Below are 183135 nucleotides of genomic sequence, written 5' to 3'. Positions count from 1 at the left end.
ACCCGGCTGCTGACCGAGGGCCCGTTCCAGGACATCTGGGTCCAACCGGCCGCCGGGGACTCCGGCACCGCGCTCGGCGGCGCGCTGCACCTGGCGCGGGCGTGGGGCGAGCCCGCCGCGCCGATGACCGGCGCCGACCTCGGCCGGGGATGGACCGACGAGGAGCTCGCGGCCTGGCTCGAGGTGGCCCGCGTCCCGCACACCCGGCCCGCCGACCTGGCCGCCGCCGTCGCCGCCGAGCTGGCCGCCGACCGCATCGTGGCCTGGTTCCAGGGCCGCTCGGAGTACGGCCCGCGCGCCCTCGGCCGCCGCTCCCTGCTCGCCCACCCAGGACGACCCGGCAACACCGAACGCCTCAACGCCGTCAAAGGCCGCGAACAGTTCCGCCCCATCGCCCCCATGGTCCTCGCCGACCGCGCCCACGAGATCTTCACCCGTGGCCCGATGGCGAGCCCGTACATGCTGTTCGTCCATGACGTGCGCCCCGAATGGCGCGACCGCATCCCCGCCGTCGTCCACGTGGACGGCACCGCGCGCATCCAGACCGTCGACCGCACCCGCGATCCGCTGCTCGCGCGGCTGCTGACGGAGTTCGACGCCCGCACCGGCGTGCCGGTGGTGGTCAACACCAGCCTGAACACCGCGGGCCGTCCCATGGTGGACGATCCGCGCGACGCGCTGGAGTGCTTCGGCTCCGCCCCGGTGGACGTGCTGGTCCTCGGCCCCTACCTCATCCGCAGGAGCGGGGTGTTCGCCTCGTGATCACGGTCGTCGTGCCCACTGTGGGCCGCGCCTCGCTCGCGGCCACGCTGGCGGCGGTCGATCCGGACCTTCCGGTCATCGTGGTGGACGATCGCCCGCTGACGTCCGGGGCCGAGCCGCTCCGGACGCGGCCGGGCGTGCGGAGGCGGCCGGGGTCCCGCCGCGGCCCGCAACACCGGCTGGCGCGCGGCCACCACCCCGTGGGTCGTCTTCCTGGACGACGACGTGGTGCCCTCGGACGGCTGGGGCGAGGCCCTGCGCGCGGACCTCGCCGGCCTTCCCGCCGACGTCGGAGCGAGCCAGGCGCGCCTTGAGGTGCCGCTGCCGGCCCACAGGCGTCCCACCGACGCCGAGCGCAACACCGCGGGCCTGGCCGGCGCCGAGTGGATCACCGCGGACATCGCCTACCGGCGTGCGGCGCTGGAGGCCACCGGTGGCTTCGACGAGCGGTTCCCCCGCGCCTACCGCGAGGACGCCGACCTCGCGTTGCGCGTGCGTGCGGCGGGATCGCGGCTGGTCAAGGGGGAACGGGTCACCCGTCACCCGGTTCGCGACGACGGTTTCTGGGCCAGCGCGCGCTTCCAGAGGGGCAACGCCGACGACGCCCTCATGCGCCGGCTGCACGGCCCGGGCTGGCGCTCGGCCATCGGCGGCGCCCCCGGCCGGCTGCGCCGCCATGCCGTCACGACCTTCCTCGGCGTACTGTCCCTGGTCCTGGCCACGGCGGCCGTCCCGCGCCGCGCCACGGGGCCGGGCGGTCTGATCGGGCGGGGTCGCCGGCTAAGGACGGCGGCCGTGGTGGCGGGGGCGGGGTGGGCCGCCATGACCGCCGAGTTCGCCTGGGCGCGCGTCTCCCCCGGCCCGCGCACTCCCAGGGAGATCGCCCGCATGGTCGTCACCAGCGTCGCCATCCCTCCGCTGGCCTGCGCCCACCGCCTGCGGGGCGAACTGAGCGTGCGGCGGTGACCGGCACGGCCCTGGTCGTGCGGTCCGACAACGCGGGCGACGTCCTGCTCGCCGGCCCGGCCATCCGGGCCGTCGCCGCCAGGGCGCGCCGCGTCGTCCTGCTCACCGGCCCCCAGGGCCGCGCCGCCGGGGAGCTGCTGCCCGGCGTGGACGAGGTGCTGGAGTGGGACGTCCCGTGGATCTCCGCCGATCCCCCGCCCGCGGCCGAGGAGCACACGGCGCGGCTGGTCGGCGCGGTCCGCGCGGCGGCCCCGGCTCAGGCGCTGATCCTCACCTCCTTCCACCAGTCGCCGCTCCCCATGGCGCTGCTGCTGCGGATGGCGGGCGTGCCGCGCGTCGCCGCGATCAGCGGCGACTACCCCGGGTCGCTGCTCGACGTCCGCCACGTCGTGGACGAGACGGTGGACGTGCCCGAGGCCGAACGCATGCTCGGCCTCGTCCGGGCCGCCGGGTTCGAGCCACCCCCTGGCGACGACGGAGCGCTCGCGGTGCGCCGGCCGCTGCCGCCGGTCGACCGGCTCACCGGCCCGCCCGGCTACGTGGTCCTGCATCCCGCCCTGACGCGCCGGCGCCGGTCGTCGAGGTGACCGCCGAGCACGCCAGGCCCGGCGGCGCCGGGCTCGCCGCCCTGCTCGCCGCCCGCGACGGCGCCGAGGTCGTCCTGGTCACCGCGATCGGCGACGACCCGGCGGGCCGCCGTCTGAGAGGTCTGCTCGCCGGCCACGTCGAGGTGCTGCCGCTGCCGCTGCGCGGCGCCACCCCGTGCAAGACGCGGGTGCGGGGCCGCGGCCAGACCATGGTCAGGCTGGACACGGGCGACGGCCGCGCGCCCTGCCGTCCCGCCGAGGCCGGCGCGCCGGACGGCCGCGTCGCCGCCGTGCTTCATGACCCGCTGCGCGGCCGCGTCGCCGCCACGCCGCACGACCTGCCACATGACCTGCTGGGTGACCTGCCGGGTGACCTGCCGGGTGACCTGCCGGGTGACCTGCCGGATGACCGCGTCGCCGCCGTGCTGCGGGGGGCGCGTGCCGTGCTGGCGTCCGACTACGGGCGCGGGGTCACCGATCTGTACAGGGACGTCCTGTCCACCCTGGCCGGGCCCGTCGTCTGGGACCCCCACCCGCGCGGCGGCCCTCCGGCGCGGGGATGCGCGCTGGTCACGCCCAGCGAGGCCGAGTCCCGCGTCCTGTGCGAGCTGCCGTACTCCTCGCCCGGGCAGGCCGCGCGCGACCTGGCCGAGCGGTTCGGGGCGGCGGCGGTGGCCGTGACGCTGAGCGGCAGGGGCGCGGTGCTGGCCGCGCGCGGCGGACCGGCCGTCCAGGTGCCCCCGCCCAGGACGGTCACCGGCCAGGACTCCTGCGGGGCCGGCGACAGGTTCGCGGCGGCCGCGGCGGCCGCCATGGCGGACGGCGCGACGGTCCGGGAGGCGGTCACGGCCGCGGTCGCCGCCGCCACCGCTTTCGTCGGACAGGGCGGCGCGTCGGCGATCCGCCTCCCGGCCCCTCGGGTCCGCATGACCGTGGCCGCCGGCGAGGCCGGGACGGAGGCCGAGGCGGTGGCGGCGCGGGTGCGGGCGGCGGGCGGGACGGTCGTCGCCACCGGCGGCTGCTTCGACCTGCTGCACGCCGGGCACGTCAGCCTGCTGCGCCGCGCCCGCGCCCTCGGCGACGCGCTGATCGTGTGCCTGAACTCCGACGCGTCGATCAGGCGGGTGAAGGGCCCGGACCGGCCGGTGGTCGCCGAGGCCGACCGCGTGGAGGTGCTGCGGGCCCTGGGGTGCGTGGACGCCGTCCTGGTCTTCGACGAGGAGACTCCGGTCGCCGCCATCGAGCGCCTGCGGCCCGCCGTATGGGTCAAGGGCGGTGACTACCGGGGGCACGACCTGCCCGAAGCCGCCGCCGTGCACCGCGCCGGCGGCGAGATCGTGATCCTTCCCCTGGTCCCCGGCCGCTCCACCACCGGCCTCATCGCCGCCGTGCGCGCGGCCTCCTAGAGCCCGAACGACCCGATCACCGAGGAGGACCTGGTGCTGGGAAACATCTTGATCACCGGAGGGGCGTCCGGGCTCGGACGCGCGACCGCCGAGGCCGTCGCCAAGGCGGGCGGGCGGCCGCTGGTCGTGGACGTCAACGCCCCCGACAGCGGCGTCGACCACGCGATCGCCGACCTCGCCGACCGCGCGCAGGCGGAGCGCGCGGTCGCCGAGCTGGCCGAGCGGGCCGGCGGCATCGACGGGGTCTTCACGGCGGCCGGCATCGACGCCTGCGGGCGGCTCTCGGACGTGGCCGCCGACCGCTGGGAGCGGGTCATCGCGGTCAACCTGCTCGGCACCGCCTCGGTCGTGCGGGCCGCACTGCCGCACCTGCGGCGCCCGAAGGGCCGCGTGGTGACCGTCGCCTCCACCCTCGGCCTGCGCGCCGTGAGCGACGCGACGGCCTACTGCGCCGCCAAGTTCGGCGTCGTCGGCTTCACCCGGGCGCTCGCCGCCGAGCTGGCCGGGGAGGTCGGCGTCACGCTGCTGGTGCCCGGCGGCATGCACACCCACTTCTTCGACGACCGCGACGAGCAGTACAAGCCGGGGCCGGACGCCCGGCTGAACGACCCCGAGGAGGTGGCCGCCACCGTGGTGTTCGCCCTGACCCGGCCACCGGGCTGCGAGCTGCGCGAGCTGGTCGTCTGCTCCTCCACCGAGACCTCCTGGCCCTGAGCGGCGGGCGGGATGGCACCGGTGCTGGTGGCCCTGCGCGGGCTGGGACTGGGTGATCTGCTCACGGCGGTGCCCGCCCTGCGCGGGCTGCGGCGCGCCTACCCCGGGCACCGCATCGTCCTGGCGACGCCCGCGCCGCTGGCGGAGCTGGTGCGCACGATCGACGCCGTGGACGATTCAGTGGACGTCTCCGGCACCGGCCCGGTCCCCGTCCGCGCGCCCGACATCGCCGTCAACCTGCACGGCAGCGGCCCGCAGAGCACCGCCGCGCTGCTCGCGACCTCCCCTGGACGCCTGCTCTGCCACGCCCACCCCGACCTGCCGCAGGTGCAGGGCCCGCCGTGGCGGTACGAGGTCCACGAGGTGGTCCGGTGGTGCGCCCTGCTCGGCTGGTACGGCCTGCCCGCCGACCCGGGCGACCTGGCGCTCCCCCCGCCGTCCCGCCCTCCGACGGTGCGCCCGGACGAGGCGGGCGGGTACGCGGTGGTCCATCCCGGGGCGGCCTTCCCGGCCAGGCGGTGGCCCCCGGACCGGTTCGCCGAGGTCGCGGCATGGCTGCACCGGGCCGGGCACCGGGTGCTGATCACCGGGGGTGACGCGGAACGGGACCTGGCCCTGCGGGTCGCGGCCCTCGCCGGGATCCCGGAGCGGCGGGTCCTGGCCGGCCGTACGGGCATCGGCGACCTGGCGGCCCTGGTCGCCTCGGCGCGCCTGGTGGTCTGCGGCGACACCGGCGTGGCGCACCTGGCCACCGCGTACGCCACCCCGTCGGTCGTGCTCTTCGGGCCGACGCCGCCCCGGCTGTGGGGGCCGCCCGAGGGCGGGCCGCACATCCCGCTGTGGGCCGGCCGGTCCGGGGATCCGCACGGCGGCACGCCCGACCCGGGCCTGCTGCGCATCAACGTCCGGGACGTCCTCGACGCCATCGCGACCTTGCTGAAGGGACATCCATGGTGAGAACCGTCGTGACCGGAGGCGCCGGATTCCTCGGCTCCTATCTCTGTGAGCGGCTCCTGGAGCGGGGTGACGCCGTCGTGTGCATGGACAACTTCCTGACCGGCTCCCCGGAGAACGTCGCGCACCTGCTGGAACGCCCCGCGTTCCGGCTGGTGGAGTGCGATCTGACCGGGTTCGTCCACGTGAGCGGCCAGGTGGACCAGGTGCTGCACTTCGCCTCTGCGGCCTCGCCCATCGACTACCTGCGCCATCCGATCGAGACGCTCAAGGTGGGCAGCCTCGGCACCCTGCACGCGCTCGGGCTGGCCCGGGAGAAGGGCGCCCGGTTCGTGCTGGCCTCGACCAGCGAGGTGTACGGCGACCCCCTGGAACACCCGCAACGCGAGACGTACTGGGGCAACGTCAACCCGGTCGGCCCGCGCAGCGTGTACGACGAGGCCAAACGCTTCTCCGAGTCGCTCACCACGGCCTACCGCAACTCCTACGGCACCGACACCGCCATCGTGCGCATCTTCAACACCTACGGCCCCCGCATGCGGCCCCACGACGGCCGCGCCATCCCCACGTTCATCCGCCAGGCCCTCCACGGCGAGCCGATCACCGTGGCCGGGGACGGACGGCAGACCCGTTCGGTCTGCTACGTGGACGACACCGTGGAGGGCATCCTCACCCTGGCCGACAGCGACTTCGCCGGACCGGTCAACATCGGCAACCCCACGGAGATGTCCGTGCTGGAACTGGCCCGGACCATCCGCGATCTGGCGGGTTCCTCCTCGCCGATCGACTTCGTCGACCGGCCGGTGGACGACCCCGGCGTCCGGCGCCCGGACACCTCGCTGGCGGCCGAGCGCCTCGGCTGGCGGCCCGAGGTGGAGGTGACCACCGGGCTGCGCCGCACCATCGACTGGTTCGCCGAGCGCCTCATCGGCACCCGCTGACCTGCCACGCCCGCGCGCCCCGGCCGCGGCGCTCGAACGCGCGGTGCGGCCGGTGGGCGCCTGTCAGGCCCGCAGTGCGAGCCGGCGGGCGCCGCCGCCGCGCCATTCGGCCAGCAGCACCGTGGCGTCGTCCTGCAACTCGCCGCTGTGGTAGTCGAGCACGTTGCGGATCAGGCGGCGCAGGGTCTCGGGGACGGCGAGGCCGGCGGCGTTGTGCCGGATGATGAAGTCGACGAAGTGGTGCAGCCCGAACTCCTGCCCGTGCCGGTTGCGGGCCTCGGTGATGCCGTCGGTGTAGAGCAGCAGCCGGTCGCCCGGCTCCAGCTGCTCCCGGCACAGGGTGACGGGAATGCCGAGGTCCAGGCCGAGAGGGTGGGACGGCGGGCACTCCAGGGTGGAGGTCCAGCGTCCGTCCCTGATCACCACAGGAGGGTGGTGCCCCCGGTTGACCCACGTCAGCAGGCCGGTCGTCAGGTCGAGATGCGCCATGATCGCGGTGACGAAGCGGACGCCCCTGCCGAACTCCTCGATCAGGACGCGCTCGACGTTCTCGCTGGTCTCGACGAGCCCCGCGCCCTGGCGGCGGTGGTTGCGGCAGGCGGCCACGGCAAGGTTGGCGGTGAGCCCGGCGGAGGTGTCATGGCCCATCGCGTCGAAGATGGCCAGGTGCACGACGTCGCCCGCGATGGCGTAGTCGAACGCGTCGCCGCCGATCTCGTACGCGGGCTCCAGGACGGCGCCGATCACCATGGTCTCGTTGGCGAACGTGAGCGGCGGCGTGAGGTTCCACTGCATCTCGGCGGCCACGTTCATCGGCCTCCTCCGCACCAGCCGGGCGTAGGAGTCGCTGTAGGGCCGCTTGCTGATCACCAGGAGCGCGACCAGCGACGCCAGGGACTCGGCGGCCTCGCGGTAGGCGAACCCGGTCTCGCGCGGGAGCTCCTCGGCGGCGGCGTCCGTGGCCTCGTCGCCGTAAGACGGGGCGTCCCGGGGATCGCGCGTGGCGGCCCGGATCACACCGAGACGCTCGACGCCGTCCAGCATGGGCACCCAGAGGATCGTGCCGCCGCCGGGCGCCTCGGACGACAGTATCCGCGTCTCCTGGAAGACCCGGCCCGCCAGCGTCCCCTCGACGCTCAGCTCGGTGACCTCCTCGGTGCCCGGCTCGCCGGCGAACATCTGCCCGCCGGCCATCTCGTCGGTGCCGGCCGTGTCGCCGGTATCGGCCTTGTCCTTGGCGGCGATCTCGCCGAGGGCGGTGAGCGGGCGCAGCACGTTCTGCTGCAGGTCGGCCAGATAGATGCGCACGTCGTACAGGCCCGCGCGCGCGGCGTGCTCGGCCACCAGGGCCGGAATCTGTTCCAGGGCGGCGAAATGGGCGTCGTCGAGCAGGCGGACCAGCATCTCCGCCGTGCCGTCGCGCCGTTCCATCACGCGACCGACCGTATCAGGCGCCGGCGCGCCGCTCCGGTGAGCGGGTCATCTCGGCGGAGACCCCGTGGGGACGCGGAAGGCCGGCGGGACGCGGCCCGGGCGGCGGGTCGAGCGCCACAGGCCGAGCAGCCAGCCGACGCCGGCCAGCGCTACCACGGCCAGACCGGCCCAGTACACGATGGTGAACGACCGCAACTGCGCCTCGCTCGGATCGGGGATGAAGCCCCGGGTGAGCAGCACCAGCTCGCCGGGCGTGCTGGTGAGCACCAGCGTGACGATCAGGGCGATGGAGTGCATCGAGTCCCACAGCGCGTGCAGCGCCGAGACGCCCAGGTAGGTGAGCACCAGCCGGCCGGTGATCAGGAAGTGGTCCCTGGTGCTCGCGCTGAACAGCACGCCGCCGAGGATCGCCGTCCACAGCCCGTGCCCGACGGGGGCGAGCAGCCCGCGCAGCACCTCGGTCTGCACGAGCTGCATCAGCGACAATCCTTTGACCGTGAACAGCGCGGTGAAGGCGTACCCAGCCGACTCGAAGGCGGCGAACCCGAAGCCGACCGCCGCGCCGAGGATCATGCCGTCCCGCACGGACTTGACGGCCAGGCGGCGGGTGAGGAAGGCGAGGGCGAACAGCTTCACGGCCTCCTCGATCAACCCGACCCCCGCGAACAGCCATGCCGAGGGGCGCAGCAGGTAGGACTCCAGCACCGAGGCCCCGAGCACGCCGAGCACACCCCCGGTGAGGAAGGTGCTGAACACCAGCGTCGGGGTCAGCTCCCCGGTGTCACGGCGCTCGAAGGCCCACACGACGAAGGTCACCGGCACCAGGAAGCTGCCGAGCAGCACGAGGGTGGGGATCAGGTTCGGGTTCCCGGTGAGGAAGGTGATCGCCACCGTCAGCAGCCACAGCACCAGCCCGGTCAGCAGAATGCGCACCCATGGCCGGCGCGCGGACGTCCTCGCCTCGGCACGGGCTGCCACCATGGCTCCTCCTCCAGCAGGACCGGAGTGTCCCAGGGTCGGCCTCTACCCTGCCCTGGAGGCGCCAACCGCTGGCCTCTGGCGATGAAACCGCAGGTGGAAGGGGATGCGCAGTGTAGCCGCGCGTCGCGGGGGTAGGCAAAGAGGGGGTTCACGCGACGATTCCACGGCCCGCACCGCGCCCGCCCGGCACACAGGGTCCACGGCGGCGACGCCGGCAGTCGTCCCGGCCGGAAAAGGGCCGGAGCCCGCCGTGGATGTACGGGGGACGACATGAGCACATCATCCGGCAAGGAGCGGTCCGGGCACCTCGAGCAGGAGGAGTCCGGGCACGTCGAGCGCGACACCGGCGGGGCGTCCGGCGCGCCGTCCACACCCGCCGAGGAAGGCTCCGCGGCGGCCGGCGGCGTCCCGCACGGGATGCCCTTCGGCTCTCGCGCGAGCGAGGGCGAGACGGAGATCAGCGACGCCGAACGGGAACGCCTCAAGGAACTCAACCCGGACGACTTCGAATGACCGAGCCCAGGGCGAGAAGGCACCGCCTTCTCCCCTAGTGCACCACGTCCGGTGCTCGTCCTGGTTCGGACGCGGGCCGGTGGGGGGTCACTCGGGCTCCACCCGCATCGCGGCCTCCTCGGCGGTGTAGCCGCCGCCGTCCGGGCCCACCTCCTCCGCGATCAGCTCGGCCTCGGTGTCGCCCCGGACGCCCTCGTCCGGCTCGACCAGGCGGCCCGCGCGGCGCGGCTCGTCCCACACCGTCCCGGACGGCTCCTCGGGCTGGGCGGACCAGTCGTCGTCGAGGTCGTCGTCGGGCTCGAAGCGGGTGTCGAGGTCGGAGCCGACCCCGAGGCCGTTCTCGGCGTCCTCATCGGACGGCGGGCCGTCGGGGATCTCCGGATCCAGGCCGCGCTCGTCCAGGCCGCGCTCGTCCACGCCTCGCGTGCCCGTCGCGGCCTCCTGCTCGCCGACGCCGAACACCGGCTCCTCTTCGGGGACCTCGCGCCGCAGCCGGCCCTCCAGGGACTCGCCCTGGCTCTGCTCCTCCATCGTGGTGCCGAAGTCGTCCACCCCGATCGGCCGGTCCCCCGGCAGCGGCGCCTCCTGGGGATCGACCGCCCACTGCTGCTGCGGGGTGCCGTCCTGCAGGTCGGGGATCCCCTCGTCCTCGAACCGTGAATGCGGGTCACGTGCGTTCACGACCGCGCCCCCTCTCCCCCTGGCCGGGTCACCTGCCGGCGATCATCATCTGCCGCATCCGGCCCTACCCGCCTCCGCGGCCCGAAACATGGCGACCCGGCCCCGTGGCCGGTGTCCAGGTCCAGCCAGACCGTCTTGCCGCGGCCGCTCGGCGAGTTGCCCCACGTCGTGGCGAGCCGGCCGACGATGATCAGGCCGCGGCCGTGCTCGGCGACCGCGTTGGTCTCCTCGGAGGCGGTGATCGGCGAGGGCACGGCGGGATGGGGGTCGGTGTCGCGGACCTCCAGGTGGACCCGGTCGGGATACTCACGCAGCCGCACCTCCACGTCGCTGTCGGCGTGGATGAGCGCGTTGGTGACCATCTCCGAGGCCATCACCTCAAGGTCGTCGGACAGCTCGTCCAGGCCCCATTCGCGCAGGTGGCGCCGGACGAACCTGCGGGCGGCCCCGACGCCCTGCAGGTCGTGCCGCTGGATGGCCATGCGGTCGATGCGGCGGCGCTCGCCGCACGGGTCGCCCTCGTAGCGGGCGAGCAGGACGGCGATGTCGTCGCGGCGCACCTCGTGGTCCGGCGCGACGGCGATGAGACGGTCGGCGAGCCGCTCCAGGGAGGCGTCACCGGGCTCCTCGACCGATGCGAGCAGGTCGCGGGCCCCGAGCACCGGATCGCCGGTGGCCGACTGCGCGAGGCCGTCGGTGTAGAGCATCAGCAGCGAGCCCTGGCTCAGGGGGATCTCGGCCGTGCGGTGCGCCCCGTCGAGCGGGACCCCCAGCGGCACGTTGGGGGGGACGTCGGGCACCGTGACCACGCCGTCCGGCCCGCAGACCAGCGGCACGGGGTGGCCGGCGAGCGCCACCTCCGCGACGCCGGCCTCCGGGTCGATGCGCACGACGCAGCAGGTGGCCAGCAGGTCGGTGTCGAGGTCGGCGAGCAGGGCGCTGGATCTGGCGAGCACCCCGGCCGGGCTGTGCCCCTCGGCCGCGTAGGCGCGCAACGCGCTGCGCAGCTGGCCCATGATCACGGCGCTGTCGATGTTGTGCCCCTCGACGTCGCCCACGATCAGGGCGATGCGGCCGCCGGGCAGGCAGAAGGCGTCGTACCAGTCACCGCCGACCCCGGCGGAGGTGGGGGCCGACAGGTAGCGGGCGGTCGTGACCACCTGCGGCAGCTCGGCCAGCGTGCGCGGCAGCAGCCTCTTCTGCAGCCCCTGGGCGAGGGCCCGCTCGTTCTCGCCGAGCCGCGCCCGCTCCGTCGCCAGGCCGAGCTGACTGGTCATCATCAGCAGGACGGCGCGCTCGCCGGCCCCGAACCGCCGGGGCCGGTCGAAACCGAGGATGAGGGTGCCGACCGGCGCGGCGCTCGGGCCGATCGGCAGCACGGCCATGGACTGCAGGCCGCCGGCGGTCGTGGACGGATAGTCGGAGCTCAGGACGTCGTCACCGGTGAAGAACAGCGGGTCACGGTTGCGGATCACGTCGGTGTAAGGAGTGGACCGGGTGAGGGGGACGTCGTGGATCTCCTCCGCCAGACCCACCTGGCAGCCCGTCTGCCCGGCCAGCCGCAGCCGGCCCTCCGCGATCGTGGCCAGCGCGAAGCAGCAGGCGCCGAAGGGCGCCATCACCCGCTGCTCGGCCGCGTGGATGATCTCCGGCAGGCCGCTGGCCTCGTTCAGCATCGCCGAGAGCTTGTACACCTGGTACATCAGCGACATGCCGAACGAGCCGGGGATGCCGGGCAGGCCCCACTCCCGCTCCTGTGCGACGCCGTCGTACAGCGGCATGACCACCGGGGGGCGGTTGGCCCTGATGGACGCGCCCCGCTCGCCCAGGCGGGCCAGGTCGCGGCTCAGCGAGGCGCCCATGCCCCTCAGGCGGAGCATCTCGGCGTCGGGGAGCCGATGCCGGCGAGGAGGCACCCACGCCACGGTGAGCGTCCCGATCGGGCTCTCCTCGGCGATGAGCGGGACCGCGACCACCGAGTAGGCGAAGGGGACCAACGGCAGCAGCCGCGCGGCGGGGAAGCTCGCGTCCGTGGCGCCCACGCTCACCGGCCGCCCGGTGCGGTAGGCCATCGCCGTCGCGTACGGCCCGTCCACCGACATCCGGTCGGGCATGGTGAAGATCGCGGGCGGGGCGCCGCAGATCACGGTCGCCGCCAGGTGCCGCCCCTCGTCGTCGGGCAGGTAGACCGCCCCCGAGTAGGCGTCCATGTCACGCACCGCCCGGCTCAGGGCCGCGCCGATCAGCACGTCCCGCCCGGTGCCGGCCGTCGGCGGGACATGAGGGACGTGCCTGCGGTCTTCGAGCGTGGCCCGCTCCCTTGCTCTGCTGCGCGAGGACGCCCGCGCCTGGTCGGTGCTCTGGCGCGATCCGGTCCCGCGGGCGGTCGTGCCCCGGTTCCGCGTTCCCGCCGGGCGTACAAACCACACTCTATCGGCGCAGGTCAGACACCCCACAGCGCACCTGCTGCGAAGGCGGCGAACCACGTCGCGATGCGACGCGTCCAACGCCCTGTACGGACGGCGAGAGGACACCATGGCGCAGGGGCTCGTGAACGGCGATCCGCAGAGGGTGGGCGGATACTGGCTGGCCGGCCGGCTCGGGGCGGGCGGGCAGGGCGTGGTGTACGAGGCCTATGACGCCGAGGGCTCCCGGGTGGCGATCAAGGTGCTGCACGGCCACTCCGCCGACGACGCGGACTCGCGCGAGCGGATGCGCAGGGAGACGGCCGCGGCGCAGCGGGTCGCCTCGTTCTGCACCGCCCGCGTGCTGGCGGCCGACATCGCGGGCGAGCGGCCCTACATCGTCAGTGAGTACGTCGAGGGCCCCGACCTGCGCAGGGCCCTCGCCCGGGGCCGCCGGTTCGCCGGGGGCGACCTGCACCGGCTGGCCACCGCGATCGCCACGGCGCTGGCGGCGATCCACGAGGCGGGCGTCGTGCACCGCGACCTCAAGCCGGACAACGTGCTGCTCGGCCCGGACGGGCCCCGGGTCATCGACTTCGGCATCGCCCGCACCCTGGACATGTCGCTGACCGCCACCGGCCAGACCGCCGGCACCCCGACGTACATGGCGCCGGAGGTGTTCGGCGGGACGCGCGCCGGGATGCCGGCCGACGTGTTCGCCTGGGGGGCGATCGTGCTGTTCGCCGCGACCGGCGCCGATCCGTTCATGGCCGACAACATCGGCGCGGTCATGCACCGGGTCCTGTCGATCCATCCCGACCTGGACGTGCTCCCCCCGTCGCTGCGCGGGCTGGTGGGCGCCGCTCTGGCCAAGGACCCCACCGCCCGGCCGACCGCGCCCGAGCTGTTGCTCGCGCTGGTCAGCGGGGACGGGCGGCTGGACATGGCGCGGCTGCTGGTGGAGGGCACGCGCACCGCCGGCGGCATGTCCCGGCGGCCTGCCGGGGACCCCTCGCTCGGCACCATCGCCGAGGAGACCTACGAGACGCTCAGCCCGGCCGACCGCGAGCTCGTCCCGGAGATCTTCCTGCGCCTGGTCACCGTCGGCGACGACGGCGAGCTCCTCGCGCGGCGGGTCCCGCGCGAGGAGATCATCGGCGGGCGTCCGGCTCCGGAGGCCGAGGCGGTCGAGCGCGTGCTGGGCGCGTTCTCCTATCTGGTGCGCGCGGGCGCCGAGGAGGTGGCCTTCACCCGTCCCGCCCTGCCGCACGCCTGGCCGCGCATGCGCGGCTGGGTCAGGGCCGACCGCGACGGCCTGCCCGCGCACCGTGAGATCGCCACGGCCGCGCGGCGGTGGCACCTGCAGGGGCGCAAGGAAGGCGAGCTGATGCAGGGCGGGTCCCTGGAGCGCGCGCTGGGCTGGGCGGCCACCGGTCGCCGCCACATCACCCTCACTCCCGTCGAACGCGACTTCCTGGACGCGGGGGCGGCGCTGACCCGGCGCAGGGCCCGGCGCGGCAGAGTCGTGACGGCCGTGATGGCCGTGCTGCTCGTCATCGCCCTGGCGGCGACCACGGTCGCGGTGTGGCAGATCAGAGTGGCCGCGGCCCAGCGCGACGAGGCCGAGGCACGCCGGATCGCCGTGGTCTCCGAAGGGCTGCGCGGCACCGATCCCGTGCAGGCGATGCTGCTCAGCGTGGCGGCCTGGAAGCTCAGCCCGGTTCCCGAGGCGAGGGCCGCGCTGACCGGCTCGCTCGCCCAGCGCGAGGTGCGGGTCTTCCAGGACCCGGCCGCGGACGCGGTCCGCCGCCTCAGCGACGACGGCCGGGTGCTGGTCAGCATCTCGCGCGGCGTGGCCCGGGCCTCGGACGTCCGCACCGGCGCCCCGGCCGGCGCGGTCGTCGAGATCGGCGAGGCCGACGGGCGGATCATGGACGCCGCGGTCAGCCCGCGCGGCAGGGTGCTCGCGGTCGCCATCGAGGGACGCGACGTACGGCTGTGGGACCTGCGGACCGGGCGCGCGCTCCCCCGTACCTACCCGCTCGGCGCCGCGAGCACCCACCTGGGCGTCACCCTGACCTACGGCCGGTCCGAGCACCTGCTGGCCGTCTCGCTCGGCGAGGGCGAGACGGTGTGGAACACCTCCACCGGCCGCACGTCGGCGGGCGGGATGTGCTGCGGCGCGATCGCCACCCCCGACGGCACGGCCGTGATCAGCGCGGGCCCGCAGAGCACTCCCGTCGTTCGCACCACGGTGCCGGGCGGGCGGGACACCACCCTGATGGCCTCGTGCCCGCAGTGCTGGTACCGCCCGGCGCTCAGCGAGGACGGCCGGACGCTCGCGATAGGGAACAACGGCGCCATCGGCCTTCACGACCCGGTGACGGGCGCGCAGCACGACCTGATCATGGAGGGCTGGAACGGAGGCGATCTGCGCTTCTCCCATGACGGGACGCTGCTCGCCTCGGTCGCCCCGGCCGGCGTCCAGGTCTACCGGGTCGCGGACCGCGCCCTCGTCATGGAGCACGTGGTCGCGACGGACGGGGCCCGGCTCGCGTTCGATCCCGACGGGCGCACGCTGCGCTACCTGGACGGCGACACCGTCGTCAGCCTGGACCTGACAGGTCTGTCCGGCGCCACCGCCGGTCACTGGGCCGCGATGAGCTCCGACGCGCGGATGCTGGCCTACCGCGACTCGGCCACGGGAGAGTTCGGCCTCGCCCGGGCCGACACCGGCGGACCCGCCGGCCGGCGGCTGTTCTCGACGCGCCCCGGAGGGCTCTACACCCTCGGCACCGCCTTCAGCCGGGACGGGCGGCTTCTCGCGGTGGGCGGCGACGACCCCGACGATTCCGGGATCACCGTCTGGGACACCGCCACCCGGGCCCGCCGCGCCCGGCTGACCGGGCTGGCGTCCTACCCGGACGCGATGGCGTTCGCCCCCGACGGCCGCCACCTGGCCGCCCTGGTGCGTACCGGTGAGCCGCGGACCGGTGACCAGATCATGCTGTGGGACCTGCGCGACGGCCGACGGCTGTGGCGGCTGGACCGCCAATCGGCGGCCGAGATCGGCTTCACGCCGGACGGCAGGGCCGTCGTGCTGCGCGCCGAGGACGCCCGCGCCGTCGACGTCGCGACCGGCCGCCCGGCGGGGCCCGTCACCCTGGGGGACGACGCCCGCCAGACCCGGCTCACCGGGGGCGGCGCCCTGTACGCGCTCGGCGACGCCGAGGGGCGGCTGACGCTGTGGACGCCCGGTTCCGGCGGCCCGGCGAAGCTGATCCTGCAGGGGCCCACGCGCGATGTGACCGCCGTCGCGGCCAGCCCGGACGGTCGCCTGATCGCCACGGTGCAGGGAGGCCGAACGGGTTCGGTGGCCCTGTGGGACCGCGCGACCGGGGTGCTGCTCGGCCGCCCCGTCGTCGAGCGGATCAACGCCGTCAGGGAGGTCGCCTTCTCCGCCGACGGGCGCCGGCTGATGGTTTTGGACGACCAGGGCGGCTTCGCGGTCCAGCCCATCGCGCCCGATGCGCTGGCGGCGGCCGCCTGCGCCCGCGCGGGCCGCGACCTGACGCCCGGAGAATGGGCCGCCCAGCTCCCTGGCCTCCCTTACCGCCCCACCTGCCCGTCCGCCGCGTCCCCGCGCTGAGCCGGCCCCCGCCGAGGGGGCGTGGTCAGTGGGGCGCTCGGCGCACTTGGTCGAGGTCGGCGAGGAGGGCGTCCAGCCGCCCGGGGTCGGCGATGTAGGCCAGGACCGCGTGGTCGAAGGCGGCGGCCATGGTCTGCGGCATGGAGTCGGAGGCGTCGAAGCGCACGGCGCCGGCGGCGGTGAGCGTCCCGGCGATCCGGCGGGAGAGGGCGTCGGGATAGGCGTCGACCGGGACCGACCGGTTGAGCGAGATCGCGCCGCTCGCCGGGCGCCGGATCCACGCCTCCTGGGCGGCTCGCGTCGTCAGATGGGCGAGGAACCTGCGGGCGGCGGGGGTGTCGCGGAACATGCCGAGCAGGTCCGCCGCCACCTCCTCCGCCCGTCCCTGCCCCGCACCGCTTCGCCCGCCGTCGCCCTGCCCATCCCCCTGCCCATCCCCCTGCCCGTCGCCGTCCTCGCCGTCGGCGGGGGATCCGTTCCGCTCGTCACCCGAGGGGAAGGGGATGAAGTCGAAGTCGGGCTCCCGACCCGGCGAGGCGTTCCCCCTGCCGAGGGCCTGGCCGTAGAACGCCGTGATGAACGATCCCTGGTGGTCGAGGAAGCATTCCGGGGGCGTGACGAACATCCGCGTCCCGGCCCGCCCGAAGTTGGTGAGCAGGATGCGTCCGCGATCGCCGGCCTGGGCCACGACCGACCCGAACGCCTGCCAGGCCTGTTTCACGGGCGCGGAGGTCCACGGCAGCGTCCCCGCGACCCACTGGTCGTACACCCCCGGCCCCGACCGGTGGAGCAGGAGGTCCTCGATCCAGTCGGTGCCCGGCCAGCCGGAGTTGGCGGTGTCCTCCACCCCCATACACCAGGGCCGCCCGCCGGAGGACCCCAGGCCGGACGCGACCCGGGTCAGCTCCTTCCAGGTCAGGCCGGGCGCGGTCAGCCGGATACGGGCGTCCGCGGGCAGCTTCCCGGGGGCGTACCAGATGATGCTCTTCAGAGCCGCCTTGACGATGACCGCGTAGGAGTGCCGTTCGCCCGTCGGGCCGGGGACGACGGTGAGGTCGCCGACTCCGGCGCCGTACTGGGCGCGCAGATCGGACGCCTTCAGCGCGTCGTCGACAGGACGCAGCACCCCCGCCGCGGCGTAGTCGCGCAGCTCGCCGGGCGTCGCCAGCACGGCGAGGTCGGGGGGATTGCCGTTGTGGATCTCGCTGCCGAGGACGGACCTCGCGTCGCGCGTGCCGGTGTAGTCGACGTGGATCCCGGTGGCCTGCTCGAAGCCGGCGAACATGGCGCGGAACGCCTGCTCCTCCTGGCCGGTCCACGGGCCGAGCACCGAGATCGACTCGCCGCCGCCCGACCGGCCGCAGGAGAGGGCCGACAGGCAGCAGAGGAGCACCAGCGCCGGTCCTAATCGCCTGATCATCCCGGCCTCCTCAGCCTCGGAACTCGTTGAGCCGCAGCCGCAGCCCGGCGGTGGCGAGCACGGCGACGGCGACGGCGCCGATCGGCAGGCCCGCCGTCAGCCCGCCCGAGTCCAGCGCCCGCGCCATCAGTGTGTCGAGCCGCGCCCGGGCGGGCTCGGCGGCCGTCAGGTCCGGTTCGGCGGAGGCGACGCGGGAGGCGTTCGCCCGCAGGGCGGCCGTTCCGAGGTCCGCCCGCCGGATCTGGGTCTGCCAGACCTGGCTCAGCGCCGGCAGTGCCTGCCGTTCGGCGGACCTGAACGCCTGGTGGCCGCCGTTCAGGGCGAGGGTCGTCCAGATCGCCAGAACGCACAGGACCAGGGTGGCGGCCAGCAGCGGCGGGTTGATCGTCCGCCGGAACGCGCGGGACAGGAAGACCTGGACGCGGAACAGGTGCCCCAGGAGCACGCCGGCCGCCAGCAGGGCCACCAGCGGCGTGCCGGGGTCCACCCACGGCGAGGTGTGGCTGCGCTCGATGGCGCGGCGGTTGAGCTCCGCCATGTCCTCGATGCGCGACAGCAGCCCGCCGGGGCCGTGCAGCAGGTTGGAGGAGTAGGTGAGATAGGCGTACCCGAGGTCGTCGGCGCCCTGCCGGTAACTGGCGTCGGCCTGCTCCACCAGGCCCTGGTAGGTCACCAGTTGGCCGTTGACCGCGAGAAGCGCCTGGCGGCCCGCCGTCCCGGTCGTGTCCAGCTCGGCGAGGCGGACGAGGTTCTCACCAGCGGTCGTGATGTCGTCCCGGTACCGCCGGCCGGGACCGGTGAGCTTGACCTCCCCGCCGCGGAAGCTCTGCCAGGCGGCGCGGTCGGTGTCGGACAGCGCGGCGTGGGCGGCCAGGGAGGCCATCAGCGCGGGGTTGGCCTCCTCGGCGGCCGAGGCGATCGTCGCCCGGCTGCCGAGCAGCAGTGTCGTCGCCGCCAGCCAGACCGCGGCGGTGAGCACGAGGGTCAGCGTGACCATCCGCCGTAATCGCCGATAGGTGTCGCCCATCCCGACACCCTGCACCTGATCCACTTCGGCGCACAACCCGAACGCCGCGATGGGCGGCGGCCGCGGGCACATAGGTCATCCGGCGGGTCGTCCGGCGGGCTGCGCCCGGCTCTCCTCGGCGGCGAAGTACCGGGCGCACAGCCGCAGGCGGCGGGCGTGCCAGACCATGAAGGTGCCGAGGAAGAGCTGGACGACGCTGCGCCCCACGTCCTCCCAGCGGTCGCGCACCCGCATGGCGGCCATGAGGGCCGGGCGCGGCCGCGACGGTGACGCCGCCCGCGGGGTGACCAGGCAGGGACCGCGGTTCGGCAGCGACCGGGTGTGCCCGGCCGAGGTCGCGAACGCGTAGCGGCCGAGCAACTCCCTGACCACGCCCTGCACGGTCAGCGGCGCCAGGTGCCACGCGGGGCAGGGGCGGTTCGCCGCCACCCCGAACGGGATGCAGGTCGGGCGTTCCTCCCGCCACGGGTCGAAGGTGTCCGGGTCGTGGTATCCCGAGCGCTGGTAGCGCAGGTAGTCGAAGCACAGCACCGACCCCGCCGGGATCACCGGGATCGTGGGGTCGTCCAGCATGATGTCGGCCGAGGTGACGCGGTGGGCGATCCCGAAGAGGGGAAAGATCCGGAAGGTCTCCTCGATGACGTGGGCCAGCAGCTTCTCGTCGGTCACCGCCTGTTCCTGGGTGTCCTGGTGGCGCGCGAGCATCATCAGCACGTGCGCCGTCGCCTCCGAGCTCTGCACGACGGCGGTGGTGAAGAACGTCCCGTGCAGGTACAGCGCCCGCTCCCGGCGGGAGAACGGGCCGGGCAGCTCGTGCGGCACCTCGTCCAGCACGCTTTCGAGGTGGTCGGTCAGGCGGAGCCTGCGCCGCATGTGCCGCAGGCCGGAGCACTTGAGCGCGGTCACGACGTCGTCGGCGTTGGCCACGATCATGCGGCGGACCTGCTCCGGGCACTCTCGCCCGAAGACCACCCGGTAGTACAGATCCGCCCAGACGGGCATGACCAGGTCGCGCAGCCGCACCAGGCCGATCCGGCCGGGCAGCGCCGCCTCCACGCTCCGGACGGCCAGGTCGTCGGCCGTCCGGCTCGGCATCCGCAGGATGCGGCGCGTGCAGCGGGCGACCTCCTCGTAGCGCGGCCCAGGTTCCAGGTGCTCCTGGTGCAGCTCGGGGCCCGGGGACAGCCAGTACCAGAACAGGTCCGACAGCGCCGCGCCCTTGCTGCGGCCGTTCGCGGCGGGGTGGGAGTAGAGCTGCATGAACCGGGACGGGCCTAACCGGCCGCCGGGCACGGTGATCCCCTCGGCCCCGTTGACGCGGGCGAAGATCCAGACCCGCAGGGCGACCACCGTGCGGGGCAGCCAGTACGGCAGGCTCAGGAACACGACCAGGACCGAGATGGCGACGATCATGGGTCTCCTCATCTCCGGGACCAGTTATACGAAATCAACCGATTCGCGAGATTCGTTGAATCTTCACATTAATTGTGAATCTTGGCGAGCGCCGGGACCCGTATAACCGGCATGGACCATGTCGGGACCGGCGCCGTGACGCGCGAGACGCCGCCGGTGAACCTCCGCGAGTTCGAACCGGCCGCCCGCGCCCGGCTCGACCCGGCGCACTACGACTACTTCGCGGGCGGCGCCCAGGACGAGATCACGGTGGCCGCCAACGAGGCCGCCTTCCGCCGCCGCGCTCTGGTGCCGCGCGTCTTGCGCGGCCAGGGACCGCCCCGGCTGGAGGTCACCGTGCTGGGCGAGACCGCGTCCATGCCCGTCCTGCTCGCGCCGACGGCCTTCCACCGGCTGGCCCACCCCGACGGCGAGCTCGCCACCGCCCGCGCCGCCGCCGAGGCCGGCGTCATCATGATCGCCGCGATGCTCTCCACGGTCACGATCGAGGAGATCGCCGCCTGCGGGCCGAAGCTGTGGTTCCAGCTGTACATCCAGCCGGACCTGGGCTTCACCACGTCGCTGGTCCGGCGGGCGGAGGACGCGGGCTGCCGCGCGCTCGTCGTCACCGCCGACTCCCCCGCCCTGGGGCGCAACGAGCGCGGCGACCGCAACGGCTTCCACGACCTGCCGCCCGGCATGTACTGCGCGAACATGGTCCAGAAGGGTCAGCAGGGCCGGGATGACAAGGTGCGGCAGGTCGCGCTGTCCCCGGACCTGTCCTTCCGGCACCTCGACTGGCTGCGCGAGACGACCTCGCTGCCGATCGTGCTCAAGGGCGTGCTCCACCCGGCGGACGCGCGTCTCGCCGTCGAGCACGGCGTGGACGCGATCGTCGTGTCCAACCACGGCGGCCGCCAGCTCGACACCGTCCCCGCCTCGCTCGACCGGCTCCCCCTGGTCGCCGACGCCGTACGCGGACAGGTGCCGCTGCTGCTGGACGGCGGCGTGCGGCGCGGCACCGACGTCGTCAAGGCGCTCGCGCTCGGCGCGGACGCCGTGGCGATCGGGCGGCCCGCGCTGTGGGGGCTCGCGGTCGCGGGCCGGGCCGGCGTCGAACGGGTCCTCACCCTGCTGCGGAACGAGCTGGCGAACGCCCTGACCCTGTGCGGCGCGGCCTCCCCCGGCGACGTGACCGGCGACCTGCTCGACGGCATCGACCTGAAATGACGGGAGACCTGCTCGACGGCATTGAGGTGAAGCGACCGGCGATCTTCTCGACGGCGTGCAGCGGAAGCGACCGGCGACCTGCTCGACCGCGTGGAACTGAAGTGACCGACCTCATCCCGCCTCCGGCGGCCGGTCCTCGCCGGGAACCGCGAGGCTCCGGCGCAGCCGGGCCAGGCCGCGCCGGATGCGGGTCTTCGCCGTCCCCAGCGGTATCCCCTCGCGCTCGGCGATCTCCGCGGCCGTGAACCCGTAGCCCACCGCCAGCACGACCAGCCTGCTCTGCTCGGGCGGAAGCCCTTCCAGCTCCAGCGACAGCCGCTCGGCCCCTTCGCGGTCGGCCGCCTCGGCGGTCGCGGGGGGCCGGGCGGCGATGCCCCCCGGCTCGACCGGCAGGTCGCGGCGGTGCCGGACGGCGTCCACCGCCGCGTTCCTGGTGATCGCCAGCAGCCAGGTCGCCCCGTGCCCGCGCCGCGCGTCGTAGGTGGCCGCGTGCCGCCAGGCCCGCACGAAGGCGTCCTGCGCCACCTCCTCGGCGAGCCCGGGGTCGCCCACCACCCCGAGCGCCAGTCCGTACACCCGCGAGTGGAACCTCCGCACGAACACGGCCGTCGCGTCCTGATCCCCCGACGCCATGCCCTCGATGAGCGACTCATCGGACATCTGCATGATCGCTCCGACGCGCCCGCGGCCACGCCGGTTCACCCCCATGCCGCCCGCGTGGCCCCGGCCCAGCAGGGCGAGGCTTTCGCGGTGAAAGGTTCACGTCCAGAACAGCACGGCGTCCAGAACAGCACGGCGCCGGAAATGACGATGGGCACCCCCGTCAAGTGAGAGTGCCCAGGCCACCGGCCATTGCCGTGGTGCGCCGCCAGGGACTCGAACCCCGGACCCGCTGATTAAGAGTCAGCTGCTCTAACCAACTGAGCTAGCGGCGCAGAACGCAGCTCAAGATTAGCGCACCTTGTGGACCGCTTCGTACCTGTGGGACCGGTTAGAGTAGAACAACATTCGGGTCGATGACGGGAGTGCCGATGACGTCGTGGTTCGCCTCACCCGCCGACGCCGGTGAACGGCTCGCCGCGGCGGACTACCTGGTCGGCGACGCAATCACGACGCCGGTTTTCCTCGCCGCCGCGCTGGGCAAGCCGCTGCTGGCCGAGGGCCCGGCCGGGGTCGGCAAGACGCAGCTCGCCAAGGCCGTCGCCCAGGCGGCCGGGGCCGAGCTGATCCGGCTGCAGTGCTACGAGGGCCTGGACGAGGCCCGGGCGCTGTACGAGTGGAACTACAAGAAACAGCTCCTGCGCATCCAGGCCGCCGGCGGGCAGGCGTGGGAGGACACCCACGACGACATCTTCAGCGAGGAGTTCCTGCTGGAGCGGCCGCTGCTGAAGGCGATCAGGCGCACGGGACCGGCCGTTCTGCTCATCGACGAGATCGACAAGGCCGACGTCGAGGTCGAGGGCCTGCTGCTGGAGATCCTGTCCGACTACCAGGTGACGATCCCCGAGCTCGGGACGATCGCCGCGACCCGCAGGCCGTTCGTCGTGCTGACCTCCAACGCGACGCGCGAGCTGTCGGAGGCGCTGAAGCGGCGCTGCCTGTACCTGCACCTGGACTACCCCTCGCCCGATCGTGAGCGGGACATCGTGCTCGCGCAGGTGCCCGGCATCGCGGCCTCGCTGGCCGAGCAGCTCGCCCGCACGGTCGCCACGCTGCGCGCCCTGGAGCTGAAGAAGTCGCCGTCGATCGCCGAGACCATCGACTGGGCGCGGACGCTGCTCGCGCTCGGACGCGCGGACCTGGACGAGGCCACGACGGCCGCGACGCTGGGCGTGGTGCTCAAGCATGCCACCGACCAGACCCGCGCGGTGAAGGAACTGGGGCTCACCGAGTGACGCCGCTGCTGGACAGGCATGTGCGGTTCCTCGCGGCGCTGCGGGGGGCCGGGGTGCCGGTGTCCCCCGCCGAAGGACTGGACGCGGCCCGCGCCCTCCAGGTGATCGAGATGACCGATCGCGAGGCGCTGCGCGAGGCGTACGCGGCGACGCTGGTCAAGCGCCCGGCGTACCGTCCGGCCTTCGACACGCTGTTCGACCTGTGGTTCCCTCCGGTCACCGGCGGCCCGCGCCCCGCCGCCCGGACGGGCGGCGACGGTCCTGACCTGGAACGGGCCGAGGTGCCCGAGCTACGCGAGCGGCTGGCCGAGCTGCTGGCCGCCGACGCGGGCGCCACCGGCGACCCCGCCTTCGGGGAGTTCATCCGGGCCATGGTGGAACGGTTCGGCCGCCAGCAGGCCGCGCCGGGCCGGCAGAACTGGTTCTCCTACTCGGTGCTGCGCGCCCTGTCCCCCGGCACGCTGATGGCCGGGATGCTCGCCGGGCTGCTGCGCGGGCAGGAACGGGGCGGCCTGGCCGAGAAGCTCGCCCGCCGGCGGCTGTCGGACGGCATCGCCGGCTTCGAGGAGGCCGTCGCCGCGGACGTGCGCCGCAGAATCGCCGAGGAGTCCGGCATCGACAGGATCGCCGGGTCCGCGGTGCGGCCGCCGGTGGACCAGATCGACTTCCTGCGGATCACCAAGGCCGACCTCGCCCGGCTGCGGCGCGAGGTGCACCCGCTGGCGCGGCGCCTGGCCACCCGCCTGACGATCAAGCACAGGCACGGCGACCGCGGCCGGCTGGACTTCCGGCGCACGGTGCGGGCGTCGCTGAGCACCGGCGGCGTGCCCGTCGTGACCCACATGCGGCCCCGGCGCCCGCACAAGCCGGAGCTGGTGGTGCTGTGCGACGCCAGCGACTCGGTGTCGGCCTTCTCGCACTTCACGCTGCTGCTGACCTACGCGCTGCGCGAGCAGTTCGCCAAGGTGCGCGCGTTCGCGTTCGTGGACACGGCCGACGAGATCACCCGCTTCTTCGCGCCCGGCGCAGACGTCGTGGAGGCGATCACGCGGATGACCCGGGAGGCGGACATCACCCGCTTCGGGCGCAGCGACTACGGGCGGGCGCTGGAGAGGTTCGCCGAACGGTACGCCGACGCCATCACCCCCAAGACGTCCCTGCTGATCCTGGGCGACGCGCGGTCGAACTACCAGTCTCCGGCGCTGCCGGTTCTGAAGGAGCTCGCGGGCGCCGCCCGGCACGCGTACTGGCTCAACCCCGAGCCGCGCGCGCAGTGGGACACCGGCGACTCGGTGGCGGGCGCCTACGGCGGCGTGGTGCCCATGCACGAGTGCCGCAACGTCGCCCAGCTCGCCGCATTCATCGAGGAACTGGCCTGACCGCCGGCCTCGCCGAGCAGACGGCCCGAACCTCCGCGCAGACGGCCCGGACCTCCGCACCGGACGCCGCTCCTGGTGGAAGTCCCCTGGACCGGCGCCTCGGTCGGAAGCCGCCTGAACCGCGCCTCAGCCCGGAAGCCGCCTGAACCGCGCCTCGGTCGGGGAGCCGCCTTCGGACACCGCGCCTCGGTCGGGAAGCCGCCTTCGGACACCGCGCCTCGGTCGGGAAGCCGGCCGCGGCCGCGCCGCGTCAGGACATGCGCCGCAGGATGCGCGCGGCCGTGCGGGCGAGGACCTCGACCTGCTCCTGCGACAGGTCGACGTGCGCGTCGCCGAGGATCCACCGCGCCGCCTTACGGGGCAGGAACAGCGTCAGGCCCTCGGCGCTCACGAACGGGGGCTTCACCCGCCCGCCGTGGACGGCCAGCAGGGGCGTCACCGCGATGGGAATGCCCGACTCGCGCGACAGCATCTCGGCCATGGTCGTGGCGGCGTCCACGAGTCCCTTGGCGACCGAGGTGCCCGACCGCTCACCGAAGAAGAGCTTGCCGCCGTAGGCGGCGATGTGGGTGTCGGGGGGCCACGCCTCGTTGTCGACGATCCACACCCCGCCCGGGCCGATCACCAGGTGGTCGATGGACGCCTTGCCCGGCACGGCGCGCCCGTCGAGCACGCGGTACCCGTGCTTGCCGAGCCCGCGCCTCAGCAGGCGGCCGGTGCGGACGGCGCCGCTGCGCTTGCCGCGCCAGACGGCGGTGGCCTCGAACATCCGCCAGGAGACGAAGGCGTCGACCACCCATACCGCGCCGCCGCCGAGCAGCCCGATGAGGAAGGGCAGCGGGAAGGAGCGGTAGAAGGCGAGAGCGGTGAACAGGATGAGGCCCGCTCCCGCCATGAAGTGGCGTCGGCGGCGGCGCTCCGACCTGGTCTCGCGCCACCGGAGCTCGTACATCACCGAAGGTGTGCCCCACTTGAACTTGTCGTCCTGCGGCACGTAGATGGACCCATTGGGCACCGGAAACCCCCACGATTTCGGGCTCAGTCGACTACGTTATGGAGTACCCAACCCGGGGCTCCAACTTTCCCAAGGTAACGGAATTAGCACACCCGCGACACAGCATGGACGCGGAAGTTATCCGGACCCGGGTAAATCAGCACGCCAGAAGACGCCATGTCCCCCATCAGTTGACCGACCAGTCGGTACGCTGGGTGTCATCGCGATTCAGGGGAGGCGTGCGAGATGGCGCGCAACGGGGCCCGGCGACCGGCCACCACGACACAGGACAGGCCGGGCGAGGGCGTCCGGCCGGACGAGCCCGTACGGCAGCGGCTGATCGCCGAGGCGACGCGGCTGTTCGCCGAGAAGGGGTTCGAGAGCACGTCGGTGCAGGAGGTCGTCGCCGCCGCCGGGGTCACCAAGGGGGCGATGTACCACTACTTCACCTCCAAGGATGACCTGCTCCAGGAGATCTACGCCCGCGTGCTGCGGCTGCAGATGGAACGGCTCGACAGGTTCGCGGACGCGCCCGGGCCGATCGCCGACCGCGTGCACGCCGCCGCGGCCGACGTGGTCGCCACCAGCATCGAGAACCTCGACGACTCCAAGATCTTCTTCCGGTCGATGCACCAGCTCGCGCCCGAGACCCAGAAGGCCGTGCGAGCGGAGCGGCGCCGCTACCACGAACGCTTCCGCGACCTGGTGGACCAGGGCAGGCGCGCCGGCGTGTTCCGCGCCGACGTTCCGGCCGACCTCGTGGTCGACTTCTTCTTCGGCTCGGTCCACCACCTCGGCACCTGGTACCACGCCGACGGCCCACTGTCGGCCGCCGAGGTCGGCGGCCACTTCGCCGACCTCCTCCTCACCTCCCTGCGCCCCTGACCCCAGAAACTCCCACGCCACCCCCGATGCGGCGGCCACGGCGCGGATCCCCACCCGACATGTGACCGAGATCGACGGCCACTTCGCCGACCTCCTCCTGCCCTCCCTGCGCCCCTGACCCCCAAAAACTCCCGCCCCATCCCCGATGCTGCGGCCACGGCGCGGATCTCCATCCGGCGTGTGCTGGATGTGATCGGCGCCGGGTCGGCGGGGCGTGGTACGGCGAGGCCGGCGCCGCCCGTACGGCGCCCCGCCCGGCGACCGTCAACGGACAGCCCACCAGCCTTCGCGGCTTCAGGCGCCCTCCTCCTGAACGCTCAGACGGCGAGCGGGGCGGGGAGGTCGGCGAGGCGGGCGAGGGCGTCGCGGTGGTCGCCGGGAGTGCCGAGCGCGATCTGGTCCGCCTTGGCGCGCTTGAGGTACAGGTGCAGGGGATGCTCCCAGGTCATCCCGATGCCTCCGTGCAGTTGCAGGCACTCCTCGGCCGCGTGCACGGCCACCGGCGCGCACCACGCCTGCGCCACCGCGACCGCCATGGCCACCTCGACGTCCACGGACTCCCCGGTGTCCACGGCTTCCATGGCCTCGACGGCCTGGTCGTGGGCCCGCCCGTCCTGCCCCGCGGCCTCCGCGGCGCCGGCCCGCGTCGCGAGCGCGTCGGCGGCGTTGCGGGCCGCGGCGCGTGCCTGCACGATCTCCATCCACAGGTCGGCCAGCCGGTGCTTCAGCGCCTGGAAGGAGCCGACCGGCCGGGCGAACTGGTGCCGCTCCTTGACGTAGGCGAGGGTCGTGGCCAGGCACCACTCGGCCACCCCGAGCTGCTCGGAGGCCAGCAGCCCCGCGCCCAGCGCAAGGCCCGCGCGCAGCGGCGCGAGGCCGACGGCGACCGGCCGGCCCGGCGCGCCGTCGAAGGTCACGGTGGCGACCGGCCGGGTGAGGTCGAGCGAGGTGACCGGCTCGACGACGGCGTCCGCCGCGTCGACCGCGTACAGCGCTCCGGAGGCGGGGACGACCAGCACGTCGGCGCCCTCGGCCCCCGCGACGGCGGTGACCCGTCCGGTCAGCCTCCCCCGCTCGGCCCGCACCCAGGCCGGGCCCGGCGGGTACGGCGAGGCGGCGAACGAGACGGCGAGCGCGGCCGTGCTCTCCCCCGTCGCGAGGGAGGCGAGCAGGTCGCGAGCCTCGCCGGCGCCGGAGGCCACCAGGGCGCCGGTCGCCATGACGGCGCTGGTCAGGAACGGCACCGGGGCCACCGCGCGGCCGAGCTCCTCCAGCACGACCGCCGCCTCGCGGGCGGAGGCGCCCGCGCCGCCGAGGTCCTCGGGGATGAGCAGCCCGGCGGCGCCGATGTCGCGGGCCAGCGCCTTCCACAGGTCGGCGTCGTGCCCCGGGGCGCTCTCGGCGCGGGCGAGCACCGCGGACGGCGGGCGCCGGTCGGCCAGCAGGGCGCGGACGGCCGCCCGCAGCTCCTCCTCGACCTCGGAGTACAGCAGTGTCATCGGGTCGCTCTCCACCTCTGGTTCGCCGGGCGTGCGGTCATCGCGGCAGGTCCTTCCATGGCACGTTCTTGTCGGCGCGGGGCTCGGAGGGCAGGCCGAGGACGCGCTCGGCGATGATGTTGCGCAGGATCTCGGAGGTGCCGCCCTCGATGGAGTTGCCCTTGGCGCGCAGGTAGCGGTAGCCGGGCCCGCGGCCGAAGAAGTCCACCGTCTCCGAGCGCCGGAAACTCCAGTCGTCGTACAGCAGGCCCTCCTCGCGCAGCATCTCCACCTCAAGGCCCGACAGCGCCTGGTTGAGGCGGGCGAAGGCGAGCTTCATGCCCGACCCCTCCGGCCCGGGCGTCCCCACGGCGAGCTGTTCACGCAGCCGCACCCCGGCCAGCCGGGTGACCTCGGCCTCGACCCACAGGTGCAGCAAGCGCTGGTGCAGGTCGTGGGTGCGCAGCTCAGGACGCTCCCGCCAGGTGTCGGCGACGACTCCGACCACGCCTCCGCCGCGCCGCGCGGGCGAGCCGCCGATGGCGACGCGCTCGTTCATGAGGGTCGTCTGGGCCACCCGCCAGCCGTCCCCGACCTCGCCGAGGCGCAGGTCGTCCGGCAGCCGGACGCCGGTGAGGAAGACCTCGTTGAACTCGGCCTCGCCGGTGATCTGCCGCAGCGGCCGCACGTCGACGCCGGGGGCGTGCATGTCGCAAACAAAGTAGGTCATGCCCCGGTGCTTGGGCACGTCCGGGTCGGTGCGCGCGACCATGATGGCCCAGCGGGCGTGGTGGGCGCCGGAGGTCCAGACCTTCTGCCCGTCCACCACCCACTCGTCGCCCTCACGGACGGCCCGGGTGGCCAGGGTCGCCAGGTCGGAGCCGGCGCCGGGCTCGCTGAAGAGCTGGCACCAGATCTCCTCGCCGGTCCACAGGGGCCGCAGGAAGCGCTTCTTCTGCTCCTCGGTGCCGAAGGCGAGGATCGTGGGCGCCGCCATGCCGAGCCCGATGGCCATCTTGCCGACGTCGATCTGCGGGGTGCCCGCCAGCTCGGCCTCCACCACGGCCTGCAGCTCGCGGCGCGCCCCGAGGCCGCCGAGGCCCTCGGGGAAGTGCACCCAGGCCAGCCCGGCGTCGAACCGCGCCCGCAGGAAGTCCGGCGGTGCGGTCGCGGCCGGGTCGTTCTGCGACAGGAACGCGCGCACCCGTTCCTTGATCGCCGCCTCGTCCACGGTCACTGAGACAGGTCCCTTCGTCGGTCGCCGAGCCGTCGTCGGCTCGGCCGGTCGGTCGGTCGGTGGGCGGGTCGATGGGTCGGTCGCCCAGCAGGTCACTGAGCCGGTCGGGCGCCCAGCAGGTCACTGAGCTGGCCACTCAGGGGGTCACTGAGAGGCGGGCGGGGTGTGCTTCTTGAGCTCGCGGCGGGCCAGAGAGCGCTTGTGCACCTCGTCGGGGCCGTCGGCGAGCCGCAGCGTGCGGGCCGCCGCCCACAGGCCGGCCAGCGGGAAGTCCTGGCTGACGCCGCCCGCGCCGTGCACCTGGATGGCCTTGTCCAGGATCCACTCCACCTCGCGGGGCGTGGCGATCTTGATGGCCTGGATCTCGGTGTGCGCGCCCCGGTTGCCCACCGTGTCCATCAGCCAGGCGGTCTTCAGGACCAGCAGCCGCAGTTGCTCCACCTTGACCCGCGACTCGGCGATCCAGTCCTGGACGACGCCCTGCTGGGCGACCTGCTTGCCGAAGGCGACCCGCGACAGAGCTCGGCGGCACATCAGCTCGATCGCCCGCTCGGCCATGCCGATCAGGCGCATGCAGTGGTGGATGCGGCCCGGCCCGAGCCGCGCCTGGGCGATGGCGAACCCGCCGCCCTCCTCGCCGATCAGGTGGTCCACCGGCACGCGGACGTCCTCGAACAGCACCTCGGCGTGGCCGCCGTGGTCGCCGTCGGTGTAGCCGAAGACGTGCATGCCGCGCTTGACGGTGATGCCCGGGGTGTCGCGGGGCACGAGCACCATGCTCTGCCGCCGGTGCTCGGGCCCCTCCTCGGAGGTCTTGCCCATCACGATGAAGATGGCGCAGCCCGGGTTCATCGCCCCGGACGCGAACCACTTGCGGCCGTTGATGACGTACTCGTCACCGTCGCGCGCGATGGAGGTGGCGATGTTGGTGGCGTCGGAGGAGGCGACCTCGGGCTCGGTCATCGCGAACGCCGACCTGATCTCGCCGTTGAGCAGCGGCTCCAGCCAGGTCTTGCGCTGCCATTCGCTGCCGAACATGGAGAGGACCTCCATGTTGCCGGTGTCGGGCGCGGCGCAGTTCGTGGCCGCCGGGGCGATGCGCGGGCTGCGTCCCATGATCTCGGCGAGCGGGGCGTACTGCAGGTTGGTCAGCCCGGCGCCGTGCGCCCCCGGCAGGAAGAGGTTCCAAAGGCCCCGCTTGCGCGCCTCGTCCTTGAGGTCCTCAAGCATGGGCGGAGCGGTCCAGCCGCTCTCCGCCGCCTGCCACTCGAAGGCCTCCTCCGCCGGGTACACGCATTCGTCCATGAACGCCAGCAGCCGTTCGCGCAGGTCCTCGGTGGTGTCGTCGTAGGCGAAGTCCATCAGCCCTCCAGTGGCGTGAGCGCGTACGGGAAGTCCATCTGCGGCACGTGACCTCAGCCTTCCAGGGACGCGAGCGCGCGCAGCCCGTGGTCCACGAGCGGCGCGACGTGCCCGCCGATCTCGCCGAAGCCCTCTCCGACGGTCAGCCCTTGGGTGTAGCGGAAGTGGATGCCCTCGGCGATCACCGCGAGCTTGAAGCAGGCCAAGGCCAGGTACCAGCCGAGCCCGGTGACGTCCAGGCCCGCGCCGGCCGCGTACCGCTCCGCCAGCGCGGGCGCGGCGGAGACCAGGGCCGTGCCCGCCTCCGGCCGGCCGCCGGTGTCGAGCGCGGCGAAGTCGCCGTACAGCAGGAACAGGGCCAGGTCGGTGAGCGGGTCGCCGAGGGTGGACATCTCCCAGTCGAGCACGGCCCGCACCCGGCCGCCGGCGATCAGCGTGTTGCCCAGTTTGAAGTCGCCGTGGACGATCGCGTGGCGCTGGGTGAGCGGCACAGCGCCCGCCAGGCGGTCGTACAGGTCGTCGATGCCGGGGATCTCGCGGCTGCGGGAGGCGTCGAGCTGCCGCTTCCACCGCTTGACCTGGCGCTCCAGGAAGCCCTCAGGGCGGCCGAAGTCGGCGAGCCCGACGGCGGCCGGGTCGAGGGCGTGCAGCCGGGCGAGGATGTCGGTCAGCTCGGCCTCGATGGCCGGCGTCGCCGGGGGCTGGCCCCCCTCGACGTACTCCATGACGTAGAAGGGCGCCCCGATCACCTCGGGGTCCTCGCACAGGTGGTACGTGCGCGGCACGGGGACTCCGGTGTCGCGGAGCGCGGTCATCACGCGGTACTCCCGGCCCATGTCGTGCGCCGTGGCCAGGACGTGCCCGAGCGGCGGGCGGCGGACGACGAACCGGCGCCCGCCGTCGCGCACGAGATAGGTGAGGTTCGACCGGCCTCCGTGGATGACCTCGGCGGCCAGGCCGCCCTCGGCGAGCCCGTGCCGGCCGAGATGGTCTCGCAGGCGGCCGAGATCCAGACCCGGCGGGCCGGTGTCGATCTGTGCGGACATCGCGCTCCCCAGTCGTCCCAGTGCCTGGAGCGTACCGACCGGACGGTATGCCTGTCGACCGCTCGCCGGACCTCGCCGCGCGCGACCCTCGTCCTGCGTGCGGACGGCCCGTGCCCCGCCGGTCCAGGCCTTCAGCCTAGAGTCGGACGCCCCGCCGCCAAGTGGTCTCCGGGAATCCGCCCCCGGTGGCCCTGTCGGCCAGGCCACTCCGGCGGCCACACTTCACAGCATGACCGCGAGAATGCCCGATCCCACCACCTTGACCGGCCGTTTCGTCTGCCTGGAGCCGCTCGGCCCCGAGCACATCGCCGGCCTGCACGCCGCTGGCGGAGGCGACGACGACGTCTGGCGCTGGCTGCCGGTGGCGACGCCCCGCACCGAGCAGGACATGCTGCGGGTCGCGCAGTCCTTGATCGAGAACCCGGGCATCGTGCCGTTCGCCGTCATCCTGCGCCGGACCGGCGAGCCGATCGGCTCGACCACCCTGGGCGACGTGCCGGGATTCGACGACAGCCTGGAGATCGGCTGGACCTGGTACGGCAGAGCCTATTGGCGCACGGCCGTCAACACCGAGTGCAAGCTGCTGCTGCTCGGCCACGCCTTCGACAAGCTCGGTCACAACCGCGTCCTGCTCAAGACCGACGTCCTCAACACCCGTTCACAGCGGGCCATCGAGCGCATCGGCGGCGTGTACGAGGGCACGCTGCGCCGGCACCGGCGGCGCCCCGACGGCACTTGGCGCGACACGGTCCATTTCAGCATCCTCGACGACGAATGGCCCGCCCACCGGGAACGCCTCGAACAAGCCCTCGACCGCCCCTGACGACCCGCCCGGGCCGCAGCTCGCCGCCCCACACAGGGAACGACGGCACGCGAAGATCGACAGAAGCGCGAGCGCCCGCGGGGCCGACGTCGTGCCGGGGCTCAGGCGTACGGGTCCGTGGGCCGACGTCGTGCCGGGGCTCAGGCGAGCATGCCGCGGAGCAGCTCCCGCATCCCCGCGCGCAGGTCCTCGGGCGTGGGGACGGCTCCGGCGCCCGCGATCGCGTCGAACAGCACTCCTTCCGCGAAGGCGACAAGCTGCCCGCCGTGCCGTACGGGGTCGCGGGAGCCGGCCGCGGCGAGCACGGCCGTGGCCACCTCGCGGAAACGGCGCCCCGCCGCGTCGTACACCTGGCGCAGTTCAGGACGGCGGGTGGCCTCCAGGGCGAGTTCATAGCGGGCGAGCGACGTACGCCGCCCCTCGGTGAGCTGACGGTGGAGCAGGCCCGCCATCAGCTCGGCGAGCTCCTCCGGCGTCCCCATCACACCGGAACCCGAAGGCGCGCCGACCGTCGGAGGGACGGCGGTGAAGTACCCCTCCTCCAGTTCGGTCAGTCGGGCGAGGGTGAGCGCGAGGAGCGCGGCGCGGGTGCGCGCGAGGTTGGACGTCGAGCCGAGCGGCAGACCAGCGGCCTCGTCCACGGCGCGGTGCGTCAGGCCGCGCATCCCCCGCTCCACCAGCAGCGTTATGGCCGCCTCCGCGATCAGTTCCTCCCTGCGCATGGGCCCAGACTACACGTGTAGTAACGTAACTACAGGTGTAGTTGAAGGAGGGTACATGTCCCATGCCGTAGTGATCGGCGGCGGGATCGGCGGCCTGAGCGCCGCCGTGGCGCTCGCCCGCAAGGGCTGGTCGGTCACGGTGTGCGAACGAGCGCCGTCGATCGAACCGGTCGGCTCAGGCCTCGCCATCGCGCCCAACGCGCTCAGGGCCCTGGACACGATCGGCGTGGGCGACGAAGTGCGCGCGCTGGCGGCGCTCCAGGGCGAGGCGGGCATCCGCACCCCCGACGGCCGGTGGCTGCTGCGCACCAGCGCCGAGGCCGCGCTGGCGCGGTTCGGCGAGCCGACGGTGATCCTGCTCCGCGCCACGCTGGTCGACCTGCTCGCGCGCCGGCTGCCGTCCGGCGCGCTGCGCCTGGGCACGGACGTCCACGGCGTCGGCCCTGAGGACGGAAGGGTCTCCACCAGCGCCGGCGACCTGCGGGCCGACCTGGTGGTGGCGGCCGACGGCATCGACTCCGCCGTCCGCCGCTCGCTGTTCCCCCGGCACCCGGGTGCTGTGCACGCCGGCGTGACGAGCTGGCGGCTCCTGGCCGACCGGCCGGAGGGCGAGTTCCGCGGCAGCGAGTCGTGGGGGCGCGGCCAGGTGTTCGGCATCACGCCGCTCGCCGGCGGCCGGGTGTACTCCTACGCCACCGCCCCCGTCCCGCCGAGCGGCACGAGCGCGAACCACCACGACAAGGGCGGCGGGGACGCCGGGACGCGCAAGGCCGAGCTGCTGAGGCTGTTCGGCGACTGGCACGACCCGATTCCCCGGCTGATCGAGGCGGCCCGCGAGGAGACGATTTTGCGGCACGACATCCGCTGCCTGGCCGCTCCCCTGCCCGCCTTCCACTCCGGCAGGGTGGCACTGCTCGGGGACGCGGCCCACGCGATGACCCCGAACCTCGGCCAGGGCGCCTGCCAGGCGATCGAGGACGCGGTGATCCTGGCCCACCTCGCGAGCGACCTCCCCGCCTACACCGCCGCCCGGCTGCGCCGCACCAGCACCATCATGCGCAGGTCGCGCACCATCTGCCGCGTGACCCGGTGGTCCAACCCCCTGGCCGTCCGCGCCAGGAATGCCGCCATGGCCCTGACCGGACGCCTCGGCGACGACCTCACCCTGCGCCAGTTCCAGGACGTCTTCACCTGGCGCCCACCCGCCTGACCCGCTCAGCCCGAGCGCCGGCGCACATCGGCGGGGTGGAGTTTCTAGCGGACGCCGGCGCGGGTGGAGATGGGGACGGGTAGTTCGGCGTGCGGAGGGGTGACGGCCTGGGTGGTCTCGGGCGTGAGACGGCTGAGCGTGATCGTTCCCGTGATCAGCACCGCGGCCGAGAGAATGGCCGGGATGACGTCTCCGACGCCGGTCGGCAGCGGCTCGCCGAGCAGCACCGCCCCCGCGATCACCGAGGTGATCGGGTCCACCACCTGCACCCCGGCGTAGGCGATGCCGAAGTACCCCACCGCGTACGACCTCTGCAGCAGCACGATGGCGCAGACGAGGAGCACGGGGATCGCGACCGTGAACCAGTGGACCAGGCGCGACAGGTCGCCGCCCAGCCCCCCGCCCACGACGCGGACGAACGTGGAGACCGAGGCGGTCACCGACCCCGCGCCGACCGACAGCAGCAGCGCCTTCGACGCGCCCTTGGCGCGCCGTGCCGCGAAGTTGCACACCGCCACCACCACGCCCACCACCGCCAGGAAGGCCAGCGCCGCCGGGGTGGAAAGCACCGGGCGGGTGTTGCTCTGCGGGATCAGCAGCATGAGCCCCAGCAGCCCGGCGGCCACCGCAATCGAGCCGAGGATCTCCGCCTTGTGCGGACGTCTGCCGTGCAGCACCGCCGCAAGGGGAACGGCGAACACCAGCGTCGCCACGCTGACCGGCTGGATCAGCACGAGCGGGGCGAAGCTCAGCGCCACGGCGTGCAGGCCGGCGCCGAGCAGGCCGATGACCCCGCCGATCAGCCAGCGGGGCCTGCGGACGAGCTTGAGGTTGGCCCCCCCGTGGACGGCCTCGTACTGCTGCAGGGCCGCGCCTCCCGCGTACCCCAGCGCGCCGACCAGCGCGATCGACACGCCGAGCCAGATCATGACGCGGCCCCGGGCAGGACTCGGGCAGCGGGAAGCACATGTGGGGTCATCAGAGGGAGCACCCCGCCAGCTTAAGGACAAATACCTGGAACGCGGTTGTCGATCGCCCCATTGCCCCATGAACAGGGGTGGCCCGGCCGCCGCCCGCACCGTCCCCGGCGCTCCGATGGTGCTTCTCGGACATGGCGACTACCGCTGCCCAAAGAAGGCCCCGGTAATCGGATCACCACCGACGAGCGGGCGACCGGCCCACCGCCCGTGAACCCGCGACCGGCCGCCGCCCGTGAACCCGCGACGGGCCGGCGAGCCGCGGCCTCAGGAGCGCTCGGGGCAGACGCAGAACAGGTGCCCCTCCGGGTCTGCCAGGACGACCCAGCCGTCACCGGGCTGGAAGTCCGGCTTGGTGGCGCCGAGTTCGAGGTACTCCTGGACGGCCTTGCCGACGTCCGGGACGCGGAAGTCCAGGTGGAACTGCTTGCCCGGCCCGGGCCAGGCGGCCGGCTCCCGCTCGGGGACCCGGCCGAAGTAGAGGCTCGTCGTCCCGTCCCCGATGCCGGCGTACTCGTCCTCGGCGTACTGCACCTCGAAGCCGGTGATCGCGGCATAGAACTCGGCGAGCTTCTTCGGCTCGGCGCAGTCGATGGTCGTGGCGATGAGAGTCGCTTTCGTGGTCATGGGTCCATCGTGGACGGCATACCTGTCATCCAGCGTCAGGTACAGATTGCGAGTTCCGGCACCGCGACGCTCCCGGCCCACGGCCTCGGACCACCGGCCCACGGCCTCGGGCCACCGGCCCACGGCCTCGGGCCACCGGCCCACTCCCCCGGCTTCGGTCTTGCGCCCCGGCACCAGCACGCGCACCCGCACCCGCACAGGCACCCGCACCCGCACAGGCACCGGCACCGGCACCGGCACCGGCACCGGCACACGATGGGCTACTCCCGGCGGGCGCCGTCGGGCCAGATGACATGGACCTCGATGCCGCGCCGGCGCGCCTCGGCGACCACATCGGCCGTGCCGCCGTAGCCGCGGGCCGGCTTGCCGTCCCAGACGGCGTACAGCTCCTCGGCCAGGTCGAGCATGAGCTTGCTGCCCTCCATATGCGACTCGCCGGTGGACTCGACGTACCCCAGTCGGTGCACCTTCTCGGCGGCTCCCATGAGCGTGTCGTACTCGTCCAGAGAGTCCGGGGGGAGGTCCTCGCGATAGCGCTGCGAGCAGACGACCGCCTCCAGCGTCCCGCCGAGGTCCACGACCGCCCTCGCGAAGATCTGGTCGGCCCCGTCGGCCAGGCAGGACACCCCTCTGATCTCGGGCGCGTGCCGGGCGAGGATGCCGCGAATGGCCTTCTCGACGAGCGTGACGGTGGACGCCGGCAACCCCCGATGCCCGGAGATCGCGATGCGCCGCCGCGTGTCTCCCCCACCGCCGGACGGGTTCATGGCGGGGCTGCTGCGGCCGTTGACCGGCGGACGGGGGGCGGGACGGTGGAGGCCGCCATGGTCCAGCACGGGCGCGGCCGCGGGTTGGGCCGCCCGCGAACGATCCTCCTCAGCTCCGCGAGCCCCACCACAGCATGTGTTCACGGGCGATGGCCTCCTCGGACTCGTCCACGAAATGGGCCCATTCAGTCTCCGTCCGAGGCCACTCCACCCGCGACACGATATCGCTCAGTTCCAGGGCGGCTATGGAATACGACGTGGCGAGCTGCTGGTGCTGGCGAGTCTGGAGCCAGGCGATGCCGGCGGCGGCGATGGCACCGACGATGCCCGGCAGATCCATGTCGATCACCTGGTCGGCGTTGAGAATGGCGGCGATCAGCCCGACGGCCTCCAGCGCCGCCAGCGCGACCGACCACTGCGACGCGCGGCGGTCGTGGTAGCGGGCCTTGGCGCCGTACCACGTGCGCTGCTCGTTGATCCGGCCCGTCATGTAGTGCTGTTTGCGCTCCTCCAGCGACAGGGCCCTGATCTCGCGCATCATCGCTGTGACCTGGGACTCCTCCTCCATCGGCGGCACGGGGGCGAACCCGTGGATACCTCTCGTGAGCTCGGAGAAGCGCTGGTGCAGAAGCAGGTCCACATGGACCTCGCCATCGCCTGGGCGACTACCGCCGGAGCCACCGCTATCGCCGCCGCTCCTCTCATCGCCGTCCCGCCCGAACGGCGCTCCACCGACGAGGTAACGCCAGGCGAGCGTCTTGGCCGACTCGGCGGCCGCCCTAGCCTCGTACCACTGCCGGTCGGGTCGGGCGGTCAGCAGGTACACCTCGGTGACCAGCGCCGTGGCGAGAGCCCCGGCAGCGACGAGCGCCGCGGCGTCGACCCGCCCGGCCGTCAGCGAGAACGATCCGAACACCGCCGCGACCACCAGCGATGTGAGACGTACTCCCGTCGCGGTCAGCAGCCTGCGCTGTCCCACGATGGCACCTCGGTCGGCGGCGCGATAAAGCGCCGGAAACCCCGTCTCCGGGTTACTGGCCACCACCTAACCACTGCAGCCTGTACCCTCCCCTCTGTCAAGGGGGAATGGAGCCATGCATAAGATCTTGGAATAACGGCGCGACACCAATGCGATGATCTCCGATCCTTAACCGCCGCGTTCTCACATCACGTCTCAGCCTGCCCTTTCACCCCTTTGTTCGATGAGCCGATAATTCAACCAAAAGGGGCGGCGCGATCGCCGCTCACAACCTAGAGTCGGAGGGTGACGCCGGGAGTCCCGCCGGTACGGCACAGTCCGATCAATCCTCCACACCACAAGGAGACGATCAACGCAAAGTGCGTACGGCCTTACTTCAACCGACAACCGGGACGGGCTACGCACGACGGGATAACTCTCCCAAACGTGATCTTTCTAACTAAAGGCCCCCCAGTGCATCCCCTATCGTCGACAAAAATCCCCCGACCCGAGGTAAAGACCTGGGCACGGAGCGACTGCATCCCCTAATGTCATGCCACCTAGGGCGACACCAAGGGAAGAGATCCCGATGTAAGGTCGTACTCAGAGCGACGGGGTGATTACTCTCTAGCTTTGACCCCTGGATTTATTCAATCCAGCTTGATATGGACGGATAGTCTTATGAACAATGTGTCCAGGGACACCAAGTCGGGAAGCACCACAGATCAGATCGACATACTGCATATGCCCCTCTCCAGAGTGGGGACGCTGGCGAAGGCCGGCCTGCTCGGCCACATTCTTCCGGACCCGTCGGTCAATGGAGTGAGCGCCGCCGCATTCCAGTCCTCGATCTAGCCATTCTCGTGAGTCAGCTTGCCCTCCCTTTTCGGCAATTCGTCATCAAGATCGCCAGTCGTTGTGATCTTGCCTGCGACCACTGCTATATGTACGAGCACGCCGACCAAAGCTGGCGGAGGCGACCCATCGTCATGTCCGACGAGACGATGGGGTCGACCGCCGACAGGATCGCCGAGCACGCACGGCGGCACCGGCTGAGCCGCGTCAGCGTTGTTCTGCACGGGGGCGAGCCGTTGCTGGCCGGAGTCGGACGACTTGGCCGCCTCGCCGACAAGCTGGCGCGCTCACTCGACGGCGTCTGCGAGCTGGAACTGAAGATCCACACCAACGGCGTCCTCCTCAATGCCGAGTTCTGCGATCTCTTCGCCTCACGGGGCGTCAAGGTCGGCATATCCCTTGACGGAGATCGGATAGCCAACGACCGTCACCGCAAGTACGCCGACGGCCGCAGCAGCTACGACAAGGTCATCCGTGCCGTCACCCTGCTGAGAGAGCGATATCCGAGCCTGTACTCTGGGCTGCTCTGCACGATCGACATCGCCAACGACCCCGTCGCTGTCTACGAGGCGCTGGCACAACTCGAGCCCCCCCGGGTGGACTTCCTGCTCCCGCACGCCACCTGGGACCAGCCGCCTCCCGGTGACCCCGCAGCGTACGGCGACTGGCTCATACAGATCTTCGACCAGTGGCTGGCCGACGGCAGGCCGATGAGCGTCCGCATGTTCGAGTCGGCACTGCGCACTCTGGCGAACAAAAGCAGCCTGACGGAGTCCCTCGGGCTCGAACCGAGCGATCTCGTGGTGATCGAGACCGATGGTTCCTACGAGCAAGCCGACTCCCTCAAGACCGCTTTCGACGGCGCCCCGGCGACCGGTTTGGACATCAAACGGCACGCACTCGACGTCGTGGCCGCCCACCCCGGCATCACTGCCCGCCAGACCGGCTTGGACGGCCTCGGCGAGCAGTGCCAGAACTGCCCGGTCGTCTCCTCGTGCGGCGGCGGTCTCTATGCGCACCGCTACCGCACCGGCTCCGGGTTCCTCAACCCAAGCGTCTACTGTGCCGGTTTGCTGCGGCTGATCACTCATATCCAGAACACGGTGCGCGCGATCGACCGCGCCACGCACAGCCTCCCCTCGTCCGTCTTCATCGAACTGGCCTTCGGTCACGGGAGCGCCGAGTCGATCGCCAGACTCGAAGAGGGACAGCAGAGTCTGCGCCGAACCCTCCTCGCCAGTGTGGGCGGCGCGTCTGATTCATTGGACGCCTGGCGTCTGCTCACGCTGATCGACAGCGAAGCCCGGTCGGTGCTCGATGCCACGCTGGCTCACCCTTACATGCGCGTGTGGGCTATGCGATGCCTCAAGGGCGACATCGACGACGGTCACCTGTCAGCGTTCGCCACCGTCGCCGCCATCCGCGCCGGGGTCCGGGCCGTCCTGCGGGTGCCCGTTCGGAGCGGCCTGCTCCATCTGCCTTCACTCGGCCGCCTCGACGTCGGCGGGGCCACCGAGGCCACAATCGAGACCGGCGAGCGACGCTTCAGCGTCCGCACCGGCGGTCGCGGCTGGTTCGTCGACCTCGACGCCCCCGGCGACAGCCCAGCGTGGTCGCCGGTGCGTCACCTGGTGACAGAGGGTTTGACCGTGGCGCTGGACGACGTCGACCTGTACCGCGACTGCCACCAGTATCCGCCGGCCGAGCGGCTCGACGACCGGCAGTTCGACCGCTGGGCGACCATGTTCGGTGAGGCGTGGGAGCTCATCCAGCGCGATCATGCTGTGTACGCACCGGCTCTGGCGGCCGGGCTCGGCACCCTGATCCCCCTCGCGCCGCACCCCGGCGGCTCCGAGATCAGCTCTACGGCCCGCGACGCCTTCGGCGCCGTGGCCGTCGCGCTCCCCGGGAACGCGACTTCGCTGGCGCTGCTGCTGATCCACGAATTCCAGCACGTCAAGATGGGTGCGATCCTCGACATCCACAGCTTGTACGACCCCAAGGACACCGGCCTCTATTACGCCCCCTGGCGCAGGGACCCTCGCCCACTCGAAGGGCTACTCCAGGGCACTTACGCCCATCTCGCCGTGACCGACTTCTGGCGGGTGCGGCGCCTTCTCGATCGCGATGGGGCCGCTCACCGCGCGGCCGTCGCGTTCGCGCGCTGGCGAGCACTGACCGTCGAGGCCATCGGGACTCTCGCCGGTTCGGGGGCGCTCACCGAGCTCGGTGAGCAGTTCATCGGCATCATGCGCGAGACGGTCCGGCCCTGGCTGGCGGAACCCGTATCCGCCGCCGCCGCGCGAGAAGCGCGGGAGGCCGCCGCAGCGCATAAGGTCGAATGGTCGCGCAGCGTCAACGCCGGATACTCCTAGTGTCCTGCGCCGGAAATCCGTCGGCAATATCGGGCGAGGGATTCAAGGATCTCCTCTGCGGTCTTCTTCCACACGAACGGACGCGGATCGTCGTTCCACTGAGCGATCCAGGCGCGGATGTCCTTCTCCAGAGACTGGACGCTTTTGTGGACACTCCACCTGATCAGCTGGTCGGTCAGGAAGCCGAACCACCGTTCGACCTGATTGATCCACGAGGAGCCGGTCGGGGTGAAATGCATGTGGAACCGGGGATGACGCGCCAGCCACGCCTTGATCGCCGGGGTCTTGTGCGTGCCGTAGTTGTCGCAGATCAGGTGGACATCCAGTTCGGCGGGCACCGTCTTGTCGATCGTGACCAGGAACTTCTTGAACTCGGCAGCGCGGTGCTGGCGGTGCAGCTCGCCGATGACCGAACCGTCGGCGACATTGAACGCGGCGAACAGGCTGGTGATCCCGTTGCGCACATAGTCGTGGGTCCGCCGCTCGGGCATGCCCGGCATCATCGGCAGCACCGGCTGCGAGCGGTCCAGCGCCTGGATCTGGGACTTCTCATCCACACACAGCACCACCGCCCGCTCGGGCGGGTTGTGATACAGCCCGACCACATCGACGACCTTCTCCACGAACAACGGGTCGGTCGACAGCTTGAAGGCGCCTGCATGATGCGGCTTGAGCCCGAAGTCCCGCCAGATCCGCCCGATCGTCGACTTCGACAGCCCGCTGCGCTCGGCCATCGAGGTGCGCGACCAGTGAGTGGCGTTCTCCGGTGTCTGCTCCAGCGTCGCCACCACGACCTGTTCGACCTGATCCAGGCTGATGGACGGCGGCCGGCCCGGCCGCTGCTCGTCCATCAGCCCCTCCAACCTCAGCCGGACGAACCGAGTACGCCACTTGGACACCGTGTCCCGATGCACCCGCAACTCCGCAGCGATCTCGATGTTGTCCATACCGGCCGCACACGCCAGCACGATCCTGGATCGCATCGCCAGCACCTGCGAGGACTTACTTCGCCTCGCCCAGCGCTCCAGCGTCATCCGCTCCTCATCGGAGAGGGTCACCGGAGTTTTCGGTCGTCCCGTCCGCGCCATGCCACCACTCTAGACTTTGCCGACGAATTTTAGGCGCGGGACACTAGACACCTCTGGACGCCGGCCGGCTTCCCGCATGCCGGTTGCCCGTCTGATCGGCATACCGTAAGACGATCCCGCAGCCCTCAAAGAGCCGTTGACGGCAGGCCGATACCCCGTTTCCGGTGTGACACATAAACATGGCGTGGTGATTTTCTCCGGCGAGATTGCCCGTCGTCATTGTTCCCACCTAGCCTGCCATTCTATAGTCGTGGTTCCCGCGGGGCATGGGCTGGAGGTGCGTCTGCAAGTGTCAGATGCTATACAAGCTGGCCCCTACTTCTTTCTGAGCTACGCGCATACTCCGCGGCACGACGCTAATGATCGCTATGATCCCGATCAATGGGTGGAGAAGCTCTTCACCGACCTGTGCCGCCATGTTATGGTCCTGAGCGGCCTCGATCACGGTTCCAAGCCCGGATTCATGGATCGCGAGCTTCACTCAGGTAGCTACTGGCCTGACCGGCTCGCCAAGGGCCTGGCGACTTGCAGGGTCTTCGTCCCCCTCTACTCCAAGCGCTACTTCGAAAGCGAGCAGTGCGGCAAGGAGTGGACTGCCTTTTCCGAGCGGATTCTGTACCATCGTGCACGCGGCTGGGAGAAGGCAGAGACAATCATCCCCGCCATTTGGGTTCCCGTACCACCCGAAGAGCTCCCCGAGGTCGCGCGGTCCATTCAGTTCAACCATGCCGGCCTAGGACCGAGGTATATCGAGCACGGCTTCTACGGCATCATGAAACTCAGGCAGTACCGCAGCGCCTACGACATGGCCGTCTACAACCTCGCGCGCCGCATCGTCGAAGTCGGGGAGTCGACCCGGCTCGCGCCGACCGCGCCGCCCGACTACGACTCGCTCCGCAGCGCGTTCGACGCCTTCGAGTCCTCCCGGGCCGGCGGCCATCGCATAAAGGTCACCGTGGTCGCGCCCGACATCCACAACCTGCCAGAAGGTCGCGAGCCATACCACTACGGACACACCCCGCAAGAGTGGAACCCCTACCGCCCGGAGATCGGCAGGCCGCTCGCCGAACACGCCGTCGAACTGATCCGCAATCTCGGCTTCCGCGCCGATGTGGGATCCATCGACGACCACTATGACCATCTCTTCGGTGACGATTCACCGACGAGCCCGGGGCTGATCCTGGTGGACAGCTGGGCCACCGTCTCGGAGAAGTACCAGGAGCCACTGCGCCGCCTCGACCAGGGTGACAAGCCTTGGATCACCGTGATGGTGCCGATCAACCACAGCGATGCGCAGACCACGGAGGCCGAACACCGGTTGCAGCGGCACCTCGGAGCGATTCTGGAGCACAAGCTCAGCGAGGGACACCCGGTCCAGCGGTCGGTCGCGAACGACATCTCTACGTTCGACCAGTTCTGTAAAGCGGTCCCAGAGATGGTGCGGACGGCGATACACCACTTTCTCCGGCGCGCACCGACGTACCCGCCTGGAGGGCGCGCGTCCATGGAGCGCCCGAGGCTGCAAGGTCCCCAGTCCCCGTACAACGGAACCGACGCGGAGGCTCAGCCATGAGTGACGCCCCCGAGGGCCACATCATCACGTTCTACTCCTACAAGGGGGGAACCGGCCGCACGATGGCCGTCGCGAACACGGCGTGGATCCTGGCGAGCAACGGCAAGAGAGTGCTCATCCTCGACTGGGACCTCGAATCGCCCGGCCTCCACAAGTTCTTCCACCCCTTCCTCGACGCGGACAGCGTCGGCGGCACCCCCGGCATCATCGACATGATCAACGAGTACTCGCTGGCGACGCTCAATGCTGGCACGCGCCCGACCGACTGGCATCTGGACTACGCGCGAGTGCAACGCCACGCGGTGTCCCTCGAGTGGGACGACTTCCCTGGTGAGGGGACGATCGACTTCGTCTCGGCGGGCCGCCAGAACCGCGACTACGCCTCCCTGATCGCGAGCTTCGACTGGGACAACTTCTACACCCGGCTGGGCGGCGGCCAGTTCTTCGACGCGCTGCGCGCCGACATGAAGGCCCATTACGACTACATCCTCATCGACAGCCGCACCGGCCTCAGCGACATCGCCGACATCTGCACCGTCCACCTGCCCGACACGGTCGTGGTCTGCTTCACCCTGAGCGACCAGAGCATCGAGGGCGCGTCGGCGGTCGCGGAGACCATCAAGACCCGCTACCGCAACCGCGACATCCGCATCCTGCCCGTCCCCATGCGCATCGACGACGGTGAGAAGGAGAAACTGGACGCGGGCCGCGATCTCGCCAAGCGCCGGTTCGAGGGTTTCCCCCAAGGCATGACCCCCGACGACCTGCGCCACTACTGGGGCTCGGTCGAGATTCCTTACAAGCCCTTCTACGCCTACGAGGAGACGCTGGCCGCTTTCGGTGACGCGCCGGGATCCCCGACCTCCCTGCTGGCGGCTTTCGAGCGCCTGGTGAGCATGATCACGCGAGGGGAGATCGCCTCCCTTCCCACGCTGCGCGAGGATCTTCGGCTGACCGTCCGTGAGACCTTCGTCCGCAGGCCGGCCACCTCCCCGGCTGAGGTCCTGCTGAGCTACGTGCCCGAGGACCGCATGTGGGCCGACTGGATCGCCTCCGTGCTGGAGCTGTCCGGCCTTGAGGTGGTGCGGCACGACCATGACAACGCGGCGAACACTTCAGAGTCGGCCCAGCAGAAGACCCCGACCTCTCGTCACGTCGTCGCCGTGGTCTCCGCCGCGTACATACGCTCCATGCAGCCGCTCACGTTGTGGAAGCCGGCGACGGCCGCCGAACCCAAGGGGCCGCGCTCCAAGGTCGTGACGGTGCGGGTCGCCGACGTGCGCATGGGCCCGCCGCTCGGCGACCGCCCGACCGTCGATCTCACCCGCTTCAACGAGTCGCAGGCCGTCGAGGCGCTGCTGCGTGTGCTGGGCCGGCCACCGCAGAGCGCCAAGAGCATGGAGGACCCCGCGCCGGCAGGTCCCCGCTTCCCGGGCATCCGACCGCCCGTGTGGAACGTCGCGAATCGCAACGCCGCCTTCACCGGCCGCAACGCCGTCCTGGAGCAGCTCCGCGACCAGATCGTCGGCAACAGCACGACCGTGGTCCTCCCCCAGGCGCTCTTCGGACTCGGCGGCGTCGGCAAGACGCAGGTCGCCCTGGAGTACGCCCACCGGTTCATGGCCGACTACGACGTGGTGTGGTGGATCGCCGCAGAACATCTGGAACTCATCAACCCCGAGATGGCGGACCTGGCGGAGAAACTCGGCGTCCGGGTGGGTGACAGTGTCGCCGAGGCGGCCAAGGCCGCCCGGGAGGCTCTGCGCATGGGCCGGCCGTACTCGCGGTGGCTGTTGATCTTTGATAACGCGGACGACCCCAAGGAACTGGAGCCCTACCTGCCCACCGGTCCTGGGCACATATTGATCACCTCGCGCAATCCCGCCTGGTCACGGGTGGCCGATCCCCTGGAGGTGGACGTCTTCACCCGCGAGGAGAGCATCGAGCACCTGCGCCGGCGCGCGCCGGGGCTCGACGTGGAGGACGCCGCGAAGGTGGCAAACGCGCTCGGTGACCTGCCCCTGGCCATCGAGCAGGCCGGTGCGTGGCTGGAGCAGACCGGCATGCCGCCCGAGCAGTACCTCAGCCAGCTCACCGAGATGTTGAAAATCGGTGAGCAGCCTGCCGACTACCCCACTCCCGTCGCCGCGACCTGGAACGTGTCCTTCGAACGGCTCCGCCAGCAGTCGCCAGCGTCGGTGCGCCTGTTGGAACTGCTCGCCTTCTTCGGTCCCGAACCGGTCTCGCTGTACATGCTCCACAGCGACGCGATGGTGGAGTGCCTCGTCCCCTACGACGACGCGATGCGGGAGAAGGTCATGTTGGGCCCGGCGATCCGCCAGCTGGGCCGATACGCCCTCGCCCGTGTGGACCTTGCCGACAACTCCATCCAGGTGCACCGGCTCATCCAGGCCGTCGTGCGCGACAGGATGAACGCCGAAGAGCGGGAGACGACCGTCCACGACGTGCACCGCGTCCTGGTGGCCGCCCGTCCTCGGGTGGGCGAGGTCGACAACCCCAAGAACTGGCCCCGTTACGACGAGATCTGGCCGCACCTCGTTCCTTCCAAGGCGGCCGAGTGCGACGAGGAGGAAACCCGCCGCCTGCTCATCGACCGGGTGCGCTACCTATGGAGACGCGGGGAGTTCCAGGCGAGCCTGGACCTGGGCAACAGGCTTGAGGAGGTGTGGAACATCAAGCTCGGCACAGGCGACCGCCAGACCGTCCACCTGCGGTTCCACCTCGCTAATACCCTCCGTTCCATGGGCAGGTACGCCGAGGCGCACCTGGTGGACACCGAGGTGCTGACCCAGCAGACACGAGAACTGGGCGAGTCGCATCCCTACACGCTGATGACCGCCGGCAGCCTGGCCGCCGACCTGCGGACGCTCGGCAAATTCCAGGAAGCCCTCGACTGGGACGGTCAGACCTATGAGCGGGTCAAGGACCTGTTCGGCGATGATCACGACCGCACCTTGTCGGCCGCCAACAACCTCGGAATCAGCCTACGGCTCACCGGCGACTTCGCCCGGGCGAGGGAACTCGACCAGGAGATCGTGCGCCGTCGGCACCAAGTGAGCGGTGAACTGCACCTCAACACTCTCAATACCATCGCCAACCTGGGACGTGACCTGCGGGAGCTCGGGCATCTCACCGAGTCTGTGGATACGACACGGGTGAACCTGGCGCATTACAGCCAGGTGCTCGGCGAGGGCCACACCGACACCCTGCGCACCGCCACCAGCCTCGCGACCTCGCTGCGCCGGAACGGCGCCGAGGCAGAGGCCCACCAGCTGATCGAACAGACCCACAACAGCTACGTCCAGCACTACGGCGACGCCCACCCTGAGACGCTCCTGTGCCGTCTGGAACTCGCCTCCTGCCTCGCCACGATGGGTGAGACCGCGGCCGCCCACGAACGCGCCTCCGATGTCATGCGGCACTTCACCGCCACCCTGGGGGCCGACCACCCGTACACGTTGGCCTGCGTCAACAACATCGCCTCCTACCAGCGGGAACTGGGCCACCTTCCGGACGCGAGACGGCTCGCGGAAGCGTCCCTCGCGGGTCTCGCGGAGCAGGTCGGCGAGAACCACCCCATGACGCTGCTGGCGGCGATCAACCTGGCGAGCTGCTTGGCGGAGCTGGCTGAACCGGCTGCCGAGGCGATGGACCGCCGCACGCTCGCCCGCCTGCGTGAGATCCTCGGTGGCGAACATCCGGACACGCTCGTCTGCGAGGCCAACTTGGCCATGACGCTCAACGCCGTGGGACGCACGGCGGAAGCGCGCCAGTGCCGCGAACGGGTATTGCACGCGATGCGCAAGGCGCTCGGCGACGATCATCCGCACATCGCCGACCTGGCCGCCTGGCGCAGGATCTCGCGTGACCTGGAACCGCTGCCGTGGTGACCGCTGACGCGACGGCCGTGGCGGCGCCCCTCAGGCGGCCTTCTCGCCGTTGACCAGCCAGGGCAGCAGGTCTGGAAGCGCCGCCAGAGAGCCGAAGTGTGCGGCGTCCGGCTCCACCTGTATCGTCGCCGTGCGGATGCGAGCGGCCAGCCAGCGCGAATGGCCGATCGGGGAGATCTTGTCCTTCTCTCCGTGCCAGAGGAGAGTCGGCACCCGTATGGCCGCGGGATCGAACCCCCACGGGGCGAGAAAGGCGATGGAGTCGTCGAGCCAACCGTCCTGTGAATGGCGCAACGCTTCGGCGAAATTGGCGACGAGCATCGCACGTACACCAGGGTTGGCGACCATGCGCCGGTCCGCCTCCGGAAGCTCTTGGTACAGACTGGCGATGAGGCTTCCCGGATCGGTGCGGATTCGCCGCACGGTGGGAGCGAGCCAGTCGGCGAAGCGGCTACGCCCGGCGAGAGCGAAGCGGTACTCGGTGATGTTGGACTCGGTCATTCCGCCGAACCAGTCGAGGCCGTCGGCGGCACGCGGAGCGATGCCGACCAGCACCGCGACCCGCAGAACACGATCGGGCAGCAGCGCGGCGCACGCCAGGGCGTGCGGGCCACCTCCCGACCGGCCGACCACCGAGAACCGGTCGAGGCCGAGCGCGTCGGCGATCGCAACAACGTCTTGGGCCGCGCTGGCCACCGAGCGGCCGACCAGACGGTCGGAGAGGCCGTACCCAGGGCGATCGAAGGTGATCAGCCGCACGCCCAGCCGGTAGAGGACCGAGCCGCGCGGGCATGGTCCCACCCTGCTCCCAGGGGTGCCGTGCAGCAGGAACACCGGTTCCCCGTCGGGTTTCCCCCTCTCGTCGACCGCCAGTTGCCTGCCGTCAGCCGTGTGTACGGTCCTGCCGGGTCTTCTCTTCTCCTCTACCGCGAGTCTCCTGCCATCGGCCGTGCGCACGACCTTCGTCAATGCACGCCTCCACTGGACGAGATGCCTCAACCCAACATCCACCAATTCGCCGGGTCGCGGAAGGGGAACAGGGACATTCGCCGGCACCGGCCGGGACGCTACTCTGACGCCATGCGTCGCGTTCTGATCGTTTCTCCGCCGCCCGCGGTCTAGCGGGCGGTTCTCTCTCCATTTGGCCGGGCCTGGAGGGCTCGGTGGGTGGCGGCTGCCCGCGTTCTGGGGCCTTTTTCGCTTTCACTCCTCTGGAGAGAGTTCATGACGCACGTCTCCGTACGGCGAGGCATGCTGTACGTCACCGTCGCGGCAGCCATCTGGGGCACGGGCGGCCCCGCGGCGGCCGTGTTGTACCGGGTCAGCGGGCTCGGCCCGGTGGCCGTGTCCTTCTGGCGCTTCGTCTTCGGCGCCCTGCTGCTGTTCGCCGCCGCCCGTCTGGCCAGGCTCGGCGACCGGCGGGCCGGCATCACTCACCGGCCGGCCGAAGCTCACGTCCCGCCGGCCAAGGCTCAGGTCGCGAGTGTCCAGGCGCATTCGCAGGACGCCGGGATCCGGGCTCGACGTCCACACATCGGGGGGCGGCAGCCCGCGGTCCGGGGGCAGCGGCCCGCGGTCCGGGGGCGGTGGTCTGGGTGGGCCGGGCTGGTGTTGGTGGGGGCTGGGCTGGCGGTGTCGCAGGCGGCCTATTTCGGTGCGGTCGCGGCGAGCGGCGTGGCCGTGGCCACGGCGACCACGCTGGGCGCGAGCCCGGCTCTGGTGGCCCTCGGGGCGCGGCTGCTGCTGGCGGAGCGGCTCGGCCGCAGGGGCGCGATCAGCATGGGGCTGGCCCTCGCGGGCTTGGCGCTGCTGATGGGCGGTCCCTCGGGCGGTTCGGTCACCGGGATCGGGCTGGCGCTGCTGTCGGCCGTCGCCTATGCCGGGGTGACCCTGCTTTCCCGTCATTCCGGGCGTTCTGATCACTCCCGTACGGCCGGGACGGCCATGTGGGGGTTCGCGGTGGGCGGAGTGCTGCTGCTGCCGGTGGCGGCGGCCGAGGGCCTGTTGCCGAGCGGGGGTGCGGTGGCCTCGGTGGCGCTGCTCGGCTACCTCGGGGCGATGCCGACCGCGCTGGCCTACAGCCTGTTCTTCGCCGGGCTCGCCTCGGTGCGGGCGACGACGGCCTCGGTGGTCGCGCTGCTGGAGCCGGCGGGCGCCACCGTCCTCGGCGTGCTCGTGCTCGGGGAGCGGCTGACGGCCACCTCCGCGGCGGGCGCTGCCGTCCTGCTGGCCTCGGTGGCGGTCCTCGCCACCGGCGAGCAGAGCGAAAGCCCCCGCCAGGACGGCTCCGGCTAGTCGCACCGTCCACGAACGAACGTGCATCGGGTCACCCGCCGCACGTCGGCGCCGGACTCGCCGTCTTCCTTCTCGCCGACCCGGCGCCGGAAAGGGCCCATGCAGGGCGAGGAGCGCATCGCGCCCGGCGAGGGGAAGTGGGCAGCGCGGTAGCGGCCGTGTCGCGCACGGCGGGCGGTGGGGGAACATCGGACCGGCGGATCACATGATTGGGAGGTAGATCGAGTCTGGGAGATCACGGGATGGGGGCATCCGGTGGGTGTGGGGGGTGCGAAGGTTTGACCGTGCGTAGGCTGGAAAGGCCTTGCAGCCTTACAGGAGAGGGGCGTGGATGAGCGCCGAGGCAGCCCCGCTGGGGCCCAGGCAGGTGCGCCTGGTCTTCGCGGGCCTCATGGTCGCCCTGCTCCTGGCGGCTCTGGACCAGACGATCGTGTCGACCGCCCTGCCGACGATCGTCGGCGACCTCAAGGGCCTGGAACACATCGGCTGGATCGTCACCGCCTACATCCTGGCCTCGACCATCGGCCTGCCCATCTACGGAAAGCTCGGCGACCTGATCGGCCGGAAGATCGTCTTTCAGGCCGCCATCGTGATCTTCCTGGTCGGGTCGGTGCTGTGCGGCATGGCGCGGAACATGCCGCAGCTCATCGCCTTCCGCGCCCTCCAGGGGCTCGGCGGCGGCGGTCTGATGATCGGCGTGCAGGCGATCGTGGCCGATCTGGTCTCCCCGCGCGAGCGCGGCCGGTATGTGGGCGTCATCGGCGCGGTGTGGGGCCTGTCGTCGGTCATCGGCCCGCTCATCGGCGGCTTCTTCACCGACCACGCGAGCTGGCGGTGGTGCTTCTACGTGAACCTGCCGCTCGGGCTGGTCGCGCTGGGGGTCACCGCCGTCGTGCTCCGGCTGCCCAGGCCGAAGGCGCGCCCAAGGCTGGACATTCTGGGCACGGCGCTGCTGGCGGGCGCCTCCACGTGCATCGTGCTGGTGACGAGCTGGGGCGGCACGCAGTACGCGTGGGACTCGCCGGTGATCATCGCGCTCGGGGCCGGGGTGGTGGTGCTCGCGATCGGGTTCGTGCTGGCCGAGCGGGTGGCGGCCGAGCCGATCATCCCGCTGCGCCTGTTCCGCAACGACCTGTTCTCCCTGCCCGCCGCGATCTCGGTGTTCGTGGGCGTCGGCATGTTCGCCGCGATCGCCTATCTGCCCACGTTCCTGCAGATGGTGAACGGGGCCAGCGCGACGGGGTCCGGGCTGCTGATGCTGCCGATGGTGGCGGGCATGACGATCACCTCGATCGGCTCGGGGCGGGTCATCTCGGCGACCGGGCACTACCGCGCCTTCCCGATCGCCGGCATGGCGATCCTGGCGGCGGGCCTGGCGCTGCTGTCGCGGATGACCGCCGACTCCTCGATGGTCCTCAACGGCCTCTACATGTTCGTCACCGGGTTCGGGCTCGGCATGGTGATGCAGACGCTCGTGCTGATCGTGCAGAACTCCGTCGGCCACCGCGACGTGGGCGCGGCCACCTCTGCCGTGAACTACTTCCGCCAGACGGGCGCCTCGCTCGGCACGTCGCTGGTCGGCTCGATCTTCATCCACCGCCTGTCGGACGCGCTGGCCGCAAGCGGCGCCCGGCTTCCTGCGAGCGGGGTCAACGCGATGACCCCGCAGATGGTGCACAACCTGCCGCCGTCGGTGCGCCAGGTCATCGCCCGGGCGTACGCGCAGGCGCTGCCGCCGATCTTCCTGTACGTGGTGCCGCTGATCCTGGTGGGCCTGGTCCTGGCGTTCTTCGTCAAGGAGGTCCCGCTGTCGGAGCGCCCGGCGTCGGCCAAGCAGGACGTACCGGCGCACAGCGGCTGAGGCGGCGGCCGGAGGGCGGAATCGCGGTTACAGTTGGAGGCGTTGGAGGTGACGTGGCCTCGATACCGCGATTTATCAGAAATCTCCTGGATCGTCCGGGAAGCGCAAACATCGGCCCCTTTCAGCGTCTTGCGACACAGGCGGGCGGCCACGAAGAGCGGATCAAGGCTCTGGCCGATCTTCCCCGCCCTGACCCGGACGACCTGGCCGAATACTGCGCGATCGCCCGCGAGGCCGCGCGACGCACGCTCGGCATGCGGCCGTTCGACGTCCAGTTGGTCGGCGCCCTCGCGCTGATGTCCGGGCAGGTCGCCGAGATGGCGACCGGTGAGGGCAAGACGCTCGCCGGCGCCATCGCCGCCGCCGGGTACGCCCTGCGGCGCAGGCGCGTCCATGTGATCTCGGTGAACGACTACCTGGCCCGCCGCGACGCCGAGTGGATGGGTCCGCTGTACGAGGCCCTCGGGGTGTCGGTGGGCTTCATCGAGCAGTCCTCCACGCGCGAGCAGCGCAGGGAGGCCTACGCCAAGGACGTCACCTACGCCCCGGTCAGCGAGATCGGCTTCGACGTGCTGCGCGACCGCGTCGCGACGTCGCCGGACGATCTGGTCGTCCCCGAGCCCTCCGTCGCGGTGATCGACGAGGCCGACTCGGTGCTGGTGGACGAGGCGCGCGTCCCGCTGGTGCTGGCCGGCGCGACCGACTCCGGGATGGACGCGCCCGAGACCGCAGAGCTGGTCCGCCGGCTGTCCCGCGGCTACCACTACGAGCTGGACGACCAGGAACGCAACGTGTTCCTGACCGCCAAGGGCACCGACGCCGTCGAGAAGGCCCTGGGCGGCATCAATCTGTACGAGACCCCCGACGTGCTGACCCGGGTGAACCTGGCCCTGCACGCCCATGCCCTGCTCACCCGCGACGTGGACTACCTGGTGCGCGACGGGCGCATCCACCTGGTCAGCCAGTCCCGCGGCCGGGTGGCGACGCTCCAGCGCTGGCCCGACGGCCTGCAGGCCGCCGTGGAGGCCAAGGAGGCACTGCCCGCCAGCGAGACCGGTGAGATCCTCGACTCGATCACCATCCAGGGCCTCATCCGCAGATATCCCGAAATATGCGGCATGACGGGTACGGCGGTGGCGGTCGAGGAGCAGCTCAGGGAGTTCTACGGGCTGAAGGTCGCGGTCATCCCCTCCAACAAGCCGTGCGTGCGCGTCGACGAACCCGACCGCGTCTACGGCACCGTCGCCGACAAAGAGCGCGCGCTGGCCGCGGAGATCGGCCGCGTCCACGCCACCGGGCGGCCGATCCTGGTCGGCACCCTGGACGTGTCGGAGTCCGAGCGCCTGGCCGCCGACCTGGCCGCCGACGGCCTCGACTGCGTCGTCCTCAACGCCAAGAACGACGCGCAGGAGGCCGCGATCATCGCGCGCGCCGGCGAGCGGGCGGCGATCACCGTGTCGACGCAGATGGCCGGCCGGGGCACCGACATCCGCCTCGGCGAGGGCGTCGCCGAGCTGGGCGGCCTGTACGTCATCGGCTCGGGCAGGCACGCGAGCAGCCGCCTGGACGACCAGCTGCGCGGGCGCGCCGGCCGCCAGGGCGACCCGGGCGGCTCGGTGTTCCTCGTCAGCCTCGAAGACCCCCTGATCACGCACTACGCCCCCGACGAGGCCCTGCCCAAGGCGGGGGACGACGGGGTCGTCCTGCATAAGCGGGCCGGGTACGTCGTCGGCCACGCCCAGCGGGTCGCCGAGGGCGCCCACCTGGAGATCCACCGCAACACCTGGCGCTACACCCGGCTCCTGGAGCAGCAGCGCGACCTGGTGCTGGCGCAGCGCGACAAGGTGCTGCACGGCGACTCCGCGGCCGACGCGCTCGCCAAGGCCGTCCCCGGCCGGTGGGAGGAGCTGTCCGGGAGCGTGGAGGAGCCCGTGCTGAAGGACGCGGCCCGCCAGATCCTCCTGTTCCACCTCGACCGCTGCTGGACCGAGTACCTGGGCTACATGTCCGACGTGCGGGAAGGCATCCACCTGCGGGCGCTCGGCCACAAGCTCAGGCCCCTGGAGGAGTTCCACCGCGAGGGCGTCTCCGCCTACCGCCACCTGATGGAGGAGGTCGAGAGCCGCTCGGTCGAGACGTTCCGCACGGCGACCATCACCGCGGACGGTCTGGACGCGCCCGACAGCGGCCTTCGCCGTCCCACGGCCACCTGGACCTACCTCGTCCAGGAGAACCCCTTCGGCGACGTCTTCGACCGTGCGCTCAAGCGGCTCTCGCCCAGGGCCAAGCGGCGGCAGGATCTCGACTGAGGTCATCGGCCGGGGCCGAGCGGGTCCCGGCCATCCCCTCTCCTGCGGCGGCCGGGCGGCTGTGATTGGGTGCTGGTAACAGGAGCGCCGCACCGGGCACCTCCGCGACCGATGACGGTGACCGCATGAACCCTCATGACTTTCTCGACGTCGATGGTGAGCTGTCCGACGAGGAGCGCGCGATCCGCGACGCGGTGCGCGACTACGGCAGCGCCGAGCTCCTCCCCCATGTCGCCGACTGGTTCGATGCCGGTACGATCCCCGACCCGCGCGGCCTGGCCCGGAGCATGGGCAAGCTCGGCGTGTTCGGCATGCACCTGTCCGGGTACGGCTGCGCGGGCACCAACGCGGTGAGCTACGGGCTGGCCTGCCGCGAGCTGGAGGCCGTGGACAGCGGGCTGCGCAGCTTCGTCTCGGTGCAGGGGTCGCTGGCGATGACCGCGATCCACAAGTACGGGAGCGGCGAGCAGAAGCAGGAGTGGCTGCCGCGCATGGTGACCGGCGAGGCTCTGGGCTGTTTCGGGCTGACCGAGCCCGACTCCGGCAGCGACCCCGGCTCGATGCGCACCCGCGCCCGCCGCGACGGCGACGACTGGGTGCTCGACGGGACCAAGATGTGGATCACGAACGGCTCGGTGGCCGACGTCGCGATCGTGTGGGCCAGGACCGACGAGGGCATCCGCGGCTTCCTGGTGCCGACCTCCGCCCCGGGGTTCTCGGCCAACGTGATCCACAAGAAGATCTCGCTGCGCGCCTCGATCACCTCCGAGCTGGTGCTCGACGGGGTGCGGCTGCCCAAGGAGGCGCTGCTGCCCGGCGCCGAGGGCCTGAAGGCGCCGCTGTCGTGCCTGTCGGAGGCGCGGTTCGGCATCGTCTGGGGCGTCGCGGGAGCGGCCCGCACCTGCCTGCTGGCCTCGATCGACTACTCCAAGAGCCGGGTGCAGTTCGACCGGCCGATCGGCGGCTTCCAGCTTACCCAGCGCAAGCTCGCCGACATGCTGGTGGACGTCAACCACGCCATGATGACGGCGTTGCGCATCGGCCGGCTGAAGGACGCCGGCCTCGCCCACCACGCGCACGTCAGCTTCGGCAAGCTCGCCAACGTGCGGGCGGCCCAGCGGGTGGCGGCCACCGCGCGCGGCATCCACGGCGCCAACGGCATCACCCTGGAGTATCCGGTGATGCGCCACATGGTGAACCTGGAGACCGTCGCCACCTACGAGGGCACCGAGGAGGTCCACGCGCTCACCCTCGGGCGGGCGGTCACGGGCCTGGACGCCTTCCGCTGACCCCGCGCGCCGCCACGGCCGTCCTCACGGGGAGATTGGTTCCGGTACGGCCTGCCCGAGGGCGGGCTCCTGCCCCTGAGGGCGGGCTCCGCCATCGGCGCAAGCCGTACCGGATCGCCGAAGCACGCACCGCCCGGTGATCACCGTGCCCCGGCGAGACCTCACAGACCCCCGAACCGCGAGGTCAGCTCACGGGTTCGCCACCGAGGCCCGCGACGAACCACACGATCTTGCCGCCGCCCTGGGCCTCGACGACGCCCCAGTCGTCGGCGAGCGTGCCGACGATCAGCAGACCCCGCCCGCAGGTGGCGTCCAGGTCTTCCGAGCCCATGCAGGGCAGGCCGTCGCCCGCGTCGAAGACCTCGCCGTACACCCAGTTCCCGTCACTGCCGAGCCTGAGCGAGAACGCCGTGCCGCCATGCTGGATGGCGTTGGTGACGAGCTCACTGATGATCAGCGTGCAGTCGTCGACCAGCCCTCCGGTGCCCCAGCTCCGCAGTTCCCTGCCCACCAGCGCACGTGCCGCGCGGACGCTCTCGGCTCTCGCGGACAGTATCCATTCGGCCGTCCGCAGGGGGAGGCCACTGAGCACGTCCGCTCCGGTCGTGCGATTCGCGGGGAAGGTGACGGACACCGGGAATCTCCTTAGTGGGAGCGCTCCCACACACATTACGGCAATAAGTCAGTGATGTGAATCACTCGCAACAAGATTGTTCCCCGATCTGGGGGGCACACGCGGCGGCGTTCTGTCGTGATCTGGGGGCGAATGCCGCCCAATGACGATGGAGAGGCCCATTTTTGGCATTTGGGAGGAGTGTCCATCGAGCCAGGTGGGAGCGCTCCCAAATAGTCGAAGGTTACCGTGGGTTCGTGCGCGTGACGGAGATCAACATCTATCCGGTCAAATCCCTCGGCGGGGTGACGGTGGACACGGCCGCCGTGGAGCCCTGGGGCCTCGCCAGTGACCGCCGCTGGGCGGTCACTGCCGAGGACGGCCAGGTCCACACCGCGCGAGATCTGCACGCGATGCTCGGGATGACCGCCACGCCCGCCGCCGCCGGCGCGATCACGCTGGCCGCCCCCGGGCTCGCGCCGATCGAGGTGAGCCCGCCCTCCGGCGGTCCGGGCCGGCCGGTGCGCTTCGAACGCCTGGACGTGGCGGTGGGAGCGGGCGAAGCGGCCGACCGGTGGATGTCGCGGGCGCTCGGCACGCCCGTCCGGCTGGTGTGGCTGGAGGACCCGCGGCGGCGCCCGGTCGGCCCGTCGCACGGCGGCCGGCCCGGCGACACCATGGTCCTGCAGGACGACGGACCGCTGCTGCTGACCTCCCTGGCGTCGCTGCGGTCCCTGGACGACTGGATCGCCCAGGACGCCGTCGAGCGCGGCGAGGAGCCGCCCGCGCCGCTGCCGATGCACCGGTTCCGGCCGAACGTCGTCGTCGACGGCGGTGAGCCGTTCGCCGAGGACTCCTGGACGCGCGTGCGCATCGGCGAGGTCGGCTACCGCTTCGCCGAGCACTGCGACCGCTGCGTGCTCACCACCATCGACACCCGCACGCTCACGCCGGGCAGCGAACCGGTGCGCACCCTCTCGCGGCATCGCAAGTGGGACGGGAGGGTGTTCTTCGGCGTCCGCCTGATCCCGGAAGGCCCGGGCGAAGTGCGCCTGGGCGACCAGGTGACCCCGCTGCCCTGACGTCCCGCCCCGACTGGATGACCCCGCGGCCCTAGACGTCCCGGCCCGACTGGATGACCCCGCCGCTCCGGCGGTCCCGGCCCGGCGAGGTGACCCTGCCGTCCGGGGAATCCCGGCCGACTGGATGATCCGCCGCCCCAGGAAGCCCGACCTGGCGAGGTGGCCCTGCTGTTCCAGAAGGGCCGGCCCGCGATGAGGGCGGTCAGCCGCCGCTCTTGCGGCGGAACGAACGCTTGCCCGCGGCCGGGCCGTGGGTGCCGTGGATCTTGGAGCCGTCCTTGCCGCGACCGCCGCCGCTCGAGTCGGCCTGGGTGCGGCGCTTGCGCTCGAGGGCCTCGCGGAACTTCCGCTTCAGCTCGTCGTCGGGGGTCTCAGGGCCGGGGACGTCCGCCGCGGAGGCCTCGGTACCGGCGATGTCCGGGTTGCCAGGGGTGTCTGGGGTGTCTGGGGTGTCGGCGCTCCGCGCGTCGGTCGCGGGCGTTCCGGCGGCCCGGGTCTCGGTCGCCGGCTCGGGCGCGTCGGCAGTCATGCGGACCTCCTGGTGGTTGACGGGCGATCACTCGGCCTCGCGGCGACTCGCGCGTGACGGCCCGCCGGGCCTGCGGCGCCTGCGCCCCGCCCGTCGTCCACGTCACACTTGATCCGGCGAAGCACGCGCCCATCATCTCACGGGCGGCCCGGACGATCTCTCCCGGCATGCCGCGCCGCCCGGGGTCGCTCCCCGCCGCCGGAGGTCAGTCCCACCAGAAGGACCAGGTGTGCCGGCCGCGGAGCTGCTCGGCGTAGTCCTGGAGGGTGCCGGCGCCCTGGATGATGGCGTCCGGGCAGAACGCCCAGTGCTCGGCGGCGACGTGGACGGCGTGGTGCGCGGTGGTGGGCGGCGCCGCCACACTGAGCTCCAGCGTGTTGAACCCCATGCACACCAGCCGCACGCCGAAGCGGTCCTCCCAGCTTCGCACCACGGCGGCGAGCGGGACGTTCCACTCGTTGTGGTGCAGCGCGCCCTGCCATCCCATGACGGCCAGGGCGTCGGCGCCGCGATCGACCGCTGCCAGGCCCACGGGCATGCCCTGCTCGGCCAGCGTGGCGGCGTACCAGTCGGCCACCGCGCCGGGGTCGGGCCTCGTCCCGCCAGGTTCCACGAGCTCCGTGGGTTCCGCGGGGCCCGGGCAGAGGGGGCCGAAAGGGTCGAGGATCTCGATCTGGTCCTCCGACGCCCGCTGGACCCAGTCGGCCCACACCTCTTCCATGAAGGCGCCGACGTTGTAGTTGTCGATCTCCGCGGCGGCGTCGGGGGCGATCTGCCCGACCGACCACGGCTGCACCGACTCCTCCAGCAGCACCGGCCACAGCCCCGAACGGGGGTGCTCGGCCCGCAGCCGCGCGTACAGGGAGCCGGTCGCGGGCGCCTCGCTCAGCCAGAAGGCCGGACGGCCGCGGACCGCCGAGGGGAAGCGGAGGTAGGTGGGGTCGGGCCACACGACCGACCCGGCGGGCAACTCAACCGAAAGCGTCCGCCCCTCTCCGCCGTCGCCGAACAACGGGCGCACGCCAGGGGGCAACCGCCGACGTTCACGACCGTCCATCTCCACCGTTCCGGTGCCGATCACACCAATAGGATCCCGGGCAGCCGAGATGGTAGTGCGAGGAGGTTCCACCACGCTTCCCGTCGTACCGCACAATCGCCCGTCCTGTCCCGCGCCCCCGGCCACGATCTCTACGGTACGGAGGCTCCGGCAGATCGGCATCCTTCGCTACGGTGGTGATATGACGGATGCGATCGGAAACGTACGGGCGTCGGACGCCGACCGGGAGGCCGTGTCCGAACGTCTGCGCATCGCCGCCGGCGAGGGCCGGATCACTCTGGAAGAGCTGGAAGAACGGCTCGACCGGACCTACGCGGCCAGGACCTACGCCGAGCTGGACGCGCTGATCGAGGATCTGCCGCGCATGGCGCCCTCCACCGCCGTGATGGCCGCCGCCACCGAGCCGCTGGTGCTGCGCACCGGCTCGGGCTCCATCGCCCAGGCGGGCCAGTGGACGGTCCCCCGGCACATCGTCGCCGAGTGCACCTGGGGCAACATCAAGATCGACTTCACCGCGGCGACCTGCCCGCACCCCGAGGTGCTGCTGAACGTCACCTGCGGGCCGGGCAACATCATCGTCATCGTGCCCCGGGGCTGGGCGGTCATGGTCGAGAACGTGACGACCGGCATGGGCAACGTCGTCAACAAGATCACCTCCGCGGCGGAGCCGGGTCTGCCGGTGCTCCGCGTCAGCGGCCGCGTCGGCATGGGCAACATCAAGTTCAAACACCCTCGCCGCTGAGCCCGGCGCCCTCGACGACCGGTCGCGCCCCCGGGTCAGGCCAGGGCGGCCAGGGGCTGGGGTGGCCGGATACATAATGTGTTGATATAAGTGTCTTATGGACTTTCCGGTCATGGCGGACACGCGCCGCTTTCCGGCGACCGAGGTGACGACCGCCCTGGAACGGCTCACCCGCATGGTGTTGCGGCTGACCGCTCGCGGGGAGCTCTCGCTCACCTCGGCCGCGACGCTGGCCACGCTCGAGCGTTCGGGCCCCTGCCGTCTGACGGAGCTCGCCGCGCGCGAGGGCGTCACCCAGCCGGCGATGACCCAGCTCGTCTCCCGGCTGCAGGAGTCGGGCCTCGCCGAGCGGGCCGGCGATCCGGAGGACGGACGCGTCGTCCGGGTGCACATCACCGACGCCGGGCGCGCCGCCCTGGCCGCGCGGCGCAAGGTGCGCACCGACGCGCTCGCCCGGCTGCTGACCCAGCTCTCGGAAGACGAGCGGAACGTGCTGGTCGCCGCGCTCCCCGCCATCGATAGCCTGACGCGCCTGATCCCCGACGACCGGCCCGACGCCTCCCGCTGAATGTGATCGTGGAGGTCTCCCCGGAGCGGCCTGGCCCCGATGAACTCATGGCACCGACCGGCCCCCTCCGAGCCCTCGAATTGCCCCGAGATGGAGCATTGTTGACTACTCCCCGCCCTGAAGGACGGGGATTCCGGCCCTCGCGGGCTGGAGTTCCTGCTTCACCGGCGACTGCACCCGGGAGGACCCGGAGTGTCTGACGTCACCTCCACAGGCAGACACGGCAAGACCTGCCGCCAGGATGTTCTTGGCGGCGTTGACGTCCCGGTCGTGCCGGGTGCCGCAGGACGGGCACTGCCACGTCCGGGAACTCAACGACAGCTCAGCGAGCAGATGCCCGCATGCCGAGCAGGTTTTCGAGCTGGGGAACCACCGGTCGATCACGATCAGGTGGCGGCCGTACTTGGCGGTCTTGTACTCCAGCATGCGGCGAAAAGCGCCCCAGCCGCAGTCGGAGATCGCCTTGGCCAGGCTCGGGTTGCGCACCATGCCCTTGACGTTGAGGTCTTCGATCACGATCACGTCGTGGTCACCGACCAGCCGGGCCGAGGTGCGGTGCAGGAAGTCGGCGCGGGAGGCGCGGACCTTGCGGTGCGCACGGGCGACCTTGGCCCTGGCCTTGGCCCGGTTGGCCGAGCCGGTCTTCTTGCGGGCCTGGCGCCGTTGGTAGCGGGCCAGGTTGCGTTCCCGTTTCGCCAGGTGGCGCGGGTTGGCGATCTTCTCGCCGTCGGAGGTGACGGCGAAGTGCGTCACCCCGACGTCCACGCCCACCACCCGGCCGGTCGCCGGAGCCTGCCCGGGATCCTCGACGTCGACGGCGAGGTCGACGGCGAAGGAGGCGTACCAGCGGCCGCACGGATCGCGCGAGATGGTCACCGTGGTCGGGTCGATCGTCACCGGATCGATGCCCGGCCAGGACCACACGAACGCCAGCGGGACGTCCATCTTCGCCAGCAACAGCCGCCCGTCGCGGTAGCGGAAGGCCGAGCGGGTGTATTCGGCGCTCTGGCGCCCGGTGCGGGACTTGTAGCGCGGATACCTGGCGCGTCCGGCGAAGAAGTTGGTGAACGCGACCTGCTGGTGGCGGATCGCCTGCTGCAACGGAACCGACGACACCTCATTCAGCCACGCCAGCTCCTCGGTGGCCTTCATCGCGGTCAGGTAGGCGTTGGCCTGGGTGAAGCCGGTCTTGGCGCCTTCGCCGTGGTAGCGGGCGTGCCGCCAGGCCAGGGTGCGGTTCCACACCACGCGCACGCAGCCGAACGTGCGGCTCAGCATGGCCGCCTGCTCGGGAGTGGGGTAGACCCGCACCTTGTATGCCGTACGTATGTTCGAACCCTATCAGAGTTGTTGGATTCGATACCGGCGCGACACCGTCCCCCGTTTTCTCCCGGCCCTGAAGGACCAGTTTCCACAGTCAAGGAGTTTTGATGAGTGGTCATCCCGCCGGAGCGAGCGCGAGCCCGTTCAGGCAGCCGAAAGCGGTGTTCGCCGTCGCCTTCGCCTGCGTGGTCTCGTTCATGGGCATCGGGCTGGTCGACCCGATCCTGCCCGCGATCTCCCACGAGCTGAACGCCACGCCCAGCCAGGTCACGCTGCTCTTCACGAGCTACCTGGTGGTCACGGCCGTCGCGATGCTGATCACCGGCTGGGTGTCCAGCCGCATCGGCGCCAAGTTCACGCTGATGGCGGGTCTGGTGCTCATCGTGGTGTTCAGCGCGCTGGCCGGGGCGTCGCCGAGCATCGGGACGATCGTCGGCTTCCGGGCCGGCTGGGGCATCGGCAACGCGTTGTTCATCGCCACCTCGCTCGCGGTCATCGTGGCCTCGGCCAGCGGCGGCTTCGCGGGCGCGATCATCCTGTACGAGGCCGCGCTCGGCCTCGGCATCGCGGTGGGCCCGCTGCTCGGCGGCCTGCTCGGCCACGTGAGCTGGCGCGGCCCGTTCTACGGGGTGTCGGTGCTGATGGCCGTCGCGCTGATCGCCACCGTCGTGCTGGTGGAGCGGACGCCGCGACCTCAGCGCAAGACCAGCCTGCTGGACCCGCTGCGCGCGCTGCGGCACCGCGGCCTGCTGACCATGTCGCTGACCGCGCTCTGCTACAACTGGGCGTTCTTCACCGTCCTCGGCTACGCCCCGTTCCCGATGGGACTGGACGCCATCCAGCTCGGCTTCGTCTTCACCGGCTGGGGCCTGCTCGTCGCGCTGTTCTCGGTGTTCGGCGCGCCCTGGTTGCAGAGCCGCTTCGGCATCGCCCGGACACTGTACGCCAACCTCGCCCTGTTCGCGGTGACCGTGCTCGTCATCGCGATCTGGACGACGCATCCACCGGTGCTGGTGACCGCGGTGATCGTGGCCGGGGTCTTCATCGGGATCAACAACACCGTCACCACGCAGGCCGTGATGACCGTCGCCCCCGTCGAGCGCCCGATCGCGTCGGCCGCCTACGGGTTCGTCCGCTTCATCGGCGGCGGCCTCGCGCCGTTCGCGGCGGGCAAACTGGTCGAGCTCACCAACATCCACGTGCCGTTCTTCATCGGGGCGGGGGCGCTGGTGCTCGGCATCGTGATCCTGTCCACCGCGCACGGGCATCTGGTCGAGGCCGAGCGCGTCCAGGCCGAAGGCGGCCAGGCCGCCTCCGAGCCCGCCACCTCCGAGCCCGCGGTCGCCGCGCGCACCGGAGCCGTCCTGGTCACCCTGAACGGCGACACCGAGGGCGACCGCGGCGGCGCGACGGCGAGCGGCGGCGGGGCGCCGATCGTGGCGGCGATCGACGGCTCCCCCGCGGCCGTCAAGGTGACCGAGGCCGCCGCGCGGCTGGCCGCGCTCGCCGGCAGGTCCGTCCACCTGCTGCACGCTCAGGAGGGCGCCGTCACCGGCGAGGGCGCGGCGGAGGGCGAGAGCCTGGAGGCGTCCAGGGCGACCGTGCGGCGGCACCTGGAACTGCTCGCCCGCAGCGACGTCCCCGCCGTCGGGCACGTGCTCCTGGGTGCCTGCGACCACGGCGGCGCCGGGCGGCTGGTCGCCGAGCACGCCAACCAGATCGGCGCGAGCGTCATCGTGGTCGGCGCGCCCACCCACGGCGGCATCGCCGCCCTGATGGACGCCAGCGCCGGCCGCGAGCTGGGCCGGCACGCCCGCTCCCACCTGTTCATCGTCAACCCGGCGCCCGTTCCCGCCGGGGCCGCCGAGCGACACGCGGACAGCGTCGCCTGAACCCTCGGCAGCGGTCGAGCCCGTCGGCGTTCCTGCCCTGACGTTCCTGCCCTGACGTTCCTGCCCTGACGTTCTCGCCTGACGTTCTGGGCCTGACGTTCTGGCTCTGCCGCTCAGGCGCTCGGCGTGCCGGTGGCGTCAGGCCGGCTGGGGGACGTCGCCGGCCCGCTCGGAGCGGCTGAGCGCCGCGTTCCGGGTCTCGCGCATCGTCAGGTACACCACCAGCGAGACCGCCGCGCAACCGGCGACGTACCAGTAGAAGCCGGACTCCACGCCGGCGTCCTTGAACCACAGCGCCACATACTCCGCCGTGCCGCCGAACAGGGCGTTGGCGATGGCGTAGGGCAGGGCGACGCCGAGCGCGCGCACATGGGTCGGGAACAGCTCGGCCTTCACGCAGGCGTTGATCGAGGTGTAGCCGGTCACGATGACCAGCGCGGCCAGGGAGAGCAGCAGCGCTTGGCCGACGGTCTCGGCGCCCTGGAGCGCGGTCATGATGGGCACGGTGCCCAGCATCGAGCCGACGCCGAAGCCGATCAGCAGCGGTCGGCGCCCGATGCGGTCGGACAGGGCGCCCGCGAGCGGCTGGAGCAGGCAGAAGATCGACAGGGCGATGAAGCTGACCAGCGTGGCGTCCGACTTGGACAGGCCCACGGTGTTGGACAGGTACTTGGTGAGGTAGGTGGTGTAGGTGTAGTAGGCCACGGTCCCGCCCATGGTCAGCGCCACCACCAGGGCGAACTCCCTCTTGTGCGACAGCAGCCCCTTGATCGTGCCGCGCCGCGCGGGCGCCGCGGTCTCCTCCTCCTCGAACGCCTCGGTCTCCAGCAGGCCGCGCCGGATGTAGAGCACCACGACGGCCCCCACCGCGCCCACGGCGAACGGGACGCGCCAGCCCCAGGAGTGCAGCGTCTGGTCGGTCATGGTGTGCTGGAGCGCCATCAGCAGGCCGAGGCCGATCAGCTGGCCGATGGTCATCGAGACGTACTGGAAGCTGGAGGAGAACCCGCGCCGGCGGGGGTGGGAGGCCTCGGTGAGGTAGGTGGCGCTCGCCGCGTACTCCCCGCCCACCGACAGGCCCTGCAGCAGCCGGGCGAGCAGCAGCACCGCGGCGCCGAAGTAGCCGACCTGCGCGTAGGTCGGGGCGACGGCGATCAGCAGCGCGCTCAGCGACATGAGGGTGACGGTGAGGGTGAGCGCGGCCTTGCGTCCCCTGCGGTCGGCGTACCTGCCGAGCAGCCAGCCCCCGACGGGACGCATGAAGAAGCCGACCGCGAAGATGCCGGCGGTGTTCAGCAACTGCGCCGTGGCGTCGCCCTTGGGGAAGAACGACGCCGCGAAGTAGGTGGCGAAGCTGGCATAGGCGAACCAGTCGTACCACTCGACCATGTTGCCGATGGAGCCGCCGAGCACGGCCTTCCAGGGGGTGCGGGACACGGGCACCGGGGGCTGTCCGGTCACGGTCACAGGGGGCCTCCTCGTGAGGGACGGCGACGCCTCGCCGCAGCCTCACATACCCAGCGCTCCCCCAGCCCAACAGCCGCGAAGCCCGCTTCTTACCGGAGAATCTGACTTCAGGAGAGGCTCACAGTACGAGAGAGCCGGCCTCCGCATGCCCATCTCGTCTCAGGCTCCGCGGGCGAACCCGGCCACGGCGCGGCTCACCAGCGCGCCCCACCTGGAGCCCGGCAGGGGTGAGCGGAGCCGGGCCGGGCGGCCTTGTGGAGGCGCTCGGCCCTGGGCGGCGCGGGCGTGGTCAGAGCAGGCGGCGGATGTCGCCGTAGGCGCGGTAGTAGCCGCCGCGCTCGGAGGAGCGGACGCCCTCGACCAGGTAACGCGCCCCGGCCTCGCGCACGCCCTTCGGAAACTGGACGTTCCACCCCGGGTCGTAGCCGGGGCTCAGGACGCGCACGCGCAGCCGGTCGCCCTCGCGGACGCATTCGACCATGATGCCGCCGTCGGCGTGCGAGACGGAGACGCTCTCCAGGACGGCGGAGGGTCGCACCACGGCCAGGGAGGAGGCTGCCTTGACGTCCACCGGCTCGGGGACGGTGCCGGCCTGGGCCGCCCTGATCGCCTCCTCGCTCGCGTCCACGCAGGCCAGCGTGCCGTTGGTGGTCACGATGTAGAGGCGGTCGTCCAGGAACTGCATCGAGTAGGCCGAGCCGCACCCGGTGGCGAGCTTCCACAGCCGGTTGCCGGACCGGTCGAAGCAGTAGACCGAGGAGTGGTTGTCGCCGGCGAAGACGAACCGCCCGTCGGGGGCGGCGGCGCAGGAGAACACCGCGCCGTCGCAGGTGTAGACCGCCTCGACGGCGCCGCCGCGCTTGCCCAGGCGGTACACCTTGTTGTGGCTGGTGCCGGCGTAGACCGCGCCGTGGTCCTGCCAGCCGAACAGCACCTGTCCGTCGAGGCCGGTGTGCCAGACCGGCGTGCCGTCCGCGGCGTCGTACCGCGCGACGCCGCGCGAGTGGCCGTGGTAGACGGCCTCCTGGTCGCAGCGCACCATCCACGCCGCGCTGCCCTCGCCGGTGCGGGCCCACTGGAACTCGTCCTCGTGGTCGATCGTGGTGATGCGCCCCTCCCGGTCGGAGACGCCGAGCACGCCGTCGTCGATGTCGAGCCAGTAGATGTCGACGTCCTCGGCGATCTCGTAGGCCACCCGCGGCACCTTGCCGCTCAGGTCGTACACCTTGCCGTCGTCGGCGCCGGCGTAGATCCAGAAGTCGTCGGCGACGATGCACTTGACGCCGTCGGGCAGGCGGAAGTGGCCGGTGACCGTGCCGCCGTGGGTGACGGTGTAGACGTCGCCGCTCTGGTTGCCGACCCAGCAGCGGTCCTCGTCGACGAAGATGCCGAACGCGGCGGCGCCGCTGGCGAAGCGCCACAGCACCGGGGCCTGGCTGGCGGTGGAGCGGCCGCTCACCATGGTCCTGCGGGTGACCGCGCGCCGCTGCCGCATCCCGCGCACGGCGGGCGCGTACCCCTTGCGGATCTTCTCGCCGACCTTCCTCGCCGCGGCGGCCTCGGCCTTCTCGGCGCTCGCGAACGCCGAGACCTTGGTCTGGCCCTGCTCGCCGATGCGCCCGTAGGTGATGGTCACCTGGGTGCCCAGGACCGCCACCTCGTAGAACTTGTGGGCGCTTCCGGCGTCCTCGGAGAGCTCCAGGTACGTAGTCTGCGGCGCCATGCCGGCCGTCCCTTCCTTGATCGAATGCGGGGAGCGTACGGGAGCCGTCCGACAAAAAACGCTGAATACCCAAAACCCATGTTTACCTGCGGTGATGCGGGCAAAGCCCACAAAAGGGGGAACGCGCCATCGCACGGGAGGCAGAGCCATGGCGAACGTGTTCGAGTTTCTGGAACGGGATCACCAGGACGTCAAGCGGATGCTGGTCGAGCTGGAGGACATGCCCGTCACCGGCGACGGAGACGAGCGGATGCGGCAGCGCAAGCAGCAGGTGCGCCGGCTCATCATCGAGGAGTCCAAGCACGAGGCGGTCGAGGAGGAGTACTTCTGGCCCGTCGTGCGGCACCTGGTCCCGCACGGCGACGAGCTGGCCGAGCACGCGATCAAGCAGGAACAGCGGGCCAAGTACACCCTCAACGACCTCATCGACTACGAGCCCGGCGAGTCCAGGTACGAGGACATGCTGACGGAGTTCATCGCCGAGGCGCGCGAGCACATCGCCTACGAGGAGGAGCAGGTCTGGCCGGAGCTGCGCCTGGTGATCAGCCCCGACCGAGCCATGGAGCTCGGCACCAAGATGGAGAAGGCGAAGAGGATCGCCCCGACCCGGCCGCACCCGCACACGCCGCCGAACCCGGGGCTGCTCAAGGCCGCAGGGTTGTTCGTGGGCGCCGCCGACCGCATCCGCGACATGGTCGCCGCCCGCGCGCGGCACTGAGCCGCCCCGCGCCCGGCCCCGGGACGCCGCCCGCACCGACGCCCCGGGGCGGGGCCCCGCGCACCACCGTCCCGTGCGGGGCGTCGCCTCAGCCGGTCGCGAGCCGGGACAGGAAGCGGGCGGCGACCGGCGCCGCGACCGCCGCGCCGGTGCCCCCGCCCTCGACGATGACCGCGAACGCCAGGTCGTCCCGGTAGCCGATGAACCACGAGTGGGTCGGCGGCATACGGCCCGACCCGTACTCGGCCGTGCCGGTCTTGCCTGCCGTCCCGCCGGGGAAGTCCACGCCGCTCGCGGTGCCCTCGCTCACCACGGCGGGCATCAGGTCGCGCAGGGCGCGGACGACCGCGGGCTCTAGAACGCGCGGCGCCGACCCGCCCGCGGGGACCAGAGACGGCGGCACGAGCCGGGGCTGGCGCCAGGTCCCGTCGGCGATGGCGGCGGCCACGGCGGCCATGTTCAGCGGGCTGGCCAGCACGCGGCCCTGGCCGATCGCCGCCGAGGCCAGGTCGGTGTCGTCGCGCGGAGCGGGGAAGGCCGCGCGCACGGCCGGCACCCCGGGCGTGATCGGCGCGCCGAATCCGAAGCCGCGCGCCACCTCGGCCAGCCGCGCGCCGCCGAGCCGGTCCACCGCCAGGCTGCCGAAGGTGGTGTTGCACGAGTGGGCGAAGGCGTCCTCCAGCGACAGCCGCCCGAAGTCGTGGAACTCGGCGTTGTGGAAGGCGAACCCGCCGATGGTCCGCTCGGGCGGGCACTCGACGGTGTCGCCGGGGGCCATGCCGCCGGCGACCAGCGCGGAAGCGGTCACCACCTTGAACGTCGACCCCGGCGGATAGGCGCCGAGCAGCGCGCGGTTGAAGCCGCCCGGCCGGTTGACCGCGGCCAGCACCTCGCCCGTCGAGGGACGCAGCGCCACCAGCGAGGCGGGTTTGCGCACCCCCTCCAGCGCCGCCGCCCCCGCCCGGTGGACCCGCAGGTCGATGGTGGTGCGCAGCGGCGTGCCGGGCGCGGCCCGCCCGGCCGCCACCGTCTCGACGGCCCGGCCGTCCTTGACGATCTCCACGCGGGCCGACGGCCTGCCCTTCAGCCGGGAGCCGTACTCGGCCTTGAGCCCGTCGACGATCTGGAGCACCGAGCCCGGGGCGGTGGGCGTGTCGATGCGGGCGCCGTCGGCGGCGAGGATCGGCGCGGGCTCCGCCGGCACCTGGGTGACCCGGAAGCGCGCGCCGGCCGTGAGGTCGCGGTGCAGCGAGGAGGGCGAGAAGGACACCTTCCACGCGCGGTCCCGCTCGACCAGCCGCAGGGTGGCGGTGTACCCGAAGTCGACCGGGCCGCGCAGGTCGGCGCGGAAGTCCACCGTCGTCGCCGTCCCGCCCTCCTTGACCGCGCCGGGCGTGAAGCGGGCGGAGGTGAGCCGCAGGTCGTCGTGGAAGCGGCGGTACCACTGCTCGAAGTCGCCCGGCGGTGCGGCCACCATGGCGCGCATCGCGGCGTAGTCGCCCTTGGACCAGGCGGCCAGGTAGCGGGCGGCGGTGTCCTGGGCCGACCCCTCGGCGCGCAGTGCCCACACCACCCCGCCCGCCACGGCCAGCGGCACCAGCGCCATGGCGGTCACCACTGTCACTCGTCTCATCGTTCCCCCTTCGACTCAGGAGGAGGACAGCAGACGACTGACCGTTATGTCCAATATTGCTATGCACGTCATTTTCATACGGATCTGGATATAGTCGCTGGTGATGGACCTGGTACGGCACCTGCGCTACTTCACCGTCGTCGCCGACGAGCTGCACTTCGGCAACGCGGCGGTGCGGCTCGGCATGGCGCAGCCGCCGCTCAGCCAGCGCATCAAACGCCTGGAGGACGAACTGGGCGTGCGCCTGTTCGACCGCTCCAGCCGCCAGGTCCGGCTCACCGAGGCGGGCCGGCTGCTGCTCGCCGAGGCCCGCGACATCGTCGAGCGGGTGGACGCCATCCCCGCGCTGCTGGCCCGCGCGACCGGTGGCGCCGCCACGCTGCGCGTCGGCGTGCCGCCCGACCTGGGCGGGTCCGCCATCGCGGCCCTGCTCGCCGGCTTCCGCGAGGCCCACCCCGAGGTGCGGCTCGGCCTGATCGAGATGGGCACGGCCGACCAGGTGGGGGCGCTGACCGACGGCGCCCTGGACGGCGGCGTGGTCCGCCACCCGGTGAGCGCCCCGGGGCTGCGGTTCGGGCCCGTGCTGGTCCAGCACCCGGGCGTGCTGCTCGCCGAGGACGACCCGCTGGCCGCGTTCTCCTCGGTCCACCTGGCCGACCTGGCGCCGCGCCACCTGGTGCTGTTCCCCCGTGAGAGCGAGCCGGGACTGCACGAGGAGACGCTGTCGGAGTGCCGCCGCCACGGGTACGTGCCCGGCGAGGTGCACATCGGGCGGCACCCGCAGTTCACGCTGGGGCTGGTCATGTCCGGCACGGCCGTGGCCTTCGGCCCCCGCGCCGAGCAGGCCGGCGTCGCCTGGCGGCCGCTGCTCGGCGCCCCGCTGGCCTGGCGGGTGTCGGTCGCCTGGCAGCGCACGTCGCAGGCGATGGAGGAGTTCGGCGCGGTGGCCCTGCGCGTCCTGCGGGACAATGCCGGGATGGTCCACGAGGGAACCGCGCCGCCCCGCGCGGTCAGGCCGCGCCCGGCGTCCGGCCTGCTCGCATGACCCCCGAGGACCGGGCCCCCGCCGCGCACGACACCGCCGCCAGGCCTTCCCGCCCGGACGGTCGGGCCGCCCGTACGCGGCCTCCCGACCTCGCGTCCGTCTTCCGCGCCGCCGCGGTCACCGGCAGCCTCCACGCGACCGACCTGGACACCGGGGCGCAGGTCGGCGTGGGGGCCGACGACCCGGTGGTGCTCGCGTCGGTGTTCAAGCTCCCCCTGCTGGTCGAGTTCTACCGGCAGGCCGAGGCGGGATTGCTCGACCCGGCGCTGCCGTGCCGCGTCGAGCCCGGCGAGCGCACGGCGGGCGGCACGGGGCTGGCCGCCATGCTCGACGGGGCCACCCTCTCGCTGCGCGACCTGGCGTACCTGATGATCGCGGTGAGCGACAACGCCGCCGCCGACGTCGTGGCCCGGCACGTCGGGCTGGAGGCGGTGAACGCCATGCTCGCCCGGTTCGGACTGCTGGAGACGTTCGTCGAGCACGACTGCCGCGGCATGCTCGCCGCGCTGGAGGCCGACCTCGGACCGCTGGAGGGACCACCGCACCCGCGCGACCTGGCCCGCCTGCGCGTGCTCGACCCCGCCACCACCAACCGCAGCACGCCGCGCGAGATGACCCGGCTGCTCGGCATGGTCTGGCGGGACGAGGCGGCGGGCCCCGAGGCGAGCGCCGCGATCCGCCGCCTGCTCGGCCTGCAGGTGTGGCCGCACCGCCTGGCCTCCGGGTTCCCCTACGACGACGTGGTGGTCAGCGGGAAGACCGGGTCACTGCCGACCCTCCGCAACGAGGTCGGCGTCGTGGAGTACCCCGACGGCGGCCGCTACGCCGTCGCGGTCTTCACCCGCTCCATCGGCACGGCCCAGCACCAACCCCGAGCCGACGCCGCCATCGGCCTGGCCGCCCGCGCCGCCGTCGACCACCTCCGCTCCCTCTGACCCCGCGAAGATCCCGGCACTCGGATGGGAGATGACCGCTGAAATCCTGATGTGATCACAAATGGTCGCGTTGGGAGTGCGTTGGACGTATTCTCCGAATTTCCGTGCCTCGTTGTGAAGCTTCGCCCCCATCAGTACTCGCGGATGAGGAGCCAGAGCTTGCGGTGCTGGAGCGAGTCGAACCGGCGTTCTTTAGCCTGTCGAGCCAGTTCGTCATAGGTGACACCCAGCCCGTGCAGCGCCTGCTCCTTCGCCGCCTCGTACTCCTCGTGCGTCAGCTCGATGACTTCCACGTCGTCGGGCTGCTGTGGGTCCATGTGTCGTAAGACTGCCATCCTGACCTCCTCCTCCAGACCTCCGCTGAGCCACGTGAACCAGTCTGCTCTTGTCAAGGTAACCCCGGCGTCCGACAGAAACACTGGCCTCCGCAGTCACGTGCCCGGCGGCGTACGCGGCACCCAGCAATACCAGCCTTCTTCACGCATGACGCGGACCAGCACCGAAGAACTGTGCTTGGATTCTTGCCATGGCGGATGGACCCGGGAATGAAATAGAAACCCGAAGATGGCCGCCCATGACAGGTCGTGGTTCATTGAAACCACGATCCGGCATCACCAAAATCGAACCGTATTCCAGCATTTGCGGAGGAATGCGATGAGTGTCGAGTCTTTTCCTCGGGCGGAGTCTCCTCGCGTACGGTTCGGCGCCGAGATGCGCCGGCTACGCGAGGCCGCAGAGCTGTCCCAGACTGCCGTGGCCACCCGTCTCGGGTGCACCCAGACGCAGATCAGCCGCCTGGAGGCCGCTACTCGCACCCCATCGAGGTCGGATGCCGAACGACTCGACCTCCTCTTCGGCACCGGCGAGAGCAGGCACTTCACCCGCCTACGTGAACACATCGTCACCCCGGGAGGACCCGTCTGGTTCAGGAACTGGGTAGAGGAGATCGAGCCGAACGCCCAGGTGCTGCGCTCCTGGGACCCACTCCTGATTCCCGGTCTCCTACAGACCCGGGCCTACGCCCGGCACATATTCGAGCTGGAACCCCAGATCACGCCCGAAGAGGTCGACCAGCGCGTCGAAGCACGAATGCAGCGGCAGAGAATCCTCGACGGACAAAACCCGCCCCTGATCCTCGTCCTCATCGACGCAGGAGTGCTCCATCGCCAGGTGGGGGGACCTGGAGTGATGCGCGAACAATTGGAGCGCCTACTGGAGATGAGGACATCGCCCATGGTCTCCGTCCAGGTGGTCGATCCGGGGTGCCTCCCGGGCATGGCGGGACCATTCATGATCGCCGAACTGCCGCACGGGCAGCCGGACGCCGTTCACGCGGACTCCCCTGTTCAGGGACATATCACAAGCGACCCGGAATATGTGACATCCATCCGAAGGCGCTATGAGACGATACGGCTCTGGGCCTACCCTGAGCACGTATCCCTCAAAATGATCGAAGAGGCGGAACAACGATGGACCTGAGCGCCGCCGCCTGGCGAAAGTCATCGAAGTCCTCCGGCAATGGCGGCCAGTGTGTGGAAGTGGCCGCCGATCTGGTGGGAGTGGTCGCGGTACGTGACAGCAAGAGCCGGTCGGGGCCCATGATCCTCGTCTCCCACGGAGAGTGGCGAGCCTTCATCGGCGCCGTCAAGGCGGGCGATCGCGTCATTTGACATCACAATTCGCCTTTGGACCCGACCGTTCAGACCTCGTCGAGCACTGGTTTTCGGGGGTGCGGGGGCGGAGCCCCTGCCGGGGTCGGGGCGGAGCCCCGGGGAACACGGTCCGAGCGGAGCGAGGCCCTTTTCATGGCTGACGCCCAGGTTGTCCGTCACGTTCTGATGAGAAACGCCTCCCGGCTGGGCCGGGAGGCGTTTGTTCGGGGGGCTGTGTCAGTCGACGTCGACCCAGTCGAGGGTGCGTTGTACGGCCTTCTTCCAGCCGGCGTAGCCCTTCTCGCGCTGGTCCTCGCTCCAGGTGGGCTGCCAGCGGCGGTCCTCGTTCCAGTTGCGCTTGAGTTCCTCGGTGGAGCCCCAGAACCCCAGCGCCAGCCCCGCGGCGTACGCGGCGCCCAGGGCCGTGGTCTCGGCGACGACCGGCTTGGACACCGGGACGCCGAGGATGTCGGCCTGGATCTGCATGCACAGCTCGTTGGCGGTCACGCCGCCGTCCACGCGCAGCACGTCCAGGCGCACGCCCGAGTCGTTCTCCATCGCCTCGACCACGTCGCGGCTCTGATAGCAGATCGCCTCCAGCGTCGCGCGGGCGATGTGGGCGTTGGTGTTGTAGCGGGACAGCCCGACGATGGCGCCGCGCGCGTCGGAGCGCCAGTACGGGGCGAACAGCCCGGAGAAGGCGGGCACGAAGTACACCCCGCCGTTGTCCTGCACCTGCCGGGCGAGCTGCTCGCTCTGCGCCGCGCCGGAGATGATGCCAAGCTGGTCGCGCAGCCACTGGACGGCCGACCCGGTGACGGCGATCGAGCCCTCCAGCGCGTAGACCGGCTTCTCCTGGCCGAACTGGTAGCAGACGGTCGTCAGCAGGCCGTGCTGTGAACGGACCAGCTCGTTGCCGGTGTTGAGCAGCAGGAAGTTGCCGGTGCCGTAGGTGTTCTTGGCCTCGCCGACGCCGAAGCAGACCTGGCCCACGGTGGCCGCCTGCTGGTCGCCGAGGTCCCCCGAGAGCGGGACCTCCCCGTGCAGCGGGCCGGTGGCGCGGGTGACGCCGTAAAGCTCGGGGTTGGAGGAGGGGCGGATCTCGGGGAGCATCGCACGGGGGATGCCGAAGAACGACAGCAGTTCGTCGTCCCAGTCGAGGGTTTCGAGGTTCATGAGCATGGTGCGGCTGGCGTTGGTGGGGTCGGTGACGTGCACGCCGCCGTCGGTGCCGCCGGTGAGGTTCCACAGCAGCCAGGTGTCGGTGTTGCCGAAGACGGCCTCGCCCGCCTCGGCGTCCGCGCGCACGCCGTCGACGTTCTCGAGGATCCACTGGATCTTGCCGCCGGAGAAGTAGGTCGCCGGGGGCAGGCCGGCCTTGGCGCGGATGACCTCGCCCTTGCCCTCGCGTTCCAGTGCGCTCGCGATGCGGTCGGTGCGGGTGTCCTGCCAGACGATGGCGTTGTAGTAGGGCCGGCCGGTCCTGCGGTTCCACACGACGGTCGTCTCGCGCTGGTTGGTGATGCCGAGCGCCACCAGGTCGGCCGCCGAGAGGTTCGCCTTGCCCAGCGTGGTCTCGGCGACCGCGCGGGTGCGCTCCCAGATCTCCACCGGGTTGTGCTCGACCCAGCCGGCCTGGGGCAGGATCTGCTCGTGTTCGAGCTGGTGGCGGGCGATCTCGTTGCCGCCGTGATCGAAGATCATGAAGCGGGTGCTCGTCGTGCCCTGGTCGACTGCTCCGACGAAGTCAGCCATGGATGATTGCCTCCTTCAGTGGCCCGGCACTGGCGGGCCTCACGCCTTTCACGCCGTCCACGCCCTGCACGGCGTCCTGCCGTCTGCCGTCTGCCGTCCTGCCGCTAGGCCCTGAGGGTCCCATCGGACGCTTCCCTCTCGGTGGGCACGGTACCCGGCTCCGGCTCGCCCGGCTCGGGCAGGAATCGTGCGACCAGCGCCTGGTACAGCCCGGCGCCCAGCACGCCGCCGATGACCGGGGCCACGATCGGCACCCAGAAATAGAGGTTGCCGTACTGATCTCGCCACGCCGACCCGTACCCGGTCAGGTAGGAGGCCAGTCGCGGCCCGAAGTCGCGGGCCGGGTTGATCGCGTAGCCGGCGTTGGTGCCCCAGGCCATGCCGATCGCCACCACGATGAGCCCCACCACGAACGGGGCGAGGTTGGCGGCCGGAGCGCTGTTGGCCAGGTCGGTGACGGCCAGGACCAGGAACAGCAGGATGGCCGTGCCGATCACCTGGTCGCGGAAGGCCCCCCACTCGTGCACCGGCAGCGTGCCGTTGCCCGGCAGGGTGGAGAAGACCCCCTGCGTCTTGATCGTGTGGCCGGGGTCGGCCTGGGCGAGGACCTCGGTGTAGTTCCACCGCACCAGGAGCGCCGCGACGAACGCGCCCGCGGTCTGGGCGAGCGAGTACGGCAGCACCTTGCGCCATGCGAAGCCCTTGAACACCGCCAGGGCGATCGTGACGGCCGGGTTGAGGTGGGCGCCGCTGATGCGGCCCGCGGTGTAGACGCCGAGCGTCACGCCGAGGCCCCACGCCCAGGCGATGCTGTCGTGGTCGCCGAGGCCGCCGGCGACGACCTGGGCCACGACGGCCGTTCCGATGAGAATCAGGATCAGAGTGCCCGCGAATTCCGCGGCCAGCTCACCGAGCAGGCTGGGGGATCGTTTCGGTCCGGCCATGTCGTCTCCTCACGTGTCGCCGTACGACTCGCCGTTGTGCCTGACCGCCGCGGAGGCGACGGCGGGCCGTTACCATCGGCCGTCAAGCGGAGGAGCTGGGCGCCCGCCCGTCTGTTCAACCTGCAGCAACACTGCACCGAAGGACGAGAAAGCCATGTTCACGAACGGGTCAAGAAAATTTTTCGCGTAGTTCGTGACTTCCCCGGGTTCGTCCGCCGTCGTCCCGGTATCCGCACCGATCACGTTTTCGATTATGAGCGGCTGACGGAAAATTTCCACCCCGCGGCAACGATGAGGTCAAGATCGCCTGGTGGCGGGCGTACCACGATCGCCGTAGCGAAGGACGGTCCCCCCGGACGAGGAGGAAGCGGCGCCGCGGCCGTACGGTGGTGGGCGTGATTAGCGTGACCCGGCTACGCGAGGCCGGCTCCTCCCACCCGTACCTGGTGGACACCCTCATCGCGTGCCTGACCTTCGCGGGGACCGTCCTCGGGCCGCCGGCCGGCCACCGGCCCCGCGTGGACCTGCCGCCGATCCCCGGTCCGACCCCGGCCGCGGTGGCCCTGGCGGCGGCGATGTGCCTGGCGCTGGTGTTCCGCCGCGTCTCCCCTCGCCTGGTCGCCGCCCTGGCCGTGGCGGGCTCGGTGACACTGCTGATCACGGGCGGCCCCCGCCCCCCGTTCGACCTGGTCTCGGCCGTGGCCCTGGTCACCCTCGCCGTCCACACCCCCCGCCGCGTCTCGTGGACGTGGGGCGTGGCCGCCGCGCTCGTCCTCGGCGGCACCCGCATCGTCCTGTCCGGCGACGCCTGGCTCACCCCGCAGGTGGCCGGGCAGATCGCGTGGATCGGCATGGCCATCGCCGTCGGCGACGCCGTGCGCAGCCGCCGCGCGTACATCGCCGCCGTGGTGGAGCGCGCCCGCCGCGCCGAGCAGACCCGCGAGGAGGAGGCCGAGCGCCGGGTCATGGAGGAGCGGCTGCGCATCGCCCGCGAGCTGCACGACGTGCTGGCCCACCACATCGCGCTCATCAACGTCCAGGCGCAGGTGGCCGCGCACGTCATGGACGCCGAGCCGCGGCAGGCGCGCGAGGCCCTCGGCCACATCCGCCAGGCCGGGCGGGCGGCCCTGGACGAGCTGCGCACCACGGTCGGGTTGCTGCGCCGGCCGGGCAGCGCCGAGGAGCTGCCCACCGAGCCCGCGCCCGGGCTGGACCGCCTGCCCGAGCTGATCACCTCCTTCACCGCGGCGGGCATGGACGTGGACTGCCGTCTGGAGGGCACCCCCCGGCCGCTGCCCTCCCCGGTGGAGCTGACGGCGTTCCGCGTCGTGCAGGAGGCGCTGACCAACGTGAGCAAGCACGCCGGCCCGGCCACGACGCGGGTGCGCATCGCCTACGGGCGGCGGGAGCTGACCGTCGAGGTCAGCGACGACGGCCGGGGCTGCGCGGCGGTCCCGGGCGTCACCCCCGCCGCGGACGGCCCTCCGGACGGCTCCCCGGGCTCCCTTGACGGCCTCGCGCCGACCGGCACCGGGCACGGGCTGATGGGCATGCGCGAGCGGGCCCTGTCGGTGGGCGGGACGTTCAGCGTCGGCCCCTCCCCCGGCCGCGGCTTCCGCGTCCACGCGGTCCTGCCCGCTCCCGCGGCGAGCGCCGTATGACCGTCCGCGTGCTGCTCGCCGACGACCAGGCCCTCGTGCGGGCCGGCTTTCGCGTCCTGGTCGACTCCGCTCCCGACCTGGAGGTGGTCGGCGAGGCCGACACCGGCCACGAGGCGGTGCGCCTCGCCCGGGACACCAGGGCCGACGTGGTGCTGATGGACATCAGGATGCCCGGGATGGACGGCCTGGCCGCCACCCAGGCGATCACCTCCGACGCCGACCTCGCGGGGGTGCGGGTGCTGGTGCTGACCACCTTCGAGATCGACGAGTACGTCTTCGCCGCGCTGCGCGCGGGGGCCAGCGGGTTCCTCGGCAAGAGCGTCGAGGCCGGCGAGCTCCAGGACGCCATCCGCGTCGTGGCGCGCGGCGACGCCCTGCTGTCCCCCGGCGCCACCAAGGGGCTCATCGCCCGCTTCCTGTCGGCGCCCGGAGCCCGGCCCGACCACACCCCCGAGCACCTGGACGTGCTCACCGACCGCGAGCGCGAGGTGATGACGCTGGTCGCCGCCGGGCTGACCAACGACGAGATCGCCGACCACCTGGGCATCAGCCGCATGACCGCCAAGACGCACGCCAACCGGGCGATGATCAAACTGGGCGCGCACGACCGCGCCCAGCTGGTCGTGATCGCCTACGAGACCGGCCTCGTGCGCCCCCGCGCGCGGTAGCCCTCCCGGTCCCCTACGACGTTCGCGGTAGGACAAGACCCTCCCAGCGACGGACACCCTTCGCCCAGGCGGCGATGAGCCTTGAAGTACGGTGCCGGGCGACCGGCCCGCGACCGCGAGCGGCGCCCCTCCCACAGGCGCCGGCCGCCCCTGCCGAACCCGACCAAGAGATGGACCGATGTCGTTACTCGCCAGACTGAGCCTCGCCAACCGCGGCCTGGTCGCCCTCATCACGATCGTGGTGGCCGCCTTCGGGGTGTACACCATCCCCGCGCTGAAGCAGCAGCTCCTGCCGTCGCTCTCCTTCCCCACCGTGTCGATCGTCGCCTCCTACCCCGGCGCGGCGCCGCAGATCGTGGAGGACGGCGTCACCCGCCCGCTGGAGGACGCCGTGCGCGGGCTGTCCGGCGTGACCGGCGTGAACTCGACCTCCCGCGAGTCCAGCGCGACCGTCCAGGTGCTGTTCGACTACGGCACCGACATCGACGCGGCCCAGAACCGCATCCAGCAGGCCATCGGCCGCGTGCAGAGTCAGCTTCCCGACGGGGTGGACCCGCAGGCCGTCACGGGCAGCACCGACGACCTGCCGGTGATCCAGCTCGCCGCCAGCTCGGCCGGTGACCAGCGGCGGCTGGCCGACCGGCTCACCGCCGAGGTCGTCCCGGCGCTCAGCGGGGTCGAGGGTGTGCGCGAGGTGTCGGTCTCCGGCACCCGCGACGAGGTGATCACCATCGAGCCGGACGACGACGAGTTGGCCGAGCACGGGCTGAGCGCCTCCTCGATCGCCTCGGCCGTCCAGTCGGCCGGGACGCCCGTGCCCGCGGGCACGCTGACGAAGTCGGACAAGTCCCTCAGCGTCCAGGTGGGCACCAAGCTCGGCTCGGTGCAGGACATCAAGAACCTCTACCTCACCCCGCCCGCCGCCGCCCAGGGACAGGGTCAAGGGCAGGGGCAAGGACAGGGCCAGGCGTCCGGGCAGGGCAGGGCGGGCGCGGGCGGCCAGGGTGGCGTGCCCGGGGCGTCCGGGACCGCGGGCGCCGCAGGAACCGCGGCCGCGCGGGCACCTCGGGCGCCCGCCAAGCCCAAGCCCGTGCGCCTGGGCGACGTGGCCACCGTCAAGCTCGGGGTCGCCGACTCCACCACGCTGACCCGCACCAACGGCCGGCCGAGCCTGGGCATCGCGGTCACCATGAAGTCCGGCGGCAACGCGGTGTCGATCTCCCACGACGTGCGCGCGAAGCTGCCCGCGCTGGCCTCCGCCCTCGGCGACGACGCCAGGTTCACCGTGATCTTCGACCAGGCGCCGTCGGTCGAGCAGGCCATCGAGAGCCTGACCACCGAGGGCCTGCTCGGCCTGGCCATGGCCGTGCTGGTGATCCTGGTGTTCCTGTTCTCGCTGCGGTCGACCATCGTGACGGCCGTGTCCATCCCGCTGTCGGTGCTGATCGCGCTGATCGCCCTGTGGATCCGCGACTACTCGCTCAACATGCTCACCCTCGGCGCGCTGACCATCGCGATCGGCCGGGTGGTGGACGACTCGATCGTGGTCCTTGAGAACATCAAGCGGCACCTGTCCTACGGCGAGCCCAAGCGCCAGGCCGTCGAGAACGGCGTGCGCGAGGTGGCGGGCGCGGTGACCGCCTCCACGCTGACCACCGTCGCGGTGTTCCTGCCCATCGCCTTCGTCGGCGGCCTGGTCGGCGAGCTGTTCAGCCCGTTCGCGATCACCGTGACGGTGGCGCTGCTCGCCTCGCTGCTGGTCGCGCTCACCGTCGTCCCGGTGCTCGCCTACTGGTTCATGAAGGCCCCCAAGGACGGCGACTCCGAGGCGATCAGGCGGGCGGCGGACGAGAAGGAGCGCCGGGGCCTGCTCCAGCGCGCCTACGTCCCGGTGATCCGCTTCGCGACCCGGCACCGGATCACCACGGTCGCCATCGCCATGGTGATCTTCATCGGGACGCTGGGCCTGGTGCCGATGATCCGCACCAGCTTCATCGAGGACTCCGGTCAGAACACCATCAGCATCCGCCAGACCTTCCCGGTCAGCACCTCCCTCGCGGCGGCCGACGCCATGGCCAAGAAGGTCGAGCAGGTCGTCTCCGGCACCAGCGAGGTGGCCTCGTACCAGGTCACCGTGGGCGGCGGCGGAGGCATCGGCTTGGGCGGGCGCGGCCGTAATGGCGGGACCTCCCGGGCCAGCTACTCGCTGACGCTGCGCGACGGCGCCGACGCGGGCGCGATCGAGCGACGGCTGACCGACCGGCTCGCCGCCACGCCCGGCATCGGCGAGGTCAGCGTCGGCCAGTCCGGCGGCTTCGGCGGCAACGCGCTGCAGGTCGTCGTGCGCGCGGCGGAACTGGACACCCTGCGCACCGCCGCGCAGACCGTCCAGCGGGCCATGGCCGGCGTTCCGGACGTCGCCGAGGTGACCAGCAGCGTCGCCGACACCGCGCCCCGCATCGACGTCACGGTCGACCGCAGGAAGGCCGCGGAGAAGGGCCTCAGCGAGGTCGCCATCGGGCAGGCGGTGGCGCAGGCGTTCAGGGGCAGCACGGTCACCCAGATCGCCCTGGACGGCACCACGGCCGACGTCGTGCTCCGGCCCGGCAAGGCGCCGGCCTCGCAGGCCGACCTGCGCGACCTGAAGCTCGCCGGCACGGTCGAACTCGGCGACGTGGCCACGGTCAAGCAGGTCAACGGGCCGGTCGAGGTCACCCGCATCGACGGCGACCGCAGCGCCACGGTGTCGGGCAAGTCCACCGGCGCCGACCTCGGCGCCACCACCGCCGAACTGCGCAAGCGGGTGGAAGCGCTGTCGCTCCCGGCGGGCGCCTCCGTCGAGATCGGCGGCGTCAGCGCCGACCAGGCTGAGGCGTTCGGCAGCCTCGGGCTGGCGCTGGTGGCGGCCGTCGCGCTGGTGTTCTTCGTCATGGTGGCGACCTTCCGCAGCCTGGTGCAGCCGCTGCTGCTGCTGGTCTCGATCCCGTTCGCCGCCACCGGGGCGATCGGCCTGCTGCTGGTGACCGACACCTCGCTCGGCCTGGCCGCGATGATCGGCATGCTGATGCTCGTCGGCATCGTCGTCACCAACGCCATCGTCCTGATGGACCTGGTCAACCAGTACCGCGAGCAGGGCATGCCCCTGCACGAGGCGGTCGTCGAGGGCGGCCGGCGGCGGCTGCGGCCCATCCTGATGACGGCGCTGGCGACGATCTTCGCGCTGCTGCCCATGGCGCTCGGCATCACCCACGGGGGCGGCTTCATCTCCCGGCCGCTGGCCGTCGTGGTGATCGGCGGCCTGATCAGCTCCACGCTGCTCACCCTCGTGCTGGTGCCGACGCTGTACACGATGGTCGAGAACCGCAAGGAGAAGGCCCGCGCCCGGCGCGAGCGCCGCAAGGGCGGAACGCCTCTGCCGCCCCCGCGGGAGGAGACGCCCAGCGAGCCCGCCGTGAGCGCGCCGGGCCACGCCTGACCCGCTTCCGGGTGACGGGAAGGCGCCGGCCGTCCATCGCGGCGACCGGCGCTTTCCCGGTTCAGAACCCAAATTGGCCATTGTCTTTCCAATACCGGCGACTTAGCGTCTTTACGTACCGATTACCCGGTTGTTACGCGGAGTGTCGACGCGGGCACTCCGCCCTCTGGACCAGGAGGTTCCCTCCCGATGGCGAAGCCGCTGGGCGTACAGCTTTACACCGTTCGTGACCAGGTGAGGGTCGATCGTGACGAGGTGTTACGGCGGATAGCGGACATCGGATACGGCGCCGTCGAGGCCTACGACCCCACCGACGACCCCAAGGGATTCCGCAGGACCGCCGACGAGCTCGGGCTCACCGTGCCGAGCACGCACGCCTACGCGCTGCTCTCGCAGGAGCCGGACGCCGTCCTGGACGCCATCGCGACCGTGGGCGCCGACCTGGTGATCATCCCGGGCGGCATCCGCGAGGAGGACTTCACCACCCGCGACGGCCTCAACCGCACCGCCGACCTGCTCAACGGCCTGGCCGAGCACGCCGGCCGCTACGGCATGCGGCTCGGCTACCACAACCACTGGTGGGAGATCGAGCCGAAGATCGACGGCGTCCACGCCATCGAGGCGCTCGCCGAACTGCTCGCCCCCGGCGTGTTCCTGGAGATCGACACCTACTGGGCGGCCGTGGGCGGCGCCGACGTGCCCGCGCTGCTCGGGCGGCTCGGGGACCGCGTCCTGGCTCTGCACGTCAAGGACGGCCCCGGCGTCAAGGGCCTGTCGCACACGGCCCTCGGCGAGGGCGTGATGCCGGTGCCGGACTTCCTCGCCGCCGCCCCCGGCGCGCTGCGCATCGTCGAGCTCGACAACTGCGACACCGACATCTACGAGGCCCTGGCCAAGAGCCACGCCTACCTCACCGAACTGGAGCGCGCATGACCGGCGGGCCCGTCGGCGTCGCCCTAGTGGGCGCCGGCGCGATCAGCGACGCCTACCTGCGCAACCTCACCACCTTCCCCGACGTGCGGGTGCTCGGCGTCGCCGACCTCGACGTCGCGCGAGCGGAGGAGAAGGCCCGCGCGTACGGCGTGCCCGTGGCCGGCGACGTGGACGCCGTCCTGGCCGTCCCCGAGGTGGAGATCGTCGTCAACCTCACCATCCCCGCCGCGCACGCCGCCGTCGCCACCGCCGCCCTGCGCGCGGGCAAGCACGTCTACGGCGAGAAGCCGCTGACCCTGGACCCCGAGGAGGGCGAGAAGCTGCTGGCCGAGGCCGCCGAGCGGGGCCTGCGGGTCGGCAACGCGCCCGACACCTTCCTCGGCGCCGGCCTGCAGTCGGCCCAGCGGGCCCTCGCGTCCGGCCTGATCGGCGCGCCGGTCGCCGCGACCGCCGTCATGCAGAACCCCGGCCCGGAGTCCTGGCACCCCAACCCCGAGTTCCTGTTCCAGCGCGGAGCGGGCCCGCTGTTCGACATCGGGCCGTACTACCTGACCGCGCTGGTCGCCGCGCTCGGACCGGTGGCCAAGGTCGCGGCCACCGCCCGCAAGGCCCGCCCGTACCGGGTGATCGGCTCGGGCCCGAAGGGCGGCACGCGCTTCGCCGTGGAGGTGCCCACGCACGTCATGGCGCTGCTCGACTTCGCGGGCGGGGCCAGCGCGTCCTCGACGTTCAGCTTCGACTCCCCCGCGCACGTGACGATGATCGAGATCATCGGCACCGAGGGCAGCCTGTCGCTGCCCGACCCCAACACCTTCGGCGGGCCGCTGAAGGTGCGCGCGGCCGGCGACGACGACTGGCGCGAGCTGCCGGTGGAAGGCACCACCGTCGGGCGCGGCCTCGGCGTGCTGGACATGGCGCGGGCGCTGCGCGGCGGCGTGCCGCACCGCGCCTCCGGCAGCCTCGCCCTGCACGTGCTGGAGGCGATGGCCGCCATCGCCGGCTCGGCCGAGGACGGCGAGTTCCGGCACCTGTCCACGACGGTCCGTGAACCCGAGCCGCTCCCGGCCGACTGGAACCCCGAGGAGGCCACCCTCTCCTGATGGGAGCACCGGGTCCGCTGATCGGGCGGATCCGGCGCCCGGCCCGCCTCAGACGGCCAGCGCGCGGGCGAGCAGCGTCTGGAGGGTGATCGCGCCCAGCAGCACGCCCTGCTCCACGACGGCGATCAGCGGGCTGCGGGTGCGGGCCATCAGGGCGGCCACCTCCAGCACGGTGGCGTCCGGGTCGGTGATCGGCAGCTCGCGCGGCTGCTCGGGCAGGCACTCGCCCACCGTGCGGCCGCCGAGCGCGCGGACGAACGCGTCGGCCTGGTCCTCGTCGATGACGCGGGCCAGCGCCGGGTCGTCCTGGCAGTAGCGCGGCACGGCCAGCCGCAGCACCTGCGTGCCGGGCAGCACGCACAGCGGCCGGCCGTCACCGTCCAGGACGATCAGGCCGGGCAGGTCCTGCTCGGCGAGCAGCCGGGCCGCCTCCGCCGCAGGAGTGCCGGCCGTCACCGTGGGAAAGCCGCAGACAAGATCACGCGCGTGCACCGAAGACCTCCTTGCCGAGCCTAACCGGTGAGATAGCGCAACCACAGGTACGGGGCCGCCAGCCCCACGGTCACCACCGTGACCACCAGGCCGTACTTGGTGAACTCCCAGAAGCTGATGCGGACGCCGTTGCGGGCGGCGATGCCGAGCACGACCACGTTGGCCGACGCGCCCACCGCCGTCGCGTTGCCGCCCAGGTCGGCGCCCAGGGCGAGCGCCCACCACAGCACGTCGCCGGACGGCCCGCTCGCGTGGGCCAGGTCGGCGACGATCGGGCTCATCGTGGCGACATAGGGAATGTTGTCCACGATCGCCGACAGCACGGCCGACCCGCCCAGCAGCCCCATCGTGGCCGGCAGCAGGCTGCCCTCGGTCGCCGAGGCCGCCGCCTGCGACACCTGGCCGATGACGCCGGTCTCCACCAGAGCGCCCACCATGACGAACAGGCCCATGAAGAACACCAGCGTGGCCCACTCGACGTCGCGGATCGCCTCCTCCACCGTCACCCTGGTCGCGGCGACGAGCAGGCCGGCGCCGAGCAGCGCGACGACCGCGGGCTCGTAGTGCAGCACCGGGTGCAGGACGAACGCGGCGATCACCACGGCGAGCACCGCGAGGCTCTGCGCCAGCAGACGGTGGTCCTCGATGGCCTCGCGCTCGTTCAGCTTCATGATCTGCAGCGCCCGCGCCGGGTCGTACACGAACGCCGACCGGAACAGCCACCTGCACAGACCGACGAAGACCACCAGCACCACGACGATGAACGGCGCCAGGTGCACCAGGAAGTCGTTGAAGGTGAACCCGGCCCGGCTGGCGATGATGATGTTGGGCGGGTCGCCCACCAGCGTCGCGGTGCCGCCGATGTTGGACGCCATCACCTCGGCGATCAGGAACGGCGCCACCGGCAGCGCCAGCCGGTCGCACACCAGGAAGGTGACCGGGGCGATCAGCAGCACGGTGGTGACGTTGTCCAGCAGCGCCGACGCCAGCGCCGTGATCACGATCAGCATGACCATCAGCCGGAACGGCCTGCCCTTGGCCCGCTTGGCCGCCCAGATCGCGACGTACTCGAACACGCCGGTCTGCTTGAGCACGCCTACGATGATCATCATGCCGAGCAGCAGGAAGATGACGTTCCAGTCGATGCCCGAACGCTCGGAGAAGAACGCCGACCGGCCGTCCACCGCGTGGATCAGCAACATCAGCCCGGCGCCGCCGAGCGCGGCGGCCGTGCGATGGATGCGCTCGGTCGCGATCAGCCCATAGACGGCGACGAACACGACGACTGCGGCGGCAGCGATCACAGGCGAACCTCCGGGAAACCGGTCTGGGCAACGTCAGCAGAACCGCCGACCAGACTTCCCGGCACACCTCACAACTCTCCGAGAACCCTACCAACCCCGCCCCACCCGGCACACTCACCGAACTACCGCCTCCGACACGACCCCCACCATCCGCGCCGGCACCGCTTCCTGCCGCGCCATCCCGTCCACACCTGCGATATGCCGCATATCGCGCATTGATGATTCGGCGATCGAGGCGACGGACACTCGGGGAGTCCACCACGAGGGGGAGCCATGGAAACAAGCGGAGATGTGCGAATCGCCCAGATGCCGTCGATGGACCCGGAGGTCGGGATACCGATCCCCCGGACGTGGCACTGGGCCCAGGCGGGCCTGCCGCCCGAGGCCGGGATCACCGAGGGGGTTGGCGCGATCCGCGTGCGCAACCCCGACCTCGCCATGTCCCCCTCGCCCATGGCGTTCGTGAGAGGCACGAAGGGGAACCTCTGGATGATCTCCCAGTCGTCCCCGCTCGACTGGAAGTGGACCGACCAGAGCGGCGTCTTCGACGAAGGCGTCGGCGTGGCCGCCTTGAACGACGGCCCCGGCGAGAGAACCCGGCCCTACGTGTTCGTCCGGGCGGGCGACGACCTCTGGTGCAACTGGTGGACCGGCGCCAAGTGGGCCTGGACCGACCAGGGCACGCCGCCTCGCACCACCCTCCACCGCGCCGGCTGCCGCATCGGCGCGGGGACCATCACGCCCTCGCGCTCACAGGGGACCCTGCCGTTCGCCGCCGTGCTGGACAAGAACGGCCGGGCGTGGGTGAACTGGTGGAACTACCTGGGCCAGCGCTGGGAATGGACCATCTTGGACCGCCCGGAGGCGCCCATACTCCCGAAGATGATCGGCGCGGTCGTGGTGACGGACCCGTCGACCGGCACCGAGGCCCTGCACGTCTACGCGATCTGCGGCGACTCGCACCTGTGGCGTTGCGTGTGGGACCTCAAAGGGTCGGCGTGGACCGATCTGGGCAAGCCGCCGGGCCCGCTGACCCGGTGGGTCGGCCCGGTCGCCGTCCAGAGCCCCGGCAAGCCCAACGTGTCGGTCTACGTGTTCATCGTCGACGGCGTGGACGGGCGCCTGTACGTGAACGTCACCGACGCCGCCGCGCCCCGCTGGGAGGACGCGGGCATGCCGCCGGACGAGGGAAGGCCGAACCTCGGCCTCGGCGCCGGTGTCGTCCAACCGCAAGCCGGTCGGGAGTACTCCCCGGTGGCCATGGTGACCGATCACGACGCCGGGGTCTGGGCGGACATGGGGGTCGGCTCATGGTGGTGGGGCCGCCTGGGCAAGCCGGTCGGCGGCATCGTCGTCGAACAGGTCGGCGCGGTCGTCATCACGACGGACCCCACCGTCACGCAGACGCACGTCCTCATGCGCACCCTCGAGGGCACCATCACCGACGCCTGGTACGGCTGACCGTCCGCCTGCCCGCACCTTCGACGGCCTCGGTCTTGGTCACCTTGGACGGCTCCGGCCCGAAAGCCCTCTGGCATTCCAGAGGGCTTTCGGGGGCTGGACGCGTGACCGCTGCCGCCCGACGGCCGTGGAAGGCCACCCGTGGCGTGGCGCGATCCGCGGTCGCCACCCCACGGGTGGTAAGCGGAGGAACGACGTCAGGCGAGACGTTCTGGATCAGGACACGAAAGACCACAGCTGATCGGAATCACCCTCCCAGGGCCACTGCACGACAGAGGAGCCATTAGTCGTGCCACCACCCGCGACGCTCACCCATAGCGCGTGCGCTTCGTTACAGATTCCCCGATACAAACCCATCCATTTTACTTCGGAATGCCACTTCTGATTGGGCGTGCCGTCACAGCTGAACACGACCAATTTCGTGCCCTTGTCGGCCGACGCCCCCGCCACGCCGAGACACTTCGAATGGTCAGCCGAATTCCGGATCTCACAGTCTTCCCCCCAGCAGTATCCCAGGTACCACGTTTGGTCCGGGTGGTCGACGCAGGTTGATATGACCACGGGGGTCCCGTTGGTCATCGCCCCGGCCGTTGTCCCCATGCACTTGCCGCTTTCGCCCAGGAGATGGGGCCGTGAATGCCCTGGCCATCGTCGCGAATTCACAGCATGACGCCTATGACACATCGGGAACGGACCGGAACGCAGATCGATGGCAATTATCGCCCCTACAATCGGATCCATCCGTATCCACGATGATCAAAGATTCCATTCGTCCACGCCATGCGGTTCACCGTTCTGCCCGGCGCTGCCCGGCGAGTTCGATCAGCCTCTCCCAGGCCGGCGAGGAGGCTCCGACGGAATTGGTGATCAACCGGGCCGCGTCCGGGTCGGGGGCCGACGGCTTCCCCTCCTCGGGCGTGCCGGGCTGATGGGCCATCCACCGCTGGGTGCGTTCGGCCAGCGCGTCGAGGCGCGGATCGTCCGGGGGCCAGTCGAAGGCCGCGTCGTAGTCGAGGTAGAGGGCGCGGAACTCCGGGTCGCTGATCGCGTCGTGCTTGTCGGCGAACCAGGCCGCCGCCTGTTCCGGTGAGACCGACCGCAGCAGGATCCACCCGTCGCGTTCCATCCGCACCGTGCGCCGGCTGACGCCGATGCTCCGCAGGTGGTCGAGGTAGTCGGCGACCTCCGCGGAGACGAACAGCCGGTCGCCGGAGTTGAGCTGGACGAGCCGCTCCCGGGTGCGGAGCAGCTCCTCGGCTCGTTCCTGTAGCCGGCGATCGATCTCGGTGATCGCCTCGGCGAACCGGTCGGGGTCGGCGTCGAACAACTCGTGGATGCGGGCGAGCGGGACGCCGGCCTCGGCGAGCGTTTTCACCTTGACCAGGTCGATGGCGTGCTGGGCGCTGTAGCGCCGGTAGCCCGACGCATCGCGCGGCGGCTCCGCCAGCAGTCCGCGCTGGTGGTAGTGGCGCACGGTCTTGATCGTCACACCCGCGTATCGGGCGAGCTGGCCGATAGTGATCATTCGTCGGTCTCCCATCGGCCGGCCCGTCGTCCCGGGATGTTCATCATGTCGTGGATACCACGGCACGATGCGGCCTGACCGGTCAGGCCGTCGCGACCCGGACGGACATCCGGCCGGCGAGGTCGATGCCGACGATCGCGCCGTCTTCGTCGCGGGTGAAGAAGCCGCGCTGCCCCTGCAGGCCGCCCTCGGTGATGATGTACTCGTCGCCGTCGCCGGGCAGCAGGCCCATCGCGGCCGGCGGATAGTCCGGAGGCATCTCGCCGTCCGACGCCGCCCGGATCTCCGGTTTGATGCCGACCTCGAGCGTCATCCCCGTCGGTCCGGCGACGATGACGAGCGTCATGGCATCGTTGTCGTATCTGCCGGCCACCTCCCGGGCGCGCGCCGGGTCATGGGGCAGCGGCCGCGGGTCGCGGTCGACGACCCCCAGATAGTGCTCAAGTGCCCAGCGGACGACGGCCTGGTTGAACGGGATGCCGTTCGGTCCGGCGTTCGACAGCGAGACCACGGCGAAATCGCGTTCGGGCACGAGCAGCAGCTCGGCGAACTGGCCGTTCGCCGACCCGCCGTGCCCGACGGTGCGAACGCCGTCCACATCGCGCAGGAACCAGCAGATGCCGAAGGCGTCGCCCAGCGTGCTGCCGCGCAGCTCCACGGTCGGCCGCCTCATCCGGTGCAGCGCCTCGGCGGGCAGGATCCGGGCGCCGCCCTCGCCTCGCCCGTCTCCGAGATGGAACCGAGCCCAGCGGATCTGGTCCGCCACCGAGGACATCAGGCCACCACCGGGGTTGTTGGCACGCCAGCGCCTCCACCCCCGCGCGACGGACGGGGCTCCGTCCTCGCCCGGGTTGTGACCCACGGCGAACCGCCGCGTCATGACATCGGCGGTGTCGTAGAGACTGTGCGACAGCCCCAGCGGCTCGAGCACGAGCGAGGCGACCGCTCGTTCGTAGGTCAGGCCGGTGACCTTCTCGACGACCCGCCCGGCCAGGTTGTATCCCGCCTGACTGTAGGAGGCCCTGGTGCCGGGCGGCGCGATCAGGGCCAGCGCGGCCATCTGCGCCACATGGGCGGCCAGCGCGTCATCCCCCTCGCCGGTGTCGGCGAGGATCGCCCAGTCCAGCCCCGAGGTGTGGTTGAGCAGGTGGGCCACCGTGACCTCTGCCGCGGCCCGCTCGTCGGAGAGCACCAGCTCGGGAACGTACCGGCGAACCGGCGCCTCCAGCGCGACCCTGCCGTCGGCGGCCAGGCGCATCAGCGCGGTCGCGGTGAAGGTCTTGCTGACCGAGCCCACCTCGTACAGCGTGTCCTGGTCGACGGGCAACGGGTTGTCGACGCTCGTCACGCCGTGGTACGCGTAGGCCTCCTGACCGCCCGCCCACACCCCGACGGCGACGCCGGGGATGCCCAGCCGCGTGGCCGTCGCCTCGACGAACTCCCGCAGGTCGTCGGGTGACCTCCCTTCCCCCTGCTGTCGTGCGGCACGCCCGGCATCGGGACCGGTCGCATTGTCGTCCCGGTCATTCGCAACTCGCTCGATCGCGTTCATGCCCCCATGCTCGAACCCTGCCCCAGGGTCAAGGTCAAGCCCTGACGCGTGACACGCCGCCCGGCGCCGGGCACGACGGCCACCTGCGCCGAACGCGATGGTGCGCGGTTCGGTGCGGGTGGTCAGCGGGGCATGGCTACGGTGAGGAGGAGGGCGGAGTCCTCCAGGGCCTCCAGGCGGTGGCGGGTGTCGGGGACGATGATCAGGTCGCCGGCCAGGGCCTCCCAGGAGACCTCGCCGGCGATCACGCGCACCCGTCCGAGCAGCACGAAGATGGTGGCCTCGCCGTTGGCCTCGTGCTCGCTCTGCTCCGAACCCTTGGCGAACGCCATGACCGTCTGCCGCAGGACGCGTTCGTGCCCGCCCACGACGGTGTCGGCCGCGTGCCCGCCGGTCGACTCGACGGCCTTGTCGAGCTGCTGACGGGCCATGGCCACCAGAGAGAACTTCTGCGTCACGATGCTTCCCCTCACGTTCGGCACGGCGGCCGGTCCGGCGTGCGCGCCCCGCTTCCAGGTCGCCGCATCCTGACCGGAGTGGTCACGCGGGACGACGAAGGCTCACCTTCATGCGTACCCGTTGCGCGTCTACCCTCGTCAGCCGTTTGACACCTTTTCCGTGCCCCCGGTGACGGCTCCCCGGCCGATCACATGCTGTTCAGGGCGGAAGCGGCAGGGCCTTCACGTGGCGGCCAAGGCGACGGTGGGGGCGAGGCGGGCGGCGCGCATCGCCGGGTAGATGCCGGCCAGGGTGCCGATGAGCAGGGTCGCGAGCAGGGCCCCGCCCATCGCCCAGGCGGGAACCACCGCCGGCCAGCCCTTGGCCATGGCGTACGCCGTCGTGGCCGCCGCTCCGAGCGCCGTGCCCGCCACCCCGCCGAGCACCGACAGCAGCAGGGACTCGGTGAGGAACTGGAGCCGCACCTGGCCGCGCGTCGCGCCGAGCGACCGGCGCAGGCCGATCTCCCTGCGGCGCTCCAGGACCGAGATGACCATGGTGTTGGCCACCCCGACCCCGCCCACCAGCAGCGCCACCGCGCCGAGGCCGAGCAAAAGGTTCGTGAACGCGCCCGAGGCCGCCGCCTTGGCCGCGAGGGCGTCGGACGGCCGGCTGACCTGCACCTCGTCGGGACTCTCGGGGTTGACGGTTCGGGGCAGGACCCCGCGCACCGCCTCCACCGTCTCGTCCGGCGAGCGCTCGTAGATCGTGGTCGGGTACCCGTCGAAGCCCACGTAGCGTTCGGCGGCGGCCCAGCCCATGAGGGCCGAGCGTTCGATCTCCGGCGCCAGCGGCATCGCGTCCAGGATCCCGACCACCGTGAACCAGCGGCCCGCGATCCAGACCGGCACTCCGACGCGCTCGATGCCGAGCCGGCGGGCGGCGACCGAGCCGAGCACGACGGCGGGCTCGCGCCCGATGGCGGCGTTCAGCCAGGTGCCCTGCCGGACGGCGCCCTCCAGCGTGGCGGTCAGCCCCTCGTCCGCCGCCTGCACGGCGATGCCGCCGGTGACGGCCTCAGGGATGCGGTCGGTCCTGCGGACGGTCGCGTCCAGTCGCCCTGTGGCGCCGGCCCTGGTGACCGGGCCGATGCGGCGGACCATGTCCAGCGCTTGCTTCGGCAGTTCGGCGTCGTCGCCGAACATGGTCTGGCCGGGCGCCACGGTCAGCAGGTTGGTGCCGAGGCGGTCCAGTTCGCGCAGGAGTTGCTCGCGCGAGGAGGCGGAGATGCCGATGACGGCGACCATGGTGGCGATGCCGATCGCGATGCCGAGCGCCGACAGCACCACCCGGGCCGGCCGGGTGCGCAGCCCGGCGGCGCCCACCCGCAGCACGTCACGAGGTGCGAGCCTCGACGGCGCCAGCCGCTCTCCGCGTCCGCCGGCCCTGACGGCGGTCGTCCCGCTGCTCATCGGAGGTCCCCCTCGAAGTCCCGCCATGCGGTCATATCGGTCACGCCGCCCGTCAGGCGCTTCCCTCGGACTCCCGCGGTCGTGCCGTTCATCGGGTGCTCCCTTCGATCTCCCGCGGGGTGGCCGGGCCGCTCATCGGGGGATCGTCGCCGACGCCGGTGCCGGTACGGGCCGGTCGCATCGGCGGTGGACCGTCGTCGGCGGCGATGAGGCCGTCCCGGACGCGTACCCTCCGGGGCGTCCGTTCGGCGACGTCCACGTCGTGGGTGATGATCGCGACAGTGGTGCCGGAGGCGTGCAGGGTGCGCAGGACCTCCAGCACCTCGGCGCCCGCCGCCGAGTCCAGGTTCCCGGTGGGCTCGTCGGCCAGCAGCAGGGGCGGGTCCCCGACGACGGCGCGCGCGACGGCGACCCGCTGCTGCTCCCCGCCGGAGAGCTGGTGGGGCTTGTGCGCGAGCCGGTGCCCGAGTCCCACCCGTTCCAGAGCGGCGGCGGCCCGCTCGCGCCTCTCGCGCAGCGGGCGTCCGCTGTAGAGGGAGCCGTCGGCCACGTTGTCCAGCGCGGTGGTGCCGGGCGCCAGATGGAACTGCTGGAAGACGAACCCCAGGCGGCGGGCGCGCAGCGCGGACAGTTCCCGGTCCGACAGCTCGGCGATCTCGTGGCCGGCGATGCGGACGCTTCCCGAGGTGGGCCGGTCCAGGGTGCCGATCATGTGGAGGAGCGTGGACTTGCCCGACCCGGACGGGCCGACGATGGCCAGCAGCTCGCCCTCCTCGATGACCAGGCTCACCCCGCGCAGGGCCTCCACGTGCCCGCCGTAGACCTTGCGCACGTCGGTGAGCCGGACGATGGCGCTCACTGCTCCGGCACCCCGACCTTCATGCCGGCGGCCAGTCCGGGGCCGGTGATCTCGACCCGTCCGCCGCCGTAGGCCCCGGTCTCCACCGCGACGTAGCGGGAGGACGCGCCCTCGACGACCTCGACGCCGAAGCCGCCCTCGGCCAGGGCGAGCAGCGACTCGACCGGCACCGACAGCACGTCCTTCACCCGCTCGCTCTCCATGTCCACGGTGACCGGCGCCTGGTCGAGCCGGCCGACCTTCCTGGCCGACTTCAGCGTGATGTCGACGTCGATGGTGGCCCCGTCCCCGCCTCCCGGATCGCCTTCCTGGCCGCTGGACCTGGCCACCGTGCCCACCTCGGAGATCGTGCCCTTGACCCGGCGCCCCCCGGGCAGCTCGACGGTCACGGCCGCCCCCTTCCTGGCCATGGCCTGGTAGTCGGTGTCGAGGTCCACGTGGACGGTGCGGCGGGTGGAGGTGACGGCGAGCGCCCGCCTGCCCGGCCCCACGGCGTCGCCGACCTCCACCTCGGCCGAGGAGACCCGCACGGGCCCGTCGAGGAACACGACCTGGGCCGCGTCCACCGCGCCGGTCTCCGGGAGCCCGCGGTCCTCCTGCCACTCCCGTACGGCCTGGTCGGTGGCGTAGGTGAACTCCTCGTCCACGGTCATGTCGTCCCCGTAGCCCAGAGCCCTGAGGTTGGACTCGAGCTGGCGGACGTCGGGCCCGTCGCTCACGCCGCGCCGCATCGTCCGGTACACCGGGACCCGCCCGTACATCAGCACGAGCGGCCTGCGGTCCACCTTGAGCAGCGCGTGGCCGCGGGTGACGGTGCTCCCCTCGGCGGCGACGGCCGTCACGGTGCCGGGCGCGCCCGCGTAGACCTTCCGCTCGCCGGCGTAGGTCAGCGTCCCGTCCACCGAGGATGTGTCCACCAGGTCGCCACGCGTGATCTCGGCCGTGCTCCTCGCCGGCGACGCGGACGGCGACGCCGCGCCGGCGCCGGAGTTCATCACCACAGCCGCCGCGGCCGCCCCGGCCAGGATCGCGGTCACCCCGATCCCGGCCGGCAGGACGCCCAGGCGCCGAGCTCCCATCGATGTTCACCTCCGCGCCGCGGGACCCACGCCCGCGGCATGGGTGGGTTTCTAGTCAGCGGCGGATTAGCGGCGGGTAAGCGCGGCACGGGGCCGGCGGGCTTACCGGTTGCTAACGCCGTCTGAGGCACGCTGGTCAGTCGTCCGTTGTTGCCCGCCAGACCAGCGAAGGGGGACGCGCGATGCGTGTGCTCGTCGTCGAGGACGAGGACGAACTCGCCGACGCCATAGCCCGCGGGCTGCGGCGCAGGGCGATCGCGGTGGACGTGGCCTACGACGGCGCCGAGGCGCTGGAGCGGCTCGGCCACACCGCCTACGACGTGGTCGTCCTCGACCGCGACCTGCCGGAGCTGCACGGGGACGAGGTGTGCCGCCGCCTGGCCGCCGCGGGGGCGTCCGGGCGGGTGCTCATGCTGACCGCCGCCGGGCGGGTGGGCGACCGGGTCGCGGGGCTGTCGCTGGGGGCCGACGACTACCTCACCAAGCCGTTCGCGTTCACCGAGCTGGTCGCGCGGATCCGCGCGCTCGCCCGCCGCACCGCGCCGGAGCGTCCCGCCGTCCTGTCGCGGGCGGGCGTGCGGGTGGACCTGGCGGTCCGCGCGGTCCACCGGGACGGGCGGCCGGTGACGCTGACGCGCAAGGAGTTCGCCGTGCTGGCGGAGCTGGTGCGGGCCGGCGGGGCCGCGGTGACGCCGCGGCGGCTGGTCGCGCGGGCGTGGGACGAGAACGTGGAGTCGGGGACGGGGGCGTTGCGGGTGACCATCACCACCCTGCGCAGGAAGCTGGGAGAGCCGGACGTCATCGAGACCGTGCCGGGGATGGGGTACCGCCTGGCGGGGCGGCCGGGGGGTGAGCGATGATCGCCCGGCGGGCGCGCGGGTGGTGGAGCGGCGTCGGGCTGCGCACCCGGCTCACCATCCTCTACAGCGGCCTGTTCTTCACGGCCGGGACGGCGCTGCTGTGGGTGACGTACCTGCTCACGGCCCGCGCGCTGGAGCGGGAGCTGTTCTTCGGTACCTCCACGCTGCCGCCTGACCTGCCCACCTCGCCGCACAAGCCCATGGTGTTCGCGATGAAGGTGCAGCGCGACGTGCTCGCCCAGGTGGAGCAGGGCAGACAGCAGGTGCTCGGCGACCTGTTCCAGAACTCGGCCATCATCATGCTGGTCGGGGGCGTGCTGGCGATCGTCCTCGGCCATCTGGTGGCCGACCGCGCGCTGCGCCCGCTGCGGCAGGTGACCGAGACGGCCGAGCGGCTCTCGGAGAGCACCCTGCACGAGCGCATCGCCCTCGCCGGCCCACGGGACGACGTCAAGCGGCTCGCCGACACCTTCGACGCCATGCTGGACCGGCTCCAGCGGGCGTTCGACGCGCAGCGGCGGTTCGTGCTGAACGCCTCGCACGAGCTGCGCACCCCGCTGGCGATCAACCGGACGCTGCTGGAGGTGGCCCTGGAGGAGCCGGACGCCTCCGACGACCTGGTGCGCCTGGGCAAGGCGCTGCTGGGCACCAACGCCCGGCACGAACGGCTGATCGAGGGCCTGCTGCTGCTCACCCGGTCGGAGCACGAGCTGGTGGCGCGCAAGCCGGTGGCGGTGGACGAGGTGGCGCTCGGCGTGCTCGAGGGGCTGGAGGCGCTCGCGCGGCGGCGGCGCGTCGCCCTGGAGCGCCGACTGTCCCCGGCGACGGCGGCGGGCGATCCGGTGCTCATCGAGCGGTGCGTGTTCAACCTGGTGGAGAACGGGCTGAAGTACAACGTCAAGGACGGGATGCTGCGGGTCGAGGTGACCGACGATTCCGAAAATATCGTGATCAAGGTGGCTAATACCGGGCCGGTGATCCCCGCCTACGAGGTCGAGGACCTGTTCGAGCCGTTCCACCGGTTGCGCGAGCGCGTCGGCTCGGCGCAGGGCTCCGGTCTCGGGCTCTCGATCGTCCGGGCCATCGTCGCCGCGCACGACGGCCAGGTGGAGGCGGCGCCCCGTCCGGACGGCGGCCTGCTCGTCACCGTGAGCCTGCCCGCCGCCCGCCCCCCGGTCGCGGCCCGCCTCCCCGCAGCCACGAGGTGACCGGCGGGGCGACCCGGCGCGACCGGGCCGCGGTCACCCGACCTGGGCGCCGTCATCCGACCTGGCTGCGGTCACCCGACCTGGCCGTCGTCACCCCGCCCGACCGCGGTCACTCGCCCGGGCCGCCGCCCATGAAGTGCTCGCATGCCTTCTGCGCGGCCTTGGCCTTCTCCTCCCCTCCGCTGCCCGGCTTGGGCATCCTGAGCAGGATGCCCTCGCCGGGCTTGGGGTCGGCCATGTCGACACCGTGCTCGCGCATGCACCGGGCGAAGCGCAGCATGGCGTCCCGGCGCTTCGGGTCGTCCGCGTCCATCCGCTTGCCGCCCTGCATGTACTTCCCGCACACCTTCTGCGCCGCCTCCATCTTGCCCTGCTGCCCCTTGTCGATCTTCATCTGGATGCGGCCGTCCGGATCGGGGTCCTTCATGTCGACCCCGTGCTCGCGCATGCACTGCGCGAACTTCAGCGGGTCGCTGGACGTCGCGGGCGAGGCCGACGCGGCGGGCCCGCCGGAGGCCCCGCCGTCGGCCGAGGCGACGCCCGTCCCCTTCGCCTGCCCCCCGCATCCGGCCAGCGCGAGCACGGGCAGTGACGCCAACACCAAGGTCAGCCGCCGGACAACCATCTCGATCTCCTCCTCGCGTCCCCGGGCCCGGTGCCCGGCCGACGGGACCATGTCTACGGAGCACGGGATTAGCGAGAGGTAAGGGTGACGCGCACCTGCACGTGCGTCATCACTTTCCGTGCCTATGACCACAATTTGCCCGGTATGTCCCATCCGCTGCTCGAGCGGGGGTAAGGCTCTCAGGGAGGACGCAGGGGGCCAGGTGATCGCGAGGAAGCTGTCCGCCGGTGCCGCCGATCTGATGGCCGAACTGATGGAGGCCGGCCACTTCTCGGGCCTGGAGATGCTGCCGGAGCTGCTCGCCGAGCACGCCCCGGGCGCGGGTATGCGCGACATCCTTGTGTACCTGGTCGACCTCCAGCAGGAGAACCTGCACCTGCTCCCCTACCCCGAGGACCAGCCTCTGGGGCCCTGCGAGCTGCGGGTCGACGGCACCCTGGCGGGCAAGGCGTTCCAGCAGCTGCAGGTCCTCCCCAAGACCGGCGAGGACGGCCGTCCCGAGTGGTGGTGGGCGCCCCTGCTGGACGGCACCGAACGCCTCGGGGTGATGCGCGTCAGCGTGGACCAGGAGACCGAGTGGACCCAGGCGGACATCCGCTGCCTGGCCTCGACCGTGGCGCTGCTGGTGGCGAGCAAGAGCGCCCACAGTGACACCTACGCCCGGCTCGTGCGCACTCGCGCGATGAGCGTCACGGCGGAGATGCAGTGGAACCTGATGCCGCCGTTGAGCTTCGCCAACGACGAGGTGGTGATCGCCGCGGCGCTGGAGCCCGCCTACGACATCAGCGGCGACGCCTTCGACTACGGCCTGGCGGGCGACACCCTGCACCTGGCGATGTACGACGCCATGGGCCACGACGCCTCCGCCGGCCTGACCGCGACCCTGGCCGTCGCGGCCTGCCGCAGCCACCGCCACCAGGGCAAGGACCTCGCCTCCACCGTCGAGGCGATCGAGGACGTCCTGATGGAGGAGTTCGGCACCGATGAGCGCTTCGCCACCGCGGTGCTGGCCAACCTGGACGTCCCCAGCGGGCTGCTCACCTGGATCAACTGCGGCCACCATCCACCCGTGCTGATCCGCGACGGGCACTGGGTGGCCACGCTGGACTGCCGGCCGTCCCATCCGCTCGGGCTCTACCTCGGCCTGCCCCTGGTGACGTGCCAGGAGCAGCTCCAGCCCGGCGACCGCGTGCTGCTCTACACCGACGGCATCACCGAGGCCCGCAACGAGCACGGCCAGGAGTTCGGGCTGCCGCGCTTCGTCGACTTCGTCATCCGCAGCGCGATGGACGCCCTGCCCGTACAGGAAACCCTGCGCCGGCTGATCCGCAACGTGCTCACCTACCACGACCAGCGGATGGAGGACGACGCCACCGTCATGCTGGTCGAGTGGCACGGCCCTCGCCACCCCACCCGCGAACGCCCCTCCCTCCTCCCCTGACCGCACCAACCCTGCCCTCACCCGCTGGTCAGGACTCCGCGCGGGCCTCGGCGGCGCGGCGGCGGGCTTCGGCGGCCCGGCGGGTGGCGCGGTCGCGTTCGCGCTCGGCCATGTTCAGCCGCTTGGTGGCCGCCTCCTGGCGTTCGAGTGCCGCGGCGAGCTCGCGGCGCAGCCGGTCGGCCTCCTCGGTGGCGGCCACGTGAGCCCGCTCGGCCTCACCGGCCTCCGTCTCCCATTCGGCGAGGGCGCTCGCGGCCTGCGCGGCCTGGGCCTCGGCCGCCGCCGCCCGCTCTTCCCGCCGGCGGCGCCGCTCCTCTTCCTCCCGCTTCTTGGCCTCCTCGCGGGCCTTGGCCGCCTCGGCCGCCCGCTGGGCCCGATCGCCCTTGGCGGCCGGGGCGCCCTTGGCGGCGCGCCCGCCGGCCGGCGCGGAGTGGCCGGCCTTGCGCCGGTCCGTTCCGGACGGCGCGGCGCCGGCGACGGAGCTCCCCAGAAGCGCGGACAGGTCGTCGGCCGGGCCGAAGCCGACGTGTCTGCGCGGCTGGGCGAGCCGGCCGTGCCGGACCTCCTCGGCCACCGCCGCGTCCATCGTCGCGGCGTGCAGGGTGTCCTCGATCTCGCGCGCGGCCCCCTCGCGCAGCGGACGGCCCGCCTGCTCGGCCAGCGCGTCGACGGTGCGGGCCAGGCGGGCGACCAGCTCGCCGCGCCGCTGGTCCAGCTCGCCGATCTGCCCGCCCTTCCCCCAGGCCGCGCGCAGGTCGGCGCCCAGGTCGAGCAGCTCGTCCAGCTCGTCGGGGGCGTCACGGGCCAGCCGGTTCACCGCCCACGCGGACACCGTGGGGCGCCGCAGCGCGCCGATGCTCTTGGCCAGGCCGGCGTCCCCGGCCTTCTTTGCCTCGGCCGCCAGCCGCTTGCGCGTCTCGACGAAGTCTTCCGGCGCGCCGCCGTACAGCTCGCTCACCGCCTGGGAGAGGTCCACATCACCGCCTTATCAGGGTCTCCCACCAGCCGTCCACCGCCGGCGCGGCGTCGACGTCGACGGTCTCACCGGGCCGAGGCGCCACGATGCGGACGTCACGGGCCTTGGCCTCCCGCCACAGCCGCTCGACGGGCTCCGCCCACGGGTGCAGGGCCAGCGTGAACGTCGCCCAGTGCACGGGAAGCAGCAGACCGCCGCCGAGGTCGACGTGGGCGTTCACCGCCTCCTCGGGGTTCATGTGGATGTCGGGCCATGCGGGGCTGTAGGCGCCGATCGGCATCAGCGTGAGGTCGAACGGCCCGTGCTGGGCGCCGATGCCGGCATACCCCTGGAAGTACCCGGAGTCGCCGGCGTAGAAGACCTTGCGGCGCTCACCGGCGACCGCCCACGAGCCCCACAGCGTCTCGTCGCGGCGGAAGGTCCGCCCGGAGAAGTGCCGGGCCGCCGTCGCGGTGAACCGCAGCCCGGCCACCTCGGCCTCCTCGTCCCAGTCGAGCTCGACGACGCGCTCGGACGGCACTCCCCACTTCTCCAGGTGTGCGCCGATGCCCAGGGGTACGAGGAAGGGCGCGGTGCTCGTGCGGGCCAGCACGCGAACGGTCGCCAGGTCGAGGTGGTCGTAGTGGTCGTGCGAGATGGCGATCGCGTCGAGGGACGGGAGCGAGCCGAGGCCGACCGGCGCCGGGTGCAGCCGCTTCGGCCCCACGAGCTGGGAGGGCGAGACCCGCCTGCTCCACACCGGGTCGAACAGGACCCGCCGTCCCTCGATCTCGACCAGCGTCGAGGCGTGGCCGTACCAGACGACCCGCAGCCCGTCGGGGGTGGGCGGCTCGGCCGACGGCGTCAGGAGCGGGACCTCCCCCGGCGGACGGCGCCGCTCGGCGCCGGTGAGCAGCTCACGGAGCATGCCCGGCGGCGGCCCGGCCGGCACCTTCGTCGGTCCGGGCATCGGGTTGACGAAGACGCCGTCCGCGAACCGCGCCGAGGCGCGCATGCGGGCGGCGCGGCGCGCGCCGGAGCGCAGTGGGCGGGCGCCGAGCTCCGCCGGGACGTCCCGCAGCGCCCAGCCGGCCGCCGCCACCGCCGCGGCGGCCGTCAACCTCGTCGTGGTCCGTCCCATCACCGTTCACGCTCCCCGCGTCTCAGTCGTCCACACAGCCGAACTCCTTCCGGCCGGTCCGGTGTTCCCGCCGCTCCCGAAGGCCGCCAGGTGACCGTACCGATGGTCGCGTACAGGCCCGCCCAACGCCGTCGCCACCCATCGCGGCGGCGACAAAGAGCGTCCAAAGACACACGTGTCGTGAGCATTCCGGCACAGGGCGTGGCCGGCGACGGGGTAGGGAGCCTGACGTCGCCGATGTCCGGTCCGGGGAACGCCCGCCGCCGGACGGACCTGGAGAGGCAGGTGCGCCCGATGGCCCTTCACCGCACGCAGAGCCGGCCCGCCGGAACGAACGGCCCCCCGGACCATGCCCCCGCCCACGTCCACGTCCCCGTCCGCGTCCGCGTGCCGGGGGCGGTGCTGCTGGGTGTCCTGGCCGGCGCGCTGATCGCGGTCGCCGCGCCCTCGGCCGCCGGAGCCGAGGCGACGGCCGCGCCCCGAGGCGGCGCCGCTGTGCTCAGGGGCGGCGACCGGGGGCCGATCCACATGACGGCGGGCAACGGCCGGCGCAACAACACCTACGCCGCCATCTACAGCCCTACGGTGGTCCGCGGCCAGCAGCAGGTGACCAACACCATCACCGGCGGATACTCGCGCACGCAGACGGCTCTGTGCACGCACCAGCGCGTCTGCGTCATCAAGCAGCGAAACCGCGCCACGCACCGCGGTTGGCACCGTCCAAGGCAATGATCCGGCAATGACCCGCTCGCGCCGTTCGCGGCGGACCCGCCCGCCGTGCCGCCCGGAGTTACGCTGACCGGGCCGGTCCTGATCCAGACCTGGCCGCCCGGGCTGCGGGCGAGGCATCAGGGGGCGGAAGATGACGCGTCGGCACCGCGGCCGAGTCCGCATGGCAGGCCACCTCGCCGTGTGGCTGCTCGCGGGGGCCTCCGCCCCGATGATCCTGGTCGTCACCTCGCCCGCCGCGACGGCCGACGCCGACACGGGCCGGACGTCGAGCAGGCCCCACCACACCCGTACGCACGCCCAGACCCGCGAGCATGCGCGGCCGGCGACCGGGGAGCGAGGCCGCGCACGGGCGCACGGGCACGGCCGGTCCGGCGGCGGCACGCTCGCCCGCGCGGCCAGGGGCGGTCATCCGCGCGGCGACGGCGACGGCGACGACTCGGTGCCCACCGTCCTGAAGGCCGGGAACGGCACGCGGAACCAGAGCATCACCGAGGTGAGCAGCCCCACCGTCAACAAGGGCATCCAGCACACCTCGGCCGAGACCCTGAGCGGTGCGACCGGCATCCAGAACGCGCTGTGCAAGAACGCCAAGGTGTGCAACATCCATCTGAAGGTCATCATCATCAACCCCGGCCGGTCGCAGAAGGGCAAGAAGGCGAGGTCCGCCGACGTCACGACGACCGACGACTCCTCGGACGGGGTGACCGCCCGCCAGAACGCCGCCGAGGAGGACGACGACTGCTGCTGCGACTGACCGGCCGCAACCGCAGCTCGACAGGACCCCCGGCTCTTCCGGCCCACCGACCCACCGACCCACCGACCCACCGATGGCATCGGCGCGACCGGCTCATCCGTTCGACCGGCCGCCGGTCGGCTCACCCGCGACATCGGCCGACCCGGCTCCTCTGGACGACCGGCCCAGCGGGCGGCGCATCGGCCCACCGGCTCGGCGGGGCGGGCGTGGAGCGGCCGCGGCACGGAGGTCGTGCCGCGGCCGCGGGGGCGGACGCCCGTCAGTGTGAACCGCTCAGCGGACGCGAGCGCGGACGCCCGTCAGTGTGAACGGCTCAGGGGGTCGGGGTGACGGTCACCGTCTGGGTCACCGTCGGATCGGCCGTCGGGTCGGCCGTCGGGGTCTCGGTGGGCAGGGTCGGCTCGGTCGTCGGGGTCACGGTCGGCGTGGGGGTCGGAGTCTCGGTCGGCGTCTCGGTCGGAGTCGGCGTGGGACAGGACGCGGGAGCGCGCCACTTGGCCTGACCCGGCCACCAGTAAGTGCTGGGCTTCCAGCCCTTGCCCGGCCAGTACCTCTTGTTCGGACGCGAGAGGTCCACGATGTACCCGGCCGTCGCGGACAGCTCCGGGGCGGCGGTCGCGGTCTCCCCCTGAGGCGCGACCGGCTCGCTCTGCCCCTCGGGCGCGGGCGTCACCGTTCCTTCGGGCGTGGCGGTCACGGAACCCTCGGGCGTGGGCGTCACCGAGCCCTCAGGGGCGGGCGTGACCGAGCCCTCGGGAGTGGGGGTGACGGAGCCCTCGGGAGTGGGAGTGACGGAGCCCTCCGGGGTGGGCGTGACCGAACCCTCCGGAGTGGGGGTCACGGAACCTTCGGGCGTGGGCGTCGGGCTCGGCGGGACGGGAGTGGTGTCGTCACCCTGCGGCACGGCCGTCAGCGCGACCCAGTCGCCCTGCTTGATCACGCTGTCGCCGCGACGGCCGGAGACGACGCGGGTGGCGTCGATGATCGAGTACGCCTTTTCGTAGCCGTCCTGGCTGCGCACGGTGATCGCGTCCTCGGACACGGAGGTCGCCCGGCCGGTCTGGGTGAGCAGGGTGACGGTGGTGCAGCGGTCCTTGGACGGGATGACGAATTCGCCGTGCAGGGTGCCGACGAACGCCCACGGGGCCACGTGCGGCACGGAGACGGCCGGCGTCTCGGCCGGGGGCGGAGGGACGGCGGGCGACGGGGTGCCGGTGGGGACGTCCGTGGGCGGCACGGTCGGGGTGTCGGTGAGCGTGGGGGTGGGGCTGGGGGTCTCGGAGGGAGGCGGCGTGGGGGACGCGGCCGAAGCGGCGGCCATCCCGACGCCTCCCGACGTCACGAGCATGACGGCGGCGGCGAGGATGGGCGGTCCCGAGAGGCGCCAGCGCGGCCCGCCTGATCCGATCTTGTGAGGCTTGTCAGGGTTGGTGGGCGTCACCGTGATCCTCCATTGGCTTGTCTGGTCAGCCCGCCGCGAACGGCGACGAGATGACAGGGCCGTTCTGCCTTACCCCCTCTAGAACGGCCCTCACGCCCTCCCGGCTCGATTGTGGGACGCGGAAAACGGCGGATCCCCCTACCCGCCCGGCCCTGTGGCCCCCGCCACCCCCCGCCCTCCACCGCCGCCCGCCCCCGCCCCACGGCAGCTCGAACAACGATTTCCAGCGATCCCGAACCCACCTGCCACCACCCCGCCCCGACCCCGAATCCCCCGCCAAAAAATTTCGTGCACATTTCCGGACAACCCAGCTCCTTCACTCCCCGTCCTCTCTTCACCTCCCACCGTCACCTCAGGAGCCCCCGTGCGTCCGTCCTCGGTCCTCCCCCTCGCCGTCCTGATCGGCGGCCCGCTCCTCCTCTGTGCCGCCGCCCACGCCGACGCCACCGGAGCGCGGCATGGCAGGGCCGTCCTCACCGACGTCGTGCAGTACCACTGCGCCTCCGGCCCAACAGGGGCGCAGCCGCAGGACGTCAGGGTGCGGGTCGAGCTGACCATGCCCACCGGCGTGGTGACGGACCGGCAGGTGACCATCGGCTGGCACGGCATCTACGTCGGCGAGCCCTTGCGGGCCCCCGCCACCGGCCTTCCGCCGGGCACCGCTCTGTGGGCGTACGCGTCGATCAGCAAGCTGCCTCCGGTGACATCCGGCACGGGCTCGGAGTCCCTCGGCGCCGAGATCAGTGCCGGCGAGGCCGTCCCGCTGCCGGCAGTGGCGATCAAGACGACGCTGAGGACCGCGGGAAGGGCCGAGGTCAGGCCGGGTGCCATCAATGTTGGTCCCGAGGACAGCGACCGGGTGATCAAGTGTGAGGTGACCAACAAGGACGACCTCACCGCCTATCCCCTGACGGTCACCAGCGACACCGGTACGGGCCGGCCCACCCCGACTGCCACTCCTACACCGACTCCGACGCCCACTCCGACTGCCACGCCCATCCCCACACCCACTCCCACCTCCACGTTCACCGATACAGAGACGGAGAACGAGGACGAGAGCGCCGCCACGGAGGCTCCGGGCGCGGACAGGAGCGGGAAGGTGACCAGGATCCCGGCGGGCGCCGCCGACACCGGGGGCGGGGGGCTGGCCGGACTCGACGGGCGGGTGCTGGTGGGGGTGGGCCTGCTGGTCGTGCTCGCCGCCGGAGCGGGCCTCCGTTCACGGCGGGACTCGAACAACGGTTGACCATACGGCCATCACGACTCTGCACGATCGAGGGTGTAGTGCTACTGCACCGGTGACGACGGATCGTGACCAGCATCAGGTCGGTGCAAGCGAAACCTGCGTCAGGAGGAGCGACATGCCAGTCGCCAGACCCGGGCGCGGCCTGCATGGCGTTCAGCGGCCGATACTCTCCAGTTCGGCCAAGTCCTCATCGGAGAGGGAGAGTCCAGCGCCGACGATGTTCTCGCTCAGATGGACTGTCGATGATGTGCCGGGGATGAGCAGGATGTTCGGTGAGCGCTGCAACAGCCAGGCCAACGCGACCGACATCGGCGTCGCCCCAAGCCGGACCGCGACCCCCGAGAGTTCATCGGATTGTAGCGGCGTGAAGCCCCCCAGCGGGAAGAACGGCACGTAGGCGATGCCATCGGCGGCGAGCCTGTCAATGAGGTCGTCATCGTGGCGGTGGGCGAGGTTGTACATGTTCTGCACGCAGACGATCGGGGCGATACCGCGGGCCTCGGCCACCTGCTCGGTGGTGACGTTGCTGACCCCGAGGTGACGGATCAGACCCTCTCGCTGGAGTTCGACGAGCGTCTCGAACGCCTCGGCGAGCGAACCAGGCTTGGGGCCTTCGGCATCACCCATGCGCATGTTGACCAAATCGAGAGTCTCGACCCCGAGAGACTGGAGGTTCTCGTGGACCTGCTTGCGCAGATCTTCGGGTCGCCGGGCCGTGGGCCAGCCGCCTTGCGCATCTCGGTTCGCCCCAACCTTGGTGGCGATGAACAACGACTCCGGATAGGGATGCAGCGCCGCACGGATCAGCTCGTTGGTGACACGCGGTCCGTACGCGTCGCTGGTATCAATGTGGGTGATACCGGCCGCGACGACCTCGCGCAATACTGCCAGGGCGCCATCGTGGTCAGCGGGAGGCCCCATGACCCACGGGCCGGCGAGTTGCATCGCGCCGTAACCGAACCGGGTGATGGTCGAGTTGCCCAGCGTCCAGGTGCCGCCGGGAAGTGATGTGGTCGGCGCGATCATCGTTGTGCCTTTCGCTTGTCGCCGTGGGTGGCCGTCTTCAGCCTCCCTGGGCGAGTATTGGATAGTTACTTCCCACAGGGAAGTAGGCACTCTGAAGTGCGTAACTCTCCCACAGGCGAAAGGCGATCAGTGAAGCCAGCGAAGGCCGCCCAGAGAGCGCAGGCCAAGATGGAGTACAACGCGTTCCTGGCGGCATGCCCCAGCCGCCGGCTCCTCGACCGGATCTCGGACAAGTGGGTCGTGCTGATCCTGTGCGCACTTGGCGGCGACACAGCAGACAAATCTGACCAGCCTGGTGCATCGGATGCCGCACGAGCGATGCGCTACTCCGAGATCTCCCGCCTGCTTGCGGGAGTCAGCCAGAAGATGCTGACCCAGACTCTACGAGCACTCGAACGCGACGGCCTACTCACCCGCACCGTAACGCCAACCGTCCCCGTCACCGTCACCTACGAGTTGACCGACCTCGGCCTCTCGCTCCACCACCTGACACGCCACCTCAGGCACTGGGCGCAGACCCACATGGACCAGGTCATTACCAACCGCGAGAAGCACGACGCTCGCACTTCATGACTGACACAGCCAACCGTCCGATACCGCCACGCTCTCAGGCGGCACACCCTCGATTGCGATGACCGTCATCACCGCACCGTCCGGACACCGGCCACCGCCGTCCACGCGAGAAGGGCCATGGCCACGTCATGTGAGAACGGCCCGTCGTCGGCGCGGGTGGGCGGTGTGCGGGGTTGGGCACGGGGACGGCCCGTCCCCGTGGGTGGGGACGGGCCGGGTGGCAGTCCGTGGATCAGGCGATGATGTGGCCGTCGTTGGGGCGGTCTATGCGGGAGCGGCGGAAGTCGCGCAGGACGAACGTGCGCTGGAGCCAGCGGTCGGCGCCGTCGTAGCGGGGGCGGAACGCGGTTCGCCCGTGCATGGTGACCCGGTTGTCGACGATCGCCAGGTCGCCGGGGTTGAGGACGACGGTGTGGGCGACCCGCTCGCACAGCTCCCCCAGCTCGGCCAGCGCCCGCTCGGCCTCGGGGCTGAGGGCCTTGGTCGCGGCGAAGTCGACGCGGATGTCGGGGTCCTCCGGCGCGCCCGACAGCACCGCGTGCGGGGCGGTGCTCTGGCCGGTGCCGAACGAGGGCGGCGCGGCCGTCACGAAGTCCGGACTGCTCAGCGCCGTCCTGGCCGCCGGGCTGAGCAGCGGCGTGATCTCCCGGATGCTCGCCGTGCGCAGGCCGGCGACGCGGTCGCGGTCGGCGCGCAGGCACAGGAGCATGACGAAGTCCGGCCGGTAGGGGTGGAAGGCGTTCTCGTTGTGGAAGCTGAGCAGCACCGAACCGGCGTTGCCCTGGAACTCCTCCTTGCCGCGCACCGGTACGACGTCCTGTACCAGGGCGCCGGACTTCTCGGCGCGGAAGGCCACGGGCTCGCCCAGCTCGGCGGCGATCAGCATGAGGAGCAGGGCGGGAACGGTGCCGAACCGCTGCACCGAGGTGCCGGTCCCGGGCGTGCAGGGCAGCGACGCCTCGTCGATGGGCAGGTTGTGGATGAGCGCGGCGCCGCGCTCCCCGGACTCGCGCAGGAAGCCGCGCAGCATCCCGCGCAGGGAGGCGGGCATCAGCATGGACGCCCGGCGGCAGGCGGCGATCATCTCCGCGTCGTCGATGCGGCCGCCCGGGACCTGACGGATCACCGTCCGGGCGATGGTCACCAATTCGTCGGCGTCCGTGGCGCTCAGCCGGAGACCCCCGGTGGCGCTTTCGGCCGTTGCCAGAACTGTCAACTGACTCTCCTAAGAACAGCGGCGGAGCGACTCGTGAAGCGTATTGAGCCGGTTTATGCGGGCGAAATTCGCCCGATTTGGCACAGAGCCGGTTTCACACAAGGCTGGTTTCACACAAAGAAGTCGGGCACGACGGACAGGTCGCCGGAGTGACCGGCGGCCTGGTGGACGAACCGCCCGACGGCGAGGTCGAGCACGCCCAGCCCGAACGGCGAGAAGATCAGTGGCCGGTCGCGGCGGACCGTCACCGCGCCGGTCATGACGTCGTAGAGGGTCCCGTCCACGAAGTCCCGCCCGCCGGTCAGCTGCTGGGCCAGATCCAGGGAGGTGCCGGCGCGCAGGCAGTGGTCGACGTCGTCCACGACGTTGGCGGCGTCCTTGACGATCTCGGGCGCGAGGTCGCGGAGCGACACGTGCAGGACGAGCGGGTTGTGGGCCAGCAGGGCGGGGTCGGTCACGTGCGGCGTGCCGGCGACGGTGGCGAACACCACCAGGTCGCAGGCGCGGAGCAGGTCCTCGGGACGGTCGTGCACCACGGCGTCCTGGCCGGCGGCGGCCAGGTCGGCCGCGAAGCCGGCGGCGCGCTCGGGCACCAGGTCGTGCACGCCGACACTGTCGAAGCTCCAGCCGGTGGCGGCGAAGTAGGAGTGGATCGTGCGGGCGATCAGCCCGGTGCCGAAGAACCCGGCGCGCACCGGCCGCCGCCCTCCGCGCGTGAGACGGTCGGCCGCCAGGACGGCCGAGGCCGCGGTGCGCGCCGCGCTGATGAGGGAGGCCTCCAGGCAGGCGTACGGGTAGCCGGTCTCGGGGTCGTTGAGGATGAGCACGCCGGACGCGCGCGGGATGCCGCGTGCCACGTTCGCGGGGAAGCTGGAGATCCACTTGAGCCCGTCGACGGCGTCCTGCCCGCCCACGGACGCGGGCAGCGCGATGATCCGCCCGGTGGGCCGGTCGGGGAAGCGCAGGAAGTATGACGGCGGGTTGACGGTGCGGCCCTCGCCGTGGAGGCGGTAGGCCTCCTCGACCAGTTCGACCACCTGCTTCTCCCGGCCGGCCAGCACGCGGCGCACGGCGGCTCCGGGCAGCACGCCGAAGGGGGGCGGGCCGAGCTTCTCATCCGGCATGCTGGAGGTCCTTCCGATAGGGGGCCTGGATGGTGCGGGCGAACGCGCGCAACGCGTCGACCACGTTCGCCTCGCCGAGCAGAGCTGCGAGCCCGCCTGACACCAGGTGGAACTCGGTGCAGCCGAGGACGACGCCCGTGCAGCCGTAGCGGACGCGCAGGCGGTCGACGGCCGGCGCGACGTCGGGCAGCGCGCCGTTGCGCTTCATCCGGTACACCATGCGGTGCACCAGCTCCTGGTCCCGCTCTCCGAGCAGGGCCACCCGGCCGGCGACGCGGTCCCACAGCGGCGCGCTCTGGAAGATGCGCGCCCGCCGCGTCCCCTCGGTGCACAGCAGCAGGAACCTGCCCTCCGCGCGGTCCAGCTCGTCGATCGTCAGATCCACCAGGGAGGTCAGCCGCGCCCGGAGCAGCGGGTCGACCAGCGGGAGGAAGTGGTGGGCGGTGAAGCAGGCCATGACGAGCCGGTCGGCGCCGCGCGCGAGCAGGTCGCCGAGCCGGGCGTCGAGGCGGCGGGCGATCTCCTGCGCGCCCGGGCCGTCCACGGCCTCGGTGCGGTCGGGAAAGCCGGGGTCGGAGTCCACGAGCACCCGGGGCATGTCCTGTTCGCGGGAGCGGAGATTGGCGTGGTAGAGCGTCTTCAGAAACTCGGCCGAGGCGAGCGGACCCATCCCACCGAGCACACCGAGAACATCCATTGGCACAAACTATGGCCACCGGTTATCAGCCCGATATCAAACGGATTCCCGATATCCAGGTGATAAGCGGCTCGGGCATATTCGGCGGGGACGACAGAATGGAGTCCGCCAAATGACCGAGGTCATGATCGACGCCGTTCCGCTCGCGGACGGCGGAACCGAGCTGTTCGACTGGATGGCGCGCATGCGGGACCACCATCCCGTGTGGCGCGAGGGCGACGGCGCCTACCACGTCTTCCGCTACGCGGACGTGGAGCGCGTGCTGACCGACCACGCCGCCTTCTCCAACGACATCAGCCGCATCAACCCCGAGCTGGCCGAGATCAGCCAGGGGAACATCAACTCGATGGACCCGCCCGGGCACACCAAGCTGCGCCGCCTGGTCAGCAAGGCGTTCACCCCCCGGACGGTCGGCGCGCTCGCGCCCCGCATCGCCTCCCTGGCCGATGAGCTGCTGGAGGAGGTGACGGCTGAGGAGTTCGACCTGGTCGACGCGCTGACCTTCCCGCTCCCGGTGATCGTGATCTCCGAGCTGCTCGGCGTGCCGGCCTCCGACCGGCACCTGTTCCGCACGTGGATCAACCGCATGCTGAACGCGCAGAGCATGACCGCCCGCGAGGGCATCACCTCCGAGTCGCCCGAGTACGCCGACCTGCTCGAACAGGTCACCAAGGACATGGCCGACTACCTGCTCCAGCACTGCCGCGACCGGCGGCTGAACCCTAGGGACGACCTGATCAGCGCGCTGTGCACGGCCGAGGTGGACGGCGAGCGGCTCTCGGAGGACGAGGTCGTCAAGTTCGCCGACATCGTGTTCATGGCGGGCAGCGTCACCACGACGCTGCTGCTGGGCAGCTCCGTGCTGTGCCTGGACGCCCACCCGGAGGCGATGGCCGCCGTCCGCCGCGACGCCGCGCTGATCCCCCCGGCGATCGAGGAGGTGCTGCGCTACCGCGCGCCCTTCACCACCGCCAGCAGGATCACCGCCGCGGAGGTGGAGCTCGGCGGGGTGACCATCCCGGAGAACCGCGTGGTCACGCCGTGGCTGATGTCGGCCAACCACGACGAGCGCCGCATCGCCGACCCGGGGCGCTTCGACATCCGCCGCGACCCGAACCCGCACCTGGCCTTCAGCCACGGCATCCACTTCTGCATCGGCGCGCCGCTGGCCCGTCTGGAGGCCAAAATCGCGCTGGAGGCGCTGCTGCGCCGCTTCCCCTCGCTGGAGGTGGACCGGAGCGTGGAGATCGGTTACCACGAGCGGGGCATGTGGGGGCCGAAGAACCTGCCCGTCATCGCCCGGCCGAACTAGAGGGGCGGGGCATGTACGACGTGATCGTGGTCGGCGCCCGCTGCGCGGGGTCGCCGGCCGCCATGCTGCTGGCGCGGGCCGGGTACCGGGTGCTGCTTCTGGACAAGGCCCGCTTCCCCCGCGACAAGCTGTCCACGCACTACCTCCACCAGCCGGGCGTGGCGAAGCTCGGCCAGTGGGGCGTGCTGGACGCCGTGGTGGCGACCGGCTGCCCGCCCATCGACGGCATCGTGTACCAGGTGGAGGACGTGCGGCTGGAAGGCTGCTCGTGGGGGGTGGACGGCTACCGCACGGCCTACGCGCCGCGCCGTCACCGCCTGGACCCGGTCCTGGCCGACGCCGCCGTCGCCGCCGGGGTGGAGTTCCGGCAGGGATGCCAGGTGGAGGGGCTGCTGTCCGACGGCGACCGCGTCGCCGGCGTGCGGGTCAAGACGGCGCAGGGCCGGTTCGAGGAGCGGGCGAGGCTGGTCATCGGCGCCGACGGCATGCGCTCCACGGTCGCGGCGCTGACCGGCGCGCGCACGATGGTGGAGGACGCCCCGAGGTCGTGTGTGTACTTCAGCTACTTCGAGGACCTGCCGGCCACGTTCGAGGTGTACCAGCGGCCCCGCCGCCTGGTCGGCACGGTGCCCACCAACGACGGGCGCACGCTGGTCGGGGCGTACTTCCCGCAGGCGGAGTTCGAGCGCATCCGCGGGGACGCCATGACGGCCTACCTGGACAGCGTCCGCACGACCGCGCCCGAGGTGCACGAGCGGATGCGCTCGGCCACCCGGGCGGAGCGGCTGTACGGGACCGGCGACCAGCGCAACTTCTTCCGCCAGGCGGCCGGCCCCGGGTGGGTGCTGCTGGGGGACGCGGGCTACCACAAGGACTCGATCGGCAACAGCGGCATCACCGACGCCTTCCTCCAGGTGCAGATGCTGGTGGACCGGATCGGCGCCGACCTCGGCGACCCGGTGCGGCTGGACGCCGCGCTGGCGCGGTTCGGCGAGGACCGCGACGAGCACTTCACGGGCGTCTACCACGGCACGCTGAGGGCCGCCGAACTGGAGATCCAGCCGGAACGGGTCACCATGCTGCGCGCCATCGCCGGCCGCCAGGACCTGGTGGACCACTACTTCTCCACCCTGTCCGGCGCCTGCGAGATCGACGACTTCTACACCGACGACCTCTTCGACGCCCTGGCCCTCGCCTGAGCGGCCGGAGGGATCACTGGACGGCGCCGGACCGGGTGAGGAGGTCGTCGTACCAGGCGTCGTAGGGGTGGTTGGTCGCGGGATAGTTGGCGAGGGGGGTCGTCGCCATGGCCGCCGAGTCGAAGTCCCATCCGCGCACGAGCCGGCCCGCCTGCCGCGCGGAGGTGATGAAGGCGGACTCGGTGGCCGGTGCGGCATAGAACAGGGCGTCCTGCTGCAGCTCCGCGGCGTCGCCCTTCTGGTACTCGTCGAAGGCCGTCTGCCGGTAGCGGACGCGGTCGCCGGTGAACCGGTCGGTGTCCACGCGCAGCGTCCGCGCCGGCGTGGGGCCGTCCGCCCCGGTCCACACGTGGACCCTCGCCGTGCCACGGGCCGAGGTGGTCTTGTCGAAGCGCGCGTCGGAGGTCTTGGCGTTGCCGCTCCACGTGACCGTGGACGCGCCGGTGTTCAGCGCGCCGTTCCACGTCCAGTTCTGGCTGTTGTTCTGGCTGCGGTGGATCTCGCGCAGTTGCGTGCCGGCCGGGCTGGTGAACGCGACCGTCGGCAGGACGCCGTTGTCGTACTGGTGGCTCGCCGACCAGGTGATCTCGCCGTCGGCGTCGAGCCGTCCGACGCGGTACCACAGCGTGGTCGCGCTCTGGGACTGGTGGACCTCGACCAGGTCGCCGTTGTCGTTCAGCGCGACGGCGGGCGTCTGGCCGGTGTCGTACCTCCCGTGGCGCAGCCAGTTCACCCGGCCGTTGTCGTAGCGGCCGGTCCAGTACCACAGCACGCCCGCGCCGGAGTCGTGCACCTCGACGACCTGGCCGTTCGCGTTCAGCGCGACCGCGGGGTTGGCGCCGAGGTCGCGTCTGTACTCCGCGCGGGTCTTGCCGTCGCCCGAGAGCAGCGCCAGCACCCGGCCGCGCAGCGCGTCCACCGACGGCGGGCTCGCCGGGTACTCCTCGGCGGCCGACAGCCGGGGCCCGAACACCGAGACGAGCTCCTGGTTGAGCGCGGTCAGGTTGCCGGCGGCGAAGGAGGGGTTGTCGGTCAGGTCGTCCTTGAGGTCGAGCATGACGACGATCGGGGCCGCGGTGGGATGCTGCCGTGACCAGGCGTCGATCACGGTCAGCCAGTCGCGCAGCAGGTTGGAGGCCGGGTTTCCCGCGTGGTCGACCTGGTCGCCGGGCGAGTCGTGTCCGATGGCGTAGTCGCGCGCCGTCGCGTACCCGTTGTCGTGGACGTCGAGCTCGATGAAACGGACGCCGTGGTCGAGCTGGTAGGCGATGGACTTCTTCGCGCCGTCCACGTCGCCGGAGTAGCTGTTGTGCGTAGCGCGGAACGTCGCCGACGGTAACGGCGTATCCGCGTAGGCCCGCGCGTTTCCGCTGATCAGCAGCATGGACGCGACCATGGCGAGCGTGGACGGCAGGGCCCTTGAACGGGGCATCCTCGGATCCTCACGTTGGGGGGTGGCGGGTGCTGAGATGTTCTTAGCACCGGGCCCGCGAGGACGGCGGCGACTCGGGATGGCCACGGAGTGAAATCCCCGTGGCCGTCGCCGTCGCCGCGCCCCTCACACCCCCGCGTGGTCTCTGAGGGGGATGCGGCCGGCGATGAGGGCGGCGATGTGGGCGGCGGGCTCGGGGTCCAGCATGCGGTGGTGCTCGGCGTCGACCGGGCGGACCTCGATGGCGCCGGCGGTGTACGGGCGCCAGGTCTCCGGCGGCGAGGACGGCCGTGCGGAGGTCACCAGCAGCATGTCCCCCTCCAGCGCGGGGGGCGGGCCGCTGGTGATCCGGATGCTGTTGACCATGACCTCCAGGGCGTGGCCGCGCTGGACCTCGTCCAGGTGGCCGAGCTCGCTCGCGCTTTCGCCGAGCAGCGTGATGACGCGCCGGCGCATCTCCTCGAGGCTCATCGCGCCGATGTCCACCGGCTCGGCGCCGTACGCCTCGCCGTAGTGCTCGCACATGTCGGCGAGCAGGACGGCGCGGTCGGAGTAGTCCTTCTCCTCCGGCGGGGAGGGGTAGGCGTCGAGGACGGCCAGCAGGCCGACCTCCTCGCCCTCCTCGCGCAGCCGGGCGGCCACGGCGTGGGCGAAGTTGCCGCCGAGCGACCAGCCGAGCAGGTGGTAGGGGCCGGCGGGCTGGACCTTGCGCACCTGGGCGACGTAGTCGGCGGTCAGCTCGGCGAGGTCGGCGGGCAGCTCGTCGCGCCCCTCGAGGCCGCGGGCCTGGAGCGCGTACACAGGGTGCGCCGGGTCGAGGTGGCGCAGCAGCGCGGAGTACCGCCAGCCCAGGCCGGCCAGCGGGTGCACGCAGAACAGCGGATAGCGGTCGCCGCCCTCGCGCAGCGGGAGGACGACGTCGAACGCGCCGCCGGCCCCGCCGCCGGAGCGCGCGGCCAGCCGGGCCGGGGTCGGCGCCTCGAAGACGTCGGCGACCCGCAGCTCGACGCCCAGGACCGCGCGGACGCGGCCGACGAGCTGCGTGGCCAGCAGCGAGTGCCCGCCGAGCTCGAAGAAGTTGTCCTCCACGCCGACCTCGGCGACGCCGAGCACCTCGGCGAACAGCCCGCACACCACCTGCTCGCGCGGGCCGAGCGGGGCCCGTCCCGTCCCTGACTCGTACACCGGGGCGGGCAGCGCCCGGCGGTCGACCTTGCCGTTGGGCGACAGCGGCAGCGCGTCCATCCGGACGAACGCCGCAGGAACCATGTGCGCGGGCAGGGCCTCGGCCACGTGGTCGCGCAGCCCCGCGGGGAGCTGACCGGCCACGACGTAGGCGACGATCCGCCGGTCTCCCGGCCGGTCCTCCCGCACCACGACCGCGGCCCGCTCCACGGCGGGATGGCGGGTCAGCACGGCCTCGATCTCGCCGGGCTCGACGCGGAAGCCGCGCACCTTGACCTGGTCGTCGACCCGGCCGACGAACTCGAGCTGCCCGTCGGTCCGCCACCGCACCGCGTCACCGGTGCGGTACATGCGCCCGGACCCGAACGGGTCGGCCACGAACCGCTCGGCCGTGAGCGCCGGACGGCGCAGGTAGCCGCGTGCCAGCCCCACGCCGGACACGTACAGCTCGCCCACCACGCCGGGCGCCACCATCCGCAGCCCGGCGTCCAGGACGTGCACCCCGGCGCCGGGGACCGGGCGGCCGATCGGCGGGTGGGCGGGTCCCGCGAGGGGCGCGCTGACGGTCGCGGCGACGGTGACCTCGGACGGGCCGTACTCGTTGATCAGGCGGCGTCCCCGCGACCAGGAGTCGCGCGCCTCGGCGGACAGCGTCTCGCCGCCGGTGACCAGGGTGCGCAGGGACGGGATGTCCCGGGGCAGCCCTTCGAGGACCGCCGGCGGGATGAACGCGTGGGTGACCCCTTCCCGTCGCATCAGGGCGGCCAGTTCCTCGCCGGTCAGCCCACCGCCGGGCCCGGTCAGGCAGGCGCCGGTGAGCAGGGCGCAGCACAGCTCGGCCACCGAGACGTCGAAGCTGGGCGAGACGTACTGCAGGACCCGGTCGCCGGGGCCCGCCGGGTAGGCGCGGGCCTGGTTCTCGCGCAGGGCGGCGAAGCCGCGGTGGGTGACCACCACGCCCTTGGGACGCCCGGTCGACCCGGAGGTGTAGATGACGTACGCCGGGGACGACGGCAGCAGCGGGGCCGCCCGGTCGGCGTCGCGGGGGTCGTGGCCGGGGAAGGCGGCGGCGTCGGGGAGCGGCCCGGACAGCACCAGGGCGGGGGCGGCGTCGTCGAGCATCGCGGCGATCCGCTCGGCCGGGTAGGCCGGGTCCACCGGGAGGTAGGCCGCGCCGGCCTTCAGCACCGCCAGCACCGCGACGACCAGGCCGGTCGAGGGGGGCAGCTTCAGCGCCACGACGTCCTCGGGGCCGGCGCCGCGCGCGATCAGCAGGTGGGACAGGCGGTTGGCGGCGGCGTTCAGCTCGGCGTAGGTCAGCCGGTCGGCGCCGAAGGCGACGGCGGGGGCGCCGGGGGTGCGGCGCGCCTGCTCCTCGAACAGCTCGGGGAAGCTCGCCACGGGCTCCCAGGGGCCGCCGTCGCCCCAGCGCGCCAGCCGGGCGGCCTCGCCCGGCGGCAGCACGTCGAGCGCGCTGATCGGCGCGGCAGGGTCGGCCACGGCCGAGCGGAGCAGGCACCCGAGCCGGTCGGCGAGCAGCCGGGCGCTCTCGGGGTCGAACAGGTCGGCGGCGTACTCCAGCACGCCGCGCAGGTCGGCGTTGAGGCTGAACGCCAGGTCGAACTTGGCGACGTCGGTGCGGATCTCCTGGCCGCCGACGGCGAGCCCGGCCAGCGCGGGAGTGTCGCCACCGTCCCCGGCGTCGTCCTGCATGGCGAGCATCACCTGGAACAGCGGGTGGTGGCCGAGCGAGCGGGCCGGGTTGACCGCCTCGACCAGCCGCTCGAACGGCACCCCGGCGTGGGCGTAGGCCGACAGGTCGGTCTCGCGCACCCGGTCGAGCAGGTCGCGGAAGGCCGGGTCGCCCGAGGTGTCGGTGCGCAGGACCAGGGTGTTGACGAAGAACCCGACGAGGTCGTCCAGCGCCTCGTCCGCGCGTCCGGCCTCCGGCGTGCCGATCGGGATGTCGGTGCCGGCGCCGAGCCGGGTGAGCAACGCGGCGAGCGCGGCCTGCAGTACCATGAACACCGTGGTGCCGCTCTGCCTGGCCAGCGCGGCGACGCCGTCACGCAGGGCGGGGTCCCAGTCGATCGGCACCTGGCCGCCGCGGTAGGTGGCCTTGGCCGGTCTCGGGCGGTCGGTGGGCAGCTCCAGCCGCTCGGGCAGGTCCTTCAGCGCCTCCAGCCAGTGGCCGAGCGGGAGGTCGGCGTCCCGCTGCCACAGGGTGTAGTCGGCGTACTGCACCGGCAGCGGCGCCCAGCCGGGCGGCCGTCCCTGGACCCGGGCCGCGTACGCGGTGGACAGGTCCCTGGCCAGCGGCCCCATCGACCAGCCGTCGCCGGCGATGTGGTGCAGCAGGATGAGCAGGCAGTGGTCGTCAGGGGCGAGCCGGAACAGCGTCGCCTTCAGCGGCAGCTCGCGGGACAGGTCGATGGCGTGCGCGCACGCGGCCCGCAGCGCTTCGTCCAGCTCGCCGGGGGCGAGATCCACCTGGTCCAGTGGCACGCGGGCGAGCTCGGGCGGCAGCACCCGCTGCTCGGCCTCGCCCTCGTGGTCGGGGAAGACGGTGCGGAGCGACTCGTGCCGCGCCGTGACGTCGTCCAGGGCGAGCCGCAGCGCCGCGACGTCCAGCGGGCCGCGCAGCCGCAGCGCGCCAGGGATGTTGTAGGTGGCGCTCGGCCCCTCCAGGCGGGACATGAACCACAGGCGCTGCTGGGCGTAGGACAGCGGGATGCGTTCCGGGCGCGGCATGGGCGCTAGCGGGGGCCCGGCCCGCTCGGCGGTCTCGATCCGGCGGGACAGCTCGGCCACGGTCGGCGACTCGAAGATCGCCCGGACGGGGAGGGCGGCGCCGAACACCGCGCGCACCCTGCTGAGCAGGCGCACGGCCGTCAGCGACTGGCCGCCGAGGGCGAAGAAGTCGTCACCGGGGCCCACTTCGGGCACGCCGAGGATCTCGGCGAACAGCCCGCGCAGGATCTCCTCCCGGGGGCCGCCGCGGTGGCGGCGCGTCCGGGCCCTGTCGGCCCCGTCATCGGCGCGGGCGGGGGCCGCCGCGGCGAGGGACGGGCTCGCGGGCAGCCCGGCCTCCCGCAGCGGCGCGTCGGGGGCGGTGGCGAGCGCGGTGAGCGTCTGGACCAGCCAGTCGCCCAGGGCGCGCGCCTCGTCGCCGGTCACCAGGTCGGTGCGGTACTCCAGCTCCATCTGCAGCCGGTCGCCGGCCATGCCGGCGATCAGGCGCAGCGGGTAGTGGGCGGAGTCGCGCCCGCCGACCCCGACCAGGCGGATCTCGGCGTCGTCGCGGCCGGGCGAGCCGCCGGGGTAGTTCTCCACGGTGGTCACGGTGTCGAACAGCTCGCCGAGCCCGGTCATGCGGTGGATGCGGCCGAGCCGCACCGACTGGTGGGCCAGCAGCCCGGCCTGCTCGCCCTGCAGCCGGGTGAGCAGGGCCGTGAACGACTCGGCCTGGTCCAGGCGTACCCGGACCGGGACGGTGTTCATGAACATCCCGACCATGGTCTCAATGCCGGGCACCTCGGGCGGCCGTCCGGAGACGACCGCGCCGAACACCACGTCGTCGCGGCCGGTGAGACGCCCGAGCAGCAGGCCCCACAGGCCCTGGACCAGGGTGTTGGGGGTGACGTCCCTGCCGCGCACGGCGGCGGTGAAGTCCGTCGCCACCTCGCGGGGCAGGTCCAGGATGAGCCGTCCGGGCAGCTCGGGGACCTGCTCGGCGGCGCCGGGGAACAGCCGGGTGGGCTCGGTGAGCCCGTCGAGCGCGGCCCGCCACTCCCGCTCGGCCTCCGCCTCGTCCTGGCCGGCCAGCCAGGTCAGGTAGTCGCGGAAGGGGGTGACCCGGGGCAGCGCCGAAGCGTCGCCCCGGGAGTGGTAGAGGGCCAGCAGCTCGCGCAGCAGGATCGGCAGCGACCAGCCGTCGAACAGGATGTGGTGGTTGGTCACCATCAGCCGGTGGTGCTCGTCGTCCAGCCGCACCAGGGTGAAGCGGAGCGCGGGCGGGGCCGCCAGGTCGAACCTGCGGCCCTGCTCGGCCTCGAACAGGCGGGCCAGCTCGGCCTGCTGCTCCTCGGGAGACAGGCCGCTCAGGTCGGCCTGCTCCCAGGGCGGCTCCACGTCGCGGTGCACGACCTGCATCGGCTGCCCGCTCCTGCGCTGCCGGAAGCTCACCCGCAGGTTCGGGTGGCGGCGCAGCAGCGCGCGGGCGGCCGTGCGCAGGACGCCGGGGTCCAGGCGGCCCTCGATCTCCAGCACCATCCGGACGGTGTAGGTGTCGACGCCGTCCTCCTCGGCCAGGGCGTGGAACAGCAGCCCTTCCTGCATCGGCGCCAGAGGCAGGACGTCTTCGAACGCTGCGCGCTTCACTGCCCCATCAGCTCCTCTTCGAGGCTGTCGATCTCGTCCTGGGTCAGGGTCAGGGACAGGTCGGAGGGGGTGTAGCCTCCGGCGTCCGGCCGGTCGGCGTGGGCGGCGAGGCCGCGCAGCGCGGTGAACCACTCCTCGGCGAGGGCGCCGATCTCCCGCTCGGTGAACAGCTCGCCGGGCCAGCACCAGGTGACCGACAGCTCGGTGCCCCCGGGGCGGTCCACGGCGGTGGCGACCAGCTCGATCGCGTGCGCCGAGGGCATCTCCGGGTCGCGGGCGACCGGGGTCGGCATGCCGCTCGCGGGCGTCCAGTACGCGCCGTCCCCGCCGGCGCCGCCTCCGCCACCGAAGCGGCCGAGGTAGTTGAAGGCGATCTGCGGGACCGGGGTCACCCTGGGCTCGCCGCCGAGGTAGCGCCACAGTCCGAAGCCCACGCCGTTGTCGGGGATGGCGCGCAGGGTCTCCTTGACCCGCCTGAGCGCGTCGCCGACCTCCGGGCCGCCGGCCAGGACGGCCCGCCGGTCGATCGGGCCGGTCCGCAGGTGCACCGGGTACATGCTGGTGAACCAGCCGACGGTCCTGGACAGGTCCAGGCCCTCGGCCAGTTCCTCGCGGCCGTGCGCCTCGACGTCCACCAGCAGCTCCTCCCGGCCGCGCCACTGGCCGGCGGCGATGGCGAGGCCGGTGAGCAGCACGTCGTTGACCGAGGCGTGGAACAGGGCGGGCACCGCGGTCAGCAGCGGCTCGGTGTCGGCGGGGGGCAGCGTGAGCGTCAGCTCGCGCGCCGTCCCGGCGGCGTCCTTACGGGGATCGAGCTCGCGGGAGCCGAGCGGCGGCTCGGCGGCGGGCAGCGCGTCCCACGGGGCCGCCTTGGCGTCGCGGGCCAGCGAGGCCAGCGTGTGCGCCCAGTGGCGGAAGGACGTGGGCACCGGGTCGAGGGCGGGCCTGCCGCCACCGGCCAGCGCCTCCCACGCCGCCTGGAGGTCGGGGACCAGGATGCGCCAGGAGACGCCGTCCACGGCCAGGTGGTGCAGCACGAGCAGCAGCAGGCCGGGGCGGCCGGGTCCGGCGTCGAACCAGACGGCGTTCACCATGGCCCCCGCGGCGGGCGACAGCGACGAGCGGGCGATCTCGCCCTCCTCGGCGACCACCGCGCGGAGCCGGTCCTCGGCGAGGCCCGCGACGTCGACCCTGCGGACCCGGTCGGCGGCGGCGACCGCGCCGGCGGGCGGGATGGTCAGGGACGCGCCGTCCCCGCCGGTCGAGGGCCGCATGCGCAGCACGTCGTGGTGGTCGAGCAGGGCCTGGACGGCGTCCTCCAGGTGCTCGCCGAGGCCGGGAGGCACGGTGAGCGCCATCGCCTGGTTGAACCCGTCGCTCGGCCCGCCCAGCTCGCGCAGCCAGTGCATGATCGGGGTGGCGGGCAGGTCGCCGGTCGCCGCGTGGCGGGCGGAGCCGGCGCTCGTGCCCGGCGTCTCCCTCGCGACGGCGGCGAGGGCCTCCACGGTCTGGTTCTGGAACACGTCGCGGGCGCTGATGGTCAGCCCGGCCTTGCGGGCGCGGGAGACGAGCTGGAGCGACATGATGCTGTCGCCGCCGAGCTGGAAGAACCCGTCGTCCAGCGACACCGACGGCACCCCGACCACCTCGGCGAACAGGCGGCAGAGGATCTCCTCGCGGGCGTTGCGCGGCGCGCGTCCCCGCGCCTCGCCGGCGGCGATGGACGGGTCGGGCAGCGCCTTGCGGTCGATCTTGCCGTTCGGGGTGAGCGGCAGGTCGGGGAGCACGACGAGCGCCGCGGGCACCATGTAGTCGGGCAGGGTCGCGGTCAGGTGGTCGCGCAGGGCGGCCGAGGACGCGCCGGGGTCCTGGGTCACGACGTACCCGAGCAGGCGCTTGGGCCCGCCCTGCGGCTCGTCGGCGATGACGACGGCGTCGGTGACGCCGGGGGCGGCCCGCAGCGCGGCCTCCACCTCGCCCAGCTCGATGCGGTTGCCGCGGATCTTGACCTGGTGGTCCACCCGGGTCAGGAAGTCGAGCTGGCCGTCGGCGCGCAGCCGCACGCGGTCGCCGGTGCGGTACATGCGCGCGCCGGGCTCGGCGGTGTAGGGGTCGGGCAGGTAGCGCGTGGCGGTCCGCGAGGGCTCGCCGAGGTAGCCTAGGCCGACGCCGGTCCCGGCGATGTACAGGTCGCCGGGCAGGCCGGGCGGCACGGGCCGCAGGCCGTCGTCCAGGATGTGCAGCACGTTGTTGCGCAGCGGACGCCCGACCGGCAGCCGCCCGTGCTCCACCTGGGCGTCGACGTCGCCGGTGATGAAGGCGTGGGTGTTGTCGTCGGAGCACTCGGTCAGGCCGTAGGCGTTGACCAGCGCGGCCCGCGGGAAGCGGGCGTACCACCGCTTGCAGATCTCCGGCGAGAGCACCTCGCCGTTGACGATGAACCACCGCAGCGTCGGCATCGCCGCCGCCGGGATGCCCGAGTCGTAGGCGTCGAGCCCGGCCCGCATGAAGGACGGCACGACCTCCACGATGGTCAGCCCGGCGCGCTCGACCTCGGCGAAAAGCTCCAGCGGGTCGCGGGCGACGTCCTTGTCGACGACGTGGGTGCGGCCGCCGGCCAGCAGCGCCGAGAGCATCTGCCACACCGAGACGTCGAAGGTGAGCGGCGCGTTGAGGACGACGGCGTCCCCGGCGCCGATGCCCAGCTCCTCGATCTTGGCGTACAGGTGGTTGACCATGCCGCGCTGGTGCACCATCGCGCCCTTGGGCCTGCCGGTGGAGCCGGAGGTGAAGATGACGTACATCAGCCCGTCGCGGCCCAGCTCGGGCCGGGCCGGCGGGTCGCCGTGCGGCTGGCGGGCCAGCGCGGCGCGGGTGTCGTCCTGGTCCAGCAGCAGCCAGGGCGCCTGGACCTCCGGGATGGGGACGGCGGAGGCCGAGGAGCCGATGAGCAGCGTCGGCCGCGCGCTGTTCAGGACGGCGCTGACGCGGTCCGCCGGATGCTCGGGGTCGAAGGGCAGGTAGACCGCGCCCGCCTTGAAGATCGCCAGCAGGCTGACGACGGCGTCGACGCTCGGCGGCAGGCCGACCGCGACGAACTGCTGCGGGGCTCCGCGCTCCATCAGCAGGTGCGCCAGCCGGTTGGCCCGCTCGTTCAGCTCGGCGTAGCTCAGGGTGAGCTCGCCGTAGGTCAGCGCGGGGGCGCCGGGCGTGCGCGCCACCTGGGCCTCGAACAGCTCCTGGAAGGTCTCGCCGGGGATCGGGGCGGCGGTGGCGTTGCCCGCCGCGAGGCGCTCGCGCTCCTGGTCCGCCAGCAGGTCCACCTGCGCGATCCGCTGGTCGGGGTCGGCGGCCACGGCGTCGATGAGCCGGGCCAGCCGCTCGGTGAGCGCGACGGCGGTGGCGTCGTCGAACAGGTCGGTGGCGTACTCCAGCGACCCGCCGATGCCGGCCGGGGTGCCGTCCTGCGCGTGGTGCTCGCGCAGGCCGAACGCCAGGTCGTATTTGGCGACGCTGCCGCGCAGCGGCTCGAACCCGGCGGACAGGCCCGGCAGGTCCAGGCGCGGGAGCCCCTCGCTGATCAGGCTGAGCATCACCTGGAACAGCGGCGTGTGGGCCATCGACCGCTCGGGGTTGACCGCCTCGACGACCCGCTCGAAGGGCACCTCGGCGTGGGCGTAGGCGGCCAGGTCGGCCTGCCTGACCCGGGTGAGCAGCTCACGGAAGGTGGGCTCCCCGGAGACGTCGGTGCGCAGCACCAGCGAGTTGACGAAGAACCCGACCAGGTCGCCGAGCGCCTCGTCGTTGCGCCCTGCGACGACGGTGCCGATGGGGATGTCGGTGCCGGCGCCGAGCCTGCTGAGCAGTGCGGCGACGGCGGCCTGCAGGACCATGAACACGGTGGTCCCGGTCTCGCGGGCCAGCGCGGCGACGCCCTGGTGCGCGCTCGCGGGGATGGCGACCGGGATGGTGGTGCCCGCGTGGCCGGCGACGTCGGGCCGCGGCCGGTCGGTGGGCAGTTCGAGCACCTCCGGCGCCCCGGCGAGCGCGTCGCGCCAGAACCGGATCTCGGCCTCCTCGGTGCCGGTCTCCTGCTGCCACAGCGCGTAGTCGGCGTACTGCACCGGCAGCGGCGTCCACTCGGGGGCCTGTCCGGCGTGCCGGGCGGTGTAGGCGGTGACCAGGTCGGCGGCCAGCGGCATCATCGACATGCCGTCGCCCGCGATGTGGTGGACCAGCAGCATCAGCACGTGCTCGGCCGGGCCGGTCCGGTACAGCCAGGCGCGCATCGGCGGCTGCCCCGTGAGGTCCAGCGGGTACCTGATGTCCTGGGCCAGCAGGTCGGGCAGATCCCGCTCGGTGGTGTCGACCAGCGTGACCTCGGTGTGGACGGCGGGCAGGATCGTCTGGTGGACCTCGCCGTCGGTCTCGGCGAAGACGGTGCGCAGCACCTCGTGCCGGCCGGTGAGGTCGTCGATGGCGGCGCCGAGCGCGCCGGCGTCGAGGTCGCCGGACAGGCGGATCGCCAGCGGGATGTTGTAGGTCGGGCTCGGGCCCTCCAGGCGGTGCAGGAACCACAGCCGCCGCTGTGCGTAGGACAGCGGGATGCGCTCGGGGCGCGGCATGGGCCGCACGGGGGGCCGGGCGCCGGCGGCCCGGTCCAGGCTCTCGCACAGCGCGGCGACGGTGGGGTTGTCGAACAGCTCGCGCAGCGGCAGCTCCACGGCCAGGACCGAGCGGACGCGGCTGACCAGTTGCGTGGCCAGCAGCGAGTGCCCGCCGAGCTCGAAGAAGTTGTCCTCCACGCCGACCTCGGCGACGCCGAGCACCTCGGCGAACAGCCCGCACACCACCTGCTCGCGCGGGTCGCGCGGGGCCCGTCCCGTCCCGGCCTCGTACACCGGGGCGGGCAGCGCCCGGCGGTCGATCTTGCGGTTGGGCGACAGCGGCAGCGCGTCCATCCGGACGAAGGCCGAGGGGACCATGTGGGCGGGCAGGACCTTGCCCACGAACTCCCGTAGGCCCTCCGGCGGCTCGCCGGCCACCACGTAGGCGACGATGCGCCGGTCGCCGGGCCGGTCCTCGCGCACGACGACGGCGGCCTGCGCGATGCCGGGGTGCCGGGTGAGCACGGCCTCGATCTCGCCGAGCTCGACGCGGAAGCCGCGCACCTTGACCTGGTCGTCGACCCGGCCGACGAACTCGAGCTGCCCGTCGGCCCGCCACCGCACCGCGTCGCCCGTGCGGTACATGCGCCCGGACCCGAACGGGTCGGCCACGAACCGCTCGGCCGTGAGCGCCGGACGGCGCAGGTAGCCGCGCGCCAGCCCCTCGCCGGCCACGTACAGCTCGCCCACCACGCCCGGGGCGACGGGCCGCAGGCCGGCGTCCAGGACGTAGAAGCGGGTGCCGAACAGCGGGGAGCCGATCGGCGGCTTCTCCCCGGCCACGAGCGGGCCGCTCGCCGAGACCCACATGGTGGTCTCGGTGGGGCCGTAGCCGTTCAGCATGAGCCGGCCCTCGCCCCACCGGTCCACCAGCTCGGGGCCGAGGACGTCGGTCCCGACGAGCAGGGTGGCCAGGTCGGGCAGGGGGACGACCGGCAGGCTCGCCAGCGCGGCGGGCGGCAGCACGGCGTGGGTGACCTGCCCGTCGAGGAGCACCCGGGCCAGGTCGTCCCCGCCGCGCACGTCGCGCGGCGCGATGACCAGGGCGGCGCCCGTCCCGAAGGCGTAGAGCAACTCGAAGATGGAGGTGTCGGTGCTGAGCGGGGCGAACTGGAGCACCCGGGAGTCCGGCCGGGTGCGCAGCCGCTCCCGCTGGGAGGCGGCGCTCGCCGCGATGCCGCGGTGGGTGACCACCACGCCCTTGGGACGCCCGGTCGACCCGGAGGTGTAGATCACGTACGCCGGGGACGACAGGCTCAGCGGCGCGGTGCGCTCGCCGTCGGCGAGGTCGTGGGCGGCGTACTCCGAAAGGCCCTCGACCCCGTCCAGGGCGCCGAGCACGAGCCGGGGCGCCTCCCCCGGCAGGGCCGCCGCCGCGCCCGCGCCGGTGATGACCAGCGAGGGGGCGGTGTCGGCGAGCATCAGCGCGATGCGCTCGCCCGGGTAGTCCGGGTCCACCGGGACGTACGCGGCGCCGGTCTTGAGCACCGCGAGCACCGCCACCGCGGCCTGCGCCGAGCGGGGCAGCGCGACGGCGACGTGCGACTCCGGGCCGGCGCCGTACCGGTCCACCAGCAGGCGGGCCAGCCGGTTGGCCACCGCGTTGACCTCGCCGTAGGTGAGGACGTGCCCGCCGGACACCAGCGCGGGCGCCTCGGGCGCGCGGGCCGCCTGGGCCTCGAACAGCGCGGGGATCGTCGCCGGCTCTACCGGGGAGGCGGTGTCGTTCCACTCCACCAGCAGCCGCGCCCGCTCGGCGGGCGAGAGCACCTCGACCTCGCCGAGGCGGCGGTCGGGGGCGGCCGCCACCGACCCGAGCAGCCGGCGGAACCGCTCGGCGATGCCCTGCGCCGTCGCCCGGTCGAAGATGTCGGTGGCGAACTTGACGATGCCCTCCATGCCGGTGGGCGTGCCGTCGGCGGCGTAGGTCTCGGTCAGGCCGACCCACAGGTCGAACTTGGCCGAGCCGGGGTCGGGGCTGTCCACCTCGACCGACAGGCCCGGCAGGCGGACGTTGCCGCCGACCACGTCCCGGTCCACGGTGAGGGTCACCTGGTACAGGGGCGCGTGGCTCATCGACCGGGCCGGGTTGAGCGCGTCCACGACCTTGTCGAAGGGCACGTCGGCGTTGGCGTAGGCGGCCAGGTCCACCTCGCGCACCCGGTCGAGCAGCTCGCGGAAGCTCGGGTCGCCGGAGGTGTCGGCGCGCAGCACGACCATGTTGATGAAGAAGCCGACCACCCTGTCCAGGGCCTCGTCCGCGCGTCCGGCGACGCCGGTGCCGATGGTGATGTCGGTGCCCGAGCCGAGCCGGGTCAGCAGCCCTGCGAGCGCGGCGTGCATCACCATGAACAGCGTGGCGCTGCTGCGGCGGGCCAGCTCGATGAGGTCCCAGTGCAGCTCGGCGCCGATCTGGAAGGTGACCCGCTCGGCGGTGCCGTGGCGGCGGGCGGGGCGCGAGCGGTCGGCGGGCAGCTCCAGCGGCTCGGGGGCGCCGGCGAGCCGGTCGCGCCAGTGGTCGAGCTGCCGTGAGATCGGGCTGGCGGGGTCGGCCTCGCTGCCCAGCGCCGCCGCCTGCCAGAGGGTGTAGTCGGCGTACTGCACCGGCAGCGGCTCCCAGTCGGGGGCGGTGCCGGCCAGGCGTGCGGCGTAGGCGGTGGACAGGTCGCGGCTCAGGGTGCCCATCGAGACGCCGTCGGTGGCGATGTGGTGCAGCAGGAGCAGCAGGCAGTGCTCCTGCGCGCCGAGCGCGAACAGCGTCGCCCTGATCGGCAGGTCGCCGGCCAGGTCGAAGGTGTGCCGGAGCGCCTCGCCCATGAGCGCGGGCAGCTCGTCGCGGCCGGCGGGCACGACGTCGAAGGCGGGACGGGCCTGGCCCGCGGGGTGGATCCGCTGGTAGGGGCGGCCGCCGTCGTCCAGGTAGACCGTGCGCAGCGCCTCGTGCCGCTCGACCAGGTCGGCCAGCGCGGCCGACAGGGCCGTGGCCGACAGCGCCCCCGACAGGCGCAGCACGAGCGGGACGTTGAACGTCGGGCTCGGCCCCTCCAGCCGGTGCAGGAACCACAGGCGCTGCTGGGCGTAGGACAGCGGGACGCGCTCGGGCCGCTCCATCGGCGCCAGCGCGGGCCCGTCGTCCTTGGTGGCGCGCAGCCGGTCGACCAGCGCGGCGACGGTGGGGGTGCGGAACAGGTCGCGGACCCGCAGCTCGGTGCCGAGGGTGCTCCTGATCCTGCTGACCAGCCGGGTGGCAAGCAGCGAGTGGCCGCCGAGTTCGAAGAAGTTGTCCTCGACCCCGACGTGCGGCACGCCGAGGATCTCGGCGAACAGCCCGCACATGATCTCCTCGCGGGCCGTGCGCGGCGCCCGGCCGCCCGAGCGGGTGGCGAACTCCGGCGCGGGCAGCAGCTTGCGGTCGAGCTTGCCGTTGGGCATGACCGGCAGCGCGTCGAGCGTCACGCACGCGGCGGGCACCATGTACTCGGGCAGGGTGGCGCCCACGTGCGCGCGCAACTGCCCCGGCTCGGGGGCCTTGGCCGAGGCCGCGACCAGGTAGGCGACGATGCGCCGGTCGCCGGGCCGGTCCTCGCGCACGATGACGGCGGCCTGCCTGACCTGCGGGTGGCGCGACAGCGCGGCCTCGATCTCGCCGAGCTCGACGCGGAAGCCGCGCACCTTGACCTGGCTGTCCACCCGGCCGACGAACTCCAGCTGCCCGTCGGCCCGCCACCGCACCGCGTCGCCCGTGCGGTACATGCGCCCCGCGCCGAACGGGTCGGCCACGAACCGCTCGGCCGTGAGCGCCGGGCGGCGCAGGTAGCCGCGCGCCAGCCCCTCGCCGGCCACGTACAGCTCGCCGACCACGCCGGGGGCGACCGGCCGCAGGCTCGCGTCCAGGACGTAGACCCGGGTGTCGCACAGGGGCGAGCCGATCGGCGGGTTCTCCCCCGGCGTCAGGGCGCCGCTCGCGGTGGCCCAGATCGTGGCCTCGGTGGGGCCGTAGCCGTTGAGCATGAGCCGGCCCTCGCCCCACCGGTCCACCAGCTCGGGGCCGACGACGTCTCCGCCGGTCAGCAGGGTGGTCAGGTGGGGCAGCGGGGTGGGCGGGACGCTGGCCAGGGTCGCCGAGGGGATGACCGCGTGGGTGATCCGCTGGGCCGACAGCAGTTCGGCCAGGTCGTCGCCGCCGCGCACGTGCGGCGGCGCGACCACCAGGGCTCCCCCGGCGCCGAAGGCCATCAGCGTCTCCATGACCGAGACGTCGAAGCTCGGGGAGGCGAGCTGGAGCACCCGGCCGCCGTCGTGGACCAGCAGGCGATCGCGCATCGAGGCGACGGTGGTGGCGATGCCGTGGTGGGTGACCACCACGCCCTTGGGACGCCCGGTGGAGCCGGAGGTGTAGATCACGTAGGCCGGGTGGGACGGCTCCAGCGGCGCGGTCCGCTCGTCGTCCGCCAGGTCGCCCGAGGCGTACCCGTTCAGCCCGTCGAGGTCGGAGAGCGCGTCGAGCACCAGCCGGGGCACCTCTCCGCCGGTCTCGGCGGCCGCGCCGGTGATCACCAGGGACGGCCGGGTGTCGGCCAGCATGAACGCGATGCGTTCGGCCGGGTAGTCGGGGTCGACCGGGACGTAGGCCGCGCCGGTCTTGACCACCGCGAGCACCGCGGCGACGGCCTCCACCGAGCGCGGCAGCGCGACGGCGACGTGCGACTCCGGGCCGGCGCCGTACCGGTCCACCAGCAGGCGGGCCAGCCGGTTGGCCGCGGCGTTCAGCTCGGCGTAGGTGAGCGTGCGCTCGCCGGACACCAGCGCGGGCGCCTCGGGCGTGCGGGCCGCCTGGGCCTCGAACAGCGCCGGCATCGTCACCGGGGCGGCGAGGGACGCAGTGTCGTTCCACTCCACCAGCAGCCGCGCCCGCTCGCCGGCCGACAGGATGTCCACCGCGCCCATCCGGCCGTCCGGGTCGGCGACCATCGCGGCCAGCATCCGGCAGAAGCGCTCGGCGATGCCCTCGGCCGTCGCCCGGTCGAACAGGTCGGTGGCGAACTTCAGGCCGACCTTCATCCCGCCGGGCGTCCGCCCGGTCAGCGGGTCCTCCTCGTGCGCCTCCTCCAGGAAGAACATCAGGTCGAACTTGGCCGCCTCCAGCTCGACGTCCGGCGGGCCGACCGTCAGCCCGGGCATCCGCGCCTGGGCGCCGGCGTAGTTCTGCAGCACGATGCTGACCTGGAACAACGGGTGGTGGGCCAGCGAGCGGGCCGGGTTGACGACGTCGACCAGCCGCTCGAAGGGGAGGTCCTGGTTGGCGTAGGCCACCAGGTCCACCTCGCGCACCCGGTCGAGCAGCTCGCGGAAGGTCGGGTCGCCGGAGGTGTCGGTGCGCAGCACCATTGTGTTGACGAAGAAGCCGACCAGGTCGTCGAGGTTCTCGTGGCTGCGCCCGGCCAGGCCGGTGCCGATCGGCAGGTCGGTGCCGGCGCCCATCCGCGTGAGCAGCGCGGCGAAGGCGGCGTGGGCGACCATGAACACGGTGACCCCGGCCTGGTGGGCCAGGGTGACCAGGTCGCGGTGCAGCGCGGCGTCGACGTGGCGGGTGACCATCTCGCCGCGGTTGGAGGCGACGGCCGGACGCGGGCGGTCCAGCGGCAGTTCCAGCAGCTCGGGCATGCCGGCCAGGGCGGCGCGCCAGTGCCCGACCTGCCGCGCCAGCGCGCTGCCGGGGTCGTCCTCGCGGCCGAGCGTCCTGGTCTGCCAGAGCGCGTAGTCGGCGTACTGCACCGGCAGGGGAGGCCACGCGGGCGCGGCGCCGCCGATGCGGGCGGTGTAGGCCTCGGCCAGATCGCGCAGCAGCGCCCGCCACGACCAGCCGTCGCAGGCGACGTGGTGGATGACCAGGTGCAGGACGTGCTCGCGCTCGCTCAGCGAGAACAGCCCGACCCTGATGGGCGGCTGCTCGGCGAGCCGGAAGGAGCGGTGGCCGAACGCGGCGAGCGCCTCCTTCAGCTCCTCGGGCCGGACGCCGGTGAAGGCCACCTCGATCTCCGCGTCCTGCGGGGCCAGCACCACCTGGTACGGCTCGCCGTCCTCGCTGCGGATCAGCGTGCGCAGCACCTCGTGCCTGCCCACGACGTCCAGGACGGCGGCGCGCAGGGCGTCCTTGTCGACCGGGCCGTCGAGGCGCAGCACGGTCGGGATGTTGTACTGCGGGTTGTCCTCGTCGAGCCGGTGGATGAACCACACGCCGCGCTGGGCGTAGGACAGGGGGATGCGCTCGGGGCGCGGCTCGGGCTCCGGCTTCGACCGGCCCCGGCCCGCCAGGTCGATGCGTTCGACCAGCGCGGCCGGGGTCGGCGCCTCGAACGCCTCGCGGACGCCGAGCTCGACGCCGAAGACCGAGCGCACGCGGGCGACCAGCCGGGTCACCAGCAGCGAGTGGCCGCCGAGCTCGAAGAAGTTGGCGTCGGTGCCGACCTGGGGCAGGCCGAGCAGCTCGGCGAACAGGCCGCAGACGATCTCCTGCTGCGGGGTGCGCGGAGCGGACCCGCCGACCGGGGCGGCCGGTCCGGGCGCGGGCAGCGCGGCGCGGTCGAGCTTGCTGTTGGCGGTCAGCGGCAGCGCGTCGAGCACCACCACGGCCGAGGGCACCATGTAGGCGGGCAGCATGGCCCGGGCGTGGCCGAGCAGGTCCACCGGCTCGCCGGGGGTGAGCCTGACGTAGGCGACCAGGCGCTGGTCGCCGGGCCGGTCCTCGCGGACGATCACCGCGGCGGCCGACACCCGGGGGTGCTCGCCGAGCACCGACTCGATCTCGCTGAGCTCGATGCGGAACCCGCGCACCTTCACCTGGTGGTCGACGCGCCCGGCGAACTCCATCTGGCCGTCGGGCCGCCAGCGGGCCAGGTCGCCCGAGCGGTACATCCGCGTCCCGGCGGCGAACGGGTCGGCCACGAACCGCTCGGCGCTCAGCCCCGGCCGGTTCAGGTAGCCGCGGCTGACCAGGTCACCGGCGATGTAGAGCTCGCCGACCACGCCGGGCGGCACCGGGCGCAGCGCGGCGTCCAGGACGTACAGCCGGGTGTTCCAGATGGGCCGGCCGATGGGGACGACGCCCGCGGGCACCCGGTCGCCGGGCTCGACGCGGTACTCCATGCAGCCCACGGTGGTCTCCGTGGGACCGTACTCGTTGATCACGGTGGCCGACGGGTGGCGGCGGCGCCACTCGTCCAGCACCTCCCCCATGAGCGACTCCCCGCCCAGCACGAGCTGCGCCGAGGGGGAGAACCGGTCGGGCAGGCCGATGAGCAGCGGCAGGTGGCTCGGGGTGGCCTTGACGAAGTCCGGGCGGGCCATGGCGGCCGCGGCGGCGTCGCCGTCGTCCAGGTCCACCAGGTGCGCGCACCCGCCGCTGGTCAGCGGCCCGAACAGGCCGGTGACGGTCAGGTCGAAGGAGACCGGCGAGTGCACCAGGGCGCGGCCGTCGACGCTGTGGTAGGTGTGCCGCGTCCAGGCCAGGTACTGGTTGAGCGAGCGGTGCTCGACCACGACGCCCTTGGGCCGGCCGGTCGAGCCGGAGGTGTAGATGACGAACGCCGGGTTGGCGGGCGTCAGGCCGCGGTCGAGGGGCCCGGCGGGCAGCGCGGCGGCCTCGGCCTCCAGCGCGGCCAGGTCCCGCGGCGCGGCCAGGGTGAGGACGGGGGCGACGTCGTCCAGCATGAAGCGCACGCGCTCGGCGGGCAGGGCGGGGTCGACGGGCAGGTAGGCGCCGCCGGCCTTGGCGATGGCGAGCAGGGCGACCACCAGGGAGGCCGACCTGGGCAGCGCGACGGCGACGAACCGCTCGGGGCCCACGCCGCGCCCGGCCAGCAGCCGCGCCAGCCGGGAGGCGCGGGCGTCCAGCTCGGCGTAGGTGAGGATCTCCCCGCCGCACTCCACGGCCGCCGCGCCGGGGGTGCGGGCCGCCTGCGCCTCGAACAGCTCGGGCAGGGTCGCGTCGGGCACGGGGTGGGCGGTGGCGTTCCACTCCTCCAGCAGCGTGTCCCGCTCGCCCGGGGTGAGCAGGTCCAGCTCGCCGATGGGCCGCGCCGGGTCGCGCACGGCGCCTTCGAGCAGCCGCACCAGCCGCGCGGCCAGCACCTCGGCGCTGCGCTCGTCGAACAGGTCGGTGGCGTAGTCCAGGGCGCACTCGACCTCGCCGGCCCCGCCCCACTCGGCGGGCTCCCTGACGAAGAAGCTGAGGTCCACCTTGGCCGCGCCGGTGTGCACGGTGGGCTCCACCGAGAGCGACAGCTCCGGGCCGAGCAGCGGCGCGCGCAGACTGCGCTCGAAGGTCAGCATGACCTGGAACACCGGGTGGTAGGACAGGGACCTGACCGGGTTGACGGCCTCCACGACGCTCTCGTACGGCGCGTCGGCGTTGGCGTAGGCCGCCAGGTCGGCCTCGGTCACCCGGGCGAGCAGCTCGCGGAAGCCCGGGTCGCCGGAGGTGTCGGTGCGCAGCACCAGCGTGTTGAGGAACTTGCCGACGAGCCCGTCCAGGGCCCGGTCCCCGCGGCCGGCGGTGGCCGTGCCGATGGGGATGTCGGTGCCGGCGCCGAGCCGGGTGAGCAGCGCGGCCACGGCGGCCTGGACGACCATGAACACGGTCGAGCCGTCGCGCCGGGCGAGCGCGACCAGGTCGCGGTGCAGGCCCTCGGGGAGAGCGAAGGTCACCCTGGCGCCGCCGTTGCCGGCCACGGCCGGGCGGGGACGGTCCAGCGGCAGCTCCAGCAGCGCGGGGCCGCCGGCCAGAGTCTCGCGCCAGAACGCCACCTGGCGGGCGGCCGGGCTCGTCGCGTCGTCGAGGTCGCCGAGCAGCTCGCGCTGCCACAGGGTGTGGTCGGCGTACTGGATCCGCGGCGCTTCCTGTGCCTCCGCGCGCCCGGTGCGGTGGGCGTAGGCGGCGGCCAGGTCGTCCAGCAGCGGCTGCTCCGACAGGCCGTCGCTGGCGATGTGGTGGGTGACCAGCATGAGCACGTGCTCGCGCTCGCCGAGCCTGAACAGGGTCGCCCGGAACGGCGCCTCGCGGGTGAAGGCGAACGGCCGCGCGGCCTCGGCGGCCAGCGCCTCGGCGAGGTCACCGGTCATGACGGGCACCACGGGCAGCTCGGGGACGGCGGCCCCCGGGTCCAGGGCGAGCTGGTACGGCTCGCCGTCGAGGTCGGGGTAGATGGTGCGCAGCGGCTCGTGGCGGGCCACGACGTCGGCGACGGCCCGGCCGAGCGCCGCGGCGTCGACCCGGCCGGTCAGCCGCACGGCGAGCGGGAGGTTGTAGGTCGCGCTGGGCCCTTCCAGGCGGTGCAGGAACCACAGCCCACGCTGGCCGGCGGACAGCGGCATCCGCTCGGGCCGGGGGCGGGCGGTGAGCGCGGGCCTGCGGCCCCTGGCGGCGGTGGCGACGCGGCCGGCGAGCGCCTCGGGGGTCGGCGCCTCGAACAGGGCGCGCAGCGGCAGCTCGACGTCGAACGCCTCGCGGACCATGCCGACCAGGCGGGTGGCCAGCAGGGAGTGCCCGCCGAGCTCGAAGAAGTTGCCGTCCACGCCGACGCCCGCCGCGCCGATGCCGCCGTCGACGCCCTCTGTGCCGTCCGCGCCGTCCGCGCCTTCCGCGCCTTCGATGCCGAGCGCGTCGGCGAACAGGCGGCACAGCAGCTCCTCCGCGGCGGTGCGCGGGGCGCGTCCGGGGGCGGCCTGGACGGGCGGCGCGGGCAGCGCGCGGCGGTCGAGCTTGCCGTTGGCGGTGAGCGGCAGGGCGTCCAGCACCACCACGGCGGAGGGCACCATGTACGCGGGCAGGGCGGCCCCGGCGTGCTCCAGCACGGCGGCCTTCATCCGCTCGACAGGGCCGGCGTGCCCGCCGTTCGGGCCGTCCACGCTGTCCGTGCCGTTCAGGCCGTCCGCGCGCGGGGTGACGTAGGCGACGATGCGCTGGTCGCCCGCGCGGTCCTCGCGCACGATCACGGCCACCTGGGCGACCCCGGGATGGCCGCCGATGACGGCCTCGATCTCGCCGAGCTCGATGCGGTGCCCGCGCACCTTGATCTGGTCGTCGACGCGGCCGGCGAACTCCAGCACCCCGTCCTCGCGCCACCGGGCGAGGTCGCCGGTGCGGTACATCCGCTCGCCGGGCACGCCGGAGGGGTCGGGGACGAACCGCTCGGCGGTGAGCCCGGGCCGGTTGACGTACCCCCGGGCCAGGCCGGTGCCGGCGATGTACAGCTCGCCGACCTCGCCGGGCGGCAGCGGGCGCAGCTCGGCGTCCAGCACGTGGACCCGGGTGTCGTCCATCGGCCGGCCGAGCGGCAGGACGCCGTCGGGCACCCGCTGTCCCGGCTCGACGCGGTACTCGGCGACGTTGACGGTGGCCTCGGTGGGCCCGTAGACGTTGATCACGGTGACGCCGGGGTGGCGCTCGCGCCAGCCGCGCAGCGCCTCGCCGCGCAGGGCCTCGCCGCCGAACATCAGCTCGCGGGTCGGGGAGAACCGCTCAGGCAGGATGTCCAGCAGCGGCAGGTGGCTCGGAGTGGCCTTGAGGAAGGTGCACGCGCCGGCGTCGCCGGGCACGCCCTCCTCGGCGAGCGGCGACACCCGGACGCACCCGCCCGCGACCAGCGGCGCCCACAGCGAGGTCACGGTCATGTCGAAGGACACCGAGGAGTGCCACAGCGACTCCCCGGCCAGGCTCGGGTAGGCGCGCAGCGACCACAGCAGGTAGTCCGAGAGCGCGCCGTGCCCGATGACCACGCCCTTGGGCCGGCCGGTGGAGCCGGAGGTGTAGATGACGTAGGCGGGGTGACCGGCGGGCGCCAGCAGCGGCTCGCCGGGCCACGGCTGCCCGCCGTCGTCCTCGGCGAGCTCCTCCACCAGGACCCGCGGCCCCTCGTCCGGCACGGCGGCCGCCGCGGCGCCGCCGGTCAGCACGCACACCGGCCGCGCTTCCCGCAGCATGAACGACACACGGTCACGCGGGTACTCGACGTCGATCGGCAGGTAGGCCGCGCCCGTCTTCAGCACGGCCAGCAACGCCACGACCAGGTCCGCCGAACGCGGCAGCGCCACGGCGACCAGGCGCTCGGGACCGGCCCCGAGCGCGGCCAGGCGGGAGGCGAGGCGGCCGGCCCGGCGGTCGAGCTCGGCGTAGGTCAGCTCGGTGCCGGCGAAGCGGACCGCGGGGGCGTCCGGCGTACGGCGTGCCTGGGCGGCGAACAGGCCAGGAAGCCACTCGGCGGGGCGCGCCGCGTCGTCGCCGTGCGGGTCGTGCAGCAAATCCTGGTCCATAAGCATGCCAGCCATCACTCGACTCCTAGTCACTATTCGCGCCACGACGAACCGAGTCTAAAAACACGCCGTTTCGTCTTGTTATCGGGCGCGCATCACCGATCGAATTCCGCATTCTCGTCCGCGCATTTCCGAAAGCCCCGGATCAGGCCGGAAGCAGTTTCACCTGGAGGCTGCTGATTCCGCTCAACAGGTTGGAATGGACCGGCTCGGGCTCGGCCGTGATGTGCATTTCGGCGACGAATTCCCGCAGCGCCTCCAGCATGGCGCCGACCTCCGTGCGCCCCAGGTAGGCGCCCAGGCAGAAGTGCGGCCCGTATCCGAAGGTGGCGTGCCGGTTGGGGAAGCGCCGCAGGTCCAGGCGTTCGGGGCCGTCGAAGACGTCCTCGTCCCGGTTGGCGGAGGAGTTCCACAGCGTGACGATGTCGCCCGCGGCGATCTTCGTTCCGCGGACGGTGACGTCCTTGAGCGCGCTCCTGCCGAAGTGCATGGCCGGGCTGACCCAGCGCAGGATCTCCTCGACGGCGGTCTTGGTCTCTATCTCGCCGGCGCGGTAGGCGGCCCACTGCTCGGGGTGGCCGACCATCGCCGGCACCGTCCCGATCATGGTGAGGCGGCTGGTCTCGTCGCCGCCGATGATCAGGCTGTAGCAGTTGAAGACGATGTCGTCGTCGGTCAGCGGCACCCCGTCGATGCTGCTGGCGACCATCGCGCCGATGACGTCGTCCTTGGGGGTGCGGCGGTGCTCGGTGACCAGGTCGTCGAAGTACATCAGGATCTCGTTGCGCGCCTCCAGCGACGCCTCGGCGGCGTCCTCGTCGTCGGCGTCCACCTCGTCGCTGCTCAGCGCGGTCTTGGTCAGGTCGAGCAGGTGGTCGCGGTGCTCGTCGCCCTCGGGGACGCCGAGCAGGTCGCAGATGGTGTTGATCGGGATCTTCTCGGCGACGTCCCGCGCGAAGTCGCAGGCGCCCATCTCGACGCCCGCGCGGACCCTGGCGCGGGTGTTCTCCCGCACGCGTTCGGCGACGTAGGACAGCGCGCGGGGCGAGAACGCCTTGAGGAACACGTTGCGCAGGTCCTGGTGGCGCTTGCCGTCGGTCACCGCGAGCATGCGGCCGGCCGCGGAGTCGCCGCCCGCCAGCAGTGTGGTCAGGACGTTGCCGCGCTCGGAGGTGAAGTGGTCGTCGTCCTTGTAGACCGCCATGATGTCGTCGTACCTGGTGAGCGCCCAGAACCCGGGACGGCCGCCGCGGGGGGCGTTCCAGAACACCGGGGCCTCGGCGCGCAGGCGGCGCCAGATCGCGTACTGGTCGTGGGCGCGGAAGGTCCGCGGGTCGGCCAGGTCCAGCGCGTCCAGATCGACGGGAAGACCGGCGGAGAGGCCGGCGGAGAGGCCGGCGGGGAGCTCAGTCATCCGAGCCGCCCCCGTCCACGAGGATCAGGTCCATCTCGACGCCCTCGCGCAGCGGGGTGATCTCCGCGTACTCCGGCGAGTTGTACCAGCGCCGGGCGTGCTCGGCGCTGGGGAACCGCATGACCGACAGGTGCGTGGGGTGCCAGTCCCCCTCCAGCACGTCGAACGCCCCGCCGCGGATGGCGAAGCCGCCGCCGTACGCCTGGAGCGTCGCCAGGACCTTGTCCCGGTAGAGGGCCATCTTCTCCTTGTCGGGGATGGCGGCCACGTTGCCAATGACGAACGTCGTCATCGTTCCTCCCGTTCGTGTAGCTCTCCACTCATGAAGATCACCGCGCGGCCATACAGCCCCACGCGCTCGCCGCGCGTCGTCACCCGCACGCGGCCGCCGCGCGGGGAGCACTGGAAGCCGGTCAGGCGGCGCCGGCCGAGCCTGGCGCTCCAGAAGGGGCCGAGGCAGCAGTGCGCCGAGCCGGTCACCGGGTCCTCGTCCACGCCGTGCCGGGGGGCGAAGAAGCGGGAGACGAAGTCGTGCTCCCGCCGTCCCCGGGCGGTGACGATGACTCCCCGCACGGGGAAGGCGCTCAGCGCGGCGAAGTCGGGCCGCAGCTCGGCGACCTCCTCCTCGTCGGCCAGCTCGGCCAGGTAGTCGAAGCGGTTGCGGCCCATCCAGACGGGCTTGGCGCCGAGCGCCTCGGGCAGCCCGTCGGGGACCTCGGTCTCCTCGGCGGGCTCGGCGGGGAAGTCCAGGCCGATGCCGTCCGGGCCCCGCTCGGCCGAGAGGACGCCGCTGCGAGTGGCGAAGCGCAGTGGCCGGGCGCCGTCCTCGCCCTCCCCCTCCCACAGCACGTGCGCGGCGGCCAGCGTCGCGTGCCCGCACAGGTCGACCTCGCCCGCGGGGGTGAACCAGCGCAGGCCCATGCCCTCCGGGGAGTCCGCCGGGGTGGACCGGTCGACGAACGCGGTCTCCGACAGGTTCATCTCGGCCGCCACCGCCTGCATCCAGCGCGCGTCGCGCGGCCGGTCGAGCAGGCACACCGCGGCGGGGTTGCCCTGGAACGCCGCGTCGGCGAAGGCGTCGACCACGTAGATCCTCATGGCGCGGGGTAGGGAACGTCGGCGCCGAGTCCGAGTTCGCGGGCGGCGCGGGCCGCGGCGAAGCCGGAGACGATGTCCTGCGCGGCCATGCCGAGCGACTTGTACAGGGTGATCTCCGCCGCGTCGCCGCGTCCCGGGTGCCGTCCGAGCAGCACCTCGCCGAGCTCGGCGCGCACATGGTCGGGGCCGATCAGCCCTTCGGCCAGCGGGACGCGCAGGTCGCCCGACTCGCTCGCCGCCGACTCCCTGCTGTCCACGAACACCGCGCACCTGGCGACCGCGTCGCCGGACAGCTCGCGCGCGTCGGCGACCGAGGCGCCGACCGCGTTGACGTGCGCGCCGGGCGCGAGGTCGCGCCCGAAGACGACCGGCTCCTTGGCGGAGGTGGCGGTGCAGACCAGGTCGGCGCCCGCCAGCGCGTCGCCGGCCGTGGGCGTCACCTCGACGGGGACCGCCAGCCAGGACGCGGCCCAGCGCCGGAAGTCCTCGGCGCGCCCTTCCGTGGGGCTGTACACGCGGACCCTGCGCAGGTCGCGCACGAGCGCGAGGGCTTCGAGGTGCGAGCGGGCCTGCACGCCCGACCCTATGACGGCCAGGTCGCCGGCGCCGGGGAGCGCCAGCGTGTCGGTGGCCACCGCCGAGACGGCGGCGGTGCGGATGGCGGTCAGCTCGGCGCCGTCCAGCAGCGCCAGCGGGAACCCGGTCTCGGGGTCGAAGACCAGGACCACGCCGATGTGCACGGGCAGGCCCTTGTCCCGGTTGCCGGGCCGCAGCATGATCGCCTTGAGGCCGTATCCGGGCAGGTCGCCGGTGACGTGGCAGGGCATGGACGCGAAGACGCCGTCCTCGCCCGGGGGCCGCAGGATGGTGCGCAGCGGCTGGGTGACCTCTCCCCCGCTGTAGGAGCGCATGACGCCGGCCATCAGGCCGATCGCCCGCTCCATGGGCAGGGCCTTGCGCACCGCCCCGCTATCGAGGAACAACATCGGCGTTCTCCCTGTGGATGTCGGCGGCGGTGGCGTCCAGGTCGTCCAGGACGAACACCGACCAGACCATGCGGATGGGCCGGGTGCGCGAGATGAACTCCAGGCCGTAGTGGTCCACGGCCGGGGCCGTGGTGAGCGCCAGGTCGCTGAACCCGCCGCTCGCGGCCATGGCCGCCGCGCTGGTCGAGTTCATGATCATGACCTTGCCCTGCGCGAACGGCGCGGGCAGCAGCTGGGTGATCAGCGGGGCGGGCGCCGGGTGCGTGGCGATCGACGGCCGCACGGGCAGGGCGTCGTTGCCGCGCGACTTGGCGAGCCCGTACAGCGGGGTGTCCATGATGAACGCCCCCGCCAGGGCCAGCCGCGTGTCCATGTAGAACTCGTTGACCGCCCGGTAGGCGTTGGCCACGATGAAGTGGCTGATGTCCCGGTTGAGCAGGGCGTCGCACGCCCCCTCGTAGGTGTCGTACAGCGAGAGCTGCGGTTCGCTCGGCAGCTCGGAGAGCTTCTCCCACAGCAGGGTGGCGGCCGTCTCGCTGCTCGTCCCCGCGGGGCCGAGCGTTCCTATCTCCTTCAGCACCACCCGGCTCAGCGCGTCGATCTCCATCCACCCGAGCAGTTCCATCCCGCTCGCTCCTTTCATGCCGGTCGCTCCACTGGCTCGCCCCTGTTTGAGTCCGGCACACCCGGTTCCACCGCGGTCAGCCACCCGCGGGTGTCCTCTCGCTCGGCCCTGACCACCTGGCGGTAGCGCTCCACGAGCCGGGAGGTGACCGGGCCGGGCTCCCCGGTCCCGATCGGCCTGCCGTTGACCACGATCACCGGGGTGAGGCCGACGCCGGTGCCGGTGAGGAAGACCTCGTCGGCCAGCAGCAGGTCGGCGGGGTGCAGCGGCCGCTCGGCGGCGGTCAGGCCGAGGTCGGCCGCCAGCGTGAGCACCGTGTCCCTGGTGATGCCGGGCAGGATGTCGGCGTCGGGCGGCGGCGTGAGCAGGGCGCCGCCGCGCACCGCGAAGACGTTGGCCGTGCTGGCCTCGGCGACCTGCCCGGCGTCGTTGAGCAGGATCGCGTCGTCGTAGCCGGCCGCGCGCGCGTCCTCGACGGCCAGCGCGCTGTTGACGTACCCGCCGGTGATCTTGGCCTGGACGGGGACGGCCGCGCGCGAGGGCCTGCGCCACGAGCTGACCAGGCACCGGACGCCGCCCGGCGGGGTGTAGGCGCCCAGGCGGGAGGCGACGATCGTGACCGCCTCGGAGATCCCGCCCAGGCCCACCCCCGGCGGGGTGCCCGGCAGCAGGCCGAGCTTGTAGGCCAGCGGCCGGATGTAGACGTCGCCCATGTCGCCGTTGCGGCGCAGCAGCTCCACGGTGAGGTCGGCCAGCTCGTCCACGCTCAGCCCCACCTCGATGCGCAGCAGCCGGCACGACCGCAGGAAGCGGCGGTAGTGGTCGCGCACCCGGAACAGGTGCACCCGCCCGCCGCCCGCGGCCGCGTGCGCCCTGATGCCCTCGAACGCCCCGGTGCCGTAGTGCAGGCCCTGGGTGGTCGGCGGCAGGCGGACGTCGTCGAAGCGGACGAACCCCCCCTCGTTCTGGACGCGGTGGTAGACCCAGCGGCCCGGCAGCGGCCGCATCACCCTCTCCTCGCGGCCAGGGCGAGGGCGGCGCGGGACTCGCGGTCGTCGCGGGCCGGCTCGTCGCCGCGGCCGTCCACCACGCGGGCGGCCTTCCAGCTCACCATCGCGCCCGTGCTCGTGATGCTCCCCGGGTCGCCGAAGGAGACGACCAGCTCGGTGCCGAGCACCTCGCGGCACTCCTCCTGGGCCAGCAGCAGGCCCGGGTGGCTCTCGGAGGCGCCGTGCAGCATCAGGTCGACCCGGTCCTCGCCGAGGGGCGTGCGCTCCAGCCTGATCTGGTAGTCCATGAAGCCGCCCACGTGCCGCAGCAGCAGGTCCTCCAGGTCGTAGCCGGTGACGGCGTGGCCGTTCAGCATGATCTGGTCGCCCACCCGGCCGAGCACCTCCACGCGCGGCGCGGGGATCGTCGCGCCCGGCGCCACCGGGTGCATGCGCACCATGTCGCCGGTCCGGTAGCGCACCAGCGGCTTGGCGCCCTGGTAGAGGTTGGTGATCACCAGCTCGCCCTGGCGCACGCCGGCGCCGTCGGCCCGCGCGGGCCGCAGCGTCACCGGGTCGATGACCTCGTAGTGGTTGATTAGCGGCGCGGTGTAGAGGCCGCCGTCCGCGCCCGAGGCGGCGAGGACGGACGCCTCCTGCGAGGCGTACAGGGCGTTGTAGGCGCGCGCGCCCCACAGGGCGCCGATCCCGGCGAGCAGGCTCGGCGAGGCCAGCTCGCCGGTGAGCATGAGCACGTCCAGCGAGAAGTCGGCGGCCGGGTCCAGGCCGGCCTCCCTGGCCTTCTTGGCCAGCGACAGCGCCATGCCGGGCGTCGCGAACAGCCCGGTGACGGGCAGCATGCGCATGACCTCGAGCGCGCGGTCGAAGCCGATCATCGGCGAGTGCGGCCACATCTTGGCGACGGCGATGCCGAGGTTGCGGCACACGTCGCCGAAGGTGTCGCCGGTCGCGTGCAGCTCCGAGGGGCCGGAGACCCCGACGACCTGCCGGTCGCCGTACTGGTCGAACACCGTCTGGTAGTAGGCGGTGAGCACGGTGTTGTTGTGCAGGGTGTCGGTGTTGTCGCGCGGGCAGGGGGTGGCCCTGCCCGTGGTGCCGGTGGTCTCGTAGAAGATCCACGCCTCGTGCATCGGGCGGGACAGCATGTCGAACTGCGCGTCGCGCAGGTCCTGTTTGGTGGTGAAGGGCAGCGAGCCCAGGTCGTCGTCCTCGGCCGCCCCGTCGAGCCTGGCGCGGTAGAACGGGGAGCGCTCCTTGACGTAGGAGATGGTCTGGCGGAGCAGGCGGGCCTGGTGCGCGGCCACGCGCGCCTCGTCCCACTGCCCGGCCAGGAACTCCCGGTGCAGATCCCGCAGCGACCTGGCCATCTCGTCGAGCTCGGGGTGGTGAATCGTGAACATCGAAAGCCTCGTGTCTCTACTCTTCGAGGTCGGCGATGACCCAGTCGCTGATCTCTCGCCATAGCGCCGCCGACTTCTGGTGGAAGGGGTGGAGGAGGTATCTCTGGAGCGCGTCCGCGTCGCGGACCAGGCCGATGACGGCGAAGTCGTAGGCGATGGCGCGCTCGGAGATGTTCCGGCCGGTCCGCCATTCGAGGAGGTCCTCCACCTCCGCGCCGACGTCGGCCGACATGCGCTCCGCCTCGATGGCGCGCTCGTCCGCCCAGGTGTGCCCGGGCTTGAACTTGAAGAGCACGATGTGCCGGATCATTCGCCCACCTCCACGCGCAGGGCCGCGGCCGCCAGGTCCAGCCGTTCGGTGAGTTCGGTGACGGTCCCGCCGCGCGCGATCACGTGGCCGAACCGGTCGTAGGCGCTGCGCGGCGGGCCCACCCGCGTGCCCGGCGCGGCGGTGACGCCGACCCGGGCGACGCCCGGCATTGCCGCCGCCCGCTCCACGCCGGAGACGGCGCGGACCTCGCCGGCGCGGTCGGCGACCAGGAACCGGATGCCCGCGTAGCCCTCGTGCCTCTGCTCCAGCGTCACCGGCGCGCCGATGGCGCCGCGGATCTGCTGTTCGAGCAGGTCCAGGCCGTCGACCAGGGAGATCAGCTCGGGGATCATGCCGCCGGCCAGGCGCGGGTTGATCTCCACCACCGCCACGCCGTCGGGCAGGAGCCTGACCTCGGTGTGGGTGGGGCCGTGCTGGACGCCGACCGCCGCGAGCGCGAGGCGGACCGTCTCGCGCATCGCCTCGCCGTCGGCGGCGCCGACGGGCGCGGGGTACAAATGGCCGGACTCGACGAAGTACGGGTGCCCGGTGAGCGACTTGGCGACGATCCCGACGCACCTGGCCTCGCCGTCCGTGTGCACCATCTCGACGCTGAACTCGGGGCCTTCCAGGTACTCCTCGACCAGCGCCGCCGGCTCGCACACCTGGCCCCGGACGTTGACCCGCACCGACAGCACCTGGGCCACCTGCGCCAGCGCCTCGGCCGGAGTCGCGCACAACCGGACGTCCTCGGACCCCGAGCCGCCGACCGGCTTGACCACGCACGGCAGCCCCACCCGCGCGACGGCCGCGGAGGTCTCACTCTGGTCGTGGACCACGGCGAAGCGCGGCTGCCGGAGCCCGGCCTTGGCCAGCGCCCGCCGGGTGCGGCCCTTGTCCCGGCAGATCCGCACCGCCTCGGGCGGGTTGCCCGGCAGCCCCAGGTGGGCCGCCAACTCTGCGACGGTGGCGACGTAGAAGTCGCTGGTGGTGGTCACTCCGCACAGCTCGGCCGCGTAGGGGGCGACGGTGGCGAGGAGCGAGCCCGGGTCGTTGGTGTCGCAGCGCACCACCTGCGCGCCGGTGGCCGCGAGGCCCCGGTAGCGCTCCGGCCCGCCGGTGAGGAACAGCGGGTCCAGGCCGAGCTCGCCCGCGGTCCGCAGCGCGATCATGCCGGTGCCGGTCGTGTTGGCCTCTACGCAGGCAAGGCGGCCTCGCATCGCACCTCCCGGCGTCTCGGCCCGGGGAAGCAGTTGGACCAGGTCGTCACGGTCTGGGAGGCGTCGACCTCCACGGGCGCGTCGGCGACGGGCATGCCGTGCAGGTCCTTCTCCAGCCAGTGGCCCTCGTCGTAGACGGTGGCGCAGTAGCGGTCGCCGCGGTCGGGCATGATGCCGACGATCCGCGTGCCGGGGCCCTCCCTGCGGGCCAGGTGGCGCAGCACCCCGTACACCGAGCCGGCGGTGTTGCCGCCGAAGATCTGCTGCTCGGCGGCCAGGTCGGCGGTCGCCTGGAACGCCTCGCGGTCGTTGAGCCAGTGCACCTCGTCGATCAGCGAGTGGTCCACGTTGTCGGGGACCAGGCTGTTGCCCAGGCCGCTCTGCAGCCGTCCCGGCAGGTCGGGCTGGCCGAAGATGACGCTGCCGACGCAGTCCACGCCGACCGTCCACAGCTCGGGCAGCGTCTCGCGCAGGGCTCGCGAGGTGCCGCACAGCGAGCCGCCGCTGCCGACCGCGCCGACCAGCACGTCGATGTGCCCGAGGTCGGCCAGCAGTTCGGCGGCGAGGGTGGCGTAGGCCCGCGGGTTGTCGGGGTTGCTGTACTGCCGGGGCCAGAACGACCCGGGCAGCTCGGCGCGTAGCAGTTCCAGCCGTTCCAGGCGGGCGCTCTGCCAGCCGTGGGAGGTCATCTTGTCGACGATGTGCACCGAGCAGCCCAGGAAGCGGAGCTTGGCCAGGGTGATCGGGTCGATCCGCGGGTCGGTGACGATGTGCACCGGGTGACCGAGCGCGGTGCCGACCAGCGCGACGCCGAGCGCCATCGTCCCCGAGGAGCTCTCGACGATGGCCGCGCCCGGGGCCAGCTCGCCCGACTCGCGGGCGGACAGGATGACCTGCCGGGCGACCCGGTCCTTCATCGCGAACAGGTTCTGCAGTTCCAGCTTGGCGTAGACCGCTGCGCCGCCCAGGTCGAGCGATACCAGCGGGGTGTGCCCGATCGCGTCGATCACGTTGTTGTGAAGCACCGGACCTCCTCTGCGTCGGCGGTGAGCGAATGGTCGACGTGCGCGTGTCCCGCCAGCCGCGCGCACGCCCTCTCGGCGCGGCCGAGCCGGTCGCGGTAACGCGGGTCGGCGATGTCCAGCAGCAGGCCGATGGCGGTGCCGCTGTGCGCGACCGCGACGCCGAGGCCGCCGACCTCCTCGCAGATCTGGCTCATCGACCGCATCGTGGTCTTGGGGTTGAGCCGCTGGTTGAGGATCGCGCTCTGGGTGGCGACGTGCCCGATGTCGGCCACGTCGCCGGCGGCCACGGCGACCACGAGCATGTCCAGCAGCCGCGCGTACTCCTTCCTGTCGTCGTCGGAGAAGGGCTTGGGCCGCCGGTTGAAGGCGATGGTGTCGACGCTGCCGCCCTCGTCGACGCTGACGATCGTCAGCGGAGGCAGGTGACCGAGCCGGGTGAGCAGGCGCACCTCGCGGTGCAGGAAGGCGACGGCGCCGTCGTACATGACGCCGTCGGTCGGCTCGATGGGCCGCAGCAGCGACTCGATCTCGGCGGCCTGCGGCACGGCCCCGATGGCCTCGCCGACCGCGCGGGCGGTCGCCACCAGGTCGGCGGAGGAGCTGCTGAACCCCTTGCCCTCCGGCAGGTCGCTCTGCACGGTCAGCACACCGCCGGTCCGCACGCCGTGCTCCTCCAGCAGGGCCCTCGCGACCCGCAGCGACTTGCCCTTGTGCCCGGGCACCACGGTGACCTGCGCGGACTTCGGGTCCAGGCGGAAGGTCGCCCGGCTGGACCTCGGGATGGGCAGCGTCACCAGGAAGTCCTGGCCGCCGCCGGCGAGCTGCCCTTGCATGAGCTCGCCGAAGGTCCCGTAGGCCACCCCTGTGCCGATCACGACCGGGACTCGAGACCGAGGAGCCCGTCCACCGCGGCCACCGACGCCTCGGCCCGCCGGCGGCGCGCCGACCACTCCCTCGCCAGGACGGCCAGTTCCTCGCCCTGGCCGGCCAGCATCGCGCGGACCTCGTCGGGGTGCGCCGAACCCAGCGAGCGCTTACGCCGCAGTCCGTCGCCCGGTTCGAGCGTGCCGTCCAGCAGGCCGGCCGCGTCGGCCACCGGGTGGCCGGCGCCGGCGCAGACGCGCTCCAGCGCCTCCGGGTCGGCGGGCGTCCCGCCGGCGATCATGGCGACGATGTAGCGGCCCGCGATGACCTGCGCCGTCCGCCACGGCACGCCCGCGTCCAGGGTCAGCCGGTTGGCCAGCGAGAAGCCGCCGAGGTGCTCCCCGGCGCACAGCTCGCGTCCCCGCGCGGCGGGGAAGACGGCGTTGTCCAGCACCAGCGTGAGCAGGCCGAGCACGGAGGCGAAGGTGCGCGTCGCGGAGTCGAGCTGCGCGCCGCCCTCCTTGCCCACCTCGACGGTGTTGCTGTACGGCGTGCCGCGCTGGGCGGCGGCGACGTCGACGAACCACGACAGCAGGTGCGCCGTCCGGCCGCGGATGCGCTCCAGCAGCGGGTAGTTCTTCTTCTGCGGCATCGCCGAGGAGATCCCGGCCAGCTCGTCGGGCAGCTCGACCAGCCCGTAGTGGCTGCCGGCCCAGGTCATCAGGTCGCTGACGAACCTGTTCAGCCCGGTGGCGAAGGTCGCCGCCTCGGCCGCGAGCTCCAGCATCCACGCCCGGGAGGCGACGGCGGCGAGCGCGTGCGTCCGCGGCCCGGCGAAGCCCAGGTGCCCGGCCATCGCCGCCCTGTCCCAGGGCAGCTCCTGGCCGGCCATGGCGCCCGCCCCGAGGGGGGACAGGTCGGCGTGGTCGTAGGTCGCGAGCAGGCGGCGCAGCGTGTGCAGCAGATGGTCCGACAGCGCGCTGAGATAGAAGCCCGGGGTGATCACCTGGGCCGCCTGGAGGTGGGTGTACCCCGGCATCGGCGCCTCGGTGTGCCGGGCGGCCAGCCGGTGCGCGGCGTCCACGCAGGCGACCAGGCCCTCGGCGATCCCCAGGGTCCGCTCGCGGCCGAACATGAGCTGCGCGCAGGCCTGCGCGTCGTTCCTGCTCCGGTCGACGTGCCAGCGCGGCGCCGGCGCGCAGGACCGCGCGGCCACCAGGCGCTCGATGCCGAAGGAGATGTCGGACAGATTCTCCTCGGGGTCGGCGGTGAGGTCCTCGGGAGTGATCGCGTGCAGGGCGCTCGCGATTCCCCCGGCCTCCTCGGGCGCCAGAATCCCCATCCGCCGGTATTCGAGCAGCAGGACCTTCTCAATGTGGAGGTAGTGCGGCAGGAGATGCCGCACCTCATAGGAGAACTGCGGCTCCAGCACCTCCTCGTGCAGGAGGTTCGCCGGAGCGCCGCCAATTCGGCCCGTCACCATAGCCATGCCCGAACGCTAGGGCGGCGACTTATCGGCTCGTTTTCACCCGTCTATGAAAAGCAGATGATATGTGCCGGATATGACGCCTCCATAGTCTGCGGGACAGGAACAAATATGGAGGTGGGCACGGTGCCCGACAGGGGAAACCAAGAATACTGGCGCGAAACACTCGCAGCGGGAGGCCGCACACGGCTGCCCCGCTGGTCGCATGGATACGCAGGCGAGGCCTCGCGCGGTTTTCCCCTGTTTACCCCGTCCCCTGTGTCTCCCGAGACGCCCGGCTCCCCCGCGCCGCCGGCTCCGTCGCCGGCGACGCTGCTCGCCGCGCACGCCAAGGTGCTCGCGGCGCTGTCCGGCGAGACGACGGTGGCCACCGGCTACCGCGCCCCCGGGGCGGCCGAGGCGCTCCCCTGCCGGATCACCGTCGGCGACGGCACGTGGCGCGAGCTGACCGCCGCCGCCTCCCGCGCCGAGGAGGAGCTGCGGCGGCACGCCGGCTACCCGGTGGCGGCCCTGCGCGCGGAGCTCGGCCCCGAGGCCATGTGGTTCGAGACGGTCCTGGACCTTAGCGGGGGCGACCCGGACGCCGGTCTCGGCGAGGTCGTGCTGCGGGCCGAGGTGGACCTGCTCCGCGGGCGGCTGCTGCTGCGCTACCGCACCGACGTGGTGGACGAGGAGTACGCGGGCAGGATCGCCGGCTACTACCGCACGGCCCTGGCGCTCGCCGCCCGCGACCTGGACGCCCCCCACGGGGAGCGGAGCCTGCTGGCGGAGCATGAGCTGCGCCACCAGCTCGACGTGCTGGCGGGCCCGCCCCGCGAGCTGCCCGACCGGCGCTTCCACGAGCTGTTCGAGGAGCGGGCGCGCGAGCGCCCCGACGAGGTGGCCGCGGCCCGCGGCGGCGTGGAGCTGACCTACGCCGAGCTGAACGCCCGCGCCAACCGCCTCGCCTGGGGGCTGCTCGCCCGCGGGCTGGCCGCCGAGGACGTCGTCGCCGTGGCGGCGGAGCGCGACCTGGACTGGATGGCCGCGGTCATCGCGATCCTCAAGGCGGGCGGGGTCTACCTGCCCGTCGACCCGGGCTTCCCCGCCGGCCGCGTCGCCACCATGCTGGAGCGCAGCGCGTGCCGCTTCGTGCTGGGCCACGGGCCGGTGGAGGGCGCCGGCGAGGTGGTCACCTACGCGGACGCCGTCGCCGGCGTCACCCGCGATGACGACCCGGGCATTCCCGTCTCCGCCGGCCAGGCGGCCTACATCTACTTCACCTCGGGCTCCACCGGCCTGCCCAAGGGCGCCGTGTGCGAGCACGGGGGCATGCTCAACCACCTGTACGCCAAGATCGAGGACCTGCGCATCGCGCCGGGCGACGTGGTCGCGCAGACCGCGCCCCAGTGCTTCGACATCTCGCTGTGGCAACTGCTCGCCGCCCCCATGGCCGGCGCCCGCACGCTCATCGTCGAGCAGGAGGTGATCCTGGACGTGCGGCGCTTCGCCGCCACGCTCGCCGAGCGCCGCGTCACCGTGGCCCAGCTCGTCCCCTCCTACCTGGAGGCCGTGCTCGCCCACCTCGACGACGAGCCGCGGGACCTGCCCGACCTGCGCTACGTCTCGGTCACCGGCGAGGCGGTCAAGAAGGAGCTGCTGGTCCGCTGGTTCGCCCGCTTCCCCGGCGTCGGGGTGCTCAACGCCTACGGGCTCACCGAGACCCACGACGACACCAACCACGAACTGCTGGAACGCGCGCCCGACGGCGAGGGGGTGCCGCTCGGCGCGGCCATCCCCGGCGCCCGCGTCTACGTCGTGGACGAGAACCTGTGGCCGGTGCCGCTCGGCTCGCCCGGTGAGATCGTCTTCTCGGGGCGGTGCGTGGCCAGGGAGTACATCGGCGACCCCGAGCGCACGCGCCTCGCCTTCACCGGCGACCCGCACCGGCCCGGCCTGCGGCTGTACCGCTCGGGCGACTTCGGCCGGTGGCGGCCGGACGGCAAGCTGGCCTTCCTCGGCCGCAGGGACGCGCAGGTGAAGATCCGCGGCCACCGCGTCGAGCTGGGCGAGGTGGAGGGACGGCTGCTGCGCGTGCCCGGCGTGCGCGACGGGGCCGTCCTGGTCGCCGAGAGCGGCGGCGGCCCGCAGCTGGTGGCGTTCTACTCGGCCGGCGCGGACATCCCCGAGGACGACCTGCGGGCCTCGCTCGGCGCGGCCCTGCCGGTCTACATGGTGCCCGAGCGCTTCCACCGGCTGGACGCGCTGCCGCTGACCGGCAACGGCAAGGTCGACAAGAAGAGCCTGGCCGTCCTGGCCAGGGAGACGCCCCGGCCGGCCGGCGACCTGCCCCCGCGCACCCCCGCCGAACGGCGCGTCGCCGCGCTGTGGGAGCAGGTCCTGTCCCTGCCCGCCGGCCGCGTCGGCCGCGGCGACGACTTCTTCGCGCTGGGCGGCACCTCGCTGTCGGCCATCAGGTTCCTGGCCAGGCTCGGCAGGGCGACGACCCTGCGCGAACTCGCCGACCACCCCGTGCTCGCGGCCTTCGCGGCCCACATCGATGGAGGCGACCGGCGGATGCCGACCCCCGTGCACCACCCGGACAGGCCGCCGATCCTCGGCGTCCCCCAAGGCGCGGGCCCGGACTGGGTCCGCGCCCACCGCGACGAGCTGTACGCGACGGTCGCCGAGCACGGCGCCGTGCTGCTGCGCGGCCTGGACCTCACCGGCCTCGACGGCATGCGCGGCTACGCGAAGGAGCTGCTCGCCGAGCCGGCCGTCGAGCGTGAGGGGTTCGCCCCGCGCGCCGACCACGGACACGGCCTGTACTCCTCCGCCGAGTGGCCGCCCGACCAGCCGATGTGCATGCACCACGAGCTCAGCCACTCCCTGACCGTGCCCCGGCTGCTGCTGTTCGGCTGCCTGACCGCCCCGGCCGCGGGTGGGGTCACCGGGCTGGCCGACGGCCAGGAGGTGCTGGCCAGGCTGGGTGGCGCGCTGACCGAGCGGTTCGAGCGGGAGGGGTGGCTGCTCCAGCGGCACTACGGCGACGACGTCGGCCTGCCCTGGCAGGCGGCCTTCGGCACCGGCGACCGCGCCGAGGTCGAGCGGTACTGCGCCGCCAACGCCATCGAGTACCGGTGGGGCCCGGACGGCACGCTGTCCACCCGCCAGCGCAGGGCCGCGGTGCTGGCCCACCCGCTCACCGGACGGCGGTCCTGGTTCAACCAGATCGCCTTCCTCAACGCCTGGACCATGGCGCCGGAGGTCCGCGAGTACCTCCTCGAGGTGTACGGACCCGAGCGCCTGCCCTTCAACACCTCCTACGGCGACGGCGAACCGGTCGGCGCCGCCGAGGTGGATCTGATCAACAAGGTCTACGAGACGTGCACCCTGCGCGAACCGTGGCGGAAGGGGGATCTGATGATCGTCGACAACCTCCGGATGGCGCACAGCCGCGAGCCCTATCAGGGGCCGCGCGAGGTGGTCGTCGCCATGGGAGACCCCGTGCGTCTGGCGCCCCGGTGAACGGCCCCGTGAACGGCGCGGTGAACGGCGGCGGCATCCGCGTCCAGGGGCTGACCAAGCGATTCGGCAAGGTCCACGCGCTCCAGGGCGTCGACCTGGAGGTGCGTCCCGGCACGGTCCTCGGCCTGCTCGGGCCGAACGGCGCGGGCAAGACCACCATCGTCCGCATCCTGTCCACGCTGGAGCGCCCCGACTCCGGCACGGCGTCCGTCGGCGGCCACGACGTGGTGCGCGAGCCGCACCTGGTCCGGCAGGCCATCGCGGTCGTCGGCCAGTACGCCACGGTCGACCAGGGCGTCTCCGGACGCGAGAACCTCTACGTCGTCGCCCGGCTGCTGGGGCTGCGCCCCCGCGCCGCAAGGGCCCGCGCCGAGGAACTGCTGGAGCTGTTCGGGCTCGGCGCGATGGCGGGCCGCGCGGCCGGCGGGTACTCCGGCGGGCAGCGCCGCCGCCTGGACCTGGCCGCGAGCCTCATCGGCCGGCCGGGCATCCTCTACCTCGACGAGCCCTCGACCGGCCTTGACCCGCACAGCCGCAAGGAGCTGTGGGACCTCATCCGCGGCCTGACCGACGAGGGCATGACCCTGCTGCTGACCACCCAGCACATGGAGGAGGCCGAGGCCCTCGCCGGTGACGTGGTGGTCGTCGACCGCGGCCGGGTGGTCGCCGCCGGCACCCCCAAGGAGCTGCGCTCGCGCATCGGCGGCCAGATGCTGCACGTCCGCACGGCCGCCACGGCCGACCTCGAGACGGCGCGGTCCGCGCTGCGCGCCGCCGGCCTGGCCCCGGCGGGCGACGGCGAGGACGGCGTGCTGCGCATGCCGCTCACCAGGGACGACCACCTGACGGCCGCGCTGCGGGCCCTGGCCGGCGCGGACATCGTCGTCACCGGCTTCGAGACCCGCACACCCAGCCTCGACGAGGCGTTCCTCGCCCTGACCAGCGTGCCCCGCGACCGGGAGGACCAGTGACCCCGCGACAAGGACCCAGGACCCGGCGAGAACGACCCGCGAGCTGGCGAGAACGACCCGCGGCCCGGCGAGTACGACCCGCGGTCCGGCGACAAGGACCCGCGACCCGGCGACGAGGATTCGCGGCCGGGCGAGAAGGACCCGTGACCCGACGAGGAGGACCCGTGAGCCCCACCCCGACCGGCCCGCCCCAGGAGGACCCGTGAGCCAGGCACTGACCGCGATGGACGCCGTCCGGCACGCCTCGGTGATGACCCGGCGCAACATCGCCCAGTTCAGGAACGACCCGGGTCTGATCCTCGACGCGACCCTGACCCCCGTGCTCATCTCGGTCATCTTCGTGTCGGTCTTCGGCGGGGCCATCGCCGGCGGGACGGCCGACTACGCGCAGTTCTTCGTCCCGGGCATCATGGCCATCAACCTCATGATCGTCTCACGCAACACCGGCGTCGGCATGGCCGTCGACTTCAACTCCGGCGTCGTCGACCGGTTCCGCACCCTGCCCGTCGCCCGCTCGGCCCTGCTGTCCGGCAGGGTCGCCGCGGACGCCCTGCGCATGCTGCTCAGCCTCGTGGTGATCCTGGCCTGCTCGACCCTCATCGGGTTCCGCATCGGCGGCGGCCTCGCCGGAGCCGCCGCGGCCGTGGCGCTGCTGCTCGCATTCGGCGTCGCCCTGTCCTGGATCGCCGTCTGCATCGGCGTCTCGGTGCGCAGCATCACCACCGTCTCGACCCTCACCTCCCTGTGGGTGCTGCCCTTCCAGTTCGGCAGCTCCGCACTGGTCCCCACCGAGGGCATGCCCGCCTGGCTGCGGGTCTTCGCCGACGTCAACCCGGTGACCCTCGTCGTGAACGCCTCCCGGGGCCTGCTGGACGGACGCGCAGCCGCGGGCCCGATCGCCGGCGCCCTCGCCTGGATCGCCGTGATCCTGGTCGTCTTCGTCCCGATCTCGGTCACGCAGTACACCCGCCGCGGCCACCACTGACCGGCGCGGCATCACTCGATCAACCCAAGCGACACGAACGGATGGTTTGTCATGCTCAAAAACGTTGTCATCGTCGGTGGCGGAACCGCGGGCTGGATGACGGCCTCCTACCTCGCCTCGGCGTTCGGCGACCGCGTTTCCATCACCCTGGTCGAGTCCAAGAGGATCTCCACCATCGGCGTGGGCGAGGCCACCTTCAGCACCGTGCGGCACTTCTTCGAGTACCTGGGACTGCGGGAGCAGGACTGGATGCCCCACTGCAACGCCAGCTACAAGCTCGGCATCAGGTTCGAGAACTGGCGTGAGAAGGGCCACTACTTCTACCACCCCTTCGAGCGGCTGAGGATCGTCGACGGCTTCCCGATGACCGACTGGTGGCTGCACAAGAAGCCCAGCGAGCGGTTCGACCGGGACGTGTTCCTGATGGCCTCGATCTGCGACGACAAGCGCTCGCCCCGGTATCTGGACGGCCGGCTCTTCGAGCAGGACTTCGTCGAGGGCAGGGAGCCGGCGGAGACCACCCGCACGACCCTGCTCGACCAGGGCACCCAGTTCCCCTACGCCTACCACTTCGACGCCTCCTTGCTCGCGAACTACCTGTCCGGCTACGCCAAGGAGCGCGGGGTCACCCAGATCCTGGACGACGTCGTCGAGGTGGGACGCGACGAGCGCGGCTGGATCAGCCACGTGCGGACGGCCGAGCACGGCGACGTCACCGGCGACCTGTTCGTCGACTGCACCGGCTTCCGCGGCCTGCTGATCAACAAGACGATGAAGGAGCCGTTCATCTCCTTCCAGGACACCCTGCCCAACGACAGCGCGGTGGCGCTGCGGGTGCCGGTGGACATGGAGGAGCAGGGCCTGCGGCCGTGCACCACGGCGACCGCCCAGGACGCCGGCTGGATCTGGACCATCCCGCTGTTCGGCCGGATCGGCACCGGTTACGTCTACGCCAGCGACTACAGCACCCCCGAGGAGGCCGAGCGCACCCTGCGCGAGTTCGTCGGCCCGCAGGCCGAGGAGATGGAGGCCAACCACATCCGCATGCGCGTCGGCCGCACCCGCAACCCGTGGGTCGGCAACTGCGTGGCCATCGGGTTGTCCTGCGGTTTCGTCGAGCCGCTGGAGTCCACCGGCATCTTCTTCATCCAGCACGGCATCGAACAGCTGGTGAAGCATTTCCCCGCCCTGGGCTGGGATTCCGCGCTGACCGACTCCTACAATCGCGTCATGGCCGACGCCATCGACGGCGTGCGCGAGTTCCTCGTCCTGCACTACAAGGCGGCGGCCCGCAACGACAACGCGTACTGGCGCGACGCGAAGACCCGCACGACGCCGGACGGGCTGCAGGAGCGTTTCGACCAGTGGCGCTCCAAGCCGCCCGCGGCCGACACCATTTTCCCGCGCTACCACGGTTTCGAGTCCTACTCCTACCTGGCGATCCTCCTCGGCATGGGCGGCGTCCCGATGAAGCCGACGCCCGCGCTCGCGCTGATGGACGGCACGGCGGCCGACAAGGAGTTCCAGATGCTCAAGGACGAGTCGCTGGACCTGGTGAAACGACTGCCCAGCCAGTACGAGTACCTCGCCCAGATGCACCGCTAGGAGAACAGATGTACGTGTTGCTGCTGCTTCCCGCGATCGCGCTCATCGTGATCTGCGGCGGCTGGGCCGCACGGCGGCTCAGCCAGCCGGAGGTCGTGATCGAGATCGCCCTGTGCCTGGCCCTCGGCATGGTGGCGGCCACCCTGCTCGGCCGGGACCTCACCGGCTCGGCCGCCTTCGAGGTCCTGCGGTTCGCCGGGCAGCTCGGCCTGGCCATGTTCCTGGTGGGGGCGGCCCACCACATGCGCGAGTCCTTCGGCGGGCACTCCCTGCGGCAGGTGGCGTGGCTGTCGGCGGGCGCGACCCTGGTCCCGCTCGCCGCGGGCGCCCTGTTCGCCGTGTGGGTGCTCAAGGACGGCGACCCGCTGTTACGCGGCGGGGCGCCCACGGCGGCGCTGGTGCTGATGCTGGCGATCGCGCTGACCGTCACCGCCGTGCCGGTCCTGGCCGGCATCCTGCGCGACCGCGGCCTGCAGCACACCGAGGACGGGCGGCTCGCCCTGATGAGCGCCTCGGGCATCGACGCGGTCATCGGGGTGCTGCTCGGGATCACGATCGGGCTCACGCAGGGCGGCGGCGGGTTCGTCACCATCCCGGTGGTCCTGGCCGGCGGCGCGGTGGCCGTGCTGCTGCGCCGCCTGGCGGCCACCGCGCGGGTCGCGGCACTCGCGGAACGCCACCGCGTCGTGCTGCTGGTGCTGATCGCGGCGGCCGCCACCGGCGCGGCCCTGGCGACCAAGCGGCTCGGGCTGACCGAGGTGTACGGCGCGGTGATCATCGGACTGGCCCTGCCCGGCAGGCCGGGCGCGGCCGAGCGCGGCCCGTGGACGGAGGCGGCCGAGACGCTGGGCCGTCTCGGCCGGTCGCTGCTGCCGGTCACGTTCGTGGTCACCGGCACCGTCGTGGTGGCCGGCCCCGACCGGATCTTCTCCTGGGAGGCCACCGCGATCGCCACCGCGCTGGCCATCGTGGCCAAGCTCGGCGGCGCCTACGCGGGCGCGAGGGCGGGCGGCCGGTCGCGCACCTCCAGCATGCGCCTGGCGACGCTGATGAACACCCGGGGCCTGACCGAGATCGTGGTCCTGCAGGCGGGGTTCACCGCCGGGATCCTGTCCCCCGCGATGTACCTGGCGCTGCTGGTCATGGCGCTGGTCACCACGGGGCTCAGCGGCCCGCTGCTGCTGGTCACCGACCGGTACGCGCGCTCGACGGGCGTCGGGGCGGGCGTGCCCTCCTCCATCCACCTAGCCGAGCGGTGATCACATGACCATGGCGCCGAGGGCCGTACGAGACGGCCTCGACCATCCCGCCGAGACCACTCCCGACCGGTTCCGCAGCTTCATGTCCGGTTTCCCGAGCGGGGTCGCCATCATCACGGCGACCGGCCTCGACGGCCGGCCGTGGGGGATGACCTGCTCGGCGCTGTGCAGCGCGACCACCGACCCGCCGACGCTCATCATCGGCATCCGCGCCGAGAGCCCGACGCTCAAGGCGCTGCTGGACAGCCGCGTCTTCGCGGTCAACCTGCTGCACGACCGGGCCAAGCACACGGCGGAGCTGTTCGCCTCCGGAGCGCCGGACCGTTTCGACGGCGTGCGATGGGAGAGCCGTCCCGGGTGCGGGCCGCACCTGCTGGACGACGCGCACGCCGTGGCCGACTGCAGGGTCAGCGACAGCGTGCTGATCGGCCGCCAGCGCATCGTGTTCGGCGAGCCCTTCCGCATCGACGACCTGGCGGAGACCGTCCCGCTGCTGTACGGGCTGCGGCAGTACGGAAGGTGGGCCGACGGCCGGTGACCCGGCCGTGGAGAAGGCCGAGACCGGAAGGTCTCGGCCTTCTCCCTTACGTCCGTCCGGACGGCGGTCACTGGAAAGGTCCCGTGTCGTGGTCACCGGGAATGGGCCCGCGTCCCCGTCATCGGAAAGGCCCTCCCGTCATCGGGAAAGACCCTCCCGGACGGCGGCCAGCATCTCCGGGCAGTCGTGCACGAAGAAATGGTCGCCGGGAAAGACATGGAAATCGAAACCGGCGCCGCTGTGCGCGCTCCACCGGCGCACGTCGTCCGGCGGCGCGCTCGGGTCCTGCGCCCCGGCGAACGCGGTGATCGGAACCGGCAGCATGGAACCCTCGGCCGCCGCGGAGGTCTCAGAAAGCTGGAAATCGGCCCGAATTGTGGGCAGAAGCAGGTCGACCAGGTCGCGGTCCTCGAAGAACTCCGGCGGCGTCCCGTTCATCTTGCGCAGTTCCTCGATGAACTCCTCGTCGGGCAGCAGATGGTGGCGGCGCCCCTCGGGGATGGCCGCCGGCCCGCACCCCGACAGGTAGACGCGCACCGGCACGTCGTTCCCCTTCTCGCACAGCCGCAGCGCCAGCTCGTAGGCGACCAGGCCGCCCATACTGTGGCCGTACAGCGCGAAAGGCTTGGTCATCGTGGGGGCGAGGCCGTCGATGAGCATCGGGACCAGCTCGTCCAGCCGCGCCACCGGGTCCTCGGAGATGCGGTCCTCCCGGCCCGGCAACAGGATGGGGCAGACCTCGACGCCCGGCCCGAGCGCCCCCGCCCAGGAGTCGAACATCCGGGTGCCGCCGCCGGCGTAGGGCAGGCAGTAAAGGCGGGCACCGGCCGCCGGATTCTGGTGACGCCAGGAAATCCACCGCTGACTTGTCATGGTCGTCGCGCCCTCCTCGGGTCATTCTTTCCCATTGAAATGGTAGCAGCGGGACACGGCATTCCGCCGCCCGGTGAAAAGACTTTGATAACCACAAGAAATCGCCGCCGTATAGCCTTTTATCGTGCCGGTGATCAGCGATCCACTCCAGTACAACGCAGAGGACGTCTACGTCGACCTGCGGCCCACGTTCGGGCAACGCCTGTATCTCAAGTACGAAGGGTTCAATTTCGGCGGTTCCATCAAGATGAAGGCGGCCGCCGAGATGGTGATGGCCGCCGAGCGCAGCGGCCGGCTCCTGCCGGGCTCGACGCTGGTGGAGTCCTCCTCGGGTAACCTCGGCCTGGCCCTGAGCATCATCGCGGCCAGCAGGGGTTACGGGTTCGTGTGCGTTACCGATGCCCGCTGCAACCCCGCCGTGCGAAGCATGATGGAGCTGTACGGCACGCGGGTGCACGTGATCACCACGCCCGACCCCGTCAACGGACTCCTCGGCGCGCGCATCGACTACGTCCAGAGCCTGTGCGCGGAGGACGACCGCTACGTCTGGCTCAACCAGTACGCCAATCCCAGCAACTGGACGGCCCACTACCGGCGGACGGCGCCCGCCATCGCCTCGGCCTTCCCCGACCTCGACGTGCTGTTCGTCGGCGCGGGGACCACCGGGACCCTGATGGGGTGCGCGCGGTACTTCCGCGAGCACTCCCCACGGGTGACCATCGTCGCGGTGGACGCCATCGGCTCGGTCACCTTCGGCGGTCCCGCGACCCCGCGGATGATCCCGGGGGTGGGCACCAGCCTGCGCCCTCCCCTGCTCGACGAGTCGTTCGTGGACGACGTCGTGCACGTCAGCGAGGCCGACACGATCCAGGCCTGCCACCGCATGGCCAGCAACGGGTTCCTGTTCGGCGGCTCGACGGGCACGGTCGTCAGCGGCGCCCTGCGGTGGCTGTCCGCGGGCGGCCACGACGCGGAGACCACCGCGCTGACCATAGCCCCCGACCTCGGGGAACGCTACCTCGACTCCATCTACTCCGAGACCTGGCTGCACGACCATTACGCGGGCGAGGAGTGGGGGCCACCCTGCTGGGACCTCCGCGAGATCGCCCACGACGTCCAGGCCCCGCCCACACCAAGCACCTGAGGAGACGACCATGGCCACCAACCCCTTCGAGAACAACGACGGCACCTACCTCGTCCTGGTGAACGACGAGAACCAGCACTCCCTGTGGCCGTCCTTCATCGAGGTCCCCGCCGGCTGGACCAACGTGTTCGGCGAGAACGGCCGGCAGGAGTGCCTCGACTACATCGAGGCCAACTGGACCGACATGCGCCCGGCCAGCCTGGTCCGCCTCATGGAAGAGGCGAACGCCTAGCAGGGAGTGCGGGGCCGGGCGCGACGACCGCGCCCGGCCCTTCGCCGATGAGGTCTCGATGGGATCGGCCGCACGCCGGTCAGGTGCGCGTGCCGCCGGTCAGGCGTACTGGGCGCGGGCGGCCATGCTGCCCGCGGTGTCGCCGGGGGCGTCGGCCCTGCTCTTCTCCCGGGCGTACTGCGCGAACAGGCTCGGCAGACGGTAGCGGCGGCGGCCGTCCTGGTCGCGCGCGGCGACCTCCAGGAACCCGGTCTCGTGCAGGTTCTCCATCAGGTCCTCGGCCTCTGCCGGACCGCAGTCCAGCAGCGTGGCCGCCATCCACGGCGTGACGTCGCGGATGCCGAGCAGCCCGAGCCGGCGCAGCGCGAGCGCGGCCCGCGGCGACAGGTCGCGGTAGCTCGCGCCGATGCGCGCCCGGACGTCCCAGATGCCGTGGCTGATCTCGCTCAGCCGCCGCTCGGGGTCCTCCAGGCGCAGCAGCAGGTCCTTCAGCGTCCAGTGGCTCCTCGCCGCGAGCCGCAGGGCCGCGCTCCACAGCGCGAGCGGCATCCCGTCGCAGAGTTCGCCGAGCCGTTCCAGCGAGTCGGGGTCGTCGCGGGCCCGCTCCTCGCCGATGATGCCGCGCAGCAGCGCGGAGGACTCGGCGGTCCTGAACGGCCGCAGGTGCAGCCGGACGCTGCCGTGCGCGTCCGGCAGGGCGCGGCCGGTCAGCAGCACGCAACAGGTGCCGCTGCCCGGCAGCAGCGGCCGGGCCTGCGCGGCGTTGCGCACGTTGTCGATGACGACGAGCACCTTGCGGCCGTCCACCAGGCTGTTGTAGAGCGACGTCTGCTCCTCCAGCCGCGCCGGGATCTCGGCGAGCGGCACGCCGAGGGCGTGCAGGAACCCGCTGAGCACGGCCGCGGCCTCGGAGGCCGGCTGGTCGGGATCCCATCCGCGCAGGTCGGCGAACAGTTGCCCGTCGGGGAAGTGCTCGGCGGCGCCGTGCGCCCAGTGCACGGCCAGCGCCGTCTTGCCCACCCCGACCCGGCCGGTGAGCACGCCCACCGGCACCGGGCCGCTCCGGGCGCGCTGGTCGAGCAGCCCGTCCAGCGCGGCCAGGTCGGCCTGCCGGCCGGTGAACAGCGGCGCGCTCGGCGGGAGCTGCGCGGGCACGACCCTGGTCCACACCGACGGGACCGGCGCGCGCACCGACGCGAGCTTGGGATCGTCCCGGAAGATGGCCGCCTGCATGTCGCGCAGGATCGGCCCCGGTTCGAGCCCGAGGTCCTCGACGAGGCGCCTGCGGCCCTCGTTGAAGATCTCCAGCGCCTCGCTGCGCCGCCCGCCGCGGTACTGCGCCAGCATGAGCAGCGCCCGCGCGCGTTCCCTGAGCGGGTGTTCCCTGACGAGGGCGGCGAGGTCGGGCACCAGGTCGGTGTGCTGCCGCAGTTCCAGTTTGAGCGCCAGCGACTCCTCGTAGACGGCCAGGCGGGTCTCCTCCAGCCTGATCGCCTTGCCCTCGACGACGGAGCTCGGGACGCCCGCGAGCGCGGGCCCCCACCACAGTTTCAGCGCCTCGTCCAGCTTGGCGCTGGCCTCGGTCGTGCGTCCCTGCTGCAGGGCCGCCTGCCCCTCCTCCACCAGGCCGACGAACTGCTCGCCGTCGATGCGGCAGCCCTCCGACACCAGCTTGTAGCCGGGGGAGACGGTGGCGATGACGTCGTGGTAGCCGGCGGCGGCGAACAGCTTGCGCAGGGCGGCGATGCAGATGGCGACCTGGGTGCGGCCCGTCGCGGGCGGCGAACCGCCCCAGACGGCGTCGACGAGGCTGTCGACGGAGACCACACAGTCGCAGGACAGGAGGAGCATGGCCAGCACGACGCGCTGGCGAGGGCTGCCGATCCGCAGGCGGCGGCCTCCGGCCTGTACCTCCAGCGGACCCAGATAGCGGAACCCCAGCGATGAAGGAGCGGTTTCCGACGACTCACTCACGAGACCACCTTCAAGGTGCGGGAATTATACGATTCTCCAGAACTGGAGCTCAGGTGTGTTCGTGATCGTGGTCTCGACCAGTCTTCTGAGCCTGACGTCGGCCTCCTGCGCCGTGGCCACCCGGTAAAAGGCGAAGATGTCCAGGCCCTGGGGGCCGGCGCGCACCTGGATGTGTTCGAGGCCGTCCCCGGCCGTGGCGTTGACCAGCACCCGCTCCCGCCAGCCGTCCGCGTCGCACGAGACCAGGGGCGCGACCCGCAGGGCGGACATCCGCATCAGAGGCCCACCGACGTGGCGGGTGGCGCGGCCCCGGCGCCCCCGGCCGCCGGCCCGTCGGCCGGCCGCAGTGCGAACCCCCAGCCGAAACCGGTGCCGTCGGGCGGGCCGTAGTCGACGGTCTCGCCCATGGCATGGGGGTCGCCCCAGCCGAAACCCCCGTCAGGCTGCCACGGTATGCCGGGATCGACCCACATAATGGCGGCGCTCGCAAGAGCGGTCGCGACAATTGCCAGCGTGGCCAGGTGCCGGCGGACGATCTTCGTGAGGTAGGCCATGATTCTCGCACTCTCCTTCGCCTGAATGCTTCGACATCCGCCCCGTACGGACCGCTTTCCCCGGGCGGCTCACCCCACAATGCGTTGCCGACCCCCTGATGTCATCGGCTAGGGGTTGGCGCGAGGCCGCCTGGCGGCCTTCCGCCAGCGGCGGCCGCGCGGGCGGCGGCATCGCCGGCCGCCGCGGAAAATGGGGCGTTCGCCGGACGGCCCAGGTCAGGGGCTCAGCGGGGCCCGAAATCCGCGCGTGCGACTTCGGAGAGTAACCGTCCGCGAGATTCCCCTGGGCATTTCGGACGACCTTGCGAGGAAAAGGTCACTTGATCTATATTACGGGCGAGCGGGGGGATGGAAGAAGACTTGCAGGGTGAATGACTTCGATAGTCAAGGCAATCTCCGGTGCTACCAGCCGTCAACGGCAGTCACCCTGAGCAAGCCAGGTCATTCGATTTAATTTTGAATCAGCCCCCATCTCACCGGGCGACAGTGGGTCGAAGAAAAGGCGCAGGAGGCGCCGCTTTCACTGTGCAGGGAGGTAACGGTGCTGAGCGCGCTGGGGCTGTCCACCCGCGATGAGGCCATCTACCGCACCATGTTGGACCGCCCCGATTTCGGTGTGGCCGATATCGCCGCCCATCTGGGCCTGACGACCGACGACGTCCGTGAGGCGCTCGACACCCTCATCGACCTGGCCCTGGTCCGCTCCACCATCGAAGACGGGACTGTGCGGGCGGTGCGGCCCCAGGCCGGCCTGACGGCGCTGCTCGCCCGCGTCGAGGCCGAGCTCGGCACCCGCCAGCAGCAACTCGAAGGCGCCCGCGCCTCCATCGCCTCCATCGCGGCCGCCTACGCCGAGCAGGAGCAGTCGGAGGAGGGACGCCGCCTCAACGGGCTGGACACCGTGCGCGACCGGCTGGCGGAGCTGTCGCACAGCGCCGTGGTCGAATGCGTCTCTCTGAGCCCCGGGGGCGCGCAGAACCCCTCCACCATCGAGTCGGAGAAGCCGCTCAACCAGATCGCGCTCGGCCGCGGGGTCAAGATCCGCACCGTCTATCTCGACAGCATCCGCAACGACCCGGTCACCCTCTCCTACGCCCGCTCCATGGTCGCCCTCGGCGAGCAGTGCCGCACGGTGCCGAACCTGCCCATGCGGCTGGTCATCGTGGACCGCGAGATCGCGCTGGTCCCCCTGGATCCCGTCGACCCCACCCGCGGCGCGCTCGAACTGCGCAGCCGCGGCGTCGTCACCGGCCTGTACGCCCTGTTCGAGCAGGTGTGGAGCAGCGGCACCCCGATCACCGAGCCGCCCGCCCGCAACGAGCACGGGCTCACCCCGCAGGAGCACAGCCTCCTGCGGCTGCTCGCCGACGGCCACACCGACGAGTCGGCGGCGCGCAACCTGGCCATCTCGCTGCGCAGCGTCCAGCGCATGATGAACGCCCTGACCGAGCGCCTGAACGCGGTCAGCCGGTTCCAGGCCGGCACCGAGGCCAGCCGGCGCGGGTGGGTCTGACCGGCGCCGGCCGCCCGCGGTCAGCGCATGTAGAAGCACAGCATCGGGTCGTTGCGCCCGGTGTGCACGGCCTCGCTCAGCTCCAGGGACTCCTTCAGCTCCGCCAGCCCGCGGTTGACCTCCGGCGCGGCGGCGCGCGAGGCGGTGAAGTATCCGATGCCCCGCTCGGCCAGCCACGACAGCACCACGCGACCCTCGCTGAACGGCCACGGCCGCCTGGTGTGGAACACGTCGTGCACGCTCACCGGCACACCGGCGGGGACCGTCGGGAACAGCTCGTTGACGTACCAGCGCGCGAAGCTCCTGGTGTGCGCGGCGTCCACGAACAGGTAGTCGATCTCGTGGTCGTGGCCGGCGAGCATCTCGCGCGCGTCGCCGCGCACGAACGTCCACCGGCCGGCGGACAGGTCCTCGGGCACGTTGCGGCGCGCGTTGTCGATCAGGTCGTAGGTGTACAGGTGCCCGGAGCCGTTGTCCCGCAGGGCGCGCAACAGCCAGGTGGTCGACCATCCGTCCAGCGAGCCGATCTCGACGACCTCCTCGGGACGGTGCTCGCGCACCATCAGGTAGGTGATCTCGGCCTCGAGGTCGTCCAGTTTCGTCGCGGCCCCCGGGTTCGCGGCGCGCAGCGCGTGCTGCTCGACGCGCACGGCCCGCAGGTCGTCGGCGTATTTCCGATAGAGGTCGACGACGTAACCGAGGTTCAATTCGCCGTTCTCCTGGTGACCCGCCACCTGTTCCCGGCTATTTCCGTCCACGCCGTGCCTCCCTGTATTCGCCTCCGCGCCTGCCGTGCGCGGCCGGGCCCGCGGTGCGGACGCCCTTGGCCCGCCGCGGCCCGCAACGATGATCTACGGATTCGGACAATATATGAGCCGCATTTCACTTCGTTATGTGCGTGGTTTCCCCGCGGCTTCGTCGTCCTGGACGTGGCCCCTTTTCGGCCCGGCTCTGTACACGGCGCCTCATCATCGGTAGGAACTTAGCGTGACGGAGTCGCGTGCGAATTATGGTGTGGACGCTCCCGCCGTGCTGGCCGGACTGTCCATTGGAGGGGTCGCGGAGCTCGGCGTCGCCGCCGCCTGCTTCGCCGCCGGGTGGACCATCCTGGCGGTGGTCCTTCTGGTCGGCGGGCTGACCCTGGTGGCCGGGGCGGGGTTCTTCGCCCACACCACCCTCCGCGGCAAGTTCCAGGTGTGGGACGCCGAACTCGACGCCCTCGGCCTCGCCGGAGACGAGCACGTGCTGGACCTCGGCTGCGGCCGCGGCCTGGTGCTGCTCAAGGCCGCCGCCCGGGTGCCCTCCGGCAGGGCCACCGGCGTCGACCTGTGGACCAGGGACCAGTCGGGCAACAACCGGGAGGCCACCCTGGCCAACGCCCGCGCCGAGGGCGTCGCGGACCGGGTCGAGCTGGTGACCGGCGACATGAGGGCCCTGCCCTTCGATGACGCCGCCTTCGACCTGGTGGTCTCCAGTCTCGCCGTGCACAACATCCCGGACGCCGACGGGCGGGCGCGGGCGGTCGCCGAGGCCTTCCGCGTGCTCAGGCCGGGCGGGAGGCTCCGGCTCGCGGACTTTCGTTACGGCGGCGACTACGCCGCCGTGCTGAGCGAGCGCGGAGCCCTGGACGTCGAGGTGCGCGACCTCGGCCCGCGGTTCTGGTACGGCGGCCCGCACGCCCGCACCGCCATGGTCACCGCCACCCGCCCGTGACACCCCCGGCAGAGCCGCCGCCCAGGCGCCGACCCGGAACCACCCGCATGCAGCGGGCCCCGTTCGCGGGCGGTCCTGAGTGCGGTGAGCACCCACCCGCACCGGACTCGGCCCTCCACCCCGGCAGAGCGACCGGCCAAGTGCAGACCCGGGACCATCCGCACGAACCAGGCCGCTCGCGGGCGGTCCTGAGTGCGGTGAGCACCCACCCGCACCGGACTCGGCCCTCCACCCCCGGCCACGTGCTGTAGGTGATCGGCGCCGGGGCGGCGGGGCGTGGTACGGCGATGCCGGCGCCTGTTACGGCGTCCGAGCCGGTGGACGTTCGTGCACGGCGCACTCAGTCGAAGACCGAGACGCGGGCGCGGTGGTGCCGGGGCGTGTCGATCTCGTCCACCACCGCCACCGCGAGGTCGGCGTAGGACAGTCGCGCGGACGCCGACGGCACGGTCTCGCCTCCGATCCGGTACCGCCCGGTCCTCGCCCCGGTCGCGTCCAGCAGCGCGGGCGGGGTCAGCATGAGCCAGTCGACGACCGTGTCCCTGGCCGCCCGGAGCCTGTCCAGCCCGGCCGTGTGCGCGAGCGCGAACGGCCGGATCTCAGCGGGGAAGACCGAGGGGTCGTCCATCACCGGGCGCCCATGGGCGTCGTTGAGGTTGGCGAACAGACCGACCAGGACGAGCCTCGGCACGCGCGCTTCCGCCAGACCGTGGAGCAGCGCGTCGGCGGCCTTGACGAAGAAGTGCGGGTCGAGGTCGGTGAAGCCCTGCTCGGGGCCGGAGAACGGGCTCACCGCGTGCACCGCGGCGTCATGTCCGGGCGCGATCGAGGAGATCGCTTCGGCGTCCGTGACGTCGCCCGGGACAAGCCGGACGCCATCTGCGGCGATGTCGCGATATTTGTCGGTATCGCGGACCACGGCCGTGACGCGATGTCCCCGCTCACGCGCCTCGGCCGTGATCGCCCGTCCTGCCCGGCCGCCCGCTCCGAAGATCACGATGTCACTCATGCCACTCCTGTCCGGCTCGCCTGTATCGCTGTCGGACAGCACGGTATCCAGCGGATACTCGTTACCTCAAAGATACTGGGATAGCCTCACGTCCATGGCCGAGCCCTTGGATCCGCATCTGTTCGACCCCGTCTGCCCGTCCAGTGCGATGCCGATACAGATCGGCGACAAGTGGACCGCGATGGTCGTGCTCTGCCTGGAAGGTGGCCGACGGCGGTTCACCGAGCTGCGCGCACCACTGCGCCGCATAACCCCGAAGGTGCTCACCCAGACCTTGCGGGCGATGGAGCGCGACGGGCTGGTCACCCGCACCGCGTACGACGAGAACCCGCCGCGGGTCGAATACGAGCTGACGGCACTGGGACGCAGCCTGCTGACCCTGATCGCGGCCGCACGCGCCTGGAGCGAGGACCACCTCCCGACGCTGCTCGAAGCCCGTGAGGCGCACGACGCCTCGCGGGCGCGCGGGGAGCTCTCAGGGTCGCGTGCGGGAGGCGCTGACCACCTCGTTCGCGGGGACGCGGAGAGCGTTGAACGACGGCCTGCGCCGTAGGGAGAACCCGAGCGATTCGTACAGGCGGATCGCGCCGGTGTTGTTCGCCGCGGCGTGCAGGAACGGGATCTCCCCTCGTGCCCGGATGCCCGCGGCGACCGCCAGCACCAGGCGGGTGGCCAGGCCCTGACCTCGGAACGCGGTGTCGGTGCAGACGGCACTGATCTCGGTCCAGCCGGGCGGGTGCAGCCGCTCACCCGCCATGGCGACCAGCGTGCCGCCGCGGCGGATGCCGAGGTAGGCGCCGAGGCCGATGGTGCGCGGGAGAAAGGGGCCCGGCTGGGTGCGTCCGGCGAGGTCGAGCATCTCGGGCACGTCGGCCGCGGTCAGCCGTACCGCCTCCTCGTCGGGTGCGCCGAACACCGCGGCGCCCGACATCTGGACACCTGGAATGACCTGTACCACTTCCCAGCCGGCCGGGGGTGAGGTCGTGGCGCCGGCCACGGACACGACGGTGCCCGGGCCCGACAACGCGGCGATATCGTCCCAGTCGGCGGCGGACGGCTCGCTTCCGACCGCCAGGAAGGGAGACATGTCCGCCGGGTAGCGCCGGACGGCGCCGCGTACTTCGGCCAGGTGCGCGTGCGGCCCGGTGAGCGAGGCCCATGCGGGGTTGTCCAGCGGATGCGTCACCGGGTCACCTCGGCCACGACCACGCCGGGTGCGGGCCCGGTGATCAGCGATGTCGCAGGCATGGTCGTCCTCGATCAGCTCGACTGGCGGGGCAGGCCCGGCGGGTTGATCTGCGACTCGGGGATCGCCTCGTTGCCCAGGCCCCAGCGGTCGAGCACTTCCTTGTACTTCCCGTCCTTGATCACCGTGTTCAGTGCCTCGTTGAGGGGCTTGACCAGGCCGTTGTCCTTCTTGGTCATCGCCGCGATGAGGCCCTGCAGATCAGGACCGGCGCCCGAGGCGGTGCCGGCGATCCGGGAGTCGCCGCTCACCGTGACGTTGTAGGCGATGGACGGATTCGGCCCGAAGTACGCCTGGATGCGTCCTGACTTCAGCGCGAGCAGGGCGTCGCCGTAAGCCGTGTAGTACTGGATCTCGGCCGGCTTGAGACCGGCCGCCTTGTTCTGCGCGTCCCAGTCGAGGAGGATCTTCTCCTGGTTGGTTCCCGACCCGACGGAGACCCGCAGCCCGGCGATGTCGGCGGGCTTGGTGATCGACGTGATCGGGCTGCTCTTGGGTACCTGCCAGGCGAGCTGGTCCACGCGGTAGGTCGCGAAGTCGTAGATGTCCTTGCGCTCCTCGGTGACGGTGACGTTGTTGAACACGACCTCCAGTTTTCCGGACTTCGCGCCCACGAAGAGGTTCTCCCAGGAGGTGATCTCCTGCTTCACCTCCAGGCCGAGGACGTCGGCGACGAGCTGGGCGATGTCGGTCTCCACGCCGATGTACGTCGTGTCGTCGTCGGCGAGGAAGCCCAGCGGCGGAGCGCCCTGGCCGCTGTGGCCGACGGCGAGCCTGCCGTCCGCCGCGATGGCGGCGGGCACCTGCGCGGCGATGGAGTCGACCTTCCGCGCGCGCACGCGGTTCTGGCCGGGGCCGGTGTTGATCTTCTTGTCGGCTCCGGCGGCGGCGTTCGCGCCGGTGGGGGCGCTCGTGGCGGCGCCCTTGGCGGCGTCGGTCGGCTCGGCGCCGCACGCGGCGACGGCGAGGGCCAGGAGCATCGCGGGCACGGCGGAGGCGGCCCACCTGGGAGAAGAGCGCATGATGGTTCCTAGCGTCAGAGGACTTTGCCGATGAAGGCGCGGGTGCGTTCGTGCAGCGGATCGTCCAGTACCTGGGACGGGGGTCCTTGTTCGAGGATCCGGCCGGCGTCCATGAAGACGACCGTGTCGGCCACTTCGCGGGCGAAGCCGATCTCATGGGTGACGACGAGCATGGTCGTGCCGGTGCGGGCCAGGTCCTTCATCACTTCGAGGACCTCGCCGACGAGTTCGGGGTCCAGCGCCGAGGTCGGCTCGTCGAACAGCACGACCTTGGGCTCCAGTGCCAGCGCCCGGGCGATGGCCACCCGCTGTTGCTGGCCACCGGACAAGGTGCGCGGGTAGGCGTCCGCCTTGTCCGCCAGGCCGACCCGGTCGAGCAGCCGGGTCACCAGGATCCCGACCTCGGCCCTGGACCGCTTCTGTGCCGACAGCGGCGCCTCGGCCACGTTCTGCCGCACGGTGAGGTGCGGGAAGAGGTTGAAGTTCTGGAAGACGAAACCGATCCGCGTCCGCTGCCGGAGGATCTCCCGCTCGTGCAGTTCGTGCAGCCGATCGCCCGACCTTCTGTAGCCGAGCAGCTCGCCCTCGATCTCGACCGTCCCCGACTCCACCTTCTCCAGATGGTTGATCGTCCGCAGCAGCGTCGACTTGCCCGAGCCCGACGGGCCGAGGATCACGGCCACCTCGCCCTGCCGCACACTCAGGCTCACTCCGCGCAGCACGTGCAGCGGGCCGAAGTGTTTGTGCACGTCGCGCAGTTCCACCATCGTCGTCATGAGCGCCCTCTGCCGTAGTGACGCTCGACGTAGTACTGCACGACCGACAGCACCGTGGTCAGGACCAGGTACCAGACGGCCGCCACCAGCAGGAGGGCCATCACCCGGCCGTTGCGCATGTAGATCACCTGCACCTGGTAGAACAGCTCGGGCAGCGCCATGATGTAGACGACCGACGTTCCCTTGACCAGGCCGATGATCTCGTTGCCCGCGTTCGGCACGATGGTGCGCATCGCCTGCGGCAGGATGATCCGGAACAGCCGGCGCACGCGGGGGATGCCCAGCGCCGCGGCGGCCTGCCGCTGGCCCGGGTCCACCGACAGCAGCCCGCCCCGTACGATCTCGGCGGCGTACGCGGCCTGGTGCAGCGCCAGGCCGAGGGCGGCGGCGGTCAGCGGCCCGATGAGGTCCATGGTGCCGACGGCGAAGAACCCGGGCCCGAAGGGGATCCCGAACGACAGCCGGGGATACAGCAGTGCCAGGTTGTACCAGAACAGCAGCTGCAGGATCAGTGGGACCGAGCGGAAGAGCCAGACGTAGCCCCAGGCCACCGACGACAGCAGCCGGTTGGACGACAGGCGCATGAGGGCCAGTACGGTGCCCAGGGCGAATCCGAGGACGATGCCGAACGCGGTCAGCTCCAGGGTGAGTCCCACCGCGCGCAGGACCGAGGGCGCGAACAGGTACTGTCCGACGATCCCCCAGTCCCATGCGGGGTTGGTGGCGAGCGAGTTGGCCGCCATCGCGAGCAGGAGCAGCACGAGAGCGGTCGACGCCCAGCGCAGCGGATGACGGGTCGGGACGACCTTCGGCGGGAGTTCGTCCCGCTGGACGCCCGGCGCCGTCCGGGTGCCGGAGAGCGTCATGATCCCACCGAGCTGAGCGCGGCGGCCCGGGCGAGACGGAGTGTGTCCTGCTTGTCGAACGAGGGACCGGAGCGCGGCGAGGTTTCGGAGCCGTCGTTGGTCCCGCCGATACCGAGAAACTCGACGGGCATGGATGCCGCCTTCCTGGGGGGCGAGGTAGACGGTTTCACCTCAACACAGCCTGATGTTCCCGTCAAGACCTACTTGTTTAGTAGGTTTTTATCTCCGTCCGGCCATCTCACCGCCCGGCCATCTCACCGGCGGTGCCATTCCTCGGCGAGCAACCGGTAGGAGCGCACCCGGTCCTTGTGGTCATGGGTGATGGTGGTGACGACGAGCTCGTCGGCGCCGGTCGCCTCTCGAAGCTGTTCGAGCCGGTCGGCGACCTGCCCGGCGGTCCCGACGAACTGGGTGTCGACGCGGTCGGCGACCAGCTCACGGTCGGCCTCGCTCCACGGGATGGCACGGGCCTCGGCGGGGGCCGGGAACGGGATCGCCCCTTCGGCGGTCCGGATGCTGCGCACCCACGGCCCGTAACCCGCGGCGAGCTCGCGGGCGGCGGCCTCGGTCCCGGCGACGACGACATCGGCGGAGACGCTGACGTAGGGCCGGTCCAGCTCCGCGGACGGGCGGAACGCGGCCCGGTAGCCCTCGGCCGCCTCCAGTACGCTGCCGGGACTGACGTGGTAGTTGGCGGCGAACCGCAGGCCGTTCGCGCCGGCCACGTTCGCGCTCTCCCCGCCGCTGCTGCCGAGGATCCAGAGCTGCACCTGCGCGCCCTCACCCGGGACCACATGCGCTTCCTCGCCCTCCGGGGACCGGTAGGTGCCGCGCAGCAGGTCGAGGATGTCGCCGACCTGTTCGGTGTAGTCCTGCGACCGCGCGCCGGGCAGTTGCAGCAGCGTCTTCTGCAGCGCGAAACGCGGCGAGGCGAGCAGATGGGCGAAGGAGAACTTCGGCGGGATCGGCAACCCGTTCGGCGCCCGGCCGTCGACCACCGTGGCGCCGGACACCAGCGCCGGTTCCCGGGCCGTCTCGGCCGGCCGCCCGCCCGACCGGCCGAGACCGAGGTCCAGGCGCCCCGGGTGCAGCGCGTCGATGAGCCCGAACTCCTCGACCGTCGACAGGGCCGTGCGGTGGCCCATCTGCACCGCGCCGGATCCGATCCGGATCGTCGAGGTCGCCGACGCGGTCAGCGCCAGCAGTACGGCGGGCGACGTCCCGGCGACCCCCGGGTTGAGGTGGTGCTCGGCGAACCAGTAGCGGGCGTAGCCGAAGCGTTCCGCCTGCCGCGCCAGGTCGATGCTGTTACGCAGGGCCTGCGCGGCGGTCGACCCCGAGGAGATCGGCACCAGGTCGAGCACTGCCAGTGGGATGGTGGCCATGTGTCACCCTTCTACGAAGGCGGAAACGGGCTACGGAGTGACCGGCCACCACTCCCAGGGCGGGTCCGGTATCTCCTTGCGCAACACCGGCGCGATGTCCGACTGGAAGAGCTCCAGTGACGCGCGGTGCTGGGCGTCGGTCAGGCCGTCGGCGTCGGCGTGCAGGTGCATGACGCTGTGGCCGAAACGCTCGTGGTAGCGGTGGACCTTCTCGACGATCTGCTGCGGGCTGCCGATCAGGGCGGAGCTGCGCTCGACGAAGTCCTCCAGGGTGGGAAAGACCGGCTCCAGCCCGAGTCGCCGCTGGAAGGCGAGCGTCCCCTCGAAGACCGGCCGGTAGGCCGCGAGGGCGTCCTGCGACCGGTGGTCGGCGTAGTAGCCGGCGGTGCCGGCCCCGACCACGGCGGCGGCCGGATCGTGACCGTAGGCGGCCCACCGCTCGCGGTAGTGGCGGACCAGTTCGGCGTAGGGCTCGATCGGGTTGCTGACGTTCGCCGAGAAGAGCGGGTCGCCGTAGCGCGCGGCCAGGTCGACCGATTCCCGGCTGGTCGCGCTGCCGTGCCAGACGCGGATCGGCCGTTGCAGCGGCCGGGGCCACACCTCCGCCTCGGTGAGGCTCGGCCGGAACCGCGGCGTGGCGGTGACCTTCTCCTCCCGCCAGAGCCGGCGGAACAGCTCGTAGCCCTCGGCGTTGCGGTCCCACTGGTCCTCGGGCGTGACGTGGAACAGTGCCCGTTGGGCGGTGCCGTTGCCCTTGCCGATGATCAGCTCCAGCCGGCCGCCGGAGAGGTGGTCGAGGGTCGCGTAGTCCTCGTAGGCCCGGACCGGGTCGAGCAGGCTCAGTGTGGTGACCGCGGTGAAGAGCCGGATCCGGGAGGTGAGCGCGGCGATGTGGCTCAGCACCACCGGAGGGGAGGAGGAGATGAAGGGCCGTTCATGCCGCTCCCCCACGCCGAAGCCGTCGAAGCCGAGCTCCTCGGCGAGCACGGCGTTGTCGAGCACCTCGCAGAACCGCTCGTAGGTCGGCTTGCGCACCCCGGTCACCGGATCCGGCGCGTGCACGATCAGGGTGATCAGCAGGAATCTCACGAGCCGTCCCCGCTGTCCTCGCCGGTCCGCCGCGGCCCGGCCAGGCCATGTTCGGCCTCCGTGACCAGGTCGGACCGGTAGCGGGCGGTGAAGAGCTCCCTGGCCCGCGGCGCGCGCCGTGCGGCCGGATGCCGGCCGCCCCCGTCGAGAGCGACGGCGAGCTGGAGCGCGGGAAACGAATCGGACATCGGCATTGACCACCTCCGGATCGAAGGGCGCCACGATGGCCCCTCCGCCGATCGATGGCCGTTGGCCGGAGGCTACGCCGCTTTCCAGATATCTGTCTATACCTACCTAAATTGTTGGCTTTAACGGCGTCGGCATCGGCGCCCGGTTCCGGCGGCTCGCCGAGCCGCTCGTGACACCTGTCCCGAGCGGCCGGCAGTACCCGCACCGGTGGGCGTACGCCCCGGGGTCCCTCCACCGTGCCGGCTGATCGCGCGGTCAAGGGATCGCGCGATCAGCCGGTAACGCGGTCAAGGGGGTCGCGCGATCAGCCGGTCGCGCGGTCAGTTCGCCGAGACCGAGAAGCTGTTGGTGCGGAAGTCCATGCCGCCGCTGGAGGAGGTGATCTCGTAGCCGAACTGGACGTCGCCCAATGTCACGTCGCCGAACCAGTTGTTGCCGCGCAGCCAGGTCAAGATGGCCTTGATGTCGACCGTGCCGGAGCTGGTGTTGCCCTGCCGGACGAAGGAGAACACCTGGTTGGAGCCGTTGGAGCCGCGATAGACGTCCCAGCTGTGGCCGCCGGCCGAGACGCTGGTCTGGCGCGAGCCGAGCGGGCCGACCGGCCCGTACTTGTTCATCCACAGCATGATCTCGTAGGTGTGGCCGTCGCACCAGATGTCGTAGGCCGTGGTGTAGGCGCCGCCGTTCGGCACGGTGACGTTGAAGCTGCTGCTCGCGCTGCCGAGCGCGCTGATGCGCCGGTTCACGTTCCTTGTGGCGTTGGGGTAGGACTTCACCCCGCCGGTGTTGGGGTGGTTCGCCCACACGCCCCAGTTGCCGTAGCTGTTGGCCCAGATGGTCTGCGGGCCCGCGCCGTTGCCCCAGATGTTGTTGTAGAGGGTGTAGCCGCCGTTGGTCCAGGTACCCCACCGGTCGGCGGAGGACCAGGTCGCCGCCTGCGCCGGGGTGGCGAGCAGGCCGACGAGCGCCACCAGCATCGACACCGGGACGAGTAGGCGTGACGTCCTGAGCATGATCTTCCTCTCCTGCCGTCGTGTCGCCGCGCGTCCGGCCCGGCGGGATTCGCCGTAACTCCGTCGAAATCAACCGTCGAAGCGCTTCGACGGCGTTTCGACTTGATCGCTGATCGGATTCGCCGCGGAGTGGGGTCACCGTAGGTTCGGCCGCCAATGGGACGCAACGCGGCAGTGAAAACCTTTCCGACAGTCCAGGTCAAGCGGCGAACACCCTCGTCCGCCTGTGAAAGTTTCCGGCGGGCCGCCGGAGCCGGGACGCCCCCCGGGAACTCCCGTTCACCACGCCTGGCGATAATGGGACGACCGGAAACCGATGACCTCTTGGTGCACCCCGCGTACCCGCGGCCCTGTCGCGGGCACGTCCCCCATTCGAGAGCAGCCAGGGAGCGCGCGTTGAGTTTCAGCCATCTGTCCCACCTGGAGTGCGGCCGGTGCGGAGCCGAGCACGACAGCGAGCGGCCGCAGAACCTGTGCACCCGGTGCGCGTCCCCGCTGCTGGCCCGCTACGACCTCGCGGCCGTCCGGTCCTCGGTCACCCCCGACGACCTCGCGCGGCGCTCCCCCGACCTGTGGCGCTACCACGAGATCCTCCCGGTCCGTGACCCGCGGTCGGTCACCAGCCTCGGCGAGGGGATGACGCCGCTGCTGGAGATGGCGCGCTACGGCGAACGCATCGGGGTGCCCCGGCTGCTGATGAAGGACGAAGGGCTGATCCCCACCGGCTCGTTCAAGGCCCGCGGCGCGGCGGTCGGGGTGTCGCGCGGGGCCGAGCTGGGCGTCGAGCGGCTGGCCATGCCGACCAACGGCAACGCCGGCGCCGCGTGGGCGCTGTACGGCGCCCGGGCCGGCCTGGCCGCCACCGTGGTCATGCCGGTGGACGCCCCGGAGATCACCCGCCGCGAGTGCGTGGCGTCCGGGACGGACCTCTACCTGGTCGACGGCCTGATCAGCGACGCCGGCCGCATCGTCGGCGAGCTGGTCGCCGCCTCCGGCGGCCGGGTCTTCGACGCCTCGACCCTCAAGGAGCCTTACCGCATCGAGGGCAAGAAGACCATGGGCATCGAGATCGTCGAGCAGCTCGGCTGGCGGATGCCCGATGTGATCCTCTACCCGACCGGCGGCGGGGTCGGCCTGATCGGCATCCACAAGGCCCTCTCGGAACTGCGCGAGCTCGGCTGGATCGCAGGGCCGCTGCCGCGGCTGGTCGCGGTGCAGGCCGAGGGCTGCGCGCCGATCGTCCGCGCCTTCGAGAACGGGGAGCCCGAGAGCCGCTACTGGGACGGCGCGCGCACCGTGGCCTTCGGCATCAACGTCCCGAAGCCGCTCGGCGACTTCCTCATCCTGCGGGCCCTGGCCGCGACCTCGGGCACCGCGGTCACGGTCACCGACGCCGAACTGCTGGCCGAACTCCGCGAGGTGGCGGCCCTCGAAGGCGCCTTCGTCTGCCCGGAGGGCGCGGCGGCGTTCGCCGCGGCCCGCAAGCTCCGCGCCTCGGGCTGGATCGCCCCCGACGACCAGGTCGTCGTCCTGAACACCGGAGCCGGCATCAAATACCCCCAGACCATCGAAGTGGACGCCCCCGTACTCCCCGTGGACGCCCACCTGGCCTGACCCGCACCGCGACGAGGGGACCGCTCGGCAGGTGAACCGGACTCCGCCGCGCTCCTTGATCCCACCGCATCCAGAACGGCAGCGGATTCATCCTGACGTAGAAGAGGCCGCGGAGGGATCCGCCGCGTGTGTACGCCACCTCGGACTTGGTCAGAAATCGGTACCTTCGGACTGGTTCGGACGATGGCCCGAGATAGAAGGCCGAGCCACCGCCCTGTGGTAATTGGCGCGTCCTCTGCGGGCGGGACCGGTTACACCATCGATCATGAAGAGCCGGTTATCTCGGGAACCTGACCGCGTGCTTCACGTTGGTTCTTGGCTGGATTAGTCCTGATCCTCAGCGCGGGGTCAACCCTGAAAGTAGAAGGAGACTTTCTCCATGCCTCCTGCTGTGTCGCCGCCTTCGGAGACAGAACCAGGTGGTCGATGTCACGAAGTTCAAGTGGCTGGAGGTTCTGAACCGACCGCTCGGCATTTACGGCCTTCAGTAAGATCGAGTGCATTGCGTCCACGATCTCGTAGGCGTTGTCGGCTTCGTAGTACCTGCGCAGCGACTTGCGGTCACCAATGCGTGCGGCTTGCAGCTTCGTCCCTGCTAGCGCTGCTACGGTGTCCCCCTTCAAAGACTCGATGAAGCCATCGATCAGTTGCTCACGTAGCTCCTGTCGTGTCTTCAGGCGATGGTTGATGAGAGCGACCACCATGGCTGCCGTCGCACCGATGAGAGCTCCCCCCAGTCCGAGAAGCGCAGACACAAGCTGGATCGACATGGGACGAACATAGCGCAACAAGCAGTCGTATAGATGACGAATCAAATCATCTCGTTCTGTCGCCGTTCTGTGGAGGCGTAAGACGCTAGAGATCCTTGAGGCGGTGGTTACGGTGATTGGAAATCCAGGCGGATCTTGGCGATGAAGGGTTGATCAGCCGGGGGCGATACCGCATCTTCTTCAGCCGCGTTTTGACCAGCCGGGCGATTCGTCGAAGGGTCTTCCTGGCGAGGTTGGTCAGGGAACGCCTCAGGTGGGCCCAGACCGCCTCTACCAGGTGGCCATCGCTCTGCGACCATACGGCGGCGCCGTGCCCTACGGCCCCGGCGTCGAGCACATCCGGCGGCACCTGGGCAGGTGTCGGAGGCTATGGTGCACGGGTGCGTCGTGTGCTTGTCGTCGGGATCAGTGGGGCCGGGAAGTCGACCATGGCGCGGGTGTTGAGTGATCATCTCGCGGTGCCGTATCACGAGATGGACGCATTGCACTATGTGGGGCCGGGGTGGGCCGTGGACGGCAGGTTCGCGGCGAAGGTGGCCGCCATCGTTTCCTCGCCCGGCTGGGTGTTCGACTCCTTCGGCTACCCCCAGGTGCGCGAGCTGCTGTGGGAGCGCGCCGACACCGTGGTCTGGCTGGACTACTCCAGAAGCGTGATCATGCCGCGGGTTCTGCGCCGATCTCTGCGGCGGACCCTGCTGCGCGAGCCGGTCTTCGGCGGCAACCGCGAGACCCTGGCCGGCTGGTTCCGCCGCGACCACCCGGCCTGGTGGGCCTGGTCCCAGCACGCGGCCCGCAGGGCGGCCATCCACCGCCTCGTCCACGACCCCCGCTTCGCCCACCTGAACGTGATCCGCTTCGGCGCACCGGACGAGGCGGCCGCCTGGCTGTACGACCTCACCCGCCGCTAGCTGTGGTGTCGCAGGACGCCGGTTCCACGAAGTGCAGGGCGGGTCCGCCTGTGCTTCGTGCCGGTCGCCGCGATCGAGATCTCAGGGGTCCTGCGTGAGCGGCTGTGTCCGGCGTCAGCGTGCGAACTTCTCGATTGCCGCCGGGGTGACCGGGGTGAAGAAGTTGACGAGGTTGCCGTCGGGGTCGCGGAACAGCAGCGACCGGTTGCCCCAGGGCATCGTGGTGGGCTCGGTGACGAAGTCGGTGACCAGGCCGGTCAGGTTCTGGTGGACGCGGTCCACGTCGTCGACACGGAACTCGGTGATCACGCTGTGGTTGTCCGCCGGGCGGGCGGAGCCCGGGGCGAACAGCGGGACGGTGCGGGTGCTGGCGATCGCGAGGGTGGCGTTGGGGGTCTTGAGTTCGGCGAAGTCCTCGGTGGCCCACATCGCCCGCACCCCTGTGGCCGCCTCGTAGAACTCGACGAGGCGCCGGACGTCGCCGGTGATGATGCGGATCGAAACGAAGTCCACGGTGATCTCCTTTGGCTGACGAAGTAGCTGCACGTCGCAGGCTAGGAGAAATAGTGGACAGAATCGGTCCAGTATTCGTCTTAGGCTGTGCGCATGCCTCGACCCACCGGCCGCGTGCTGACACTGCTGGAGTTGCTGCAGTCGGGCGGCACCCGGACGGTGGGCGAACTCGCCGACCGGCTCGGCGTCGATGGGCGCACCGTGCGGCGGTATGTGGACCAGCTGATCGACCTTGACGTGCCGGTGGAGTCGGTGCGCGGCCGCTACGGCGGGTACCGGCTCGCCCCCGGGTACCGGTTGCCTCCGCTCATGCTCAGCGACGACGAGGCGCTGGCCGTGCTGCTCGGCCTGGTCGCCGGCCGCCGAGCAGGGTTGACGGCGGCGGGGCACACGGCGAGCGAGACGGCATCGGCCAAGATCCGGCGGGTGCTGCCCAAGCACATCGCCCGCCGACTCGACACCCTCCTGGAATCTCTCGTCTTCACGGACCGGCCCCGTGAGTTCGCCACCCCGGACGCCGGAATCCTGCTCACCATCGCCGACGCTGTACGCCATCGCCGCCCGGTCTCCATCCGGTACACCGACCGCGAAGGCCGGCGCAGCGAACGCACACTGCACGCGTACGGGATCGTCGCCCATTCGGGCCGGTGGTACGTCACGGGCACCGACCCCGAGATCGGCGAGGACCGGACCTTCCGGCTCGATCGCATCGCGGACGCGAGGACCCTGCCCGGCTCTTTCGAGGCGCCCGAGGGTCCCGATCCGGCACACCGCGTGTTGTCAGGGTTCGCCACGGCCGAGTACCGGCATGAGGTGACCTTGCGGATCCACGGGACGGTCGAGCGGATCCGCGCCCACCTTCCCGCCGGCGTCGCGAGCCTGGAGGAGCACGAGCCCGCGGTGGGCGAGGACCGGACGACCGACCGCTGGCTGCGCGTCCGGCTACGGGTCGAGCGGCTCGACTGGTTGCCGCCGACACTCGCCGCACTCGACCGGCCGTTCGTCATCGAGCGCCCCGGCGAACTGCGCGACCTCGTCATCGCGCTCGCCGAGCGCCTCGCGTCCAACGCCCGCCGAGCCTGACAGCGAGGAACCGGTGTCAGGAGATGGCACAGTCGCGCATGGGTGTTGCGCTCCGGCGACTTTCCCCCGGCTTCGGGAGGCCCGGCGAGGGGCGACGGCGTGCAAGACGAGCTACCGCACCGCCGCCCTCTACTGGCAGGGACGGCAGGTGCACAGGCCTGGAAATGACTGTGGGCACCCTCCGTCAAGTGAAGGATGCCCAGGTCATCGGCCGTTGCCGTGGTGCGCCGCCAGGGACTCGAACCCCGGACCCGCTGATTAAGAGTCAGCTGCTCTAACCAACTGAGCTAGCGGCGCGTGACCATGTCCAGGTTAGCGGAAACGCGAGGGTGCCCGTGACGTCGGCCGCGGGGGCCGCCGAGGCCGGCCTTACCTACGGGTGAGGCGGTCCTGTCCGCGCATCGATGTTTCACCGGCGAATGACGGGTAGGGCGAAGAGTCCCGACGGCACAATCGAAGGGAGAACGAAGATGGCACAGGATCTTTGGAGTTACGGCCCGACCGTCACCGGAGCCCATCAGAGCTTCGACGTGGTCGGATATCACGTGGAGGCCACGGACGGCAAGATCGGTTCCGTGGACGACGCCACCTACGAGGTCGGCGAGAGCTACCTGATCGTCGACACCGGACCGTGGATCTTCGGCAAGAAGGTCATGCTCCCCGCGAGCACGGTCATCAACATCGACCCGCAGGAGAAGAAGGTCTTCGTCAGCCGCACCAAGGACGAGATCAAGGACTCGCCGGAGTTCGACGAGGCGAGCTACAAGGAGCCCGCCTACCGCGACCAGGTCGGCGAGTACTACGGCCGCTTCCCCTTCGGGCCGGGAGCCACTCTGTAAGCATGCGCGACTGGTAGGCCATCGCCTTCCCCGGCACCGCGAGGTGCCGTGAAGGTGCCAGTGAAGGGCCGCGCCGCACCGGCGCGGCCCTTCCGCGTGCAGGCCTGCTCTGTGGTCAGCTCAGGGCGAGGCGGAGGAGCAGGTCCTTGACGTCGGTGGCCTCGAAGCGCTCCGCGGTGACCGAGGGGTCGGAGCACAGGAGCACCGGGGCGTCGGCTGCGTCCCTGGGCAGCAGCCCGTGGGAGCCGCGCACCGCGCGGGCCCCCGCGTCGAGCCCGACGACGTTCATCATGTAGCGCATGCCGACCTTCTTGCGCAGCAACGCCACCCCCGCCCGGCGCTTGGCGCCGAGCACGTCCTGGGGGTCGAAGAACAGCTCGGCCGGGTCGTAGCCGGGTTTGCGGTGGATCTCGACCAGCCGGGCGAAGTCGGGGGCGCGTGCGTCGTCGAGCCAGTAGTAGTAGGTGAACCAGGCGTCCGGCTCGGCGAGCAGCACCAGTTCGCCCGACCGGGAGTGGTCGAGCCCGTGGGCCCGCTTGCCCTCCTCGTCGAGCACCTCGGCGACGCCGGGGAGGGACGCGCAGAGCTTGGCGACGGCCGGGACGTCGGCCGGGTCGGCCACGTAGACGTGCGCCACCTGGTGGTCGGCGACGGCGAACGCCCGCGAGGTCCACGGGTCGAGGTACTCCATGCCGGCCTGGGTGTGGACGCGGAGGAACCCTTCGGCGCGCAGCGTCCGGTTGATGTCCACCGGGCGGGAGACGTCGGTGATCCCGTACTCCGACAGCGCCACGACGGTGGTCCCCCGTGCCGCGGCGGCGTCCAGCAGGGGGGCCAGCACGCCGTCGAGTTCGGCGGCGGCAGCGGCGGAACGCGGGTCGGACGGGCCGTACCGTTGCAGGTCGTAGTCGAGGTGGGGCAGGTACGCCAGGGTCAGGTCCGGGTTGTGCGCGGCCATGACGCGCTCGGTGGCGCGGCAGATCCAGGTGGAGGAGGCGATGCCCGCTCCCGGGCCCCAGTAGGTGAACAGGGGGAAGTCGCCGAGCGCCGAGGTGAGCTCGTCGTGCAGCTCGGGCGGATAGGTGTAGCAGTCGGGGTCCTTGCGCCCGTCGGCGTGGTAGATCGGCCGGGGCGTGACGGTCCAGTCGACGTCGGCGCCCATGGCGTACCACCAGCACACGTTGGCCACCGTGAACCCGGGCCGCTCCCGCCGGGCGGCGTGCCACAGTTTGTCCCCGCCGACGAGCGCGTTGTGCTGGCGCCACAGCAGGACTTCCCCGAGGTCGCGGAAGTACCAGCCGTTGCCGACGATGCCGTGCTCGGCGGGCGGCGCGCCGGTGAGGAAGGTCGACTGGACCGAGCAGGTGACGGCGGGCAGGACGGTGCCCAGTTCGGCCTGGAAGCCGCCGTCGGCGACGGCGCGCAGCCGCGGCATGTGGGCCAGCAGCCTCGGGGTCAGGCCTACGACGTCCAGGACCAGCAACGATGTCATGCTTCCACTCCCAGGTGGCGAAGTTCGGCGCGGACGAAGTCCAGCTCGTCGGCGATGCCGTCGGCGAGTTGCCCGGGCGTCTGCGGGCGCAGCGCGGCGGGCAGGACGCCCCAGGTGTAGGTCTCCACGTCGAAGTGGTCGCACAGCGGCTCCGGACCGCCGGCGAGTTCGGCGAGCGCCTCGCGCAGCAGCGGCGTGGTCGCCGCGAGCGGCGCGGACGGGGAGACGTGCAGCGGCACGTGGTAGTGGACCCGCCACGGCCCGGGCAGCCGCCGGTCGAGGGCCTCGTCGAGGTCGTCGGCGGCCTCGCCCGCGGGGGTGCGCGTCTGGTGCAGGAAGCGCGGCTCGACGTACTCGCGCAGCGCCTCCGGTTCGGCGGTCTCCAGGGCGGCGGAGAGCTGAACCTTGACGACGGGCAGGCCGGCGTCGCGCAGCGCGCCCAGCGCGTCGGCGGGCTTCTCCCAGGCGCAGGCCAGGTGGGCGAGGTCGACGCAGACGCCGAGCCGGTCGTGGTCGGCGTCCGCCAGGTGGGCGATGGCCTGCTCGGTGGTCTCCACGACGCAGCCCGGTTCGGGTTCGAACGCGACGCGCACGACCCGTCCGGTGGCGGACTCGACGTCGGCGAGGCCGGCGGCGAGCTCGTCGAGCCGGCGTGCGGCCTGGCCGGCCATCGCGGCGTCCCAGGGGTCGCGCCAGGCGAGCGGCAGGGTGGACACCGAGCCCCGGGCGGCATCGTCGGGCAGCAGGTCCGCCAGGACGCGCGCCAGGTCCAGGGTGTAGGTCAGCCGTTCCCGCGTCGTCCAGTCGGGGTGGTAGACCGCGTGCTTGACCACCGGATCCTGGAAGGAGCGGTAGGGGAAGCCGTTGAGGGTCACCACCTCAAGGCCCCGCGCGGTCAGCTCCCCGCGGAGCCTGGCGCGTAGCGCCGGGTCGGCGGCGAGGGCGGCGGCGACGGGCGCGGCCAGCCAGAGCCCGAGCCCGAGCACGTCGGCGCCGAGGCGGTCGCGGATCGGGACGGCGTAGGCGTCGAACTGGGCGATGATGCCGTCGAGGTCCTCGGCCGGGTGGACGTTGGTGCAGTAACCGACGTGCAGCGGTGTCCCCGAGGGGTGGAGCAGCCGCATCAGCTGCCTCCGCGTTTGATGGAGCTGCCGGCGAAGGTGGGCTCGTCGAAGCCGGCGACGGAGCCGGACTCGTCTTCGGCGCCGGTGAGGTCCAGGCGTCCGGACTGGCCGTAGAACTCCACGGGGTTGCGCCACAGCACGCGGTCGACGTCGTCGTCGGTGAACCCGGCGGCCAGCATCGCCCTGCCGGTCTCCAGCGTCAGCAGCGGGTCCGAGACGCCCCAGTCGGCGGCGGAGTTGACCAGCATCCGGTCCGGCCCGTGCTTGCGCAGGATCTCCACCATGCGCTCGGGCGACATCTTGGTCTCGGGGTAGATGGAGAAGCCCATCCAGCATCCGGACTCGTGCACGATGTCGACGGTGACCTCGTTGAGGTGGTCCACGACGACCCGCCCGGGCGCGATCCCGGAGGCGGCGACGACCTCGATGGTCCGCTGGGTGCCGCGGGCCTTGTCGCGGTGGGGGGTGTGCACGAGCGCGGGCAGGTCGTACTCGACGGCCAGGGCGAGCTGCCGTTCGAAGGCGTCGTCCTCCTCGGGCGTCATCGAGTCGTAGCCGATCTCGCCGACCGCGACGACCCGGTCCTTGTCCAGGTAGCGCGGGAGCAGGTCCAGCACGGGCCGGCAGCGCGGGTCGCCGGCCTCCTTGGGGTTGAGCGCGATGGTCGCGTGGTGGACGACGCCGAACTGGGCGGCCCGGTACGGCTCCCATCCGAGCAGCGAGTCGAAGTAGTCGGCGAACGAGCCGGGGTTGGTACGGGGCTGCCCGAGCCAGAAGGCGGGCTCCACGATGGCCCGTACTCCGGCGGCGGCCATCCGCGCGTAGTCGTCGGTGGTGCGCGACGTCATGTGGATGTGCGGGTCGAAGATGCGCATCAGGCCTCCTTGGGGGTCAGGCGGTCGAGGAGGGCGGCGGCGTCGGCGGGCATGGGACGTCCTGCCGCCGCGCGCTCGTCGGCGAAGGCGGCCAGCATGGCCGCCAGCTCGTGGTCGGCCCGCTCGTCCAGCCGGTCGACGGCGGTCAGCGGCACGCCCATGAAGACGCATTTGAGCACCGCCTGCCGCCATGCCGTCTGGTCGAGGTGGCGGGCGTACGGGCCGAGGGCGGCCGCGACCAGGCGCGTGTCGTTCGTGCGGATCGCGTCGTGCAGCAGCGGCACCGCCGCCGTGTCGGCGGCGAGCATCGGCAACGCCTTGAGCACGGCCCGTTTCTCGTCGGCGTCGCCGTGGCGGTAGAGCTCGCCGGCCTGGTCCGCCCGCCGGTCGGGCGGCAGCGCGGACAGCAGCAGCGCCCGCGCGGCCTCGTCCGCCGTCCAGCCGGGCGCCCCGGACAGGGCCTGCCTGCCGACGCGCCGCCCGGCCGCGGCGAAGGACCGGCCGATCGACTCGGGCCGCTCGGCCGCGGCGGCCAGGGCGTCCTCCAGCCACTCACCCGGCGATCCGTCGCGCAGCGCGGCGCTCAGCCGCTCCTCCAGCGTCACGATGGACCCTCCGCCGCCTCGCGCGATGCCGGTCCCAGCGTCATGAGGGGCTCCCTTCCGGCCCGCGCGACGCCTGCCTCAGCGTCATGACGGGCCTCCTTCCGGCCCGCGCGGCGCCTGTCGCGGCGTCATGACGGGCTTGCTTCCGTCCCGTGCGACGCCTTCTCGGCGGCGCGCAGGAAGTCGATCGAACGCGCGGCGACGGCGGGCGCGGCGTGGGAATGGCGGGGCAGCTCGACCGCGACCAGGCCGCGGTAGCCGGCGTCGTCGAGCGCGCGCAGCACCGGCGGGAAGTCGATCTCCCCTTCGCCGAACTCCAGGTGCTCGTGCACGCCGAGCCGCATGTCGTCGATCTGGACGTTGACCAGGTGCCCGGCGACGCCGGCGACGCAGGCGGGCACCGGATCGGGCTCGTTGCAGCGGCAGTGCCCGATGTCCAGCGTGATGCCGAAGCCGTCCGGCGCGCCCAGGGCCTGGTGCAGGCGGCGCCAGCCGGCGATCGTCTCCACGAGCATCCCCGGCTCAGGTTCGAAGCCGAGCGTCACCCCGGCCTCCCGGGCGGTCTCGGCGACCCGCTCGCACCCCTCGACCAGCCGGTCCCAGGCGACGGCCGGGTCGACATGGGCCGGGCGGATGCCGGACCAGAACGACACCGCCTCGGCCCCGAGGTCGGCCCCGATCGCGACGGCGCGGCGCAGGAAGTCCACCCGCGTGTCGCGGTCGTCGTCGAGCAGCGTCGGGGCGTGCTTGCGCCGCGGGTCGAGCAGGTAGCGCGCACCGGTCTCGATGACCACCGCCAGATCGAGGGTGCGCAGCCGGTCGGCGACCTCCGCCACCCGCCGTCCCAGCCCGTCGGCGTACGGGTCGAGGTGACAGTGGTCGAGCGTCAGCGCCACTCCCTGGTAGCCGAGGCCGGCGATGACCTCCAGGGCGTCCGCGAGCCGGTGGTTGGCGAAGCCGTTGGTGCCGTAGCCGAGCCTCATGTCGCGGCGATCTTCTTGACCAGGCGCCGGGCCAGCGGGGCCGCCGCCGCGAGCAGGAGGGCGAGGCGCGGGGCGCCGCCGCGCGCGGTGAGGGCTCCCTGGAGGGCGGGGAGGCTGACGATGCCCGCGCTGACCGCCTCACGGACGTGTCCGGGCGAGGGGTCGGCGACGGCCTGCGCCTGGGGAAGGCCGAACTGGGCGGCGTACCAGCCGGCGAGGGCGGGCTGCGTCCCGTTCGCGCTGCCGCGGACGGTGGCGGCGGTGAGCGCGACGGTGCCCGCCAGGGTCGCCGCGGGGACGCTCGGACTGGTGCCCGACACCTCTCCGTGGGAGAGCGCGGTGAGCAGGTAGGTGTGGGCGGCGATCGTGGCGGCGGACGGCAGCGCGGCGGCGGGGCGGGACCCGGGGCTGGCGCCCAGCAGCACGTCCAGGCCGCGGCACAGGGCCATGACCGGCGGACCGGCGGCCGTGCCCTTGGCCAGCACGTCGTAGGCCCAGATGGCGGCGGCCAGCGGCGCGGCGACCGCCAGGGCACGCCGGCCGCCCGCGAGCCCGGCCACGGCGACGCCCGCCAGGGTGAGGCCCACCGCCGTGCCGAGGGCCGCGTTCGCCGTCACCCGCCCCGAGGGGATGGGGCGCTCGGGGCGTTCGCTGGCGTCGAGGTGCCGGTCGGCCCAGTCGTTGGCGGCCATCCCGGCCCAGTACAGGCAGACCGAGGAGCAGGCCAGGCCGGCGGTACGGCGGCCGAGCACTCCGGCGGCGGCGGCCCCGGCGACCACGTCGCCGGGGACCGACAGCGCGGCCGGGGCGCGGACCAGCTCCAGCAGGTCGCGCAGGGTCGTCATCGCGGCGTGCCCGGCGCGCCGTAGGAGGCGACGGCGTCGCGCAGCACCTGCCACTGGTCGGACAGGGCGTGCGGGACCTGTCCGAGGGGGTCCTTGAAGAAGAAGGCCAGTTCGGTGAGCGGTCCCACGCGCCCGGCCTGGTGGGCGGCCGAGGTCAGCCGCGCCAGGTCGAGGATCAGCGGCGCGGCGAGGGCGGAGTCGCAGCCGTGCCAGCTGAACTCCATGCGCATGCGCGTGCCCAGGAAGCCCTCGAAGGTGATCAGGTCCCAGGCGGTCTTGAAGTCGTCGAGGTCTTCCACGAAGTCGATGCGGGTGTCGCCCTGCGGCTGGTAGCCGAGGGTCTCGGCCAGCACGCGCTGCTTGCTGGCGGACTTGGCCGCGTTGGCGGCCGGCTCGGCCAGGTTCGCGCCGTCGCCGCCGCCGAGCAGGTTGATCCCCGACCAGGTGCGCACCCTCAGGTTGCGCTGGACGAACATCGGGGCGAGCACGGACTTGACCAGCGTCTCGCCGGTCTTGCCGTCGTGTCCCCCGTAGGGCAGCCCCTGCGCGCGGGCCAGCGCGTCGAGGGCGGGCAGGCGGGCGCCGGTGGAGGGGGTGAAGTCGACGTACGGGCACCCGGCGAGCAGTGCGGCGTAGGCGGCCAGGGAGCTGGGCGGCAGGACGGGGTCGGGGCCGTCCAGCGCGGCCCGCAACGCGTCGAGGTCGGCGTGGGCGGGGTGGGACGGCGGCGCGGGTTCGGTGGTCGACACGTTGATCACGACGACCCGGTCCAGCCGGTGGCGCCGGCGGAAGGTGTCGAGGTCGGCGCCGATCTCCCGCGCGACCTCGGCCTGGGTGGCGCCGACGGGCAGCGGCCGCACCTGCTGTTCGATCTCGAACAGCGCGTCCCGCACGGCCTCGGCGAGCCGTGCCGGGAGGATTCCCGCCTCGGCCAGCGCGGCGGCCTTCTTGTCCAGGGGGACCGAGGAGACGTCGTGGCCGCCGAAGACCAGGTCACCGAGACGCGGAAGGGCGTCGCTCCGCAGCGCGGGCGACTCAAGGACACACCCGGTCGGCGCGGCCAGGCCCGCCCGCACCGCCAGGGCACCGATCATGCTGGTGACCGCGACCGATCCTCTTGCTCCGATCAGCCATACTCCGGTACTCATCAGTCTCCTCTCACGGTCGGCTCGCAACCGGCAGGGTGCGCACGGCGGCGCGCACGGGGGGTGGGCTCGCGCGGGCGGCGGTCATGGCGCGGCCGCCGCCCGGCGAGGGGTTATTCGGTGGAGAAGGCGGCGTCGAAGGCGGCGGTGGGCGGGGTGATGGCGTTGAGGGCCTTGACGTAGGCCAGCGCCTCGGGAGCGCCGGCCAGGCGGTCCATACCCGCGTCCTCCCATTCCAC

At 72.2% G+C, this 183135-nt stretch carries 144 protein-coding genes, 2 tRNA genes and 4 pseudogenes; 61 read left to right on the top strand and 89 right to left on the bottom strand.

Translation table 11 applies throughout. The features are described from left to right. The 7 genes and pseudogenes from ABZT47_RS28250 to ABZT47_RS28220 form a co-directional block, all read left to right on the top strand. A partial coding sequence (locus ABZT47_RS28250; RefSeq protein ID WP_354848386.1) for a carbamoyltransferase C-terminal domain-containing protein occupies positions 1-762 on the top strand: 762 nt, incomplete at its 5' end. A 207-nt stretch (positions 763-969) separates the two neighbouring features. After that, positions 970-1728: pseudogene (locus tag ABZT47_RS28245) on the top strand (transferase); the annotation flags it as partial. Beyond that, positions 1725-2279, top strand: a pseudogene (locus ABZT47_RS28240) (glycosyltransferase family 9 protein); the annotation flags it as partial. The pseudogenes ABZT47_RS28245 and ABZT47_RS28240, both read left to right, overlap by 4 nt. A 32-nt stretch (positions 2280-2311) precedes the next feature. Further along, the gene (gene rfaE2, locus ABZT47_RS28235; RefSeq protein ID WP_354848383.1) at positions 2312-3721 is read left to right on the top strand and encodes a D-glycero-beta-D-manno-heptose 1-phosphate adenylyltransferase; all 1410 of its coding nucleotides are present in this window, start codon (positions 2312-2314) and stop codon (positions 3719-3721) included. Between the two features lie 33 nt (positions 3722-3754). Beyond that, positions 3755-4435 (top strand): SDR family oxidoreductase, encoded by a 681-nt coding sequence (locus ABZT47_RS28230; RefSeq protein WP_354848380.1) that lies wholly within the window; start codon positions 3755-3757, stop codon positions 4433-4435. Positions 4436-4447: 12 nt separating this feature from the next. Continuing rightward, positions 4448-5392, top strand: a complete 945-nt coding sequence (locus ABZT47_RS28225; RefSeq protein ID WP_354848377.1) for a glycosyltransferase family 9 protein — start codon at positions 4448-4450, stop codon at positions 5390-5392. Then, positions 5386-6330: a UDP-glucuronic acid decarboxylase family protein gene (locus tag ABZT47_RS28220; RefSeq protein ID WP_354848375.1), complete on the top strand. Its 945-nt coding sequence runs from the start codon at positions 5386-5388 to the stop codon at positions 6328-6330. Before ABZT47_RS28225 ends, ABZT47_RS28220 begins: the two co-directional genes overlap by 7 nt. A 63-nt stretch (positions 6331-6393) precedes the next feature. On the opposite strand, the gene ABZT47_RS28215 is transcribed toward ABZT47_RS28220, so the two are convergent. Together ABZT47_RS28215 and ABZT47_RS28210 are read right to left on the bottom strand one after the other, a co-directional pair. Continuing rightward, positions 6394-7761 carry a PP2C family protein-serine/threonine phosphatase gene (locus ABZT47_RS28215; RefSeq protein WP_354848398.1) on the bottom strand — a complete coding sequence of 456 codons (1368 nt, stop codon included), beginning with the start codon at positions 7759-7761 and terminating at the stop codon, positions 6394-6396. 48 nt (positions 7762-7809) lie between these two features. Further along, a complete protein-coding gene (locus ABZT47_RS28210) occupies positions 7810-8745 on the bottom strand; it encodes a PrsW family glutamic-type intramembrane protease (RefSeq protein ID WP_354848372.1) in 936 nt (311 codons plus the stop codon). Between the two features lie 270 nt (positions 8746-9015). On the opposite strand from ABZT47_RS28210, the gene ABZT47_RS28205 reads away from it, so the two are divergent. Then, the gene (locus ABZT47_RS28205) at positions 9016-9258 is read left to right on the top strand and encodes a hypothetical protein (RefSeq protein ID WP_354848369.1); all 243 of its coding nucleotides are present in this window, start codon (positions 9016-9018) and stop codon (positions 9256-9258) included. Positions 9259-9345: 87 nt separating this feature from the next. Here the strand turns inward: ABZT47_RS28205 and ABZT47_RS28200 are convergent, their stop codons facing one another. Continuing rightward, positions 9346-9939, bottom strand: a complete 594-nt coding sequence (locus tag ABZT47_RS28200; protein WP_354848367.1) for a DUF5709 domain-containing protein — start codon at positions 9937-9939, stop codon at positions 9346-9348. Further along, on the bottom strand, positions 9936-12188 hold the full coding sequence (locus ABZT47_RS28195) for a SpoIIE family protein phosphatase (protein WP_354848364.1): 2253 nt from the start codon (positions 12186-12188) through the stop codon (positions 9936-9938). The genes ABZT47_RS28200 and ABZT47_RS28195 overlap by 4 nt, the downstream gene beginning before the upstream one ends. A gap of 286 nt (positions 12189-12474) precedes the next feature. Here ABZT47_RS28195 and ABZT47_RS28190 point away from each other — a divergent pair, with 286 nt between their 5' ends. After that, positions 12475-15993 (top strand): WD40 repeat domain-containing serine/threonine-protein kinase, encoded by a 3519-nt coding sequence (locus ABZT47_RS28190; RefSeq protein WP_354848361.1) that lies wholly within the window; start codon positions 12475-12477, stop codon positions 15991-15993. Positions 15994-16018: 25 nt separating this feature from the next. Here ABZT47_RS28190 and ABZT47_RS28185 read toward each other — a convergent pair whose 3' ends face one another. The 3 genes from ABZT47_RS28185 to ABZT47_RS28175 all read right to left on the bottom strand — a co-directional run bounded on the left by ABZT47_RS28185 (position 16019) and on the right by ABZT47_RS28175 (position 19853). Continuing rightward, positions 16019-17413 carry an ABC transporter substrate-binding protein gene (locus tag ABZT47_RS28185; RefSeq protein ID WP_354848359.1) on the bottom strand — a complete coding sequence of 465 codons (1395 nt, stop codon included), beginning with the start codon at positions 17411-17413 and terminating at the stop codon, positions 16019-16021. A gap of 10 nt (positions 17414-17423) precedes the next feature. Then, complete coding sequence (locus ABZT47_RS28180; protein ID WP_354848356.1) at positions 17424-18440, bottom strand: hypothetical protein; 1017 nt, start codon at positions 18438-18440, stop codon at positions 17424-17426. A gap of 75 nt (positions 18441-18515) precedes the next feature. After that, a complete protein-coding gene (locus tag ABZT47_RS28175; RefSeq protein WP_354848353.1) occupies positions 18516-19853 on the bottom strand; it encodes a cytochrome P450 in 1338 nt (445 codons plus the stop codon). Between the two features lie 111 nt (positions 19854-19964). On the opposite strand from ABZT47_RS28175, the gene ABZT47_RS28170 reads away from it, so the two are divergent. Then, positions 19965-21062: an alpha-hydroxy acid oxidase gene (locus ABZT47_RS28170; protein WP_354848350.1), complete on the top strand. Its 1098-nt coding sequence runs from the start codon at positions 19965-19967 to the stop codon at positions 21060-21062. A gap of 111 nt (positions 21063-21173) precedes the next feature. Here ABZT47_RS28170 and ABZT47_RS28165 read toward each other — a convergent pair whose 3' ends face one another. Together ABZT47_RS28165 and ABZT47_RS28160 are read right to left on the bottom strand one after the other, a co-directional pair. Further along, the gene (locus ABZT47_RS28165; RefSeq protein WP_354848347.1) at positions 21174-21728 is read right to left on the bottom strand and encodes a sigma-70 family RNA polymerase sigma factor; all 555 of its coding nucleotides are present in this window, start codon (positions 21726-21728) and stop codon (positions 21174-21176) included. 192 nt (positions 21729-21920) lie between these two features. After that, positions 21921-21997: transfer RNA gene (locus ABZT47_RS28160), tRNA-Lys, on the bottom strand. 96 nt (positions 21998-22093) lie between these two features. Between ABZT47_RS28160 and ABZT47_RS28155 the strand changes: the two genes are divergently transcribed. Next, the gene (locus ABZT47_RS28155; RefSeq protein ID WP_354848345.1) at positions 22094-22957 is read left to right on the top strand and encodes a MoxR family ATPase; all 864 of its coding nucleotides are present in this window, start codon (positions 22094-22096) and stop codon (positions 22955-22957) included. Continuing rightward, positions 22954-24336: a VWA domain-containing protein gene (locus tag ABZT47_RS28150; RefSeq protein WP_354848342.1), complete on the top strand. Its 1383-nt coding sequence runs from the start codon at positions 22954-22956 to the stop codon at positions 24334-24336. Before ABZT47_RS28155 ends, ABZT47_RS28150 begins: the two co-directional genes overlap by 4 nt. Positions 24337-24586: 250 nt before the next feature. Here the strand turns inward: ABZT47_RS28150 and ABZT47_RS28145 are convergent, their stop codons facing one another. Beyond that, positions 24587-25351, bottom strand: a complete 765-nt coding sequence (locus tag ABZT47_RS28145) for a nuclease-related domain-containing protein (RefSeq protein ID WP_354848339.1) — start codon at positions 25349-25351, stop codon at positions 24587-24589. Positions 25352-25576: 225 nt separating this feature from the next. Here ABZT47_RS28145 and ABZT47_RS28140 point away from each other — a divergent pair, with 225 nt between their 5' ends. After that, positions 25577-26215: a TetR/AcrR family transcriptional regulator gene (locus tag ABZT47_RS28140; RefSeq protein ID WP_354848336.1), complete on the top strand. Its 639-nt coding sequence runs from the start codon at positions 25577-25579 to the stop codon at positions 26213-26215. Between the two features lie 317 nt (positions 26216-26532). Here the strand turns inward: ABZT47_RS28140 and ABZT47_RS28135 are convergent, their stop codons facing one another. From ABZT47_RS28135 to ABZT47_RS28120, 4 genes are all read right to left on the bottom strand, one after another. Further along, the gene (locus ABZT47_RS28135; protein WP_354848333.1) at positions 26533-27714 is read right to left on the bottom strand and encodes an acyl-CoA dehydrogenase family protein; all 1182 of its coding nucleotides are present in this window, start codon (positions 27712-27714) and stop codon (positions 26533-26535) included. Positions 27715-27751: 37 nt separating this feature from the next. Further along, positions 27752-28930: an acyl-CoA dehydrogenase family protein gene (locus ABZT47_RS28130; protein WP_354848330.1), complete on the bottom strand. Its 1179-nt coding sequence runs from the start codon at positions 28928-28930 to the stop codon at positions 27752-27754. A gap of 144 nt (positions 28931-29074) precedes the next feature. Then, positions 29075-30292 (bottom strand): acyl-CoA dehydrogenase family protein, encoded by a 1218-nt coding sequence (locus ABZT47_RS28125; protein WP_354848327.1) that lies wholly within the window; start codon positions 30290-30292, stop codon positions 29075-29077. A gap of 53 nt (positions 30293-30345) precedes the next feature. Next, positions 30346-31338 carry a phosphotransferase family protein gene (locus ABZT47_RS28120; RefSeq protein WP_354848325.1) on the bottom strand — a complete coding sequence of 331 codons (993 nt, stop codon included), beginning with the start codon at positions 31336-31338 and terminating at the stop codon, positions 30346-30348. 229 nt (positions 31339-31567) lie between these two features. Here ABZT47_RS28120 and ABZT47_RS28115 point away from each other — a divergent pair, with 229 nt between their 5' ends. Further along, positions 31568-32161 (top strand): GNAT family protein, encoded by a 594-nt coding sequence (locus tag ABZT47_RS28115; RefSeq protein ID WP_354848322.1) that lies wholly within the window; start codon positions 31568-31570, stop codon positions 32159-32161. Between the two features lie 140 nt (positions 32162-32301). Here ABZT47_RS28115 and ABZT47_RS28110 read toward each other — a convergent pair whose 3' ends face one another. Then, positions 32302-32883, bottom strand: a complete 582-nt coding sequence (locus tag ABZT47_RS28110; RefSeq protein WP_354848319.1) for a TetR/AcrR family transcriptional regulator — start codon at positions 32881-32883, stop codon at positions 32302-32304. Positions 32884-32938: 55 nt separating this feature from the next. On the opposite strand from ABZT47_RS28110, the gene ABZT47_RS28105 reads away from it, so the two are divergent. Then, entirely contained in the window at positions 32939-34093 is a 1155-nt protein-coding gene (locus ABZT47_RS28105; RefSeq protein ID WP_354848317.1) for an FAD-dependent oxidoreductase, read from the top strand. A 44-nt stretch (positions 34094-34137) separates the two neighbouring features. Here ABZT47_RS28105 and ABZT47_RS28100 read toward each other — a convergent pair whose 3' ends face one another. The 4 genes from ABZT47_RS28100 to ABZT47_RS28085 form a co-directional block, all read right to left on the bottom strand. Further along, positions 34138-35022: a DMT family transporter gene (locus ABZT47_RS28100; RefSeq protein WP_354848314.1), complete on the bottom strand. Its 885-nt coding sequence runs from the start codon at positions 35020-35022 to the stop codon at positions 34138-34140. A gap of 315 nt (positions 35023-35337) precedes the next feature. Continuing rightward, a complete protein-coding gene (locus tag ABZT47_RS28095; protein ID WP_354848312.1) occupies positions 35338-35697 on the bottom strand; it encodes a VOC family protein in 360 nt (119 codons plus the stop codon). A gap of 260 nt (positions 35698-35957) precedes the next feature. Beyond that, entirely contained in the window at positions 35958-36464 is a 507-nt protein-coding gene (locus ABZT47_RS28090) for a hypothetical protein (RefSeq protein ID WP_354848309.1), read from the bottom strand. A gap of 109 nt (positions 36465-36573) precedes the next feature. Continuing rightward, positions 36574-37509 carry a DUF4231 domain-containing protein gene (locus ABZT47_RS28085; RefSeq protein ID WP_354848306.1) on the bottom strand — a complete coding sequence of 312 codons (936 nt, stop codon included), beginning with the start codon at positions 37507-37509 and terminating at the stop codon, positions 36574-36576. A 776-nt stretch (positions 37510-38285) separates the two neighbouring features. On the opposite strand from ABZT47_RS28085, the gene ABZT47_RS28080 reads away from it, so the two are divergent. Then, positions 38286-40652, top strand: a complete 2367-nt coding sequence (locus ABZT47_RS28080; RefSeq protein WP_354848303.1) for an FxsB family cyclophane-forming radical SAM/SPASM peptide maturase — start codon at positions 38286-38288, stop codon at positions 40650-40652. Here the strand turns inward: ABZT47_RS28080 and ABZT47_RS28075 are convergent. Further along, positions 40649-41740, bottom strand: a complete 1092-nt coding sequence (locus ABZT47_RS28075; protein WP_354848301.1) for an IS630 family transposase — start codon at positions 41738-41740, stop codon at positions 40649-40651. The genes ABZT47_RS28080 and ABZT47_RS28075 overlap by 4 nt on opposite strands. Before the next feature lie 166 nt (positions 41741-41906). Between ABZT47_RS28075 and ABZT47_RS28070 the strand changes: the two genes are divergently transcribed. Both ABZT47_RS28070 and fxsT read left to right on the top strand, forming a co-directional pair. Beyond that, positions 41907-43313 carry a TIR-like protein FxsC gene (locus tag ABZT47_RS28070; RefSeq protein ID WP_354848298.1) on the top strand — a complete coding sequence of 469 codons (1407 nt, stop codon included), beginning with the start codon at positions 41907-41909 and terminating at the stop codon, positions 43311-43313. Beyond that, positions 43310-47224 carry an FxSxx-COOH system tetratricopeptide repeat protein gene (fxsT, locus tag ABZT47_RS28065; RefSeq protein WP_354848296.1) on the top strand — a complete coding sequence of 1305 codons (3915 nt, stop codon included), beginning with the start codon at positions 43310-43312 and terminating at the stop codon, positions 47222-47224. The genes ABZT47_RS28070 and fxsT overlap by 4 nt, the downstream gene beginning before the upstream one ends. Before the next feature lie 30 nt (positions 47225-47254). Here fxsT and ABZT47_RS28060 read toward each other — a convergent pair whose 3' ends face one another. Next, entirely contained in the window at positions 47255-48193 is a 939-nt protein-coding gene (locus ABZT47_RS28060; protein WP_354848294.1) for an alpha/beta hydrolase, read from the bottom strand. A gap of 255 nt (positions 48194-48448) precedes the next feature. Here ABZT47_RS28060 and ABZT47_RS28055 point away from each other — a divergent pair, with 255 nt between their 5' ends. The 4 genes from ABZT47_RS28055 to ABZT47_RS28040 all read left to right on the top strand — a co-directional run bounded on the left by ABZT47_RS28055 (position 48449) and on the right by ABZT47_RS28040 (position 54978). Then, positions 48449-49519 carry a DMT family transporter gene (locus ABZT47_RS28055; protein ID WP_354848291.1) on the top strand — a complete coding sequence of 357 codons (1071 nt, stop codon included), beginning with the start codon at positions 48449-48451 and terminating at the stop codon, positions 49517-49519. A 331-nt stretch (positions 49520-49850) separates the two neighbouring features. After that, a complete protein-coding gene (locus ABZT47_RS28050) occupies positions 49851-51380 on the top strand; it encodes an MDR family MFS transporter (RefSeq protein WP_354848288.1) in 1530 nt (509 codons plus the stop codon). Between the two features lie 53 nt (positions 51381-51433). Beyond that, the gene (gene secA2 / locus ABZT47_RS28045) at positions 51434-53689 is read left to right on the top strand and encodes an accessory Sec system translocase SecA2 (RefSeq protein ID WP_354848285.1); all 2256 of its coding nucleotides are present in this window, start codon (positions 51434-51436) and stop codon (positions 53687-53689) included. Positions 53690-53814: 125 nt separating this feature from the next. Beyond that, the gene (locus ABZT47_RS28040; RefSeq protein WP_354848282.1) at positions 53815-54978 is read left to right on the top strand and encodes an acyl-CoA dehydrogenase family protein; all 1164 of its coding nucleotides are present in this window, start codon (positions 53815-53817) and stop codon (positions 54976-54978) included. Between the two features lie 184 nt (positions 54979-55162). On the opposite strand, the gene ABZT47_RS28035 is transcribed toward ABZT47_RS28040, so the two are convergent. Further along, entirely contained in the window at positions 55163-55612 is a 450-nt protein-coding gene (locus tag ABZT47_RS28035) for an ATP-binding protein (RefSeq protein ID WP_354848278.1), read from the bottom strand. Between the two features lie 236 nt (positions 55613-55848). Between ABZT47_RS28035 and ABZT47_RS28030 the strand changes: the two genes are divergently transcribed. Then, positions 55849-56673, top strand: coding sequence for an MOSC N-terminal beta barrel domain-containing protein (locus tag ABZT47_RS28030; protein ID WP_354848275.1), 825 nt, complete (start codon positions 55849-55851; stop codon positions 56671-56673). Between the two features lie 202 nt (positions 56674-56875). Here the strand turns inward: ABZT47_RS28030 and ABZT47_RS28025 are convergent, their stop codons facing one another. Further along, positions 56876-57202, bottom strand: a complete 327-nt coding sequence (locus tag ABZT47_RS28025) for a DUF5302 domain-containing protein (RefSeq protein WP_354848272.1) — start codon at positions 57200-57202, stop codon at positions 56876-56878. 205 nt (positions 57203-57407) lie between these two features. Further along, on the bottom strand, positions 57408-58283 hold the full coding sequence (locus ABZT47_RS28020) for a DUF4253 domain-containing protein (RefSeq protein ID WP_354848269.1): 876 nt from the start codon (positions 58281-58283) through the stop codon (positions 57408-57410). Positions 58284-58440: 157 nt separating this feature from the next. Between ABZT47_RS28020 and ABZT47_RS28015 the strand changes: the two genes are divergently transcribed. Then, positions 58441-59001, top strand: coding sequence for a DUF1707 domain-containing protein (locus ABZT47_RS28015; RefSeq protein ID WP_354848267.1), 561 nt, complete (start codon positions 58441-58443; stop codon positions 58999-59001). Between the two features lie 112 nt (positions 59002-59113). Next, a complete protein-coding gene (locus ABZT47_RS28010) occupies positions 59114-59569 on the top strand; it encodes a MarR family transcriptional regulator (protein WP_354848264.1) in 456 nt (151 codons plus the stop codon). 105 nt (positions 59570-59674) lie between these two features. Here the strand turns inward: ABZT47_RS28010 and ABZT47_RS28005 are convergent, their stop codons facing one another. Beyond that, positions 59675-60898 carry an RNA-guided endonuclease TnpB family protein gene (locus ABZT47_RS28005; protein ID WP_354848395.1) on the bottom strand — a complete coding sequence of 408 codons (1224 nt, stop codon included), beginning with the start codon at positions 60896-60898 and terminating at the stop codon, positions 59675-59677. Between the two features lie 101 nt (positions 60899-60999). Between ABZT47_RS28005 and ABZT47_RS28000 the strand changes: the two genes are divergently transcribed. Next, positions 61000-62784: an MFS transporter gene (locus ABZT47_RS28000; protein WP_354848261.1), complete on the top strand. Its 1785-nt coding sequence runs from the start codon at positions 61000-61002 to the stop codon at positions 62782-62784. Between the two features lie 138 nt (positions 62785-62922). Here the strand turns inward: ABZT47_RS28000 and ABZT47_RS27995 are convergent, their stop codons facing one another. Both ABZT47_RS27995 and ABZT47_RS27990 read right to left on the bottom strand, forming a co-directional pair. Further along, a complete protein-coding gene (locus tag ABZT47_RS27995) occupies positions 62923-64251 on the bottom strand; it encodes an MFS transporter (protein ID WP_354848258.1) in 1329 nt (442 codons plus the stop codon). A 289-nt stretch (positions 64252-64540) separates the two neighbouring features. Beyond that, positions 64541-65974 (bottom strand): WGR domain-containing protein, encoded by a 1434-nt coding sequence (locus tag ABZT47_RS27990; RefSeq protein ID WP_354848255.1) that lies wholly within the window; start codon positions 65972-65974, stop codon positions 64541-64543. Positions 65975-66122: 148 nt separating this feature from the next. On the opposite strand from ABZT47_RS27990, the gene ABZT47_RS27985 reads away from it, so the two are divergent. Continuing rightward, positions 66123-66692, top strand: a complete 570-nt coding sequence (locus tag ABZT47_RS27985) for a hemerythrin domain-containing protein (protein WP_354848253.1) — start codon at positions 66123-66125, stop codon at positions 66690-66692. Between the two features lie 88 nt (positions 66693-66780). On the opposite strand, the gene ABZT47_RS27980 is transcribed toward ABZT47_RS27985, so the two are convergent. Beyond that, on the bottom strand, positions 66781-68325 hold the full coding sequence (locus tag ABZT47_RS27980; RefSeq protein ID WP_354848250.1) for a penicillin-binding transpeptidase domain-containing protein: 1545 nt from the start codon (positions 68323-68325) through the stop codon (positions 66781-66783). 103 nt (positions 68326-68428) lie between these two features. On the opposite strand from ABZT47_RS27980, the gene ABZT47_RS27975 reads away from it, so the two are divergent. Both ABZT47_RS27975 and ABZT47_RS27970 read left to right on the top strand, forming a co-directional pair. Next, a complete protein-coding gene (locus ABZT47_RS27975) occupies positions 68429-69370 on the top strand; it encodes a LysR substrate-binding domain-containing protein (RefSeq protein ID WP_354848247.1) in 942 nt (313 codons plus the stop codon). Then, complete coding sequence (locus ABZT47_RS27970) at positions 69367-70305, top strand: serine hydrolase (RefSeq protein ID WP_354848244.1); 939 nt, start codon at positions 69367-69369, stop codon at positions 70303-70305. Before ABZT47_RS27975 ends, ABZT47_RS27970 begins: the two co-directional genes overlap by 4 nt. Positions 70306-70436: 131 nt before the next feature. Here ABZT47_RS27970 and ABZT47_RS27965 read toward each other — a convergent pair whose 3' ends face one another. Next, positions 70437-70640, bottom strand: coding sequence for a hypothetical protein (locus ABZT47_RS27965; protein ID WP_354848241.1), 204 nt, complete (start codon positions 70638-70640; stop codon positions 70437-70439). Between the two features lie 96 nt (positions 70641-70736). Then, positions 70737-70898, bottom strand: coding sequence for a hypothetical protein (locus ABZT47_RS27960; protein WP_354848238.1), 162 nt, complete (start codon positions 70896-70898; stop codon positions 70737-70739). 61 nt (positions 70899-70959) lie between these two features. Between ABZT47_RS27960 and ABZT47_RS27955 the strand changes: the two genes are divergently transcribed. Together ABZT47_RS27955 and ABZT47_RS27950 are read left to right on the top strand one after the other, a co-directional pair. Then, on the top strand, positions 70960-71784 hold the full coding sequence (locus tag ABZT47_RS27955; RefSeq protein WP_354848235.1) for a helix-turn-helix transcriptional regulator: 825 nt from the start codon (positions 70960-70962) through the stop codon (positions 71782-71784). Continuing rightward, complete coding sequence (locus ABZT47_RS27950; RefSeq protein ID WP_354848232.1) at positions 71775-71975, top strand: DUF397 domain-containing protein; 201 nt, start codon at positions 71775-71777, stop codon at positions 71973-71975. The genes ABZT47_RS27955 and ABZT47_RS27950 overlap by 10 nt, the downstream gene beginning before the upstream one ends. A gap of 219 nt (positions 71976-72194) precedes the next feature. Here ABZT47_RS27950 and glpK read toward each other — a convergent pair whose 3' ends face one another. Beyond that, a complete protein-coding gene (gene glpK, locus ABZT47_RS27945) occupies positions 72195-73712 on the bottom strand; it encodes a glycerol kinase GlpK (RefSeq protein WP_354848229.1) in 1518 nt (505 codons plus the stop codon). Between the two features lie 104 nt (positions 73713-73816). Next, on the bottom strand, positions 73817-74656 hold the full coding sequence (locus ABZT47_RS27940) for an MIP/aquaporin family protein (RefSeq protein WP_354848226.1): 840 nt from the start codon (positions 74654-74656) through the stop codon (positions 73817-73819). Positions 74657-75051: 395 nt separating this feature from the next. Here ABZT47_RS27940 and ABZT47_RS27935 point away from each other — a divergent pair, with 395 nt between their 5' ends. The 5 genes from ABZT47_RS27935 (at position 75052) to ABZT47_RS27915 (ending at position 82493) form a co-directional block, all read left to right on the top strand. Next, positions 75052-76317, top strand: coding sequence for a sensor histidine kinase (locus ABZT47_RS27935; protein ID WP_354848223.1), 1266 nt, complete (start codon positions 75052-75054; stop codon positions 76315-76317). Beyond that, positions 76314-76985 carry a response regulator transcription factor gene (locus ABZT47_RS27930; RefSeq protein ID WP_354848219.1) on the top strand — a complete coding sequence of 224 codons (672 nt, stop codon included), beginning with the start codon at positions 76314-76316 and terminating at the stop codon, positions 76983-76985. Before ABZT47_RS27935 ends, ABZT47_RS27930 begins: the two co-directional genes overlap by 4 nt. Before the next feature lie 178 nt (positions 76986-77163). Next, positions 77164-80460 carry an efflux RND transporter permease subunit gene (locus tag ABZT47_RS27925; RefSeq protein ID WP_354848216.1) on the top strand — a complete coding sequence of 1099 codons (3297 nt, stop codon included), beginning with the start codon at positions 77164-77166 and terminating at the stop codon, positions 80458-80460. Positions 80461-80649: 189 nt separating this feature from the next. Beyond that, positions 80650-81393: a sugar phosphate isomerase/epimerase gene (locus ABZT47_RS27920; RefSeq protein ID WP_354848213.1), complete on the top strand. Its 744-nt coding sequence runs from the start codon at positions 80650-80652 to the stop codon at positions 81391-81393. After that, positions 81390-82493 (top strand): Gfo/Idh/MocA family oxidoreductase, encoded by a 1104-nt coding sequence (locus ABZT47_RS27915; RefSeq protein WP_354848211.1) that lies wholly within the window; start codon positions 81390-81392, stop codon positions 82491-82493. The genes ABZT47_RS27920 and ABZT47_RS27915 overlap by 4 nt, the downstream gene beginning before the upstream one ends. 48 nt (positions 82494-82541) lie before the next feature. Here the strand turns inward: ABZT47_RS27915 and ABZT47_RS27910 are convergent, their stop codons facing one another. Beyond that, positions 82542-82985 carry a CBS domain-containing protein gene (locus ABZT47_RS27910; protein ID WP_354848208.1) on the bottom strand — a complete coding sequence of 148 codons (444 nt, stop codon included), beginning with the start codon at positions 82983-82985 and terminating at the stop codon, positions 82542-82544. Between the two features lie 20 nt (positions 82986-83005). Further along, positions 83006-84289 (bottom strand): ArsB/NhaD family transporter, encoded by a 1284-nt coding sequence (locus tag ABZT47_RS27905; protein WP_354848206.1) that lies wholly within the window; start codon positions 84287-84289, stop codon positions 83006-83008. Between the two features lie 273 nt (positions 84290-84562). On the opposite strand from ABZT47_RS27905, the gene ABZT47_RS27900 reads away from it, so the two are divergent. Then, positions 84563-85750, top strand: a complete 1188-nt coding sequence (locus ABZT47_RS27900; protein ID WP_354848204.1) for a hypothetical protein — start codon at positions 84563-84565, stop codon at positions 85748-85750. A 216-nt stretch (positions 85751-85966) separates the two neighbouring features. Here ABZT47_RS27900 and ABZT47_RS27895 read toward each other — a convergent pair whose 3' ends face one another. The 7 genes from ABZT47_RS27895 to ABZT47_RS27865 all read right to left on the bottom strand — a co-directional run bounded on the left by ABZT47_RS27895 (position 85967) and on the right by ABZT47_RS27865 (position 92675). Next, positions 85967-86434, bottom strand: a complete 468-nt coding sequence (locus ABZT47_RS27895; RefSeq protein ID WP_354848392.1) for an RICIN domain-containing protein — start codon at positions 86432-86434, stop codon at positions 85967-85969. A gap of 103 nt (positions 86435-86537) precedes the next feature. Next, a complete protein-coding gene (locus ABZT47_RS27890; RefSeq protein WP_354848201.1) occupies positions 86538-87275 on the bottom strand; it encodes a MerR family transcriptional regulator in 738 nt (245 codons plus the stop codon). Positions 87276-87357: 82 nt separating this feature from the next. Beyond that, the gene (locus tag ABZT47_RS27885; RefSeq protein ID WP_354848199.1) at positions 87358-88827 is read right to left on the bottom strand and encodes a serine hydrolase domain-containing protein; all 1470 of its coding nucleotides are present in this window, start codon (positions 88825-88827) and stop codon (positions 87358-87360) included. A gap of 122 nt (positions 88828-88949) precedes the next feature. Further along, positions 88950-89285: a cupin domain-containing protein gene (locus tag ABZT47_RS27880; RefSeq protein WP_354848196.1), complete on the bottom strand. Its 336-nt coding sequence runs from the start codon at positions 89283-89285 to the stop codon at positions 88950-88952. 222 nt (positions 89286-89507) lie between these two features. Next, on the bottom strand, positions 89508-90737 hold the full coding sequence (locus tag ABZT47_RS27875) for an ABC transporter permease (protein WP_354848193.1): 1230 nt from the start codon (positions 90735-90737) through the stop codon (positions 89508-89510). Positions 90738-90825: 88 nt separating this feature from the next. Next, positions 90826-91587 (bottom strand): ABC transporter ATP-binding protein, encoded by a 762-nt coding sequence (locus ABZT47_RS27870; RefSeq protein ID WP_354848389.1) that lies wholly within the window; start codon positions 91585-91587, stop codon positions 90826-90828. 5 nt (positions 91588-91592) lie between these two features. Further along, positions 91593-92675, bottom strand: a complete 1083-nt coding sequence (locus ABZT47_RS27865) for a peptidoglycan-binding protein (RefSeq protein ID WP_354848191.1) — start codon at positions 92673-92675, stop codon at positions 91593-91595. A 182-nt stretch (positions 92676-92857) separates the two neighbouring features. Between ABZT47_RS27865 and ABZT47_RS27860 the strand changes: the two genes are divergently transcribed. Both ABZT47_RS27860 and ABZT47_RS27855 read left to right on the top strand, forming a co-directional pair. Beyond that, positions 92858-93535: a response regulator transcription factor gene (locus ABZT47_RS27860; protein ID WP_354848188.1), complete on the top strand. Its 678-nt coding sequence runs from the start codon at positions 92858-92860 to the stop codon at positions 93533-93535. Further along, positions 93532-94743, top strand: a complete 1212-nt coding sequence (locus ABZT47_RS27855) for an ATP-binding protein (protein ID WP_354848185.1) — start codon at positions 93532-93534, stop codon at positions 94741-94743. The genes ABZT47_RS27860 and ABZT47_RS27855 overlap by 4 nt, the downstream gene beginning before the upstream one ends. Positions 94744-94852: 109 nt before the next feature. Here the strand turns inward: ABZT47_RS27855 and ABZT47_RS27850 are convergent, their stop codons facing one another. Then, positions 94853-95368, bottom strand: a complete 516-nt coding sequence (locus tag ABZT47_RS27850) for a hypothetical protein (protein WP_354848182.1) — start codon at positions 95366-95368, stop codon at positions 94853-94855. Between the two features lie 202 nt (positions 95369-95570). Between ABZT47_RS27850 and ABZT47_RS27845 the strand changes: the two genes are divergently transcribed. Next, positions 95571-96809 (top strand): PP2C family protein-serine/threonine phosphatase, encoded by a 1239-nt coding sequence (locus ABZT47_RS27845; RefSeq protein WP_354848179.1) that lies wholly within the window; start codon positions 95571-95573, stop codon positions 96807-96809. Between the two features lie 28 nt (positions 96810-96837). Here the strand turns inward: ABZT47_RS27845 and ABZT47_RS27840 are convergent, their stop codons facing one another. Beyond that, positions 96838-97785, bottom strand: a complete 948-nt coding sequence (locus ABZT47_RS27840; RefSeq protein ID WP_354848176.1) for a hypothetical protein — start codon at positions 97783-97785, stop codon at positions 96838-96840. 1 nt (position 97786) lies between these two features. After that, positions 97787-98905, bottom strand: coding sequence for an MBL fold metallo-hydrolase (locus ABZT47_RS27835; protein ID WP_354848174.1), 1119 nt, complete (start codon positions 98903-98905; stop codon positions 97787-97789). A gap of 294 nt (positions 98906-99199) precedes the next feature. Here ABZT47_RS27835 and ABZT47_RS27830 point away from each other — a divergent pair, with 294 nt between their 5' ends. Continuing rightward, positions 99200-99637: a hypothetical protein gene (locus ABZT47_RS27830; protein WP_354848171.1), complete on the top strand. Its 438-nt coding sequence runs from the start codon at positions 99200-99202 to the stop codon at positions 99635-99637. Positions 99638-99797: 160 nt separating this feature from the next. Beyond that, positions 99798-100391 (top strand): hypothetical protein, encoded by a 594-nt coding sequence (locus ABZT47_RS27825; protein ID WP_354848168.1) that lies wholly within the window; start codon positions 99798-99800, stop codon positions 100389-100391. Positions 100392-100704: 313 nt separating this feature from the next. Here ABZT47_RS27825 and ABZT47_RS27820 read toward each other — a convergent pair whose 3' ends face one another. After that, positions 100705-101832: a hypothetical protein gene (locus ABZT47_RS27820; protein ID WP_354848165.1), complete on the bottom strand. Its 1128-nt coding sequence runs from the start codon at positions 101830-101832 to the stop codon at positions 100705-100707. 364 nt (positions 101833-102196) lie between these two features. Between ABZT47_RS27820 and ABZT47_RS27815 the strand changes: the two genes are divergently transcribed. Next, positions 102197-103078, top strand: coding sequence for a hypothetical protein (locus ABZT47_RS27815; protein ID WP_354848162.1), 882 nt, complete (start codon positions 102197-102199; stop codon positions 103076-103078). 153 nt (positions 103079-103231) lie between these two features. Here ABZT47_RS27815 and ABZT47_RS27810 read toward each other — a convergent pair whose 3' ends face one another. Continuing rightward, positions 103232-104104 (bottom strand): aldo/keto reductase family oxidoreductase, encoded by an 873-nt coding sequence (locus ABZT47_RS27810; protein ID WP_354848159.1) that lies wholly within the window; start codon positions 104102-104104, stop codon positions 103232-103234. A gap of 168 nt (positions 104105-104272) precedes the next feature. Between ABZT47_RS27810 and ABZT47_RS27805 the strand changes: the two genes are divergently transcribed. Beyond that, the gene (locus tag ABZT47_RS27805; protein WP_354848156.1) at positions 104273-104677 is read left to right on the top strand and encodes a helix-turn-helix domain-containing protein; all 405 of its coding nucleotides are present in this window, start codon (positions 104273-104275) and stop codon (positions 104675-104677) included. A 232-nt stretch (positions 104678-104909) separates the two neighbouring features. Here the strand turns inward: ABZT47_RS27805 and ABZT47_RS27800 are convergent, their stop codons facing one another. The 3 genes from ABZT47_RS27800 to ABZT47_RS27790 all read right to left on the bottom strand — a co-directional run bounded on the left by ABZT47_RS27800 (position 104910) and on the right by ABZT47_RS27790 (position 107714). Continuing rightward, positions 104910-105893, bottom strand: a complete 984-nt coding sequence (locus ABZT47_RS27800; protein WP_354848153.1) for a clavaminate synthase family protein — start codon at positions 105891-105893, stop codon at positions 104910-104912. A gap of 110 nt (positions 105894-106003) precedes the next feature. Beyond that, positions 106004-107017: a 2,3-diaminopropionate biosynthesis protein SbnB gene (gene sbnB, locus ABZT47_RS27795; RefSeq protein ID WP_354848150.1), complete on the bottom strand. Its 1014-nt coding sequence runs from the start codon at positions 107015-107017 to the stop codon at positions 106004-106006. Then, positions 107007-107714: an aspartate/glutamate racemase family protein gene (locus ABZT47_RS27790; protein WP_354848147.1), complete on the bottom strand. Its 708-nt coding sequence runs from the start codon at positions 107712-107714 to the stop codon at positions 107007-107009. The genes sbnB and ABZT47_RS27790 overlap by 11 nt, the downstream gene beginning before the upstream one ends. A gap of 112 nt (positions 107715-107826) precedes the next feature. On the opposite strand from ABZT47_RS27790, the gene ABZT47_RS27785 reads away from it, so the two are divergent. Both ABZT47_RS27785 and ABZT47_RS27780 read left to right on the top strand, forming a co-directional pair. Next, positions 107827-109026: a cytochrome P450 gene (locus tag ABZT47_RS27785; protein ID WP_354848144.1), complete on the top strand. Its 1200-nt coding sequence runs from the start codon at positions 107827-107829 to the stop codon at positions 109024-109026. Positions 109027-109037: 11 nt separating this feature from the next. Further along, positions 109038-110225 (top strand): NAD(P)/FAD-dependent oxidoreductase, encoded by a 1188-nt coding sequence (locus tag ABZT47_RS27780; RefSeq protein ID WP_354848141.1) that lies wholly within the window; start codon positions 109038-109040, stop codon positions 110223-110225. Positions 110226-110238: 13 nt separating this feature from the next. On the opposite strand, the gene ABZT47_RS27775 is transcribed toward ABZT47_RS27780, so the two are convergent. The 15 genes from ABZT47_RS27775 to ABZT47_RS27705 all read right to left on the bottom strand — a co-directional run bounded on the left by ABZT47_RS27775 (position 110239) and on the right by ABZT47_RS27705 (position 144640). Further along, positions 110239-111657: a hypothetical protein gene (locus tag ABZT47_RS27775; protein WP_354848139.1), complete on the bottom strand. Its 1419-nt coding sequence runs from the start codon at positions 111655-111657 to the stop codon at positions 110239-110241. A 126-nt stretch (positions 111658-111783) separates the two neighbouring features. After that, positions 111784-117222, bottom strand: a complete 5439-nt coding sequence (locus tag ABZT47_RS27770; RefSeq protein ID WP_354848136.1) for an amino acid adenylation domain-containing protein — start codon at positions 117220-117222, stop codon at positions 111784-111786. Continuing rightward, positions 117219-133214 carry a non-ribosomal peptide synthase/polyketide synthase gene (locus tag ABZT47_RS27765; protein WP_354848133.1) on the bottom strand — a complete coding sequence of 5332 codons (15996 nt, stop codon included), beginning with the start codon at positions 133212-133214 and terminating at the stop codon, positions 117219-117221. Before ABZT47_RS27765 ends, ABZT47_RS27770 begins: the two co-directional genes overlap by 4 nt. Before the next feature lie 130 nt (positions 133215-133344). Continuing rightward, the gene (locus ABZT47_RS27760; RefSeq protein WP_354848130.1) at positions 133345-134613 is read right to left on the bottom strand and encodes a cytochrome P450; all 1269 of its coding nucleotides are present in this window, start codon (positions 134611-134613) and stop codon (positions 133345-133347) included. Beyond that, entirely contained in the window at positions 134606-134905 is a 300-nt protein-coding gene (locus ABZT47_RS27755; protein WP_354848127.1) for a DUF1330 domain-containing protein, read from the bottom strand. The genes ABZT47_RS27760 and ABZT47_RS27755 overlap by 8 nt, the downstream gene beginning before the upstream one ends. Continuing rightward, positions 134902-135711, bottom strand: coding sequence for a PhzF family phenazine biosynthesis protein (locus ABZT47_RS27750; protein ID WP_354848124.1), 810 nt, complete (start codon positions 135709-135711; stop codon positions 134902-134904). Before ABZT47_RS27750 ends, ABZT47_RS27755 begins: the two co-directional genes overlap by 4 nt. Next, positions 135708-136697 carry an ornithine cyclodeaminase family protein gene (locus ABZT47_RS27745; RefSeq protein WP_354848121.1) on the bottom strand — a complete coding sequence of 330 codons (990 nt, stop codon included), beginning with the start codon at positions 136695-136697 and terminating at the stop codon, positions 135708-135710. The genes ABZT47_RS27750 and ABZT47_RS27745 overlap by 4 nt, the downstream gene beginning before the upstream one ends. Next, positions 136681-137322, bottom strand: coding sequence for a hypothetical protein (locus tag ABZT47_RS27740; protein ID WP_354848119.1), 642 nt, complete (start codon positions 137320-137322; stop codon positions 136681-136683). Before ABZT47_RS27740 ends, ABZT47_RS27745 begins: the two co-directional genes overlap by 17 nt. A 14-nt stretch (positions 137323-137336) precedes the next feature. Next, positions 137337-138329 (bottom strand): branched-chain amino acid transaminase, encoded by a 993-nt coding sequence (locus tag ABZT47_RS27735; protein ID WP_354848116.1) that lies wholly within the window; start codon positions 138327-138329, stop codon positions 137337-137339. After that, a complete protein-coding gene (locus tag ABZT47_RS27730; RefSeq protein WP_354848113.1) occupies positions 138329-139732 on the bottom strand; it encodes a hypothetical protein in 1404 nt (467 codons plus the stop codon). Before ABZT47_RS27730 ends, ABZT47_RS27735 begins: the two co-directional genes overlap by 1 nt. A gap of 16 nt (positions 139733-139748) precedes the next feature. After that, positions 139749-140042, bottom strand: coding sequence for a Dabb family protein (locus ABZT47_RS27725; RefSeq protein ID WP_354848111.1), 294 nt, complete (start codon positions 140040-140042; stop codon positions 139749-139751). Continuing rightward, positions 140039-141262, bottom strand: a complete 1224-nt coding sequence (locus ABZT47_RS27720; RefSeq protein WP_354848108.1) for an ATP-grasp domain-containing protein — start codon at positions 141260-141262, stop codon at positions 140039-140041. Before ABZT47_RS27720 ends, ABZT47_RS27725 begins: the two co-directional genes overlap by 4 nt. Continuing rightward, positions 141238-142287: a cysteine synthase family protein gene (locus tag ABZT47_RS27715; RefSeq protein ID WP_354848105.1), complete on the bottom strand. Its 1050-nt coding sequence runs from the start codon at positions 142285-142287 to the stop codon at positions 141238-141240. The genes ABZT47_RS27720 and ABZT47_RS27715 overlap by 25 nt, the downstream gene beginning before the upstream one ends. Continuing rightward, positions 142269-143162, bottom strand: coding sequence for a hypothetical protein (locus ABZT47_RS27710; RefSeq protein ID WP_354848102.1), 894 nt, complete (start codon positions 143160-143162; stop codon positions 142269-142271). Before ABZT47_RS27710 ends, ABZT47_RS27715 begins: the two co-directional genes overlap by 19 nt. After that, positions 143159-144640: a lyase family protein gene (locus ABZT47_RS27705; protein WP_354848099.1), complete on the bottom strand. Its 1482-nt coding sequence runs from the start codon at positions 144638-144640 to the stop codon at positions 143159-143161. The genes ABZT47_RS27710 and ABZT47_RS27705 overlap by 4 nt, the downstream gene beginning before the upstream one ends. Positions 144641-144895: 255 nt before the next feature. On the opposite strand from ABZT47_RS27705, the gene ABZT47_RS27700 reads away from it, so the two are divergent. The 6 genes from ABZT47_RS27700 to ABZT47_RS27675 all read left to right on the top strand — a co-directional run bounded on the left by ABZT47_RS27700 (position 144896) and on the right by ABZT47_RS27675 (position 153502). After that, a complete protein-coding gene (locus ABZT47_RS27700; protein WP_354848096.1) occupies positions 144896-148144 on the top strand; it encodes an amino acid adenylation domain-containing protein in 3249 nt (1082 codons plus the stop codon). Next, positions 148141-149115: an ATP-binding cassette domain-containing protein gene (locus tag ABZT47_RS27695; RefSeq protein WP_354848094.1), complete on the top strand. Its 975-nt coding sequence runs from the start codon at positions 148141-148143 to the stop codon at positions 149113-149115. Before ABZT47_RS27700 ends, ABZT47_RS27695 begins: the two co-directional genes overlap by 4 nt. 202 nt (positions 149116-149317) lie before the next feature. Continuing rightward, positions 149318-150100 carry an ABC transporter permease gene (locus tag ABZT47_RS27690; RefSeq protein WP_354848091.1) on the top strand — a complete coding sequence of 261 codons (783 nt, stop codon included), beginning with the start codon at positions 149318-149320 and terminating at the stop codon, positions 150098-150100. A 51-nt stretch (positions 150101-150151) separates the two neighbouring features. Next, complete coding sequence (locus ABZT47_RS27685; protein ID WP_354848089.1) at positions 150152-151705, top strand: tryptophan halogenase family protein; 1554 nt, start codon at positions 150152-150154, stop codon at positions 151703-151705. Positions 151706-151713: 8 nt separating this feature from the next. Continuing rightward, a complete protein-coding gene (locus ABZT47_RS27680) occupies positions 151714-152964 on the top strand; it encodes a cation:proton antiporter (RefSeq protein ID WP_354848086.1) in 1251 nt (416 codons plus the stop codon). A gap of 4 nt (positions 152965-152968) precedes the next feature. Continuing rightward, on the top strand, positions 152969-153502 hold the full coding sequence (locus tag ABZT47_RS27675; RefSeq protein WP_354848083.1) for a flavin reductase family protein: 534 nt from the start codon (positions 152969-152971) through the stop codon (positions 153500-153502). A gap of 138 nt (positions 153503-153640) precedes the next feature. Here the strand turns inward: ABZT47_RS27675 and ABZT47_RS27670 are convergent, their stop codons facing one another. Next, positions 153641-154375, bottom strand: coding sequence for an alpha/beta fold hydrolase (locus ABZT47_RS27670; RefSeq protein ID WP_354848080.1), 735 nt, complete (start codon positions 154373-154375; stop codon positions 153641-153643). Positions 154376-154499: 124 nt separating this feature from the next. Here ABZT47_RS27670 and sbnA point away from each other — a divergent pair, with 124 nt between their 5' ends. Beyond that, entirely contained in the window at positions 154500-155519 is a 1020-nt protein-coding gene (sbnA, locus tag ABZT47_RS27665) for a 2,3-diaminopropionate biosynthesis protein SbnA (protein ID WP_354848076.1), read from the top strand. A gap of 10 nt (positions 155520-155529) precedes the next feature. Next, positions 155530-155751, top strand: a complete 222-nt coding sequence (locus ABZT47_RS27660; RefSeq protein WP_354848073.1) for an MbtH family protein — start codon at positions 155530-155532, stop codon at positions 155749-155751. Between the two features lie 99 nt (positions 155752-155850). Here the strand turns inward: ABZT47_RS27660 and ABZT47_RS27655 are convergent, their stop codons facing one another. The 3 genes from ABZT47_RS27655 to ABZT47_RS27645 are packed head-to-tail and all read right to left on the bottom strand — an operon-like array spanning position 155851 to position 158279. Then, on the bottom strand, positions 155851-157725 hold the full coding sequence (locus ABZT47_RS27655; RefSeq protein WP_354848070.1) for a BTAD domain-containing putative transcriptional regulator: 1875 nt from the start codon (positions 157723-157725) through the stop codon (positions 155851-155853). Between the two features lie 24 nt (positions 157726-157749). Then, a complete protein-coding gene (locus ABZT47_RS27650) occupies positions 157750-158001 on the bottom strand; it encodes a hypothetical protein (RefSeq protein WP_354848067.1) in 252 nt (83 codons plus the stop codon). Then, a complete protein-coding gene (locus ABZT47_RS27645; RefSeq protein WP_354848064.1) occupies positions 158001-158279 on the bottom strand; it encodes a hypothetical protein in 279 nt (92 codons plus the stop codon). The genes ABZT47_RS27650 and ABZT47_RS27645 overlap by 1 nt, the downstream gene beginning before the upstream one ends. A 541-nt stretch (positions 158280-158820) precedes the next feature. Between ABZT47_RS27645 and ABZT47_RS27640 the strand changes: the two genes are divergently transcribed. Then, positions 158821-159792: a helix-turn-helix transcriptional regulator gene (locus tag ABZT47_RS27640; protein ID WP_354848061.1), complete on the top strand. Its 972-nt coding sequence runs from the start codon at positions 158821-158823 to the stop codon at positions 159790-159792. 20 nt (positions 159793-159812) lie between these two features. Here the strand turns inward: ABZT47_RS27640 and ABZT47_RS27635 are convergent, their stop codons facing one another. Further along, a complete protein-coding gene (locus ABZT47_RS27635; protein WP_354848058.1) occupies positions 159813-160550 on the bottom strand; it encodes a class I SAM-dependent methyltransferase in 738 nt (245 codons plus the stop codon). A gap of 229 nt (positions 160551-160779) precedes the next feature. On the opposite strand from ABZT47_RS27635, the gene ABZT47_RS27630 reads away from it, so the two are divergent. Beyond that, complete coding sequence (locus ABZT47_RS27630; protein ID WP_354848055.1) at positions 160780-161505, top strand: class I SAM-dependent methyltransferase; 726 nt, start codon at positions 160780-160782, stop codon at positions 161503-161505. A gap of 340 nt (positions 161506-161845) precedes the next feature. Here the strand turns inward: ABZT47_RS27630 and ABZT47_RS27625 are convergent, their stop codons facing one another. Then, the gene (locus ABZT47_RS27625) at positions 161846-162514 is read right to left on the bottom strand and encodes an NAD(P)H-binding protein (RefSeq protein WP_354848052.1); all 669 of its coding nucleotides are present in this window, start codon (positions 162512-162514) and stop codon (positions 161846-161848) included. 94 nt (positions 162515-162608) lie between these two features. Here ABZT47_RS27625 and ABZT47_RS27620 point away from each other — a divergent pair, with 94 nt between their 5' ends. After that, on the top strand, positions 162609-163067 hold the full coding sequence (locus ABZT47_RS27620; RefSeq protein ID WP_354848050.1) for a helix-turn-helix domain-containing protein: 459 nt from the start codon (positions 162609-162611) through the stop codon (positions 163065-163067). Here ABZT47_RS27620 and ABZT47_RS27615 read toward each other — a convergent pair. From ABZT47_RS27615 to ABZT47_RS27580, 8 genes and pseudogenes are all read right to left on the bottom strand, one after another. Continuing rightward, positions 162990-163700 (bottom strand): GNAT family N-acetyltransferase, encoded by a 711-nt coding sequence (locus tag ABZT47_RS27615; protein ID WP_354848047.1) that lies wholly within the window; start codon positions 163698-163700, stop codon positions 162990-162992. The genes ABZT47_RS27620 and ABZT47_RS27615 overlap by 78 nt on opposite strands. Before the next feature lie 74 nt (positions 163701-163774). After that, the gene (locus tag ABZT47_RS27610; RefSeq protein ID WP_354848044.1) at positions 163775-164782 is read right to left on the bottom strand and encodes an ABC transporter substrate-binding protein; all 1008 of its coding nucleotides are present in this window, start codon (positions 164780-164782) and stop codon (positions 163775-163777) included. 14 nt (positions 164783-164796) lie between these two features. Beyond that, on the bottom strand, positions 164797-165558 hold the full coding sequence (locus ABZT47_RS27605) for an amino acid ABC transporter ATP-binding protein (RefSeq protein WP_354848041.1): 762 nt from the start codon (positions 165556-165558) through the stop codon (positions 164797-164799). Continuing rightward, positions 165555-166424, bottom strand: a complete 870-nt coding sequence (locus tag ABZT47_RS27600) for an amino acid ABC transporter permease (protein ID WP_354848038.1) — start codon at positions 166422-166424, stop codon at positions 165555-165557. The genes ABZT47_RS27605 and ABZT47_RS27600 overlap by 4 nt, the downstream gene beginning before the upstream one ends. 254 nt (positions 166425-166678) lie before the next feature. Next, positions 166679-167809 (bottom strand): LLM class flavin-dependent oxidoreductase, encoded by a 1131-nt coding sequence (locus tag ABZT47_RS27595; RefSeq protein ID WP_354848035.1) that lies wholly within the window; start codon positions 167807-167809, stop codon positions 166679-166681. A gap of 30 nt (positions 167810-167839) precedes the next feature. Next, on the bottom strand, positions 167840-168898 hold the full coding sequence (locus tag ABZT47_RS27590) for an LLM class flavin-dependent oxidoreductase (RefSeq protein ID WP_354848032.1): 1059 nt from the start codon (positions 168896-168898) through the stop codon (positions 167840-167842). Continuing rightward, positions 168895-169086: a hypothetical protein gene (locus tag ABZT47_RS27585; protein ID WP_354848029.1), complete on the bottom strand. Its 192-nt coding sequence runs from the start codon at positions 169084-169086 to the stop codon at positions 168895-168897. The genes ABZT47_RS27590 and ABZT47_RS27585 overlap by 4 nt, the downstream gene beginning before the upstream one ends. A gap of 321 nt (positions 169087-169407) precedes the next feature. Continuing rightward, a pseudogene (locus tag ABZT47_RS27580) lies at positions 169408-170106 on the bottom strand (hypothetical protein); the annotation flags it as partial. 390 nt (positions 170107-170496) lie between these two features. Between ABZT47_RS27580 and ABZT47_RS27575 the strand changes: the two are divergent. Further along, positions 170497-171714, top strand: a complete 1218-nt coding sequence (locus ABZT47_RS27575; protein WP_354848027.1) for a threonine synthase — start codon at positions 170497-170499, stop codon at positions 171712-171714. 263 nt (positions 171715-171977) lie between these two features. On the opposite strand, the gene ABZT47_RS27570 is transcribed toward ABZT47_RS27575, so the two are convergent. Beyond that, complete coding sequence (locus tag ABZT47_RS27570) at positions 171978-172484, bottom strand: hypothetical protein (RefSeq protein ID WP_354848024.1); 507 nt, start codon at positions 172482-172484, stop codon at positions 171978-171980. Between the two features lie 458 nt (positions 172485-172942). On the opposite strand from ABZT47_RS27570, the gene ABZT47_RS27565 reads away from it, so the two are divergent. Beyond that, entirely contained in the window at positions 172943-173392 is a 450-nt protein-coding gene (locus ABZT47_RS27565; protein WP_354848021.1) for a hypothetical protein, read from the top strand. A 114-nt stretch (positions 173393-173506) separates the two neighbouring features. On the opposite strand, the gene ABZT47_RS27560 is transcribed toward ABZT47_RS27565, so the two are convergent. Continuing rightward, positions 173507-173905: a VOC family protein gene (locus tag ABZT47_RS27560; RefSeq protein ID WP_354848018.1), complete on the bottom strand. Its 399-nt coding sequence runs from the start codon at positions 173903-173905 to the stop codon at positions 173507-173509. 93 nt (positions 173906-173998) lie between these two features. Between ABZT47_RS27560 and ABZT47_RS27555 the strand changes: the two genes are divergently transcribed. Next, complete coding sequence (locus tag ABZT47_RS27555) at positions 173999-174988, top strand: YafY family protein (RefSeq protein ID WP_354848015.1); 990 nt, start codon at positions 173999-174001, stop codon at positions 174986-174988. A 220-nt stretch (positions 174989-175208) separates the two neighbouring features. Here the strand turns inward: ABZT47_RS27555 and ABZT47_RS27550 are convergent. Further along, a tRNA-Lys gene (locus ABZT47_RS27550) sits at positions 175209-175285 on the bottom strand. Between the two features lie 173 nt (positions 175286-175458). Here ABZT47_RS27550 and ABZT47_RS27545 point away from each other — a divergent pair. After that, positions 175459-175827 carry a PRC-barrel domain-containing protein gene (locus ABZT47_RS27545; RefSeq protein WP_354848012.1) on the top strand — a complete coding sequence of 123 codons (369 nt, stop codon included), beginning with the start codon at positions 175459-175461 and terminating at the stop codon, positions 175825-175827. A 115-nt stretch (positions 175828-175942) separates the two neighbouring features. Here ABZT47_RS27545 and ABZT47_RS27540 read toward each other — a convergent pair whose 3' ends face one another. The 8 genes and pseudogenes from ABZT47_RS27540 to ABZT47_RS27505 all read right to left on the bottom strand — a co-directional run. Further along, complete coding sequence (locus ABZT47_RS27540; protein WP_354848009.1) at positions 175943-177319, bottom strand: nucleotide pyrophosphatase/phosphodiesterase family protein; 1377 nt, start codon at positions 177317-177319, stop codon at positions 175943-175945. After that, positions 177316-178443, bottom strand: coding sequence for a metabolite traffic protein EboE (gene eboE / locus ABZT47_RS27535; RefSeq protein ID WP_354848005.1), 1128 nt, complete (start codon positions 178441-178443; stop codon positions 177316-177318). Before eboE ends, ABZT47_RS27540 begins: the two co-directional genes overlap by 4 nt. Further along, a complete protein-coding gene (locus ABZT47_RS27530) occupies positions 178443-179318 on the bottom strand; it encodes a TatD family hydrolase (RefSeq protein ID WP_354848002.1) in 876 nt (291 codons plus the stop codon). The genes eboE and ABZT47_RS27530 overlap by 1 nt, the downstream gene beginning before the upstream one ends. Then, a complete protein-coding gene (locus tag ABZT47_RS27525) occupies positions 179318-179923 on the bottom strand; it encodes an EboA domain-containing protein (RefSeq protein ID WP_354847999.1) in 606 nt (201 codons plus the stop codon). The genes ABZT47_RS27530 and ABZT47_RS27525 overlap by 1 nt, the downstream gene beginning before the upstream one ends. A 128-nt stretch (positions 179924-180051) precedes the next feature. Beyond that, positions 180052-180906 carry a sugar phosphate isomerase/epimerase family protein gene (locus ABZT47_RS27520; RefSeq protein ID WP_354847996.1) on the bottom strand — a complete coding sequence of 285 codons (855 nt, stop codon included), beginning with the start codon at positions 180904-180906 and terminating at the stop codon, positions 180052-180054. Then, complete coding sequence (locus tag ABZT47_RS27515; RefSeq protein ID WP_354847993.1) at positions 180903-181751, bottom strand: SCO3242 family prenyltransferase; 849 nt, start codon at positions 181749-181751, stop codon at positions 180903-180905. The genes ABZT47_RS27520 and ABZT47_RS27515 overlap by 4 nt, the downstream gene beginning before the upstream one ends. Next, positions 181748-182899, bottom strand: coding sequence for an inositol-3-phosphate synthase (locus ABZT47_RS27510; protein WP_354847990.1), 1152 nt, complete (start codon positions 182897-182899; stop codon positions 181748-181750). The genes ABZT47_RS27515 and ABZT47_RS27510 overlap by 4 nt, the downstream gene beginning before the upstream one ends. 110 nt (positions 182900-183009) lie before the next feature. After that, positions 183010-183135, bottom strand: a pseudogene (locus ABZT47_RS27505) (sugar phosphate isomerase/epimerase); the annotation flags it as partial.

Origin of the sequence: Sphaerisporangium sp. NPDC005289, from assembly GCF_040607455.1 — a bacterium.
Taxonomy (GTDB): domain Bacteria; phylum Actinomycetota; class Actinomycetes; order Streptosporangiales; family Streptosporangiaceae; genus Sphaerisporangium; species Sphaerisporangium rhizosphaerae.
Note: the sequence above shows the minus strand (reverse complement) of the source record. Positions and strands in the feature narration are given on the sequence as shown.

Bases quoted from the DNA above. Each gene is read 5' to 3' on its own strand.
- ABZT47_RS28225 (WP_354848377.1), top strand. From the start codon at position 4,448: ATGGCACCGGTGCTGGTGGCCCTGCGCGGGCTGGGACTGGGTGATCTG.
- ABZT47_RS28220 (WP_354848375.1), top strand. From the start codon at position 5,386: ATGGTGAGAACCGTCGTGACCGGAGGCGCCGGATTCCTCGGCTCCTAT.
- ABZT47_RS28215 (WP_354848398.1), bottom strand. From the start codon at position 7,761: ATGGAACGGCGCGACGGCACGGCGGAGATGCTGGTCCGCCTGCTCGAC.
- ABZT47_RS28210 (WP_354848372.1), bottom strand. From the start codon at position 8,745: ATGGTGGCAGCCCGTGCCGAGGCGAGGACGTCCGCGCGCCGGCCATGG.
- ABZT47_RS28205 (WP_354848369.1), top strand. From the start codon at position 9,016: ATGAGCACATCATCCGGCAAGGAGCGGTCCGGGCACCTCGAGCAGGAG.
- ABZT47_RS28190 (WP_354848361.1), top strand. From the start codon at position 12,475: ATGGCGCAGGGGCTCGTGAACGGCGATCCGCAGAGGGTGGGCGGATAC.
- ABZT47_RS28185 (WP_354848359.1), bottom strand. From the start codon at position 17,413: ATGATCAGGCGATTAGGACCGGCGCTGGTGCTCCTCTGCTGCCTGTCG.
- ABZT47_RS28180 (WP_354848356.1), bottom strand. From the start codon at position 18,440: ATGGGCGACACCTATCGGCGATTACGGCGGATGGTCACGCTGACCCTC.
- ABZT47_RS28175 (WP_354848353.1), bottom strand. From the start codon at position 19,853: ATGATCGTCGCCATCTCGGTCCTGGTCGTGTTCCTGAGCCTGCCGTAC.
- ABZT47_RS28170 (WP_354848350.1), top strand. From the start codon at position 19,965: ATGGACCATGTCGGGACCGGCGCCGTGACGCGCGAGACGCCGCCGGTG.
- ABZT47_RS28165 (WP_354848347.1), bottom strand. From the start codon at position 21,728: ATGCAGATGTCCGATGAGTCGCTCATCGAGGGCATGGCGTCGGGGGAT.
- ABZT47_RS28155 (WP_354848345.1), top strand. From the start codon at position 22,094: ATGACGTCGTGGTTCGCCTCACCCGCCGACGCCGGTGAACGGCTCGCC.
- ABZT47_RS28140 (WP_354848336.1), top strand. From the start codon at position 25,577: ATGGCGCGCAACGGGGCCCGGCGACCGGCCACCACGACACAGGACAGG.
- ABZT47_RS28135 (WP_354848333.1), bottom strand. From the start codon at position 27,714: ATGACACTGCTGTACTCCGAGGTCGAGGAGGAGCTGCGGGCGGCCGTC.
- ABZT47_RS28125 (WP_354848327.1), bottom strand. From the start codon at position 30,292: ATGGACTTCGCCTACGACGACACCACCGAGGACCTGCGCGAACGGCTG.
- ABZT47_RS28120 (WP_354848325.1), bottom strand. From the start codon at position 31,338: ATGTCCGCACAGATCGACACCGGCCCGCCGGGTCTGGATCTCGGCCGC.
- ABZT47_RS28115 (WP_354848322.1), top strand. From the start codon at position 31,568: ATGACCGCGAGAATGCCCGATCCCACCACCTTGACCGGCCGTTTCGTC.
- ABZT47_RS28110 (WP_354848319.1), bottom strand. From the start codon at position 32,883: ATGCGCAGGGAGGAACTGATCGCGGAGGCGGCCATAACGCTGCTGGTG.
- ABZT47_RS28105 (WP_354848317.1), top strand. From the start codon at position 32,939: ATGTCCCATGCCGTAGTGATCGGCGGCGGGATCGGCGGCCTGAGCGCC.
- ABZT47_RS28100 (WP_354848314.1), bottom strand. From the start codon at position 35,022: ATGATCTGGCTCGGCGTGTCGATCGCGCTGGTCGGCGCGCTGGGGTAC.
- ABZT47_RS28095 (WP_354848312.1), bottom strand. From the start codon at position 35,697: ATGACCACGAAAGCGACTCTCATCGCCACGACCATCGACTGCGCCGAG.
- ABZT47_RS28090 (WP_354848309.1), bottom strand. From the start codon at position 36,464: ATGAACCCGTCCGGCGGTGGGGGAGACACGCGGCGGCGCATCGCGATC.
- ABZT47_RS28075 (WP_354848301.1), bottom strand. From the start codon at position 41,740: ATGGCGCGGACGGGACGACCGAAAACTCCGGTGACCCTCTCCGATGAG.
- fxsT (WP_354848296.1), top strand. From the start codon at position 43,310: ATGAGTGACGCCCCCGAGGGCCACATCATCACGTTCTACTCCTACAAG.
- ABZT47_RS28055 (WP_354848291.1), top strand. From the start codon at position 48,449: ATGACGCACGTCTCCGTACGGCGAGGCATGCTGTACGTCACCGTCGCG.
- ABZT47_RS28050 (WP_354848288.1), top strand. From the start codon at position 49,851: ATGAGCGCCGAGGCAGCCCCGCTGGGGCCCAGGCAGGTGCGCCTGGTC.
- ABZT47_RS28040 (WP_354848282.1), top strand. From the start codon at position 53,815: ATGAACCCTCATGACTTTCTCGACGTCGATGGTGAGCTGTCCGACGAG.
- ABZT47_RS28025 (WP_354848272.1), bottom strand. From the start codon at position 57,202: ATGACTGCCGACGCGCCCGAGCCGGCGACCGAGACCCGGGCCGCCGGA.
- ABZT47_RS28015 (WP_354848267.1), top strand. From the start codon at position 58,441: ATGACGGATGCGATCGGAAACGTACGGGCGTCGGACGCCGACCGGGAG.
- ABZT47_RS28010 (WP_354848264.1), top strand. From the start codon at position 59,114: ATGGCGGACACGCGCCGCTTTCCGGCGACCGAGGTGACGACCGCCCTG.
- ABZT47_RS28000 (WP_354848261.1), top strand. From the start codon at position 61,000: ATGAGTGGTCATCCCGCCGGAGCGAGCGCGAGCCCGTTCAGGCAGCCG.
- ABZT47_RS27990 (WP_354848255.1), bottom strand. From the start codon at position 65,974: ATGGCGCCGCAGACTACGTACCTGGAGCTCTCCGAGGACGCCGGAAGC.
- ABZT47_RS27985 (WP_354848253.1), top strand. From the start codon at position 66,123: ATGGCGAACGTGTTCGAGTTTCTGGAACGGGATCACCAGGACGTCAAG.
- ABZT47_RS27980 (WP_354848250.1), bottom strand. From the start codon at position 68,325: ATGAGACGAGTGACAGTGGTGACCGCCATGGCGCTGGTGCCGCTGGCC.
- ABZT47_RS27975 (WP_354848247.1), top strand. From the start codon at position 68,429: ATGGACCTGGTACGGCACCTGCGCTACTTCACCGTCGTCGCCGACGAG.
- ABZT47_RS27970 (WP_354848244.1), top strand. From the start codon at position 69,367: ATGACCCCCGAGGACCGGGCCCCCGCCGCGCACGACACCGCCGCCAGG.
- ABZT47_RS27965 (WP_354848241.1), bottom strand. From the start codon at position 70,640: ATGGCAGTCTTACGACACATGGACCCACAGCAGCCCGACGACGTGGAA.
- ABZT47_RS27960 (WP_354848238.1), bottom strand. From the start codon at position 70,898: ATGAACCACGACCTGTCATGGGCGGCCATCTTCGGGTTTCTATTTCAT.
- ABZT47_RS27955 (WP_354848235.1), top strand. From the start codon at position 70,960: ATGAGTGTCGAGTCTTTTCCTCGGGCGGAGTCTCCTCGCGTACGGTTC.
- ABZT47_RS27950 (WP_354848232.1), top strand. From the start codon at position 71,775: ATGGACCTGAGCGCCGCCGCCTGGCGAAAGTCATCGAAGTCCTCCGGC.
- glpK (WP_354848229.1), bottom strand. From the start codon at position 73,712: ATGGCTGACTTCGTCGGAGCAGTCGACCAGGGCACGACGAGCACCCGC.
- ABZT47_RS27940 (WP_354848226.1), bottom strand. From the start codon at position 74,656: ATGGCCGGACCGAAACGATCCCCCAGCCTGCTCGGTGAGCTGGCCGCG.
- ABZT47_RS27930 (WP_354848219.1), top strand. From the start codon at position 76,314: ATGACCGTCCGCGTGCTGCTCGCCGACGACCAGGCCCTCGTGCGGGCC.
- ABZT47_RS27925 (WP_354848216.1), top strand. From the start codon at position 77,164: ATGTCGTTACTCGCCAGACTGAGCCTCGCCAACCGCGGCCTGGTCGCC.
- ABZT47_RS27920 (WP_354848213.1), top strand. From the start codon at position 80,650: ATGGCGAAGCCGCTGGGCGTACAGCTTTACACCGTTCGTGACCAGGTG.
- ABZT47_RS27915 (WP_354848211.1), top strand. From the start codon at position 81,390: ATGACCGGCGGGCCCGTCGGCGTCGCCCTAGTGGGCGCCGGCGCGATC.
- ABZT47_RS27900 (WP_354848204.1), top strand. From the start codon at position 84,563: ATGGAAACAAGCGGAGATGTGCGAATCGCCCAGATGCCGTCGATGGAC.
- ABZT47_RS27895 (WP_354848392.1), bottom strand. From the start codon at position 86,434: ATGTGTCATAGGCGTCATGCTGTGAATTCGCGACGATGGCCAGGGCAT.
- ABZT47_RS27890 (WP_354848201.1), bottom strand. From the start codon at position 87,275: ATGATCACTATCGGCCAGCTCGCCCGATACGCGGGTGTGACGATCAAG.
- ABZT47_RS27885 (WP_354848199.1), bottom strand. From the start codon at position 88,827: ATGAACGCGATCGAGCGAGTTGCGAATGACCGGGACGACAATGCGACC.
- ABZT47_RS27875 (WP_354848193.1), bottom strand. From the start codon at position 90,737: ATGAGCAGCGGGACGACCGCCGTCAGGGCCGGCGGACGCGGAGAGCGG.
- ABZT47_RS27865 (WP_354848191.1), bottom strand. From the start codon at position 92,675: ATGGGAGCTCGGCGCCTGGGCGTCCTGCCGGCCGGGATCGGGGTGACC.
- ABZT47_RS27860 (WP_354848188.1), top strand. From the start codon at position 92,858: ATGCGTGTGCTCGTCGTCGAGGACGAGGACGAACTCGCCGACGCCATA.
- ABZT47_RS27855 (WP_354848185.1), top strand. From the start codon at position 93,532: ATGATCGCCCGGCGGGCGCGCGGGTGGTGGAGCGGCGTCGGGCTGCGC.
- ABZT47_RS27850 (WP_354848182.1), bottom strand. From the start codon at position 95,368: ATGGTTGTCCGGCGGCTGACCTTGGTGTTGGCGTCACTGCCCGTGCTC.
- ABZT47_RS27835 (WP_354848174.1), bottom strand. From the start codon at position 98,905: ATGGGACGGACCACGACGAGGTTGACGGCCGCCGCGGCGGTGGCGGCG.
- ABZT47_RS27830 (WP_354848171.1), top strand. From the start codon at position 99,200: ATGGCCCTTCACCGCACGCAGAGCCGGCCCGCCGGAACGAACGGCCCC.
- ABZT47_RS27825 (WP_354848168.1), top strand. From the start codon at position 99,798: ATGGCAGGCCACCTCGCCGTGTGGCTGCTCGCGGGGGCCTCCGCCCCG.
- ABZT47_RS27810 (WP_354848159.1), bottom strand. From the start codon at position 104,104: ATGATCGCGCCGACCACATCACTTCCCGGCGGCACCTGGACGCTGGGC.
- ABZT47_RS27805 (WP_354848156.1), top strand. From the start codon at position 104,273: ATGGAGTACAACGCGTTCCTGGCGGCATGCCCCAGCCGCCGGCTCCTC.
- sbnB (WP_354848150.1), bottom strand. From the start codon at position 107,017: ATGCCGGATGAGAAGCTCGGCCCGCCCCCCTTCGGCGTGCTGCCCGGA.
- ABZT47_RS27790 (WP_354848147.1), bottom strand. From the start codon at position 107,714: ATGGATGTTCTCGGTGTGCTCGGTGGGATGGGTCCGCTCGCCTCGGCC.
- ABZT47_RS27785 (WP_354848144.1), top strand. From the start codon at position 107,827: ATGACCGAGGTCATGATCGACGCCGTTCCGCTCGCGGACGGCGGAACC.
- ABZT47_RS27780 (WP_354848141.1), top strand. From the start codon at position 109,038: ATGTACGACGTGATCGTGGTCGGCGCCCGCTGCGCGGGGTCGCCGGCC.
- ABZT47_RS27775 (WP_354848139.1), bottom strand. From the start codon at position 111,657: ATGCCCCGTTCAAGGGCCCTGCCGTCCACGCTCGCCATGGTCGCGTCC.
- ABZT47_RS27765 (WP_354848133.1), bottom strand. From the start codon at position 133,214: ATGGCTGGCATGCTTATGGACCAGGATTTGCTGCACGACCCGCACGGC.
- ABZT47_RS27760 (WP_354848130.1), bottom strand. From the start codon at position 134,613: ATGACTGAGCTCCCCGCCGGCCTCTCCGCCGGCCTCTCCGCCGGTCTT.
- ABZT47_RS27755 (WP_354848127.1), bottom strand. From the start codon at position 134,905: ATGACGACGTTCGTCATTGGCAACGTGGCCGCCATCCCCGACAAGGAG.
- ABZT47_RS27750 (WP_354848124.1), bottom strand. From the start codon at position 135,711: ATGAGGATCTACGTGGTCGACGCCTTCGCCGACGCGGCGTTCCAGGGC.
- ABZT47_RS27745 (WP_354848121.1), bottom strand. From the start codon at position 136,697: ATGTTGTTCCTCGATAGCGGGGCGGTGCGCAAGGCCCTGCCCATGGAG.
- ABZT47_RS27740 (WP_354848119.1), bottom strand. From the start codon at position 137,322: ATGGAACTGCTCGGGTGGATGGAGATCGACGCGCTGAGCCGGGTGGTG.
- ABZT47_RS27735 (WP_354848116.1), bottom strand. From the start codon at position 138,329: ATGCGGCCGCTGCCGGGCCGCTGGGTCTACCACCGCGTCCAGAACGAG.
- ABZT47_RS27730 (WP_354848113.1), bottom strand. From the start codon at position 139,732: ATGTTCACGATTCACCACCCCGAGCTCGACGAGATGGCCAGGTCGCTG.
- ABZT47_RS27725 (WP_354848111.1), bottom strand. From the start codon at position 140,042: ATGATCCGGCACATCGTGCTCTTCAAGTTCAAGCCCGGGCACACCTGG.
- ABZT47_RS27720 (WP_354848108.1), bottom strand. From the start codon at position 141,262: ATGCGAGGCCGCCTTGCCTGCGTAGAGGCCAACACGACCGGCACCGGC.
- ABZT47_RS27705 (WP_354848099.1), bottom strand. From the start codon at position 144,640: ATGGCTATGGTGACGGGCCGAATTGGCGGCGCTCCGGCGAACCTCCTG.
- ABZT47_RS27685 (WP_354848089.1), top strand. From the start codon at position 150,152: ATGCTCAAAAACGTTGTCATCGTCGGTGGCGGAACCGCGGGCTGGATG.
- ABZT47_RS27680 (WP_354848086.1), top strand. From the start codon at position 151,714: ATGTACGTGTTGCTGCTGCTTCCCGCGATCGCGCTCATCGTGATCTGC.
- ABZT47_RS27675 (WP_354848083.1), top strand. From the start codon at position 152,969: ATGACCATGGCGCCGAGGGCCGTACGAGACGGCCTCGACCATCCCGCC.
- ABZT47_RS27670 (WP_354848080.1), bottom strand. From the start codon at position 154,375: ATGACAAGTCAGCGGTGGATTTCCTGGCGTCACCAGAATCCGGCGGCC.
- ABZT47_RS27660 (WP_354848073.1), top strand. From the start codon at position 155,530: ATGGCCACCAACCCCTTCGAGAACAACGACGGCACCTACCTCGTCCTG.
- ABZT47_RS27650 (WP_354848067.1), bottom strand. From the start codon at position 158,001: ATGCGGATGTCCGCCCTGCGGGTCGCGCCCCTGGTCTCGTGCGACGCG.
- ABZT47_RS27645 (WP_354848064.1), bottom strand. From the start codon at position 158,279: ATGGCCTACCTCACGAAGATCGTCCGCCGGCACCTGGCCACGCTGGCA.
- ABZT47_RS27625 (WP_354848052.1), bottom strand. From the start codon at position 162,514: ATGAGTGACATCGTGATCTTCGGAGCGGGCGGCCGGGCAGGACGGGCG.
- ABZT47_RS27620 (WP_354848050.1), top strand. From the start codon at position 162,609: ATGGCCGAGCCCTTGGATCCGCATCTGTTCGACCCCGTCTGCCCGTCC.
- ABZT47_RS27610 (WP_354848044.1), bottom strand. From the start codon at position 164,782: ATGCGCTCTTCTCCCAGGTGGGCCGCCTCCGCCGTGCCCGCGATGCTC.
- ABZT47_RS27605 (WP_354848041.1), bottom strand. From the start codon at position 165,558: ATGACGACGATGGTGGAACTGCGCGACGTGCACAAACACTTCGGCCCG.
- ABZT47_RS27600 (WP_354848038.1), bottom strand. From the start codon at position 166,424: ATGACGCTCTCCGGCACCCGGACGGCGCCGGGCGTCCAGCGGGACGAA.
- ABZT47_RS27595 (WP_354848035.1), bottom strand. From the start codon at position 167,809: ATGGCCACCATCCCACTGGCAGTGCTCGACCTGGTGCCGATCTCCTCG.
- ABZT47_RS27585 (WP_354848029.1), bottom strand. From the start codon at position 169,086: ATGTCCGATTCGTTTCCCGCGCTCCAGCTCGCCGTCGCTCTCGACGGG.
- ABZT47_RS27570 (WP_354848024.1), bottom strand. From the start codon at position 172,484: ATGTCGATCCAGCTTGTGTCTGCGCTTCTCGGACTGGGGGGAGCTCTC.
- ABZT47_RS27555 (WP_354848015.1), top strand. From the start codon at position 173,999: ATGCCTCGACCCACCGGCCGCGTGCTGACACTGCTGGAGTTGCTGCAG.
- ABZT47_RS27545 (WP_354848012.1), top strand. From the start codon at position 175,459: ATGGCACAGGATCTTTGGAGTTACGGCCCGACCGTCACCGGAGCCCAT.
- ABZT47_RS27540 (WP_354848009.1), bottom strand. From the start codon at position 177,319: ATGACATCGTTGCTGGTCCTGGACGTCGTAGGCCTGACCCCGAGGCTG.
- eboE (WP_354848005.1), bottom strand. From the start codon at position 178,443: ATGCGGCTGCTCCACCCCTCGGGGACACCGCTGCACGTCGGTTACTGC.
- ABZT47_RS27530 (WP_354848002.1), bottom strand. From the start codon at position 179,318: ATGCGCATCTTCGACCCGCACATCCACATGACGTCGCGCACCACCGAC.
- ABZT47_RS27520 (WP_354847996.1), bottom strand. From the start codon at position 180,906: ATGAGGCTCGGCTACGGCACCAACGGCTTCGCCAACCACCGGCTCGCG.
- ABZT47_RS27515 (WP_354847993.1), bottom strand. From the start codon at position 181,751: ATGACGACCCTGCGCGACCTGCTGGAGCTGGTCCGCGCCCCGGCCGCG.
- ABZT47_RS27510 (WP_354847990.1), bottom strand. From the start codon at position 182,899: ATGAGTACCGGAGTATGGCTGATCGGAGCAAGAGGATCGGTCGCGGTC.